Source organism: Thermoflavifilum thermophilum (assembly GCF_900116565.1).
Lineage (GTDB): Bacteria > Bacteroidota > Bacteroidia > Chitinophagales > Chitinophagaceae > Thermoflavifilum > Thermoflavifilum thermophilum.
This window is the reverse complement of record NZ_FPCJ01000001.1, coordinates 1-230,686: the sequence shown is the minus strand read 5'-3', so window position 1 is coordinate 230,686 and position 230,686 is coordinate 1. Positions and strand designations below refer to the sequence as shown.

Sequence of the window (230,686 nt, the reverse complement as noted above, 5' to 3'; positions counted from 1 at the left end):
TAATAGTAATCTTCAACAAAATCCTGGCTACTAATATTTCTTTAAATTTTAATGACTTTATTCAATTAATTAAAGATCTGAATATAAATATTGATTAAATAAATTTTTTATCTATGTTTACTTAATATTTATAAGTTTTTTAAATTGCCGGCAAAGTTAAATTACCATTTATGTCAAGTAGAAGTATCTATTTTATAATTTTTTTTTGCTTATTTTACCCCGTTTATTTTTTATCATATTGCCAACCCACCTCCCTTTCCCGCCCCAAGCTGGTTGTAGGTATTGTGGTGGATCAAATGAGATGGGATTATTTGTATCGTTATTATAATCGTTATGGCAATGATGGTTTCAAACGGTTGCTAAACGAAGGTTTTTCCTGTGAAAACACGTTCATCAACTATATCCCATCTTATACGGCTGTGGGACATTCGACCATCTTCACCGGCTCGGTGCCTGCCATCCACGGTATTGTGGGTAATGAATGGATAGATCAGACAACTGGCAAAAGCTGGTATTGTACACAGGATGATAGTGTGAACACAGTGGGTGCACCGGGTGATGCCGGAAAAATGTCGCCGCACTGGTTGCTTGCCACCACCATCACCGATGAGTTGCGCCTGGCCACTCAGTTTCAATCGCGCGTGGTGGGTGTATCCCTGAAAGATCGGGCAGCCATACTTCCTGCGGGGCATACGCCAACGGCTGCTTTCTGGCTGGATGATGCTTCGGGGCATTTCATTACCAGTACTTATTACATGCAGGATTTGCCGGAATGGGTAAAACGATTCAATGCAAAAAACGAACCCCAGCACTTGATGAGCAAACCCTGGACAACACTTTATCCTATCCAATCCTACACTGCCAGTACGGCCGACAATGAGCCGTGGGAAGGGAAGTTCCCTGGTGAACAAACTCCCACTTTTCCACACCCTATGCCGGCGATTTATGCAAAAGATCGGGAAGCCCTGCGTTATACGCCCTTTGGCAATACCCTTACCCTCGACTTTGCCCGGGCGGCTGTTGAAGGATATCGGTTAGGACGCGGGACGGCTACGGATTTTCTGACCATCAACTGTGCTTCGACTGATTATGTAGGGCATATGTATGGTCCTAATTCGATAGAAATCGAGGATACCTATTTGCGGCTGGATCGCGATCTGGCTGATTTTTTCCATTTCCTGGATCAATACGTGGGTAAAGGGAATTATCTGGTATTTCTCACGGCCGATCATGGTGCTGCACATGCCATCGGCTTCATGCAAGCGCACCACCTACCGGCGGGTTTTCTGCAGGCGGGGAAAATTACACAAGCCCTGAATGCCTATCTGGAGCAACAATTTGGTGTGCCGAAGCTGGTGATTTCTTTGATGAATGAACATGTCAACTTCAACGACAAATTGATAGCTGAACATCAGCTCAATGAAGATTCATTAATTCAGGCAACCATTCGTTTTCTGCGCAAGCAGCCGGGTATTGAAATGGCGGTGGACATTCGTCATATTGGGGATGCACCCATACCTCAGCCGGCGAAGGATATGATCATCAACGGATATTATGCACCAAGAACAGGGCCTATTGCCATTATACCGGACCCCAACTGGTTCAACGGCCATCCCGGCGGAACGGGCACCACGCATGGTTTATGGAATCCGTACGATACCCATATCCCGCTCCTCTTTATGGGTTGGCATATCCCGCATGGTGTCACCCATCAGGTGGTGTATATGACCGATATTGCCCCCACCCTTGCAGCCCTGTTGCATATTCAGATGCCCAACGGATGTGGAGGCAAGCCCATCATCCCTGTGTTAGGTCAATAGCGCATTCAGGCCATATATACGGTTTTGATGTTCACAAATTCCCGAATGCCAAACAATCCCAATTCGCGTCCGTAGCCTGAAGATTTGATTCCGCCGAAGGGCAGCCGGGGATCGGATTTTACCAGGGCATTGACAAAGCAATTACCGGCTTCTAACTGATGGGCAGCAATTTGTTCGCCTTTTTGCAGGTCGCGGGTAAACACTGCTGCCCCCAATCCAAATGTGGTTTGATTGGCCAGTTGAATGGCTTCCTGTTCATCTTTTGCCGCGATGATAGCGGCCACCGGCCCAAACAATTCTTCATCGAAGGCCGGCATACCTTTTTTTACGTGGGTCAACACGGTGGGAGGGTAAAATGCACCTTTCTGTTTGGGAATTTTTCCACCGATAATGCACCGGGCACCGGCCTGAATGGAGCGTTGTACCTGGCGATGCAACTGATTGCGCAGATCTGTTCTTGCCAGCGGTCCGATATCTACATGTTCCTGCATGGGATCGCCCATGGTTTTTTCTTGCATCAGAGCCACAAATCGTTCAGTAAAGGCATTGAGGATATCTTTGACCACAATAAACCGCTTGGCGGCTATGCAACTCTGGCCGCTATTGATCAGCCGGCTGTTGACACAAATCTCTGCTGCCCGATCCAGATCGGCGTCGGCTAAAATCACATACGGATCGCTGCCACCCAGTTCCAGCACGGTTTTTTTCAGGTAAGCTCCTGCCTGCCTGGCAACGGCTTTTCCTGCTTCTGTGCTGCCCGTGAGCGTTACGGCCTGAATGGATGGATGGGCAATCAAATCCTTTACAGCTGCCGAACTAACCATCAGCGTTTGGAATACCCCATCCGGAAGCCCGGCCTGTTGCATCATTTCCTGAATAGCCAGCGCACAACCCGGTACATTCGAAGCATGCTTCAACACTGCCGTATTGCCGGCCATCAGATTGGGCGCCAGAAAACGAAACACTTGCCAGAACGGGAAATTCCAGGGCATAATTGCCAGCACAAGTCCCAGCGGTTCAAACGTCACATAGCTGCGCGACGCATCTGTGGGCACTTCCATAGGTTTTAACATTGCTTCGGCTTCCTGCGCATAGTATTCACAGGCCCAGGCACATTTCTCTGCTTCTGATATGCCCTGTGCTACAGGTTTTCCCATTTCTGTTGCCATCAGCTCAGCCCATTCCTGCTTGCGGTTTCTGAGTATTTCTGCAGCTTTGCGCAGGATACGTGCCCGCTCTTCAAATGAAGTTTGTTTCCATGAAGCAAAAGCCTGCAATCCCGCTTTAAGTTTTTTTTGCACGGTAGCAGCAGCATCCGGGCGGTATTTTTTGATTACTTGTTCCGTAGCAGGATTCATGGCGGTGAACCATTCCATAGGTCAAAGATTTTGCTGTGAATAATAGTTTAAAATTAAGCTTTTTGACTTGAAGAGAGCCGCCCGAGCAATGGATTTAAAATTTCTGTTACATTTGGTCACCAAATCATGGTGAAATGAAAAATATTTTTTCAGCTTGTTTAGTTGGCTTGTTGGTGATTGGTGTTGGAATGGCACATGCCCAGCAAAAAACATTTACTCATCAAGACACGCTGCGCGGCTCCAATACACCACAGCGTGCCTGGTGGGATGTGGTGTATTATGATTTGCATGTAGCATTTCTCATCGATCAAAAAGAAATCAAAGGTTACAATGCCATCACTTATCGTGTAATTGGCAATTCCCAGGATATGCAAATTGATTTGATGGAACCATTGGTAATCGATAGTGTGATGCAAAATCAACATGCTCTTTCGTTTTATAAAGACGGAAATGCATATTTTGTTCGACTAAACCCATCACAAAAATTAAATAGTTTACAAACCATCACTGTATATTATCATGGTGCGCCCCATCAAGCCACCAATCCACCCTGGCAGGGAGGCGTAACCTGGACACGGGATAGCCTGGGGAATCCCTGGGTGGTTACCAGTTGCCAGGGATTTGGAGCCAGCAGCTGGTGGCCGTGCAAAGATTATCTGGGCGATGAGCCCGATAGCCAGCAAATCGCTATCACCGTGCCCGATACTTTGATGGATGTATCCAACGGCCGCCTGCGTCGGGTAATTGCTCATCCCAATCATACCAAAACCTTTGTATGGTTTGTAGATGATCCAATTAATAATTATGATGTGGCTGTAAATATTGGCAAATATGCACATTGGCAAGATGTGTATCAGGGTCTAAAGGGTAGATTAACCCTCAACTACTGGGTGATGCCCTATCATCTCAAACAATCGCATATTCAGTTTCAGCAGGTAAAATCCATGCTGAAATGTTTTGAATACTGGTTTGGTCCTTATCCCTGGTATCGTGATGGATATCAACTGGTGGAAACACCCTACCTGGGTATGGAACATCAAAGCTGTGTTGCTTATGGAAATCATTATGAAAACGGTTATTTAGGTCGCGATTTGTCGGGTACAGGATGGGGATTGAAATGGGATTTTATTATCGTGCATGAAAGTGCGCATGAATGGTTTGGCAATAATATTACGGATGAAGACATAGCCGATATGTGGATACATGAATCATTTGCCAATTATGCAGAGGCACTCTATGTGGAATGTCGGTATGGTAAAAAAGCTGGAGAAGAATATGTGATCGGTTGTCGGAAAAATATCCGGAATGACAGGCCCATCATCGGATATTATGGTGTGAATGATGAGGGATCGGAAGATATGTATTACAAAGGGGGAAACATGCTCAATATGATCCGGCAAATCATCCATCATGATTCTTTATGGCGGCAAATCTTGCGTGGACTGAATCATACTTTCTGGCATCAAACCGTTACTTCCAGGCAAATCGAACAATACATCATCCAGCAAAGCCATATTGATTTGCAACCTGTTTTTGATCAATATTTGCGTACCACGAAGATTCCTGTGTTGGAATATGCCTACAAGGGTGGAAGGTTATATTATCGTTGGCAGAATACGATTCCTGATTTCCATATGCCAGTAGATGTGAGGATCGATAACCATGCTTATCGGTTGCAGGTTCATACACAGTGGCAGGAGATGAGCATACCTGCAGGAAATCAACACAGTTTTGAGGTAAATCAGAATTACTATATTACGGTTCGTGAAGTAACAGCACCGGAGTAAATGCTCTGGGAAACATTCGCATATCAGCAGACAACTATTCTATCTTTTTTATTTTGAAAGAACCGCTTATTTTGTACAGGTGTCCAGCCTTAGGAAGTATGTTATCGGTAAGAGTTGTGGTGAATGTACCGGTTAAGAAGTCTCCAACAGAAGTAGGATAGTGCGTAACGATTACTTGTCCCCCACTTGTTTTCTCTTCGTCGTACATTAGGCCAAGATCTCCATTGATGGTAATAGACAAATTTGCTTTTTGAGGAGGATTGTCACCAATTTTTCTTGGAAAAATAAAAGTCCCTTCGCCTGAAGGGGCGATTCGAATGGTGCCGGTGATATCGGTTGTTTTATTATTTTTTTCAAAACTTCCAGTGAAAGTAATATCCGTGTAATCTCCATCACTGACTTTTTCGAAACTGATAGGAGAACCATTGTCCATGGTGAAAACATAATTCCCTTCTATTGCTCCAGCATCAGGGAAATTCACCGGTTGAATGGATAAAACTACTTTCCCCATATCGAGTGATGGCTGAGCGTTGGCAAAAGAGAACAACATGAAATGGCAAACAGCCCATGCAATGATTTTTTTCATAGTAATATAAATTGTATTGATGAGTGATTATTTTCCTATCATGGAATGAATTGTATTCCAATCCAGCGTTTGAATGATGTTTTTCACTTTATCTTCTCTGCCTTCAATGTGAATAGCAAGATTTTGCAGTACATCACACTTTATAGCCTTTTCCGAATTCAACGTGGCTGCTGAAGAAGTAAATGGCTTTTCAAACACAGGCCGCCAATTATTAAAAGCATTTTTGGGTTGAAAATTACCAAATAGAATCGTGGCCACAGCAGCCGGGCTGTTAAAAAAATAGCCTTTGTAAGTAAGTTCATAAGCATTAATGTCGGGTGGGTTTTTATTTATAAGAAGGCCGGCATAAAATGCTCCTGGAACTTTCAATGCATATTGCGGGATTAATGAATGCTGCCCTTCATCTTGCATGCCTGTTGTCACATTGTAAGGATTGATACCAAAGTGAATCAGCACAATAGAACCTTCCGTAAAAGTGGCTGTATTTTTTGTCTGTTCATTTTGCATGGCATCAAAGGATTGAACATTTACATTCTTTTCTAAATTCTGTTGAAATTCTTCCATCCATTTTCTCCATTGCGTCAGTGAGTCTTTGTTCACCACAAGTATGAAAGCAAGATCATCCCAAACTGGTGGTCTTTTTTCATAAGGAGTAGCTTCCCAGTTGGCAAAGCTGATAAATTGAAAAGGCGGGCCATCAAAATATTCATCTGTTAGCTGATACACTTGCCAGCCGTTTTGTTTGGCTGCTTTTTGTAAAACTTCGGTAAGCTGGTTGCGTATTTTTCTTTGAAAAGCCAACCCCTGGTCTATGGCGCCATTCCCTTTCCGTACCGACCAATCATCAGCCTGTGAAATGGCTGTTGTATTGGGACAAGGTGCGGGCCAGTAGGTACAGGGATATTGCTGGCTTTTTGCACTATGTATAATACAAATAAAAACGAATAAAAGATAAGTTGACAAGAAATCTTTCATACAAGTATCATTGAATGGTATTTTCAGATATATATTCTGCATTTATGATTTTGATAGCTGTACTTTTTTATTTTAATTTTTCCACTTTAATTGTGATACTTCCCTGTAAAGCACCATTAATAGCATTTTCCTGAAGGATATTAAGTGGAGTTGCCGATTGATTGTTGAAAGTTCCTTTGAACTGCAAAAAATTTCCCATGATAGAGGGTGTTTCCTTCATGGGTGGAATACCGTATGCGGATGGATTAAATTGCGTTCCTTTCATGCCTTCCACAAAAGCACTATCTGCTTTTGGGTGTTCTCCTGATGATTGATTCATTGTTTGGAAAAGATTTCCTCTGCCCCGTTCTTCCATTATTTTTTGCAATTTCAAGAGATCTGCCTTGCCCTGCGGAGTGTGCCAGTAATTGGCATCTTTGGCATGTGCCTGAATTTGTTTTACCTCATCCAATTCCGCATATTCTTTTGCTTTACTTTGTTGGGCAACATTGGCTTCAATATCATAAAAAAGATTCTGGACAAGATGGGATGTCATTCCCGGTAGATCAATAATGTGATCCTGTGTTTGATACGGTTCGCTGCTATTCTTGCCGTTCTCAGAAGGAGAAAAAGTATCAAAAGAAATTACAGCCTGTACGGGGCCGGGTTTGCGAATGTTGCCTATGTTAAGAGTGAATGGAATAGGATAATCGTATTGACCAACAAGCTTCATATGTTTAGTAGAAGCCGATAAGACATGCAGGTGCATATCTCTTGTGCCATCGACAGGTTTCAACTGACTTGTTCCGTCGGCAAAGGAAATCAGGTTTGCATAACTTAGTCCTGTTAATTCCCAATGCAGATTGTCGGCACCTGTTATATTCACATGCATGGTTACCTTGTAGACTGCTTCCACTATTTTTATATTGCATACAAGAGTGAGAAGGGTTTTTGAGTTCTCGTCCGAATGAAAGCTTACAGCTATTGCAACCGGATTTTTGACAGGTACTTTAGCAGGTGCTGTGTACGTAGCCTTTAGAAATGTAAGGTCTGGTTGTAAAGTCCCTTCACTTCCAGTTAAATTATTGGAATTCCCATTGATCATCCACACTGGGGATGCAGCGTCACCAATGCCTATGTTTTTTGCGGACTGAGTGGGAAGGTAAGTGCTGGTGTCTATTCTTTTAATTGCCAGTGTTATAGACTCTCCGCAGTTTAATGTTGCTGATGCAGGTACCAAAGCATATTCATCTGTCGTTTGTGCAGATAAATACATTGCATTGAATACGCCAATGCAAATAATTATGATTTTTAAGCAAGGGGTAAGTTTCATACAAGCATATATTAACCTGCCCCAATTACATTTTTACAAACTCCACCCTTCTGTTATTGGCTTTTCCTTCTGGTGTATCATTTGTATCTATCGGCTTGGTATCGCCAAAACCTTTGGTGGTAAGGCGAGATGCATCAATACCCATTTTTACCAACTGTTCTTTTACGGCATCTGCCCTTTGTTGTGAAAGGGTAAGATTATGGGCTGCGTTGCCGGTATTATCCGTGTGCCCGTCAATTTCAAATTTCAGGGAGGGGTCTTTTTGCATCAGATTAAATATCTGGTTGATGGAGCCCATGGACTCGGGCTTTAGCGTGGCTTTATCTACATCAAACAAAATTCCGTGCATAATAATTCTGCTCTCGGTAGTAATTTTTTTGTAAATATCTATACCTCCTGCTGCTACTCGGATGTTTTTAATGTAACTATCTTCATAGCCACTGACGTTAAAGGTAACGTTGTTGGGTTTGCCGGTCAGATTATTGACATTCAGTACCCGGTATTGATCAATATATACTTTGCCCTGAGTTTTGTTGATGGCTATTGCCACATGATGCCACTTCATAGGAGCACCATTGGTCAATTTATCAAGAGGTTCCGGATAAGTTCCTGTTATATTAATATCAGACCATGTCACATCATGTATCCCAAATCTGATACCGGGTAAAATGCCTTCGCCTCCGCTATAATAAACCCTATGACCAAAGTCGATATTGAAATGATTCAGTCCCCATTGTTGATTCATGATATCAAATTCAACGGTAAACTGGTCGGGCATATAACTGGTAGTAGTCATTCTGGGTGTGAAAGTAATAGTGCCACCTTGTACGGTTCGAATCACATTTTCACCGTTAATATTTTGCACATCCATTTGCCCTTCCAGCAAAGTGAACTGTGAGGGAATTTCTCCGCTTTGTTCATCAGCAAGATTGGATTCAAAAATGATACTATCGCCGGGCACAAAATCGTAATTAGTAAATGTGGCAAGCGTTGGTTCTCCCTCAGCAGCAGAAGCGCTGCTTTCAGGTGATAGTGTGGAAGTATTTGCAGAAGTGTTATTATTTTCAGAATTGTTTGCACTGTTATTATTATTGCTCTTATTTTTCTTTATATCTTTTATAGCATTTTCCCCTTTAGAGATTGCCTTATCCGTTGTATTACCGGCATCGTTTACTGCATGATTGGTAGCAGCCTGTTCTACACCCTGCTGCGCGGCTTCTTTTACCTGATTTCCCAGCTTTTTAAGAAACTGAGCTTGAGCAGGTGTATTTCCGATGATAATGACTACAATAGCGCCAATAAGTGTATTAAAGAAATATGATTTTCTCATAGTCCATTATTTTAAATGTGAATATTATTGTTTTTAATAATTTTGGGCTTGAAATCCCGTTCCGGTGTTGTAATTAAATAATAAATTAATACTAGGACCATCTTGGCTTAAGGTTACATTTCCCCAACTAACTGGATAATTTATAGTACTTCCATCAGGAGAGGTGAAAATAAGCGTTAACGTAATTTTTGCCATCTCCACATTATCATGTCCATTCGGGTAGATAGTCATTCGGAAGGTGGGTGTTCCATTGTAAAAATCACTCAGCTTTGGTGAACCCATAATCGCAAGATGATCTCCACTTTGGTTCATGGAATTATCAGCCCATGCTGTGTTGTTATTATTATTGCGGAAAGAACCTACCAACTGTCCTGCTGAATTATACAGATCATACTCATAATGTGTATCATGATCCTTGCAATCACCTCCACAGTCAACTCTTACGGTAGCTTGTGTAAGTACAGGTGTATTGGCATTGGGATCAGGTGTGCAATTTTGTTCTATGAACTGATCTGTACTACTGCTGGAGCCGATGACATCTCCTGCCATATCGTATAATTGATAGTCAATGGGCTGAGCATTCTGATAAGTAGCTCCAGCCAATATAGAATTAATGCTATTAATTAAATTATTTGGATCAAGCTGAATGGGACCTACATTAGGACCGCCAATTTCGTAAGCATTTACGCTGGTAATATTACTCGCATTCTTTTGAACAAAATTAAGTGCCATATTAGCATTGTATATACCCGAGTTGTAAGTGGCATCAAAAGATGCACCCATACTGTCTGATGAAATATTTATGGTAAGATTTGCCAATATCCTTATGCCGTATGATACTGTACCTATAACCATTAAATTGGGGGTGCTTTCTACAGAAGGATCTTTATAATACCCATTTTGCGGAGGTATAGCATTTAACGTAAACAATATTTTTTTTGCATCAATAGTCAGGTAACGCTGATGTGAATTTTTTGTTGACCCAAAACTTCCTTTAAAACTAAAACCATATGCACTTCCACCTGCGGTTATCTTAATGGCCATATCGGCGCTATTATCCGATTCATATACGCTGTAATCTGTAGCCGCATTGATGCTGTAGTTCGTAGGAAAACGACTTGATAACTGACTAATGGCATTATAAATACTTTGCTCATCAGGATTATCTACCAAAACATAATCATCTCCCTGAATATTTCTGTCAGTTGTAAAAATCTTCAATGGATTGCGGGCTGCGGCCGGTGTAACAAATGAACCATTGGCGTAATTTTCAAATGAATAAACAGCACCGGGGTAAATGTGCCGAGCCTGCAGGATATAATCTGCTACATTAAAATTGGTAGAATTTGCACTTATGGTCACATAGTTGGTTGTACATCTCCACCCAGATTGTCCCGAACTTGTGCTTCCTTGTCCCGAACTTGTGCTTCCATGAACCGGCACACCGGATGTACTATTGGTTATTATCTTGGTCCCCATACCCCCAAAGGATGGGTTCTTAATAAAATTGATGGTGAGTTTGGTACCATCATCCATAGTGTAAACATGTGATGGATTCTGGAAGGCATTGGCGAAAGTTGCCTGTCTCTGTTGATACAATGGAGTTGATCTAAATTCTTCCCAGGCTGTTGAAGGAAACAAAACATTTTTTGTGATAACTGCTCTTACTGGGGAATTTGAGACCGTAGCAGCTGTTTTCCCCTGCGATGCGGCAGGCTTGTACTGATAAACAGGAGTATTACTCGTTTTGGCATTGCTGGTAGATGGTCTGTATATATACTGACCCTGTACTATACCGAAAGAGAGCAAAATCCCGGAGAAACTGCAGCAAAAAATAACTTTTTTCATGATTTTGATTTTATTTTTCACAAAGCTATCATTGTCCATAAGAATGCACAATCGGATGAAAATATGATTTAGGGTTTTAGCTTGCGTATCGCTTCAATTTTTGAATTTACCTGCAACTTTTCATAGATGTGCATGATGTGGGTGCGTACAGTACTGATGCTGATGTATAGTTTATCTGCGATATCTTGATAGGTTTCACCCATAGCAAGCCATTCAAGTATTTCTTTTTCGCGGGCAGTTAAACCCCAATTTGATAGTGCGGGTTGATTTTTTTCCCTGAAAATTTCAAGCACACGATTGGCTATGGAAGGGGTTATGGGTGCACCGCCTTCATAGAGCATGATAAGTGATTGGGTAATTTCTTCAGGTGGCGTATGCTTGAGCAAATAACCCGATGCCCCGGCACAGATGGAATCGAATATTTTTTGATCATCCGCAAATACAGTGTACATCATGATGCGTATCTCAGGGAAATAATGATGAATCACACGCACACAGTCGATGCCCGACTCATTGTTCTTCAATCCGATATCCACCAGAGCCACATCTGGCAAGGTTTTCCTGTATTCCGGCACAATCAGATGACTGCTATCGAGTATGGAAACGACTTTCAATCTTCCGGAATCATTCAGAACATCCTTTAAGGAGTTTCTCAGAACGGGATTGTCCTCTATAATAGCAACTTTAATTAAGGCATTCTCTGGCTTCATTTTAAAAAAATGCGGATAAAGCTATAATAACAAATGCAATTCATGTATCGGATATTCATTTGATTTTATACAGAAATTTGCAGATTTATCCGAGTTCCTTTATGCAAAGCAGAACATATTTCCAGTACTCCCCCACACTCTTCAGCCCTGGATTTCATATTGTTCAGCCCATTTCCCTGGTGGATATCGTCTTTTTCAAATCCTTTTCCATTATCCTGAATAGTCATGTAAAGAAGCTGATTTTGGATATAAAATTGAATTTCAATGCAAGTAGCCTGGGCATATTTTAAGCTATTTGTGAATCCTTCCTTGAAAATCAGGTATATATTTTTTCTTTTTTTCATATCCAACTTTAATTGTTTGATCTCTTCCTGAAAACTTATCTTTAGCTCTATATTTTTTGAATGAGCTAATGGCAAAGCATAATATTGTATCCGTTGAATGATTCGTTCCATGCTGTCCTGCATGGGTTGTATGGCCCATACAATATCGCTCATGTCATCTATCATTTGTCGGGCTATCTGGCTAATCTTCTGAAGGGTATTCTTCATCTCCTCAATTGTATTCGATTGTTTATTCATGCTGGCATTGCTGTATAATAATATGGAGCTCAAAGTTGCACCTATGTCGTCATGAAGATCTTGTGCAATTTTATTTCTTATACTTTCCATGTTTTTTCGGAGTGTCTCATTTTCTTGCAGCTGTTGAATGAATTTTTCCTGAGCTTTTAATTTTTCTTTTTCCATTCTTCGGGTTTTCACACCCAGGGAAGTTGTAAAAATGATGGTTTCGATAACCACCCCTATCTGACCGGTAATAAGGCTGTTGAAGTTTGTTTGCATTACGTTTGAATTTACTTGCAGAAGGGAAATGAGTATGCCTATCAAACTGCCAAATCCTGCTATCAGGCTACCGGTTAAAATCAGCATGATGAGCGGATCATGATATTTGATTAATATAGAAATAAAATACAAACAGCAACTAAATACAATGATGATGCTCACCATAAGCAAATCATTAACCCATTCTGTATCTGGAAATAATATCCGCAATATCATGTCGCCTGCTACATATATCAGAATCATTTTTTCCAGAAGTCGAATATTGCTTTCAATTCTTTGATTCAGACTTTTGATTTCCAGAAAGTTTCGGATAAACTTGAGGTAAAAGAAATAAGGTAGCATCAGGAAAATAGATTTCAAATAAAATCTGATTTCCGGATGATAAGCAAATGGCCAGTAGATGCTCATTTGCATGTAATATTTATGCACATAGTACAGTGTGACCAGTGATAAGTAAATAAAGTAATACGGATATTCTTTTCTTTTTACAATCATCCATTGAAAGATTACATACAAGATTTGAGAGCACATGAAGCCCAGAAAAAGCAATTGCAGAAATCGAATACGTCGATCTTCATAATATTGCTGCAGAAAAGATTGTGATAGGAATGCATTGTCGGAAATTTGCAACTGATCGAATCCTACATCATCATCCGATGAAGAGGAAAGCTGCAGGAGATAGGTTGTTTGTTGGTGTCCCGGGATTTTAAATTGGAGTGCTTGCAGCTGATGAGGAGGCGTGGAGATTGATTTAGCTATTCCCGGCCCGCCGGCATACCGAATGGTATCATGCGGAAGAAGCTCATAGAGTACCATTTTTCCAAAATGATCCATCAACAAATAAGCCTCAACATCCCGGGAATCTGTATTTTCCAGCCTGAAGCGAATCCAGTAACAAACATGATGGCCGTATTTTTTTACCCATGTATTTACTGTTTGCTGGTTTGTGGTGAATGGTTGTTCAAGGATAAAAGCAGGAGGAACCGCAAAACGGCTGCAAACCTGAAAATCAATGGGACCTATGGCATGAATGGTGGGGAGATGATAAATAGCCACTTGCAAAGAATCGGCTATGCAGGATGGGTGCAGCGCACATATCACTCCACATGTAAAGAAGAATTTTCGGTTGAATTGTATTACGTTCAAGCATCATCATTTGCAGGAAAGTTAATAAAAAAATACCTCCCTGAGAACAGGGAGGTCTTAACCCTTTGAAAAATTACTACTCTCTGCTATTGTGCAGTTGTCTTCCAAAAGACAGCTGCACAGATGGCTCTAAAAATCTGTGTGAAATTACATTTGTGCCTGCAAGTATCTGGTTAATAATTTGTTATAGCAGGTTAAAGTATTGTTATTCAGTACGAACACGATATTTGGCCAGCCAACATGAATTAGCAAAGGCCGCAAAAAAATAAAAAAGCGCAGGACAAAACCTGCGCTAAAGATTCTAACCGAGGTATTGGATTATTTACCCCCGTTAGAAGTACTGTCTTTCCCACCCTTTTTGACAGGATGACTGCCTTTTTTCTTCATCACATGTTCCTTGTGGTAAGATTTTTTGGCAGCCGTGGTATCTTTTTTTACATGCTGCGCAAAGGCAGTACCCGATACGAAGGCCAGCAGGGCCATTGACATCAGTAACTTTTTCATATGCTTACATTTTAAAGTGAATGATGCAAGATAGATTTCAAACCCTATACCACAGCATGCAAATACAATTTTAAAAATAGTTAAGGGATGGTTAATCAGCTCCATATTTACGGGCTATGTAAAGCAATGAGCTGGATTGCATAGGGTGGTGCTGTGAAAGCAGCCAGCTGATAAAACCCGTCATCATACCGTAGGCAAATGGCAGTCGCTGACGTGCATACTGGGAACTCAGCCATGCAATGTAAAATGCATCCATACGCATGGGTAGAATCTTCACCAATTCAAACCGATGGGATACAAGCAGCAATTGCATGGTTTGGGGTGCAAAATGATACAAATGCCGGGGCACATCATAAGCTGCCCAGTAATTTCCAAAAAAACGTTCGTCGAACGAAGTATAATTGGGTACAGCAATGAAAACCAGACCATATGGATGCAGCAGCCGATAAATGGTTGACAGATTTTCATGCAATGCATGAATATGTTCCAGCACATGCCAGAGGGTAATCAATGTAAAATGCTGATCAGGGAAGGTATTCAACTGTATGGGATCCTGCACATCAAGCTGATATTTTTTCTTTGCTATGTTTCGTGCTGTTTCACTGGGCTCAATACCTGTAACCTGCCAACCATGCCTTTGCATCATATGCAGAAAACTACCCGTACCACATCCTATATCCAGTACACTTGGCTGAGTTTGCAAGGCATGCATCTCCCATGTTGGAACATAAGTATGAAAGGCTTTACGGATGAGCAAGTATTTCCGGCGTAAAGCCAGCCAGCGGGCTGCATGATATGCCTTAAACAGTAGTCCTTTCCGGGTGTCTGTATGTGAAATATAGTTCTCGGAATGATAATAGGCAGCTATTGTGGATGGATCGGGTATGTCCTGTGTAAAAAGAGCCTTGCAATCTGCACATGACCATAGTTCAAACCATTCTTTTGTAACGGCATGATCCTGCACCCGTGTGCAGAATTGAATGGCAGCAGAAAAGCAAACAGGACAGGTTGAATGATGAATGTGTGGCATATCAGCTAAAAAAGCAATTCACGAAACATCAATGGCACGATCCAGATGGGTATATCCTCCATCAACCACCATGATTTGTCCGGTGGTATGGGACGAACGATCAGAAAGCAAAAATGCAACCATATCGGCAATTTCTTCTGGTTTGGTCATGCGTTTACCCAGCGGAATATGTCGGGTTATCGAAGCCAGTTTTGTTTCCGGATCAGGAAAGGTTTGGATCCAGGAAGCGTACAGGGGCGTCCACACTTCTGCCGGTATCACGGTATTGACGCGTATGTCATAGGGTAACAATTCCACAGCCCATTCCCGCGTAAGAGCATTGATGGCACCTTTGGCCGCTGCATAACCCGATGTATGACCCTGACCTGTTAAGGATACTTTTGAGCCGATGTTTACAATAGCTCCGCGGGATTGTTTCAGGGCTGGCAGTGCCAAATGAGCCATGACGTAGTAATGCAGCAGATTTTTTTGCAGGGATTGCATAAACCGCTCCGGATCGCCGTTTTCCAGACCCACGCCGTCATTGACTCCTGCATTGTTTACCAATCCGTCAATACGCTGGCAAGTTTGCCAGGTGAAATCCACCACTTTTTTGCAATCATCAACCCGGGTAAGTTCAGCTTCCACAGCCCAGGCCGTATATCCTTTTTCTTTTAAGGTGCTTAACTGATGAGCATTATCGGCTGCATTTCTTCCGGCGATCACTACGGCAGCCCCCTCTGCACACAATACTTCGGAGATAGCAGCACCTATGCCTTTAGCGCCTCCCGTGACAATGAATACTTTTCCGTTCAGATGCAAGTCCATAAATAATTGCTGATTTCAGGCGGATAAAGATAAATACATCGTACGAGATTGGCATACGATGCCATCATGTAGGCTGTACCAATCTTGATAAATATTTCAGCTTTTCAGAACACAATATCGGTGCGAGGGAGTGCCCATTCGAAATTAATTGTACACTTTCACCATCATCACATAATCCTTCAGCCGCTTAAGCATGGCAACGCGGTTATTGTACGAATCAGCACGGGCAATATTCCTTGACCCGCGTGAATGAAGAATGGCTCGTTTGTTAAAATCGGCAGGCAGGCTGTCGAGAATGGCTTTCAGGTAGGTAGCTTTTATGGCAAATGCAATCTGATTTGATTCACCTTCTTTGCCACTGATGATGCCGATGATTCTGCCTTTGCTGTCGAATAAAGGTCCGCCGCTATTACCGGGATTTACGGGGATGGAAAGCTGATAAGCCGTACTGTCGTCCCGATAACCCGTTTCTGAACTGATATAGCCCTCACCATAAACGATTTCATCTTTAGGATAACCCAGGGTAAATACCGGCTCACCCAGCGGAGCTTCTGCCGCGGAAAGGACATACGGAAGTGCCCCATTCATACAAAAACTGGTATCGGTGATTTTCAAAACCGCAAGATCCGCATGCGGATTCTGAAATACCATTATAGCCTTGTAGGTATTGCCCTTGTTATCCTGCACATAAATGGAATCTGCATTGCGGACGACATGATAATTGGTGACCAGGTAGCCATTGTCTGAAATGAGAAATCCGCTGCCGCCATAGGTGCCTGGATTGGCAGGAGTTTTACCATTATGATGCATATCGTTCATCAAGGCATATTGTGAGCGTTGGATATTATCAATGGCGCGGCGCAGATCTACATATCCTATTTTATTCGGACGGATGTAAAATTGATTAAATGACCAGAAAGCGACCAATGATACCAGCAAAGCCACGGTTGCAGCCACTGCAACATGTGCAAGCCATTCCTTGCCGGTTTTGATGAGCCTGACACCCGGATAGGTATGATGCCGGATGGGCGACTGAGAGGCAAACGTCTGTTTAATCCATTGTCGATGTAAACCGGTTTTTAGGACATGAATAAACTGGCGTTCCTCTTCCACCCAACGACGCAACTGGGGATCCTGTTCCTGCAAATTCAGGAATTCAGCTTCTTCAGCTGTATCCATTTCGCCCTGAAGATAACGATGTATGCGATCCATCCATTCACTTCTCATTTCCATACCCGATAAAGTTAAGGTTCAGAAAATGGCTTACCAGATTTATTTGTTTGATAAGCAAAGAATATCTTTTTCAAACGCATCAAACATTTATATTTTTGAGTTTTGGCATTATCTGCATTTGTATAGCCAAATATTTCAGCAATTTCTGCCATGCTTTTGTTCATAATATAATAATGTTCAAGCAGGCTTCTGCAGGGTTCTCCGAGTTGATTCAAGGCTGCTTCCATATTCCGGAATGCCTGATCTCGTTCTTCATGTTGCGCAATATCATCTGTGACGGGAATCCAGTCAGCAAGTCCATCGGCCAGGGGCAGCTGGCGTTGGGTTGATTCCAGGCGTTTCAGCCACAGATGCTTGCTTACAGCATAAATGTATGTTTTCAGCCTGCAAGTCAGGGTAAAGTCGGGCGACTGCGCGCGTTCCAGCAAAATGATCAGGGTTTCCTGGAAAATATCTTCCGCATCTTCTTCCAACCCATTGTTCTTTTTTACCAGTGCTTTGATCATCGGGAAGCAGCTCTCATAAATTTGCTGCAACGCTTCCCGGTCATGGCAGAGCAGCCGGTCGAGCAAGGCTGCATCCTTGGCTTTTTTTGAAACAGATAAACTACTCACTGATTAATCCCGGATTTGGTTTGCAGGTAACCCAAAATAACCAAAAAATTTTTTATCAGAGATGGGTTACCTTTTTTCAAAAATCGGATAAATGGAAAATTCATTCACCATTTAAAATTTCATTGCAATGAAAAACGTGTTAAAACTTGGAATGCTGGCCCTGTTAGTGGGCATGCTGGCAACTGCTTGTGGTAGTGGCTCCAACAAGAGCGCTCAGGACACTACTTCTGTACAACCAACAGAACAAGCTGCTCCTGCAGCTCCTGCTGCTACCGACACCACCCAGCACGCCGATACCAGCCATGCTGATACCAGCCACATGCAAATGTAATCGGCCAGCGTGGTCAGGATCTTACACAAAGGCTGCTCCGGCAGCCTTTATTTTTTTCTAAAAATTTTTGGAGCTTTTCAAAATCCTTTTTTATCTTTGTCCAAGCATTGAAAATTATTTATGAGTTCCGCATTAGAAATAGTAAATATTAAACAAGCCACGGTGGCACATTCGCCGTTTTACTATTTCTTTTTTTATTTCTCCTTCCCTGAAGGAGGCGGGACTCGCTTGAAGCAGCCATAGTGCAAAGGAAAAACGATCCATATTCAATCCCGCCTCCCAAAAAGGCGGGATTTTTTTTAAATGCTGATGTATGCGCATTGCTATTCAGGGATTTGAAGGAAGTTTTCATCAGATTGCAGCTCAGGAATATTTTCATTCCCGCCAGCTCGAAATATTACCCTGCAGCACCTTTTCAGATGTAGTCAGAAAAGTTCATCGCCGGGAAGTAGATCGGGGTGTGATGGCCATTGAAAATTCCTTGGCTGGTAGCATTCTACCCAATTATCATTTGTTGCAGCGTTATGAGTTGACTATTATTGGTGAAATTTACCTGAACATCAGGCAACATCTGATGATGCTCCCTGAATATGATCTGGATGATATCCGGGAAGTACATTCGCATCCCATGGCATTGCTGCAATGTGCTGAGTTTTTGGAAAAACATCCGGAATGGAAGCTGGTTGAAACAGAAGATACGGCATTGAGTGCCCGTCATCTGCGCCAGTACAGGGCCCGGCATGTTGCTGCTATTGCCAGTAAGCTTGCTGCTGAAATCTATCAGCTGAAAATTGTGGCTCCCAACATCCACACCATGAAAAAAAATTATACCCGTTTTCTGATTTTAAGTCGCGATAAACAAACCGCTTTTCCGGATGGCGTGAATAAATCTTCCATTTGTTTTCAAACCGATCATACGCGGGGAAGCCTGGCTCGGGTGCTGGTAAAGATTGCCGATGGCGGTATCAATCTTTCCAAGTTACAATCCCATCCTATACCGGGCTCTGAGTGGAAATATTATTTCTACGTGGATATGGAATTTGACCATTTTTCCCAGTTTGAAACGGTTATCCGGGACATTCAACCCCTGACACGTGATTTGAAGATTTTAGGTGTTTATCAAAAAGGACAAACCATATGAATAAGCTTTCGCTGGCCAACAGATTACAAGGCACTGACGAATATTATTTTTCAAAAAAGCTTCGGGAGATCGAAGTTTTGAATCAATCCGGTGCACAGGTCATCAATCTGGGCATTGGCAGCCCAGATCTGCCGCCGCATCCGGATGTAATCACCACGCTGGCTGAACAAGCCTCCAGAGCTGATGTGCATGGTTATCAGTCATATCGCGGAGCCAAAGCATTGCGGGAAGCTATGGCGGCATTTTATGAAAAATGGTACCAGGTGCACCTCGATCCCGAATCGGAGATCCTCCCCCTTATGGGATCAAAGGAAGGGATAATGCATATTAGCATGACCTATTTGAATGAAGGTGATGAAGTTCTGGTGCCTGATCCGGGCTATCCTACCTATCGGGCGGCATCACAGCTGGCAGGGGCCGTTTGCCGCACATACGCCCTGCGGGAAGATCGAGGCTGGCTGCCCGACTTTGAGGCTCTGTCCCAAGAGGATTTGCGAAAGGTTAAAATCATGTGGTTGAATTATCCTCACATGCCAACCGGAACCTTGCCTACGCGTGCGTTTTTTGAACAATGTGTGGATTTTGCATCCCGGCATGGCATTTTGCTTTGCCATGATAATCCCTACAGTTTTATTCTGAACGACGAACCCATGAGCATTTTGGCTGTGTCTGGAGCCAAAGAGGTAGTCTTGGAGCTGAATTCACTCAGCAAATCGGCCAACATGGCCGGATGGCGGGTGGGGATGCTTTGCGGACAGGCCGGTCGCATCAGCGAAGTACTGCGGTTTAAAAGCAACATGGATTCGGGTATGTTTCTGCCTGTGCAGCTGGCAGCGGCCAAGGCTTTGTCATTACCTGCCTCCTGGTATCAAAGCCTGAATGAAACCTATGCACGCCGGCGGGAAAAGATATGGGCATTGCTCAGGCAATTGGGTTGCACGTGGAATCCCCGGCAGGCAGGATTGTTTGTTTGGGCACGTATTCCCTCCGGCTGGCCGGATGGCTTTGCTTTCAGCGATGCGGTGCTCCATCAGGCACATGTGTTTATTACGCCGGGCGGCATTTTCGGGCAACAAGGGGAACAATATGTACGATTGAGCCTTTGCCAGCCCGAATCTGTGCTGGAAGAAGCTCTCCATCGAATTCAACATACATATTTGCAAATTCCTGAAACTACACGCGTATGAAAATAGCTATTGTGGGAATCGGATTGATAGGGGGATCACTGGCACTGGAGCTGCGAAGAACAGGGATCGCCACCAGGCTTATGGGGGTAGAGGCTAATTCCCGGCATGCATCCCAGGCATTGGAAAGAAAGTTGGTAGATGAAATTTGTGAACTCCCCGATGCCATTCGCAAAGCCGATTTGGTGGTGCTGGCCGTACCGGTAAATGCCCTGCTGCATTTGCTCCCTGCCGTACTGGATGAGGCTGACAGGCAGATTGTGGTGGAAGTGGGTTCAACCAAGGAAAAAATTCTGCAGGCAGTAGCCAACCATCCGCGCAGGGGCCGGCTGGTGGCATCGCACCCTATGGCAGGGACAGAATATTCAGGCCCAGAGGCTGCTGTTGAAAAATTGTTTTGTGGGAAAAACGTAGTGCTTTGCAATATCGATGAAAGTGATCCTGACGCCGTAGAGCAGGTGAAAAAAATGTATGAAACATTGGGTTGCCGGCTTATCTACATGGATGCGGCTTCCCATGATCTGCATGCAGCTTATGTTTCCCATATTTCCCATATCACCTCGTTTGCGTTGGCCCTTACGGTGTTGGAAAAGGAAAAAGAAGAAAAAGCCATTTTCGATTTGGCAAGCGGAGGTTTTGCTTCAACCGTACGTCTGGCCAAAAGCTCGCCCGACACCTGGATTCCGATCTTTCAGCAAAACCGGCATAATGTGCTGGATGTGTTGTATGAGCATATCCATCAGCTAAAACGCATCAAGCAAATGTTGGTGGATGAGGATTATGAAGGTTTCTACAAACTCATCCAGGAAGCTAATGCCATCCGGAAAATTATTCATTGATCAATAAACAATTTGACAAACCTTTAATTTGCATTCATATGGAAAAAGTTGCAACTGCCCAGTCCATCTGGCAGAAACTTCAGCAGAAACAACCGGTAATCATTTCCGGTCCGTGCAGCGCCGAGACAGAATTTCAGGTGCTGGAAACAGCTATCAGGCTCGCCAAAACCGGCAGGGTCGATGCTTTCAGGGCAGGCGTATGGAAACCACGTACCAAGCCCGGCATGTTTGAAGGTGTGGGTACCGAAGCCCTGCAATGGTTAAAAAAAGCAAGAGAAATTACCGGACTGCCGCTGATTGTGGAAGTGGCTACGGCCCGTCATGTGGAAGAGTGCCTGAAAGAAGGCATTGATATGGTGTGGATTGGAGCTCGTACAACCGTGAATCCGTTTTCCGTGCAGGAACTGGCCGATGCGCTGCAGGGAACGACCATTCCGGTTTTCATTAAAAACCCGCTCAATCCGGATCTGGAACTCTGGCAGGGAAGCATAGAGCGGCTGAAAAAAGCCAATATCGCGCATGTTGGTGTTATTCACCGGGGTTTTTCCAACTACGGCAATACGGAATACCGCAATGCACCCATGTGGCATATTCCCATTGAGCTGAAGCGCCGCATGCCGGAACTGCCCATGTTGTGCGATCCCAGCCATATCTGCGGGCGTCGGGATCTGCTGTTTGAAGTGGCCCAGAAAGCCATTAACCTGGATTATGACGGGCTGATGATTGAAACCCATATTGATCCGGACAACGCCTGGAGCGATGCCAAACAGCAAATCACACCCGAACGGCTTGCAGAGCTGCTCCAGCAAATAGAATGGAGGCAAGAAACCACCGAAAAAGAAGCCTTTCTGAATGCCCTGGCCAAATTCCGCGAACAAATCAATCACATTGACGATGAAATCCTGACGTTGTTGGGCAATCGCATGAAAATAGCCGAGAAAATCGGGATTTACAAAAAGGAAAACAATATTACCATTCTGCAAACCAATCGCTGGAATGAGATTCTGGAGAGAGCACTGAAAAAAGGAGAAAAACTGGGTTTAAGCAAGGATTTTATCCTGAAATTTTATGATGCCGTGCACCTGGAATCCATCAACCGGCAGCATAAAGTAATGATGGATTACGATCATCCGCAGCAAACATCCTGATTATGTCATTTACCAAACTTATTCACCATACCATCGGCCAGGAGGTTACCGATTATTATGTGGGATATTCCTGGGAACAGCTGCGTGAATTGGTTCCGGTTGATCGTACGGTCTTGTTGGTAGATGAACAGGTTGCCCGATATCATCCTCCGCTGTTGGATGGCTGGCAAACATGCATTGTCCCGGCTGGAGAAGCCAGCAAAAGTTGGGATATGATGCACAGCCTGATTGATATTTTGTGCCAAATGCAAGTCGATCGCAGCTGGCATCTGGTGGGTGTAGGAGGTGGCGTGGTTACGGATCTGGTGGGTTTTCTGGCGGCTGTGTATATGCGGGGCCTGCCCTTTGGCTTTGTGCCTACCACGCTGCTGGCACAGGTGGATGCCAGCATAGGAGGCAAAAATGGAATTGATTTCGGAAAATATAAGAATCTGGTAGGTACTATTCGCCAGCCCAGGTTTGTGCTCATGGATCCAGCATTGTTGCAAAGCCTTCCCCGGCAGGAATGGCAAAATGGGTTTGCTGAAATCATCAAATATGCCTGTATTGCTGATCATGATTTGTTCGAATTTCTGGAACATCATCGCCAGCAAGCCCTGCAAGGCGATGCAGAAACCGTGTTTCATCTTATCCTAACATCTCTTGAACATAAATTGCGTATCGTAACGGAAGATCCTTTTGAAAAAGGAATCCGTCGGTTTTTGAATTTCGGGCATACCCTGGGACATGCCATCGAAAAGGTGATTGAAATCCCGCACGGACAGGCGATTAGCGTAGGTATGCGGGTAGCCTGCCAGCTTTCTGAGCAATTATCAGGATTGAAACCAGTCGAAACGCAGCGCATCAGCAATCTGTTGCAGGCTTATGGATTGCCAACCACTTTGCCAGACCTGGACTGGAATGAGGTGTGGGATTGTCTGCGTCATGATAAAAAGCGGGAGAAGGATGTCCTGCATTTTATTTTGCTGGAAACCATCGGTCAGGCTCGTATTGTGCCCATTCCTTTGCAGGAGCTGGAGCGCATGCTGCCTGTGTATTGGTAAATGATGAGAATTGAAAATAAGCGATGACATTGTTTTTATCCAAATATAGTTTTGCAGATTGAAATGGAAATAGTTGTCAGCAGTTCGATAATCGATGGCGATATCAAAGCCAATCCTTCCAAAAGTGCCATGCAAAGAGCGTTGGCAGCGGCCTTATTGGCCGAAGGGAAAACTGTCATCCGCAATGCAGGATTCAGCGATGATTGCCGGGCGGCAATGGGGGTGGTGCAGGCACTGGGAGCAGATGTCCTTGTGCACGACCAGTTGGTGGAAGTCACAAGCCGGGGTATTCATCCCCGCTCTGCTGTGATTCATTGTGGAGAAGCAGGTTTATGCATGCGCATGTTTACGCCTGTGGCTGCTTTATATGAGGGTGAGTTAACCATCACCGGGGAAGGAAGCCTGCTAAAACGGCCTATGCATTTTTTTGAAGAGGTGTTGCCCCGGCTGGGAGTATCCTGTGAAACAAATCAAGGGCTTCCGCCCCTTCGGATTCGCGGGCCACTGCAGCCCGCTTCCATTACCGTGGATGGTTCGTTGAGTTCCCAGTTTCTGACCGGACTGTTGATGGCTTTTGGTGCAAAAGCCAGCGATGCAGAGATCCGGGTGCAGGACCTGAAAAGCCGGGAATACGTGGATCTGACCCTGCAGATCATGGATATTTTTGGGGTGAAGGTTGGGCGCGAGGGATATCAGAAATTTTCATTTGCCAGAAAACAAACCTATCGGCCCACCACCTACACGGTGGAGGGAGATTGGAGTGGTGCAGCTTTTCTGCTGGTAGCTGCAGCTATCGCGGGTAAAGTTACCCTGCGACATCTTTCGAGACAATCAGCTCAGCCCGACAGAGCCATCACGCAGGCTTTGTACGACGCGGGTGCCTTCTTAATCTGGGATGATGACCGGCTTACCGTACAGCGCCATGAACTTCGCGGATTTGATTTCGATGCCACGGATTGCCCAGATCTTTTTCCACCTTTGGTAGCGCTGGCGGCTCATTGTCGGGGTATAACGAGGCTGAAGGGAGTCAACCGCCTCCTCCATAAGGAAAGCAACAGGGGCAAAACTTTGCAGGAAGAATTTAGGAAAATGGGGATTGATATTCAGATTTCCGGTGATGAAATGCTCATTAAGGGAGGCAAAATTAAGTCGGCGTCTGTATTTTCCCATCACGACCATCGCATTGCCATGGCCACAGCTGTGGCTGCACTGGCCGGTACGGGCGAGATTACCGTGCAGCATGCAGAAGCTGTAAACAAGTCCTATCCGGAATTCTGGCAGCACCTCAGTCAGATTGGGGGGAAAATAAGACCCGTTCAGGCTCCCAGCATTTTGTCCTGAGAGCAGCATTCTCAATTTTAACCTTGATGGAGGAAATATGAATAGCTTCGGAAGGATATTTCGGATTTCCATATTTGGTGAATCGCATGGGCCCGGAGTAGGGATTGTGGTGGATGGCTGTCCAGCGGGTATTCCCTTGTGTGTGGATGATTTCATGCCGGATATTGCCCGCCGCAAGGCCGGCGCCAAAGGTACCACGCCCCGGCAGGAGGCGGATCTGCCCATTCTTCAATCAGGTGTTTTTCAGGCGCATACCACCGGATCACCTATCATGATCTGGTTTGAAAATCAGAATACCCGATCGGCTGATTACGAAAAACAGCGGGATGTTCCTCGCCCGGGGCATGCCGATTTTGTAGCAAGGATCAAATACGGCGGATACGAAGATTACCGAGGAGGCGGGCATTTCAGCGGTCGCCTGACATTACCTCTGGTGGCTGCCGGTGTGATTGCCAAAAAGATTCTCCAACAGGGCACTCCACCCGTGGACGTGCAGGCGCGTATTCTGGAAATTGGTGGCGAGGTTGATCCGGAAAAAGGATTGGAAAAAGCCATAGCAGCCAAGGATTCGATTGGCGGCATTGTGGAATGTGTGGCCACGGGCCTTCCTATAGGATTGGGCGAACCTTTTTTTGATTCGGTAGAGTCATTGCTTGCCCATGCGGTATTTTCCATTCCGGCTATTAAAGGTATTGAATTTGGTGCCGGATTTCGGGCAGCGCGGATGTTCGGCAGTGAACACAATGATGCCATTCTCGATGCCAGTGGTAAAACTGCTACCAATCATGCAGGTGGGGTGGTGGGCGGACTCACCAATGGCAATCCGCTTGTTTTTCGCGTGGTGGTAAAACCCACATCTTCCACACCCATGACCCAGCATACGTTGAATCTGCGTTCCGGACAAGTAGAACCTTTCAGTGTAAAAGGCCGGCATGATCTCTGCATTGCATTGCGTGTGCCTGTTGTATTGGAAGCTGTAACAGCCATTGTGCTGGCCGATCTGATGTTGATAGCACAGCAGCGGCCTATGTGCTTGCCGCACGAATAGCCATTTCTCATCATGTTACTAAGAATGGTTTTCTGATTCGTTTCCCTTTCATTTAATGTATGTCCTTTGATTTATCCTGCCTGATAAATATTTCCTCCTGATTCCATTCTGGCATGGTTGTTGGTTTTTAATTGTTAGTTTTCATTTTGTTTCTTCATTATTTCACCTAAAAACCTATGTACTATGAAAAGGAATTTGCAAATGCTGGCTTTTCTGATGATGGGTTGCGCGATGGCTACCTTGAGTTATGCTCAGGTGAATGTAGGTGTACAAACAGCTACTCAGGCTGCCGCTCATGCAGCTATGCCGGCAACCCAGTCAATTACGCATGAGGCTACTCAGGCTGCTACGCAAACAGCTCATGCTGCAGCGCAAACTGCACAAAGTACTACCACAGCTTTAAACGGGAATGCTGCAACAGCTATATCAGCTTCCGGTGGCATGGCTGCTAATGGCCTTAACACGGCTGCACAAGCCGAAGCCAAACAAAGCACGCAGGTAAATGCCTCCTCGCATGCGCTGGTCAAACATGAAAGGAAAATGGCTCGTAGAGCTGCACAAGAAGCCCGTAAGCAAGCAAAGAAAGCCCAAAAAGCTGCCAACAGCACCCAGATATCGGCTTCCGGCTCTGTGCAGGGCGAAACCCATGCAAATGCATCATCTATCCAAACTCAACAGCAGGGTAAAACCCAGGTACAGGCCAAAGCTGGCAACAATGAGGTGAAAGTATCCGGTGAGACCCAGGCCAAGGGAAATATCCATCAGTAATTTTTAACCACAGGATCGGGACCTGCCTGCCAGTAGGCAAGTCACTTCCCGATCCTTTTTTACTTCACTCCTGCCTGCCGGCAGGCAGGTTCAAAATCTTATTCCATGTGGAGAAGGATATCCGGTATTCTGTTCATTTCCTTTATGCTTTGCCGGCCAGCCTCGGCACAAACCACTGATTCAACTTCTGCATTGAAACTGCATGCAGGTATTACCTATCTTTCCCAATTCACTTATGGTGGTCGGCGTGATTCCACCTCCATGGCTTATTGGATGCCTTCCCTTACACTTACTTCAAAACCCGGATTTTTCCTGAGTATGCTCAGCTATCTGCACGCTGGCCAGCAAGGAAAAACCTGGGAAGGAATCAGTCTCACACCCGGCTATGTATGGCATGCAAGCAAAAGAATCTCCGTTATTTTTTCATACAGCCAGTACTGGATGGACACAGCACAGGCCGATCTGCTTTCGTCACTCAAAGGAATTGGTGATATCAATCTCATGTATACTTCTCCACATATTGAAACATCATTGGAAACGAGTTATGTAATAAGCACAGATTCGCATGACTGGCTCAATCAGCTCCAAATAGGCATTCCCCTCACATTGTTGCATAAGCCAGTGTTTATATGTAAACCTGTTGTAGCTTTGGATGCAGGCACACAAACTTTTTATAAAACATATTACACCAAAACCCTTCGGCAATCCTCTTTGGTACCCGATTTACCACTGCAGGAAATCACTGAGCAGCAACAAAAAGCCGTGAAACAATACCAGTTGTTATCCCTGGAACTTCATCTACCGTTATCCGTGAAACTTTCTCAGTGGGAAGCTTCCTTTACACCCTACTGGATATTTCCAACCCATACTCCCGGTTTTACTCATCAGGAATCAGAATCTTTCTTCTTTTTCACAGCTCAGCTCATGTATCATTTTCGGTAAGATATTTTGATGTAAATAAAAAAATGTGCATGGCAATTTTGCCATGCACAGGTAGCTGCTCAAATACCAGGTGGTGTGGTACTACCAGTGTCCACCTGGATGGCGGGAGTATCCGTTTTTTCACCCGCAGTATCAGTTCCTGAGGTAGAATCAGCATGAGCAGGAACCGTATCCACTACGGCTGAGGCGGATAATGATTGCGATGAACCCGTGGTGGGCGAGGGGCGGAAGGCCATCAGCATGAGGCCTGCAGCGGCAAATAGCATCGCTGCCATCATCATCTTTCTCATAGCATATGTTTTTAAGTGAAACCATTGACAATTTGATAACAAACATCATGCTCGAATTTGCCATATACTTTTAGCATTTAAAATTTATCATCTGTTTGAAATATTGCTTGTTCCATAGACATGTCAAATGAATGTTAAATCATATTATAGACAAAAAACTCTTTTATTTATTATTTTTAATTTTATAACTTTGCTACAAATCAAATCACATGATTTTTTCCAAAAGCTGTGAATATGCAATTCGGGCAGTTATTTTTATTGCTCATCAAAGCAGGAATGGAAAAAAGGTAAGCATACGAGAAGTTGCCAAAGGAATTGATTCGCCTGTGCATTTTATCGCTAAGATTCTGCAGTTTCTTAGCAAGCGGAATATCATTCAGTCTGCCAAAGGACCTAATGGTGGCTTTTATTTAGATAAAAGAGCTATGAAACAAACTTTGGAGGAAGTGGTAGTAGCTATGGACGGACCGGATGTATTTGAAGGCTGTGCGTTAGGTCTTCGTTATTGTTCGGATGCGCGTCCATGTCCGTTGCACGATGATTTCAAGCAAATCAGGGATGAAATCAGAAATTCCTTGCGATCTATGACCATTGCCCAGTTTGCTGAGGAGGATGCTGAAAAACCTGTATTGAAAAGATAAAAAATTTACTCATAAAAAAGATAAAAAGGTATTTTTATTTTTTATGTATGGAACAGATTGCAAAAACTATACAGCCGGTTTCAGCAAACAATCACAAACAATCTTTTATAACTGATGGTTTGGTAGTATTGATCAGCTTTGTATGGCTGGGTTTTTTCTCGGCCATTAGTTTTATGGAGGCACCTGTCAAGTTTCAGGCTCCTCATCTGAGTTTGTCAATAGGTGTTGAAGTGGGGAGAGTTGTTTTCCAAACATCACAAATGGTTCAGTGGATGTTTTTTCTGTTATTGTTGCTCAGCCTGTTGCGTGCAGGCAAGTTATTCAGCACATTGTGGATAGGATGGGTTGGTTTGATGCTCATCATGCTTGCAGAATCGTGCTGGCTTTTTCCGGTGCTCGACAGGCAGGCGCAGCAAGTTATTCAGGGGCATGTGTTACCCATGACAACCATTCATTGGGTATTTGTTGGGACTGAGTTGCTGAAAATTCCTTGTTTGCTTTTTCTCGGATGGAAAACCATGAAAATTTTTTCTGTTTCATCAAAATATATGGTTTCACATTAAACATTGATCATTATGGCACACACGCACCAATTGGATGTTACCCAGATTCCGCCCAAGTTGAAGCATCCAACTATTTTCCAGCATTTCGATGAGCTGAAAGAAGGAGATAGTTTCAGCATTCTGAATGACCATGATCCCAAACCGCTGTATTATCAATTGCTGGCAGAACGCGGCGATACATTTACGTGGGAATACAAGCAACAGGGTCCGCAGTGGTGGGAAGTAGAAATTGGTAAAAAAAAACTTCATGAGCCACAGACGGTAGGAGCCATTGCAGCAAGTGATCAGCGCAAGGCAAATGTGTTCTTGAAATTAGGTATTGATTTCTGCTGTCATGGCAGCAAAACTCTGGATGAAGCCTGTCGGGATGCAGGTTTGCAGATTGAGGAAGTGAGCAAGGCTTTGGCGGAGGCAGAACGTTTACCGGAAGACAGGCTTCATCATTTTGATGAATGGGAGCTGGATTTTTTGTGTGATTATATTGTAAATGTACATCACAAATATGTGAGCAACACTGCTCCCATGTTGCGCGAATTAAGTGAAAAAGTTGCGCAACGGCATGGCGCCAGTCATCCGGAACTTTTACCCATAGCTCAGCATGTGGCTGCATTGACATCAGAAATGCTTTCGCATCAGATCAAGGAAGAACGGATTTTATTCCCGTTTATCAAAGAGATGGTAAAATGTGCTCGTGAAAACAGATCTTTTCAGCATCCACCTTTCGGTACTATTGAAAATCCGGTGAATATGATGATGATGGATCATGATGAAGCGGCGAAGCTCATGAAAGCCATTCATGACACTTCCGGCGGATATCAGGTTCCGGAAGATGGCTGTGAAAGCTATCGGTTGTTATATCAGAAACTCGATGAATTTGAAAAGGATTTATATCAGCATATTCATCTGGAAAACAATATTTTATTTCCCAAAGCCATAGAAATGGAAAAACAGAAGAATGTTGTGGCAGGATGAAGGGCAGATTTCGGGATTGCTCAGAATGAATTAACTTAGAGGAACATTGCCTCTAAACCGTTGCATATGAAAAAGAAAGTTATGGTGCATCGCGATGGTACGATGGCTTCCCTGGGCAGGGATCATCATTATGACCTGATGTTTTGCTGGCGATTGAAACAGGGAATTAAAAAAAATGTGGATCTTCATCGCTTATGGCAATATGTCCGTTATTTCTGGTTCAATCATTTACGCGAGCATCTGAGTGAAGAAGAGAATTTGTTGTTTGGCAGAATACACGATGAATTATCCACAAGAGGTTATCAGGAACATAATCAGATTCGCCGGCAGATCAGAAAGATTTTTTATCAGCAGCAGCGGGAAAAGGAAGCATATCTGAAGCTGATTGATTTGCTGATGGCACATATTCATTATGAAGAAGATGTTTTGTTCCCGCATCTGGAGAATATATTGCCCGCTCAGTTTCTTGCCGAGGTTAGCCATCCCATTGCAGATCTTCACCAGCAATCCGTGCATGATGATTATGCTGATGTATTCTGGTAATGCAGTGTAAGAACTGTGAAAACTTAAAACCATGGTTGTACATGCAAGAACCCGCATTGCTTCTATTATTCGAGAGAAGCCTGAAGCGATTAATGTAATAGCGGGATTGGCAAAACCCCTTGAGAAATTAAAAAATCCCTTGTTGAGAAAACTGTTTGCTTCCCGCGTAACTGTAGCCGATGCAGCTGCCATGGGAGGCTGTTCGGTTGAAGCCTTTCGTGAGGCATTGGAAAAAATGGGTTTTCAATGGGTGGATGATCAGGAGATCAGAATAGAGCCATCGTTGCATGATATACCGCCTTGGCTTAAACAGATACAGGAACAGCAGGTTGTGCACATGGATGTGCGTGAAACACTGCAACAGGGAAAAGATCCTTTGCAGGATATTTTAAAAGCATATGAAAAAATACAACCAGGCGGCATCTTATGCATCATCAACACTTTTGAGCCTGTGCCTCTCATCCAGCTTTTAGGCAAGAAAGGAGCAGAGTCACACACCATTGCCAAATCGCAGGATTTGTTTTACACCTATTTTCTGAAACCCGCATCAGCATCTGTTGATCTGTTGCAAACGGATGATGACACACCGGCTGTAATCTACTGCAATCAACAGAAATGGGAAGAATTATTGCAGCAATATCCGGAACATAAACGTCGGTTTCTTGACGTGCGCGCACTGGAGATGCCACAACCGATGCAAACAATTCTGGCTGCATTACCTGACCTGAAGCCCGGGGATGCCTTGCTGGTACAGCACAAGCGGGTACCGGTGTATTTGCTGGAAGAATTGCATGATGCACATTATCGTACGTACATTTATAAAATTTCTGAAACGGAAGTGTGGTTGCTGATTGTGCAAATAGCTAAAAATGGCTGATATCAACATAGGAAAAGCACCCAGGAATTATGCCGTATTGCCTTTTTATGCAGGTGGTGCTTTCTTTTTGCTGTGCATCGCTTTGGCTTTATTATGGGTAGTGCCTGAATTAAACGGACATTATGCTGCACCACATATCGTGGCATTGGTACACATGTTTACCGTGGGATGGGCAAGCATGATTATGATGGGCGCCACTTATCAGCTGTTGCCGGTAATATGTGAACATGATTTGTTCAGCAGTCGTTTATCGCTGTTCAGTTTCTGTTGTGTATTTGCCGGTGCTTTGTTGCTGATTAGTTCTTTCTGGTGGTTTCATCCCGGTTGGTGGATGCTTTCCGGAGGAAGTTTGATATGGATAGCAAGTGTTATGTATCTGATTAATGTATGGGCTACTGGTGGGCATTGTGACAGGCATCATATTCGCAAATGTTTTATGATTTCTGCAGCATGTTGGTTTGTATTCACCACTACATTGGGATGGTGGACAGCCTTACAGTTTGTGCATCCCGTGTCGCGCGTTCCCATACCAACCTGGTTGAAGATTCACGCTCATGTAGGCATGGCTGGATGGTTTTTGCAGCTGATTACGGGTGTGAGTACCCAGTTGATTCCCATGTTTTTGTTAGGCAAATCAAAAAAATCCTATTTGCTTAACCGGGCATTTGTGTTGCAGAATATCGGTTTGTTGTCATTTGTGGTGCTATCCTGGCTGACAGGCATTCATGCATGGATCTGGATCAGTGTAGCACTGGTGGTTGCAGGCATTGTTTTTCATCTGGCTTATTTGTATGATGCTTATCAGCATCGGGTCAGAAAACCACTTGATTTGCAAATGAAACATAGTGTATTGTCATTTTTATTTTTGGTATTTGCCATAACTTCTATTCCTGTTGTGTATGATCGTGATCATCAATGGAGCATGATATATGGCATGCTGTTGCTGATGGGTTGGGTAAGCAGTTTAATTTTAGGTCAAACATTCAAAACCTTGCCCTTTATTGTGTGGAATGACCGATACAAACAATGGAACGGTAAGTTTAAAGTGCCCCTGCCCAGGCAGCTGTATGCAGAATGGCGACTGCAATGGCAGTTTAGATTATACCTTGCATCATTGCTGTTGTTGTTTGCAGGTGTATTGTTGCAGAATCGTGTGCTGGATTATGCAGGTAGTTTGTGTTGGCTGGGTATGAGTTTATGCTATGGGTGGAATGTAATACAGATTTTGTTTCATCGCGTACAAATTCCCGAACATGCTGGAATTGTCCATACAAGATCCCCACTTCAACGAGAAAATGTTGGCCATTGATGCCCTGCATCAGGTCATAGATCCGGAGTTGTTTGTGAATATTATTGATTTGGGTTTGGTGTATGATCTTGATTTTTCACAGTCCGATCGGCTGGTGATTACGATGACTTTCTCCACACCTCATTGCCCCCTGGGCGAAGCTATTGAAGCGGGTATTCATCATGTACTGGCACCTCTTTTTCCGGATAGAAAAATTGAAGTCAATATTGTTTGGGAGCCTCCGTGGGATTTCAGTATGATGACCGATGAAGGCAGGAGGCAATTGGGTATCGAAGAATAATCAGAAAGTAAAAACTAATATCTGGGAATCCGTTTGATGAATTTTTCACGAATGATATCCTGCACGGTTTGCCCGGTGATTTTACTCTCCAGCCAGGAAATAATATCCAGATAAAGAAACGAACGTTTCTCATACGGATTTTTAGAGATGGCAAGCAAACGATCTTTTAGCTCTGCAAAAGCCTGCTTGAGTTCCCTGGGATGGGCATATACATTTTTACGCAGGAAACGAATAATTTCCTGCATCACTTCGCTCAGGTCTTTGTTTTTGGCAATGAAATGATATACAGATTTCACAAGATATTCCACCAATGTATAATTCTCCAGTTCATAATGCGCAATCAGATGCAGAATGCGTGCAAAGCACTGCAAATCAGCATGCAAATCGCCCACTTTCAGGTGAATAATTTTATTGAGATATACTATTGTATTTTCATTGTCACCACTTCCAAAATACAGGCAGGCAATTTTGTAATAAAACACCATGATGCGATGCTGATCCAGCCTGTCGTGATATTGTTCAATGCCCTGAATGATTTCAGGAACCCATTTAAGACCTTCGGTAAAAGTGCCCTCCAGAAAATGTTTGTTGATGCGAGCAGTATATAAATAGGCAAAAGCAGAAGTAAGCGTATTATCATCAAATTGGGATTGATATGTTGTAATCACTTGTTCCAGCTTTTCGAGATCCGTTACATATCGTTCATAATAGTTGTTGTAAAAATGAGCATTCAGCAAATTGTTCATCCCTTTCAGATATAGTCCCATATCGGTTTCCAGCAGGGCGGGATGTTGATGGAAGATGTCCACCCACTTTTGTGCATATCTGAAATAATGAATAAAATCTTGCAGCGTATAATAATACCAGCTATAGGCCTGATAATAATACAGTTGTTCATACAGGCTCAGCCGGGATGGATCGATATGGCGAGTAGCAGCCTGAAAAAAATCGCTCAATGTACGGGCATCATGTTCATTACGGGCATGGCCAATCCGCAAATAAAGTCCATAAATCTGCAAAGCCAGGTTCGACAGATAACTGAGGTTGGCAATCTGCTTGCTGAGCTGATTAGACTCATCGCGCAGGCGTGCAGCCCGATGTTCAATATCATGCATGATATGCCTGGATTCAATAACTTTTTCAAATTCCAGCACTTCCTGCCAGAGCAGCAATTCATGGCGCTTGCGGGCTTGCTCTTTTACCTTGTTCAGCATTTTTAAGCTTTGCTGGTACAATCCCTTATCAAACAATACCCTGGCGAAATCGTATTGCTCGCGCAATTCCAGCAAAGGATCTTTTTGTTTGTACAGCAATCGCAGGCTGGTAAGCAAATGTTTGTATAAATGTGCTTTTAAATTGGATAATTGCGATTTGCGAATGGTTGGAATCTTCTGCAAAATCACCCGTTCATCATAGTGTTGCATTTTATCCAGCACATCGAACAATTTCACAAACAACAAATCTTCCTTTGTTTTCCGGCTTTTGAGATACAGCTGAAAATAGCGTTTCTCAGCCTTGGTAAGGGTTTTGATCAGCTGGAATAGGGCGTCGTTTATCTGGTTAGGCATCGGAGAGAATGTTTTACATCTTGTTGATAATCAATAATTTGATTTTTTATTGCAAAATGTAAATATCGTAATTTCGCACAAATCAAATTCCGGCATACCCGGCGGGCATTGTAGGTTTGAACTTGCAGGAGAATACTTGTTTTGTTTTAGTAAAAGGCAGGAGGTTATGGGAAAAACCTTGTTCGATAAAATCTGGGATGCGCATGTGGTGCAGCGCAAAGAAGGGCATCCCGATGTATTGTATATCGACACGCATTTTATTCATGAAGTGACGAGTCCGCAAGCTTTCGATGGGCTTCGTCGTCGCGGGATTCGTGTGCGCAGGCCCGATCGTACGTTTGCTACGGCTGATCACAATGTGCCCACCCTGAATCAGCATTTGCCCATTCGCGAAGAACTCTCGCGCCGGCAGGTGGAAATGTTGACGCGAAATTGTGAAGAATTTGGCATTGAATTATACGGCCTGGGGCATCCTTTTCAGGGCATTGTGCATGTGATCGGACCAGAGCTGGGCATCACGCAACCAGGCATGACCATTGTATGTGGTGACAGCCATACATCCACCCATGGCGCTTTTGGCACTATTGCTTTTGGGATTGGCACTTCTGAAGTGGAGCAAGTACTGGCTACTCAATGCATTTTGCAGTATAAACCACGCAAAATGCGCATCACCATTGATGGTCAGTTGAAAAAAGGCGTGGTTTCCAAAGATATCATCCTGTACATCATTTCCCGGATTTCAGCATCAGGCGCCACGGGTTATTTTGTGGAATATGCCGGTTCAACGATTCGTAGCCTGAGTATGGAAGCGCGCATGACCATTTGCAATATGAGCATTGAAATGGGAGCCCGTGGCGGTATGATAGCTCCTGACGAAACCACCTTTGCCTATATTCAGGGGCGGCGTTTTGCGCCGAAAGGGGCCGACTGGGAACGGGCGTTGGCCTACTGGAAAACGCTGTATTCCGATCCGGACGCCGTGTTTGACAAGAAATTGCATTTTGATGCAGCCGATATCGAACCCATGATTACTTATGGTACCAACCCGGGCATGGGTATCAAAATCACCGAAACGATTCCCACGCCCGTCCAGGTTGCTGAAAAAGAAAGAGCCTCGTTTGAACGAGCTTTGCACTACATGGGGCTGCAGCCGGGCACTCGCCTGCTCAATCAGCCGGTGGATTATGTTTTCATTGGCAGCTGCACCAATTCAAGAATTGAAGATCTGCGCATGGTAGCCAATTTTGTGAAAGGCAAAAAGAAGGCTCCCAACGTGGAAGTATGGGTTGTGCCCGGTTCAAAGCAGGTAGAGGCGCAGGCGCGGAAGGAAGGAATCGACCGCATCTTTGAAGAAGCCGGCTTTCAGTTGCGTGGTCCGGGATGCTCGGCCTGCCTGGGCATGAATGAAGATAAAATTCCACCCGGAAAATATTGCGTGTCCACTTCCAACCGCAATTTTGAAGGCCGACAGGGGCCGCAGGCCCGTACTTTTCTCGCCAGCCCACTCACGGCAGCAGCAGCAGCCATTACCGGTAAAATCGTGGATGTACGCGAATTTCTGTAATCCCAAAATCTATCACACATGAGCAAACGTACCATTCAACATATTGTTTCCACAGCTGTTCCATTACCCATTGAAAATATTGACACCGATCAAATTATTCCGGCTCGTTTCCTGAAAGCCACTACCCGCGAAGGTTTTGGCAAAAATCTGTTTCGCGACTGGCGCTATGAAAACGATGATGAATCCCGACCGAAAAAAGATTTTGTGCTGAACAATCCTGTTTACGGAGGTTGCATTCTGGTAGCCGGTAAAAATTTTGGTTGTGGTTCTTCGCGTGAACATGCGGCCTGGGCATTGGCGGATTATGGCTTTCAGGTGGTGGTGAGCAGTTTTTTTGCCGATATCTTTAAAAACAATGCGTTGAATAATTTCCTGCTGCCGGTACAGGTTTCCGATGTTTTTTTACAGCAGTTGTTTCAGGTTATTCAGCAGAATCCCAAAACAGAGATTGAGGTTGATCTTCCCGGCCAGTACATTCGAATATTGGCTACAGGCGAGGAAGAACGTTTTGATATCAATCCCTACAAAAAAGAATGTTTGCTCAACAGCTACGACGATATTGATTATTTGCTGAGTCTGGACGAAGTGATTCGGGCTTATGAGCAAAGCCATGAGCGGGTTTAAATATTACAGGTTCAATACATGATATGATTCAGGTATGGCAAAACGGGACAAGATAAGCAAAAAAATTCTGGTGATTGGCGGTGATGGCATAGGTCCGGAGGTAACGCGATGGGGCAAACGGGTATTGGAAGCCGTCGCCGAAAAATATGGACATGAGTTTGTTTTTGATGAAGGTTTGATGGGACATGCAGCCATTGAAGCCACCGGCAATCCTTTGCCCGACGATACGTTGGAAAAGGCCAGAAAGAGTGATGCCATTTTGTTTGGTGCGATTGGTCATCCGAAATATGATCAGGATCCCAGTCTGAAGGTACGGCCTGAGCAAGGACTGTTGCGCATTCGCAAGGAACTGGGTTTGTATGCCAACCTGCGTCCCATTAAGCTCTTTGATGAACTGTTGTCTGCTTCGAGCATCAAGCCTGAAGTATTGAAAGGGGCCGATATATTGTTTTTTCGGGAGCTGACGGGTGATGTGTATTTCGGTGAAAAGAAAAAAGCCGATGATGGCAGTTGGGCTTCCGATCTGATGATTTATCATGCGTATGAAGTAGAACGCATTGCCCGCAAAGCTTTTGAAGCTGCCCGGCTTCGCAGAAAAAAGCTGTGTTCGGTTGATAAGGCCAATGTGCTGGAATCATCGCGCCTGTGGCGTGCGGTTGTACAGCGGGTGGCAGCCGACTATCCGGATGTGCAATGCAGCCACATGTTTGTGGACAATGCCGCCATGCAGCTCATCCGGGATCCGCTGCAGTTTGATGTGATCCTGACGGCCAATTTGTTTGGCGATATCCTTACCGATGAAGCCTCGCAGATTGCCGGATCCATGGGCATGCTGGCTTCCGCATCGGTGGGCGATGGTACGGGTTTGTATGAACCCATTCATGGCTCTGCACCCGATATTGCCGGCAAAGGTCTGGCCAATCCATTGGCGTCTATTTTATCAGCTGCGCTGATGCTGCAGATAGGCTTTCAGATGCAAGAAGAAGCCGATGCCGTGCTGAGAGCCGTGGAGCAGGTATTGAAAAAAGGTTACCGGACAGTTGATATCGCAGATAAACATACAGAAAACAGCATGATTGTGGGTACCGATGGCATGGGCCAACAGATTATTCAACAGCTTGCTTATTCCTGATGATGGTGTTTCTGACAAAAGCTTCGTAACATGAATGAACAAAACCGAGTGTACGTATTCGATACCACGCTGCGGGATGGCGAACAGGTGCCAGGTTGCCAGCTCACTACTCCCGAGAAGATTGAAATTGCCAAGGAACTGGAAGCATTGGGCGTAGATGTAATTGAAGCGGGTTTTCCCATTTCGAGCCCTGGCGATTTTCAGAGTGTGGTAGAAATTTCCAAAGTCGTACGTGAGCCCGTGATTTGTGCATTGACGCGGGCCAACACCAAGGATATTGATGCAGCAGCTGAAGCTTTGCGTTTTGCCAAGCGGGCTCGCATTCACACCGGTATCGGCGCTTCGGATATTCATATCCGGTATAAATTCAACAGCACCCGCGAAGAAATCCTGCAACGGGCCGTGGATGCCGTGAAATATGCGCGGCGTTTTGTGGATGATGTGGAGTTTTATGCCGAAGATGCCGGCCGTGCCGATGTGGAATACCTGGCTCGCATGATTGAAGCCGTCATAGCTGCTGGTGCCACAGTGGTCAATATCCCGGATACCAACGGATATTGCTTGCCCGAGCAGTATGCAGCCAAAATTCGGTATCTCAAGGAACATGTTCCCAACATAGATCGGGCTATTATTTCCGTGCATTGCCATGATGATTTGGGATTAGCTACAGCCAATTCCATTGCGGGCTTGCAGGCGGGTGCCCGTCAGGTGGAATGTACCATCAACGGGGTAGGGGAGCGCGCAGGCAATACTTCCATGGAAGAAGTGGTAATGATTCTCAAAACCCATCAGCAAACCCTGGGATTGTACACCCAAATCCAGACAAAGAAGTTTTACAACATCAGCAACATGGTGTCGCGCATGATGCGCATGCCTGTGCAGCCCAACAAAGCCATTGTGGGCCGCAATGCATTTGCCCATAGCTCAGGCATCCATCAGGATGGTGTATTGAAGCATCGGGAAAATTATGAGATCATCAATCCGGAAGATGTTGGTATTCCTTCCAATGCCATTATTCTCACCGCCCGAAGTGGCCGCCATGCGTTGAAACATCGGCTGGAAAGGTTGGGATATCAGATTGATAAGCTGAATCTGGACGAAGTGTATCAGCGGTTTCTGGAATTGGCCGATCGGAAAAAAGAAGTGGATGATCAGGACCTGCAATGGTTGATGGGCCATCATGTGGATGAACATTTTCAAGACAATGCGTTGCATATTGAGCTGCTACAGGTGATGTGTGGTGAACCCTTGCAACCGATGGCAACGGTAAAATTGCGGGTAAAGGGAGAAGAAAAATCAGCCACAGCCACAGGCAATGGCCCCGTGGATGCAGCTGTGAAGGCTATTGAACAGATTATTCAGGATCATGTGAATATAGAAGAGCTCAGCATTCAGGCCATTCATGGCGGCAGTGAAGATGTGAGCAAGGTGAATATGACGGTAAGCTATCAGGGTAAAACCTGTTATGGATATGGCTATTCCACAGATATTGTAGCAGCTACCGTACGTGCTTATGTGGATGCCCTGAATAAGCTCTTTTGATCCGGGTGTTTTATCGATATGCAGCTACAGGATAATCCATTTTATTGTATGCCTATTTCAGCCTACCCGAGGGTTCAGCATATCCTTCACAGTGCTCAGGGGTGATATTCAAGCATATTCAAAAACCGTTGTTGATTTTCTATTCAGGGTACATCAAATTAAAATATTGCCAGACGTGCCATTTATTAAAGAAAAATAACTCAACTTGCTGCAGGTTTATGTTTTAGTTTATGCGATTGAGTTTTTACTGGCAATATTTTCAGCACTTATTGCATGCTAAATCGCGCTACCAGGTTCATTCTCCATGGGTGTATGAACTCATTGAAAAAGCTTTGCGCCATCCGGCTTTTGATCCATCTTGTATTCCCATAGAAAAGCTCCGCAAGCAACTTTTGCATGATCGTCGCACGATCCGGATTCAGGATTATGGGGCTGGTTCACACATACACAAACGGGATATTCGTTCCATCCAATCCATTGCCCGTCATGCAGCCAAGCCGCCTGTACTGGCTCGTGTATTGTTTCAGCTTTGCCGGATGCTGCAACCGGCGATGGTGATAGAGCTGGGCACTTCGCTGGGCATTACCACAGCCTATCTGGCCAAGGCTGCTCCGCAGGCCCGCGTGATCACAGTTGAAGGCAGTGAATCTATTGCACAGGAAGCAACGAAAAATTTTCAACAACTCCGGCTTCATCATATCCAACTCATACAAAGCACATTTGAAGAAGCTATTCCTGTCATTCTCTCCCAGCTGCAGCAACCGTTTCTGTTGTTTGTGGATGGAGATCATCGGTATGATACAACTCTTAATTATGTGCAGGCTTTTTTACCTTATTTGCATAATGATTCCTGTATTGTAATAGACGATATTCACTGGAGCCGGGACATGGCAAAAGCATGGGAAACATTATGCAGGGATCAGCGAGTAAACCTTAGTATTGATTTGTTTTTCTTAGGCATGCTCTTTCACAGCGATAGCCGTTTTCAACCCGAACATTTTCGGCTTTGTTATCCATCATTTTTTTCCTGGCTTGGTTGAAAGCAGGAGAACGGTTATGCGTGCATGGTTGTGTTATGTATGTGTAAAGACTTAGTGTCATGACGGAATCATGCCTTGCAGCCGGGTATCATCGAGGTGGCGGATGATTTCTGTTGCAAATTCACTGGTATGCACCAGTGTGGCGTCAGACATCTGTTTGTAAAAGTCGATTGTTACCTTTTTCCGCATGATCGCTGTAGAAAGGCCACGGACAATAGCTCGTGCAGCTTCATTCCAGCCCATATATTCCAGCATCATCACCGCACTCAATATCAAGGATGATGGATTCATGCTATCGGTATTTGCAAATTGGGGAGCTGTACCATGGGTAGCTTCAAAAATGGCATGACCTGTTTCGTAATTGATATTGGCACCGGGTGCAATGCCTATGCCTCCCACAGCTGCAGCCGCCGCATCGCTTATGTAATCACCATTCAAATTCATTGTGGCAATTACCGAAAACTCTTGTGGGTTTAACAGCAATTGTTGCAAAAAATTATCAGCAATGATATCCTTGACGATCACCTTGCCCTGTGCAGCAGCTATCTTCATGGCCTGATCAGCTGCTTCGTGGTTTCGTTCTTTTTTGATGCGTTCATATTGCAACCAGGTAAATGTATGCTCTGCAAATTCTTGTTCGGCTAATTCATAACCCCATTGCCGAAAAGCCCCTTCTGTGTATTTCATGATATTGCCTTTGTGCACCAATGTTACCGATGGCAAGCGATGCCTGAGTGCATATTGAATGGCTGCACGCACCAATCGTTTGGAGCCATGTTCGGAAATAATTTTAATGCCCAGGGCTGTATCATGGCTAAGAGATGGAGCCTGCAATTCCTTTTCCAGAAATTGTATCAATCGTCCGGCTTCTGGCGAATGAGCCCGGTATTCAATACCGGCATATACATCTTCCGTGTTTTCGCGGAAGATTACCATGTTCACTTTTTCCGGATGAACAAGCGGAGAGGGTACATTTGAATACCATTTCACCGGGCGCACGCAAGCATACAAATCGAGCTCCTGTCTGAGCGTTACGTTTAATGAACGAAAACCTTCCCCCACGGGAGTGGTAAGAGGTCCTTTGATAGCAACTAAATATTGTTTGCAGGCATCAATGGTTTCCTGTGGCAGCCATTCACCTGTGGCATGATAGGCTTTTTCACCAGCCAGTATTTCTTTCCATTGAATTTTTCTTTTGCCATGATATGTTTTTTCCACCGCTGCATTGATCACCCGCACAGTAGCTTTCCAGATATCCGGACCTATGCCGTCGCCCTCAATGTATGGAATGATGGGCTCATCGGGCACCTGAAGTTTGCCATTTACCATTGTAATTTTTTCTGCCATGATTCACATTTTTTAAAAAGCTTCGTATCAAAACAATTTTTGCTGTTTGTTGTTGGCATCACAGCATAGAATAATTATCTTTATTATTCAAAATTAAGCATCATGGAAGAACATATCGTCAAAATTCTCTCTATTCAGCGTGTTACACACAATGTCAAGCATTATCGTGTAGAAAAACCTGCCGGCTACCAGTTTGTACCCGGACAGGCAACAGAGGTGGCCATCCATAAGCCCGGATGGGAACAGGAACGAAGGCCTTTCACTTTTACCAGTTTAAACAGCTGGGACTTTCTGGAATTTACCATTAAAAGCTATCATGATCATCCGGGCGTTACCCATCAGCTTGATAGCCTGCAACCTGGCGATGAGCTGATATTGCACGATGTATGGGGCGCCATTCAATACAAAGGAGAAGGTGTTTTTATAGCCGGAGGTGCAGGCGTAACACCCTTCATAGCTATTCTCAGGCAATTGCAGACCGATGGCAAATTAGGCAATAACATGCTGATTTTTTCCAATAAAACGAAAGCAGATATTATTCTGGAAGATGAATTTCGCCGCATGTTAGGGGATCGTTTCATCAATACGCTTACCCAGGAACGTGTACCTGGTTATGATTATGGAGAAATAAATGCAGATTATCTGAAACAAAAAATCAAAAACTTCGATCAGCATTTTTATGTCTGTGGGCCTGATCAGATGGTACACGACATCAAAGCTGCCCTGCATCAACTGGGTGCATCTGAATCGGCTGTGGTAGTGGAATTGTAAGGTCAATAGAACCAGCGACACAAGGCTTTCATTCCAGCTGTAACCTGTCTTAGTATTTAGCATCAGCGAGGGTGATGGGTCAGGCGCAGTGAGCCTGGCGAGGGATAAGTGCACTCTATATGCACAAGCCGTGCTATGGGTTAAAAAAGAGATTGATCATTGAAGTACATCCATTACAACAAGGATTGAGACTTTATGGTAGGATGGCTTCCATGCCATTCTACATAAATCATTGAAGTACATCCATTACAACAAGGATTGAGACACATTTATAGCATTAAGTTTATTCTCTCTTACCCTATCATTGAAGTACATCCATTACAACAAGGATTGAGACATATGGGTAGTCGAGCATGCGATCTACCCATACTTCATCATTGAAGAACATCCATTACAACAAGGATTGAGACTACTTCCAATCAATGATCATTTCCTGCATCACTTTGACGTGAGATCTGTACACAAGTAATTGTACATACCGGATGGCTCGAATTGTGAAATGCTAAGGCGCGTAACCGAATTCCAGTTATTTTATAACCGAAGTTATTTCACCTCATCCCGATTGATTCTCTTCCTCGTACTGCAGGATTGGAAGGTTGTTATAAAGTCTTATTTATCAAATGCATCTTTTGCAATTGCCTTTATGGATTTTAGGATTTCTTCCTGTTCTTTTATATTCTCTGCTTCCAAAGGTTTTTGATCATTTCCCATGGCTTATTTTGCCAGGTATCTCCTTCTTCCTTCACTTTTTCCCTTTATATTTGTGCATATTCTTTGCACTAAAACTTCTTAACTATGCCTATCAACAAAAATGCTTATTTGAGGTTCATGATTCTTGATCAGTTATTATCGGGTCAAAAGCCTCACTCCTTTAGCGAATTGATGCAAAAAATAAATGAAAAGTTAGAAGAGAAGGGGATTGCAACTATTAAACGCAGGCAGTTATACAATGATTTAAATTTCCTGGAAACGGAGTTTGGAGCTGAATTTAAAAAAACCAAAAGTGGGAGGGAAATCCTTTACCGGTATGCAGAACCTAATTTTTCCATAAGATGGGGTATTATGAAGGCAACCATGCAAGAAATTGATCAAGTGCTTTCCACCCTCGCTCATTTATATGGGCCTGCTTTTGACGATACAACACGAAGAGTGATTGCCGAAATTAAATCCAACATTCGGGGAACGAAACCCGATGATCGGCCATACATTTTTTTGGATCACAACGAAGATGTAACAGGACTGGAATATCTGAATGAACTTGCCGATGCTATCTTAAATCATCATGTGTTGAAAATCCGCTATCAACGGTTTCATACATCGGTTGCAGAGGAAATAATTTTTCATCCGTATTGCATCAAAGAATACAATTACCGATGGTTCGTGCTGGGATATCATGAAAATCAGCAAGTCTGGAATTGGGTTTTAGCCCTGGATCGAATCAAATCCATTGAACGCGAAGACAAAATCTCTTTTCGCAGGCGCGATCAGGATTGGAAAGCTTATTTTGAAGAATTGATTGGGGTAACCTGGCCTGAGGATGAAAAGCCTGAACAAGTAATTATTGTGTTCAGCAAGGAATTCTCGCCTTATATAGAAACCAAGCCCTTGCATCCTTCCCAGAAAAAGCGTTGGCTTCCGGATGGCAGGATGGAAGTGCGCATTCGGGTGATTCTTAACTATGAGCTGGAAAATCTAATCCTTTCTTTTGGTCAGCATGCACAAGTGATTGCACCCGAGCGTTTGAAAAATCGTATTCAGGAGCGATTGCAACAAGCATTGAAACAGTATGGTTCTGTTTAAGTGCTTTTTTCTTTTATCCTCCATACTGTTTCATAAAGTCCAATGATTTCCCGGTAGAGTTGATCAAGCCAAGTAACCCACCAGGGCATGTGTGAAGAAATGTCAGTCAATATCTCTTTGGATAATGATCTCCATGTTTTCATCCATTCATCTGTTTGTCTGGTCATGGGGGAAGCCGTTGGTTGATCCATACTGGCCAGGGTATCGTGAGTTTGTTGTATGATGTGATGAAGTTGATCAAATAGGTTTTTTAACCTGTGGAGCTCCTCAACTGGATTGGTTTCCAGGATATGTAATGCCATTGTGTTCAACAAACGGGTGATGCGTATCTGGTGACCCAACATGATGAAATAATCTGGTAAAAATTGTTGGTGTATTTCGGGTTCTTCCTGCATCCGGCGAAGTGATAGAAATGCATTCTGGTTGCTGATTTCAGCCTTGCGGCGATAGGGAAGGAGTTGCTGAAAGCTGATGCGTTGGCCTGCCAGCGCATTGGCTATGAACTGAAGATAAGCAGTGTTGGCAGCAATGGCCTGGCGTATAAGAGCGGGAAAGCGATATTTTTCCCAATAGGGCCAGAATGCATAACCTCCCAGCAATGCCAGCGCTGAACCGCCCAATGTAACCAGCAGGCGAATGAGGCCTAACTGCCAGTTGACAGGTTCCAGCAGATGAAACAAGGCAATCACCATAATAGTGATGAAAAAAGCGGCTATGGCATACCGGCGCTGAATGAAATAAGCCATCAGAAAAGAACAAAGAGCCACAATGCCCAGGTTGATGACCAGCGGTAAGTGCAGCCACAACAGCATCGTACCCACGATCACACCACCTAACGTGCCCTGCACACGCTGGAAAGCCTTTTGCAGGGTAGCTCCAAATTCGGGTTGCAGCACAATCATGGTAGTCATGGCCAGCCAATACCCGTGAGGAATATGAAAATATTTGTATATAGCCACGCCAATGCCCATAGCCAGCGAAAGGCGAAGTGCATATCGAAAAATAAAAGATTGAAAACTCATCGGAAATCTAACCCAGGGTATGGTTTGGGGAATGGACGCACTGGTAATAAATTGGCGGAGAAAAAGTGTAAAATCTGTTCGGTGAGAAATCCAGCTATCCAGTATTTGAAGAGCTTCTTCAAATTGATGAAACAGGATATCTACGATTGAACGAATGGCTTCTGTGATTTTGAAAGATGATGCATTGGGCATGGCATTGAGTTGCTCTATCCACAAGTTTGCACTGTGGCGGCTTCGTTCCAATCCAATATGAGTAAGATAAATATTTTCCCTGCGCGGCGAAATGATGCTGATGGCAAGCCGTTCGGTCGTTCGGGACAGATTATCCAGCAAATAAGAAAATGTTTCCCTGGGAAACTGTTCATCGTGTTGATACGGTTCAACGGCGGTGCGGAGAGCAGAAAGGCTGTTAGCCAGTTGTGAAGCAAGGCGTCGCAATTCAACTAACTGATACACGTTTCTGTAGAGCCGCGCCCTTGACAGTGCCTGTTTACGGCTCAGCCACTCCATGGAATCATTCATCGCCTGCCGAAAGGATAATTCATGTTCATCCAGTGGGTTGAGTACTTCTGGCTGAGCAGCATGTGGCTGTAATTGTTGTTCGTAAAAAGCATGCAGCCAGTCGGCCAATGCTTTCCATACCAGTGCTACAGACCTGCGAAAGGGACTGAAAGGCACAAATGCCCAGGTCAGCACCGTGAAACCAATGGCCAGCAAACCACCGGTACTTACCCATGCAAACAGATGCAATGCTGTGTGTAGGTTGCCGGGATGGTCAAGCGTAAGCAAATACAGCAACAGCACGGATATGGTAATGCCCGGTCCGAAATTGCCCGTCTGCCGTACAAAACCACCCAGAAAAGCCAGTACCATCATCAGCAGGGTGGCAACAAGCCAGTGATGTCCAGCCATCGTGCCCAGCATGGCGCATATGGCAGCGGCAAGCGTGGCTCCACTCAGGATAAGGATTTTCAGCGGATAGCTGCCGGGAATTAGTACGTTGGATAAAAGTTGTGCCGTCAGCGCAATCCATACAGCCTCACCCATGTGACCAGTCAGCAATCCCCCGATCAGCGGCAGCACAAAAGCAAGCGTAACCCTGACAGCCCGCCCCATAGCGGGTTCAAAATATTCATTCAGGATAATCTGATATAAAGATTTCAAATCTTTTTACCTGTAAAATAAAACAAAAGGTTCTTTCAGGAAAAATCAGCAAGCAATCAATGATGCAGCATGCATGCAGAATTCTGCAAAAAGGATGCAAAATGCATGTTTTCTCTCTTTTTTACACATGCATTTGTAGCAAAACGATGGAAGTGAAACAGATGAAATATGCCTTTGGGATAAAACGATTGCATGTATGATAAGTGAGTATATGCATTGGTACATGATGTAACCTCAATCTGTATTGGGTTAACAGATAAACCGAAAAAATATCATAACAGCATAAAATGGAATTTAAATTTTATTTATGGATAAAAATGAAATGAAACCGAAATTTTACAAGCAGGAAATTTGGATGAGTCTGCAAATATTTTTTCCGATGAAAATGATAGTAAAAAAAATTCCCTTTCATGTGTAACAGACAATGAAAGGGAATCCATAAACTGCTATAAGCCGGATGATTATTGCACCAGTGGTATTTCTTTTAACTGGTAAGCTTGTGCATCGAGTTTTTTCTTTACTTCTGCAAAAGCATGCAGGGTTTGTTCGATATCTTCATCTGTATGTACGGCAGTAGGCGTAAGCCGGTAAATAATCTGTCCTTTGGGTATAACGGGATATACCACGATGGAGCAAAATACATGATAAGTTTCCCGCAGATCCACCAGCATGGCAGTGGCTTCTGGGATGCTGCCTTTCATATAAACCGGCGTAACGGGCGAGTTGGTATGTCCGATATCGAATCCATTTTTTTTCAATCCCTCCTGCAGCTTGCGCACATTGTTCCACAGTTTTTCCCGCAATTCCGGATGATTGCGCAATAATTCCAATCGTTTCAGATTGCCGATGACAATAGGCAAGGGCAGCGATTTTGCAAAAATCTGGGATCGGATATTGTATCGCAGATAATCAATCACAGGTTTGTCGCCGCTTACGAATGCACCGATGGAAGCCATAGACTTGGCAAAGGTGGAGAAGTACAGATCAATTCCATCCTGGCAGCCTTGATGTTCGCCGGTACCGGCGCCTGTTTTGCCCATGGTTCCAAATCCATGCGCATCATCCACCAGCAGGCGGAACTGATATTTTTCCTTCAGGGCAATGATTTCTTTTAGTTTTCCCTGATCGCCGGCCATGCCAAACACACCCTCGGTAATGACCAGGATACCGCCGCCCGTGGTTTTCACCATTTCGGTTGCCCGCTTCAGTTGTTTTTCCAAATCTTCCACATCGTTGTGTTTAAACACGTACCGGTGACCGGCATGCAGCCGCACACCATCAATGATGCAGGCATGGCTTTCGGCATCATATACAATCACGTCATGTCGATTGCAAAGCGCATCAATGGAACTCATGATGCCTTGATAACCATAATTCAGCAGGCAAGTATCTTCTTTTTGTACAAATGCTGAAAGTTCCTTTTCCAGTTGTTCATGATAATCGGTATTTCCGCTCATCATGCGCGCACCCATAGGAGCTGCCAGCCCATATTCAGCAGCAGCACGGGCATCGGTTTCACGTACTTCCGGATGATTGGCCAGGCCGAGATAGTTATTTAAACTCCAGATGATTTTTTCTTTACCACGAAATTTCATGCGGTTGCCAATGGGCCCTTCCAGCTTGGGAAAAGCAAAATAACCATGAGCACGATCGGAATGTTGTCCGATGGGTCCTTTGTTTTTCAACAACTTCTCGAAGATATCCATAAGGAAAATTTTAAAAGATGTCAAACAAGCCTTACAAAAGTATAAAATCTGCTTTTTTTCTGCCGAACAATTTCTGTTTATCTCCCCGCAACCCGCTACCCGCAGGGAATTGCATAGAAGAAAGAAAAAAATTTTTTCCGGTTTAGGGGTAAAGGGAAATCTGATTGTTCTTACAAGAAAAGGGCATTCATGGAAACGGATGAACAAAGGCTTTGGATTTTGATGAGCCGAAAGCTTACCGGTGAGGCTACAGAAGAGGAGATCAGGCAGCTGGATGCATGGCTGAAGGCTGATCCGCATGCCATGTATTGCTATCAGGTGTTTTTGCAGTTGTGGCAAGGTGAAGCAGCTTCCATTCACCCCAAAGAACTGGAAGAAAAATATATCCGTCAGCAAAAGCTTATCCACGGTGCTGAAGCAGCTGAAGAGGGAAGGCTGGTAAAAGGGACGCGCAAACATATCGGGTGGCGGGTGATGATGGCTGCAGCCATGATCAGTGGCGTGATTGCAACCATCTGGTTGATGAAAAACCCCATCAGCTTTCACAACACACCTACAGCCGATGAGTGGGTAACGGTTTCAACACCTAATGGTATCCGCGCCCACGTGGTGCTGCCCGACAGTACACAAGTCTGGCTCAATGCCGGCAGTGAGATGCGTTACAGGAAGGATATTGATATGGCCTCTCTGCGTGAGATTACCCTTTCCGGGGAAGCGTATTTTGAAGTGCAGCATAGGCCTCATCAGCCTATGGTCATTCATACCCGGCATCTGGATATTCGCGATCTGGGTACGGCCTTCAATGTACGCGCCTATCCCGATGATCCGGTAACCGAAGCTACATTGATTGAAGGCGCTATCGAAATCATCAGCCGCAGCCATCCGGAAGAAAAAATCCGCCTAAAACCCAGCCAGCGCATCACGTTCTACCATGATAGCTGGACGGTAAACGGGCAGCCCGCTCATCCCAACATTTCCCCAAACAACGAAGGCAAAAATTATGCACTTACTCAGGTGAAACCTGATCCCAAAGAAAGCCTGATTCCCGATACAGCCTGGAAAGTGAATAAACTGGTATTCCAGAGTGAACGGTTTGATGAGCTGGTAAAGCAGCTGGAACGCTGGTACAACGTCCATATTATTCTCAAAAGCAAAGTGGTGGCCGGTTATAAGCTTACTGGCAGTTTTGAAAACGAAGACATTGAACAAGCTTTGAAAGCCCTGCAGATTACAGCGCCATTTGATTATCACATTCGCGAAGACACCATCTGGATTGAAAAACCTTGAGATATTTTCATGAACCCTCAAACCCATGTACCATGATCACATTTAACTCAAGTTGACAAAAAAGGAAATGCACACAGCTCCGGTAAACATACATCGGCTTTTGGGGCAGGCTGATAAGCAGGAGCCGGCGCATTTCCCGTGAATTCGACAATCTTCTTCGTGCCGGTTGCGACGATCAGCGAAGAAGAAAGGGCTTATTTATTCACCAAATAAACCGATTAAAATTATGAAAAAATCTCCTTTACCAACAAGCAATCGTGCGTTGTCGGATTTGGAAAGACAACGACATGTATTCCGAAAATACTTCTTGCATATGAAGATGACTGTTTTGATGGTGATGCTGCTGGCTATACAAGCATCGGCCAGGGTATATTCCCAGGAAATGGTGAGCCTGCACCTGCAGGATGTTGATATTGCCAGGGCATTACATCTGATTGAAAAGAAAAGCAGTTATCGTTTTCTGTATAACGATGCCTGGCTGCAGAACCATCCGCGGGTGAGCCTGGATGTACACCAGCAAAGCATTACCGAAGTGGTAAGCCAACTGCTGGCAGGCACGGGGCTTACCTATACCCTGGTGGGGGACAGGCTTATCGTCATAGCTCCGCAGGATGTTAATATTCAGGAGGTACGGCTCACCGGAGTCGTGCGCGATAGCCAGGGGCAGCCGTTGGCAGGCGTAACGGTAAAAGTAAAAGGCACCAATGTGGGCACTATTACCGATGCCCAGGGGCGCTTTGCCCTGGAAGTGCCCAATCAGCAGGCTGTGCTGGTATTTAGCTACGTCGGATATCAACCTCGCGAAATCCCGGTAAGCGAGTATGCAGGCGGACAGGAGCTGGTAGTTACGCTTCAGCAAATTGCCAGCAACCTGAATGAACTGGTGGTGGTAGGATATGGTACCCAGAAAAAGAGCGTGGTTACCGGAGCTATATCCAGTGTACGTTCCACCGAGCTGCAGGATATGCCCATGTCGCGCATCGAGCAATCGCTGCAGGGGCGAGCATCCGGACTTACCATTGCAGCCAGTTCGGGTCAGCCAGGCGCACCGGCTACCGTGCGTGTCAGGGGTACTACGTCCATTAACAACAGCGATCCGCTTTACGTGGTCGATGGCGTGCCTATTGACATTGGAGGTATTGATTATCTGAATCCCAATGATATCGCCTCTATTGAAGTGTTGAAAGATGCAGCTTCAGCGGCCATTTACGGAGCCCGTGCAGCCAGCGGGGTGATTTTGATTACCACCAAGAAAGGGGCAGCAGGAGCTATGAAGGTGAATTACAGCGGCTATTACGGCACTCAGTCGCCAGCCCGCAAGTTGCATTTGCTTGACGCCGAAGAATATGCAACTCTGCGCAACGAATCGGCGCTGGCCGCCGGAAAAGGATTGGTATTTCCCGATCCAGCAGCGCTGGGCAAAGGAACCGACTGGCAAAGCTTGATTTTTAACAACCATGCCAAGGTGCAAAACCACGATCTCAGCATCAGCGGCGGCAACCAGAAATCCACCTACTACGCCTCATTTGATTACTACGATCAGGAAGGGGTAGTAGCCACGCCGATTTCGGAATACAAGCGTTTTTCGGTACGGTTTAATTCTGCTCACCAGATTAACGCCTGGCTGAAATTTGGCAACAACCTCGGCTATTCCTACATCAAAAGCAAAGGCAGCCTGAATACCAACAGCGAATTCGGCGGCCCGCTCAGTTCGGCCATCAACCTGGATCCCATCACCCCGGCCGTAATCACAGACCCTACAGTGGCCAATAACCCACCTTACAGCACCTATGCTCAGTACATCATCCGTGATCCACAAGGCAGGCCTTATGGTATCTCTTCCATCGTGGGTCAGGAAATGACCAATCCGTTGGCCTATATCCAAACACAATTGGGCAACTATGGCTGGTCGCATAACATCGTGGGCAATGTGTATGCTGAAATCACACCTATCGAAGGACTTACCTTCCGCACCAGCATCGGTGCCAAACAGGCTTTCTGGGGCAATCAGAGCTTTACGCCAACCTATTATTTGAGTCCCACGGTATCGCACCTGGGCGGCCCGGAATTATATCGTACCCAAAACCAGGGGCTGATCTGGAACTGGGAAAATACGCTTTCCTATACCCGACAGATTCATCAACACCATATCACCTTGCTGGCGGGCACCAGTGCGCAGGAAAATACAGCCAATGGGCTGGGTGTAACATATAAAGGCCTGCCGGTGAATAATTATCAAGACGCTTCGATGAATTACAATCTCCCCGAAGTGACCAATGGCATTGCCAATCGACCCGGATATGGATATGAAAATCAAGTCTATCGGCTTAGCTCTTATTTTGGACGCGTGGTGTATGATTATGCCGGCAAATATCTGCTCACGGCCATTTTGCGGGTGGATGGTTCTTCCCGCTTTGGCACCAACAACAAGTATGGGCGCTTTCCCTCGGCATCCGTGGGCTGGATTCCCAGCATGGAATCATTCTGGCCGGAAAATCGGATTGTCAATTACCTGAAGATTCGTGGATCGTATGGGATTACCGGTAATGACAACATTGGCGATTTCCAGTATGTTTCCACGGTGAGTGGCGGGCGCAATTATCCTTTTGGCAACGATCATATTCAGGTGGGCTACAGTCCCAACGCCCCGGCCAATCCGGACCTGAAATGGGAACAAACCAGCCAGCTTAACCTGGGCTTTGATGCCGTGGTGTGGAACGATTTCAATGTGACGTTCGACTGGTATGTCAAAAAAACTACCGGCATGCTTTTGCAGATTCAGATTCCGGGTTATGTGGGAGCATCCGGGGAGCCCTTCGGGAATGTGGCCAGCTTGAAAGATCAGGGTTTTGAACTGGAACTGGGTTATCACAAACGCATCGGCCAGGTGGAACTGCAGGCCAATGGAAATGCATCCTATGTGCAGAATACCATTACCAATATTGGCGACAACAGCTTTTTCACGGCCGGTACTTTCCAGGCCAGCGCTTATGAGATTGCGCGTACGGCTGTGGGCCATCCTATTGCATCGTTTTATGGATTCAAAATCCTGGGTATTTTCCAGACGCAGGCTGACGTAGATAGTTATGTGGATCCGAAAACCGGCGGCAAGATTCAGCCTAACGCCAAACCCGGCGATTTCAAATGGGCTGACCTGAATCACAACGGCATCATCGACGACAGCGATCGCACCTTCATTGGCAATCCTACGCCCGACTGGACTTTTGGATTTACCGTTTCTGCCAAATGGAAACAATTCGATGTGCTGGTGTTTGGACAGGGTGTGGCCGGCAATAAAATCTTCCAGGGCTTGAGAAGGCTCGATATCCCCACGGCCAACTGGACGAAAGCCGCATTGGGACGCTGGACAGGGCCAGGTACTTCCAACAGCTTCCCCCGGCTGGTGGATAACGACCCCAATCACAACTTTACCTATCCTTCCACCTTCTATCTGTCAGACGGATCGTATTTGCGTGTGAAAACTATCCAAATCGGATACCGCCTGCCTTCCCGGCTCATCAGCCGCTGGGGTATGGATCATTTGCGGGTGTATGTAGGTGCCAACAACCTCATCACCTTTACCCGCTACAGCGGATATGATCCGGAAATTGGCGGCAGCAGCTACAGCATTGACCGGGGTGTATATCCGCAGGCCAAATCATTTGTCGTCGGACTGGATTTTGGATTATGAACATTATTGCTAACACCGTTCAAAAATGGATGACCATGAAACGCAACTTTATCATATCTGCATTCCTGCTTCCATTATTGGCTGTGCTGGTTACAGCCTGCAGCAAGAGCTTTTTGGAAGTGCAACCCAAAGGATTGCAGTTAGAGTCGAATTATTACCAAACCCCCGACCAGGCTTTTGCAGCCCTGGTGGCGGCTTATAACCCCATGGGTTGGGAAGCTGGCAGCAGCGACAATACCTATATTGACCCGCTGGGCCCCTTGAATTCCGCATCCGATGAATGTTATGCCGGTGGCGGAGGTCCCACCGATATGGCATTCTGGCAAGTGTGGAACAACTACACCCTCACGCCGGCACTGGGTCCTCAGGCAGGATTCTGGGACAGAAACTACACCGGTATTTACCGCGTGAATATATTCCTCTCCAAAATAGATGGCGTGCAGGGGCTTGATCCAGCTACCAAAGCCCGCTACATTGCCGAAGCCAAATTCCTCCGGGCATATTACTATTTCTGGCTGGTGCGCCTGTTTAAAAACATTCCGCTCATCACCCATCCTCTGGCTACGGAAGAAATCTACAAGCAAACCCAGGCGCCGGTGGATTCGGTCTATCATCAGATTGAAACCGACCTGAAAGAGGCCATTCCTGATCTACCCTGGACCGTAAATATTCCCGATGAAGGGGGGCGGGCCACCAAAGGAGCAGCCTATGCCCTCATGGGAAAGGTGATCATGTGGGAAGCCGGACCCAATAACAATTCCCGTATGCTGGAAGCTGCAGCTTATCTGGACAGCGTGAACTTTTCGGGTTATTATCACCTGGTGCCCAATTTCCCGGATATCTTCAGTCCGGATAACAAGTTTAACAGCGAATCCATCCTCGAAATCGTACACACCGGAGCTCAGAATGCCGGATGGGGCAACTGGCCTAATTTTCTGGGAAATGTTTATACCCAGATGGTGGGACCGCGCAGCTATAGCGGACCTATTTACTGGTCGGGAGGATGGAGTTTTAATCCCATTATCCCCAGCTTTGTTGATAGCCTGAAGGGCGATCCCCGTTATCCATACACCGTTGCTGATATAGATAGCATTGTGAATGCGGCTCCTGGCAGGAGTTATACCCCGGGCTATGATAACACGGGCTATTTCATTCAAAAATATGCTCCCCTGGCTAAATACGTGTCCACTACCGGTCAACCCGAGCTCAATTTCCCGAATGATTACATCGAGATTCGCCTGGCTGATACCTATTTACTCGAAGCTGAAGCGCTGGTGCGCGGTGGTGGCGATCTGGCTAAGGCCAGCATGTTGCTCAATGCAGTCAGAGCGCGTGTAGGATTGGGCAATGTAGCGCCTACGCTGAAAAACATCTATCACGAACGCATGATTGAGCTGGCTACCGAAGGCCATCGTTGGTTCGACCTGGTGCGCCTGGGATGGGCTCCTTCCGTGCTGGCCTTCAAGGGATTCCAGGCGGGCAAACATGAATTATTGCCTATTCCATTGGTTGAAATGAACAATACCCAATTGAAACAAAATCCGGGTTATTGATTGTTGACTTAAAACTTTTCACCATGAAACGTTATCATCTTCCATATTTCCTCATCGCCATCCTGTTCATTGGCCTGCTGGCCGTGATGCTCAGCAATTGCCGCCCCGATGATTTAAAAGACATTTCGCTGGGAGCCCCGTCCCAAGCCAGCTTTCAAATCATTGGCGGGGGTGATCAGAACACCATTACACTGGTGAATACCACACCGCCAGTAGGCAAGTATGGCTCGGTATCCATACCGTACTGGACGGTGGAAGAAACCCAGCAAACAGCTGAAGGCGATTCGGCCCATTTTCGTTTCACTTTTGCCGGCACCTATACCATTAAATTAATCGTAGCGGCGCATGGCGGACTGGATTCTGCCGAACAAAAAGTGACCATCAACAACAATGATCCCACTGCCTGCCAGAATTCGGTGCTGGGCTTCATTGCTGGCTGTACTTCCAAGACCTGGCAATTTGCACCCGAAGCTTATGCCTACAAAGTGGGGCCTAATCCTGACGATGGCAGCTGGTGGGGCAATCCGGCTTCCGACGTAACCGGCCCGCGCGTATGCGATTTTAATGACACCTACACTTTTTACTTTGATGCCAACGGCACTTTTGAGTATGACAACAAGGGGGATTTTTATACCGAAGATTATCTCGGAAAGGCTAATTGGAGCTGCGATGTGAATGCCGACCTGCCACCGGCTCAAAAGCCTTGGGCGTCGGGTACTTTCCGTTATCAGGTGATTGAAGGAACGGGTGTAGCCAAGAAGGGCCAGCTGAAAGTGATTGGCTTAGGCGCCCATATCGGTTTGGCCAAAGTTACCAACCAGGGTGAAACCAAAACCGCTCCGGTAGTGAATTCCATCACATACGATATTCTGGATATGTATCACGATCCGGCCGGATTTGATGTGCTCAAGCTGGGCATCAATGATAGCCAGGATCCTAACAATCCGGTGTGGTGGACCTACACCTTGCGGAGTGTGAATTAATGATTCGCTTTTAAGACTGTGCATCATACTTCTTCGTGCAAGAAGTGTTTTGGTTTTGTTCTATTTATGAAGACCCTATTTACTTTTTAAACTTGATATCATGAAACTACGCTGGCTTTTTTTGTGGATGAGTTGCGGTTTGCAGATGGTTTATTCCTGCAGCAAGTCGTCGAACAACCCTGCGCCTTCCGATGGGAATCAACCTGCCATCACCGTTTCCGATGTAACGCTGGCCCGTCAGCCTGCGCAGAACATCAGCTTTCGCTTCTACATAGGTTTATCAGCTGCATCCACGCAGGAAATCACGGTCAACTACCACACCGAGGCGGGTACAGCCGTCGCAGGCAAAGATTTTATACCCGATAGCGGTACCCTGCATTTTGCACCCGGCAGCACACAGGCTTACGTGGATATAACCGTGATAGCCGATAGTTTGCGCCAGCCAAACCAGACTTTTTACCTGGTGTTGTCCCATCCGCAACATGCCACATTGGCTAAAAACAAAGCCACTGCTACCATCCTAAATCAGGATTTGCTCTATCTGCCCACCAGCGATTCGGGTTATACATCGCCCCTCTCATATCCTGGCTATCAGCTGGTCTGGCACGATGAGTTTGATGAAACCAGCCTGTCGGATAATGATTGGAACTACGAAATCGGTGGCAATGGCTGGGGCAATCAGGAACTGGAATATTACACTTCCCGGCCGCAAAATGTGTTTCTGTCCAATGGCAAACTGATTATCGAAGCGCGCAACGAAAGCTACGGCAATAACGCGTACACCTCCGCCCGCATCACCACGCAGGGCAAACATGCATTTCAATATGGCCGGATCGACATTCGTGCCAAGCTGCCTGTGGCGCAGGGCCTGTGGCCGGCGCTTTGGATGCTGGGCAGCAATATCAAGCAAGTAGGGTGGCCGCAATGTGGTGAAATCGATATCATGGAACTGATTGGCAAAAATCCACGCCAGGTGGTGGGCTCTTTTCATTGGAAAAAAGCCGATGGCAGTGAAGGCACCTTCAACAATGTGTACAATCTAACCCAGGGTGATTTTTCGCAAGCCTTTCATGTGTTCAGCCTGTTGTGGAGTGCCGATTCGCTGCAGATATGGGTGGATGATATCCCTTATGTAAAAGCTTCGCGGCAGGATTTGAGCGATGGGCCCTATCCGTTTGATCAGCCTTTCTTTTTCATTTTCAATGTGGCTGTGGGCGGCAACTGGCCGGGACCTCCCGACGCTACCACGACCTTCCCGCAGCGCATGTTTGTGGACTATGTACGGGTATTTCAGAAAAATTAAGTCCGATGCGAAGGCGGCTATTCCGGGTATCATGCTGTGGGTCAGTTACCTGACAACCCCTCCCGTAATGTTGCATGGGAGATGTTTTGGCCGATGAGGTGGGTTAAGGAGATGCTTCGCTTCGCCCGGAACAACGGTGTTATCAGGAAGAAGGGTTTATCTTAGGTTGAGTTGATGGTTTTAATTGGGCATGAGGGTTTTTATGAATGAACGATGGTTTTACTTAGGTGGATGATAGTCGTTTAATAGCAATCATGATGTTTATTCGCTTGGGATGAGGGTTTTATTAGGAATGATGGTTTTTTTATTGTACGTCCTTATCCCGAGCCTGTCGAGGGATCTATTTAAACAGTTAAAAATGCAAAACAGTTTCAATCCGGCACACAAACCCCGGCGACAGGGTTTCTGGTCGTGGATTTTTCCCCGTAGCTTGCGGGTTGTATGTACCATTGCACTGATTAGCAGCATAGGATATGTAGGTTGTGCCAAATCAACGCCCTCCCACGCGCAGGCCCAACCACCAGCCGATAGCACACCCTCCACTCCTTCGCCACCGGTACAGACCGATGTGGCTTTCTATCTCACCACACCCGATCGCAGCCAGTTGCTGGCCCGGCAAAACGTAGCCTTGCTGTTTTCCGCTGCTCCCATCCATCAGCCCGTGATTGAAGTGGATACCACACAAACCTTTCAAACTATGGATGGATTTGGATTTGCCCTTACCGGTGGTAGTGCCTATCTCATCAACAAATTACCCCCAAACCAGCAAAACGCCTTATTGCAGGAATTGTTTGGCAACGACAGTAATTCCATTCACATCAGCTACATCCGCATCAGCATTGGCGCTTCCGATCTGAATCGTGCTGCTTTTACTTACGATGATATGCCGGCCGGCCAAACTGATACCGCTCTGCAATATTTCAACCTGGGAGCCGATCAGTATGATTTGATTCCCGTGCTGCAAAAGATTGTACAGATCAATCCGCATTTGCATATCATCGCCACACCCTGGTCGGCTCCGGCCTGGATGAAAACCAATCACAGCCTCATAGGCGGCAGCCTCGACACCGCATTTTATGGCGTGTATGCCCGTTATTTTGTAAAATACCTCCAGGCCATGCAAGCACAGGGCATTCCCATTGAAGCCATTACGCCGCAAAACGAGCCCTTGTATGGCGGCAACAATCCCAGCATGGTGATGCAGGCTGAGGAAGAATTGCGTTTTGTGAGGGATTATTTAGGTCCGGCACTGCGCCGGGCCGGGCTGCCTACTAAAATCGTGGTGTATGATCACAATTGCGACCGGCCCGATTATCCACTCACTATCTTGCAAGATTCCATTGCTCGGCAATATGTTGATGGTTCAGCTTTTCATCTTTATGCCGGCAACATCGCGGCTTTAACGCAGGTGCACGATGCCTATCCCGATAAAAATGTGTATTTCACCGAACAATGGACCGGCGGGCCCGACCAGTTTGGTCCCAATCTGGCCTGGGATATCCAGAACCTGATTATCGGCGCCACGCGCAATTGGAGCCGCTGTGTGATCAAGTGGAATCTGGCAGCCGATCCCAATTACCAGCCCCATACGCCTGGAGGTTGTTCCAGCTGTTTGGGTGCTTTAACCATTGGGAGCGACATTGTCCGCAATTCATCTTATTATTCCATTGCCCATGCATCCAAATTTGTTCCCTCCGGATCGGTGCGGGTATATTCCACTGATCTGCCAGCCCTGCCCAATGTGGCTTTTCTGACACCCGACGGCTACAAGGTGCTCATTGTGTACAACCCGTCGTCAGCTGATCAAGCTTTTCAGATTTCCTTTCGGGGCAAACAGGTAAGCCCCACGCTTCCGGCTGGCGCTGTAGCTACCTTTGTGTGGAAATGAAATGAACTGCTGACTGGAAGTCATCCACATTGCAGCTGCTTTACCTGCAAATTGGCCCAGTATTTAATGAATATTCAAAGGGGTTTGAAAGCTATTTGAAGAGGGTTTGCATGAGTTTTTGTCCGTATTGATACAAGATGTGTTTCCATTTTTCAGCCAACTGATTCACATCCTCCGAAAAGCGGAAATACAACACAGCGCCGCCAAACAAGCCGATATAGACGATGCCTCTTGTGGCAGCGTCGATCAGATAGATAAGCACTTTGTTTTGGGGATCATTACCGAAAGGCAACGGAATGGATTTCGCAATCGCGAACGCTGCAATGCCCGATAGCACAATACCAGCTGTTGCCCAACGGAAAGGCTGCATCCGGAAACGCAAGTAGATAAACACACAACGCATGAGATTAAAAAGCGTCAGCGAAAGAGCTGCTGTGATGGCTGCACCTATCATCCCGAAACGATGCACCAGAAAATAATTCAGCACAATGGATACAACCGTAAAGAAAATATTCGTATAAAAATCAAATTTCCAGAAATGGGAAGTTTGAATCACCTGGTTATTCACGCCTGTGCCCAGATCCATCAGTTTGCCTGCACCCAGAATCCATACCACCCAGGTAATCCCACGGTATTTTTCAGGTAGAAAATGCTGAATATCCGGTAGATCCGTGCAGATCAATCCCAGAATGGCCAGTCCGGCTATCAGCAAAGTAGCTGAGGATTTCTGATAAAGCTTCTCAATTTCCTGATAATCCTTGTTTTTCCAGTGTACAGCCAGCAGGGGAGTGGTAACGGAAGCCATGCCCCGCTGCGGTACTTCCATCACCCGGATGATATAATCGGCTATGGAATACACGCCTGTTTGTGCCAGTCCGTTGATACTGGAAATGAAAAATATTTCAACCGTTTTAGCAAATACGTTGAACACACTGCTGCTGAACACATACAGGCTAAAAGTCAGCATCCGTTTCCACAGCCTGCGGGTTACGGAGCTGATACCCACATACAAATGAAACTGTCCGCTGCGGATCAATACTACCAGCACCACAATCACTGGAATGGCAAACAATCCACTGTACAATTTGATGAATGCATCCACCGATATCCCATGCAGGGCAACCAGTACAATCAACAGGGTGCCATACAGGCGTACAACCGTTTCGCGGAGCACGTTGGTGAGTACGGTTTTGCGCAATCCCCAGGCAAAGCTCTCCAGCAAAGCAAAAAACAACATGAAGAACACCATGGGGAACAGCCAGCAATAATATTGCACAAACAAAGCCGAATTGCCGGAAAACTTACGGATGATAAGCGATTTGCCCAGCCATCCAGCCAGTACGAATAATCCGAAACCCAGCAGACAGATGCTGATTACCAGCAGTGGTAGATCATTTTTATGAGGTTTCAGATAATCCTGGTAAAAAGGAAAAAATTTATTTACCACAGGCACTGTACCCAAAGTAGCCAGGGCCGCCATCAGGGCTGCAGCATTTACCATCAACTGAATCAATCCGAATTGTTCGGGACTCAGAAAATGGGTAAACAGCACCAGCACATTACATGCACCAATAGCAAATCCTGCATAAATAAAAACGGTGGATTGAATGCTTTGCCGCCTGACAATACCCATGAATCTGTTTTTCGACGGCCTGCCATCAGGCAGGGTTGTGAAAGCCAAAAATAATATTTTTGATGGGCAAAACAGACCTGCCTGCCGAATAGTCAGGCCCAACCACGCGTATATGGCTCAAGAACGCAACCAGCAATCCATTGACCGAGAGATGCACGATCGCCTGCATCCTAACATTTTTCATCCTCGTTATTATCATCTCAAGCAATTGAAAAAAGCTATTCAATTTGTCATCCAGAAATATTTTCAATCCGATACCCAACAGTCCTGCCTGCCAGCAGGCGAGCCTGCCTATCGGACAGGCAGGTATGAGGTTTTAGTGGATTATGGATGTGGCAGCATGCCCTATCGAACATTGTTTGCCCCTTATGTAAAACAATATGTGGGAGCGGATATTGCTTTAAATAAGGCCGCCCAAATTGTATTGGATGAACAGGGCCGTTTGCCGCTCAATGATGGTTATGCAGATGTTATCCTTTCTACACAGGTATTAGAACATGTTACGAATCCAGATTTGTATCTCCGCGAAGCCTGTAGAGTCATGAAAAAACATGGTTTGTTGATCTTATCTACACATGGTATCTGGATGTATCATCCGGATCCGGTTGATTATTGGCGATGGACATCTGCCGGGTTGCAAAAGATTATACAAGAAAATGGTTTTGAAATAATCGACATAATAGGCATACAAGGTCTTGCTTCTGTGGGTTTGCAATTGTTGCAAGATGCATTTTTGTTTCGATTACCTTTTTTCATAAAATGGTTTTTTGTACCCGTCATGCAGTTTAGAATAGCGATGGCCGATTCGTTTCACACAGCCAACCATCGTAAAAAGGATGCATGTGTGTTTATGATTGTAGCCAAAAAACGATGAGTTCATGAAGATATGCATCACTCAACCTAATTCGCCTACCAGTAAGGCAGGTAATTATTCTTATTCAGAAACTTTCATCAGGCAACAGATTAAAGGTTTGCAATCTTTTTGGGGAAGCGATCAGGTAACATTCATTTACCAAAATTGGCTTCCACAAAGAGATGAATCGGATAAATTATTAAATCCCGTTCCCTTTTTTCTGATGCATATATTCATGAAAAATGTTTTTCATTCGGAGGGTAACTTTTTTAGTTTATATGGGCTGAAACAATTTTTCAGAAGAAAGCATATTCAGGTAGTGGTGGCTAATTATGGCATCACGGGAGCTAAAATATGGAAAGCCTGTGCACAAGTGAATGTTCCCCTGATTGTTCATTTTCATGGATTCGATGCTTTTCATCACGATACCTTGCAGCAATACGCAGCTTCTTATAAAGAAATGTTTACTTATGCCCGTTATATCATTGCCGTATCGGAAGACATGAAGAAACAACTGATTCGGCTGGGAGCTGAGCCGCAGAAAGTAAAAAATATCCCTTACGGCATAGACCTTTCATTTTTTACACCCGGAAAGCCAGAATTGAATCCGCCCGTATTTGTAGCTGTAGGACGTTTTACAGCAAAGAAAGCTCCACACCACACCATCCGGGCATTTGAAAAAGTTGTGCAAGCTGTTCCTGAAGCGCGATTGATTATGGTAGGTGATGGAGAGCTTATGGTGGAATGCCAAAAACTGGCTACAAAACTGGGCATACAGAACAAGATTACCTTTGCGGGCGTATTGACCCCCGATGAAATCAAACAATTATTGCACCAGGCACGCGCATTTGTACAACATTCTGTTACAGCGCCTGATGGTGATAAGGAGGGAACACCTAATTCGATTTTAGAAGCTGCTGCGTGTGGTTTGCCCGTCATCAGTACTTACCATGCAGGTATTCCTGAAGCAGTGATTCATGAAAAAACCGGTTTTTTGGTGGAAGAAGGAGATGTACAAGGGATGGCAAAATACATGATAGAACTTGCAACCAATCCTGGGTTGGCAAAAGAGTTGGGTGAAACAGCCAGAAAACATATTGAACAGCATTATACGCAGGAGATACAGATTCATAAAATTGCAGAGCTGATTTATGCCTGCCTGCCGGACAGGCAGGCCTGCTTGCAAGCAGACGGGCTTGCGAGAGATAAAAGTTAAATGTTGCTGCATGAAAATTTTATTTTTAACAGAGATGTATTCCGAAGGGATGGGTTATTCCGAAAACTTTCTACCCAAAGCCATGGCCAAATTGGGTCATGAGGTACATGTAGTCTCATCCACAGCTCAGGTGTATTTCAATGCACCTCATTACCGGAAAACATACGAACCTTTTCTGGGTCCCAATATTGTAAAGCCCGGTACAAAAAAAATTGATGGTTATCTGTTGCACCGGCTTCCGCTCGTTAAGCCACCACTGGTGAATGTGATCATGATGAAAGGACTACAAGAAACAATCGCACACCTTCATCCAGATGTTATCAATGTATTTCATTTGTATTCCCAGACCTGCTATGAAGCAGCCAGGGTTGCACGTGAATTAGGTATTCGTTTTTTTACAGAAAGCCATGTGCATGCCTCGGTATTTAACATGCATCATCCTAAGACCTGGCTAAAACATTATTTGCTTCAGTTTCCCCGGAAGCTCGCATTTATCAATGCTATCACGATAAAACATTATGCGATTGCCAAAGATGTGGCAGAAATTTCGCAACGATATTTTCTGGTGCCCCCTGAAAAAATTGAAATTGAATCGCTGGGTGTAGATACTGAGATGTTCAGGCCTGTTGCCTCAGCCGATGAGCAGCAACAGAGACTGCGAAAGAGAAAAGCTTTGGGATTTAACGATGATGATATTGTATGCATCTACACGGGTAGATTTACGCCCGATAAAAATCCTTTCTGCCTGGCACAAGCTGTCCATTATTTGCATGAAAAAGGACCTGCCTATCAACATATTAAGGCATTATTTGTAGGGAGTGGCACCAAGCACGATATAGAGGCTATTCAATCAATGAAGGGTTGTGTGGTGCATCCATTCGTGCCTGTGCATGAACTACCCACCTTTTATCGGGCGGCCGATATTGGCGTGTGGCCGCGGCAGGAATCTACCAGTCAGCTGGATGCAGCGGCCTGCGGATTGCCCATCATCATCAGCAACCGCACACAGGTGAAAGAGCGGGTGGATCCCTGTGCAGAAATACCGGGAAGAAATGGTTTGTTGTATGAAGAAAACAATTTCGTGGATCTGGCAGAAAAGATCCTCATGCTTTCGGATCCTCAGGTCAGAAAAGAAATGGGCCGCATCGGCGCACAAAAAGTACACATGCTTTTTAGCTGGGATGCCATAGCCCGAAAAAGAGAAAAAGATTTTCAACATTCATTGCAAACTTGATTCTACCTGCCTGCCGCAGGCAGGTTGATTCACCTGCAGATAGGCAAAATCGCGTGAATAAGGTAAATTGCCTCGCATGAAAAAAATCATTTCCGTAGTAGGTGCCAGGCCTAATTTCATGAAGGTCGCTCCGCTTTTCAGAGCTTTTCAGCAATACACAGATATTCAACATCTCATTTGCCATACCGGCCAGCATTATGATGACCGCATGTCAAGCATATTTTTTGAAGAACTGGAATTGCCCAGGCCAGATTTTTATTTGGGTGTGGGATCCGGCTCGCATGCAGAACAGCTGGCAGGCATTATGCTGGGTTTTGAAAAAATAGTGCAATCCGAACGTCCTGATCTGGTAATTGTAGTGGGAGATGTAAACTCCACGGTTGCCTGCAGCCTGATAGCCTCACGATTTCTTATTCCCATTGCTCACGTAGAAGCCGGCTTAAGAAGTTTTGATCGCACTATGCCTGAAGAAATCAACCGGTTGCTGACCGATGCCTTGGCCGATTATCTGTTTGTCAGCGAGCCATCCGGAGTTCGGAATTTAGAAAAGGAAGGTATTCCTCAGGAAAAAATATTTTTTGTGGGAAATGTGATGATTGATAGCTTATTGTATTATCTTCCCAAAATAGCCCAATCTAAAATTTTGCAAACCCTGCATTGCCAGCCGGGCGAATATATACTGGTTACCCTGCACAGGCCCTCGAATGTAGATCATCGGGAAGAATTACAAGAGCTGATTGGCCTGCTTCGTGAAATAGCATCCCTGAAAAAAATTATTTTTCCCGTTCATCCGCGAACAAGAAAAAAAATTCATGAGTTTTCGCTGGAGGATATGATTCCTACAAATGTAATCATTACTGAACCCCTGGGATATCTTGATTTTATGCAGCTGGTGCAGCATGCAGCGCTGGTGATTACCGACAGTGGAGGCATTCAGGAAGAAACCACTTTTCTGCAAATTCCTTGCATCACCGTGCGAAACAATACCGAACGTCCGGTTACCGTAGAAACAGGTACCAACCGACTTGCAGGAACTAATCCTACACGGATTAAGCAAACAGTAATGGAGATTCTCAATGGGAACCGCCCCCATGGTCGGATTCCTGAATATTGGGATGGCCATGCTGCGGAAAGAATTGCAAAGATTATTTATGAAAAATTATGATTCAAATACACATACTCTTTATTTGGGGGTTTAAAGTCAAATTATATTAGAACTTATTCATGATTTCCACTACCCGATAAATATCTTCTTCCGAATGTGCAGTAGAACAAGGAAGGCTCAATGTAGTACGATGAATTTCTTCTGAAATGGGGAAAGATATATGTGCAGGTAATACGCCCTGCATTGCTTTCTGCTTATGCGGGGGAACAGGATAATGAATTTCTGTTTGAATACCGTGGTCTATCAAATATTTTTTCAGCTGATCCCTTTTCGGATGGCGGATGTTGAAGATGTGATACACGTCTAAATAATCCGCATGTACAAAGGGTTTTATGAAGTCTTCCTTGAGATGTTGGTGATAAATAGCAGCCAGCTTTCTTTTGTGGTTGTTGATTTCTTCAAGGTGTTTTAATTTAACCAGCAAAAAAGCAGCTTGTACTTCATCCAGCCTGGAGTTATAACCAATTAAATCATTATAGTATTTTTTTTCTGATCCATAATTTCGCAGCGTGCTAATTCTTTTTGCAAGATCAGGATCAGATGTAGTAACAGCACCTGCATCACCCAATGCGCCGAGATTTTTGGTTGGATAAAAACTAAAAGCACCAAATTCTCCAAATGTACCGGATAATTGTTTTTTAAAAGCTGCACCGTGTGACTGTGCACAATCTTCAATCAATTTCAGCTGATGCTGGCTACATATCTTCTTGATTTTATCCATTTCACAACATTTGCCGTACAGATGCACAATCATCACAGCACAGGTTCGAGGTGTTATGGCTTCTTCAATTCGGTTTGCGTCAATATTATAAGTGCGGATATCTGGTTCTACCAGTACAGGTTTTAATCCGGCATGCAGAATGGAAAGGATCGTAGCAATGTATGTATTGGATGGAACAATAACTTCGGATCCTGGTTTAAAGTCAAATGCTTTTAATGAAAGAAACAAAGCTTCTAACCCATTAGCAACTCCGATGCAATGTTTAACACCCAGAAAATCTGCGAATGCTTGTTCAAATGATTTTACTTGATGGCCGAGTATATACCATCCGCTTTCCAGAGTGGAAGCAAATGATTGTTTTAGCTCCTCAAAGAATGGTTTGTTGACTGCACCCAGGTTTTCGTAAGGGATCATGTTTTATGCATATAAGGCTCGTAAATATAATCTGAAGGATCAAATTTTGTGGAAGCAAGTACAAGCAATACAGCATCCGGGGTGAAATGATGCATCACATGCCAGTCTTTTGTTTCCAGAATCAAACATTTACTGGGATGATCAAGCAGAAAATCCTCCTGTTTCTCCCCATCATCATTGGATACAATACAACTGCCATGGATGCAGATGGCAGCCTGAACCGTTGTTTTATGACGATGTCCGCCTCTCATAGAATCATCTACTCCGTAGATATAAAATATGCGTTTTATATCAAACGGAATCTCGTCTTCAATTACAGTTAGATTTCCACGTTTGTCACTGTGGGTAGTTAAGTGTATTAAGTAAGCCATGCTATTCACATTTTTGTGTAAATTTTTGCAATGGATAAACGTGATATGTTCCTTTTATTCTTCGATAAATTTCCACTATTAAGTGCTTGATTCCACTTGGCGGTGGGGTGGGGCCATTGGGATCAAAGCCTATATTTCTTTTCAATAAATTTTGTTTCATATTTTCTAACTTACAAATGTATGGCAGATATATTAATTGCAAAACTTGTTTGCTAAGCTTTCGCCTGCCTAATTCAATGCTTCCGTTGGAATAATATCTAAGATAGTGAAAATGATAAAAAATGGGTTTAAAAACTTGCCCCGTACGATAATTCCGACAAATAAACTTGCTGTTTTGAGGTATTACCTCATATTGCTGAATATTCCATGCAGCAAGTCCTCCACCCGGATGCTGCAGTACCCATACTTTTTCAAAGCGTTCAGGCCAGTCATCCAGGTATTTCTGATCGCCAAACTTACCATCTTCCAGCCGGGCGTAACACCATTCCAAACAGCGTTCCCGCCACCATTTCAGGGCTTTCATTCCATACTCATCCCGTCTGAAAGTGATAAACTGTACACAATATTTACCAGCTTTTGCAGATTTTTCATATTGGGGAGAATATCGATGTTCGGTAATTAGTATGGAATGTTCGCCCATCTCATCCAGAAGTATGGATGGATCTTGATAGAAATACAGATCTGCATCAATATAAGTGCAATGTGGCAAATGAAATTGTTCCAGACAATAGAGAATGGTTGACGACGTGCATGTCCAGCAATATTCTGCTCTACTACGAGTGGGTTTTACGCGCAGCAGCTCTTCATCTTCAAATTCCGATAGTGAAATTAAGGTAACTTTTTCTAAGTTCAGTGATTTCAATACCTGGAAGGAACGATCATCAAAACTAAATATATAAAGGTGAAAATCTTTGCAGCATGCTTTTAATGATTCATACATCACGAGGCCCCTGGTTAGGTAATTGCTATCGAAAAGTGTGCAAAAGTACAGCCTATTGTTCATTGGAATCTGATTATTATTTATGTAAGAATTTATTCCATACTGATTCCATAAATTTGAGCCTGAGAATGGTATTTTTGATTTTTAGAACAGAAAGATATTCAAATTCATTTAAGATATCATCTTTAAATTCTTTTTTTGCTTTTCTGGCTAATTCTAACGCGAACCCGTATTCATGGTTTAACATTGCGATCACAATGCCAAGTATGTAGTCTCTTGTATTTTCTAAAGCATCCGTTTCAAAAGTATTGAGGTAAAGCATTTCGCCCCATCCGGCAATTTTTTTGTGAGAGGCTTCTATCAGTTTTCTAAGAAATGAGATATGCGTAATTTCCTGTAAATATTCATGCGGGATCCTAATTGGACCTTTTACATTCAGCTCACTCAGAAAGAAATGTTTTTTCTCCATGAATGATAATACTTCATGTAGTTTATCTTCCCCTTCATATGCATCCATAATTCCGGGTTCAAATTCGGCTGCAATTACTTTTTCTATGATTTCTTCTCCCGATGACTTAAAAATTTGTAGATCCATCCCTTGTGAGTCTGACTTGAACCAGTCAATATAGGAAATATTCAGTTCACTTAATATTGATTTTATGCTTCTCATTTCATATTTTACCTCATGTTCAACGATAAATTTTTCTGAGAATGAATAAGGTTTTAGCTTTTCTATGCTTGGTTTTAAGAAGCTTGAACAATAAGGAGAACGGGTCAGATAAAAAGTACGCTCTGGCCGGTCTTGATTTCCTACTCCACATCGCAATGTGTGCAACTGTTTATAGTGTTTTTGTTCTCGCTTAAAATAGTTATAGTCCCTTGCGTCCGGATCAAATGTCAGGCAAATACTGTATGGAGCAATTTTTTTCCATCGAGAGTGGATACTCCCAGAAGCACCAATATCAATCAGAACCGGTGGTTTATCCTGAAACTCTTTTCTTTTTAATGCTTTATGAATTATTTTCATTTTTCTATCTTTTCTAAGAAGAATATGGGAACCACACAAAATAAGTTTGGAAAGAGTTGAATAATTTTGTTTTTTAATTTTTTACCCGTCTCATCTACATCTATTTTGATTATTTTGAGTCCGCCGATTGTTTGTATAAGTTCAATCATATCCTTTATTGATAACTGATGAATATGCCCCGTGTTATACCAGCTATAACCAAACAGCATTTTTTTTGGCATCCTGCCTTTTATAATCATTTCTATTCTGTTCTTGTAGAAAGCAAAATTGGGAAAGGAGATGATTTGATACTTTGCTATACGTTTCATTTCTGTCAGGAGTACTTCCGGATAACGTACCATCTGTATGGTTACATTGCATATTGCATAGTCAAATGCATTCTCTTGAAACGGTAGCCGTTCATCGATATAACCTTGCTCCACCTGTAATCCTTTTTCTTTACAAATGGTCACACCCGATTCACTTAGTTCTATACCATAGGCCTTAACTTCTTTTTCTTTTATTAACCTTTGCAGCAGCGAACCGTTACCGCATCCCAAATCAATTACCCTGGATTTGGCTTGTATCATACTGACGATTCTGGAGTATTCCGGTCTTTCTTCTACCGGAAAGGCTAAATAATTGTAGTTTCTGTTATCGTTTATTTCAGGATGATCAATAGCCACGGTGTGTGTTATATTTTTGTTTACATTTACCATGGTCTAAACGACTTTTACCTTCACCATACATTCACTTCTCTTTCCAGCATGATGCCAAAACGTTCATATACACTTTGCCGGATGCGTTCAGAAAGCTGGAGGATTTGCTGGCCGGTAGCTTTTCCATAGTTGACCAGTACCAGGGCTTGATGTGAATGCACGCCGGCATCGCCTTCGCGATAGCCTTTCCAGCCACATTGCTCAATGAGCCAGGCTGCGGGGATCTTCACCGTGTGTGCATCCACCGGGAAAGAGGGCAAATCCGGAAATCTTGTTTTGAGTTCTCCATACTGAGCGACCAGAATTTGTGGGTTTTTGAAAAAACTTCCGGCATTGCCAATTTTGGCGGGGTCGGGTAATTTGCGTGTGCGAATGCGAATCACGGCATCGCAAATGATTCTCAGGCTTAAGTCTTTTACCCCCATCCGATGAAGTTCCTCACGTAAAGCCGCGTAATCCGTATGAAAATGGGGATGCTTGCTCAGGCGGAAGACCACCCACACAATCATTAGTTTACCCCGATAAGTTTGTTTAAAAATGCTGTCGCGATAACCAAATGCGCAATCCGCATTTGAGAAATGCAATAATTCATGCGTTTCCAGATGCCAGGCCACTACTTCATCGACGACTTCTTTTACTTCCACGCCATAGGCTCCGATATTTTGCACCGGAGCAGCACCTACGCTGCCGGGTATCAAGGCCAGATTTTCAACTCCTGCGTAGTGATTGCCCACACAAAACATCACAAACCGATGCCAGTTTTCACCCCCACCCACTTTCAGCCATACCTCATCGGCTGTTTCCCGGATCACGGCTATTCCTTTGATTTCATTTTTCAGCACCAATCCATCCACATCGCGCGTGAAAAGTATATTGCTGCCTTCCCCCAAAACCAGCAAGGGCATGGATTTCCACATATCGGCAATCAGCAGTTCTTCCAGCTCCTCCACCTGCCGGATAGGAGCAAAATAACGCGCACAGGCTTCTACACCGAAAGTATTGTGTTTTTTAAGAGAATAACGTTCTTCCAGCGGCATACATACAGGTTGTGGCTTTTCCATCTGCAAAATAATTACAAAAACCCGCAGTTGCTGCCGAAAATTTTTAAACGTATTTGTAACACTTAAAATAATTTTCTACTTTTACGCCCAACGAAAATTCCTTATTGCCACACTCTAAATGCTGAAGACATGATTAAACATTTTTCATTGCTTAGCTTCATGCTGCTGGCTTTGGGCCTGCATATTCAGGCTCAGCCCCAGGCCACGGTTCTGGTAAACGATGCCCAGGCGCATCAAACCATTAGCCGTTACATTTATGGTATGTTTTCCGAACATCTGGGCCGGGATATTTACGATGGGATCTGGGTGGGGAAAAATTCGTCTATTCCCAATAAAGATGGCATCCGGCTGGATGTCGTGGAAGCACTCCGCCGCATCCATGTGCCGGTGATGCGCTGGCCGGGCGGCTGTTTTGCCGATGAATATCACTGGAAAGACGGCGTGGGCGATCCTGCACAGAGGCCGAAAACCATCAATACCAACTGGGGTGGGGTAACCGAAACCAATGCCTTTGGCACACACGAGTTCATGGAATTTTGCAGGTTGGTGGGCTGTGACCCCTACATTGCCGGCAATGTGGGCAGTGGCACCGTGCAGGAAATGTCGGAATGGGTGGAATACCTGAATTCCAATCAGGAAAGCAGCATCACCGAATGGCGCAAACGCAATGGGCAGGATTCGGCCTGGAAAGTGCCATTCTGGGGCGTGGGCAACGAAAGCTGGGGTTGTGGGGGTAACATGACGCCGGAATATTATGCCGATTTGTATCGGCGTTATGCATCGTTTTGCAAAAATTATCCGGGTGCTCCGCTGAAAAAAATTGCCAGTGGCCCAAACGGGCATGACCTGCACTGGATGGAAGTGTTGTTGCAAGACATTCCGCACTGGATGATGTGGGGCATTTCCCTGCATTATTATACCGTGCCAACGGGCAATTGGAGCCATAAAGGGTCGGCTACCGATTTTGGGGAAGATCAGTATTTCAGCACCTTGAAACGGGGATTGTACATGGATCAGATACTAAACGACCAGGAAGCCCTGATGAATCGGTATGATCCGCAAAAACGACTGGCACTGGTAGTGGATGAATGGGGCGTTTGGACCGACGTGGAACCCGGTACCAATCCGGCATTTCTGTATCAGCAAAACAGCTTGCGCGATGCATTGCTGGCAGCTTCCACGCTGAATATTTTCAATCAGCACTGCGATCGGGTGCGCATGGCCAACCTGGCGCAAACAGTGAATGTCCTGCAATCTGTGATTCTTACCCACGGGCCACAGATGGTGCTGACGCCTACGTATTGGGTGTTTGATCTGTACAAGGTGCATCAGGATGCCCGGCTGGTGCCGCTGCAGCTGCAAACGCCTGATTATGTGTTTGGAGATGATTCGCTACCGGCTATCAATGCATCTGCATCTATTGATAGCACAGGGGCTATGCATATTTCGCTGGTGAACATTGATCCGCATCAGGCTATCACCGTGAAACTGGAGTTTCCCGGATCGGCCAGCTGGAAATTTTCAGGCGGACAACTGCTGACTTCCGCACATGTCAATGATTGCAATACATTCGAACATCCCGATCTGATTCACCCCACAAGCTTCAGTGGTGTGCGGCAATCGGGCAACGTGTGGACAGTACAAATGCCGGCAAAATCGGTGGTGGTGCTCACCTTGAAAAAATGAGCTCTACTGGCTGAAGGAAGGCTGATCACTCTTCCCATGATTCCTGGCCATCAACGGTCAGTAAGTATTTAGCAGCCTCGGGCTGGAAGAGGCCTAAGGGTTGTCCTGGGGCATTTGCATTCATGTCTCATCTGTTACCAATTTATCAACGCTTTTGCTGCATTTATCCCTAACTTTGCGCCTGATTTTTTAAACATTTTCAATGAATTGTCCATGCAACTTGCATCACGTCTAAACCGCATTGCAGAATCGCAAACCATTCGGATGGCCAAACTGGGCCGGGAATTAAAAGCGCAGGGCATTGATGTGATTGACCTGAGCATTGGTGAACCTGATTTTGACACACCGGTACACATCAAGGAAGCCGCCAAAAAAGCACTGGATGAAGGTTATACCCATTATCCGCCGGTGCCGGGCTATCCAGAACTGCGTAAAGCCATTGCCGAAAAATTAAAATTGGAAAACAACTGGGAAGTAACTCCGGAGCAAATCGTGGTGTCAAACGGAGCCAAGCAAGCCATTGCCAATATCATGCTGAGTCTGCTGGATCCCGGTGATGAAGTCATCATTCCCACGCCTTATTGGGTATCGTATGCCGATATCACCAAACTGGCCGAAGGCACGCCAGTATTTGTGCGTTGTGGATTTGAGCAACAATATAAGCTAAAGCCCGAACAGCTGCAACAAGCCATTACACCACGCACAAAGGCCATCATATATTCGTCGCCCAGCAATCCCACAGGTGCGCTCTACAGCAAAGAAGAGCTCGCAGCCCTTGCGGAAGTACTTCGCCGCCATCCGCAGGTGTTTATCATCTCCGATGAGATTTATGAATACATCAATTATGTGGGCCAGCATCAAAGCATCACCCAATTTCAGGATCTTTTGCCCCGCATTATTGTCATCAATGGATTCAGCAAAGGTTTTGCCATGACGGGGTGGCGATTGGGCTATTCCGTTTCACCCTTGCCCATTGCCAAAGCATGTGATACCATTCAGGGACAGTTTACATCTGGTGCCAATGCCTTTGCCCAGCGTGGCGCTCTTTATGCTCTGCAAAGCAGCCGCGAAGCCTGCAAGGAAATGGTACAGGCATTCAGGGAGAGAAGGGATTTTATGGTGAAAGCTTTGCAACAAATACCGGGTTTGCGTTTTCATGTGCCAGAAGGAGCTTTTTATCTGTTTCCTGAAGTGAAATCTTATTTTGGGAAAACCGATGGTAAGCATCACATCGGCAATGCCGATGACTTAGCCATGTATTTGCTTCACAAAGCCCATGTTTCTACCGTAACGGGCACTGCATTTGGAGAGCCTGACTGCATTCGGCTTTCCTATGCCAATTCTCTGGAGAAATTATCCATTGCCATGGAACGCATCCGGGAAGCCCTGCAACAATTGCACTGATTGACTCATTACTGAGTACAATAGAAAACACACATAGAAACAGCATCTGCTTGTGATCATGCAGATGCTGTTTTGTTTGGGGTCATTTGATTATTTCATCCGGATCATTCATGTTGCATGATCAGGACTGTTGTGCACTTCGGGATGATTTTTTCCATTCCCATGCAACAGCTGCAACCACGATTAAAATCAAGAAAAGTGATGCCCAGAATGAAATGCGCTGACCCAGGAAATAAGTATTCGGGTGAAAACGGAATACAATTTCGTGCGTGCCTGCTGGTATGTACAAGCCGCGCAACAGGTAATTAACGCGTACGATGGGCATTTCCTGGCCATCTACATAAGCTTTCCAGCCGGCGGGATAGTAGATATCCGAGAACACGGCAAAACCATTGTGGTTGTTTTGTGCCTTGTAGTGCAACTCATTGAGGCCATACTGTGTGAGCTGAATATGGGCACTGCTATCGGTTACAAATTGCACGGCAGGCAATAACGGGCGATAGCGTTTATCAATAATCACAGTGGAGGCAGGATCAAAATTATTAAGGCTTATCATTTCTGAATCAGCATTGGCGGCCCATTGCACCTGGCTGATGAACCAGGCATTGCCCAGCGCATGGGAATTTTTTACGGGTGTAGCCTGGGGATTCAGAATGAAATAACGGGTGTTCAGCATATTCAATACAGGCGATTGGCTAAAGGCATTCAATATCGTACTGTCTGACTGGGCAGCTGTTTGCAAAATGCTGTACAGACGGGTAATAGCGGGCATCAGCTGGTAATCAATGAGATCCTGATATCGCCACAATTTGGCCGGACTATAACCGCCAATGGATTTTACGAAATAGGAAGTCAATGCATCGTTGAAAATATTGTTTAATCCCACGCTTAAATTGAGTACCCGGAAATAGGGATCCGGATCCTGTTGGATATGTTGAATGGCAGGTGAAGGCTGAAAGATTTGTTGAAGCGAAAGTTCATCTGTAAAATTCTGATCATTCAGGTATCTTTTATCCACGGCCCACAGATCAATGAGAATGGATAATCCGGCGATGATGAAAAACAGATGGGGCTTGATTTTATGCTGAATCCACAACCAGATAAGCACGGCCATGATAGCTATCCAGATAAAACTGCGGAGGGCGTCGTGATGCAGGAGCGAAGCCCGGTCATCGCGCAGGGCATTCACAATCGTTTGCCCGAGCTGTGAATTGCCAATGGCTTGCATCAGCTGATCATCATTGGGGGAAGTATAATTCACCAGTATTCCGCTTCCCACTATCAGTAACAACACACCCATGATGATGGCAGTGTATTTCCATACACGAAGCAAATCAGCTTTCTTCCATTTGCTATGGATGAGTTCCTGCAACGTCCAGGCTGCCATCCACACGAAGGTGAGCTGCGGAATTACCATGGCCATAGAAGGTGAGCGGAATTTGTTGTATAAAGGCAGGTGATAAAACAAAAAATCATTGATAAAAGCCAGATGCTTGCCCCAGCTGAGGATAATGCCAATGGCTGTGGCTGCAATCAGCCACCATTTGTGCGGACTTTTGATGAGAAAACAACCCAGCAGAAACAAAAAGCAAATGATGGCACCGAAATACACGGGTGAGGTAAAAGGCTGAGGTCCCCAGTAGGCATATTGTAGGATTTGGGTAGCCACGTTGCCCGCCTGTTGTCCGGCTATGCCCTGCTGGTTGAGGGTTTGATAAACATGCGAATCTTCCACCTGTGAGGACGTAACAGGTCCGCCGTACACATTGGGAATTAAAATAGAAAACGTTTCTAATTTACCCAGGCTCCATTGAAAAGCATAATCAATATTTAATCCGCCTTTGCCTACTTCTTCATTTTTCTTCGCCAGTGTAAGTTCACTCTGGCTATCGCGGATGGAATACTTGGCATATTCACGCGTGATAAGCAGATTGTCGGCTGCGGGCAATAAAGCCAATATAGCTGCAAGGATTAAAATCAATGTAGCAATTAGAAATTGTTTGAACTGATGTTGTCGCAACCGGATAATCAGAAAACCCACCACCATGCAGGCCCCCAGAATGGCTGCATAGTACATGATTTGCAGATGATTGTTGTACACCATCATCGCTGCCATCAATGCGGTAACCACTCCGCCGATAATCCATTTGCCACGATACAATAACCACATGCCTGCCAGCACCAGCGGCATATAGGCCATGCTCATCATTTTGGTGATATGTCCTGCGCCGATGATGATGACGTTGTAAGATGAAAAACCAAAAGCCACCGCTCCGATCAAGCAAATGATGTAATCGAATCCCAGCACGCTGAGCAGCACATACATGCCCAGCATAGCCAGAAACAACATATTCACCGGTGATGGAAGATTCAAGGTAAATACACGGTTGCCGTATTGCAGCAAATTGGCCGTAGGACCTGTAAAAATCAGATAGCTGGGCATGCCGCAAAACATGCTGTTGGTCCATAACGGATGTTGCCCGGTTTGTGCATAATAATCTTTGGCTTCCTTGCTCATGCCCTCCACCTGCACCATATCCGATTGCTGCAGCACTTCGCCCTGCAAGACGGGACTACAGTAAGCAAATCCAAGTATGATGAAAATGACAATCGCAATCAGATGGGGATATACTTTTCGCCAGAGATGAGGACTGGGTCTGCCGGTTGTGTGTTGCATGAGATAAAATTGTATCGGCCAAATATAGAAGGAATTTCGAAAACAATGATTGGCAAATGAAGCATCAAAAGCAATGATGTTTTCTTGCCACAGCAGTGTTTCAAAAACAGCACCTGCCTGTCAGGAACCGTAAGCGTAATCTTCCAGATAGCTGAAGCGGGGTGTGAGTTTGCCGTTCAGCAAAATAGTAGCTTTTTCCAGGATTACACTTTTTTCCTGCAGCAATTCCGGAATCACGTATTTAATCAGCTGTTCTCCAAAATAGCGGGAAGCATCGCGTGGCAATTCATCCGGCAGGTTGCCTACGCACATCATATCAACTGTATGAGGCAGATAGGGTGGTAATTTTTGCCGGGTGCACCGATCCACACCGTACACCGGATCTTCAATCGTGCTGTCGCCCAGGTTGCAGGGAATCGATCCCTCTCTGTCGTTGGTAATATCGGCAATTACGCGAATGCGGAAATGCGGATTGCAGAGGTCATCCCAGGTAAACAAAGGTGCCATACCCTGCTCCCAGTAAATGCCATTCATCAGGATATCAGCAGCTGTGGTAAAAGGCAGGAATTTGCATTCATATTCTTTGGGATGGGCATGAAAATGTTCGCGCGAATAGCTGCGTTCAGTTTTGTGCAGATACAGATCGCCTGCCTTGAGCTGGGTATATACCGGGTATTGGTATTCGTTGATCAGAAATTCTTCGGGTGTAATGTCTTTGATGCCCAGCAATCCCATTACTTCGAGGATTCCGGCAGCCACGCGTCCTGAGCCGGTGATGGCAATTTTCAGCGGAGGTAGTTTTACTCCGTAATAACTTTCGGTGAGTTCCTGCAGGTCATGGCAGCTATAAGCCCTGCGGAAATCAAACAGGCCCGTTTTTTTGCCATAGGCCATCAATCCGTTATGGGCGCCCACCACGCCGGCAAAAAAGCCAAAGCCCAGCATACGCTGCCCGTCGTTGTGTACCAGGCATTCGTAATCAATCAGCGTGATGTGCTTTTTCACGCAAGCCTGCATCAGCGGCTTGTTGTGGGGTTGTTTTTTCTTGGTATGGGAAAAAAAGAAATAGGTTTTTTCCGGAAGAAGCTGCTGCGGGGGCACTTCCTTGATGCCCATCAGGATTTGGCAGTTGCTCAGATCTTCCTGCAGCGGTATGCCGGCCTGCTGATATTCTTCGTCGCTGTAGCAGCGGATAGCCGAAGGTTGCACCACGATCTGTATTTGTGGGTGGTGCTGCATGATCCAGCGGCATTGGGAGGGTGTGAGGGCCACCCGATGATCGGCGGGTTGCTTGCCTTCGCGGATGAGTCCGATTTTCAGCATTTCGCAAAGATAAGCCTGACGGGGCAATCCGCATCAGCAGAAGAAGGTTAGAAACCGATTGCATTGCCGCCATCTACCCGGAGAATTTCGCCCGTGATGTAACGCGCGGCGGGGGAAGAGAGGAAAAAAGCCGCTTCAGCCACATCGCTGGGGCAGCCCAGTTTACCCATAGGGGTACGAGCCAGTACTCTTTCCTTGCGTTCGGGATCATTATCCAGCGCTCCGGATGACATATCGGTTTCAATGAATCCGGGGGCAATGCAATTCACGCGAATGCCATGCGGAGAGAGTTCAACGGCCATGGCGCGGGTCATACCCTCGATGCCGGCCTTGGCTGCCGTATAGGCCATCACCTGCGGTATGCCATACTGGGCTGCCATGGAACTGATATGCAAAATATGTCCTTGTTTGCGTGTTAACATATGCCGGGCTACTTCGCGACTCAATACAAAAGGAGCAATCAAATTGGTTTGGATGACCTGAATGAACTCGGCAGTTCCGATATCTAACATGGGTTTTTTTAAATGAATGCCGGCATTGTTGATGAGTACATCAATGTGCCCATGATCAGCTAAAATCGATTTCACCAGTTCCGGGATCTCGTCAAAACGATTGAGATCGAAAGCATAGGTAAATACCTGCGAACCTAACTCTTTTCTGGCCTTTTCCAACCGTTGGGAATTTCTACCAATAATGATGGTGACATAACCACCGTCAGCAAACCGACGGGCCATAGCCAGCCCCAATCCAGAGGCTCCTCCTGTAATCATGGCAACTGCTTGTTCCGAATGCATATTTCTGAATGATTTTTTTGATTGGATTTTTCTGATTAACGTTGAGGGTTTCGAAGGGAAGATTGTCGGACGATCAGCTCGGAGTGAATAATGATGGTATGGGTATGCGTAAGAGGCACGGTTCCCTGCAGATGATTGATCAGATGACGAGCCACCAGTTCACCCATTTCCTGACCGGGATAATGAACCGTAGTCAACGGCGGTTCCACTACACGACTTACCAGATCATCATTAAACCCTACAATGGCTATATCATCTGGCACCCGGATACCCTTTTCTTTCAAAGCCTGCATACAAATAGCTGCAAAGGTATCATTTGCCACAAACAATCCATCGGGCAGGGGGTGCATGTTGGCAATCTGCCGGCCTGTTTCCCATGCACTCTTTTCATCAAGCATACTGACAATGACATCGGTTTCATGAAAAGGAAGCCCATAGGCTTTCAATGCTTCTTGATAGCCTTTGAGCCGGTCGGCATATACATTCCGCGTGAGGTTGCCGGTGATATGCAGAATATGGCGGCAGCCTTGCTGGATCAAATGCTCTGTGGCCTGATATCCGGCCTTTTCATTATCAATAATAATGTGGGTAGAAGAGGGCAAACTTTGTTCTACCCGGTCGAAAAAAATGACCGGAATTCCTTTTTTGAAAAAAGGATTGAAATGACTCAGGTCCTGCGTGTCGAAGGCCAGCGAAACGATCAGCCCATCCACCCGGCTTTTGAACATGGTATTGGCATTGGCCACTTCTTTCTGGGCCGATTCCAGCGACTGAGAAATAATCAGGTTATATCCTGCTTCATTGGCTACCTTTTCAATACCCGCCAGTACGGAAGAAACGAAGTGGCTGTTTAATTTGGGCACGATTACACCTAAAGTATTGGTGTGTTGCCTGCGCAGGTTGCTGGCAAACGTATTGGAACGATAGCCCAATGCCTGAGCTACTTCCAGAATCTTCTGGCGCGTTTTTTTACTGACTGCCGGATGGTTGTTCAGTCCCCGGCTCACGGTAGCAGGTGAAATATGGAGTTGCCTGGCTATATCATAAATCGTTACCTCTCTGGTATCTTTCACGGAAACTGTTTTACAGGTTAAGCTGAAAAATCGGTCGTACCATCACAGATTAATGAAATCGTTTTTCCCTTTGCGGCACTAAATTAAAAATTTATTTTTGGAAAAAAATTATGAAATCGGTTTCAAAATTTGAAAAATGTTTCTACATTTACAGGAGAAATACAAGAGGGTGGAGGTTGGGTCTAGACAGGTATAAGTAAATTGCCCGAAAAATACATTGTATGGTTAAGAATCCTTATTTCCGCACTACCTGGATTACGTGGATGTTTTGTCTGGGCATCTATGTCTCTGCTTCAGCACAGGACACGCTTGCATTTTTGAATCCCTCTCTTCCTTTAGATCAGCGGATATCGGATTTGTTGCATCGGATGACGTTGGAGGAGAAAGTATCCCAAATGCAGAATGCCAGTCCGGCCATTCCCCGATTGCATATTCCAGCTTACAACTGGTGGAGTGAAGCCCTGCACGGAGTAGCCCGTTCGGGAGTGGCCACCATATTTCCGGAGCCTATAGGTTTGGCAGCAACGTTTGATGACAGCCTGGAGTATGAAATAGCCACTGCCATTTCCGATGAAGCCCGGGCCATGTTCAATGCGGCAGCCGCTAAAGGCAAGCATGAGCAATACGGTGGATTGACGTTCTGGACGCCGAACATCAATATCTTTCGTGATCCGCGCTGGGGACGTGGACAGGAGACCTATGGGGAAGATCCGTATCTGACCAGCCGAATGGCCACAGCATTTATCCGGGGCATGCAGGGCCATGATGCACGTTATCTGAAGACCGCAGCCTGTGCCAAACATTATGTGGTGCACAGCGGCCCCGAAGGATTGAGGCATCAGTTCGATGCACAGGCAAGCCTGCATGACCTGTATGATACTTATCTGCCAGCCTTTCATGCAGCCGTAAAAGCGGGTGTGGAAGCGGTAATGTGTGCCTACAACAGCACCAATGGCCAGCCCTGCTGTGCCAATACCTATCTGCTGGATACGGTTTTGCGGAAGAACTGGGGCTTCCGGGGACATATCGTATCCGATTGTGGGGCTATTGGCGATATTTATGCTGGGCATCATTATGTAAACAGCGAAGCGGCAGCAGCGGCTATTGCCGTGAAGCGGGGAGTAAATCTGGATTGTGGCAATGAATATGCCTTACTACCCGAAGCTATCAGGCAGGGATTGCTTACCGAAGCCGATATTGACTCGGCCCTGGTGCCTTTGTTGCGCACGAGGTTTAAGTTGGGTTTATTTGATCCGCCTGCTTATAATCCTTACAATGCCATTTCACCCGCAGTGATCAACAGCACAGCACATCGGCAGCTGGCCCGCCGGGCGGCAGAAGAGTCGATCGTATTGCTAAAAAACAATGGGGTATTGCCGTTGCGCAACGATTTGCCGAAATATTTCATCACCGGCCCTAACGCTACCAATCTGGACGTGCTGATAGGTAACTATTATGGTGTGAACCCGCACATGGTAACCATCCTGGAAGGCATTGCGGGTGCTATTGCTCCGGGCAGTCAGTTGCAGTACAAGCCCGGTTGCCTGCTGGCCTGGCCCAATGCAAATCCGATCGACTGGACAACCGGCGAAGCGCGCAGCGCAGATGTGACTTTTGTGGTAATGGGGCTGTCGGGCTTGCTGGAAGGTGAAGAGGGCGATGCCATAGCATCAGTTGATAGAGGTGATAGAGCCACATACGACCTGCCGGCTAATCAAATTGATTTTTTACGGAAGCTTCGGGCCAATAATTCCAAGCCCATTGTAGCGATCATCACGGGTGGCAGTCCTGTTAATCTCGCTCCTGTAGATAGCCTGGCTGATGCCGTGCTGATGGTCTGGTATCCCGGCGAAGAAGGCGGAAATGCTGTCGCAGGCGTGATTTTTGGTAAAACTTCGCCTGCAGGGAAATTACCTATCACCTTTCCCAAGTCTTACAGCCAGCTTCCTCCATTTGAAGATTACAGCATGCAGGGACGTACCTATCGCTATATGACGGCAGAACCTTTGTACCCGTTTGGATATGGATTGACATATGGAAAATTTGAGTTTGCACACGGCCGGTTGCAACAGCAGGATAGTGTGTTGCATATCAGCGTGGAAGTAAGCAACAGGGGCTCACGCGCAGCAGCTGATGTGATACAGCTCTATGTAACCCCACCACAGGGTAAAAAAGACTTTCCGATACCTCGTTATATGCTAAGAGGCTTTCGCAGGATTCAACTACAGTCCGGGCAAACTGAACTGGTGAATTTTGATTTACCCTTGCAAGCATTGCAGGTAGTTGATACGCAAGGCAGGAAAGTTTGGCTCAAGGGGATATATGAAATCAATATTGGTGAATCCTTGCCGGATGCGCGCAGCCAGCAGTTGGGCATGGCCAGACCAGTAAGCATTACCTATGAGTTAAAATAAAAAAACTATGGTAGATCGGATATGGCATGATACCAGTTAATAAAAAAAGCAACGGGAATGCCGCCACACTCCCGTTGGATGAACTTTTGTAACAACGGCCAGCCGGCCGTGCTACAGGTTTTGATTGTTAAACCTTCAATTGTAAAATTATGAAAATTTGGTTTACGAGTAAGGATGTACAGCTTCCACGTACGCCTTATTTCCACTACATGAAATATGTTTACATTACTACGCTTATTCTGACATGCAATATTGTTGTGCCTCATGCAACCTACGCACATGTGTACGCTACCATTACTTATCAATCACAGCAAATTCGTGTAACCGGGCAGGTTGTAGATGAAAATGGCAATCCTCTCGGAGGCGTAAGCATCCGGGTAAGAGGAACCAATGCAGGTGTGATTACGGATAACAATGGACGATTTACGCTCGATGCTCCGGAAGGTGCTGTGCTGGAGGTTTCATTTATTGGATATCAAACACAAACCATTCAACTGGGAAATCAAAATCAGAACCTGCGCATTGAGCTCCATGCAACTGCCAGCCAGCTTGCTCAACTCGTTGTGATTGGATATGGAACGCAAAGGAAATCTGATGTAACCGGAGCTATTGCAACAATCAGCAGTGATGCTTTAACTGTAGCGCCTGCAGCCAATATTCAACAAGCTTTACAAGGCAAAGCAGCCGGTTTACAAGTAGAAACTGTGGGCACTATCCCTGGTTCGGGTGCGCAAATCAGAGTGAGAGGTATCAAATCTATCAGCGGATCAAATAGCCCATTGATTGTTGTTGATGGTATTCCGTATGATGGAAATTTAAATGATATTGATATCAACAATATTGAATCCATCAGTGTATTGAAAGATGCATCAGCAACCGCAATTTATGGTTCACGTGCGTCAAATGGTGTGATCCTGGTCACAACAAGAAAAGGACAAGAAGGGCCTGCACGTATTTCCTATGATGGATATTATGGTATTGGCAAGCCTGAATTTTACTATCCGGTATTCAACGGACAGGAGTATGCAGCGTTACGAAATATTTCACCCTGGACAGGAGGGTTCATGCCCCAGGAACTGCAGATGTTGGCCGCGGGCAAGGAAACCAACTGGCAAAAACTCATTTACCAAACCAGCCATAAAACCAATCACGATCTTACTATCTCGGGTGGTGGAAATGGAACTACTTATGCATACGGAGCCGGATATTATAATGAAACCACTTTAATTCCCGGAGTGAGTTTCACCCGTTATTCTATACATGCTACCGTGAATTCCAAAATCGGTAAAAAGCTACATATTGGATTGAGCTCGCTGAATGCATTGGGTCTCAGAAAAGGGGCTCAATTTGTGGCTGGTGGCGCCATGTATCCCATACTTGCACTCAGCCCTTTAATGCCAGCTTATGATAGCAGCGGAAATATTTTGAGGGAACCTTCCGGGAATACAATCGATAAGGATTTCTATTATAATCCCTTATATCTAAAATACAATCAGAACTGGGTTGACCAGCAGCGAAGGTTGCGTACTTTCAATAGTTTATTTGCACAGTATGATTTTACGCCCTGGTTGAATTATCGGTTTAATTTAGGTTTGAACTATGATCAGGAAGAAGATGATCAATTTCAGGGAGCTGATCAATTGAATAATCCTGATTATTTCCGGCCCGGACAAGGAAATACAGCTTATGTGAATAACTCTTCGGAATATGGATATACCGCAGAAAACTTATTAAATATCAATAAAACTTTCCACCAGCATACCTTCAATTTCACTGGCCTATACAGTATTCAGGAGTATCATAGCCATAATACATCTGTGCAAAAAGATTCTATTACTTCTGATTTTGTACAGTTCTACAATCTGAATCTTTCAAATCCCACACCTTATCCCGTATTAGGAGGTGGTGAGGTTTCCTGGGCATTGATATCATACATGGCAAGATTGAATTATAGCTATGCTGATAAATATTTATTAACAATCACAGAACGGGTTGATGGATCATCACGTTTAGCACCAGGCCATAAGTGGCATGCCTATACGGCAGTTGGATTGGGATGGAATATCATGAACGAATCCTTTATGAAAGATCTGAGATTTATAGATCAATTGAAATTAAGAGCTACATATGGGCAAACATCTAATCAGGCCATCAATCCATATCAATCGCTTGGATTAGTCAGCCAGAGTGGCTACTACAATTTTGGTCCTACTATCGTAAAAGGATACAATGTAGTGACCTTGCCGAATCCTAACCTGAACTGGGAGTACACCAAGCAATTGAATATTGGATTGGATTACAGTTTTCTGAATGGACGAATCAATGGATCATTGGAATATTATCATGAACATACTTACAATATTCTTTATTCTGTGAGTTTACCTGTTACTTCTGGTGTTCCAGGTGCATATACTACCAATATTGGAACCATGCAAAACTGGGGTATGGAATGGAACATCAGCACACAAAATATTCATTCGCCCGGGAATGGATTCAACTGGACCACAGATTTGAATCTGTTTTTCAACCGAAACAAATTATTGTCGCTGGGTTCTGGCTTTACCAGAGATATTGCCAACCAGCTGTTTCCCGGTTATTCCATGACTTCGATTTACGATTACAAAAAGATTGGTATCTGGCAATTGAATCAGGCACATGAAGCCGCACAGTATGGTTCAGTTCCCGGCCAGATTCGTTTGGCTGATTTGAATCATGATGGAGTAATTGATCAGAATAATGATCGGACTATTATTGGTAATCAGGATGCCAAATTGCAAGGTGGCATGACCAACACATTTACTTATAAGGGTTTTGATCTATCCTTCTTTGTATATGCAAGATTTGGAGGATTATTGATTAGCCAGATTCATCAATCGCTTGCTGATTATTTAGTTAATCTGGATGGACGAAGAAATGGGATTAAAGTTGACTACTGGACGCCCACCAATCCCACCAATTGGTTCCCGGAACCTACTACGCAATGGAGTCCAGTTAATAGTGCCTGGACCACGTTGGGTTATTATGATGCTACTTATGTGAAGTTAAAGAGTATCAATCTTGGATATACTTTTAGCCATACTTTCCTCAACCGGTTCAACATTCGTAGTTTGCGATTGTATGTATCGATGGACAACGTTGCCATCTTATTCTCTCCATACTATAAGCAAACCGGGATTGATCCTGCTGGTACTACCTATGGTAATGGAGGTGTATCCAATCCAGGAAATATTCGTACTGCAGGCGATAACAGTGCACTTACTATCAATGCAACTGTTCCGCCCACCCGTTCTTATATGCTGGGTATGAATCTGAATTTTTAATTCTTTAAATGTGTATGACCATGAAATCAAGATATTTCATTCCTGCATGCAGCCTGTTGATGGGCTTGCTCATCCTGTTTTCCGGGTGCAGCAAAAAATTAGAAGAGCATCCACATACGGTGTTTACTGTTGCGTATTTGCAAACACCTGAAGGTATTCAAAATGCCTTGTATTCGCTATATACAGGCTTACAATACCAATTTGGACCAGAAGGTGCTGTGGCTATTGAGACTTACGGAACAGATGAGTTTACAATGGGTGACCAACCACGTATTGGAGCCACTGATCACACATTGGGTGATTATACACTTGATGCAACCAATGGTGCAATTCTTACTCCCTGGAACCGGATTTATCCGAATATCAACATGGCAAATGGGATTATTGAATGGGCGCCAAAAACTGGATTAGATCAAAATACTGTAACTAGCATTATTGCACAGGCGAGGTTCTTACGTGGTTTATATTATTTGCTACTTGTCAAACAATTTGGCGCAGTACCGATTGATTTAGGTTCAGGTCCATTCAAATTCAATCAAAATCCATTCCAGGGATTTAATCGTTTACCACAAGACAGTGTGCTGAGGGCCGATTATCAAGGTATGATTGACGATTTTACATACGCCGCGCAAAATTTGCCTGATCGCAGGCCAGCAAGTGCATTTTATCCCGATAAAGCAGCAGCATATACGAAACTTGCAGAGGTATATTTGTTGCGTGGATTTAATGACTCTCTAAAGCAGCCAAATGATTTTCAAAACGCATTTAATGCTGCCATGACCGTAATTAATGATACAAGTCGGTTTGGCACTTCATTATTACAAGATTTTGGACAAGTAAATGCCCCAGGAAATGATTATAACCCCGAAATTATTTTTGCAGCAGAAAGAGTTCCTGGTAATTATACGGCTGATAATGTTTCCAATCCGTCTGGTATTGGCGGAACCGCTGGTTCAGATGCTTGCAATGATTTTCAGCCAGACTACACCAGTATCCCTTGTAATGGAATTACTGGTAATGGTACTAAATTAGCCAATACACGAAGTATTATTTACGGTAGGCCTATTCGGCGTTTCTGCCCCACAGCTTGGCTCTTCAATACTTTATTTGCCGATAAAGTGAATGACAGTCGTTTTGATAATTCTTTCCGTATGATGTGGTTGGCTACCAATTCCAGTACTACTTCTCCTGGAACGATTGCAGGAGATACGGCTTTTATGTTGGCTAAAAGCATACAAGCCTTTAATGACTCTCTGGCAACAGGCCGTTTTATTGACAACCATGACGGGAGTGCTTATACAGCATATAATAACAGTGTGTCCGGGAAGCCATGGACGTTGATTTCACCGGCTGCTTTTTATGTCATTGGAGGAACACTGAAATATAATATATACCCGGCATTGAAGAAATATGATGATCTTAATAAAACCAATGCCAATTTCCCCAGTACTCGACCTTTCCCCATCATCAAACTTTCTGAAACTTACCTGCTGGCAGCCGAGGCAGCTTATCAGATGGGTGATAAAAACACAGCTGCCAATCTGTTGAATGTGTTGCGCGTGAGGGCAGCTTATCGTCCGGGTTTGTCGCCCGCTGTACTGGCAGCCCGTCAGGCATCTATGATGATTACACCCGCTCAGGTAAATGAAGATTTCATTCTCGATGAACGCGCACGGGAACTCTGTGGAGAGAGCAAGCGCTGGTCTGATCTGGCTCGCCGACATGATGAAAATGGCATGAATGAATTGCTAAAAAGAATCCCTGCTTTTAATCCAGATGGTGCGAATATCAAGCCTTACATGGTGCTAAGACCCATCCCACAATCTCAATTAGATGCATCTTCTGCAATTCCACCCTCTGAAATTAAAAAATATCAAAACCCTGGATGGTAATCATGAATGTATGGTTTTATATAAAACAATTTGCCATGAAAAAGATACCTTTTATCCCGATGATATTTTCACTATTTATGATAGGAGCTTTGTTTCCATCTTGTAAAAAAGATCAGATACATATCTTAAATCTCGGGAATTTTTCAGATACATCAGGCAACCTCAAAGATGCGGCCACAATGGCCGGTATTCATTTTGGGATGGCTGTTGATTACAATGACTTTACAAGTAATGCTACCTATGCGTCTGTTGTGAAAGCAAACTGTGATCAAGTTACTTTCGAAAATGAGATGAAAGGACAATACTTATTACAAAACGATGGGAGTGTAAATTTCACACAGGCTGATGCATTTTTAAATGCAGTATCTAACGCAGGTTTACAAGTATTTGGGCATACTTTAATCTGGTATCAGCAACAAAATGCCACTTATCTCAACAGTATTGTTGGAGGCAGTGGGGGTGGAGTATCTAATTTATTAAGTAACGGTGGATTTGAATCCTGGAATGGCTCCACACCAACAGGCTGGGCTTATTACAATCAACAAAATGGTAATTTCTCTCAAGGAACCGGTGGGGCTAATGTACATGGAGGATCCTATTCTCTTGCAGTAAATGTAACAGCTGGTGCCTCAGATAATTGGAGACTCCAAGTTGCCAGCCCTTCTTTCCCTGTTGTGCAAGGCCATGTATATCTGGTTTCTTTCTGGATTATGTCGCCCGTGGGTGGATCGCAGTATCAGGTGGAAGGCAGATCTCCCAATGGATCTGTATCGTATTCGGGTAATCAACCTACTCCATCTACATGGACGTTGAAAACCTTTTCATTTACAGCTGCAAGCACGGGTAATGGCATGATTACTTTCGATATGGGAGCAAGCCCAAACGGAACCACATATATTGATGACGTTTCTGTAATTGATCAAACCTTAGCTCAGCAAAATGCAACACCAACCGCAATTGCTCATCGACTTGATTCTGTTATGAAGAATTACATTACCGCAGTAGTCGGACATTATGCCGGAAAAGTAGTGGCATGGGATGTAGTGAATGAGTTGTTTGCCGATAATGGACAAATCCGCAACAATACCAATACGCCAAATAGCAATAGCAATCCGTATTTCTTTGTTTGGTCAAACTATCTTGGTGATTCACTTGCTATCAAAGCATTTCAATATGCAAGAGCCGCTGACCCCAAGGCATTATTGTTTATAAATGACTATGGGTTGGAAACAAATACTGCTAAACTCGATTCACTAATTGCATATGTAAATAAGCTGAAAAGTCTGGGAGTTCCTATTGATGGAATTGGAACGCAAATGCATATTTCATGGAATACACCACCAGCTGCAATTGATAACATGTTCCAACAACTTGCATCAACAGGTTTGAAAATTAGAATCTCGGAATTAGATGTAAAAATCAATCCTTATGCTAAACCGAATATTGCAGCCACTCCGCTTGATGAATTTTTTGCGTATCAAGCTGCAGAATATCAATATGTCATACAGTCATATTTAAAAAATGTACCCAAGAACCAGCAATATGGTATTACTGTTTGGGGTGTACATGATGCTGATAGCTGGCTGTATAATAATGGTAATGATTTCCCACTATTATTTGATGTGAACTTTAAGAAAAAACCAGCTTTCTCTGCTGTTTTACAAGCTTTAAAAGGAAATGGACAATGAAAATGCTAAATCGTATTTTTTAATATTATCATTCGGTTATGGGTAAAGGAAAAACTGGTGGATTTCATTGCGAGTGCTTCTATTAAACAATGAACACCACGAGGTGGAAAGGAGTTTTTTAACTCCTTTTTTTCTTCTTTTTGTTTGCGCATAAATAGCTGAATGTACACACATGTGGATTACTAATATTTACAGGAAAGAGATCTTAATTTTATGCTGTTGCCTGGTTTTGTATGCGTTTGGTTCATTTCCACTACCCACACTTAAATCTGCTTCTCCCATCCCCGTGGGCGTGGCCATCGGATACATGCCCATGATACGAGATAGCATGTATCGGCAAATCGTGACCCATCAGTTTGATCAGGTTAGTTTTGAATATGCACTGAAGAATGGAGCTATTGTGAGGCCCGATGGGCAGCTGGATTTTCACCAGGCCGATACATTGGTGCAAATTTGCGCTCATGCAGGTTTGCATATTTATGGACATACCCTTTGCTGGTATCAGAACAATTCGCCTTACATGCAACGCCTGGCGGGCGATTCGGCAGCAATCGAGGCCTTCCTGAAGCAGTATATTTTCACCGTTATGCACAGATATCCGCAAATCCGGGCCTGGGATGTGGTCAATGAAGCGATTGACGATAGCACAGGGCAATTGCGGGTAGATGGGCCCCATCGGCCAGGTTATTTCTATTGGGGAAAATATCTGGGTCCGCATTACGTGGAGCGCGTATTTCAATATGCACACGAAGCCAATCCAAGGGCCGAACTGTTTTACAATGATTATGATCTGGAATCCAACCCCAAAAAATTGCAGGGCGTGCTGGAGCTGATCCATACTTTGCGCATGCATCATATTCCCATTACTGGAATAGGCACGCAAATGCATATCAGCATATCAACGCCCGACAGCGGCGTGGATCGTATGTTTCAGGCCCTGGCTGCTACAGGCCTGCAGGTACGCATATCGGAGCTGGATATTCGGGTCAATCCGCATCATGATCCGCATGCGGTATTGACACCCGAGCTGGAACGCCTGCAGGCACACAAAGCGGCTGATGTGATTCGCTCCTATTTCCGAAATATACCACCGGCTCAGCGGCATGATATCACTTTCTGGAATGTGGGCGACCGCGATAGCTGGATTGTGCGCGCCTTGCATGAAACTGATTGGCCCACGATGTTTGATACGGCTTATCATCCCAAACCTATGTTTGATTCCGTGTATCAGGTATTGCAACGAATGAAAACCCTGCGCGCAGGCAAGCAACATTCACCCGCAGGTTCAGCGGCTTATCCTTAGTTTTGTTTGGTAAACAAATTTTTTCATCACAAAATATCATCAGCTATGAACGTATTAATCGGTGAAAAAGAGTATTTCAAAGGCATTTCACAAATCAAGTATGAAGGTCCGGAAAGCGATAACCTGCTGGCCTTTCACTGGTATGATGAAAACCGGGTGGTGCGGGGCAAGACCATGAAAGAACATTTTCGATTTGCCTGTGCATATTGGCATTCGTTCTGCAACACCGGTGCCGATCCCTTTGGTGTGGGCACGCACGATTTTGCATGGAATCAGAATCCGGATCCTATCCAGCGAGCAAAAGACAAAATGGATGCGGCTTTTGAGTTCATGACCAAAATGAATCTGCCATTTTATTGTTTTCACGATGTGGATGTGGTGGATTTTACCGATGATATCCGGGAAAATGAACGCCGGCTGCAACAGATCGTGGAATATGCAAAACAGAAACAACAAGCCAGCGGTATTCAGCTGTTGTGGGGCACGGCCAATTTGTTTTCCCACAAACGATATATGAATGGAGCCGCTACCAATCCGGATTTTCTTGTGCTGGCGCATGCGGCGGCTCAGGTGAAAGCTGCCCTGGATGCCACGATTTATCTGGGTGGGGCCAATTATGTGTTCTGGGGCGGAAGGGAAGGATACATGAGTTTGCTCAACACCAACATGAAACGCGAGCGAGAACATTTTGCGATGTTTTTGCATAAGGCACGTGATTATGCGCGCAGCCAGGGTTTCAAAGGAAATTTCTTCATTGAACCCAAACCTTGTGAACCCACCAAACACCAGTATGATTACGATGCGGCCACGGTGATTGGCTTTTTGCGTGAGTTTGATCTGATGCAGGATTTCAAATTGAATATTGAAGTGAATCACGCCACGCTGGCGGGCCATACGTTTACGCACGAGCTGCAGGTGGCTGCCGATGCGGGTTTGCTGGGTTCCATTGATGCCAATCGGGGCGATTATCAAAACGGCTGGGATACCGATCAGTTTCCCAACAACATCAACGAGCTGGTAGAAGCTATGCTGGTGATCCTTGAAGCAGGTGGCTTGCAGGGAGGTGGCGTGAATTTCGATGCCAAGCGCCGGAGAAATTCGACCGATGCGGAAGATTTGTTCTATGCCCATATCTGCGGGATGGATGCTTTTGCGCGGGCGCTGCTGATTGCCGATCGGATCCTCGAAGATGGCCGCTATCAGGCATTCAGGCGCCAGCGCTATGCTTCGTTCGATGAGGGATTGGGAAAGCAGTTTGAAGAAGGAAAGGTTTCACTCGAGCAATTGCGCGATTATGCCATCAGCCAGGGAGAGCCACGTCAGATAAGTGGTCGGCAGGAATGGCTGGAATTGCTTATCAATCGGTTTATTTGAAAGCTATGCGATGATGAAAAAACGATGGATGCTGATGTTTGCCATGGGCTTGCTGGTGCAGCAGGCCGTGGCTCAGGTGCGCCTGCCCCGGATCATCAGCGACGGCATGGTGTTGCAACGCAACGATAGCGCCCGCATCTGGGGCTGGGCATCGCCACATGAACAGATTCGGTTGATGTTTTTGCAGCATACTTATCGCACGCAGGCTGATGATCAGGGCCATTGGCAGATTCGTCTGATACCAGCTCCGGCCGGTGGGCCTTATGCCATGGAAATCGACGGGAAAAACCATATCACCCTGCATGATATTTACATTGGTGATGTTTGGCTATGTTCCGGCCAGTCGAACATGCAACTGCCCATGCGGCGCGTGCAGCCGCGTTATGCCCATTTGATAGCACAGGTACATCAACCGGAAATCCGCCAGTTCCTGGTGCCTATGCAAATGAATTTTCAGCGTCCGGATACCGATCTATCATCGGGCAGCTGGTTGCCGGCTAATGACTGGACCGTGCTGGATTTCAGCGCCACGGCTTATTTTTTTGCCCGAGCCCTCTATGAAAAATACCATGTGCCGATCGGGCTTATCAATGCCAGCGTGGGAGGCACACCCATCCAGGCCTGGATGAGTCGCTATGCGCTTAAGGATTTCCCACAGGAGCTCGAAACGGCCGATCATTATGCCGATCCACATTTTGTTGACAGCATCATCCGCAACAACTGGCAGCATACAGCCAGCTGGATGGAACCAGCCTGGGCACACGACAGTGGCTGGCAGGCTTTGCATCCCTGGTATGAAAAACTGCCGCAGGCCGACATGAACCTGTGGCAACCCGTGCAGGTGCCGGGTTTCTGGACGGCGCCACAGTGGCGGGATTTCTATGGTATTGTGTGGTTGAAAAAAACATTTTATATCCCGGCCGAATTACTGGCCCGCTGGGAAAAACAGCATGTGCCCGTTACCTTATGGATGGGCAGACTGGTGGATGCCGATTATACCTATCTGAATGGTGCTTTCGTGGGGAATATCACCTATCAGTATCCGCCCCGCATCTATCCCGTGGCGGGCGACCTGCTGAAACCGGGTGAGAATGAAATCACTGTCAGGCTTATGCATCAGTCGGGCATGCCCTGGGGTTTCGTCCCCGATAAAATCTATGCGTTGGTCGCCGGCAACGACACAATCTCTTTGCGAGGAACCTGGTCTTACCGTGTGGGCGTGCGGATGCCCGTCATGCAGGGACAGGTATTCATTCAATATCAGCCCACCGGCCTTTTCAACGGCATGATCGAGCCCCTGTTGCTCTACACCATACGCGGTGCCATCTGGTATCAGGGCGAATCCAATACGGCCCATCCGGAAAACTATGCCGACCTGTTCATGCATATGATCCGTGACTGGCGCGAGAAATGGCAGGAGGGCGATTTTCCTTTCCTGTTTGTGCAGCTACCCAATTATGGTTTTCCGGCAAAAGATCCTAATCAGTGGAGCGGCTGGGCCATGCTCAGGGCTGCGCAGGCTGAGGCTTTGAGGTTACCACAAACGGGTATGGCCGTAACCATTGATATTGGCGAATGGAATGATGTCCATCCGTTGGATAAAAAAGATGTCGGTGAAAGACTGGCGCTGGTGGCGGAAAAAGTGGTTTTTGGCATGGAGAACACCTCTCCCGGGCCGGAATGTGTGGGCATGGAGGTGAAAAACCATCATGTCATACTCAAGTTTCGCAACGTGGGAAAAGGCCTGCAGGCAAAACAAGGACCTGCACTGCATGAATTTCAGATTGCGGGCAACGACCATCATTTCGTGTGGGCTCATGCCCGTATAATCTCGGACAATGAGGTGGAAGTTTGGAGCGATGCGGTGGATCGGCCGGTGGAGGTGCGCTATGCCTGGAGTGATAGCCCGGTGCATCCCAACCTGTATAATAGTGATGGATTACCCGCTGTGCCATTTCATATCCACATCACGCATTAAAACCATGAGAAGGCATTTTCATCTACTGATGTTTTCGGCCGCGACCTGGGCAGCCATAGCCGGGTCCGCACGTGCGCAGCAGGTGATGGATTCGGCCAGGCTCCAAGCATTTCGGGAACAACAGCAGCGCCTCTATCAGGCTTCCGTGCAGGACCGTCAGCTCATGCTGGCTCAGCTGGGCATTGATTCGTTGCGACCGGGTTATGATCCCAACCCTGGTTCTAAGTATCCGCCCAATACCGACGAGTCGAAGGCCAATCCCTACACCCACCTGCCCGATCCATTGATTTGCCATGATGGTGAAAGAGTTACCACCCCCGCACAATGGTGGCAGAAGCGACGTCCAGAAATCGTGGCCGCTTTCGATACCTGCATTTATGGCCGCGTGCCCCCGCATGCCCCAACTGTAACCTGGCGTGTGGTGGAGGAGAAGCAGGACACCCAATGGCAGATACCCGTCATCACCAGGCAAGTGATCGGGTATGTGGATTCCTCGCTCGACACGGCTATTCATGTCCACATCCAGCTCACGCTCACCCTGCCGGCTCATATCACGCGACCTGTGCCGGTGATGATGGAATTTGGCTTCGTGTTCCCGCCCGGATTTCGATTGCCCGCCTTCATGCGCGACAGTTCCACTCCCTGGCAAAAGCTGGTGCTTGAGCAGGGCTGGGGATATGCCATCCTGAACCCTACGTCGGTGCAGGAGGATAACGGAGCGGGACTCACCCGGGGCATCATCGGCTTGTGCAACCGGGGCCAGCCCCGCAAGCCTTACGACTGGGGAGCGCTGCGCGCCTGGGCCTGGGGCGCCAGCCGGGCACTGGATTATCTGGAAACCCTGCCGGAGGTTAATGCCCACGAAGTGGGTATTGAAGGCGTTTCGCGCTATGGCAAGGCCGCCCTGGTGACCATGGCCTATGATCAGCGTTTTGCCATTGCCCTGATTGGCTCTTCCGGTAAGGGAGGCGCCACGCTTTACCGGCGCGATTTTGGCGAGGGCATGGGCAACCTGGCCAGTGCCGCCGAATACCATTGGTTTTGTGGCAATTTCCTGAAATACGATGGCCCGCTCACGGCCAACGACCTGCCGGTGGATGCCCATGAACTCATTGCCCTTTGTGCACCACGTCCGGTGTTCATCAGCGAGGGATCGCCTGAAGTGGAGGGCAACTGGGTAGATGATCGCGGACAGTTTATGGCCGAAGTGGCCGCTGGTCCGGTGTATCGTTTGTTAGGCAAAAAAGACCTGGGCACTACCAAAATGCCGCCCATGGGTACGGTGCTGATCAGCGGCGACCTGGCCTTTCGTCAGCATTTCGGCGGCCATACCGATGGACCCAACTGGCCCTATTTCATTGCTTTTGCCAAAAAATATTTTCATTGAGATGCCATGAGAATCGGGCGTACGTTATGTCAAACGCAGGGTAGCATTTGTGGCGCTGTTTAACCAATGGCATTCGTGCAGCGGAGCGGTTAATCCCAAGCATTTCATCCAAACAAAAACGGAAATAAACGATGGCTTTTATCCAATCCAAACAATCGTTAATGCCAGGCAACAGAAAACATTTAACCTGCATCGGATGGATATGGATGGTGTTGTTAGTTGCCATCCAGGCCCGAGCACAGTACCAGCTGGTGACTACGCGCGATCGTCAGGCTTTTCGGATTGCCGATACCCGAAGCGTATGCAGCATTTATGTGGACACGACAGAAGATTTTCTGGTACGTAAAGCGGCAGCCTGGTTGCAGGGTGATATTGAAAAGGTTACGGGTAAAAAGCCGGCATTGATTCATGATATCCGTCAGGCCCGCGGGAATCTGATTTTATTGGGCTCATTGGAACATTCTGCGGCACTTCGGTTGCTGCTTCAACGTAGGCTATTGAACTATCAGTCTATCCGTCACCACTGGGAAGCCTTTCAGGTAAGCATGCTATCCCATCCTTTTCCTCATGTTGAGAAGGTGCTGGTGATTGCGGGCAGCGACAGGAGAGGAACGGCTTATGGCGCTCTTACGCTTTCTCGCAGCATTGGCGTGTCGCCGTGGTACTGGTGGGCCGACGTGCCGGTGAAGCATCATTCCATACTGTATGTACGACTTCAGGCTCCTCTGGTTGACTCGCCCCGGGTGAAGTATCGAGGCATTTTCCTGAATGATGAAGCCCCCGCGCTCTCGGGTTGGGTGCACGAAAAATTTGGCAATTTCAATCATCTATTCTACGAAAAAGTGTTTGAGCTCATCCTGCGCCTGCGCGGGAATTACCTGTGGCCGGCTATGTGGGCCAATGCTTTTAATCTGGATGATACTTTAAATCCCGTCATGGCTAATCAATATGGCATTGTGATGGGCACGTCACACCATGAGCCCATGATGCGATCCCAGCAGGAATGGATTCGCCTGGGGCATGGACCGTGGAATTATCAAACAAACGACAGCGTGTTAAGGGCGTTCTGGCGTCAGGGTATTGAGCACATGGATCATCATGAAAGTATTGTTACCATCGGCATGCGGGGCAATGGCGATATGCCGATGAGCGACACAGCTAATATTGCTTTGTTAGAAAAAATCGTCCATGATCAACGCCAGATTATTGCTGAAGTTACGGGTAAACCCGCTTCTGAAACCCCGCAGGATTGGGCATTGTACAAAGAAGTACAGGAATATTACGATCGGGGCATGCGCGTACCCGACGATGTGACGCTGTTGTTTTCCGATGACAACTGGGGCAATATCCGCCGGCTCCCGGAATTAAAAGATAGCAATCGACTGGGTGGATATGGCGTGTACTATCATTTTGATTATGTGGGCGACCCAAGAAATTATAAGTGGATTAACACCAACCAGATTGAACGCGTATGGGAACAAATGCATCTGGCTTATGCCTATCATGCCCGCCGCATCTGGATTGTGAATGTGGGCGATTTGAAACCTATGGAATTTCCCATCAGCTTTTTCCTGGATTATGCCTGGAATCCTGAGCAGTGGCCAGCTTCACGCTTACCCGATTACTATCGGCAATGGGCTGCCGAACAGTTTAATGACAGCCTCTCCGCTCCGGTAGCCTATTTCCTGGCGCAATACACCAAATTCAATTCCCGTCGCAAACCCGAGTTAATCACGCCTTTTACTTATAGCCTGCAACATTATCAGGAAGCCGATCGGGTGGTACGTGCTTATCAGCAGTTGGCCGATAGTGCACAAAAGGTGTATCAGCGGCTCGACAGCATCTATCGCGATGCTTATTACCAGCTGGTGTTATATCCCGTGCTGGCTTCAGCAAACTTGAATGCCCTGTATGTAACGGTGGGCAAGAATCGCCTGTATGCTTTGCAGGGCCGGGCTGCCACGAATCAACTGGCCGATAGTGCAAAGGCATTGTATGCACGCGATAGCCTGCTGTCTTACACCTACAATCATATCATGGCGCATGGGAAATGGAATCACATGATGGATCAGTCGCACATTGGATATATTTACTGGCAGGAACCGGGAAGAAATTATAGGCCCATCACGGCCACCGTACAGTTGCCTGACCGGGCAAAAATGGGAGTGGATGTAACCGGTGGTCCATCTTATGATCCACATGATCAACAAACCATTTTTCAGCTTCCCACATGTTCACCATTTCAAACAGACACTCCTTTGTACATAGATATCTACAACAAAGGATTTCAGCCCTTTCATGTACACCTGCATGCTACATCACCTTGGGTATTATTATCTACTTCCGATGCGTATATAACTGATCAACAACGGATCGAGATTCGGGTGAACTGGCAACAAGCACCTGAAGGCTGGGATACAAGCTGGATCCATATTTTGGCTTCCACTCATCAAGCAGCGCATGTAAAAATCATTACCTTCAAACCCGATACAACATGGCTGCAACATCAACAAGGATTTATTGAAAGCAATGGCTATGTTTCCATCGAAGCCCCGCATGTCACGCGCATTGTGAATGACGCTGAAGCGCACTGGATTGAGATTCCCAATCTGGGTCGTACATCTTCAGCTATGACCATCATGCCCGTAACGGCCAGTCCTATATCCGCAGATGAAGCACATGCTCATCTGGAATACAACATGCTGCTCTTCGATACCGGAAAAGCGAAAGTTACCGTATATCTTTCGCCTACATTACCCTTCCATAAAAAAGGTCTGAGATATGCTGTAGCATTTGATGAGGATACTCCGCAAATCGTAAACATGAATGCCGATCACTCAGATCAGGCATGGGCACAACAGGTGAGCGATAACATCAATAGGCAGACAACCTTTCACTATATTCATCATGCCGGCTGGCATAAGTTGAAATTCTGGGTTGTGGATCCTGGTGTGGTATTGCAAAAAATAGTAGTGGATATGGGAGGTGAACAATCCAGCTATCTCGGTCCGCCTGAGAGTTACAGATATCCATAAATTTTCCGTTAATTTGCCGGTCAATTAAAATACCCTCCGCTCAAATGGCAAATAACGTTGGTATTGGTACACGCGTAAAACATCCTACCTATGGTGAAGGTGTAATCTTTAAGCAGGATCTGGTTTATTATCACATCATGTTTCCAGGAAAAGGTGCTGTGGAGATTGCGAAAAATTATGACGGACTGGAAGTCATCGAAGCCGTCAATCAAGATGAATCCTATATCACCCGTGAATATCTGGAAAACATCATTCGGCAAACGATTGAAGAATACACGGACATTATCACGCTTGTGCCACTGGGCAATAAATGGATAAAAGGCAAATTAATTTTACAACCTTCAGATGAGCAATTAAAGCCCAAAGAAATTCCCATTGAAGTGTTTTTCCACAAAATCGTAATGCTGCGCGATAGATTGCGCGTATTGGAACAAAAAATCAACAGCCATAAAGGATTAAGTGAAGAAGAAAAAATTGATCTGCAGCAATACATTACCCGATGCTATGGCTCGCTGACTACTTTCAATGTTTTGTTCCGCGATAAAAAAGACTGGTTTGTAGGAGAAGGCGAGGGATAGCAGAATTTGATATAAAATTTGTTTACATTCGTGCATCCGTCGTGATCTTGCATTCTCTGCACCTACACAAGTAAAGCCCGCCGGGTTTCCTGGTTTCCAACATTTATAGGTTTTTGTCTGCATCAACAAAGAAATTTTTTTGGCAGAGAATGGGTCGTTCTATAATTTTGAAACAAATTTGAGTAAGTTAATTACTCGTTGTCAGTTCTTCCCTGTGACTGACGTGGCGAAGCCATGCATATAAAGAATCTTTTTAAACGTTGATTTCTGGTATTTATTGTATTTGAGTTGTCGACCTTGTTAGACTCATTTATTTCATCACAGACGCGGCTCAAATTGTTGTTACGCTTATTTCTGAACCCCGCTTCAGAGGGTTATTTGCGGGGAATGGCCGAAGAATTTCATCAAAGTACCAATGCTATTCGTGTAGAGCTGAATCGATTTGAGGAAGCGGGTATGCTGGTATCGGAAACACGTGGCAACAAAAAAATATATCGTGCTAATACAGCTCATCCGCTTTATCCGGATATTCGGAATATTCTGATGAAATACGTAGGACTCGATCAGGTCTTAAAAGAGGTTATTGAAAGAATTGGAAGATTGGAAAAAGTATATCTTGCCGGCGATTATGCAGTGGGCAAGGATTCGGGAATTATTGATTTGATATTTGTGGGGAAAATAGATAAAAGTTATTTGATGAAGTTAATTGACAGGGCAGAGAAAATGATTCATCGCAAAATCCGATTTTTGAACTACGATGAAGAAGAATGGAAGCAAAATCATCGATCTGTTCCGGATCGGGAGAAATTTCTGTTGTTGTGGGAGAAAGAATAAATGAAAGAAATTGCAGTTTGGTTCATTATTTGGAGCAAAGCGGAAAATCTGCTATGTATCAGATTTCTTTGTATCCTGTTTTTCTTTGCCAAATGATTGGTATGAGTTGAAAATCTATACATGTTTATTCTGATTTCATTTAAACATAAATTCATGTTACGTTTTCTCCGGCATATAGCAGCAATTTGTCTGTGCCTTGGATTATTCATGCATAGTTTTGCACAAAATCTGCCTTCGGGTGCAGTTCCTATGAATTTGGGCAACGTGCAGGTTGATCAACTCAGCGATGAGCAGGTCCGACAATTTATGCTGCAGGCCCAGCAGAGTGGATTGAGCGATGCTCAAATTGCTCAGATGGCACTAGCTCGAGGCATGAGTACTACTGAACTCCAGAAATTGCAGGCTCGCATTGCACGTATCCGAGCTCAGGATAGCCTGCAGCTACAATCGCTTCGTCAAGCAGGCCTTCAAGATACGGGTTTGCATCGGTTTGGTTATGTAAGCGGCGATACCACATCGGTAGCCAGACTTATGCATGCTTTGGATGCACTTCGTCCACATATATTTGGAGAAGAATTGTTTCGCAATCCCAATCTCACCTTCGAACCCGATTTGAATATTCCTACACCCAAGAATTATCAGGTCGGTCCCGGTGATGAAATCGTAATTGATATTTATGGCTATTCGGAAGCGAGTTACCGGTTAATTGTTAGCAAGGAAGGTTCTATTAACATTCCTTACATTGGGATTGTGTATGTGAATGGGCTGACCATTGATGAAGCGGCTCAACGCATCAAATCGAAATTATCTACTGTCTATTCCACCATTGCAACAGGCAAAACATCCGTGCAGGTAAGCATTGGTCGGATTCGCAGCATTAAGGTTACGCTCTTGGGTGAAATCACTCAACCAGGCACTTACACACTGCCTTCGCTGGCCACGGTATTCAACGCGCTCTATGCCAGCGGTGGCCCTACGCCCAACGGCTCTTTTCGGGATATTGAAGTGATTCGCAACAACAAGGTCATTGATACGGTTGACGTGTATGATTTCTTGATGAAAGGCGACCAAAGCAAAAATATTCGTCTCCAGGATCAGGATGTGATTCGTGTACCGGTATATCAAACTCATGTGCTGATTACCGGTCAGATTAAAAGGCCGGGTATTTATGAGTTAAAACCTCAAGAAACGTTATCTGATTTGTTACATTATGCAGGTGGATTTACAGATAGCGCTTACACTGCAAGTATCAAGGCTGTTCAGCTTACGCCCACACAGAAAAAAGTAACCGACATTCCTGCCAATCAGTATGTCGTTTTTCAACCACAAAATGGAGATCAATATTATGTTTCCAGCATTTTAGATCGTTATTTAAATCGGGTTATCATTCAAGGTGCTGTATATAGGCCGGGTACATTTGCGTTGACGCAGGGTTTGACGCTGAAACAATTGATTGAAAAAGCCGATGGCTTACGGGAAGATGCATTTTTGCCGAGAGGCTATATTGTGCGGTTAAATCCGGATCTTACCACTTCAATCGTACAATTCAATGTGGCTAATATTATGAATGGGACAGATCCCGATATAACCCTTCAGCGCGAGGATGTCGTGCAGATTTATTCCATCTTTGATTTGCGCGATCAATATACGGTTTCAATTGAAGGAGCTGTTCGCAATCCGGGTACTTATCGGTATGCAGATAGTATGACACTGGAAGACTTAATCATGCAGGCAGGTGGATTTCAGGAAGGGGCTACTCCCCGAAAAATTGAAGTAGCGCGCCGGGTGAAGAACAGCAATCCTCTTTCTGATTCTGCCCGATTAGCCCAGGTATTTGAAGTAAGCGTTAACCGTGATTTTTCCCTGAAAGCACGCCAATTTATCTTGCAGCCCTTTGATGTGGTGGTGGTGAGGCTGGAACCAGGCTATGAAGTGCAAAAACAAGTACGTATTGAAGGAGAAGTCCTATATCCGGGAATATATACCCTTACCTCCCGCAATGAAAGAATTTCAGATTTGATCAAACGTGCAGGTGGACTCACGGCTTTTGCTTATCCGGAAGGAGCTTCGCTCAGGCGGCCCTACAAAAATCTCGCTGATACCAGTCTTACTCCACAGGAACGCATGAATATCCTCGCCAGGCTGCAGGGAGGCATTACAACTGATAGCACGAGCAGGTTAGAACAAATGGAAATGCTCCAACGCCCCCGCAATGAATTGGTGGGTATTGAATTGAAAGAGATTTTACAACATCCTGGTTCAAAGTATGATCTGATCCTGAAAGAAGGCGATGTGATTACGATTCCTTCTGAATTGCAAACCGTGCAGATTAATGGAGAAGTACTGTATCCTTCTTCTACGCCTTTTGAAAAAGGCAGGGGAGTAAAATATTACATTTCACGTGCAGGTGGTTTTTCATTGAATGCAAAGAAAAACAGAGTGTATGTGTTGTATGCGAATGGATTTGTGAAAGGCACCGGTCATTTTCTTTTTATTCGTGATTATCCCAAGGTAGAGCCTGGAGCACAAATTTTTGTGCCGCGCAAACCAGAACGGCAAAAAGTTACTGTCGGAGAAGTATTTGGATTTACGTCCAGCGTGGTTTCCCTTACAGCAGCTATTCTGGCTATTGTGAGGCTGTTGTGAGTTATGTTTTTCGTTCCCTCTCTACCATGCAGAGAAGGGGCAGGGCAGTAAGTGATCCATATGAACAGACGCAAAATAATACTGTTAGCGCGTGAACTCAGGAAGAAGCAAACGCCCAAAGAGAAGCTTTTGTGGGAAGAATTAAGAAATCGAAAATTAAATAATCTAAAGTTTTTACGTCAGCATCCTATTGTTTATGAAAATGATCTTCGCAAAGGATTACGATTCTTCATTGCTGATTTTTATTGTGCCGAAAAGCGATTGGTTATTGAGCTCGATGGGAAAGTACACGATTTTCAAAAAGCGTATGATGAAAACAGGGATTTAATTTTAAAACAATTAAACTTGCGTGTGCTGAGAATTAAAAATGATGAGCTAAAGAATATTGAAGAAGTAAAAGAAAAATATTGAGTTTGTGACTCACCCCTCTTATTCCCCCCTCTACTTGGTAGAGAGGGGATGGGGGAGAGTAGAATATAAACGCATCCATTTAGTCCTCTTTCTGTATATATTTTATTTATGCAGAGGGAGGAGAGAAGGGTTGAAGAAACTCACCCCTTTGGTCCCCCTCTCTACCAAGTAGAGAGGGGGTAGGGGGAGAGTGAAAAACTCACCCAATTCATTCCCCTCTCTACTTGGTAGAGAGGGGATAGGGAAGAGTGAAACAATTTTTCCATCCATAACGCATTTCATATGACTGAAACACATCGCCCCATTCCTGTGGAGGATGAGATTTCGATTAAAGACCTCATTCTTAAATTCAGAGAATGGATACAATACTTGCGTAGTAAATGGCTGATTCTGCTGATCTGTGGTATTGTGGGGGCTGCACTGGGACTGGTTTATTCACTGGTTAGCAGACCCAAATATATCGCCACCCTTACCTTTGCATTGGAAGAAAATAGCAGCAATGATTTGCTTTCTTCTTATGCGGGTCTGGCAAGCCAGTTTGGGTTTAATTTAGGCAGCTCGGGAGGGGTGTTTTCTGAAGATAATATCATGCAGTTGATGCAATCGCGGTTAATGATTACCCGCACTTTGCTCGATACCATATATGATGCACGAGGACGTATGATGAGTTTGGCCGATTACTATATCGACATGAACCATCTTCGGCGATCATGGAAAAAGAATCATCATATTCCGGTTGATCTTTCTTTTCCAGCAGGTATTTCCGCTGATTCATTGACCTATATCCAGGATAGCCTGATGGGTAAATTTTGTGAATCTATTGTCAAAAATTATTTAGATATTGAAAAATCTACCAAAGAAGGAAGCATCATTTCAGTTACCTGCACGGCTCCCGATGAATTATTTGCTAAAACATTTGCCGATGATCTGGTCAAACATGTGTCGTTGTTTTATATTCAAACCAAAACCAAACGGGCAGCATCGAATCTAAATGTGATTCAGGCGCGGTTGGACTCAGTCCGTCAGGCTTATCATGCAGCGCTGTATGGCACCGCAGTGAGTACCGATCAGAACCTCAATCCTGCCCGGGCTATTGTGAGTGTACCTACTATTACCAAACAAACTCAAGCACAGATATTGGGTGCGGAATATGCCGAGCTGGTAAAAAACCTGGAAATCGCCAGGATGACGCTGTTACAGGAAACTCCATTGATTCAAATTATTGATAGACCTATATTGCCATTGAAGGAGAGGAAAGTGGGGAAATTAAAAGGATTGGTGCTTGGTGGTTTTATAGGTGGCGTTATAGCGATATTTATTTTAATGATCAGAAAAACATATCAAGACATCACAAAAGATATATAAGATTTAATTCTTTTTTTCTTAATAAGGCAAAGAATGAAGATCTTATAGAAAGAATAGAATGAATAAGTCCTGCTTTATTGAATCTTCCGGATATGAAATTGTTTTTCAAAGCTGAGGGATACAAAAAAGGTGTTGCTTATTCCATTCTTTTTAGCTCGATTGCTAAAATAATTGCATTTCTCAATATAGCGTTAATAGCGTATTATTTTGGTACTAATGGTGATTCTGATGTTTATTATTTTGTCTTAACCACCATACAATTAATTAGTTACCTGATATCCGTAATGGAATCTACTGTTATTGTTCCGGAATTAATCCGCTTACGGGAACAAGAAGGCCATTTTCAATCCATGAGGTTTGTAAATCATTTCATAAAGATTTATTTAATCATTGGATCAATCCTGACAATAATAATGCTTTTTAATCCAGTATTTGTTTTTTCTCATTTTTCAGGTTTCAAATCTGAATTACTTTTGGCTAATAAGTATCTTCTATATGGATCGCCCATACTTCTATTGTTAATTATTTTATCAAATTTACTGTCGGAGGTACTCTCCTCTTACATGTACTTTACCACGCCAATGATAGTAAATATGATAAATAGTATCATATCTATCCTATTTTTAATAATTCTGCATCGTCATCTTGGCATCATATCAGCTTTGATGGGGCTGATTATCGGATATATAGTGAATATTGTACTTTTGCTTGCTCAGCTTATATATGTAATACACTGGAGATTTGATTTTAGTAAATATAAATTATCCCCTTTAGTAAAAAAGAATTTATTTTATGCGCATATAGGTAATATTTTGGGTTTTGCTTATAATTATGTAGGATTGTATCTACTCAGTTTTTTAGGTACTGGTGTGGTAAGTGCTATGAGTTATGGAAGAAAGCTTAGTGATGTACCTAATCATGTTATTTCCGGACAATTCTCATCAGTTTTGGGTATTAAGTTTAATAATGAGTTTGCAAGAGATGATAAGAATTCTTTAAATGAAACTTTTGTTACAGGATTAAAGGTATTGTTATTTTTTGTCATTCCAGTTTCAATTTTGGGATTTATTTTATCTGATGATATAATTTCTATTTTACTTCGACGGGGTGAATTTAATTTTTTATCTGTAAAGCAATCTTCTATGTTTTTTAAATACCTTATTCTTTGCTTACCTTTTTTTAGTATTAATACAGTTATGTCACGTTTATTTATGGCTATACAACGTCTTTCCTTTTCTACAATCATTCTTGCTGTATTTTCAGTTTCAAATATTATCCTAGCTTACTTTCTCATTAAATTTTATAAAGAATATGGTTATCCTTTTTCTTATATTCTTTCATATCTGATTATGATATTTTCATATTTTTATATTACCAAGAAATATTTAAAATATATTGGTTATAATGAGGTTCTAATTTATTTTATCAAGATTACATGCGTTAATATTTTAGTTGCTTTTCTTTCATATTTAATTTCTTTCCATTTATTTGATGGTAAATTTATTCGTATTTTATTTTTATCTATTATAGATGTTATTTCTCTTATCTTATTGAATGATATTTTCGTGTTAAATTATGATATTCGATTTATATTCAGGAATTTTCTTCATCGTATATATTCTTCTGTTATTTTAAAATAAATTCAGATTTTAATGAGAATTCTTCACATTATAACCGGGCTTGATGATGGTGGTTCTGAAAATGTTTTATATCGTCTTTGCAAATCGGATTCTCTTGACCAACATTATGTAATTAGCCTTACCGGATCGGGTAAGTACAATGAAATGCTCAAGCAGATAGGCGTGCAAGTTTATACTTTGCAACTGAATTCAATCTTTACTTTTTTTTTCGATTTTATACGTCTTACTTATATTATCCATAAGTTAAAGCCAGACGTTATTCAATGCTGGATGTACCACGCCAATGTAATAGGTGGAGCTGTTGCAAGATTGCTTGGATATAAATCCGTATTCTGGTCTATACGTAATAGTGGTAAAAACTTTTGTGTATTTCATTTTTTTACAAAACTTACCATAAAAATTGGTGCTTTATTTTCTTCTTTTATCCCTTATAGGATTATCACTTGTTCTCTGGCTGCCATCGATCCACATGTTTCTATTGGTTATGAACGCAGGAAATTCGTATTTATTCCCAACGGATATGATATTACCCGTTTCCAGGTATCAAATGTGCAAGTGAAACAATATAAAGCTATTTATTCCCGTGGATCATTCTTCCCCATATTAGGCATGGTTGCCCGCCTTGATCCAAGTAAAGACCATGAAAATCTTATTCAGGCTCTTTTTTTATTGAAGAAGGAAAATATTCAATTTAAAACTTTGTTAATTGGCAATGGTTTATCAAATGAAAATCATTTCATCGTAAATTTAATTGATCAGTTTCATCTTCGTGGTGATGTGATTTTATTAGGCCCACAGTCTGATATTTCTTTATGGATGCAGGTCATGGATATTCATGTATTGTCTTCATCAGCTGAAGCATTTCCAAACGTTCTGGCAGAGGCTATGCTTTCGGGCACCCCTTGTGTGGCTACCGATGTGGGAGATGCTAAATTTATTGTTGGGGATACGGGTTGGGTCGTTCCCCCAAAAAATCCATCTGCTTTAGCAGAAGCTATCATGGTAGCAATTGAAGAATGGAAGGACCCTCAAAAATGGTCTTTACGCCGGGAATCAGCCAGGAAAAGAATTATGGATAATTACACGATTGATAAAATGATAACATCTTATCGCCGTATCTGGATGTCGTAGTTTTATGCTTATAATAAAATTTTTATCCTTATGAATAATTTTAATAATCATTCTGTTGCCAGGATTGCTATAGTTTGTCATGTGACCTTTAGTATACTTAATCTTAGAAAGCATCTGCTTCAGGAACTGATAAACCGAGGATTTCAAGTACTGGTACTTACTCCTAACATTACATCTGAAGAAAAGCAACAACTTCTTGCTTTGGGAATTGATTTTGCAGAATATAAATTTTCTCGTTCGGGTATGAATCCCATGATTGAGCTTTTTTCTTTATTCAGCTTATATCAAAAATTGAAAAATTATCGTCCTGATGTGATATTGGGACTTATTATAAAGCCTGCTATTTATGGGAGTCTTATTTCGAGGTGGCTTCATATTTCCAGGTGCTATTGCTTAATTACCGGACTTGGTTTTTCTTTTGTTGAAACTAAACGGTTTAACCTTAACCGTCGTATTGCTCAGCTTGCAATCTGGTTTCTTTCTCATTTTTCTATTAAGAAGGCAGATGCCGTGATGTTTCAGAATTTGGATGATATGCAGCTTTTTATCCATAAAGGAATGGTAATCCCAGAGCGGGCACATTGTGTGGGTGCTACCGGAGTAGATCTTTCCGAATGGTTGCCTGTTCCTCCCGTTTTGCATCCGGTTACTTTTTTGCTTGTTGCCAGAATCATCAAAGAAAAAGGTATTTATGAATTTGTAGAAGCAGCAAAAATTCTGAAAAAATCTTATCCCGAAACACGTTTTATTCTTGTGGGTGCAATAGATGTAAATCCCGGAAGAATTGATGAACGTGAAGTTATGCAATGGGTAAATGAAGGAATTATTGAATGGCCAGGGTATGTAGATGTGAAGCCCTGGTTAAAAGCTGCGAGTGTATTTGTTTTACCGTCATATAGAGAAGGGGTACCCAGAAGTACGCAGGAAGCCATGGCCATGGCGCGGCCGGTAATTACTACGAATGTGCCGGGTTGTAAAGAAACGGTAGTGGATGGTGTTAATGGCTTTTTAATTCCTCCATGCAACCATTTGGCTCTTGCAGAAGCCATGGAAAGATTTATCCGTGATCCGGCATTAATTGAATGCATGGGAAAAGAAAGTCGCAGGATAGCAGAAGAAAAATTTGATGTACACCGCGCAAATAAGCGCATTCTGGAAATCATGAATATGGATAAACAATCGTTATCTCATCTCCAAAATACCAAACGATCAACTCATTCGTACCAATGAAACATGTAACATATGTGCGGCATTACGGGATTTATCGATACAGGCGTTAGTTCGCGTGATGACCTGATGCATGCAATTCGGCAGATGACCGGCTCTATCCAGCATCGTGGGCCGGATGATGAGGGAATTTGGGTAGATGAAACGATTCCAATCGCACTGGGTCATAGGCGATTATCTATCATTGATCTTTCTCCTTCAGGCCATCAACCCATGGTTTCAGCACATGGCCGCTATGTGATGGTGTTTAATGGCGAGATTTATAATTATCTTGATATCAAACAGCAACTAGAAGCTTCCGGTGATGCACCTGCCTGGAAAGGACATTCGGACACGGAAGTACTCCTGGCTGCTTTTGAACACTGGGGGCCTGAAAAAGCTATCCAGCAATGCATAGGCATGTTTGCCATTGCCTTATGGGATGTACATCATCGTCGATTGCATTTGATTCGTGATCGGATGGGTGAAAAACCTCTTTACTATGGCTGGTCAAATCAACTTTTTCTGTTTGGTTCTGAATTAAAAGCTTTTTATGCCCATCCGAAATGGACAGGTGAAATTAACCGGGATGCCTTATGCTTATACCTCCGTCACAATTATATACCTGCACCTTATTCCATATTTCAGCATATTTTTAAGTTAATACCCGGTTCAATCCTCACCGTCTCTTTGGAAGCGATCAAAAAATACTCAGCTCAAATACCCGATGCGGAATTGCAGCCTAAACCTTATTGGTCTATACATGATGTGGTTCAAGAAGGAATCAATAATCATTTGCATATTTCAGCACCGGAAGCTATTGATCAGCTTCATGGTTTGATGAAAGATGCTGTGGGAAAGCAAATGATTGCCGATGTTCCATTAGGGGCATTTTTATCTGGAGGTATTGATTCTTCTACGGTAGTTGCACTCATGCAGGCACAAAGCAGCAGGCCAGTTAAAACATTTTCTATTGGCTTTTATGAAAAGGAGTTTAATGAAGCACACTACGCTGCAGCTGTGGCCGGGCACTTAAGGACTGATCATACGGAATTGTATGTAACTCCCAAAGATGCTTTTGACATCATTCCCCGCCTCCCTAAAATTTACGATGAGCCTTTTGCTGATTCTTCCCAGATACCTACCTGTTTGATATCTGCACTCACGCGAAAACATGTTACTGTTAGTTTATCCGGAGATGGAGGTGATGAGCTATTTGGTGGTTATAATCGCTATGTTTATGCAAACGATGTATGGAACTGGATTCGAAAAATACCCTATCCTGTACGAAAAAGTATTGTTGAAGCTATTCAATTGTGGCCTCCAGAGAAATGGGAAAAATCATATCAAATATTTAAAAAGTGGCTACCTTCCCGTTATCAGGTAAATAATGCCGGCGATAAAATCTTCAAATTATCCAGGATACTGAGTGCGAATTCAGTACAGGGAGTATATAAACAATTCATATCTCATTGGAAAGATCCGCAAGAGGTGGTGATTGATGGGGCTGAACCCTCGGCAAGATATGCATATCATAAACCTGCAGATTTATATGATTTTATTTCCTGGATGATGTATGTGGATGCATTTACTTATTTGCCGGATGATATTTTGGTAAAGGTGGATCGGGCAGCTATGCATGTAAGCTTGGAGACAAGGGTTCCTATGTTGGATCATAGAATAGTTGAATATGTCTGGAAATTACCTTTTTATTTAAAATGTAAACAAAAAGAATCCAAATGGATCTTGCGACAGATCTTGTATCAATATGTACCCCCTGAATTGGTAAATCGGCCGAAGATGGGTTTTGGTGTACCCTTGCAGGATTGGCTGCGCGGCCCATTACGGGAATGGGCTGAGGATTTACTTGCTACAAAACGTTTAAAAGACGAGGGATTTTTCCATGTAGAAAAGGTTCGGCAGAAATGGGAAGAACATATTTCGGGTAGGCGAAACTGGCAATATCATCTGTGGGATATTCTGATGTTTCAGGCCTGGTTAGCCTCTTATTCACATCTGGTCACTCAGAACAGCACTGATCCCATTCCTTTGGGATAATGCTCATGTAGCATTTGTATTTCATTTGCCATGAAAAAACCTGATTCGTATCATAATAAAATCAGATTGTTTTTATTGATTCCAAGCCTTAAGGCAGGTGGTGCGGAAAGGGTTATGAGCTATCTGGCAAAATATTTAAATAAAGAGAAGTTCGATATTGATCTAATATTAATCGATGCTCAGGATTCCATATTCATTGACGAGATTCCAAATCACGTAAACATTATTAGTTTAGGTGCAAAAAGGGTTCGATTTGCCTTATTTAAATTAATTCAATTATTCTGGCAAGAAAAACCGGATATTGTCCTGTCTATGTTAAGTCATTTGAATTTAGCTATTGGTATTATCCGCCCGATTCTTCCTTCAAAAATAAAGTTTATTGCCAGAAACACGGTAATGTTAACCAAGATTATAAATAATAAATTCGAGTTTTTTTTATACAAATTATCTTACAGTGGATTTAATCATGTCATTTGTCAGTCAGAAGAAATGAAATCAGAATTTATTCATAAGTTTCATATTCCTCCTCAAAAATTAACTGTTATCTATAATCCAATCGATTACGATAGAATCATGTGTTTATCGAGGCAACAGGTACCGTATGATTTCAATTCAATACCACATTTTTTTGATCCAAGTTATATTCGATTAGTTTCTGTAGGAAGGCTTGAGTTTCAAAAAGGATTTGATTTACTCATTCGTGCTTTATATCTTTCCGGGAGAAAGGATATATTGATCTTTATTATTGGCAATGGCTCTTTGCTCACCGATTTAAGGGAGCTTTCCAAGCAATTGGGTTTAGAAAAACAAATCTATTTCCTGGGATTCCAAAAAAATCCCTATGCCTGGATGTCAAAAGCCGATGCTTTTGTTTTGTCTTCTCGTTTTGAAGGATTGCCAAATGTTGTACTGGAATCACTCGCATTGGGTTTGCCTGTGATTTCAACTCCTTCACCCGGAGGGGTTGTGGAAATTCTTCGTGGCATTGATGGCTGTGTGATAACGAGAGATATTTCAGCTGAATCCATCGCGGAAGCCCTGCAGACATTTAATCCAGCTAAAAAGATATCTTCTGAAGTTATTGAACGCTTTTCTGTTCATCGGATTATTCCAGAATATGAACAATTGATAGAAAAACTGGTATGTTTTTAATACTAATTAGTATTCATTTCTCATTTATCTATTTTTCTATTATTCAAATTCTATTTTTATGAGTAATGTAGCTTATTTGACATCCGCAGAAAAAGAGATAGAAAAGGGTGAACGTTTTTCATTTGGGAAGAACTGGTCGAAGTTCTTGCGTGAATTGAATGATGAACGCATTGCTTCTGCAATGGCGTCTTTAGAGGAATATCTGGGTAAGGGATTCCTGAATGGGAAATCATTTCTGGACATTGGTTCGGGAAGTGGGCTTTTTTCATTGGCTGCAAGAAAATTAGGAGCAAAAGTATATTCCTTTGACTATGATCCTCAATCAGTTGCTTGTTCACAGGAATTAAGGAGGAGGTATTTTCCTGACGATCCCAATTGGAATGTCAGCCAGGGCTCTGTTCTGGATCCCGTTTTTTTAAATAAATTGGGGCAGTTTGATGTGGTATATTCCTGGGGTGTTTTGCATCATACCGGTGCCATGTGGCAGGCTTTTGAAAATGTAATTCCTTTGGTTAAACCCGGAGGGAAATTGTATATTGCTATATATAATGATCAGGGATGGAGCACTAAAGTGTGGTGGCATATTAAACGATTATATTGTAAATCACCTCTTCCTATTAAGTACCTGATACTCAGTATTGCTTTTATGCGGTTGCGGGCAGTCAGGATACTCATAGATCTATTACGTGGAAAACCTACAGAAAGCTGGCGCAATTATGCAAAAAGGGGAAGGGGCATGTCTCCGTGGTATGATCTAATCGATTGGGTAGGCGGATATCCTTTTGAAGTAGCCAAGCCGGAAGAAGTATTTTACTTTTTTTATAAGCAAGGCTTTTATCTCGATAAATTGAAAACATGTGGCGGACGACTTGGTTGTAATCAGTTTGTTTTTATCCGACCTGAACAAGAGTCAATATAGTTTCCTGTATGCACCCGTTTAGTATTCATGAAATTATTTTTCCCGCTTTCTGCATTTTTTTGATAACTTTCATAATTACATTTTCGTATACGAAGTCTTTCTTCTTATCTATATTTTCTTCTTTTTTTAAATTTATTATATTTTTTATATATTTTGTTTTCTATTTTGACGGTACTTATAATTTCCTTGATGATTGGGTGTATTACCAAGAAGGTATTGTTTTGCTACAGCATCATGTCACCCTTTTCAATTTGCCACAGAATTGGCAGTTTTTATTATCTATTGGTGGAGGACAGAATGTATTATACTATTTGTATAACACATATGCATTTAAGCTATTTGGAATTGGTTATTACGCTCCAGTCGCTTTAAATGTGATACTTACCGGTTTTATTGCTTATATCGGGACAAGATTAGTTGAGAAAGAATTTAAACTAAAGGGCGACGCAAGGATATTGTTTTTTCTATTCTTGCTTTTTTATCCTGATATTCTTGCCTGGTCTAACGTGATGAATGGAAAAGATATTTTGGTTTTGCTTCTTGAACTTATTTTGATTGCTTCTATATCTTATTATTTAAGAGGGAAAATTTTCAGGTCTTTGTTGATAGGTATTCCGATTGGCTTTATGCTTTTTTTTACGAGGTTTTATGCCATTTTTTTGATTTCGCTTGCTTTGCTATTAGCCAATTTGTGGGGATCATTAACCTTAAGAAAAGTTTTTTTCCTCATTTTTTCTTTTTTTATTGTTTTCTTTATCTTTCATGTTTTAGGTATTGATGCTATACTTCTTTCATATCATGATTTATTACAGAAATTTGTAAATCCCTTATATGGATTTTTTAGGTTTCTTTTGACTCCCATTCCGTTCCATGCTGAACAGAGTTATGCGTTTTTAAACTTACCCAGTTTGTTCCATTGGCTTATGATTCCTTTTTTGATTTTGGGAATTATTTATATTTATCATGTTAAAACACCGTTTTCCAGGTTTTTTCTGTCATATTTTTTTATTTTTGTTATTTTATATTCTGTTTATGGTGAATTGCAGGGTCCCAGGCATCGGGTTCAATTAGACTACTGCCTGGCAGTGTTTCAATTTTATGGATTTATGTGGGTACTCAGGTCGTTACATTATCCGAATAGGCCCATATCGCTTGATTCTAAATTAGAATACACCTGATTCAATTTTTTTATATGAAACTTTTTTCTCTCTTTATTTCGCTTCTTCCTTTCTTTTCTGCCTACTCTCAAGGCAAGGTCAATTATGATTTTTTCAGTCTATCAAAGCCGTCTATAAATAGATTGATTGACTCTGTTCGCTCTGTTGCCTATCCTATTGCATATTCATTGCCCCATGGATATGTGAAAGATGGCAGTGTGGATTATCGGTATTATGTTCAAAAGGCGATTGATGAGCATGCGGTAGTTGCTTTTCCTCCATTTCCAGTTCTCATCAATGATTCGGGCATCACTCTTCATAGTGATCAGTTCATTTTATTTCCTCCTGGATCGCAAATTCGTTTGTTGCCAAGCTCACGTCCTTCCTATGAAATATTGAGAGTTTTTGATGCTGAAAACACGGCTATTTTTTACCCTCATATTGCAGGAGATGCTGCATCCCATCTTGGGCATTCAGGTGAGTGGGGAATGGGCATATCTGTGAGGGGTGCGAGGAATATTTTTATCTATCATCCGAATATAACATATTGTTGGGGTGATGGAATTTATATTGGCGATGAAAAAATCCCTTTTTCTAAGAAAATCAGAATTATTGGCGGAAACATAGCTAATAACAGGCGAAATGGAATATCAGTTATTTCCGTAGATAGTTTACTAATCGATAGTACGGTATTAACCCATAATATGGGCACCTGGCCTAAAGCGGGTATTGATATAGAACCTAATACATACCAGAATGTTATTAATCATATTTATCTGAATCATATTCATACTAATAATAATTATGCTGGCATCATTATCAATTTGAATGCTTTGAATTCTGGGATTAAGCCTGTTCCAGTTCAGATTTATATCAATCAACCATTTGATTCTGCTTCTCAATATGGATTATGGTTTGTTAAAATTCAACCGAATAAACTTAATACTAATCTTGTGCAAGGTAATATTCAGGTATCGGGCGGCCATTGGTTATTTAATAAACAGCCTGTTTTGATTAATGAATATTTACAACAGAAATTAGGTCCAAATATTGCTTTACTTCCCAATTAAAATCATTATTTTTATTACATCGTGGTGTATTTATCTTCTTTCTTAATTGTTTAATAACTTTTTATTTCCTTTCTATTTATGCCAAACGTCAATTTTCTTGTTGAATAGGTTACATTTTTGTAAATGAGCAAGTCCGAAAACGACTTATCAAAGGTACAGTTTACTGGGTGGAAATCCTTTCCCTGTTTGCCTTATTGGTATGGCTATATTTTTTCAGCTATTGGTTTATTTCCTTACTGAGTTGATTGTAAAAAATGAATACAGTAAATCTTTAGCACAGGCAATAAATCACCTATATTTTGATGAGGTATTATACAACAAACTTTCACAAGGGGCTTTGACAGATGTATGCGCATGTTTACTAATAGGGTTATTTTTGAAAAATTATATGAATTTTATTTTTCATGAATTGATTTAAATAACCATTAATATGAACGTAGCAGTCATTGGTGGATCCGGCTTTATAGGTACACGTTTGGTTCGGCGTCTCATTGAATCTGGTCATCGAGTAATCATTTGTGATAAACGACCAAGTATAGTTTATCCTGATTTGTATGTTTACGTTGATGTATGCTTACCTGACACATTGTGGGAACCCCTGGCTGGATCTGACGTAGTAATAAATTTAGCTGCAGAACATCGTGACGATGTTACACCCCGATCAAGGTATGATCTGGTAAATGTGAATGGTGCTGAAAATGTGTGTGACGCATGCATACACCTGGGTATTAAAAAAATTATTTTTACAAGTTCGGTTGCTGTGTATGGATTTTCGCCATTTCCGACGGATGAATGTGGGAAAATTAATTATTTTAATGATTACGGCCGCACAAAATGGCTTGCCGAAGAAGTATATCGTAGTTGGTTGAGAAAAAATCAGGATCATTCTTTAACTATTATTCGCCCTACCGTTGTATTTGGCGAGCAGAATAGAGGTAACGTTTATAATTTGCTAAAACAAATCGTTTATGGTCCCTTCTTTATGGTTGGATCCGGAAAAAATGTTAAATCAATGGCTTATGTTGAAAATGTGGCCGCATTTATTGAATACTGCCTAAATAACCCGCCAGGAGAACATCTGTTTAATTATGTTGATAAGCCCGATTTTGACATGAACTCTCTTGTTCATTATGTGTGTAATTTGCTAAATAAACCTGAGAAAATTATGCACATACCATATAGCATTGGATATTTGGGTGGATTGTGTTTTGATTTAGTTTCGATAGTTACACGGAAGAAATTTCCAATAAGTTCAATCCGCGTCAAGAAATTTTGTTCTAATACAATTTTTGAATCGAATAATATAAAATCTACTCAATTCATTCCCCCCATTTCAATATATGAAGGGCTGGAAAAAACCATAAAATACGAATTCATTGACAAAGTATCAGGTGAGGTTTTTCTTACTGAATGAAATTTATTTTGCTTTCTATTTCGCTTTTGACTACTTTATGCATGCTTTGGGGGCATAAATCTTTTATCAACTGTTTCAAACCTACTGAATTTAATATTGTATTTTCCCTCACTCTCCCCTCCAAATCTTAACTTTGTGGCCGAATCGGTCGCATGTCTGCATTTGAGCAAATCCGGAAACGACTTATCAAAGGCACCGTTTATTGGCGGGAAATCCTCTCGCTGTTTGCCTTATTGGTAGGGTTGTATTTTTTTCGTCGGCAGCAGGCCGACATGGTGTTGGCGCGCGAGCTCATCAGTTCGCTCTCCTGGCCTTACTGGATTTTGCTGCTCCTGCTTTTTACCGGCTTTGTTTTCCTGCAATCCCTCAATTATCGCCTTTCTTTCGCTGTAATGCAGTCGCCTGTTTCCTGGCGGCTGGCGCTCGACTTCTTTCTGAAGCGTTCGGTAGTCGATATTTTTCTTTCACCTGAACATGTGATTGCCGAGCGTTTTTTCTCCATCTGGCGTGCAAAAGCCGATGTGAGCCACACCAAAAGCCGTTTTTCCACTTATTTGTTTTATTTTTTTCAGGCATTGGCCTACGTGCTAATTGGCCTGGCGACGCTGATCTGGTGGGCTCTTCATCAGCTCGTGGTGTATGGAAAGATGCTACCTGCTGTGGGTACGGGCATGCTGTTGTTGGGATTATTTTTCTTGTTCTGGCGTCGGCCCGTTTGGGTATATGCCGTCATCAGCCGTTTTTTCCCCGAATTGGATATTACGCTGCAGGAGCTGGCCGGGAATCGGATAAACCGGCAGCTCATTCAGCCATTAATGCTTTTTTCTCTGATCGCGCAGTGGCTGGTGTTGCTTATGTTGGCCGCTGCCATCATGGCCATTACCGGGTCAGGGTCGGCAAGCATCAGCTGGCTGGATGTGTTTTCGGCATATGCATTGGGCATGCTGTTTTTTCTGGCCATGCCTTTCCTCAAGGGCATGGGCCTGGTGGAGCTGGTGATGATTCTGCTGTTCCTGCATCGCCAGTTTAGCTTACCAGAAGCGGCTGCCATTGTATTTCTGTTTCGTTTGATTCAATTCTGGCTACCTGTACTGGGCGGGGTTTTCAACTTTTTGTTTACACCAGGCAGTTTGCTTTTGCGGATTTACCCAGCTTTTCTGGTGTTTTTGCTGGGCCTGATTAACCTGATTTCCGGTCTTTCTCCGGCCATACACTGGCGCATGCGGCTCATCAGTCAATACATCCCGCTGAGTACCATTCATGCCTCGAATGATTTTGTGATTGTTACGGGTTTAATGTTGTTGATTACTTCCTTATATCTGCTTCGTGGCTTGCGCAATGCCTGGATCATCGCGTTTACGCTGGGCTTGCTTTCCTGCGTAGCCCATCTCATCAAGGATATTGATTATGAAGAGGCATTGTTTGCGCTGTTTAGTGTGATTGTATTGTGGATTACGCGCCATGAATATCGGGTGAAAAGCAACCGAAAAATTGTGCGGGTGGGTGTGCGCATGGCATTGGTGATTCTTGTGTGCAGCCTGATTTTTGGGGTAATGGGATTTTATTTTCTAAATGAAAAACAATTTGGCATTAATTTGAATTTGTGGCAATCCATTCGATATACCTTGCAGTATTTCTTTTTGATGAATGGTGATTTGCAGCCACACACTCGGTTTGCCTCTGGTTTCCTGCGGGTGATCAATGCATTGGGCGTGGGTTCTATTGGATTGTTGTTGTATGGCCTGTTAAGGCCGTTTGTATTTCAGCGGGAAGAGGTGGAATCGGATCTACAGCGGGCACATGCACTGGTGCAGCAATATGGCAGAAGCGCCATAGATTATTTTAAAACTTATCCTGATAAGCTATTTTATTTTGCTTCCGATGGTCATGGATTGGTGAGCTATAAAGTGGGAAATGACTTTGCTATTGTACTTGGAGAACCCGTGTGTGCGCCGGACGATGCTGTGGAAATGCGCATCATAGCTGAGTTTGAGCAGTTCTGTGAAGAGCAAGGGTTGAAGGTGGTATATTATCGGGTAGATGAAGAACGTTTACCGTTTTTCACGCAACAGCAAAAAAAATATTTGCTTATTGGTCAGGAAGCGATAGTAGATGCCTTGCATTTCAGTATGGAAGGGAAGGCCAGGCAAAATTTGCGCACGGCACGGAACACGTTGTTAAAAAAGGGATATCATATTGAAGTATTCTCACCGCCAGTGCCCGGCAATATTTTGCAGCAGCTGAAGGCGGTGTCGGACGACTGGTTGCAGAAATTGCATAAACAAGAGCTGGTGTTTTCACAGGGTATGTTTTTAGAAGAAGAAATCCGGGAGCACACGGTATTGGCCCTGATGGATGCCGAACAGCGCATTGTGGCTTTTCTGGACCTGATACCCGATTACAGGCCGGGAGAAGTGCGCTACGATTTGATTCGCAAATTAGCAGATACCCCCAGCACCTGTATGGATTTTCTAATGGTGGGGCTGATTGAATATTGTCAACAGCATCAAATTCCGTATATCAACATGGGCATGGCTCCTCTTTCGGGTATTGAAGAACCCAAAAACATTCAGGAGCTGACCATCAAAATGGCTTATGAAAAAATACGTCGCTTCCAGCATTATCGCGGCTTGCGTTTTTTCAAGGAAAAATTTGATCCGGTGTGGGAAAACAAATATCTCATTTATCAGCATCATTTTGATTTGCTGTTTATTCCCGCTGCGTTGAATGAGGTAATGAAGGAGTTTTGAATCTGTCGCTCATGATGAATAATTTGTTCCGATCCCAGTTTACGGCAGGCCTTAATATTTAACCTTGTCTTGAATAAAAGCAAGATTCGGCGGGCAGCGCAATTTTCCCAAGATCCCCTACATTTGTGCGAATATAAACCGTTGATATGCATGCTTTTCCACCCAAACAAATTGCAATCATTGGCTTAGGCTACGTGGGCCTGCCACTGGCAGTAGAATTTGCAAAACAATATCGCGTGATTGGCTATGATATCAATCCCCAACGCATTTCATCCTTGCAACAGGGAGTGGATCATACCCACGAAGTAGAACCGGAAATACTCACACAATTGATTGCATCCGGCAAAAAACCGGGTCAGCACGGACTGGTGTGCACCACCGATCTGCAAGACCTGAAAGATGCACAGGTGTATATCGTCACGGTTCCTACGCCTGTGGATGAACATAAAAAACCGGATTTACGGCTTTTGCTTGCAGCCTCTGCAACTGTGGGGAAGGTGTTAAAACCAGAGGATATCGTGATTTATGAATCGACTGTATATCCGGGTTGCACGGAAGAAGATTGTGTGCCCGTGCTGGAACAGCATTCCGGATTGCGTTTCAATGAGGATTTCTACGTGGGTTATTCTCCCGAACGCATCAATCCGGGCGATAAGCAACATCGCGTATCGCAGATCAAAAAGGTTACATCAGGATCAACCCCTGCTGTGGCTGATTATGTAGATAAGCTGTATGCATCCATCATACAGGCCGGTACACACAAAGCACCTTCTATCCGGGTGGCCGAGGCCGCAAAGGTGATTGAAAATGCACAACGCGATATCAACATTGCCTTTGTAAATGAGCTGGCAAAGATTTTCCATTGCATGCAGATTGATACCCAGGATGTGCTGGAAGCTGCGGCTACAAAATGGAATTTTTTGCCCTTTAAACCCGGATTGGTGGGTGGGCATTGCATTGGTGTGGATCCGTATTATCTGGCTCAAAAAGCCCAGCAGGTGGGCTATCACCCCGAAATTATCCTGGCTGGCCGCCGGCTCAACGATGGCATGGGATATTATATTGCACAGCAGGTGGTGAAGCTCATGGTGCATCATGATATCAAAATCAAAGGTGCAGAAGTACTGGTGATGGGCATTACGTTTAAGGAAAACTGTCCGGATGTGCGCAACACGCGGGTTGTGGATGTGATCAAAGAACTGGAATCATTTGGTATCCGGGTAGATGTTACTGATCCATGGGCTTATCCCGAGCAGGTGGCCGAGGAATATCATCTGCAGCTGAAACCCAGAGAAGCTTTAAAGCAATATGATGGAATTATACTTGCCGTTGCCCATGCATGTTTCCGCGAATGGGATATTTTGCAATACAAAAAACAGCATGGCGTGATATATGATGTGAAAGGATTTCTGGACAGACATCTGGTAGATGCCAGACTATAAACCGGCTTGTTTCAATCATTTGATAAAAGTTTTAGGGAGTTTTTGCAAAAGAGGTTGCCGTTGCTTGGCAGATGCCGGAATGCACAACTGCAAAAGCAATTGCTAATACCTTAAATTCTTCAGTTTATTCAAATCGGGAATATAGATTTTGCCGGAACGAATTTGAATAAGCCCTTCATCGCGGAAATCACTCAATATGCGAATGGTAGATTCCTTGGCAGTTCCAATATACTGTGCCAGCTCTTCGCGGGTGATGGGAATGTGCTCATTACCGGTAGCTGCATTTCGTGTGCTGATTTCCACCAGGGCTGTTGCTACTCTTTTCCGCAGCGAGCTGTAAGCCAGTTGCAGCAGGCGCTCTTCCTTCTGGTCAATAGTCCGGGAAAGCAGCCTGATAAAGGTTAAGGTAACCTGATGATCCTGAAAAATCTGTTGCAAAAAATATTCTTTCGGTATCAGCAACAGATCGGTATTTTCAAGAGCAACAGCTGTCTCCCGGTAAGGCTGATCTTCAATCAGGGCCACATATCCAAAATAATCACCCTGCGTGAAGATATCTGAAATATATTCTTTACCGTCAGGATGCAAACGGGTAATTTTCACCCGGCCAGATTGAATCAGGTATAAATATTTTGCACGTTCTCCTTCCTGGTAGATGATTTTTTGTTTGGGAAAAGAAGCTGTTTCGCACGCGGAAGGCGGGAAAATATCCTTTTCACTGCGCGATTGCAGGTCATGCAGAAAATGGCTCACACTGCTTTGTGTTTGGCCATAATATTGTTTCAGCCAGTTGACTTTATTGAGCCGGGTATCAACGGCAGCCAGCAATTCCGTATCGTCAAACGGCTTGGTGATGTAATCATCCGCACCTAATTCCATCCCCTTGCGGAAATCGGAGCGTTCTGTTTTGGCGGTGAGAAAAATAAAAGGAATAACAGCCGTTTGCGGATTTCTTTTCAGCACATGCAGCACCCCATAGCCGTCGAGGTCGGGCATCATGATATCGCAGATAATTAATTCGGGTTGTTGCTGCAAAGCTTTTTCCACTGCCTCTTTTCCGGAAGTAGCCGTAACTACCTGATGTCCGGCCAGGCTCAATATTTCAGAAATGTTGTCGAGAATTTCGGGATGATCATCCACCACCAGAATTTTTGCCATGGCTATAAAATCATGTGGGATGCAAGATAAAAAATTTATAAGGGGATTGAAAAACGCACTTCGGTTCCTTTACCTTCCTGGCTTTGGATAGATATTTGTCCGTTCAGCAAATCCACGTATCGTTTTACAATATGCAATCCTAAGCCTGTGCCCTGAATATTGGTTACGTTGCTGGCGCGGAAAAAGCTGGAAAACAGATGATGTTGTTCATTTTCTGGAATCCCCATGCCTTCATCTTTCACACAAGCACGCAGGGTTTCTGAGCTGCAGTCCAGCTGCAGCATGATGGGTTTGTTTTCACCGGAAAATTTGCTGGCATTGGTTAGCAGGTTCATGAGCATGGCCTTCAGCATTTGTTTGTCGGTAAAAACCTGATCTTTTCCCGTGTATTCGCAATGCAGATGTTGGCCGGGTTTCAGCAGCGGTTGCAGTTCTTCTTTCACTTCATCTATCAGTTCGTGCAAGGAAAAATATTCTTTCCTCACTTCCACTTTTCCTTCTTCCAGTTTACCCAGCGAGAGGAAATCTTCCAGCAGGTTGTTCATATGAGCCACGGCATCTTTGATGCGCTGCACATGCTTTTCGCGCAGCTGTTGTTGTTCGGCCTGCGGGTAGCGCTGGATCAGCGATGCAGATGATAAAATGGTGCTGAGCGGTGTTCGGAATTCATGGGATGCCATGGATACAAAACGCGATTTGATTTCGCTGAGTTCCTTTTCTTTTTCTAAGGCTTCCTGTAGTTCCCTGCGCGAATGTTCCAGTTGCAGGAGGGCTTGCTGTAGATGATGGGTACGTCGTTGTACTTCCTCTTCCAGGTGCTGATTCATGCGACGCATGTCGTCGGTTAATTTTTCAAGAGCTTCTTTTTGCTGCAGCAAATGTTGTTCGGCTTGTTTGCGCAGGGTAATATCCACCACAAAGGCAATCACATAAAATTTTTTGTGTTGATAAAAAAAGCTCAGGCTTACTTCCACCGGAAATTCTTGTCCGTCTTTTTTTCTTCCATACAGATCTCTACCTGCACCCATGCGTCGATGGGCGGGATGCTGATAAAATTGTTGGCGATGCCTTGTATGCATTTCATTAAAACGATGAGGAACCAGTTGTTCAATATGCAAGCCTTGCAATTCTTTGCTTGCATATCCAAATATGCGTTCGGCAGCCGGATTGGCTAATACAATAAACCCTTGTTCATCTGTCAGGATAATGCCTTCTGTGGCATGCTGAAAAAGAGCGTTCAGTTGTTCTTCTTCTGCATAAAGTTTTTGATACAGACTTTTTACATACAAGGTAAACATGCCTGTTCCCAATACCAGCAGGAAAGAAAATGCATGTTGCAGAATCTTTTCTGTATTCATTTGTTTATACAGCAACCCGGCGATGCTGATGCCCACAATCAGTATAAGGCTCCAGGCGGTAGTGAAATAGGTCATATCATTTTGCCGGATGAACAGGGAAACCAGGATAGCCGTCATCAAACCACCTACAAAAAAATGGTAACCGGGTTGCCAGATCATTAACAGGCTGCTGGTGATCAGCAATACCAGGCTGAAAAAGATGAGCTGCCAGGGCTTAAACTCAAACATAAACAATCGTTAATCAGTAGATAAAGCTTGACATTTTTGTAAATCAAAAGTAATTTTCTTATTGAAAAGGTGATAAAAATCACCCCGGAAAGGTGATGAAAATCATCTTTCAGCTGGTATCAGATTTTCAATTTTGTGCCAACAACACACAACATCATCAGATATTAAAATAACCATGATTTATGGAACAACATCCTGAAAAAGAAGAAAAATTTATTCCCTACGGCGCCATTGTTTGCTTTATCTTGTTCATATTGCTGGGAGTGGCTATTTGGTTTACGGTGTATTCCATCATGCTGCATCGCATTTAATTTCATACGTATCCAAAATCAAACAACTATGCAATTCTTAGGTGTAGAACTCGACAAGTATGAATTTCGGGCCTTGCTCACGGCAATGGTAGTGATGACGATTTTTATTTTTTCCATGTTGTATGTGGTGGGAGCCCGGCGCAGTGATGTGCCCCAGTGCGTGAATTTCGACAAAAGTTATCTGACACCAAGAGTGGATAAGATTGATGACAGCACGTATGAGGTGTATATGGTGGCGCAGATGTGGGGGTTTCAGCCCGATGAAATTCGCATTCCGGTGGGCAGCACGGTTGATTTTTATCTGACTTCAAAGGATGTCGTGCATGGTTTTTATATTGATGGAAAAGATGTGAACATGATGGCTGAATATGGCAATGTTACCAAACGTACGGCCAAATTTAACACGGCCGGTGTGTATAAAATTTTCTGCCATGAATATTGCGGAGTAGGGCATCAGAATATGGAAGCCCGGATTATCGTTGGTTTTCCTTCCAATCAGCAATAATATTTTATCATTCAAATGTACATGATATGAAAATCAGTCGCTGGTTACGCAATGTGATACTTACCGAACTGTTTATCCCTATTACATTACTGATTGTGGGGATTTACCATGGACTCATGCAAACTGTTTATCGGGCCGGATTAATCCACCAGTCTTCGTTTGCGGGGCTCGATTATTATCAGGGGCTTACGTTGCATGGAGTTATCAATGCTCTGGTGCTTACTACATTTTTTGCAGTAGCATTTGGACATGCCACCGTAGCTTATTTTCTGAAAGTGGAGCCACGTAAACAGCCTACAAAAATTTCCATGTGGCTGATGATTGCAGGAACAGCCATGGCGTCCTGGGCCATGTTTGCGGGTAAGGCTGATGTGTTGTACACGTTTTATCCGCCTTTGAAAGCTCATCCACTTTTTTATCTCGGTTTAGCTGTGATGATTGTGGGATCGTGGATTCCGTTGTTTGATTGGATTGGATTGCTCAAGAGCTGGAGAGCCAGCCATGTTGGCGAAAAGGTACCATTGGCTGTGTGGGGTACTGTCATCAATTTCATCATTTGGTTTACATGTACACTATCTGTTGCCTATGAAGTATTGTTTATGCTGTTGCCCTGGTCGCTGGGCTGGAAAGCTACAGTGAATGTGGCATTGGCGCGTACGCTGTTCTGGTTCTTTGGCCATGCATTGGTGTATTTCTGGCTATTACCAGCTTATGTGATGTATTATTCCTTTTTGCCCAAACTGGCTGGAGGCAAGCTATATTCCGATCTGGTGGGGCGTATTACGTTTGCCATCTTTCTGATTTTTTCCATCCCGGTGGGCGTGCATCATCAGTTTAGTGATCCCAGCATTGAACCCAATACCAAACTCACTCAATCGTTGCTCACCTTTGGTGTAGCACTTCCCAGCTTTTTAACCGCATTCACCATGTTTGCAACTTTGGAATATGCGGGGCGTAAAAATGGAGGTAAAGGTTTGTTTGGATGGATAGGGCGCCTGCCATTTTTCGACAGCAGCCGGTATTTGTTTTCCTATTTCATTTGTGGATTGATTCTATTCATTTTTGGAGGATTTACAGGTATTGTCAATGCTTCGTATGAACTGAATGCGGTTGTACACAATACAGCTTTTCTGCCTGGCCATTTTCACATGACGGTAGCCGGGCCGGTAATTCTGGCTATGTTGGGTATGAGTGTGCATCTGGTAAGTCAGTTAAAGGGAAAGAAAATATTTGCACCGGCTTTGAATACAATTGTACCTTATTTGTGGATGATTGGGGTGTTTATTTTTTCTGCTGGTTTGATGTGGGGAGGCTTACAGGGTGAGCCACGGCGTACAAATCTGGGCTTAAGCTATTTGAATCCGAAAAGCGATTTGTTTCATCCGCAATGGGTGCCTGATACATTGCTCACCCTGTGTGGCGGTTTCATTATGTTTTTGGCGGCAGTATTTTTCTTCATCGTGTTTTTTGGAACATTTTTCCGTAAACAAACCCAACAGGCCGATCAGCTGGAATTTCCGGTGAGTGAGGCGTTGCATGATGAAAAAATTATTCCGCTATTTAACGATCTGCGTCCCTGGGTGATTTTAATGATACTGATTATCCTGATTGCTTACATACCAGCTATTCTGGATGTATTTCGATTTGCAGGCCCGGGCGCTCCTCCGCATCTACCTGGCAGTCCCGTACCTGGCTTGTAAAACCGGCATCTGTTATGCATCAGTCAAATAAACACATGCACCGTTGGAAATGGGTGCTGATGGCCTGGCCTATAGCTATTATCCTTGTTTCAGGAATGATTTATGCTGTCGTACAACATCGGGAAACTTTACCCGTGTATGGTCAGCTGGAAGAGTGGAACACGTCTTCAGTTGATACACAGTTTGTAAGCCATTATGTGTTTGTGGATCAGCAGCGGCAGCCTGTGAGTTTGAAAAGTTTTCCGGATAAAGTACTGGTGGTGAATTTTTTCTTCACCCGTTGTCCGAATGTATGTCCGCGTATGATGCACGATCTGGCCGAGGTGGTGGAGCAATTCAAAGCTGATGACCGCGTGCAGTTTATCTCGCTGTCAGTAGATCCGGAATATGATACACCGGAACAACTGCAACATTATGCTTCGTCTCTGAATTTGCCCACTCGGCACTGGGCTTTACTCACAGGCGATAAGGGACATATTTACCGGGCAGCTGTAGTGGGTTTTCATGTGAGTGCCTCTTCGGGTGATGGCAATATTCCTGATTTCATTCATACCGATAAGATCATGCTGGTAGATCCAGATGGCCGCATTCGTGGTTATTACAGCGGTATTGTAAAACGTGAAATGGATTTATTAACACAGGATATCAAAAAACTGGAACATGAGTAAGTTTGTGTACAAGGACATGCTTGTTATTTTGGGGTTATGCATGGCTTTTCATGCGATGGCAGCTGATTCTGCAGCTGTGCGTGGTAATGCGGATCGGGGCAAGCAATTGTTTGAACAGCAGGCGTGTAATTCATGCCACAACATCAATCAACGGGCTGTGGGACCTGCGCTGGCGGGTGTGGATCAGCGACGGAGCCTCGACTGGATCGTGAAGTTCGTTCGCTCACCCAAAGCCATGATCGATGCAGGCGATACGGCTGCAGTGGCGTTGTACAACGAATTTCATATCATCATGCCCGATCATCCGTCCCTGAATCAACAGGATGTTCAGGATATTCTGGCTTACATTGATGCAAATGCTCAAGCCGCTCCAGCTGCCAGTCAACCCACCATTTCAGCACCGGCTGTATTGGAACCGAATTATATGCCGCTTTCTTTTCAAAAGAATGCTGTGTTTTTCTTAAGCTATTTGTTTGTGGTGTTGATCCTGGTAATCGTGTTGTTGTTTGCCGTGAAGGTAAAAGATGTGGAACGTTCGCGCCATGAGTAAATCAGCCAAACGTTTTATCTGTGCATGTTGGGGAATATGCCATTGATTTAGAGCACGCATACGATTTTGAACGATTAATAATATTGATGGGTTAGCAGATATTGTTGTACGTAATCTGCAATGCCATCTTCCAGAGAAGAAAACGGATCCGTGTATCCTGCTTTACGCAGTTTTTCCATGCGGGCTTCGGTGAAATACTGATAGGTATTGCGGATATCTTCCGGAATTGGAATGTATTGCACCTGCAGAGGCTTATTCACAGCCGCAAATGTAGCTTTCACCAGATCGTAAAAAGTGCGGGCTTTACCTGTACCAGCATTGTAGATGCCCGATGGAGGAAGGTGTTGCATGCACCAGAAACAGATTTTCAAGATGTCTTTTACGTAAATAAAATCGCGTAATTGCTCTCCATCCCGATATTCAGGCCGATGAGATTGAAAGAGGCGTACGATGCCGGTTTCCTGAATTTGCCGGTATGCATGCCAGATAACGCTGGCCATACGGCCTTTGTGGTATTCGTTGGGTCCATACACATTAAAGAATTTTAACCCATACCAAAAAGGGGGTGTTTGTTCTTGCGATAATACCCAGAGATCAAATTGTTGTTTTGACCAGCCGTAGGGGTTCAATGGTTTGAGCTCTGGAATGCGTGCATGATCGTCATCATAACCTTGGCTGCCATCTCCGTATGTGGCGGCCGAAGAAGCGTACAGAAAAGGAATTTGTCGCTTTACGGCGTAGTTCCAAAGTTGCTGGGAATACTGCACATTGAGCCGGTCAAAGATCTGGCGGTTGAATTCCGTGGTATCGGTTCTTGCACCGATATGGAAGATAAAACGGATGGAATGATCCCAGCCTTCATGTGCAAGCCAGTCAAGCAGCTGTTCCCGGTCAATGCGTTGAAGATATTGCTTGCGTTCGAGGTTTTTCAGTTTATCCGGTCTGGAAAAATCATCACTCAGAATTAAACGTTCATATCCCTGCTCATTTAAATATTTTACCAGACAGCTTCCAATAAAGCCTGCAGCGCCTGTAACCAGGATGGTATCCTTGCGGTCGGGAACCCAGTTCGATGAATGAGATGTTTGCCTAGCATCTGCTGACATGCGCAACGAAATTTTATGTGTTTAAAAAAATGAATGGATATCGGCTGTATCTGTTTCCATATAACGGGCAATGGTATCTTCGTATGCTTTTGTCCAAGCCAACAATTCACCCCAGCATTGGCCATCTACCCATAGTTGCTGATCGGCGCGCACTTCACCCAGCAGGCGATGTGGAAAATGTTGTACGGCTTGTAGAAAATTCTTTTCCTTATCGGCTGATACACTGACTACCACACGGCTTTGAGATTCTCCAAACCAGAAGGCATCTTTGCGGAAGGCCGGGTCGGATTGTACCTGCATACCTAAACGGGCGGCCATGGCCGACTCCAGCAAGGCTATCCACAAGCCGCCTTCGCTCACATCATGGGCGGAGCGAATCAGCCGGGCTTGTATCAGCTGCTGCAAAAGCTGCTGCAGCTGTAGCTCTTCCTGCAGATCGAAGAACGGACAGTTGCTGTAGCGGATTTTTTTCAGGGCATATACATAAGCCGAGCAGCCCACATCATTTCTGGATTGTCCCAGCAAATAAATTCGGTCACCCGGCTGCTTGAAATGCAGGGTCATGATATCATCGCGCGATTCCAGCAAACCCAGCATGCCAATCACAGGAGTGGGGTATATGGGGCCATCGGGCGATTGATTGTAAAAGCTTACGTTGCCGCCTGTGACCGGGGTTTGAAAGGCTTCGCAGGCTATGCGCATGCCCTGAATGGCCTGTACAAACTGATAATACACTTCCGGGTCATAAGGATTGCCAAAATTCAGGCAATTCGTGATGGCAAGTGGTTTCCCGCCGCTGCAGACGATATTTCGGGCAGCTTCGGCTACGGCAATTTGAGTGCCTTTGCAGGGGTCGGCAAAAACGTAAAGACTGTTACAATCCGTGGTGAGCGCCAGTACTTTGGAAGTGGGTTTGGCCCATACCAGAGCGGCATCCGTGGGAGCATAGGCTGAAATATTGGCTGTGCCTACCAGCCGATCGTATTGCTCGTAAATCCATTTTTTGGATGCAAGGGTGGGCAAGCCGGTTAAGGTCCTGGCCAGCTCCAGAAGCTCCTGCGATGAAGGTTCGGCCAGGCTATTGATATCAAAGGCCTGGCAGGCATCCAGATAGGAAGGCCTACGATATTCGCGTTCATAGACTGGAGCCCCTCCGCCCACAACAAGGCTATCGGCCGGGACAGAGGCTTCCAGCTTCCCCTGAAAATAAAATTGCAGCTGAGGCTCCCGGGTTACTTCACCGATCTGCACACAATGCAGGTCCCATTTTTCAAAGATTTTCCTTACTTCCTCTTCTCGTCCTTTTTTCACGACAATGAGCATGCGTTCCTGGCTTTCGCTGATCAGAATTTCCCAGGCTTTCATGCCTGGCTGCCGGGTGGGTACCCGCGAAAGATCAATGCGCATGCCGTGATTGCCTTTGGCACTCATTTCAGATGTGGAACAGGTAATACCGGCAGCCCCCATGTCCTGCATGCCGATTAACGCTCCCGTGGCTACGGCTTCCAGACAGGCTTCGAGTAATTTTTTTTCCTGGAAAGGATCGCCCACCTGCACGGCTGGAAGGTCTTCCACGCTATCCTCGGTAATATTGGCTGAAGCAAATGCTGCTCCTCCGATGCCATCCTTGCCGGTTTCGGAGCCTACGATCATCACGGGATTCCCTTCGCCGGTAGCAATGGCCGAAACCGTGCATCCGATTTTCACCAAACCTACGCTCATCGCATTCACAAGCGGATTGGTATGGTAGCAGGCATCGAAATACACTTCTCCGCCCACGGTAGCCACACCCAGGCAATTGCCATAATGCCCGATACCAGCCACCACGCCTCGCAGCAAGTGGCGCGTTTTGGCTTCTGTGATTTCACCAAAGCGAAGGGAATTCAATGCAGCGATGGGCCGGGCTCCCATGGTAAAAATATCGCGGTGAATACCGCCCACACCAGTGGCAGCCCCCTGAAAAGGCTCAATGGCAGAAGGATGATTGTGGGATTCAATTTTAAAAACACAGGCATAGCCTTCGCCGATATCAACCAGGCCTGCATTCTCTTCACCGGCTTTTGCCAGTAGCTGCTTGCCCTCGCGCGGAAGGGTCTTCAGCCAACGAATGGAATTTTTATAGCTGCAATGTTCACTCCACATCACGGAAAACATGCTTAGCTCGGTGAAATTGGGCTTGCGACCCAGCAGCTGCTCGATACGGGCAAACTCTTCGGCTGTTAATCCCAATTGAATAGCGGTCTCAACGGTAATTTCCTGCATAATAACATTTCAGATAAATAAAAAGCCTGGCAATCGCCTGCGCAAAAATAAGAGAATAAACTTACCTTGGTTATTCTTAAAGTTCGCATGGCAATATGTTATGGACTCTCGGATTGGGTTTGATTTACCTTGTACTGGCATGTGTGTGGATGAGTGGCTGGAAGCGACTTCGTCCTGCAGGTATGGCAACCGGTAGCTTGATTTTGCTTTTTCTTTCCCGGGTAGCCATGGCCTGGGTGTATGGATGGATCCACGAACGATATTACACAGGATTCAACGACTCCTGGAGGTATTTTAATCGAGCCGTAGAGCTGGTGAATTGGTGGCATCGCGATTCCCAGGACCTTTCGCAGTATATCCGTATGCGGCTGGATTATTTGCTGTTTCACGATTTTTTCGGTGTGTATCATACCTTCTGGCAAAGCAGCGGCAATTATGTAATGATGCTTTTGCAGATGCTTTTCAATGTTTTTTCCGGTTCATCGTATTACGTGAATTGTATTTTTTTTAGTGTACTTACTTTTCCCGGATGGTTGCGCTATATGCAGCTTTATCGCGTGACCACTGGCATGTCGGCACGGGCATCGTTGCTTTGGTTTCATCTCCCCGGAGTATGGTTCTGGTTCAGCGGGATGCATAAAGATGCGCTTTTGTTCCTGTGCCTGAGCCTGCTGGGCTATCACACCCATCAGCTGTTGGAGAAAGGTTTTACTTCTTCGGTAAAAACTACCTTCCGTTTATCAGATGGGATCTGGATTCTGCTGAGTTTGACAGGCATTTTGCTGTTGAAAAATTTTTTGCTGTTGGTGGTATTGCCTGCCTGGCTTGCCTGGGTGTGCAGCATTTACCTCAAAAACAAATGGCCTTATCGTTGGCAACGGTTTACCAGCGGGAGGCTGTTTGCATGTTGTTTGGCTGGCTGGCTCGTGATTGGTTTCGTGTTCATCTGGGCATTTCGGCTTCATCCGTTGCAGGTTGTGGTGGAGCGGCAGCAAGCCTTTTACAGGGTAGGAGTTGAACTGGGGGCTCATTCCGTTTTGGCACCCATTCCGCTTATGTCCAATGGCATATCAGTATTGAAAGCGCTGCCACATGCATGGTGGCGGGTGCTCGCTTTACCCAATCCTTCGCCTTTGCATCCCACGTTGCAAATAGCCGTGCAGGCCAATAACCTGCTTTTTCTGGCGTTGGTGATTGTGGGCGTGTGGAGATATGGTCGCACGTGGCCCCGGGCTCATCCCTGGCTGCTTTTCACCTGCTGGCTTGCAGTAATTTATCTTTTGCTGATTGGCTATACAGTGTGTATTGCCGGCGCGATGGTTCGTTATCGGGCGCTTGCAGAATTTTTTCTTTCGGCTCCAGGGATTCAAGCCCTTTCAAAAAGATACTTTAAAAAAAATAAAATCTGATTTTTCATCGAAAATTTGCTTTAAAAATTGAATTTTAGAATCGTATAATCCCATTTTTCTGCCAAAAAATCTCTATTTTTTTGTTTTTTGGGTCAAAAAAATTTGATATTTCGATAAAAACAATTTCCTTTGTGAAAAATTTTACGCGATGCAAAACTTACGTTTAAATGCATTACAGGCGTTGATCAATGCGCCGATACAAAAAAATGGTCTGTCCGGCAAGCGTATTTCGGAATTGTTTGCCAGCCGTGTTTTTACCGGTAAGGTGATGCGTGAGCATCTCAGCGATGAGGCCTACAAAAGCCTGCAGATGTCTATCAAGACCGGTACCAAAATCGAACGCAAGATTGCGGACCAGATTGCTGCCGGCATGAAAGAATGGGCCATGAAGCAGGGTGTAACCCATTTCACCCATTGGTTTCAACCCCTGACAGGCGCTACCGCCGAAAAACACGATTCTTTCTTTACCATTAAGGGTGATGGTACACCCATTGAAACATTCGACGGGGATGCTTTGGTGCAACAGGAACCCGATGCATCGAGCTTTCCCAGCGGGGGGTTGCGCGCTACTTTTGAAGCACGCGGCTATACGGCATGGGATCCCTCATCACCGGCTTTTATCATGGACATGGGTGCCGGTAAAACCTTATGCATTCCCACGGTTTTTGTATCGTATAACGGCGAAGCACTCGATTATAAAGGGCCGTTGTTGAAATCTATTGCCGCCCTCGATAAAGCAGCTACTGAAGTTTGCAATTATTTTGATCGCAACGTAACCCATGTGTATTCCACGCTGGGCTGGGAGCAGGAATATTTCGTGGTAGATGAAGCCCTGGCCAATGCACGGCCTGACTTGGTGATGTGCGGCCGCACCGTGGTGGGCCATGCGCCTGCTAAAGGGCAGCAGCTGGAAGACCATTATTTTGGTTCCATCCCCGAACGGGTATATGCTTTTATGCGCGATTTTGAAGAAGAAGCCTATAAGCTGGGCATTCCCTTACGTACCCGGCACAATGAAGTGGCACCTTCCCAGTTTGAGTGTGCGCCTGTGTTTGAAGAGGTGAACATTGCCGTTGACCACAACCTGCTGATCATGGATCTGATGCAAAAGGTGGCCAAGCGACATAAACTTAAGGTGTTGTTGCACGAAAAGCCATTTGCAGGAATCAACGGTAGCGGTAAACATAACAACTGGAGCATGGCTACCGATACAGGTATCAACCTGCTCTCGCCCGGGAAAACCCCCAAAACCAATTTGCTTTTCCTCACATTCTTCATCAATACCATTAAAGCCGTACATGACCATGCCGACTTGCTGCGGGCTGCCATTGCCTCTCCGGGCAATGATTTCAGACTGGGAGCCAACGAAGCACCTCCTGCCATCATCTCCGTGTTCATCGGGCATTATCTGACCGATGTGTTGCATGAGATTGAAACGCGTGTGGATAATAAATTCGATGAGCAGGATGAAGCTATCTTGAAACTGGATCTGCATCGGCATATCCCGGATCTGTTGCTCGACAATACGGACCGGAACCGGACTTCTCCCTTCGCATTCACAGGCAATAAGTTTGAATTCCGTGCCGTTGGTTCTTCGGCCAATTGCTCTTCGGCCATGACCACGCTGAACACCATTGTAGCACATACACTCACTCAGTTTAAACAGGATGTGGATGCATTGATTGACAAAGGCGAAAAAAAGGATATTGCCATCCTGCAGGTACTTCGCCAATACATCATTGATTCCAAGCGCATCCTGTTTGAAGGCGATAATTACAGCGAAGAATGGCAGAAAGAAGCCGAACGTCGCGGATTGCCCAACATCAAAACCACCCCACAGGCATTGAATGCCCTGGTGAGCGAAAAAGGTAAGCAGGTATTTATTCAATCGGGCGTTTTCACGGAAAAAGAAATCCATGCCCGTCATGAAATCCTGCTGGAAGATTATATCAAGAAAGTACAGATTGAAGCCCGCGTTATTGGTGATCTTTGCACCAATTACATTTTACCGGCTGCCATTCGATATCAGAATGAGCTGATTCAGAATATCCAGGGACTGAAAGCCGCAGGCCTTGATCCATCGGCTTATCAGACGCAGTTCAACATCCTGAAGAAAATCTCGGAACACATCAATGTAATCGGTCAGCAGGTGGAAGCCATGATTGAAGAAAGGAAAAAAGTCAACAAGATGACCGATACGTATGAAAAGGCCGTGGCCTATTGTGATCGCATCAAGAGCTATTTCGATACCATTCGCTATCATGCTGATAAGCTCGAGTTTTTGGTGGATGACCAATACTGGCCTCTGCCCAAATACCGCGAATTGCTTTTCCTGAGATAATCTTCAGGGGCATGAACCTAACCGGAAGCGGCACAGCCAGCTTGTGCCGCTTTTTTATTTCCAATGCAATGTAGTTTTTCAGCTAAATTTGCGGGCTGTATTGCAAAAGCTCATGAGTGCAAATACCATTCAAATTACGTTTCCCGACGGATCGGTGCGCAGTTATCCGGCAGGAGTAACCGGCCTGGATATTGCCCGCTCCATCAGCGAAGGATTGGCCCGCGAAGTGTTGGCCGTGAAAGTGAATGACGAAGTATGGGATGCTACCAGGCCCATTGAACAGGATGCACAGATTCGCTTGCTCACCTGGCGGGATCCGGAGGGTAAGGCAACTTTCTGGCATTCTTCGGCACACTTGATGGCGGAAGCACTGGAAACCCTGTTTCCGGGTGTTAAATTTGGCGTAGGACCGGCTATTGAACAAGGTTTTTATTATGATGTGGATCTGGGAGGCAGGCAGCTTACGGAAGCCGATATCCGCGCGCTGGAACAAAAGATGACCGAACTCGCACAACGCAAGGCCAGCTATGTTCGCAAACCCGTGGCCAAAGCCGAGGCCATTGCTTATTTCAAAGAAAAAGGCGATCCATACAAACTGGAATTGCTGGAAGATTTGCCCGATGGACAAATCACCTTTTATACCCAGGGCAATTTTACAGACCTGTGCCGGGGTCCGCATATTCCGCATACCGGTTTCATCAAAGCCGTAAAACTCACCAATATAGCAGGTGCTTACTGGCGGGGGGACGAACATAATCCCATGCTAACGCGGATTTATGGCATCAGCTTCCCTTCGCAAAAAGAATTAGATGCTTACCTGCAATGGCTGGAGGAAGCCAAAAAACGCGACCACCGCAAATTGGGCAAAGAGCTGGAGTTGTTTACCTTTTCGGAACAGGTGGGCATGGGATTGCCGCTGTGGCTGCCCAAAGGCACCATCATTCGTGAGCAGCTGCAGGCTTTTCTGCACGAAGTTCAAGTTGCACAAGGCTATCAATTTGTGGTTACTCCGCATATCGCAAATAAAAAACTTTATGTGATTTCGGGCCATTACGAAAAATATGGGGAAAGCAGCTTTCAACCGATGAAAACACCGCAACCGGGAGAGGAGTTTATGCTCAAACCCATGAATTGTCCCCATCACATTGAAATCTATCGTTCTGCTCCGCGATCCTATCGCGATTTACCTATCCGGATTGCTGAATTCGGCACTGTGTACCGATATGAACAAAGTGGAGAATTGCATGGACTTACAAGGGTGCGCGGTTTCACTCAAGACGATGCGCATCTGTTTTGCCGCCCCGACCAGGTGAAGGAAGAATTTGAAAAAGTCATTGACCTGGTGTTGTTGGTATTGAACACTTTGCATTTTAAAGATTTTGTAGCCCAGATATCTTTGCGTGATCAGCATGACCACAGCAAATACATTGGCTGTGAAGAAAGCTGGCAGCAGGCCGAACAGGCCATTGTGGATGCCGTGCAGGAAAAACAGTTGCCCGCTGTGGTGGAATATGGCGAAGCCGCTTTTTACGGACCTAAGCTCGATTTTATGGTGCGTGATGCGCTGGGCCGAAAATGGCAGTTGGGTACCATTCAGGTGGACTACAACCTGCCGGAACGTTTTCAACTGGAATATGTGGGTGCAGATAATCAAAAGCACCGGCCGGTGATGATTCATCGGGCGCCATTTGGTTCGCTGGAGCGGTTTGTGGCACTGCTCATTGAACACTGTGCCGGCAACTTCCCGCTATGGCTGGCTCCGGTGCAGGCTATCGTGCTGCCCATCACCGACAAGGTGCTGGATTATGCCCGTGAACTGGTAGCAGAAGGCAAAAAGGCAGGCTTGCGCATCACATTGGATGAACGCAATGAAAAAATCGGCAAGAAAATCCGCGATGCCGAAACGCAGAAAATTCCCTACATGTGGATTGTGGGTGAAAAAGAAATGCAACAGCATCACATCGCCCTGCGCAAACATATGAAAGGTGACATAGGGAATTTGCCTGTAGCCGATGTCATCAACAAATTGAACACGGAAATTGCTGAAAAATATTTTGAACTATGATATTTCCTTGCATTTTGCAATAAATTTGGGACAGGTTTGAATAGTTGCACAGAATTGTTCAAATTTGCCTGAAGTGATATTTTACAAATTCATCGATTCAGCAAAACACGAGTTATTGTATATTAATTTTCCTGTTTGAATGCAAAAACATACATCTCATCCATCTCCCAGAAAGAAAGACACATCTGAATTTCGCATTAACCACATGATACGCGCCCGCGAGGTGCGAGTGGTGGGCGATAATGTGGAAACCGGCATTTATCCGCTGGAAGAAGCCCTGCGCATGGCCGAAGAACAAGGGCTTGATCTGGTGGAAATTTCACCCAATGCCAATCCACCGGTATGCAAAATCATTGACTACAACAAGTTTCTCTACGAGCGCCGCAAGAAAGAAAAGGAAATCAAAGCCAAATCAGCGAAAAGTGAAGTAAAGGAACTTCGTTTTACGCCCAATACGGACGATCATGATTTTGAATTCAAGCTTCGCCATGCCGAGAAATTTTTGAAGGAAGGCAATAAGGTGAAGGCTTATGTGCAATTTAAAGGCCGGGCTATCATGTTCAAGGAGCGTGGAGAGCTGATTTTGCTAAAACTGGCCGAACGGCTGGCTGAAGTGGGTGTGCTGGAAGGCATGCCCAAGCTGGAAGGCAGACGCATGCATGCCGTCATCGCTCCGAAAAGCACCAAAAAGAAAGCCTGATCAGCACCGGAGTGCGATTCTACTCTTTCCCCCAGCATATGCTGGGCAAGGTTTTTCATGTATGTACACAGCCTATCTGCAACGGTTTCTGGCCGAGAAAAAAGCGCAACAGGCTTATCGAGAACTTCGCCTGGCACAGGGCATTGATTTTTGTTCCAATGATTATCTGGGACTGGCGCGCGACAAGGTTTTCCAGCTACACATCACCGAGTGGATTGCAGCCCATCATCTGGGCCATGGCAGCACAGGCTCACGCCTGCTATCCGGTGCGTATGCTTTGCTGGATGAAGTGGAACAGTACATAGCGCAGTTTCATCAGGCACCAGCAGCTTTGATTTTTTCTTCCGGTTATATGGCCAATCTGGCGCTGATGTCGGCCATTCCCCAGCGAGGCGATCTGGTATTGTATGATCAATTCATCCACGCATCCCTGCGCGATGGATTGCGCATGAGTTTTGCCCGCCATCGGGCTTTTACACACAACGATCTGCATCAGCTGGAAGAGCTTCTGCGGAAAGAGCGCGCACATCATCCGCACCAGCGCATATTTGTAGTGGCAGAGTCCATATATTCCATGGACGGTGATCAGCCCGATCTGGTGCAGCTTACATCCATCTGTGAACAATATGAAGCGGCTTTACTGATAGATGAAGCCCATGCCGTGGGGGTGATAGGCCCGAAGGGAGAGGGTTTGGTACAATCCATGGGTGTAACGGAAAAGTGTTTTGCCCGGGTAGTTACTTTCGGCAAGGCGCTGGGTGCCCATGGAGCCGCGATTTTAGGCAGCGAACTGTTGCGGCAGTATCTGATCAATACGGCACGACCGCTTATTTATTCCACTGCATTACCGCCTGCATCGCTGGCAGCTGTTTATCTGGCTTATCAGCAAATCCCTGAAATGCACAACCAGCGCCGTTATCTACAGTATCTGGCGGCGTGCTGGCAACAGCACATGCAGGCGCATAGCCAGAGTATTTCACCCATTCAGGTTGTGCGCATCCCCGGCAATGCAAGGGTAAAAGCCTGTGCACAGCATTTGCAAGCCGCCGGATTTGATGTACGCCCCATTTTGCATCCCACCGTGCCGGCAGGAGAGGAGCGCCTGCGCATCGTATTGCACAGCTTCAATACCGAACAGGAAGTAATGGCATTGGCCCAAAAATTAACCGAATGGCTCAACGCTGCACATCAGGATGATACCGGTAAACGGTAAAATCGGATTGCATTCTGCCCCATCACAGCGGGAATGGCTTCTGAATAATATCGAAGCAGATATTGCTCAACGGTTTGTTTGATTTGACTATAACTTGCAGCCAGCAGGCACACTGGCCAGTCGGACCCGAATAAAATGCGTGTTGAACCAAAAGCATCAAAGATCACATCGAAATAGGGATATACATCTTCCGGTGTCCACTGCTGCCAATCGGCCTCGGTAGCCCATCCTGAAAGCTTGCAGTACACATGGGAAGCTTGCGCAAGCATTTTTATCTGACTAGCCCAGGGTTCCATTTGTTTATTCCGAATCAAGGGTTTGGCCAGGTGATCAACCACCAGTGGCTGTTCCGGCAGGCTTTCCACCAGTTGCAATGCAGCTGCAAGCTGGCGAGGATAAATCAATATGTCGTAGGTAAAACCATATCTTCCTATCATTGCTATGCCCAGCTGCACTTGTTTTCGCAGTAAATAGTCATCCGGTTCACTTTGCACAATATGGCGAAAGCCTTTTACAATGGGTATTTGCTGGTAAATTTGCAATTGTTCTTCTAATAGATGGCTGCATGGATCAACCCATCCTACTACACCTTGAATAAACGGATGTGCCTGTGCCAGTTGAATCAGAAATGTGTTTTCTTGGTCACGGGTACTGGCCTGTACGACCACCGTTCCATCCACACCCGCCTGTTTCAGTTCCTTATGCAAATCATCGGGTAAGTAATTCTGTTTTAAAATTTGCATTTCATCTGTAATCCACGCATCTTTGATCGGATCATAGATCCAAAAATGTTGATGAGCATCAATCACAGGCATGGCAAATGTTTTGTCTAAAATACATCAGGCAGGTAAAAACATGTATGTGTCTGTTACAAAAATAAAAATGCGATGTTTCAAGTTGAAGTGCAGATGAAGAAAAGGAGGTAAAAAAAACACGCGGAGGGAGAGGGATTCGAACCCTCGGTCCACCGGAAGGCAGACAACGGTTTTCGAGACCGTCCCATTCGACCGCTCTGGCATCCCTCCATGCTGGCAACCTGTCTTATGACAGGCAAGTGCGAAGATACGTGCAATCCCTGAATTTATTGTACTTCTCCCGGTTATATCTGCTTACCGCTCGGTTCATTTACCGACGGAGTCTTACCATTAACCGAAAACAACATACAGGATGAGGTTGTTTCTGGTAGGTTTGCAGAAAATTCCACACATGGAAAATTCATCATCATCCTATTCAGGTAATAAGCCGGAATCTCCGGAATCAATGCAGGACTGGGAAAAATATCATCACATCCGCCGGCGCCGGGGTGGGTTGATTATCTTCGTTACAGGCATGTTCTTGCTGCTGCAGCAGTTGCATCTGCCCATACCTGCCTGGATATTGAGCTGGCCCATGTATTTGGTGATCCTGGGTATTGTGTTTTTGCTGAGCAGTCGTTGCCATAGCGGTTTGGGTATTATTTTTTTGTTGACGGGTGGCATATTTCTGGCCAGAGACATTTTGGATTTACCGGTTGAGATATACCCATATATCTGGCCGGTGGTGATTATGTTGATTGGTTTGATTTTGATTTTCAGACCCCGCAGCAGGAAAAGATTTTGTTATCGGGATCATTGTAAGAACCGATATGGCTGGTATCATTCATCTGCAACCCAGCAACCAAACAGCTCATCGGGTGAAGCCACAGATTGGTTTGATACAACGGCTGTGTTTTGTGGCATACGCAGAAAAATTATTTCCAAGCATTTCAAAGGAGGCGATGTCGTCAGTTGTTTTGGGGGTGTGGAAATTGATCTTACACAGGCTGATGTGCAGGGCAATGCCATTATTGATGCTTCGGTGGTATTTGGAGGCTTGCGTTTGTTTGTGCCTACCAGTTGGGACGTGCGGGTGAATATGACCAACGTGATGGGGGGCGTGGACGACAGGCGGGAAGTGGCAGGCATCATGCCAGATCCCAACAAAACCCTGACACTCACCGGTGCAGTGGTGATGGGTGGGGTGGAGATCAGAAGTTTTCCTACATGATGATGTCAATTGTTTCATTCCACTTGTTTGTCGTTTAAAATATTTTCCCATGAAATGGTTTATTGCTAAATTGGTTTATCAAATTGTGATAGGCGATGGTCAGCATAAAGCACAATTTGAAGAACAACTTCGTTTGATTGCAGCAAGCCATCAGCATGAGGCCTGCCGCAAAGCTCGTCAGATAGGTAAATCTGAAGAGCAGGAATTTGAAAATATTCATCACCAGATCGTACGTTGGCAATTTCTGGATGTGAGTGAGCTCTATCCGGTCGAAGAAATTGAAGACGGCATGGAATTATATTCGCATATTGAAGAACCCGATTTCCCGGATAGCTATCTGAAATTGTTAAAACACAAATCCACTTCTATTGATTTAGATATCCTTATTCAGGATGAAGAAATATGATGCCGTATGGGCATGCTTGGTCATCTGTTTACCCACACGTCACAGCAACGGAAATCGGCATTGCCGCTCTTTGTATATATTTTTATAGGCTGGATGATATGGGCATTGCTTTGTGGATGGATGTTGACCCGTTATTATGATTTATCGGTTCAGCAGGCATTTACAGATAGTGTGATTTCGCATCTGCTGGCATTTTTGATGTTGCTTTTTCTGTCACGCATTTTGTTTTTCTTTTATCCGCAAAGCTTTCATTTTTTCATCATCTGCGGTGCAGTTTGTATCACAGCTGCGCTGTTTACCATCACAGATGAATGGTTGTTGCGATTCATCATGCCTGATCTTTTACCAGCTACCTGGTTGCATCAGAGTGAGCCAGTGCGGTTTGGTTTTATGCTGGTGTTCAGCTTCAGTGTATCCATGTTAAGCATGCAGCACGCCAGGCGTATGGATGAACAGGCTCACCGCATGCGGGAAGAAGAAATCCAAAAACTGGCACGCGACGCAGAATTGTATAAACTGGAACAACAGCTGCAGCCTCATTTTTTATTTAATTGCTTAAATTCAGTTTATGCGTTGATTGGTAAGCATCCCGAACAAGCACGCGAAATGGTGATTCAGTTAGCCGATTTCTTACGTGGCACATTGCGGAAGGAGCAAAAACCCTTGTTAAGCCTGAATGAAGAGTTGAAACAAATTCAGTTGTATTTGAGTATTGAAAAAATCCGTTTTGGACATCGCCTTACCCCTGTGCTCGATATTCCGGAAGATACGTTATCCTGCCAATTACCTGCTTTGTTATTGCAACCATTGCTGGAAAATGCTATAAAATTTGGATTATATGGAAATGCTGATCAGGTGGAAATCCGCATAGAAGCCCGTCGGCTGCCCGGACAGCTGATGATAACCATCAACAATCCGTTTGATGAAACCCTGCTTGATCAGTCAGGCACAGGCTTTGGATTAAAATCCGTTAGCCGCAGGTTGTATTTGATTTATGGCATGCATGGTTTGCTAAAAATCCAATCAACAGATCACCAATTCAGTGTTACCTGTTTAATTCCGCAACGCACATGAAACGTGTTATCATTATTGATGATGAACAACTCGCCCGGGATGTTATTCTGGAATATCTCGAAGATTATCCGGATTGTGAAGTAGTCGCACAAAGTGAAAACGGTTTTCAAGGATTAAAAGCCATTCAAACTTATCATCCCGATTTGGTGTTTCTGGATATTCAAATGCCACACTTAAATGGTTTTGAAATGCTGGAGCTATGCGAAGATCCGCCGCCCGTTATTTTTACCACGGCTTATGATGAATATGCCATTCGTGCTTTTGAAGCCAATGCCCTCGATTATTTGTTGAAACCTTTTTCCAGAGATCGTTTTCAGAAAGCGATGGAAAAATGGCAAAGACTGATGGCACAACCTGCTGCATTCAGCCAGGCAACGATGGCTGACCATACTTTGTTTACGGGCAGCTATCATTCTCCTCTTCAACGCATTGTGGTAAAAAAATCAGATCAGATAAAAATTATTCCCGTTTCTGCTATCTGGTATCTGGAAGCAGCCGATGATTATGTAAAAATTCATACGGCAGAAGGATATTATCTCAAAAAAGCCACAATGCAATACTATGAAGACCACTTACCAACCGATCAGTTTGTTCGTGTGCATCGCTCTTATATTGTGGCTATTTCCCAGATCAGCAGCTTTCATTTTTCCGAGCGGGAAGGACAATGGATCAGATTAGGTTCGGGCAAGGAAATTCCTGTGAGCAAACAAGGTTATCAGAAACTGAAATCTGTGCTTGATATGTAGAAAGCGCAGGCTACACGATGATTTTTCAGAAATCAGGATTCTGCATTCTTATCCGGTTTTTTCCGAGTAGTGGATTTATGAATAGGTGATTCAGCATTTTCCTGTGTGTATAAATGAATGGCTTCGCTGATTTTTCGCATGGCCAGAGCCAGATGATTATCAATTGTGTTGACGGAAATGTGAAGAATTTCTGCTACATCTTTGTTGCGAAAACCTTCTTCCCGGATGAGTTTGAACACCATTTTGCATTTAGGCGGAAGTTTATCAATGGCATCCTGAATACGGCTGATCATTTCTGATGATATCAACAGCTGGGCAGGATCTGGTTCAAGTGGGGCCAGCCTGATATCCACATCATCCCAGGAAATGGTATGCATTTTCTTTTGCTGTTGCAGAAAATTCAGTGCAGCATTGCGCACGGCAACAAAAATATAGACTTTGAGATTTTTAATTTTTTTGAGATGATCACCTTTTTGCCACACCCGCATCAGCACATCATATACCAGCTCCTTTGCATCTTCTTCATCCGAAACCCAATGCATGCAAAAACGCAGTGCCGGTAGATAAAAATGTTTCTTCAGGAAACGATAGGCTCCTTCTGCATCATGATGTTCCCAGAAGTGCAGATACTCATGTAGAATTTCTTCGTGCATCATGGAGCAGGTAGCGGGTTTTTCAAGGTGAAGTTAAAAATTTTTTAAAACCAAATAGTAGAATACGCAGATTTTTCTGTCTATATAAGTAACAGCGATACAATATCACCTGTTCATGCAGATGGAAGAACGAATCTGGATATTGATTGGAAAGAAGTTTTCTTCTTCACTCACAGAGGCTGAAGAAGAAGAGCTGAACAGATTATTGCCCCAATATCCCGAGGCGCAATACACGATGGAGGTGTTGCAATCATGCTGGAAGGTACGTTCTGATACCGATAAATGGCAGCAGGATGAAGCACTTCTGCCAGCAGAAGATGCAGATGCATTATTCCAGTATAGCCTGAAAAAGCAAAGGAGCCGAAAGGTTGACTGGATGGGCGTAGGAATGATGTTGCTGCTTATGTTGGCGGGGTTCTGGATTTATCGTTATCTGATTGTGCCTTTATCAGAGCCTGTAACATCGGTGGCCACTAACCATGCCGGCAGCAATCAAATCATTACCCGCTATGGCTCCAGAACACATGTGGTATTACCCGATGGCAGCCAGCTATGGCTCAATGCAGGTTCTGTGTTAAGTTATGCAGAAGACCTGGCCCAGGCTGCTGTGCGTGAGGTCAACCTGCAGGGTGAGGCTTATTTTGACATCCGTCATGATGAAGCACATCCCTTCGTGATCCATACAGCCGATATGGATATCCGTGATCTTGGCACCGTATTCAATGTAAAAGCCTATCCGAATGATCCGGTTACAGAAGCTACGCTGATTTCAGGGGCCATTGAAATTATCCTGAAACAAAACGATCAGCATGTGCAGCTGAAGCCCCATGAAAAGCTGGTCTGGTATAAAGCGAAAGACAGCATAGCGTTTCATCCTGCTCCTATGACCGATTCCATACAACATCCCATGCATTATGTGGTACAGGAAATTTATCCCGATAAAAAATATAAAGTCTATCCTGAAACCGCATGGATGGAAAACAAACTGATTTTTGAAAATGAGTCATTTGCGGAACTGGCGCGGGAAATGGAAAGAAAATATGCCGTACAGATTCATATATGTTGTGAAGATATTGCCGGTACGCCGCTCACCGGTTCCTTTACCGATGAAACTTTGCAGCAGGCGTTGGATGAACTAAAGCTTATCGCTCATTTTTCATATCAAATTAAAGATCATGAAGTATTTATTTTTCACCCGGACCAGCAAGATGGGAATTGACAGCAGTTGACAAAAAATAACAGGAAATGTGGACACATTTCCTGCTGTAATGATCATAAAACCCATCCAAACGGACAGGTATTTTATTATTTAACCAATAAACAACACTAAGGTATGAAAAGTTATGCATACTATCAGCTTTTATTTTCCAAACCATGGAAAAAAATTTCTCTTATCATGCGAATAACGACGGTGTTGATGCTGATTTTCTTCCTTCAAGTATCTGCGAGAAGCTATTCGCAAAATGAACGCACATTCAGTTTTAATTTTAATTCGATAAGGCTGGGGAAGGCATTGAGCCTTATTGAAAAGCAGAGTCAGTATCGCTTTCTGTACAATAACAAGGTGGTAGAAGCCAACCATCACGTAAATCTTCAAGTAAAAGATGCTTCGATTGATGAAGTATTGCATCAAATTATTCCTGAGGGATTAACATTTCAGATTTTGCCGAATCATGTGGTAGTCATTTTGCCTGCCGGTGAACAGGTACAGGTGATTCGGATCACAGGGGTGGTGCGCGATAGTGCAGGCCGTCCATTGGCTGGTGTAACAGTGAAAATTAAAGACACCAATACAGGTACGGTAACCGATGCTGAAGGACGATTCAGCATTGAAGTACCGGATCAGCAAGCCGTGTTGGTGTTTACCTATGTAGGATACCAGACGCAGGAAGTGCCCGTAAGTCAATACGCCACCGGTCAGGAATTAGCCGTTACCCTGCATCCAATGGCCAGCGCATTGAATGAATTGGTGGTGGTAGGTTATGGGACGCAAAGGAGGAGCGATATAACGAATGCGGTAACTACTATTGAGAGTAAAGATTTTTTAAAAGGGGCATATAATTCTCCGCTCCAATTGATTGAGGGGGAAATTCCCGGAGTGGTTGTCTCCAATGTTGCCACAGCTGATCCGAACCAATCAGCCAGTGTACAAATTCGAGGTGCTGCATCTATTTCAGCGGGAAATGGTCCTTTGATTGTTATTGATGGCATTCCAGGAGGGGATCTAAGAACTATTTCTTATCAGGATATAGCTTCTATATCAGTATTACGTGATGCGGCTGCTTCTGCAATATATGGATCGAGAGGGGCCAATGGTGTGATACTGATTCAAACTAAAAAAGGTCAGGCAGGCCCTGTAACCGTAAATTATGATGGATACATAGACCATGATGGGATTGCGGCTAAACCGGAAATCCTGTCTGCGGAAGAATTCCTGGCTCATAATCGTGATGCAGATTATGGTGCAAGAACGGATTGGTATAATGCATTGATTCGAAAAAATAATATTGGGCAGAACCATTATGTTTCCGTAGCAGGTGGATCAGAAAATTCAGTATTCAGGATATCGGGAAATTATTTAACCAAGCAGGCTATTGATATTGCCTCATTTAGGAAGGAATATGGAATTACGGGAAGCTTTCAGCAAAAAGCAATGGACGATCTCTTAGAGTTCAATGAGAATATTTTTTACAGGATTACGCAAGAAGAATATACAAATTATGATGCCTTCAAAATGGCGGTGAAATTGAATCCTACATTGCCCATTATGGATCCGAATAATCCATCAGAATATAACACGCTTTATGGATATGACACTTACAATCCTGTGCAGGATCTAAAGACGAGAGAAAATGGTGCTGATCACACGTATTCTGCAGTTGATCTGAGAATAAAATTTAATATCCTTCCAAATTTAAATACTGAAGTAAGTCTCTCCAGACAAGGGCATGACAGGCTGGGTAGGTTTTATTCCAATTCTCATTCTGCTGAATCCATTCAAAATGATCGGACCGGGAGGGCAGATTTAAGCGATGAGAAGTGGACAGATTATACTTTTGAGTGGCTAGGTAATTATAATCTACACGTTCGTAAACATGATTTACAGCTGTTGGGAGGCTATTCCTATCAGGAATTCAATGATCAGGGATTCTCTGCCGAGAATATGGATTTCCCATCAGATGCGTTTAGCTATAATAATCTTGGAGCTGGCAGCTGGAACTTAGAAGAGGGTAGGCTAGGAATGTCTTCTTGGAAAAGTAAGGAAAAGACCATAGCTTTTCTGGCAAGAGCTAACTATAATTTTAACAACACCTACTATTTATCTGGGTCTTTACGCCGTGAAGGAAATACTAAATTTGGCCCTAATAACAAATGGGGTAACTTTCCCTCTCTATCGGCAGCCTGGCGTTTATCAAGACTTTCGTTTTTACGGGATATCAGGCAAATTAATGATTTGAAGATCAGACTTTCCTATGGTGTAACCGGAAGATCAGGATTTCCACGATACACAGCATTAGCCAGATATACTGGCTATGGCATGTACCCCAATGAAAATGGAGAATGGATCAGGGTATATGGCCCAGCTAATAACTACAATCCGAATTTGAAATGGGAGAAAGCTATATCCTATGATTTGGGTATAGATGCCTTATTGTTTAATCAGCGAGTGAATTTAAGTATTGATGGATTTATCAGGGAAAGTAAGGATCTGCTTTCAAACTATGACGTTCCTGTTGGCACCTATGTGTGGGATCAAATGTTTGTCAATGTAGGAACTACTGTTTCAAAGGGCATTGAATTATTGGCAAACGTAAATGTAGTAAACAAAGAAAATTTTCAATATTCGGCTAATATAAGTGCATCTTATACCAGAGCAAATCTGAAATCCTGGTCAAACCAGCAATTTCACCTCCAATATCAGGATTTGGCTTTCTTACCCTCTCCTGGTAACCCTGGGTATGCTTATAGGCTGGAAGAGGGAACGGAAATTGGAAGCTTTTATGGATATAGATATGCGGGTGTGGATGAAAATGGAAACATTTTGGTTTGGAAAAATGGTGTCAAGGGTTCTGAGAAAATAAAAGCAACGGGAGAAGCTAATGCTGATCGGGATAGGACCTATATCGGACACGGGTTTCCCAGATATGAATTGGGTTTTGGGAATAACATCAATTACAAAAGGTTCAACCTCTTCTTATTTTTCCACGGAAGATTTGATTATCAGATTCTCAATTTATATCAGATGTATTTCGGTTTACAGGCAGAACCTAATGTAAATCTGCTGAAGGATGCTTACACAAGAAATGGCCAAATAAAGTCTGGTAAAGTGATCTGTGATTATTTTCTTGAAAATGGTAATTATCTTAAACTGGCAAATTTAAGTTTAAGTTATTCCCCCAAAATTAATCTTCCTCATGTCAATAGTATCCGCATTTATGGTACGATAAGGAATCTGTTCACACTTACAAAATATACCGGACTTGATCCAGAATCTGTGAATGTGACAGGATTAACTCCGGGTTATGGAGATTTGGATGTATATCCTACTACCAGAACATTTACGCTTGGAGTAAATCTAATTCTCAAGTAATTAAAATCATTTAGACTATGAAAAAGGTAATTTTTTTTATAATTGTTTGTATCCTTACACAAACTTTCTCCTCCTGTACCAAGCTCGATGAGCAACCATTTGATGTTTTAGCATCTTCCAATTATTATCAAGACAAAAAAAGTCTTATTGCGGCTATTTTAAGACCTTATGAGCATGCCCAGTGGTGTGGTTGGGATGGAGACAGATGGCTTATTTCGGAGTTGACATCCGATCAATTTGTTTGGACTCAGAAGGGGAAACACGGTTATGATGGTGGTGACTGGATGCGTCTTCATTATCATCAGTGGACGCCAGATGATAGCCACATATATGGTGGATGGGCTGGTCCGTATGAAGGAATAGCACAGTGCAATATTTTGTTACAAGATATTAATAAGTTAGATTACACAAAATTTGGACTAACAGATCAAGATAAAAAACGCAACATTGCTGAGATACGTGTATTAAGAGCTTGGTTCTATTTGTTTTTACTTGATTATTTCAGAAAAGTTCCTATCATCACTCAGCCCGGTGAATTAAAACCTGCTTCTACAGCGCAGGAGCTTTCAGATTTTATTGAGAAAGAATTAAAAGAATCTATCCCTGATTTGCCTAAGAATGCATCGGTAGGTAGATGGGACCAAGGAGGAGCAGCGGCTTTACTGGTAAGGTTATACTTAAATGCTGAAACATGGACTGGACAACCTAAGTATAATGAATGTGCACAGGTTGCACAGGATATTATTAATGGCAAATATGGTTCTTATCAGATTGATCCGGATTACCGTGGACCTTTCAGGTCTGGAATCAATGGTTATCGTTCTCCTGAAAACATATTTGAATTTCCCCATGCAAAAAACATCTATGAATTTGGTTGGATGTATAATTCTATGATGCATTATCAAGCAAGATATTCACTGGACAATAATTATGGAGCGTGGAACGGCATTCATTTACAACCTTCACTTGATCTCAACGGAAATATTTATCAATTTAGTTCTCATCTAGGTACCCCCTATGAAAAGTTTTCTGATGATGATTATAGAAAACAACCATTTCATACTACGGGAAAAGGAGTGCAATATGAAGGATTCTTTTTGATTGGTCCACAGTATTATTTCGATTATTCGAAAGGTTATGGATTTGATTCCACAAAACCAGTATTAGGTACTGAAGAATACAATGGAAAGCCTTTAATTTATGTTGATCAAGTTGGCAGATTTTCCGAGAAACCAAATGGGAGATGGAATGAAGGATCACATGTAGCCACCGGTGAAGAAAACTCGGGAGTAAGGTTAATTAAATTTCCTTGGTTGCCCATGTCTGAAAATTTATTTATGTACAATTCAGCTCCAGAAATTCGATTAGCCGAAATATATTTTGCATTGGCAGAATGTAAATATCGGGCTGGTGATAAGCTGGGAGCGGCAGCTCTTTTAGATGCTGTTTGCAAACGGAACTTCCCTGATAGCAGCTGGCCAAACCATAGTTATGTACTTCACCCTGATATGCTTACTGATGATGAATTTGTCGATGCACTTGGCAGGGAATTTATAGGAGAACGACATCGACGTACAGACCTAATAAGATGGCATAGGTTTGGATTATCCTGGTGGGATAAAGATCCAGATGGGCAGGATAAATCAGTATTTCCCATTCCTTCGCGAGCGCTGAATACAAATCCCCTTTTGAAACCTAATGGATATTAATCGATTGAAACTCTAGTGATTGGTTTATGGGTAATTTTTAATTACTATTCTTAGGAGTATTAATCAAATGCCGTGATTCTTCACGGCATTTTTTATAAATATCTGATTTTGAACCTATAATCTAATTTACGGAAACGTTTCCGTAGATTTTTAAAATAACCTTGCTGGATTGTATTATTTTTATTTTCAACGTAAACCTTTCTTTATGCATCGGAGAACATTTATTCAGCAAAGCATGATGTCAGTGGCGGCAGTTTCGCTTCCCCATTTCATCGGGTTAAAGTCTTTTCCTTCAAGAAAAATCAGAATAGCCGTTATCGGTACAAATGGACGAGGGCTCGCCCATATCAGTGCCTTATCGCATATCCCGGATGTAGAAATTGCCTATATCTGCGATGTAGAAGAACATGCTTTAGCAAAAGGGGTGAACCTTGCCGAAAAACGAACAGGTAAACGACCGCAGGCCATCAAAGATTTTCGCAGCATTCTCGATGATAAAGAACTGGATGCCGTGACCATTGCTACACCCGATCACTGGCATGCGCTGGCCACCATACTGGCCTGTCAGGCCGGCAAGCATGTGTATGTGGAAAAACCATGCGGACATAACCCTGCTGAAGGAGAACTGATGGCGCAGGCTGCGAGAAAATATAATCGCCTTGTGCAAATGGGCAATCAGCGCCGATCCTGGCCCAATATCACAGAAGCCGTTCAGCTCATTCACGAAGGCATAATTGGAAAAGTGTATTTTGGTGAAGGTTGGTATGCCAACAACCGCACTTCCATTGGCTTCGGCAAAAAGGCTGCTGTTCCCACAACGCTCGACTGGGAATTGTGGCAGGGCCCGGCACCGCGTGAAGATTATCGGGATAACGTCGTTCCCTATAACTGGCACTGGTTCTGGAACTGGGGTACAGGTGAAATTTGCAACAACGGCACCCATGAAATTGATTGCATGCGCTGGATGTTGCAGGTGAATTATCCCACAAAAGTTACTTCGGCAGGGGGGCGATATGCTTATCATGACGACTGGCAATGTACGGATACGCAAACTGTGAGTTATGAATTTCCGGAAGGCAAAGCCATTACATGGACGGGCCGAAGTTGCAATCCTTATGAAATAGAAGGTGGAGGAAGAGGTTTCAGAATTTATGGAGAAGCAGGCACGTTGGTGAATAATGGAGGAGATCATTATCGCATTTACGATAAAAACAATAAGCTGATTCGCGAAAGCACTCCCAAATTGGAGCAAGCAAATACAGATGTGATTAATCCGATGGGGCCCGGAGAAGCACTGGATGCCGTGCATTTTCAGAATTTCATCGATGCCATTCGCGAGGGTGTGCCTTTGCATGCACCTATTGAAGACGCACATATCAGCGTATTGCTTTGTCATCTCGGAAATATTGCCCAACGCACCCAATCCACTTTAATTTGTGATCCTTCCCGGCAGGGCCGCATTCAAAACCATGCAGAAGCTATGGCCTTATGGTCAAGATCCTATCAACCTGGTTGGGAACCCAGGGTTTAATCATGCAAAAAATTTCACATCCAAAATCTGATGAGATATGAGAAAGATAACATGTATCCTTTTTTGGCTCTTAACTGTGCAATATGGCATGGCCCAGTCTGGTTCATCCACCGGCAGCCGCATTGCTTTGTTCAATGGAAAAAACTTAGCGGGCTGGCACCAGCTTGGCGGACAGGCTAAATACGAGGTAATTAACGGTATGATTGTAGGTACAGCCGTGCCTCATTCGGCCAATTCATTTTTGGTTACCGATCAGCTCTATGATGATTTTATTCTGGATATAGATGTAAAAGTAGATACGGGATTGAATTCAGGTATTCAAATAAGAAGTGAAAGCAATCCAGAATACCAGAATGGTCGCGTACATGGCTATCAGGCAGAAGTAGATCCCTCGCCCAGAGTGTGGAGCGGCGGTATTTATGATGAAGGCAGAAGAGGATGGTTGTATCCATTGGATTTAAATCCCGATGGCAAAAAAGCTTTTAAAAATGGACAATGGAATCATTATCATATTGAGTGCATCGGCAACAACATCCGCGTATGGGTAAACAATATTCCCACGGCCAATCTGGTAGATGATATGACGCATAAGGGATTTATTGGTTTGCAGGTACATGCAGTTGATGAAAAACATGCCGGAGAAAAAGTATATTTCAAGAATATTTACATTCAAACACGTAATTTGCATCCACGACCTTATGATCATATTTTTGTTGTGAATCTGATTCCAAACAATTTATCACCACAAGAAATACAAAATGGTGTAAAGCTGCTCTGGGATGGGAAAACCACACAAGGATGGCGCGGCATTAATCTGCAACATTTTCCCGATCATGGTTGGAAAATACAAAATGGCGTATTAACCGTTTTGCCATCCAACGGACAGGAGGAGGGCGGTGGAGGTGATATTATCACTGATCAAGAGTATGGTGCGTTTGATTTGCAGTTTCAATTTAAGCTCACTCCAGGTGCCAACAGCGGCGTAAAATATTTTGTGAAGGAATTTTATGATACCCACGGTAAATCGGGCATTGGACTGGAATATCAATTGCTGGATGATGAGCGCCATCCCGATGCTAAATTGGGTGTAAATGGTAATCGCACATTATCATCATTATATGATCTGATTCCCAGAAGAAACATTCCGGCAGCGTTTAAACCCGTGGGTGAATGGAACTGGGGGCGCATTGTGGTGTATCCGGATGGGCGTGTGCAACATTGGCTAAATGGATATTTGATGCTGGAATATCATCGAGGTGATGATGCTTTTAAACAATTGGTGTATATGAGCAAATATAAAAACTGGCAAAATTTCGGATTATGGCCTGAAGGACACATTCTTTTGCAGGATCATGGCAATGAAGTATCTTTCAGAAGCATCAAGATTCAGGTATTGAAATAATATTCTGATCAACAAATCATTGTTATGCATAAAATTTATTCCAGACGTTCGTTTGTGAAATCGGGTGCACAAATCATTGCAGGTGCTTATCTGGGAAGTGTTTTACCACTTGATTTGCTGGCTGAAAAGAAAAGAAAAATCAATCCGTCCGATCAGTTTCGTGTTGCTGCCATAGGCATCAATGGCATGGGCTGGGCCGATTTGCAATCCATGCTTAAACATCCGAATGTACAGGTGGTAGCGTTGTGCGATGTAGATGAAAATGTGTTGAATCGTCGCAAATCCGAACTGCAAAAGGCCCATTTAGCTGCCGATACCTATGTGGATTATGAACGGGTACTCGATCGCAAAGATATTGACGCAGTCATCATTGGTACTCCTGATCACTGGCATTGTAAAATCATGGTTGATGCCTGCTCTGCCGGCAAGCACGTATATTGTGAAAAACCCATTGGGCGTACAATAGCTGAATGCAGGGTAATGGTGGCTGCTCAACAACGATATGGGCAAGTAGTACAGGTAGGCCAATGGCAGCGCAGCATGCAGCATTTCCAGGATGCTGTGAACTATGTACAATCGGGTAAGTTAGGCAAAATCAGATTGGTTAAAGCCTGGAATTATGGTGGATCGCCGGTGCCTGTACAACCCGATGCAGCCACTCCTGCGGGCGTGCATTATGAAAAATGGTTGGGACCCGCACCTGAGCGGCCTTTTAACCCCAATCGTTTTCATTACAACTTTCGCTGGTTTTATGATTATGCGGGGGGACTGATGACTGACTGGGGTGTGCATTTGATTGATTATGCCTTGCTGGCCATGCAAGCTGCTTATCCTAAACGCATCACAGCTATGGGTGGCAAATATGGATTTCCCCACGATGCAGAAGAATGGCCAGACACCCTGACGGCTGTATTTGATTTTGATGATTTTGCTGTTCAGTGGGAACATGCACGGGGCCTGGGTTTAGGCCCCTTCGAGCGCAGTCATGGCATTGCCTATATTGGTGAAAATGGTACGTTGGTACTTGATCGTGGAGGATGGGAAGTGATTCCGGAAAAAGCAAATAATCAATACAAAACAGAACCTGTAGATCGACAAAAAGCAGTGGATAATGGATTAGATAAACACACCTACAATTTTGTGGAAGCTGCCATGGCCCACCGACCTGATTGGGCGCATGCTCCCGTTACAGCTGGAACACAGGTGGCAGAGATATGCCACATGGGAAATATTGCCTGGCTGTGTGGTGAGGTATTGCATTGGGATCGCCAATCCGGTCAATTTCAGGAACAGCAAGCTAATGCATGGATCACACCCACCTATCATCACGGCATTGCTTTTCCTCAGGTATGATTGGGGATCGATCAAATCTATTTTCATTGCTCGATATCGGGATTTTATCAAGCACAAACAACAACTTTTCTGTTTTTTGTTTCATGTTCACGTGTTAACTAAATGCGAGTAGGTAGAATAGTCTTAATGGGTTATTGGATATTATGCCTGTTCATGCAAAATGGTGCAAGAGCCCAAAACGGCTGGCAGCCACTTGAGCAATCATATTCCCTTTCAGATGTACAACATGCGATTCAATCAACAGCTCATTGGCATCCCTATCCCAATGTAGCCGATACTGCAGGCTTGTACCGTATTCCGGTTGCTATCCGGCAGGCCTACATACATGCAGCCGAAAAGTTCTTACCTGCATCGTGGGATTCTTTGCCCGCTTCGTTGTTTCTGGAATTCAGTGAAAATGGGAATCGTTCGCATTATGAAGCCATATCATTTCACCGTCGTGAACAATTGGCTACGCTGGTATTAGCCGAATTATTCGAACGAAAGAAGCGTTTCATAAACGATATCGTCAACGGCATCTGGGCCATTTGTGAAGAATCGTTCTGGGGAGTGCCGGCACATATGTATTTGCAGGGTAATCCACATGAGTTGCCTGACGTGGCACATCCGGTGATTGACTTGTTTGCCGCGGAAACCGCTCAGGAATTGGCATGGACATATTACCTGTTAAAACCCGAGCTGGATGCGGTGAGTCCGCTCATTGCCCAACGCATCCAATATGAAACCGTACGCAGGATTTTTATTCCCTACATGCAACATGACGATTGGGGCTATTTAGGTTTTCGATGGCGAGCACATCCGCAAACAACCGAACGGGTTAACAACTGGAATCCGTGGATCAACTCCAACGTACTGGCAGCTGCACTTTTGCTGGCTCCCGATTCATTGCGGATGCGGGTGATTTATAAAACCATGCAGAGTATCGACAATTTTGTAATGCCCTATCCGGCTGATGGGGGAAGCGATGAAGGGCCTGAATACTGGGATCGGGCAGCAGGGGCATTGTTAGACTACCTGGAGTTATTAAGCAGTGCGTCGAACGGGAAATTACATGCATGGCATCAACCTTTTTTGCACAACATGGGCCGATACATTTGCAAGATGTATATCTCTTATCCCTATTTCGTAAACTATGGAGATGCCGATGCGAAGTATCATCCGGATCCTGCATTGGTGTATCGCTTTGGTAAATATACGGGCGACAGCCTGCTGATGCAGTTTGGGGCTTATCTGGCCGGCAAAGAACATTTTGGAGAAACGTTGTTGCCCTACCGTTTTGGTGTACTGAACCGGGCTTTATTCGCCCTGACCATCTTACCCGAGTTAAGCTCTATTCCACCGCGGGAACCCTTATTCCGGGATGTGTGGCTTCCTGATTTGCAGATCATGGTGGCTCGTTCAGATTCAGGATCTGTGCATAGTTTTTATCTGGCAGCACAGGCCGGCAATAATGGTAAAAGCCATAATCACAATGACGTGGGTAATTTTATTGTGTATGTCGATGGACATCCTGTACTGGTGGATGCCGGCGCGCAAACCTATACGGCTGCTACCTTCAGCTCACAACGATATCAAATCTGGAATAATCAATCGTCTTATCACAATCTCCCGGAAATCAATGGCGTAATGCAGCAAGCCGGAAAACAATTTCGGGTAACCGATGTACATTATTTTGCAGACGCCCAGCAGGCCCGCTTAAGTATGGATATTGCACATGCTTATCCTGATTCGGCGGGAATTGACCGGTGGAGGCGAACAGTTGCCTTGATCCGGAATCAGTGCGTCAAATTAACCGATGCTTACCGCTTGCGGTACTGGAAGGCACCCATGATAGAAAATTTTCTTACGCCCCTTCGGCCTGTAGTCGCTTCCGACGGCAGGGTATATTTGCAAGACACCGTGCATAAACAAAGCTTTGTGTTAGAGACGAGCAGTCGTGAGTTTCGACCCGTTGTGGATACCATCCGGATTCAGGATGGAGATGCAGTGCAATTGCCTTCCGGAAAAATCACGCGCAATGGACGCATGTATCACATCTGGGGCGACCATCTGTACCGCGTTCGTTTTATCCAGCAGGGAAAACAAATGCAAGGACAAGTTGTGTTTCTGATAACCAGACTTGAATCCAAACGTTAACCAGGATGAACAGGCGTTCGTTTCTTCATTCGGTATCGATTGCCGGGCTTTCGGCTGTGTGGCCCGATCTTCGGGTGCCCCCATCGTCTCAGGCGGGATGGCAGGTCATTTCAGCCGATCGCATGTATTGGGCGCAATTGCTGTACCGCATCGCCTATCCGGTGTTGTATCATCTCAGTCAAGGTCAACTGAAAGCCTCCATGCCGGTGGAAGTCAATCCTATCTTTCATAATCAGCAGGATCGTGCTCGCTATTCACATCTTGAAGCCGTGGGGCGCACCCTTTCGGGCATTGCACCCTGGCTGGCTGTGGATGGATTGCGGGGCGAAGAAGCCCAATGGCGCGATACCCTGAAAGCCTATGCCCTTGAAGGTCTCACCCACATTGTCGATCCGGCTTCACCTGACTATTTAAACTTTAATCGGGGTGGACAGCCTCTGGTGGATGGTGCATTTTTGTGTCTGGGATTTCTAAGAGCCTGGCATGCGCTCTGGGAGCCACTGGATGGGGTTACCAAAAAACGATTGATTGAAGCCATGATTTTCCAGCGCGCGATTCGTCCGCCGCAATCCAACTGGCTCTTGTTTGCTTCCCTGAACGAAGTATTTCTGATGCAGGCCGGTGAAAAGCCCGATGAACAACGATTGTGGGAGGGTGTGCATGCATTTGAAAAATGGTATCTCGGCGATGGCTGGTATGGCGACGGCCCTCAGCTGCATTTCGATTATTACAACGCCTATGTGATTCATCCGTTTTTGTTTCAAATCTATCGTGTGTTGTTACAGGCTGGCCTGGTAAGTGAAAGCCAATATCAGCAGGTGGTAAAACGCATGCAACGCTACGCGGAGGAGCAGGAGCGGCTGATCTCACCCGAGGGCACTTATCCACCGATTGGAAGATCGATTGTCTATCGCATAGGTGCCCTTCAGGTGCTGGCAGATGCGGCTCTTCAACACCTGTTGCCTGAAAGCCTTACGCCTGCTCAGGTGCGCAGTGCCCTCACCGCTGTGATGAGACGCCAGTTTGAAGCCCAGGGTACTTTTGATGCTAAGGGCTGGCTGCAGATTGGCTTTTGTGGTCATCAACCGGAGGCAGCCAACAGCTATATTTCCACCGGCAGCCTGTATCTGTGCACCAACGGCTTTCTCCCGCTGGGCCTGCCGCCCGATGATCCGTTCTGGACAGAACCGGCGGCCGACTGGACGGCTAAAAAGGCGTGGAGTGGTATTTCTTTTCAGCCGGATCATGCCTTCTGAGTGCGGTTATTCTCGCTATCTGATTTTTATCTCCGCTTGTACAAAATATAGTCGCTCACCAGTGGCTCAATTCCGCTTCTCCTAAATTCCATCGCGATTTGCCCACGATGATAGGTGGCATGATTGATGACATGAAACAAAATATCCTGTACGGTATTCTCAAATGCATCTCCTTTTGTAGTCTGATAAGCAATGACCTCATGCAAATTGCGCGCTTCGAGGATCTGGAGGGTCAGCTGAAAATTCTCATTCTCAATGGCTGCATATGCTTGCGGATCATGGAGTTCCCAGATTTGAAACATGGGCTTTTCTCCCATGATTCTGTGATTCCAAACATGATGCGCATTCAGGATATGATTCCAGATTTCCACAGCGCGTGGTGAAACCCGGTCTGCGTATGTATGAAAAGCCCCTATCAACTGCTGATGGCAATCATGCGTATAAACGAATAATTCCTGAAGAAATGATTTCATGCATGGTGTTTAATAATCTTCATCCTTATCTTCCTCTTCCTCGTCTTCATCCTGATCGTTGTCCAGGTTGAAGTTCATGATATTTCCCAGCAGGTCGCTAAATTGAATGGTAGTCTCCACCTGCTTTTTACTGATCAGTGAATAAGCGGCCAGTCCATACAGCAGAAATTCCATCAGCAGCAGCACTTCCCGGCCCTGCGCACGGGGATAATATTTTTTAGCAACATCCCGAAGACCATGCACTGCGTTCAGTTGTTGTTCCCACATCTTGTCGGTTGCATCCGGATTCAGTTGCACACGATTGCCTTTATCAAACCATTGCGTGATGATCTTGTAGGGGTTTTCTTCGTTGGGTTGTTTTTTCTTTTTAAAAGTTTCCGGATTGGGGAAATATTGCACGAACTGACTGCGGATGGCCTTATCTAACAGATGATAAGCCACCTGTACAGGGCCTTCCTGTTCACCTTCATACACCAGTTCAATTTTTCCGGTAATGGAAGGAATAATACCCAGCAAATCCGTTACACGTGCCTGTGTATTTTTTTCGTTGTTCAGGATGCAACGCCGTTCGGCTGTGCTGATCAGGTTTTCATAAGCCGATATGGTTAGCCGGGCCGATACGCCGCTTTTCTGATCCACATATTCACTGCTGCGCGCTTCAAAAGCCACCTGTTCAATAAGACGTTTGATCAGATCAGGTACTTCTACCATAGTGGCCTGTTCGGGCAATACTTGTGCTTCCTGTTCAGTAATCTGCATGGCCACTTCAATGGTTCTGGGATAATGGGTAATGATCTGGCTTTCGATGCGATCTTTCAATGGCGTAACGATGCTACCGCGATTGGTATAATCTTCCGGATTGGCGGTAAATACGAACAAAATATCGAGTGGTAGGCGCAGCTTGAATCCCCGGATCTGAATATCCCCTTCCTGCAGGATATTGAACAATGCCACCTGAATACGGGCCTGCAGGTCGGGCAATTCATTGATCACAAAAATGCCGCGGTTGGAGCGTGGGATGATACCGAAGTGAATAGCTCGCTCATCGGCAAAGCTCAATCGCAGATTGGCCGCCTTGATGGGGTCAATATCGCCAATCAGGTCGGCCACCGATACATCGGGTGTAGCCAGTTTTTCGCCATACCGTTCGCTGCGATGGACCCACTCAATGGGTGTGTCGTCGCCTTTTTCCTGGACCAGCGTGCGGGCATAATGGGAGAGCGGATGAAAGGGATCGTCGTTGATTTCGGAGCCGGCCACAATGGGCATGTATTCATCCAGCAAATCGACCATTTGCCGGGCCATGCGCGTTTTGGCCTGCCCGCGCAACCCAAGAAACAAAATGTTATGCCGGGAAAGCAAAGCCCGCTCTGTATCCGGTATCACGGTATCTTCGTATCCAATGATGCCGGGGAATGGATTTTCTTTTTTCTTCAGCTTGCAGATGAGATTGGCTCGAATTTCATCTTTTACCGATCTGGATTGATAACCTGATTCTTTTAGTTCACCTAAGGTTTTGGGAAAAGCATCCATGCGCATATCCTCTGTTTTCTGATTTTCTGAAATAATCCGCATACCATGAGCAGTCGTACACCATCTTTGCAACATTCCGATAATGAAAACGGATGATGGATGGCTCAGTGAAAATATTTTCTTTTGTTGCGTTCATAATCGTAAAATACGAGCTGGCCCAGTTTATCAATGCCAGAGAAAAAGGCTTTGCCCTGGTTGGTTTCGGTAAATTCCTTGACAAAAGCCTGCAGCCAGGGATCGCTGGCCAGCATAAAGGTGGTAATGGGAATTTTGAGTTTGCGGCATTGTGCAGCCAAATTTAATGTGCGTATCACAATTTTCTTATCCAGTCCGAAACTGTTTTTGTAATATCGGTTTCCGATTTTCAGGCAGGTGGGTTTTCCATCGGTGAGCATAAAGATTTGTTTGTTTGGATTTTTCCTGCGGCGAAGAATTTCCATGGCCAGTTCCAGGCCTGCCACCGTGTTGGTATGATAGGGACCCACTTGCAGATAGGGAATATCCTTGATTTCAATGCGCCAGGCATCATTGCCAAACACGATGATATCGAGCGTATCTTTCGGGTATTTGGTGATGATGAGCTCACTCAACGCCATAGCCACTTTCTTTGCAGGCGTGATACGATCTTCACCGTACAGGATCATCGAGTGGGAAATATCGATCATCAACACGGTGGAGGTTTGGGTTTTGTAATCCGTTTCCCGTACTTCCAGATCATCGGTTTGCAAGCGAAAGCTCTCGAGCCCGTGGTTGATCTGGGCATTGCGGATGGAAGTGGTGAAATCAATCTGTTCGATGGTATCGCCGAATTGATAGGGGCGGGTATCGGCATTGATTTCATCGCCCATACCTGAAATAAACGTATCGTGGTTGCCGATGGCCGATTTCTTCAGCTTGCCGAAGATTTCTTCAAGTGCATTTTTTCTGATTTCCTGTTCGCTTTTCGCAGTAATCACAATCCGCCCCTGTGGATTCTCATCATCCAGATATCCTTTTTGTTTCATCTCTTCGATAAAATCGCCAATACCATATTCCTCATTGGTCAGGCCAAATTGCTTATCCAGCTCGGTGAGCCAGCTCAGCGCCTCGGCCACATCGCCGCTGGTGTAGGTGAGCAATTGCATGAAAATATCTTTCAGCCGTTCAAAAGGCGATTTTTCATTTTCATGCGGATCATATTTCGTGAACCAAATCTGACGCATACATGATGAATTTACAAACAGTTCCCTGAATGGTTCAATAAATATCTAAGTTACATGAAAACCGGGAAATCACACGTTTGCGTGAAAACAATGTCTTGTATGTTTTCGGGAAAGCCTGTAGTTTTAGACCTCCATCGGGTTTTTGCAGGGAAGGATGTTTTTATTTTAACCCAAAATTAACGTCAATGAAAAAATGGTTGGTTCTCCTGGCCGGGCTATGTATCTCCACATGGGTGAAAGCTCAGCTCACCCCGGAAAAGTTAGGATGGAAGCTGGGTACGCAGGCCTGGTCGTTTCACCAGTTTAGTTTTTTTCAGGCGGTTGACAGTACTTTAGCCTGTGGTTTGCATTATATTGAAGCCTTCCCCAATCAGCCCATTGGTGGCGGCATAGAAGGCACTATGGATTATCATATGTCGCCCGAAACGCGTCGGCAGATTTTGCAAAAGCTGAAAGAAAAAGGCGTTACGCTGGTTTCCTACGGGGTGGTGGTGCCACAGGGAGAAAAGGAATGGCGGCAGATGTTTGATTTTGCTAAAGCCATGGGGCTGATGAATATTGTTTCGGAGCCAAAAAAGGAAGATTTGCCGCTGGTATCGAAACTGTGTGATGAATATCATATCCAAGTAGCCATTCACAACCATCCCCGGCAGAGCGGGGCTCCTTACTGGAGCCCGGATATCGTGCTGGATGCCATCAAAGGGCTGAGTCCTCGGGTGGGTGCCTGTGCTGATATTGGCCACTGGACCCGGTCGGGACTGAATCCGGTGGATTGCTTGCGCAAGCTGCAGGGGCATATCATTGAACTGCATTTCAAGGACCTGAACGAAAAAAGTGCGGATGCACACGATGTGCCCTGGGGACAGGGTGTAAACGATATTTCAGCCGTGATTCATGAATTATATCGCCAGCATTTCAAAGGCGTCATTTCGGCTGAATATGAATATGACTGGGGGCATAATGTACATGACATTCAGGAGAGTGTGAAATATTTCCGCAAGGTGGTAGCCGGGTTAAAATGATATAGTCTTTTCTTGTTTCATCGGATGAGCAACACGGTGCCTTTTGCCTGGAAGATTTTGCCGTTTTGTTTTTGATACACGATATACCACACATACGCGCCCATGTCGCAAAGCCGGCCATGTGCAGTGCCATCCCAGCCGGTTTGGGGATCGGAAGTATGAAAGATTTCATTGCCCCAGCGATCGTAAATGGTCATCGAAAACGATCGCAGCGCAAACGTCTGCTTGGGCCGGAAGCGGTCGTTGATGCCGTCGCCATTGGGCGTGAAGGCATTTGGCACCAGCAGTTCGGGTGCACAGGAAATAAAATTTACCTGGACGGTGTCGCGCACCGTTCCACATGCATTACTTTCCTCGACGATATACTCACCGCTCTGATAAAGGGTGCGCCGGACGCTGTCGCTTCCATCCTGCCAGCGATAGGTAGTGGCCAGGGGTGAATAGGCGTTCAGGGAAAAAGTATCGCCCAGGCAGGCCGTGGTATCGGGGCCGAGAAATACAGAAGGTTGGTTCAAATGATCAATCCGGATGCTGTCGCTTTGTTGGCAGGCGCCCTGGCTTACCTGCACGGCATACAGGCCGGCCTGTTTCACCCATATTGAAGCCGTCTGTTCGCCGGTGTTCCATTGATAGGTTGCGCCGGGGTTAAAAGCATTCAGCAGCAGGCTATCGGCATTGCAAAGCAAGGTGTCCTTTCCCAGATCCACGTGGAGCGTGTTGGCTTGCACCTGAATCCACTTGTTGTCATCTACCACACAGCCACCGCGGGTTACCAGATGCAGTGCATAATTGCCGGATGCAGATAGTGAAGCATTCGGGAAAATCAGTGCAGAATCTGTACGGATGCTCCCATCGGGCAGCAGCCACTGGTAGGTGCCCGTGAACATGCTGGCCAGTCGAAGCGTGTCTTGTTCGCATACCGGTGCATTGGTCTGGATTACGGGCGGAGCTGGATGCTCAATGAAAATTGGGATGGGCGCGGAAGTTACCCGGCAGTTAGGCGACTGGATATTTCCCTGCTCGGCGGCTAAGAGGCGATACCAGCCGGAGTCGGTTGGTTGAGCATCGGGAATATCTAACGTGAGACCGGTTGCGCCTGCTATATCATTCCAGTTTTGTTGATCGCGGCTAAACTGCCACTGATAAACGGGCTGTCTGTAGTAACCCGCTTCTACTGTGGCATTCAGCGTGATGTGGTCATGGATGCAGGCATACTGGCCATTGTTTTGATAGGTGCCCAACACCTGAGTATGGATTGCCGGACCGCAAAGGGTGAAGGTAATATCATCCAGGGCGAGGTCATTACCGTTTCCACCGGGATTATCATTGAAGATAGTCAGAATCAGGCTGCTTTCGCCGGCGGGCAGGGTAAAAGGCATGCCATATTCAGTCCAGGTAAACACATCGTACCGGGGAATGGTGCCTGTGGCATACTGGGCCAGGGTATCGCCGGTTTTTGCGCTGCGAATGAGGAAGCGAACAGCCGGGTCAAGAGGCGTTTGGGAATATTGATTTTTGGGAAGCAAGTTGGCAATCCAGGCGGAAAAATAAAACCGACTACCCTGGCAGAGGCCATCAATTTCTTTTTCATAAAATTTGCCGGGATCATAACTCGCATTTACGATCATCATGTAGCCATTGCCCGTATGGTCTTTCCCATTGGCAAACCAGTTGAACATGGGGCCGGTGGTTTTCTTGATGCTGTATTGGCCATCCTGAATCTCTCCCTGTTCCACATACTGGTAGGTGGTAACAGAAGAAGGCAGAGGTGGGCCCACTTCGGGCGAGGCTGCATTTCCTCCAAAGGTTTCCTGAAAGATTGGACTTCCCGTGCATTGGGCGTGAACCGGCACAGAGGCCTGTAAACACAAGCCCATGCAAATGATCCATGCTCCGGCCGCGGCGGGGAGAACCCTTTTCATATTCATACAAAAAAAAGAAAAGACCGGGATTTTGCGGGCATTTCAGAAAAAAAACAGGGAACTGGCTGAAAAGTGCCGGTTCCCTGTCTCAAAAAGGCCGGGGTAGCAGCTTTTACCAGATATGCACCCGCAGGCTATCCGGGCGGTACATTTTCTGGCCGGGCTGTACGTTGTAAGCCTGATAAAAGGCGGTGAGGTCTGAAAGCGGATTGTTGACCCGGTACATTTCCGGCGAATGCGGATCGGTCTGCAGGCGCAGCCGGGCTAATTTGTCGGTATTCTTCATGCGCCAGATCTGAGCATAAGACAGAAAGAAGCGCTGATCGGGTGTCAATCCATCAATCAGCTGATTGCTTTTCCCTTCCGGTGTATTCTTGAAAGCAGCGTAGGCAATGGCCACCCCTCCGATGTCGGCAATATTTTCACCGAGGGTGAGTTTACCATTCACATGCAGGCTGTCCAGAATCACGGAGTTGTTGTATTGTTCAATCACGAGCTGGGCTTTCTGCATGAAGCGGGCTGAATCCTGCGGTGTCCACCAGTTGCGTAGGTTGCCATCGGCATCATATTGACGGCCTTCATCATCAAATCCATGGGTCATTTCATGACCGATGACTGCGCCGATAGCGCCGTAGTTCACCGCATCATCGCCGTTCTGATAGAAGAAAGGCGGCTGCAGGATGCCGGCGGGGAACACAATTTCATTGAAAGTGGGGTTGTAATAGGCATTCACGGTGGGTGCTGTCATAAACCATTCGGAGCGATCAACGGGTTTGCCGATTTTGGCAATCATGCGGTTGTATTCATATTCGTCGCACGACTGGATATTGCGAATCAGCGAATCGCGCACGATATGCACGGTTGCATAGTCTTTCCACTTGTCGGGATAACCGATTTTTTTGGTGAAGGCTTCCAGTTTCTGAATAGCTTTCTGCTTGGTGCTGTCGCTCATCCAGTCGAGGTTGCGGATACGTTCTTCGTAAGTTTTCTGAAGGTTGTTCACCAGTTCCATCATGCGTTGTTTGGCTGCCGGCGGGAAGAAGCGGGCTACATACAATTGACCCAGCCCATCGCCCATTTCATTATCCACCATGGAACACATGCGTTTCCAGCGTTCCTGTTGTTCACGCTGACCCCGAAGGGTACGGCCGTAATAGTCGAAACTGGCATCCACAAAAGGTTTGCTCAGATAAGCTGCGTAGTTGTTGATCAGGTGGAAGCGCAGATAAGCTTTCCATACAGGCAGAGGCGTGGCTTTGAGTTGCTGGGCCAGGCCTTTGTAAAATTCTGGCTGTCCGACCAAGGCCGTATCCTGGCCGGTGACACCCAACTGCTGCAGAAAGCTGTTCCAGTCAATGCCGGTCGTGGCTGTCAGCTGCTTCAGTGTGAGTTTGTGATAATTCGCGTTGGGATCGCGCAGTTCTACGGGCGATTTAGAAACCTTAGCCAGAGCGGTTTCCAGCTGCATGATTTTGCCTGCTTCTTCGCGTGCTTTTGCGGAATCTTCGCCGCTGAGTGTCAGGATGCGGGTTACATATTGCAGATAAGCCTGTTGCACGGCTTTAGTAGCACTGTCGGTTCGGAAATAATAATCGCGCGTGGGCAGTCCCAGTCCGCCCTGGTTGAACTGTGCCAGCATCTTGCTGCTGTTTTTATCGTCGGGCGAGGCATAGAAGCGGAATAGCAAATCATCGCCCTTGCGATGTTCGGCTGCTGCAAAATACAGGACATCGGTAGGGGACTTCAGTTGTTCGATTTTTTGCAGATCGCCTTGTAGGGGCGTTATGCCCAGTTTTTCTACGGTAGCCGAGTCCATGCCACTGGCATACAGGTCGCCTACTTTTTTGGCAATGCTGCCTTCGGGCAGGTTTTTGTCATTCGCCACGGAATCCAGGATCAGGCGCATGTTTTTCAGGGCATTTTCCCGGAGGATGATAAAAGTACCCCAGCTGCTCTGGGTGGGCGGAATTTCGGTATGCTTCAGCCAGTTGCCGTTGGCATACAGGTAAAAGTTATCACCCGGCACCACGATTGTGTCCATGCCGGTGAAGTCCAAAAAAGTTTGGGCTTGTTTTTCCTGGTGTGTACCGCAAGAAGCCAGCAGCATGCCGGCACACAGAAGGGCAAGATGAGAACGTTTCATAAGCAAGGATTTTGGTTGGGGGTCGAAAATTAAATAATCTTTCAGGGAAATGAAAAGAGAATTTGATAAACGGGGCTAAAGAATCGGGCCAACCTGCCTGCCGGTAGGCAGGTCCGAACTTCACCCGGAGAGCTATTTCATATCTATTTTGGGGATAATGGTGAAAGTGGTCGCAATTGTTGAACGCTGCTCGAACTTTCTTTGAAAAAAATCCTGATTGTTTGCCGCGCTTCGCGCGGCAGAAACCAAAACGGAACGCTCGGACGAGGAGGGAAGAAAAGGATGTGGGGGGGTAATGAATTCCCGCCCCGCCCTCGCTTTTCGCCGCCTATTTTAATTTAGTCAACAATTCATCAATAACTTTTGGCATTTCAGATAATATCATGAAATTAGGAAATCGTAAAATTTCCCAACCCTCTTTCCTTAGAAATTCATCTCTCTCAACATCTTCTAAAACCGGCATACCTTCAATTATTTCGTGCTGTGTGCCATCTATCTCAACATTTATTTTTTTCTTACCAACAATTGCAAAATCTAATGTGTATCTTTTCACTACTAACTTCGGTATCAATTTATAACCCAATTTATCTAACTTGATTTTTTGTAATTGTTCAAAAAACATCTTCTCGGTCGGGGTATCAAATTTTGCATATAGGTCATACTCTTCTAATTTCTCCTCGTCTTTAATTTTTTCGTAAACGCTTTTTATTTTTCCTAAAATACCTTTCCTGTCTTCGCAAAAAGACTTATCGCCAATGATGTATAAAAGATACCTTGCCCGAGAAAGTGCAACATTTAATATCTGCGGGTAAATGTTATACCATGTGTCGCTATTCCCGTTTCCCTTAGAGGTCAATACTAATGAAAAAATAACAATATCTTTCTCGGAACCTTGAAATTGGTGTGCTGTCAATATTTTTACATCGTGTTTTTCGAAAACCTCAACTGGTGTTGTAGATGATATTTTTTCATATATTGCTTGCCGTTGTCTTGAGTAAGGCGTAACCACGCCAACTGTCAAATCAGTTCCGGAGATTTCCTTTATCACTTTTTGAAAAATTCTATTAACCTCGTCTACTTCTCGTTGATTTATACGACTTCCTGAAGGGTGCTTATACACTTCACCTCTTACATCTTCCCACTGTACGCCTAATGGTAAGCTAGAAGGAAACTTGCTATAGTTAAGCGTGCTTAATATTTTTAAGCGACCTTCATAAAATACTTGGTTACAAAGTGAAATAATTTGATCTTCAGAGCGGTAATGGTTAGTTAACAGTATTGGTGAATGAGGCAAATAATTTTCTGCAGCTTTATATAAAGAAACATCACAGTATCTCGTTTTTGCAGGGTAAATATCTTTCATTTCCGTTAAGCCATGTATTTTTGCTAATCCATAATCAATTTCCTTTGTAATACCTGCAATATGAGTTAATTGCATTGGGTCGCCTACAATAATAGCTTTTTTGGCCCTATATAAAGCGGGGGCTGCAGACGGCAAATCAATTTGGGAAGCCTCGTCAAAAATGACGTAGTCGAAAATATTAGCTTTAAGAGGGAAAGTTCCCCTAAGTGATTTTAAGGTAGATGACCAGATTTTGAGAACCCGTAAAGCGTTGATAAATGAAGTTTCGTTTATATCTTCGTCGCTGAATCTATGACTATTGACCTGATTGAGAAAAGTATTAACCAAACCAATCTTTTTTCCACTACCAAGCATTTTATCTAAGTAAGTATTTCTGATAAAATCTTGGCAAGAAAGATAATATTCCTTTTCCAGTTCTCTTATTTTAGTTTCGAAATTTAACCTGCTAGGCAATTTTTCTAACCTTGATTTTATCCAGTTTAGTTTAAAATTCAGAATAAAAAGCTGAAAGTATATTCTTAGTTTTTTAACAATTGAACCTTGAATTTGAAGAATATTTTTTAATTCCTTTTGATGAAAATACTTCTGTTGAAAATCTCTTTCAGTTTCGTCTTTTTTTAGTAAACTTTCTCTATATTCCAGAATCGTTTTCCAAAGAGAATAGATATAATCTATAGAAATATTTTTATTATTTCTTTTTGAAGAATCTGCGATTATCTCGTTAAATCTACCTTTTAAATCTTGGCGAAGCTCCTTTTTCCCAGTTCGCAACATCAAATTTCGAAATTGTTCATTTATTCTTGTGTTCACGACATCGACGGCTTCTCCTGTATGGCTGACAAATAAAACCGTTTTGCCAGACAGAAAAAGATTGACAATCAGGTTTGATATAAATTGACTTTTTCCTGTCCCCGGCGGACCAGTTATGACGCTGAACGAGTGTTTGAAAATGTCTTGGATTGCGGATATCTGATATTCGTTTGAGGGAAATGGAAGAACTGGTGTTATTTCTTCCTCCTTATCAGCAGTGCGAGAACCAACAAAGAAAGAAAGAGAAGTATCCTCTAAATCATTTTTGCCTTTAAGGTCAAGCAGGTCTTTTATTAAGTGAATATTAAAAACAGTTGTCTCTCTCGCAAAAACAAGACTTTTATTATATAAGCCAGCCGGCATTTCTTTCGTAAGTTTTTTTGAGTTTGATAACCGTAGAGGGTTTATTTCCTCAATAATTGAAATCTCAGCCTCCTTCTCAATAATTTTGAGTGCTTCACTGCAAAGTTGCTGTTCATCCACTTTAGGATTACCAATAAATAATTTTTCTATGAATTGATTTATATTAGCGATTTCTTCTGTCCTTAATCCTAATTTTGTTAGTGCCTGAATTCCGCAAACTGGATATTGTTCATCTTTAGATAAAAACAAATCGCTACCGTCACGATTGAATTTAACTTTGATAATAAACAAAGGCGCGACTAATTGTTTATCAGTTTTATCGTCACGATAATAAAGAAGCGGATACCCATAAAAAAACTCTAACCCTTCTGCTTTAGTTGTTGCATAGGTATTTAATTTTTCGTTTTCAATCTTAACCGGAGCATCCTTCTTTCTGAATATAAAGGGGTCGTCGTCAAAAGGATACAAAATCGCTTTTGAGCGTACGTTAATAGAAATATCTTTTTCTAGGACATCTTCTTTTTTTATACATTCATACCAATATGAACAAAGTATCTGTAGCAAATTCATATCTCATAACTTAAATAAATCATCAATTCCGACACCCTGAGCGTCGGCAATTTTTTTTAACGGTTCCAATTCTTGGGTCGAGCGTAACCCCCGATTCAATCTTGGTGATTGTATGTAAAGTAATATTAGCAAGTTTTGACAGCTTATCTTGTGATATACCTCTTTTTTCTCGGTATTTCTTTATATTCTTTGCTATGGTTGAAACTTCTTTTGACATTGTAATATAGTTTTAGTGTGATAACTTTACAGATACTATTCTCACTTGCTATTATTAAGTATATGAAATTTTTGATCAAAGGTTAATTAAAATTTGGGAGTTTTTTATCGTAGCCCGCGTATGGGCGGGTGGGGCAAGGATGACTACTAAGATAATGAAATCCCGCCGAAAAAATCAGGCAAAGCCCGAAAGCGAGCAGGCAAAAAGAAATGGGGGGTCTTGGGGGAATGAATTTTTGCTCACTCGCCAATACCACGCCGAAGATCGGTCAGGGTGGGAAGCGGCGGCGCATTCTGCGTTAGTAGAAGGGCTAAGCAGAAAATTTTTCTACCTTAAAGGAAAAATTAAAAAAGGAAAGAGCACGCCAAAAAATGAAAGGAAAAATTTTCTGTTTTGCTCGCCGCAAGACGGGCGCCGCTGCTGGGCGGGTTCTGCGCCCATCAGGGCGCAGATTGTCGCTCAAAATAAGTTCGAGCATTGTTCAGTAATTGCGACTAAAAGCGACTTTCGTCAGTTTGAGGAAGGGTTGTTTGCTCGCTTAGCCTCGCTGACGAAAGTCGCTTTTGGTCGGGGCGGCAGGATTCGAACCTGCGACCTCCAGGTCCCAAACCTGGCGCGATGGACCGGACTACGCTACACCCCGATGCAAACCTGCCTGCCGGCAGGCAGGAAACAACAGGCAAAGATAAGGTTTCGCATCAAATAGTATTTTTCATCGCTGTTGTACTAAAGTTTAATGGTAGGTACAATCTCCCGGATGCTATCTTCGGCTGCTTGTAGCGTAGCTGCAATATCGTCTTCACTGAGGGCATGACACACAAACCAGCTTTCAAATGGCGATGGTGGTAAGTAAATGCCCCTGTTTAACATGGCATGGAAAAACTGCCGGAACAGCTCATTGCTTGCTGCTTTGGCTGCAGCAAAATCATGTACCGGATATTCCGTGAAAAACACGCTGAGCATGGAACCCACATGTGGAACCTGGTGCACCACACCCGCTTTACCAAAGACGGTGTTCAGACCTTCAGCCAGCTTTTGGGTTTTCTGCTCCAGGCTTTCATAGATGTGTCGGTTCAGGTCGAGCTCACGCAACAGGGTATAGCCGGCAATCATAGCCAGTGGATTGCCGCTGAGGGTACCAGCCTGATACACTTCTCCTGCCGGTGCCAGGTGCGACATGATTTCCTTTTTTCCGCCCACAGCTCCTACGGGCAGTCCGCCTCCGATGATTTTACCGAACGTAATCAGATCCGCATCCAGCTTGAATTTTTCCTGGGCTCCGCCCGGAGCAATGCGGAAGCCGGTCATCACTTCATCCAGTATAAAAAGGATCCTTTGCTCTTTACAGCGTTGCTGCAAGCCCTCCAGAAAGCCGGGCAATGGGGGCACACAGCCCATATTGCCGGCTACCGGTTCCACGATGATAGCGGCAATCTGGCCCGGATAGGCTTCTAAAAGAGCATCCACGGCCTGCAAGTTGTTGTACGGAGCTACCAGTGTATCCTGGGCGACGGCGACCGGCACACCGGGCACCTGCTGAATATCCAGCGTCGCCACACCACTGCCGGCACTCACCAGAAAGCTATCGGCATGTCCGTGATAGCATCCTTCAAACTTGATGATTTTGTTTTTCCCGGTATAGCCCCTTGCCAGCCGGATGGCCGTCATGCAGGCTTCTGTGCCGGAGTTTACCATCCGCACCTGATCTATGCGTGGCACCATGCGGATGATTTGTTCGGCCATCAGCACTTCCAGCTCAGTAGGTGCCCCGAAAGAAGTTGCATGCTGCACCTGCTCCTGAAGAGCCTGTACCACGGGTTCATAGGCATGCCCTAAAATCATGGGTCCCCAGGAATTGACATAATCGATATACCGGTTGCCATCTACATCATACAGATAGGCACCTTTCGCTGAAGCCAGGAAAGGAGGAATACCCCCCACATGCTTAAAAGCCCGTACAGGCGAGTTGACTCCACCAGGGATGACTTGCTGTGCTCGCTCGATGAGTTGTTGGCTTCTGGTCAGATTCATGTCACAAATATGGTTTACAAAAAATCAATTCCGCAAAGGCTTATTCAGCTACCTCCTGTAACAGCCGGGCAGCCTGTTTGGCAAAATAGGTGGCAATGAGGTCGGCCCCGGCACGCCGGATGCCGGTGAGGATTTCGAGAATGGCTTTATCTTCATCGAGCCAGCCCATCTGTGCAGCGGCCTTGATCATGGCATATTCACCGGATACATGATAGGCGCTTACGGGCACCTGAACTTGTTGTTTCACAGCATGAATAATATCCAGGTAAGCGACGGCCGGCTTTACCATCACGATATCTGCACCTTCTTCCACATCCTGCAGCACTTCCTTGATGGCTTCGCGGCTGTTGGCATAATCCATCTGATAGGTTTTTTTATCGCCAAAACCTGGGGCCGAGTCAAGCGCATCGCGGAAAGGCCCGTACAGGCAGGATGCATATTTGGCGCTATAGGCCATGATGCCGGTTTTGTGAAAACCATGTGCTTCAAGTGCCTGGCGTATGGCTCCAATCCGGCCATCCATCATATCGCTGGGGGCTACAAAATCGGCCCCTGCTTCGGCGTGGCTCACGCTCATCTCCGCCAACACCTCCACGGTGCGATCGTTTACGATTTCTCCGTTTTCCACGATGCCGTCGTGGCCATAGGAGGAGTAGGGATCCAGCGCTACATCGGTCATCACGCAGATTTCAGGCAGGTTGTGTTTGATGCTGCGAATCGCTCGTTGCATCAGGCCATCCGGATTCAACGCTTCCTTGCCTGTATTGTCTTTCAGCTCATCGGGGACTTTTGCAAAAAGCAATACGCATTTTACCCCTTCACTCCAGAGTTCTTTTACTTCTTTCATCAATTCATCCAGGCTGAGCCGGAAATAACCGGGCATGGAAGGGATGGGTTCTCTCACATCCTTGCCTTCGATTACAAATAACGGGGCAATCAGCTGTGTAGGATGCAGCCTTGTTTCCCGCACCATGCTGCGGATGGCAGCAGACTGTCTGAGAATACGGTAACGTTTGGATAAAATCATAAGCTCGTTTTTTAGCAATCTGTGAATCGCATTTTTATACCCATTGTCTGGGATGCTGGCAAACCTCCAGCAGAGCCGCTTCCGGACTACCCGGTTCGGGCTGATACTGATATACCCATCGGGCACGGGGCGGCAGGCTCATCAGGATGCTTTCGGTGCGGCCGCCGGTTTTCAGGCCGAACAAGGTTCCCCGATCGTGAATCAGGTTAAATTCCACATAGCGTCCGCGGCGGATTTCTTGCCAGTATTGTTCTTTTTCGCCATAGGGCATGTTTTTCCTGCGCCGAACGATAGGCAGATAAGCCGCTAAGAATGCCTCCTTTCCAGCCCGCTGAAAGGCAAACAGCTGTTCCAGGCTCAGGTTAGCCCGCGTGTCTGCCGGCCGGATATAATCGTAAAACACACCGCCAATGCCGCGGGCTTCTCCATCCCGATGGGCATTGCGGAAATAGTTATCGCATTCCTGTTTGAACATCGGGTATAAATTCTTCCCGAAGGGGTCCATGGCATGTTTCAAGGTCAGATGAAAATGGCGGGCATCTTCTTCAAACAGGTAGTAAGGCGTAAGATCAGAGCCTCCGCCAATCCAGCGATCGGCTACATTTCCATCAGTATCATACAATTCAAAATAGCGCCAGTTGGCATGGACGGTTGGCACATAGGGATTCAGTGGATGGATGACCAGCGACAGGCCAGCGGCAAAAAAATAACGATGGGGCGTATGCATGAGCTGCCGCAGGTTTTCGGGCAATTCGCCATACACGGCCGATGTATTTACGCCTCCTTTTTCGAATACCCTGCCGTTTTCAATGATGCGGGTGATACCCCCGCCGCCGGCAGGCCTTTCCCAGGTATCAGACCGGAAGGTGGCCTGTCCATCTTCAGTTTCCAGAGCCTGGCAGATTTCATTTTGCCAGTGTCGGATATCAGATGCCCATTGCCGGGCTTCGAGGCTTAGGGATAAAGGTGTATCAGTCAGCATATCCACGTTGCAAATTTCCAAAAACTTCACAGGCTTTTGGTTTGGTGTTTGTCAGAACTGTCTTCGGCAGGCATAGAGCTTACAATCGAGATTGCTATTGGGTTAATCAATCCATGATTCGGAAAAACTTTGGACAGCCTGAACAAAGGCACGGGCATTTTCCACCGGTGTTTGCGGCAGGATGCCGTGCCCGAGGTTGGCAATATATTTTTCCTTGCCAAAAGCCTGAATCATTCGGAACGTTTGCCGGCGGATGGTTACCGGGTCGGTCAGTAAAACCGTCGGATCGAGGTTGCCCTGCAATGTCAGCTCGTGGTTGGTTGCCTTTCGGGCAAAGCCCGCCTCGGTTTGCCAGTCGATCCCGATGGCTGCCGCACCGGAATGGCATAACGATGCCAATCCAAACCACGCACCTTTAGGGAAAAGAATCACCGGGCAAAAGGCAGATAAAGATCGGCTGATTTGTTGCAGATAAGGTAGTGCAAACTGCTGGAAACCCTCGGGCCCCAACAGTCCGGCCCAGGAGTCGAACACCTGTACGCAGTGTACGCCTGCCTTCACCTGGTGTTGCAGATAGGCTATCGTTACCCGGGTGATTTTTTCCAGCAGGGCATGTGCGGCATCCGGATAGCGATAACAGAATGCCCGTGCCTGTTCAAATCCTGCGGATCCTTTGCCTTCCACCAGATAACAAAGTAACGTCCAGGGTGCGCCGGCAAAGCCAATCAGCGGGACTCTGCCATTCAGTTTTTCGAGTGTTGCCTGTATGCCCTGAAATACGTAGCCGAGTGTATGTGTAACATCGGGCTCTTCGAGACGATTTACGTCTTCCGGTTTTTCAATCGGCTGATGAATAACTGGGCCGCGTCCTTCCTGCATATCGATATGTACGCCCATGGCCTGCGGCACTACCAGGATATCGGAAAACAATATGGCGGCATCCACACCCAGTTCATCCACTGGCAAACAGGTGATGTCAGCTACCAATTCGGGGGTCTGGCAACGGGTAAAAAAATCATATTTCTCGCGAAGGTGTTGATAGGAGGGCAAGAAACGTCCGGCCTGCCGCATCATCCAAACAGGTGGACGGTTCACTGGTTCTCCGCGCAGGCTTTTCAGTAGCAGATCGTTTTGTATCATAAGCAAGCGAAATTGCGGGTTTAACTTTTTAATTGCCAGATGGCAGCCGGGGCTCAACGCCAAAATAAGCATATATCGTTTGCAGCAAAAAAACTGTCTGCGGTTTGGGGCTCACGATTACCTGCGATGCATAATGCTCCAATGCCTGGGCCGTGGTTTCTCCGATGGCAAAACAGGGCCTGGGTTCTGTGAGCCGGTTTAGGCTGAAAAAGCTTTCCACGCTGCTGGGACTGAAAAAGGCATATCCATCGTATATCGTGGCGATGCGTTTGGGTGTGAGCCGGGTGTCATACACCTCTATTTCCCGAAGGCTGATGCCTTGCTGGCTGAGCCGTTGTGGCAGAATATCCAGCCGGCGGTTTCCGCAGAAAAAATACCACTCAGCCTGGCGATGCGAAGGCAGGGAAATGATTTGTTCGGCCAACAGCGCTGCATTAGGAGCTGTTATGAGGTGAATTTCAGGCTGGTAGCGGAGTACAGCTGCCCGGGTTTCTCCGTCCAATGAAAAAACTGTCCAGCTTAGTTTCTCCTTGCCGACCAAAGGAAGCACGGCTTCCACAGCATGGGCACTTGTGAATATGGCATGGATAGGACGCGGCAGGATTTCATGAAGATATCCGGCAATAAGAGAAGGTTCCACCGGTCGGGTTTCGATAAAAGATTCACAGCAGATATCAAAGCCTTTTTGCCTGGCTTCTGCAAGCAGGTCCCGATGTATCTCACGGGTAAACAGCAGACGAAACCGGGCTGTCATAGATTTGGATTCGGGTTTGAAGGATGATGGCTGCTGCGCAGCAAGTTTTTTGCTCCTCTGGACAACAAATTTTCGGCTGCTTCCCGGGCTATTTCCTCAATTAGCCCATCGGCCCGGGAAACAATTTCCCGGCTTTGAAGGTTTTTTTTCAGTTCAATATCCAGCTTCCGGCTGCCATCCGGGCTGAGCACCTGAGCTGTGAAAATCACAGAAAATGTTTCTTCGGTTGATTCCCATGCTGGCAATGCTGCCTCTATCCGGGCATAGGCGCAGATGGGAGTAGAGCATCCGCCCTCCATGGCTTGCAGAAAAGCCCGCTCCATGTTTACACACAAAGCTGTATGCGGATCATTGAGCCGGGCTGCGCAAAATTCGCGCAGTTCTGCATCTTCTTCCCGTACAGCCACTGCGATGGCGCCCTGGCCGGGAGCCGGTATTATCCAGGGAAGGGAAATCATCTTTTCATCCGGTTGGAGGGAAATGGCCAGTCGTTCCAGCGCAGCCTGTGCAAAAAGAGCGCCCTGCCAGCTGCTTTCCCGGAATTTGCGGAGGCGTGTCGGAATATTGCCGCGAAGATCCATCACCCGATGATGCGGATAGCGGTGCAGCCAGGCGGCTCGCCGGCGGATGCTACCGGTGGCAATGGTAGCCTGTGCGCGCGCATCTTCCAGCCAGGCTGTTTCCCTGCAAATCAATACATCATTTACGGGACCGCGAGGCAATACGGCAGCTAGACAGATGCCATTCGCCGGCTGTACTGGCACGTCTTTTAGCGAGTGCACAGCCAGGTCCACATCACGTGCCAGCAAAGCCTGATCCAGGTGACGGGTAAATACGCCCTGTACACCCATGGCATAAAGCGGGGTGTGCTGATCGCGGTCGCCCAGGCTTTCTACCGGCACCAGCACGCTTTTCAGTCCCTGTCGGGCAAGCAATTCCTGAACCTGCATGGCCTGCCACCTTGCCAGCTCACTGTTTCGGGTGCCAATGCGTAAAAGTTCAGGCATCATAACTGATCAGGTGCAGAAGACGGGAATCCGGTTATAAAATTTTCGGCCGGGTAAAAAGAAAGGTCGAGTAATTCCTGAAGTGATTGAAGATATATTTCGGCTTGCTGGGGACTTTTCTTGCGAAGGTTGCAGGCTATCTGATCAATGATTTTCTGTATGATGCGGGTGGAGAGCTGATCGTAGCTGAGGTTTTCCTTAATCTGCTGAATTTCCTGGTGGTGGATTTGCTCCAGCTTGTGTTTCAATGCCCGGAGCACCTCAGTATATCTGCGCATGCGATACCAACACAGAAAATCATTCTGGTGTTTCTCGATGATGGCCAGCGCTTCCGGTACGGCCTGCTGTCGTCGCTGGATGGTTTCATCCTTATAGCGGGAAAGCTCATCCACATTTACAGTTTTTACGTGTGCAAAGCGGCGGACATCCGGATGGACATTTTCGGGTATAGAAAGGTCAATCACAATTTTGGGCTGCCCATCAGCAAAATGGGAGGGCAGCAAGGTGGGAGAGGAAGCATTGGTAGCCACCAGAATGATATCGGCCTGCCGAATTTGACTGGCGAGCTGATGGTAAGGTGCAAAATGAATCTGATGTTCGCGGGCAAAGGCTTCAGCGGTGTCGTAGGTTCGATTCACGAGCGTAACCTGTGCGGGATTCAAATATTCAATCACGTTTTTGCAGGTACTGCGGCCTATTTTACCAGCTCCAACCAGCAAAATATGTTTGTGGGTTAAATCATCGACTGATTGCAATAACCATTGCACGGCGGCAAAAGAAACCGAAACAGTACCTGAGCTAAGTGATGTTTCATTTTTAATTTGTTTGGAAGCCTGAATCACGGCATTCACCAGTCGTTCAGTAAAAGAACCCAGAAATCCTCTTTCCTTCGCAAAACGAGCTGCAGCCTTTACCTGGCCAATGATTTCGTAATCGCCTAAAATCTGGGAATCCAATCCGGCTCCTACCCGAAACAAATGATGCACGGCATCCTTGCCTGCGTAGGTGTAAGCAATTTGTGCAAATAATTCTTTTCCACCACGCGAAACCTCTCCCACCAATGCCATCAGGGAAGCGGCTTCAGGTGCAAAGCCATAAATTTCTGTACGGTTGCAGGTTGAAAGCACAAATAGTTCTGAAAGATGTTTTTTCCTGGCAAGATGCAGAAGTTGCTCATACTGATCGTGGTGAATGGCATATAAACTTCTGGTAGAAGTATCGCTGATGGTGTGATTGATTCCGCAACAGAAAAAATGCTCGAGAATTTTCCCGTTTTGTGTTTCTTGGCTCATGCAACAATCTTCTGATCTCCTGTTGCAAAAATAAAATCGTCTTTCAGATAAATCGGGTTTAACCTGTCATTACGCTGTCATTTCTCCTAAAATAAATGCAGCCGCAACCGCACGGGGCAGCAAAATGCAGGTAATGATCCGCGATTTTCGTTTCACAAATCATTGAATCACCAAAATCGCATGTTAAATTCGTGCGTTGAAACTTCTGAGTTATGGCCGATACATCTGTTACACGGGCAGTATTGCTGATGAATTTAGGTTCGCCATCGTCTTTGCAGGTGAAGGACGTAAAAACCTATTTGCATGAATTTCTGATGGATAAGCGGGTTATAGATTATCCGTATCTGTTCAGAAAACTGTTAGTGGATGGTATCATTGTGCCTTTCCGTGCGCCGCGTTCGGCTGAAGCTTACGGCCGCATCTGGTGGGAAGAAGGCTCACCGCTTATTGTGATAACCAAACAATTGGTTGCTGCATTGTCGGCCCGTGTGCATGTGCCCGTGCAATGGTGCATGCGATATGGCATGCCCCGGCCCGATGTGGCTATGGATACCCTTGCACAGCAATATCCCAATCTGCAGGAAGTTTTGCTCATTCCGCTTTATCCCCATTATGCCATGTCATCCTATGAAACCGCTGTGGTGTATGCTCAGCACTGGCATCGCAAAAAACGCTATCCGTTTCGGTTAGCTGTATTGAAGCCTTTTTATGATGATGCAGATTATATTCAGGTATTGAGTGCACATATCCAGAATTTTCTTAAACCGGATTATCATTTGCTTTTCAGCTACCATGGCGTGCCCGAGCGACATATTCGCAAATCAGATATTACAAAGCAACACTGTTTGCAACGAACAGATTGTTGTGAGGTGCCATCTCCCGCACATGCTTTTTGCTATCGTCATCAGGTAATGGTTACAACCAGGCTGGTGGCGCATCGGCTGGGATTGGGAACTGATCAGTATGAATTAAGTTTTCAGTCCAGATTGGGCAGGGATCCATGGTTAAAGCCATACACCGCCCAACGTTTGCAGCAATTGCCGGCTGAAGGGAAAAAGCGGCTGCTGGTGGTTTGTCCAGCATTCGTTTCAGACTGCCTGGAAACTTTAGAAGAAATTGATCAGGAAGGAAGAAAAACGTTTTTGGAAAGTGGCGGTGAATCATTTGAAATGATTCCCTGTCTGAATACCATTCCTTCGTGGATAGCTTTGCTGCAGAAATGGATTGATCAGTTTGTATCAGGTGATCAGACGATGTTATGGAATGCGCAGCCAATTAAACAAGCGGTATAAAGCTGATCACAGATAGTTATAGGATATGCATGCCTAAGAGGATGATCAATATCTGATTTTATCTTCCATTTGTTCCCATTGATGAAAAAGCGTTATTGCTTCATCCCGCCCCAGGCTGATCATGGGGATAGTCCGCTTATCTATAGGCTTTTGAATTTCTTCATAAATAAATGCATCATCAAATTGAATGCGTGCTGCGTCTTCACGGGTACAGGCGAAAATAATTCTTTTGGGTCGCGCCCAGTAAATGGCGCCCAGACACATGGGACAGGGTTCGCAGGTGGTATATAAATCACAGCCGTGCAGCTGAAAATCATGCAACTTCCTGCAGGCTTCGCGAATGGCTACCATTTCTGCATGAGCTGTTGGATCACGATCTATCAACACCCGGTTATATCCCCGTGCGATGATTTGCTGATCTTTTACAATCACCGCTCCAAATGGCCCACCAGCCCGCTTTTGCAGGCCTTCCTGTGCACAGGCAATAGCTTCTTTCATAAACTTTATGTCTGCCGTTTCCATATGTTTGATCATGGTGCAATGATACTTTAATGGGGCATGTCAACAGCGTAAAAATACAAAACCCTTTTTGTTTGCGAGGTCTGATGATGGATATGAAAAATCTCTGAAACTTGTTGTAGTTTGCATGTGCAAAGCATTTGGTATATGTCGCTGACAATTATTGCTGACAGAGAAGTAGATATGCTGTTCGATCAAGCAATTGAGCAGCTGCGCCAGGCTTTGCATTTGCCTTACTGGGCATGGGATGTGCTGGTGTTGCTGATTGCTGTATTGCTTGGAATTTTGTTGAAAATAATCATCAGCTGGATCCTCAGGCGCACGGCCAACCGCGAGGCCCCGTTTTCATTTTATTTAACCGCTATCCGTTATCTCGGTCGTCCTTTTGCCTATTTTCTGCCTTTGCTGCTGGTGAGGTTATCTCTCCCGTTTTTATACATGCCGCATGATTATCGGTATCCGGTGGGTAAAGTGCTTCAGATTGGCATTATCATCGTTGTGGCCTGGATTATTATCAATGGGTTCCGAGTGGTGGAGGCTTATGTGGGTTACAAGTTTGATGTGCATGCAGCAGATAATTTCAAAGCCAGAAAGATTCACACCCAGTTACAGTTTCTACATCGTGTATTCAGTGTAATTATCATTCTGCTGGCTATTGCTGCCATATTGCTTAGTTTCAAAAGCGTACGCAACATTGGTACGGGATTGCTGGCCGGCGTGGGTGTAAGCAGCATCATCATTGGTTTTGCAGCGCAAAATATGCTGTCTAATTTATTGGCTGGTTTGCAAATTGCTTTCGCACAGCCGATGCGAATAGATGATATTGTGGTTGTGGAAGGGGAATGGGGGAGAATTGAGGAAATTACGCTGACCTATGTGGTGGTAAAGATATGGGATTTGCGCAGGCTGGTGCTTCCCATCACGTATTTTACACAAAAACCTTTTCAAAACTGGTCGCGTACATCCACTGATCTCATTGGTACTGTATTCATTTATGCCGATTATACTTTGCCTGTAGAGGCTATCCGTAGTGAGCTGGATCGTTTGCTAATCAATCATCCGCTCTGGGATGGGAAAGTGAAGTTGGTTCAGGTAACCGATACAACGGAACATACCATGCAGATCCGGATTCTGGTGAGTGCTTCAGATTCCAGCAAAACTTTTGATTTACGCTGTGATATCCGGGAAAAAATCATTCGTTTTTTACAGGAACAATATCCGCATTGCTTGCCTCGCGCTCGTGCCGAACTCTATCCCTTGCCTGCTTCCGATAAACCGGCTGAAAAATTGACATCCTGACCACCGCTGGCATGTGATTTGAAAAAAGCTCTACAGCCTTCTCTTTTGTTATCATTCTTTTGGTTGGGTTAAAAACAGATCTTATGAAACTCCACGTTGCACAGGTTGCACCTTTGTACGAATCTGTGCCGCCTAAACTGTATGGCGGAACGGAACGCATTGTGGCCTATCTGACAGATGCTTTGATTGCAAAAGGCCATCAGGTAACCTTGTTTGCCAGCGGAGATTCTCATACAAAGGCAGAACTGGTGAGCCATCTGGAAGAAGCTATTCGGTTGAATCCTGCTGTAAAAGATCCCTTGGCGCATCATATCATTCAGATGGCCGAAGTGGCAGCGCGTGCCCATGAGTTTGATATCATTCATTTTCATACCGATTATCTGCATTTTCCATTGTCTGATCTGCTGCACAAACCCCATGTCACTACCTTGCACGGGCGATTGGATTTACCTGATCTGCCGTATGTGTATCGCCGTTTTGCCCATCAGCCGGTGATTTCTATTTCTTATTCTCAACGCAAGCCATTGCCATTCGCACGCTGGGTAGGCAATGTGTATCATGGTCTGCCAAGAGATTTGTATCGTCAGGGCAAAGGCGATGGAGGTTATGTGGCATTTATCGGTAGAATTTCGCCCGAAAAAAGAGCTGATCTGGCTATTGAAATTGCAGCACAGGCTGGCTATCCGATTTACATTGCAGCCAAGATTGATAAGGCTGATGAAGAATATTTTGAAAAATCCATCAGGCATTTATTTGACTTGCCGCATGTGCATTATATCGGTGAAATTGGCGATGCGGATAAAAACGAATTTTTGGGAAAAGCAAAAGCCTTGCTGTTTCCCATTGATTGGCCTGAACCATTTGGCCTGGTGATGATTGAAGCGATGGCCTGTGGTACACCTGTGATCGCATTTAACCGGGGTTCAGTGCCAGAAGTGATTGATCATGGAGTAAGCGGATTTATTGTACAACATGTAGAAGAAGCCGTGGAAGCTTTGCGAAATATAGATTTACTGGATCGTACACAAATCAGGAGGGTGTTTGAATCCCGCTTTACTTCCGATATCATGGCTGAAAATTACCTGCAAGTTTATCATCAGCTGTGCGGACACAAACCGGCAGAACGCAGGATATTCCCGGCATCGGCACAGCCGGAAAAAAATTTGCAGTTGCAATCAGCTTGATGCAAACAGCATCTCACTATTCACTTTAGCTTTCAACGGATTGCAGAGCATGAAACTGAAGGTATGAATCAGGCAGAAAAAAATCTGGTCAACGAACAGGAATCGGCAAGCAAATACGCGATTCTGACCGCTACTACCTATGCCGACGATCGCGTGAAAGTATTGAACCGCACCGATACTTTCGGCATTTTTGACCGTTGGGGAGATGTGTTGCCATTGCCCGATGGCATTCACGGTTTGTACCATCGGGATACCCGATACATTCATCATCTTCAGTTGCAATTGAACGATACCCGACCCTTGTTGCTTAGCTCTACTGTGCGGGAAGAAAATGAGAGTTTGTCTGTGGATCTCACCAATCAGGAGCTGCACGACGAGGCGGGTTATCGGATCCCCAAGGGTTCCATCCACATTCGTCGCAGCCAGTTTATCCGGAACGGTATTTTTTATGAAAAGCTCGAGTTCATGAATTATCATCATCAGGTCTGCAGCCTGGTGTGTATTCTTTCGTTTAGCGGCGATTTCAGGGATATTTTTGAAGTGCGGGGCCTGAAGCGGCAGGCAAGAGGTAAGCTCCTGGCGCCATTTTCACCGGAACCGCATCAGCTTATTTTGGGATATGAAGGCCTGGATAAGATTCGCCGGTATGCCATCATTGATTTTAAAAAAAATGTGCCCCAACTGCAGCTGCACGAGCCCGTGGCTGCAGTGTTTCCATTGACCCTGCAACCCGGCCGGCCACACGTGCTGGAATATAACATCTCTTTTCGCGAGGATTCCCTGCAAAGAATTGGCACCGATCACGGGAAAGCCCTCAAACATCTGCAATTGCAGCTGCAGGAAGTACGCGAAAGTTTTCCTGAAATTTTCACTTCCAATGAACAGTTTAACAATTGGATCAATCGCTCTAAAACAGATTTGGTTTCCCTGACGGCAAATACTCCGCACGGGAAATATCCATACGCAGGTGTGCCCTGGTACAATACGGCTTTCGGGAGGGATGGATTGATTACTGCCTATGAAACACTGTGGCTGCTTCCGGAATTATCCAGGGATGTATTGTTTTTTCTGGCAGCCCATCAGGCCGATGCCTTTGATAAAGCCACCGAAGCTGAGCCGGGTAAGATTCTGCATGAGATGCGACATGGGGAAATGGTGAATTTGCATGAGGTACCTTTTCAACATTATTATGGTACCATTGATGCGACGCCATTGTTCGTAATGCTGGCCGGAGCTTATTATGAACGTACGGCCGATCTGGCTGCCGTGCAAAAACTCTGGCCGCATATACAGCGTGCCATGGAATGGATTGTGCAATATGGGGATCGGGATGGAGATGGTTTTCTGGAATATTTTTCCCAAAATCAGCATGGCCTTTCCAATCAGGGCTGGAAGGATTCATTTGATGCCATCATGCATGCCGATGGGAAACTGGCGCAGGCACCTATTGCGCTATGTGAGGTGCAGGGCTATGCATACGCTGCTTTTCAGTCGGCCGCCCGGCTGGCGCACCTGATGCAGCAACCGCACCTGGCAGAGACCTGGGAGAATAAAGCTACGCAACTGAAAAAACAATTCAATGAACGCTTCTGGGATGATGCCATGCAGGCCTATGTGCTGGCGTTGGATGCTGATAAGAAGCCCTGCAGGGTCATGAGCTCCAATGCCGGCCAGGTGCTTTTTACAGGCATTGCTGATCCGGAAAAGGCAGCTGTGCTCGCAAAGCGGCTTTTGCAGCCTGATATGTTCAGTGGCTGGGGCATTCGCACCCTATCAAGCAAGGAAGTCCGCTACAATCCTATGTCGTATCACAACGGCTCGGTATGGCCGCACGATGTAGCCCTTATTGCTAAAGGACTGGCGCGTTATGGCCACCAGCAGCAGATGCTGGCCTTGTTGACCGGATTGTTTGATGCTTCTTTATTTATTGAGCTGCAAAGGCTGCCAGAACTGTTCTGCGGATTTGAGCGGCGCAAAGGTGAAGGGCCCACAGCCTACCCCGTAGCCTGTTCACCACAGGCCTGGTCGGTTGCTGCCGTATTTCTATTGGTTCAAGCAATGCTCCACATCGAAATTCATGCTCCCGCCAAGCGCTTGTATTTTCACAAGCCAGTTTTACCGGAATATTTAAACAACGTACGCATTCGGCATTTGCCTCTTACTAAACAACAAGTGTGCAGTTTCACAGTATATCGCTATCAGGCCAATGATGCGGTAGGGATTCAATTCATGGAAAAGCCAGAAGATTGGGAGGTGATTATCGTACAATAAAATTTGTGATAACAAATTTTACAGTTTCATAACTGCATTTCCTGTTCTGTGGTTTTATTTTGCCAAACCTAAAACACATATCCAATGAGCATGTTATTTAAATCATTTTCATGCAGGAATTTACAAATTCGCAACCGCATCATGGTTTCGCCTATGTGTCAGTATTCCAGTGAAGATGGGTATGCCACCGACTGGCATCTGGTGCATTTAGGCAGCCGCGCTGTAGGTGGGGCGGGTATTGTGTGTGTGGAGGCAACGGCTGTTTCTCCGGAAGGCCGCATTACACCGCACGACCTGGGTTTGTGGAAAGATGAGCACATCCCCAAACTCAGGCAGATCACCGATTTTATCAAATCACAAGGTGCCGTTCCAGCCATTCAGCTCGCTCATGCCGGTCGCAAAGCCAGTACGGCACGTCCCTGGGAAGGCGGTCATCAGCTGGCACCTGAAAACGGAGGCTGGCAAACCGTAGCACCCAGTGCCATCCCATTCAGGGAAGGAGAAAGACCACCGCTGGCATTGGATGAAAAGGGTATTGAAAAAGTCATTCACGATTTTGTGGATGCTGCCAAACGGGCACTGGAGGCCGGCTTTCAGATTGTAGAAATTCATGGTGCTCATGGTTACTTGCTGCATGAGTTTTTTTCGCCGCTTAGCAATCATCGCACCGATGCCTATGGAGGCTCAAGGGAAAATCGCGCCCGGCTGCTGCTTCAGGTGACGGAAGCCGTGCGGCAGGTGTGGCCCGATGCCTATCCTTTGTTTGTGCGGCTTTCATGCACCGATTGGGTGGATGGAGGTGTGCAGGTGGAAGATTGTGTGTGGTTGGCTAAAGAGCTGAAGAAAAGAGGTGTTGACCTAATTGATTGTTCTTCCGGTGGATTGGTGCCTTATGCGCAGGTGCCCGCAGAGCCCGGCTATCAGGTGCCTTTTGCGGAGCGCATCCGCAAAGAAGCCGGCATTGCCACAGGAGCTGTTGGCCTGATCACGGAAGCCCTCCAGGCCGAAAACATTCTGCAACAACAACAGGCCGATCTCATTATCATGGCTCGTCAAATGTTGCGTGATCCGTACTTTGCCTTGCATGCCGCTATCGAATTGGGGGCCGATATTCCCTGGCCCGTGCAATACCTCCGCGCCAAACCCCAACCCGTAGCCCGATAAGGCGGGGAAAAATTGCAGGCTGATTTCTCGGCTATCAATCCATGTGCCATAAAATTTTCTGTGCAGCATAATGGCTGTACAGAAAATTTTTTTATGGAATTCAGGCACGTTTATGCTCTTTTTTGTGCTTGTTGTCTTCCAATTTTCAATAGCCTGGGCACACATCATTCAAAAACAATAAATCGTTCTCTTATGGCTTCACTGTTCAATTTCCTCAAAACGTTTGCAATCAGGAAAAGAAAAATGCGTATCCTCGCCCGCGGCGAAGTTTCGGGACACGCCCATGTATTGGTGAAGGGCAAATTCATCAGCCGTAAAGGCAAATCCTATGTCCGCAGCACCCGGCGAAGACCAGCCGTAATCAGGCATTTGCACGAGCAGGCTTATGTATTGACAGGTCAGGAAATAGCTACTGGTGAACACGGCGATATCGTCCTATTACCCGGCAAATATGAAGTGGTTCAGCAGTTGGAATATGATCCGGTTACCGGCATCAACAGATGGGTATGGGATTGACCTTTCAGATGTTTTTTGACAGAACTTATATTTCAATCGCATTTTAAACTGATACCCATATGTTTCCTGAATTAGATGACTCCTTTGAAATGGATGACCTCCTTGACTTTTCTTGTTCATTTCAACTTTCTTGTTTAAAGAAATTTATTGACAAATATCAAGATCGCTTGGGTCCTCAGATTGCTGCTGTTTTACAATACATTGTTGACCCAAAAGCCTATTTCAGTCAGTTTCCGGAATTTTTGATCTGGTATGTGAAAGAACAATACAAGCAAAGGCTTTCCCGCATTTTGCCTCTCATGCCGAGTCGTCGTTATCAGCAAGATTTTTTTGCACACATCAACAAACATATTTTTGATCATAACCCTGGGAATTGCTCAATAAAAGATGAATATCTGTACATACCCTTTTTTTATGTCCACAACGGAAATCTGTATTTTTCCTGTATCAAAGATGCCAAAGCGGTATTTTATACTGAGGCTAGCCAATATTCTCAATTTATAGAAAGAAACTTTCAAAGCGAAATCAGACTTCCCTTTATGATAGATTTCTTTCCGAATTTCAATTTAGAACTCAAATCTCACTACGGCAAGTTCGGAGAATATCTTCCGGATGATTTTGAATTTGAAGATGTGGTGATTCCAATTAAAGAGGTAATGGTTGAATTCCTGAAAAAAATAGGTAAATCAGATCTCGTTGGCAAATGGGAAGCATTGATGTCTTCCACTGCTGAATAGGATTCTTTTGAAAATTTCTTTTAAATCAAAAAAATGAGAAAATTAGGTAGAAAAAAATGGGATGGGGATTTGATGGACGTATCCCCTTTTATAATGGACAATTCCATTCAAATGGAAGAAGGGATAATAGCTGAATTTCTGTGTTGGTATTTCCGATTTCATTTGAAAAGCAAAAAAGAGCTTCAGTGGTTTTTAGATGAGGCAGGTTTTGATTTAAAAAGTTTGTTGCCCTATGCGCCATCCCGGGAGATCAATCGGTTTCTGGACCGTCATCAAAATCCGGTCGTGTTGAAAGAAACGGATATGCTAAGCAAAACGGTTGGAAGCATTCGATATCTTGAAGTCACATGTCCTTCTACCGGGTGCACGTACAGGCTATTCCCTCCTGATCAGTCAACTTATGGCGCATATTATGCCTGGTGTTCCTTGTTTGGCAGCGAATTGATTTCATATCGGCAGGGTGATGTGGGATTTGTGGGTGTGAAGAAAAATCGGCAACCACATTGGGAAAACGAAAGAGGCATGGATCTCCCGATGGATGAAACCTGAAAATAACCCTTGGACATTGAGCGAATCCGGCAAGGAGAAACGGGAAGAGAAAGCTGATTGGGAGGAGGGAGTGATCCCGCTGGGATTCGAACCCAGGGCCCCAACATTAAAAGTGTTGTGCTCTACCAGCTGAGCTACGAGATCAACCAAACAAAGCGGGTGCAAAAATAGCAATATTTCCATAAAAACATGAATTACATGTTTGCATTTCCGATAAAAAATTTCCCGATGGCTTTGCGGAGGCGTTTTTATTTTTGCTGGCAGTTTATCGGATCATGAAAGCAAAAGCAAATCAGCAAGTAGTAGCCATTACGGGTGGCAGTTCAGGCATAGGACGGGCATTGGCCTTGCATTATCATGCATTGGGTGCAAAGGTGGCCGTGTGTGGGCGCCATGCACAGTCCCTGCAGGCATTGCAGGGAGTGGTTGGAGATGCATCGAGGTTGCTGACCGTAAGGGCCGATGTGGCCCATGAGGAAGATTGCCGGAGATTTGTGGAAGAGATTATTGCCCGCTATGGCCGGCTGGATATTCTCATTTGCAATGCCGGCTTGTCGATGCGCGCACTCTTTGCTGATCTGCAGAATCTGCGTCCTATTCAGCAACTCATGCAGGTGAATTTTTGGGGAGCTGTGTATTGTATTCATTATGCCCTGCCTTATCTTTTGCAAAGCAGGGGCGTGATTGCGGGTATTTCGTCCATAGCCGGTTACCGGGGCTTACCGGGCCGAACGGGCTATTCAGCTTCCAAATTTGCCTTGCAGGGATTTCTGGAAGCCTTGCGTACAGAATTATTGCATAGTGGCGTTCATGTGATGTGGATATGTCCGGGGTTTACAGCATCCAATATTCGGCAGACTGCCTTGAATGCAAAAGGTGAACAACAAGGTGAAACGCCGCTGGATGAAAGCAAACTTATGTCAGCCGAACGGGTGGCCACACTTGCCGAACAGGCCATAGCCCGCCGCAAACGTACGCTGGTACTTACCACACAGGGTAAGCTCACCGTATGGGTGAATCGTTTGTTCCCCACACTTGCCGATCGGCTCGTTTACAATCATTTCCGCAAGGAGCCTGGCTCACCATTGAAATAACTATGTGTGTGGACGATTTCACAGCAAATATGCATCGCAACTTCAGGCAATTTATCTGCCCGTGAGCCGTTGCCTTTGCTTACTTTTGCGCATCACACAATATGGTGCACGAGTCCATGAACATCATCACGCTCACTTCCGACATGGGTATGCAGGATTATCTGGTGGCGGGTATCAAGGGATGCCTGCTGCCGCAATTCCCGGATTGCCAGCTGGTGGATATCACCCATCAGATTGAACCTTTGAATTTATTACAGGCGGCCTATGTGGTAAAAAATGCATGGAAACATTTTCCGCCGGAAACTTTTCATGTGTTGCTGGTGGATCTTTTTTACCAAAGATATCCCCGTTACATCATGGCTTTTCATGAAGGACAATATTTCTGTGGTGCTGACAATGGCCTTTTGCCTATGATTCTGGATCAGCAACCGCAGCAAATCCTGGAATTAAACCACCACCATCCCAGCCTGCAACTTTTTGATGTGATACAACTCTTCGCAAAAGCTATCCGGCATTTGCTGAATGGACATGCAATCAACGAAATTGGTGAGCCTCTGCCTCATGTAACTGTCCTGGAAAGCTATCAGCCTCGTTTGCATGATGAATGGATTGAAGCCCAGATTATTTTTATTGATCATTATGAAAATGTAATTGTGAACCTCACCCGTGAACAGTTTGAGGCTCATCGGAAAGGAAGGAAATTTAAAATCTGCTTCAGGCACGATGAATATATCACGGAAATCCACGAACAATATGCCGATGTACGACCAGGCGAAAAGCTGGCGTTCTTCAATGCAGGAGGCTATCTGGAAATTGCTATCAACAGAGGAAATGCAGCCGGATTACTGGGTTTGCAAAGTGTACGTACCAGACCCGATAGCCATCGCCCTCCCGGTGGCATGCAAAAAAATTTATTTTATCAATCAATAAAAATTATTTTTGAACCCTGATCTTTATCTTCAAACATGCTGGGATTCTGCATCCCAGATTTTAAAAACTTGTTAATCAACAGATGAGAGAGATGAAAACAGAATGTAGAAAACAAAACAATTTTACCGGACAATAATAAACACAACCAGATCATCCCGGCCTGCAGGCAGGGATTCATCCATACACAGAGATCATTCCATGAAAGATAAAAATATGCATACACATGAAGATTGATTTCAGAAAAGCCAATCTGATCACCGGCTGGATCGTTTGTATCATTGCCTGTACCGTATATCTGATGACACGCGAAGCCACGGTGAGTTTCTGGGATTGCGGTGAATTTGTTCCCAGTGCATATAAACTGGAAATTTCCCATCCGCCCGGAGCACCTTTGTTTATTTTGCTGGGCCGGTTATTCATCATTTTGCTGCACAGTACTCCCCAGAATGCGGCTTATCACATGAATGCCCTGGCTTCCATTAGCAGTGGACTTACCATCATGTTTCTGTTCTGGACCATTACCCATCTGGCCCGCCGCATGGTGGAAAAAAGAGGGGAAGAACTTACCGAAGGCAAAAAGATATTGATTTTGGGTGCAGGCGTGGTAGGGGCACTGGCTTTTACATTTTCTGATTCATTCTGGTTTTCGGCTGTTGAATCTATTGTATTTGGTGTTTCTCCGCTGTTCATCGCCATGGCTTTCTGGGCTATTCTGAAATGGGAAGAAGTGGCCGATCAACCTTATGCTGATCGATGGATTATTCTGATAGCCTACATCATCGGACTGTCCATTGGTGTGCATCTGCTGAGTATCTTGTCTATTCCGGCAGTCGTGATGACTTATTATTACCGCAAGTTCAAACCCAATGTCAAAAAGACGATTGTAGCTTTTCTGATTGCCTGTGCATTGACAGGTTTTGTGCAAATCGTGCTGATTCAGGATACTGTAAAACTGATTGGTGCATTTGATTTGTTGTTTGTCAATGGATTGGGATTGCCGTTCAATTCGGGTTCTATCACCTGCATTGTGCTCATAGCAGCAGGCATCACAGCTGGTTTGATTTATGCCTATCGCAGAAAAAAATATTACCTGCATCTGGCCTTGTTGAGTTTGAGTTTTATTCTGATTGGCTACAGCACCTATTTTGTGATTCTGATTCGTGCCAATGCCTATCCTCCCGTTGACATGCAGAATGTTACCAATCCTATTACACTGGTATCTTATCTCGATCGCAGCCAGTATGGTACCTGGCCCATCATTTATGGTCCTGATTTCACTGCACAACCTATAGGCACCCAGGTCATTGGCAATGTGTATAAAAAAGATACCGCTACCGGCCGATATATAGTTGTTGGTAAAAAGCTGAAAGCAGTTTACAATTCGGCTGATGAACATTTGTTTCCGCGTGTTTGGGATAATGATAATTCGCAAGGACATGTATCTTTCTATCAGCATGAATTAGGATTGGCCAAAGGTGAAAAACCTACTTTTGGAGATGCAGTTTATTTCTTCTTTCGGGATCAGTTATGGTGGATGTATTTCCGTTATTTGCTCTGGAATTATGCGGGTCGCCAGAATGATATTCAGGGTATATACCCTGATAATACCCGCGATGGTAACTGGATTACAGGCATATCTTTTATTGACAACTGGCGCCTGGGCGATCAAAGCAAAATGCCTGACAGCCTCAAGCATAACAAAGCGCATAATAAATTGTACATGTTGCCTTTATTGCTCGGCATCATCGGATTGATTTATCAGTACAAAAGAAGTCGCCATGAATTTTATGTGGTTTTTCTGTTGTTTTTCTTTACAGGCATTGCCATTGTAATTTATCTGAATCAAGGACTTCCTCAACCTCGCGAACGTGATTATTCGTATGTGGGTTCATTTTATGCATTTGCTATCTGGATTGGACTGGGTGTGATTGGTTTATATGATTTAATCAGCAAGCATGCACAACCTAAAGCCGGATATGCAGCTTTGCTTTCTGTAGCATGTCTGGGAGTTCCCATACTGATGGCTTCACAGGAGTGGGACGATCATGACCGCTCACAAAAAACACTGGCACGTGATATAGCAAAAGACTATCTCAACTCCTGTGCGCATAATGCCATTTTGTTTACGGGTGGCGATAATGATACCTACCCGCTCTGGTATGCGCAGGAAGTAGAAAATGTGCGGCCTGATATCCGCATCATCATCACAACTTTGCTGGGCACTGATTGGTTTATTGATGATCTGCGCAGAAAAATCAATGAAAGCGATCCGGTTCCTTTCAGCTGGAGCCCCGATAAATATCAGGGTGATAAACGCGATTATGTGTATTATTTCAACCCCGGAAATATTCCGGATGATAAATATTTCAACATTGAAGATGTCATGCAGTTCATCGGAAGCGATAATCAGCAGGATCAGGTACAGATGGACAATGGACAATGGATTAATTATCTTCCCACCAAACATCTTTACATTCCTGTTGATAAACAAACCGTGTTGCAAAACGGTACCGTTCCCCCAGAAGATAGCAGCTATATTGTGCCGCAGGTGAAGTTTACCATCAACAACAATGTGCTGATGAAAAACGACCTGGCAGAACTCAATATCATTGCAGCCAATCACTGGAAACGGCCGATTTATTTCACTTCTCCGTATCTGAGTTTGGGATTGAATGATTATCTGGAAATTGATGGATTGACATACCGACTGGTGCCTTATAAAAAATCAGACAGCGCGGGTTTGTTTGGCAATCTGAATGTGAATATTCCGTTCATGTATGATAACCTCATGCATAAATTTGCTTTTGGTGGTGCCCAAACACCCGGTACCTATTTCGATGAAACCAACCGGCGTGAACTGCAATTGATTCGCTCGTCCTTTACTCAATTAGCCATTGCATTGGCCCTGCACCAGCAAAAAGACAGCGCCCTTCAGGTATTGCATTACATGGATAAAAACATTCTACCCGAAAACTTTCCGTATGGATATACATCACCGGGCAACATTCATGATTTGTATAGCACACAAACCGCTTATGCCTATTATCTGGCTGGCGATACCATACGTGCCAATCAGATTGTACAAGATGTGATGCGTGATTGTGAACAGCAACTCAATTACTATGCTTCACTCGGAAGCAAACTTAGTGGTGATTTACAACAGGATGAACAATCGGCCACCTATATCATCCAGCAGTTGCAGGAAATGAAACATCAATTTGCAACTCCATCTAAACCTGCAGTCAAGGATAGTGCTGCGGGGAAATAGGATTCATGATAAATATTACACGATTTATTCGCTGCGTGTTGAGCATTTTTTAATGATGAAAAAAATAAAAAATCATGAAGCGAGCCATCCGGTATTATCGGATCATGTGGCTTAAGTATGATCTTTCTGCAGGGCTTTCTGTGTTTTTAGTGGCACTCCCTCTTTGCCTGGGTATTGCTTTGGCATCCGGTGCACCCTTCTATGCCGGATTATTTTAAAGAATCATGGGCGAAATAGTAGTTTTCCTGATGAGCAATTTACAACAGTAATTTTCGAAGGAACTGCTAATGATCTGTGCATGTGATAAAGATTGGCAGAGTGGATGTTACGGCCATATGCGGGTATTCATGATTGCTTATTTATGGAATGTATGCAATTCTCCTGATACTCGGTTGGGTATTTTTAAATCATTTATTTCCTGATGAAGTATCTGAATGTTTTTTCGGGAAATTATTGCTGAATTCTTCTATTCTTTTCCTGCATACAAGATCCTGTTTGCTAAATAGGTGATTTTTTATCATATAAATTTTGTAAATTTATCCAGTAATGGCAATCCGTACTGACACAATTCCCGATGAAGAAATTCTGCAACGCTATCGGAACGATCACAATCCGGAGTGGATGGGGATTTTATTCGAACGATACATGCATCTGGTATTAGGTGTTTGTATAAAATATTTAAAAAATATGGAAGATGCCCGTGACGCTGCCCAGCAGATTTTTATGAAGGTGATGCAGGAAGCCGATCATACACAAATTCAATATTTTAAAGGATGGTTATATCAGGTTACCAAAAACTATTGTTTGATGCAGCTTCGTGGAAAATCATCTGCCGATTGGTTGAAACAGGATGAAAACGACACGCAGTGGGTAGTTTCTCCGGAAGACGATGAGGAGTTACTGCTAAAAAACGAACAGCTGAATCAATTGGAAGAAGCCCTTCAGCAGCTGAACGAGCCACAGCAAACCTGTATCCGCTTGTTTTATCTGGAAAAACATTCCTATCAGGAAATTGCGGAGATAACAGGTTATACCTTGATGCAGGTTAAAAGCTATATTCAAAATGGTAAACGTAACTTGCGCATCATGCTGGAGAAAAAGCAAAAACAGCTGAACAATGAGTGAGACAGTTGTACATATATTCGATTCCACGCACTGCCTGAGTCCGGCACAAATGATAGATTATGTGCGTGGCAAACTTTCTGCTGAAGAACGATATCGGGTTGAAGCGCATTTAAACAGCTGTTCATTCTGCAGTGAGGCTGTGGATGGACTGGCCAATATCCAGGATCCCGACGGGTTTTCATTGGCACTACAACACGTACATCATCATTTCAAAAAACAACTTCGGGAAAAGCACAGGTTTTTTCTGAAATCGTATCGGACACAACTCTATCTGGTTCTCATTATTATCGTAATTCTTGCCATTTTGCTCTTCGCGTTTTATCTGGTGCATTTTACCATCCTCAGGCATTAAGTTTCTCAACTACTTGTTTGTTGATGATGCACGCAGTATCGCTTTTTTCGTTTATTGCTGAGGGGTGGCTGTTTCAGCTGTGGAATTCGCACAGTTGAAAGAAAAAAATAATGTCAGAAAATATGAAAATCATGCTGAAAGATTGACGAATTCATTGTTATTTTGCTGCGTAATTTTTTACCATCATGGTCATTGGAATTTGCAAAGAGCCGGAAGGAGAAAATCGGGTATCCTGTTTGCCTGATGTGGTTAAGCAATTAGTTCAGCTGAAGCAGGAAGTCTGGATTGAATCGGGTGCAGGAGAAAGAGCCTATGCTTCGGATGCCGATTACAAGGCGGTGGGGGCGCATGTGGCTGATCAGAAAGAAGTGTGGCTGCATGCAGATATGTTATGCAGGATGCATTTCCCTGAAAGCGATGAACTCCTTGCACAGGCCCGGGAGAAAACCATCTGGGTTGGCATGTACCAGCCTTTGTATCATGCGGCTGAAATCCAAAAAATGGCCAGCAGAGGCATGACAGTATGCAGCCTGGATGCCATTCCACGCACCACCCGGGCTCAGAGCATGGATGTATTGAGTTCGCAGGCCAATATAGCCGGTTACAAGGCTGTCATTCTGGCCGCAGCACATTATCCGCATTATTTTCCCATGCTGATGACGGCAGCTGGTAGTATTCAGCCGGCGAAGGTACTGGTGTTGGGCGCCGGTGTGGCTGGATTGCAGGCCATTGCCACAGCGCGCAGGCTGGGCGCTGTGGTAGAAGCGTTTGATACCCGCCCGGCCGTAAAGGAAGAGGTTATGAGCCTGGGAGCCAAATTCATTGAGGTGGAAGGAGCCGCGGATCCCTCGGCTGCTGGGGGTTATGCCGTTGAACAATCAGCCGATTACCAGCGACGGCAGAAAGAAAAAATAGCAGCCACCATTGCCAAAGCCGATATCGTGATTACTACGGCTCAAATACCGGGCAAACGGGCTCCCTTGCTGGTAACCCGTGAGATGGTGGAAAGCATGCGTGCGGGATCCGTAATCGTGGACCTGGCAGCTTCAACAGGTGGTAATACGGAATTGACACGCAACGGCGAAACCATTGTGCATCATGGAGTCACAATCATCGGCAATTCCAACCTGCCTTCTACCGTTCCTGCTGATGCCAGTAAATTGTATGGTCGCAACCTGCTGCATTTTCTGCAATTGCTGATCGGCAAGGATGGAAGGTTGCAATTCAATTTTGAAGATGATATTGTATCGGCGGCATGTGTAGTGTACGAAGGTAAAATCCGCGATGCACGCATCTTGCAAACCGTACAGCAGGCGTAAACTTTCAGTTCAGTTATAAAGATGCAGATCATGGGAAGTCTTTTGCAATTTTTGCACGATCATCTGGAAATGGCCTATATCGTAGTGCTCTCCATATTTCTTGGAGTGGAGGTCATTTCACGCGTACCATCTGTATTGCATACTCCGCTGATGAGTGGAGCCAATGCGATTCATGGGGTGGTTATCATTGGTGCTATCATTGTGATGGGCCAGGCCAGTCCGGATAATTATTTTGCTCTCATCATTGGTTTTCTGGCCGTGATTGTGGGTACTTTGAATGTGGTAGGTGGATTTGTGGTTACGGATCGCATGCTGGATATGTTCCGCAGCCGCAAGAAAAAACCGGATCTTCAGGAAAACCGAAATGGGTAAATCATTTTTTTATTAAATGCCAAACAAGTTATGGGTCTTGCTGTACTTTCCCTGTGTTATCTGATTGGTTCCGTTACATTTATTGTCGGCCTGAAAATGCTTTCTCATCCGCGTACAGCTCGCCGGGGCAATCTGGTAGCGGCTGCCGGGATGGGCATTGCTATCGTGGGTACTATTTTTCTTTATCAAACCGATGATGGAACACGTCTGCATAATTACGGATGGATTTTTTCCGGATTGATTATAGGTGGTATTATTGGAACCGTACTGGCGCGCAAAGTGAAAATGACGGCCATGCCGGAGATGGTGAGTTTGTTCAACGGTATGGGCGGACTGTGTGCGGCTTTGATTTCGGTCAATGAGTTTGAACATCTCACCCATGCAGATCCTTTGCTGTTGGTGGCTGCAGTTTTGATTGCAGGGAACAATTTGTTGCTGCACGTGTTCATTATCCTGGCTGGGCTTGTGATTGGAAGCATTTCATTTTCTGGAAGCATGATTGCGTTGGGCAAGCTGGCGGGAAAAATTGGGGTATGGCGTTTTCAGGGTCAGCAGGTGCTCAATATTTCGGTGCTGGTAATTACGTTGTTGCTTGCTGTGGGGTTACTTACGCAGGAAGCATTTTTCAATGGCTGGGTTTTCGGGCTCATCATGTTGCTGGCACTGATGTACGGAATTTTGTTTGTCATGCCCATTGGAGGGGCTGATATGCCGGTGGTGATTTCTGTGCTGAACTCTTGTACGGGTATTGCAGCAGCTTGTGGTGGTTTTTTATATGATAATCAGGTGATGCTCACCGGTGGTATTCTGGTAGGTTCGGCCGGTGCTATTCTCACCGTGCTGATGTGCAAAGCCATGAATCGTTCATTGAAAAATGTACTCCTGGGATCGTTTGGTGGTACAAAAGCAGGACAGTTGGCACAAGCACAACAGTCATACAAAGAAATTACAGTAAGCGATGCAGCAGTTGTGCTGGCCTATGCCAAGAAAGTGATGATCGTACCCGGTTATGGACTGGCCGTTGCACAAGCACAACACACCTGTCATGAACTGGAAAAACTGTTGGAAGAAAGAGGCGTGGAAGTAAAATATGCGATTCATCCGGTAGCCGGGCGCATGCCGGGGCACATGAATGTATTGCTTGCCGAAGCCGATGTGCCGTACGAAAAATTGTTGGAAATGGAACAAGCCAATACTGAATTTGAAACCACAGATGCCGTACTGGTATTGGGCGCCAATGATGTGGTGAATCCCGCTTCCAAAGAAGATCCCGGAAGTCCTATTTATGGGATGCCTGTGCTGGAAGTGGAAAAAGCAGGCACCATCATTGTCAACAAGCGCAGCATGAAACCCGGTTATGCGGGTATTGAAAATATGTTGTTTTATCGTCCCAAAACGGCTATGTTGTTTGGTGACGCCAAACAAACCTTGCAACAGCTGATACAGGCTATCAAGGAATTGTGATGTTATCATAGTATCAAACCATGGTGACGAACAAATTTATTTGTTCGTCTTTTTTTGTTTTTGAGTCAATAAAATTTGCATTTTATAAAAATGTTTTAACTTAGGCTTAATAATGTGAACCTAATGAGTTGATTGGATAAGGTTCTACATTATTTATATATCCCTAACCCATAACCCATACCCACTACCATGGCTTGCCCGGTACATATCTTATCGTTGTGGCAACGAATGTGCCATGATGAAGGAGAGAAAGCCTATCGCATGATTTTTGATTATTTTTACGATAGGCTACTAAGATTTGCCATTTCGTACATCTCCATTCGGGAAGAAGCTGAAGAAATTGTGTTGGATGTATTTGTAAATGTATGGTTACATCGGGAAAAGTTGAAGAAAATACAATCACCTGATACTTATTTATTTATATCTGTCAGAAACCGATGCCTCAATTATTTCCGCCATTCTTCCCGTTCATCTTCATATGTTGTGAACGATTCCGGGCAAGCTGCCGACTTAACTGATCGGTCTGATCCACAGAAAGAAATTGAACTGAAGCAATTACACACTACATTAGAGAATGCAATGAATCAGCTTCCCTTACAGAGTCGGTTGGTATTTAAGCTCATTAGAGAAGAAAAAATGACATATAAGGAAGTAGCAGAAATTCTGCAAATCTCTGTACGTACAGTCGAAACCCACCTTCAGCGAGCTATTCAAAAATTGCGTGTAATCCTTCGCGAACAGATCACTGAATATAATATCCGGAAATAAAAATTTTCTCCTCCTGTCCGGAATTTTTTTCTTTGTTGTGTCTATCTTATAAGAAAGCTGGATAGATATCGATTTACATACATTTAATTGATAAGGCTGTGGATGAATCCAGGTTGAACGAATTGATATCCAGGTATTTAACTAAGTCTGCAACTCCTGAAGAATTGCAGGAGTTAAACGATTGGATTCGCAGGCATCCATTGATTCAACATGAAATAGAGTTATTGGACAAATACTGGCGTGCAGAAAATATCAGAAATGTGGACTTAGATCAGGCTTATACACGTTTACAGCAAAAACTGAATAAGACAAAAAAAATTCTACACAAGCATTCCAGCACACGGGGAATCATTCATCGGTTTCCAATTGTATGGATCAGATGGGCAGCCGTTATTTTAATCATAATCAGCTTAGCCATTGGCACATATCAAATCTGGAATAGCCATCACCACATAGGTAATCAACCTCCACGAAACTGGGAGTTAACCTATGATCAGCCCGGGATCAAATCAAAACTTATTCTTCCAGACAGTACTGAAGTATGGCTTAATGGAAACACGCGAATTTATTACCCATTGCAGTTTACTGGTAAAACGCGCGAAGTATGGTTGTCGGGCGAGGCGTACTTTAAGGTAAAACATGATCCGGACCGAACTTTTATCATCCATACTGCAAAAATGAATATCACTGTGTTGGGCACAGAGTTTAATGTGAAATGTTACCCGGATGATCCTTTGTACGAAACATCACTGATAAACGGAGCTATTCTGGTTACTTTAAAAGATCGGCCGGAAGATCGGATTATTTTGAAGCCAAAAGAAAAACTCGTGGTAATGAACGATCGGGTAACTGTACAAAAACAAGAACATGCAGTTGGGCCAACGCCACCCATGCCTGCTGAAAAGACTTCCAGTAAACTGTGGGTAACAGAAATTCATTATTTCTCACCCCAGGATAGCACGTTAATGGAAACTGCCTGGATAGACGGCAAGCTCGTGTTTAGAGACGAAAATTTTACTGATTTGGCCAGGCGATTCGAACGCTGGTATGGGTATCATTTTCAATTCAAGGATGACAGCGTTAAGCAATATCATTTCACGGGTATTTTCGAACATGAAACCTTGGAACAGGCCTTGAAAGCTTTACAAATGGCGGAAAAATTCCGATTTCAGATTCAGGATCAGGATAGTTCTGTGATTATTTATTAAGCATAAAATATTGGTTCACATATAAAAAGTTATAGCCATGAACAGATGTACATAGAAAGAAAAAAGGGAGTGCGAGCACACTCCCTCACATGTGAATTTTCATAACGCCTAACCTCATGAAGAGGAAAAGCATTATTTCACCATTCAAACCAAAGTTATGAAAAAAATTTTTTTGCTAAAAAAAATTCCATCATGCTTTCCAGATGTTAATTTACTGTTGATCATGAAACTGACATGTACTTTCCTGTTGCTGGCATGTCTGCAGGTGAATGCTCATCACGTGTATTCTCAGGAAAGGATTACGCTTGATCTGCACAATATTAAGTTAAAAAAAGCGCTCTCGATTATTGAGAAAAATAGCAGCTATCGTTTTCTGTATAGCGACAGGAAAGTTCCTGAGGATGCACAGGTAAATCTGCAAGCAAATGACTTGCCTGTTACTGAATTATTGAGGCAAATGCTGTCTCCTTATCATTTGTCCTACAAGGAGCTTCCCGATCATTTGATTGTAATTGGTGACATAAACACTGTTTTCCAAGATATCCACGTGAAGGGTAAAATTACGGATCGTGCTACGGGTCAACCCCTGGTTGGCGTTACCATTAAGGTGAAAAATGGAAATCAGGGTGTGATTTCTGATATCAACGGCATTTATGAAATTGTAGTACCAGATAACGCTACCCTGGTTATATCTTTTGTGGGCTATCAAACGCAGGAGGTGCCGGTAGATGGGCGTTCTGAAATTAATATTTCTTTAGAGCCCACTAATCAGAATTTAAATGAGGTAGTTGTAATTGGATACGGTTCACGTCAGAAAAAAGACCTAACCGGTGCAATTTCAAGTATTGATTCCAAGGATATACAGAAAAGCACAGCCATGAACCCTGAATTGGCTATGCAGGGAAGAATGGCAGGTGTGTATGTTTCAACGCCAAGCGGAAATCCATTTGACAGGCCTACGATTCGCATACGCGGTGTTTCCACTTTTGGGTATGCTGATCCGCTCATTGTGATTGACGGTATTCCTGTGATCGAGGGAGGTGCCAGCAGTACCTACGCAGGCTTTCAAGATATCAGGAGTCCTATAGATATCATGACCCTTATCGATCCGGATGATATTGCTTCTATTTCCGTGTTGAAAGATGCATCGGCTGCAGCCATATACGGCGTGAGGGCTTCTAATGGAGTTATTCTCATTACCACTAAACATGGAGAATCTGGTGCACCCAGAGTGAGCTTTAATGCTTACAAGGGTTTTCAGGATGCAGCCAAAACCCTCAAACTACTTAATACACAGCAGTATGTAAATCTATATACGGAAGCGTATAAAAACAACCCATTTGCACCTCCTCTGCCCAGTGTTTTTGATCCCAATAGTCCTGATTACCTGGGAAACAATGGTACATACGATTGGCAAGATGCAATTCTTAACCATCATGCAGATTTGCAGAATTATAACCTTAGTATTTCGGGAGGCAATTCTTCAACAACCTACTTTTTTTCGGCCGGCTACAGCCGAACGGAAGGAACATTGAAAGCTGCCAACCTTGAACGCTATACTTTTTCCACGACAGTAAACAGCAAGATTTCAAAGATATTCGAAGCGGGTATTACAGATCGAATTGGTTTTGAGCGTGCCTTAAACAATACCAATGGTGATTTATGGAACGAATCTACAGCTCCCCCATGGCAACCTTTGTATGATCCCAGCAACCGATATGGGTATGCACCCGTTGCGGATGTGAAATTTAAGCCTAATCCTGATTTACAAAGTCCCATCTCAGGTAACAGGCCGGTGTACCTGGCTCCGGTTCCGCTGTATGTTATTGATGATGGCTTTGATTCTCTGGGATACAATGGAGGGGTGAAATTGCTGTGGGGACCGGCTACCCGTTCCAATCCACTGGGTTTAGAAGCTACTAATTCCGCTGATTACACTTTGTTCCGGCAAATTGGAAGTGCTTATTTCCAGGTTCAACCCATCGAAGGATTGAAATTCAAAGGTACTGTCAGTGTAGACTATTATTTTAATTTGGTGGCAAGGTGGAATGCATTCGACAGTTACATTTTCTCACAAACTCCTGGGAATCCTTATTCAAATAATGATGGAACATCAAAAGGGAGTTATGGGCAGCGCCAAAACAGAAATATTAATCTCATCCAGGAATTTACGGCTGAATATACAAAGCAAATAGGCCAGCATTATTTTGACGTGTTGTTTGACGGGATGAATCAATGGCAAAAATGGAGCTGGACAGATAACAGCACTGGTCAGGTTCAGTTCTCTGATCCCAACAAAAGATCTGTGGCCAATATCTTCCCCTGGGTATCAGGATCGGCAGGTCCACTCCAGCAACAACAGCTCCTGGGCTATATGGGCAGAATCAGTTATAAGTTTGCAGAGAAATATTATGTAGATGCTACTTTGCGACGCGATGGTTCTTCAGTATTTGCACCTGGTCATCGCTGGGGTTGGTTCCCCTCCTTTGCATTGGCCTGGCGTGTTACACAAGAGCATTTCTGGAAAGTGCCTGACTGGTTAAATGATCTTAAGTTAAGAGGTGGATGGGGACAGTTGGGAAATAAGGAAACCACTCAGGGTTTTGCCTATCTTTCGCAAGTCAGCACGACGCCTGATTATGCTTTGGGTTCCGGAAATGGGGATGCTATTGGCCAGCAGGTACAGGGGGCAGCATTGCCCAATTTTCCCAACTTCAGCTTGAGCTGGGAAAGAGTACAAACTACTAATATTGGATTGGATGCTGTATTATTCAAGGGCATGTTCAATGTCACCTTCGACTATTATGATCGTCTTACAAAAGGAATTATCCAAAGTGTATCCCTCCCACCCAACACAGGCATACAGGCACCCACTGATTTGAATATTGCAAAAGTGAGTAACAAAGGTATTGAGCTCACAATCAATTATCAGCAACAGGTTGGGAATGTAACCTTCAATGCAGGTGGTAATCTCACCACAAATAAAAACAGAGTTGTTTCTCTGTATAATCATGAACCCATTTTTGCGGCTGGTGGGCGAGTACAAGAAGGCTATCCCATTGGATACATCTATGGATACAAGGTAGCAGGAATTTTCCAGAATTATCAGCAAATTCAGCAATGGCGGGCATCGCATGCCGATCTCACCATTGGGCAAAGCCTTACCGATACAAGTGCAGGATATCATTATCAGCCCGGCGATATGTATTTTCAGGATATTAACAGCAATCCTCCACCTGGTAAGTTTGAGAAGCCTGGTCCGGATAGCTTGATTAACGATAATGATCGGACATATTTGGGTTCCACTATTCCCAGCTTTTACTACGGATTTAATATTGGTATGGCTTTTAAAGGATTTGATTTCAGTGCCTTTTTCCAGGGAGTAGGGGGCGTAAAGAAATATAACGAAGTGCGTGCTGCCGGAGAAGCCATGTCTGATAGCAAAGGAGCGAATCAATGGGCAACCGTGATGAACAGATGGACTCCAGATCACCCATCTACGACCATGCCTCGTGCAGTCATCAATGACCCTGCAGGATCGGGAAGATTTTCTGACAGATGGATTGAAAATGCAAGCTTCATGCGTGTGAAAAACATACAACTTGGTTATACGTTCAATCGTCATCTGTTGCAAAAACTAGGATTCATCGAAAGCCTGCGGATCTATTTGAGCACTGTAAACCTATATACGTTTACGAAATGGACGGGCTATGATCCTGAAAATGATCGGAATCCGCCGGCAAGACAGTTTTTGATTGGGGTAAATGCCCGATTCTAAAATTTTTATTCACCTTTTAATTTTCCTGTCATGAAATCAAAGCAATGGATTATCATAACAACTTCGCTATTGGTGGTGGCCACATCATGGAGTTGCAATGAAAGTAAGCTAAACGTAGAACCTTTTGGGGCAACGGAACAGGATTATTTTTCTACTCAGGATGAGTTTCAGAAAGCAGTTTATGGTGTGTATGCTAAGCTGAGTGATTTGTATAATTACAATGCCTTGAATTTTGCCACGCCAGTCTGGTATCTTCCGGGAGATGATATCACCACATCACAAAGCAATGCTTATGAAATTTTTGGTAGCATTCAGCCCAGTGATGGTACTTTGAATTATTTTTATACCGCTTGCTATCAGCTCATTGCACGGGCTAATGTGGTGCTGGAAAAAATTCGTGAAGTAAAACCCGGCATTTATCAAGACGAGAATCTGAAAAAATACAATTATGGAGAAGCACTCTTTCTGCGTGCATTGATGTATTATTATCTCTGGAATGTATTTGGCACAGCGCCACTCGATACAGTGCGGGTAACCACTACTGATCAGATTTATCCACCCAGTTCCAAAGGAACAGAATTATTAGATCAGGCAATTCAAGATCTTGGAGAAGCAGCAGCTTTACTTCCCAAGCAATGGGATGCAGCAAATCGTGGGAGGGCTACTGCCAATGCGGCATACGGGTTGTTGGGTAAGTGTTTGGTATTTCGGGCAACGGTGAATAAAAGCACAGCAGATTTTCAAGCGGCTATTCAGGCATTTGATAAAATTGATGAATCTGTCACCCATTTGGTTCCCAATTTCGCAGATAATTTCTCACCCAATGCAGAAAATAATGCCGAATCATTGTTTGAGTTTCAGGCCAGTCAGCCCTATGGATTTGATAATGTATGGTTACCCAATGACTTTGATAATCCCGTTGGCTCTATGTCAGCATACTGGGGTTTTTATAGCAATAGTTTTGCACAATTTGGAAATGCGCCGTGGATTGCTACGAACAAGCTTTTATATGCTTTTGATCCGGGAGATCCTCGCTTGCCCCTAACCATTGACACCACAAAAGGAGATGTATTCAATCATCGGGCTATCCTGAAGTATGTCAATCCGGATAAGTTAACCCAGAGTGGAGTGGGATCTGCTAATAATCCGCGTATTTTACGCTATGCTGATGTGCTTTTGCTTAAGGCAGAAGCCATCTTGCAATCGGGTGGTTCCACAAAAGATGCAATTGACTTGATTAATGAAGTGCGCACCCGTGCACGAAACATGAGCAATACCGGGCAGCCAGCGAATTATAATGATTTGATAACCGACAAAAATCAGATCATGCAATGGATCATGAACGAGAGATTAATAGAGTTAGCTGGTGAAGGGCAACGCTGGTGGGACCTGCGGAGATGGGCTCTCGGAGGGATAATTACTTTAAACAATGCTTATTTCAGTTCAGCTATACCCGATGCAATGTCGTTTCAGTCACCTAAACATTTAAATTTCCCCATTCCCTCCAGTGAAGTGGATGTGAATCCCAATATTGTGCAAAATCCAGGTTATTAAAAGTGTACATCTGTGTAAGTAGTGAACAACTCCGAAGCTTCTTGTCTAAGAGGCTTCCTCTCTTTCAAAGCCATATTAAAAGTACTGAAAAATTTTAGCATATAACTAAAAATTTTTTACCAATGAAACGGTATGTTCACCATCGCCTTTATGTCTTGTACATGTTAGTCCTGTATATGATTATAGGCTCGTTTTATGCACATGGCCAAACTTTAAATCCTACTGCTGATACTGATAGCCAAAGTGATAACAGCAGTGGAACAAATAGTACATTGAATGCCAGCAAGTGGTGTCACATGTTTTTGAAGTTTGATATAAGCAATATTTCAGCAAATGTTGTACAGGCAAAGTTACGGATTTATCAGGTGTATGGGGGTAATCCATATACTTTGAATGTCAACACCACAACTACAGATAACTGGAGTGAAGGGACTACTTTACCCGACATCGGTACATTGATTACTTCAAAATCGGTTTCGGGCAGTCAAGGATATATTGAGATTGATGTTACCTCATACGTACAATCAAAAATGTCGGGCAATAAGATTGTTTCTTTTGGTATTACAACAAATTTAGATACATGGACAAGTTTTTACTCTCGGCAAAATAACACAAATAAACCTGAGCTGGTTTTGACGGTTACCAATAATTCGGCAAGTGCGAATAAAACTTTATCAACGATTGTAATCGATGGCAACCCGAATGAATCCGTATGGCAGTTTAATTATGCTGTAAATAAATCCATCATAGGTGGCTCCAACAATACGGTTTCTTATGCAGTATGCTGGGATAACAATTACCTGTATGTTGCAGCAAAAGTACTTGATGGAAGTCTGTATCATGATTCTCCAAATCCGTGGGATGATGATGCTGTAGAAATTTATATTGACGGAAATCACAATGGAGGGATGAGCTATGATAGTTATGACCGACAGTTTATACAGGCCTATCAATCCTCTACACTTTGGGAACAACATAATAATACGAATGGTGTGCAACATGCTTGGTCCGCTATCAATGGTGGATATGCGGTAGAGTTGGCGATCCCCTGGAGTAATCTGGGTATTACACCTTCAGCCGGGCTGCAAATTGGATTTGATGTGGGCAACGATGATGACGACAATGGAGGGAGCAGAGATAGCCAGCTTATGTGGGCCGGAAATGGTGATAACTGGAGATATCCGCAAGGATTTGGTACCCTTACTCTTTCATCACAAACCATTGGTTCCAATTCTGGAGATGGGCTAAAAGGTAGCTATTTCAATAACAAAACACTTTCTGGATCGCCTGCTATAACAAGAGTGGATTCAACGATTAATTTTAACTGGGGAAATGGTTCATATGCTCAAGGTCAGAATACGGATTTGTTTTCTGTTCGATGGACGGGACAAGTCTTGGCTCCAGTAACGGGTAGCTATACCTTCAGTACAGTGTCTGATGATGGTGTTCGCTTATGGGTAAACAGTTCCTTACTTATTGATAATTGGACAGATCATCCACCTACCACAAATACTTCGAATCCAATAAGTCTTACTGCTGGCCAGAAATATGATATAGTACTGGAATACTATGAAAATCAGGGCGGTGCTGTTGTAAAATTACAATGGAGCTACCCCGGACAAAGCACACAAATCATTCCCCAATCACAATTGTTCTCAAATAGTGGAAGCCAGCCACCTTCAACAGCAGTTATGACACCGGGTGCAAACTTTTGGAACATAGGGTGGGAAGGATGGCAGGATTTCTTTCAATCGGGTGTGGATTGGGCTACAACGACCAATCCATGGAATCCGACATTAATTAGTGAGCTACAACAGGCGAAAATAAAATGCCTGCGTTTTATGGACTGGAATGCCACCAATACGTCGTGTGTGGTAAATTGGAGTCAGAGGATTCCGAAAACCGCCAATCATTACAATCAAGACAATCTGATTCCGTGTTTTGTGGATCATTATGATCCATCGACCAATACGCATAATCTTGAGTGGAATGGGACGACCAGTTACGGGGTTGCCTATGAATGGCAGATTGATTTATGCAATCGCATAGGGGCAGATTATTGGATTAATATTCCGGTAGCTGCAAGTGATGATTATGTTAGACAATTAGCCACTTTGATTAAGAATCAGTTAAATTCAAATTTAAAAGTTTATGTAGAGTGGGGTAATGAAGTTTGGAATTGGGGATTTGCAACAACGGTTTATGCAAATCAGCAAGCAAAAGCTCTTGGCCTGGATACTGTAGATGTGGGAGCATATTGTGATCCGTGGAGGAAGTATGACGTATATGCATCCTCACGAGTGTTTAAAATATTCAAAGATGTATTTGGAGTCGATAGCAACAGGCTGGTAAAAGTCATTTCGGGTCAGGTAGCTTATCACTGGGATGGATATGATTACAACCACATGGTTGTGGGAGATTTAGCTGCATTACGAAATGTAAAAATTAATCCCTATGGCATAACCATAGATGCCTATGCTATGGCGCCCTACATGGGAGGTCAGTCTATGACTGAAGAACAAAATGCAATTTCTCAGGATGAACAGATGATGATATGGGCTAAAAATAGTCTTGATAATACAAATATCCGGTTAATATGCTATGAAGCCGGGGCCGATAATTACCCCGATAATAATTTAACCTTAACTCGCGATCCTCAACAAGAGCAATTGTATGTACAGTACCTCACCATGCTGAATCGTTATGTTGAGGGACCTGTTATGCAATATTGTTTTTATGGTGGGCCATGGGGTTTGAAAAATCATCCTGGTGAAGGTGTTTCTTTGGCTTCGAAATGGAGAGGGTGGATTGATTTCTGGGGAAGATCACAATGGTGATGCAATCATTGAAATTAAAATGAAGATTCATAAGATAAGCATGAAAGATAATATGATCTTCATATCAAAACATACTCATCAAGTATGCCAGTGGGTATTAATGTTTTACATAATCGTAAGGAGTTAAGCAAGAACGGGCGTCCTGTCTAGGAAGCCCTTTTCATTTTAAAACCGTCCAATATTTTAATCTCAAAACCATGAAAAACATTTTAATTCTAACTTTTCTGATTCCGTTTTGTTGTGCAGGTTGCAAGAAAAATTCTTCATCACCCAATCGTCCACCTACTGTACAAGAGGTAAAAACCACATTGCTTCTCGACAGTCCGGCTTTTACTTTTCAATTCACCGCTACGGCTACTGATCCAGACTTGCAGTCATTAACTTATTTGTGGGACTTTGGAGATGGGGGCTCGACACATGATGGACCTGTAGTTACACATCATTTTGAAGCAGGGAAAAATTATACTGTTCAGGTTAAAGTATCTGATGGACAGGCTACTTCATCAGTCTATGCGGTACAGATTAGCACGCAAGTCTCACAGATAAACATTGATTTGAGTCAGCATTTTCAGACAATTGAGGGTCTCGGAGGCTTTGGCATGCAAAATCAAACTTGGACTGATGGTCCATTTGCTGATCAACGATATATAAATGATTTGTTGAATGACTTGGGCTTATCTATGATTCGGGTGGATCTGCCCTATAATTTTGAGCTTCATCCTGGTTATTTCAATATTGACACACAGGCTGCAGGGCGCCAGCCACTGAAAACATATTTTCCTTTTCTGCAGGCTATGCAGCAGGCTGGCGTGAAGATTATCGCATCGGTGTGGAGCCCGCCGGCATGGATGAAGTCAAATGGTCGTATTGACAATGGCACCGGGAATCAGGCCTCCGCCCCAAAATATAATCCTAATCCGGGACCAGATGATAACGAATTACGGCTGGATATGTATGATGACTTTGCACATATGTGCGCTGTATATGTCCAGGTGTTAAAGGAACATGGCATTGACCTATATGCATTAAGTATTCAAAACGAGCCTCGCTTCTCGGAATGGTATGAGTCGTGTGTGTATGATGGAGAAGCCCTACATAATTTATTAAAGATAGTGGGTGATACTTTTCAGCAAAGGGGTTATCAAACAAAATTATTTATTCCTGAAGATATTGGTTGGCTCGATGGGATCAAAGGCATGGTAATGCCATCCCTGCAAGACCCTGCTACTCTGCCCTATGTTGGTGCCATTGCAGTACATGGATACGCATTTGACGGTGTGACCGCCAATTCTCCGGATGCACAAACCTGGCAAACAATGTATAGCTGGGGTGCCCCCTATGGTATTCCGCTTTGGATGACAGAAACATCTGGTTTTTCAAACGACTGGAACGGTGCAATGAGTCTGGCGAAAGCAATGTACACAGCATTTCGATTTGGGAATATTTCTGCCTGGTTATTCTGGACAATAAGTACTTCTCAAATTGATTCATATAGCCTTATGGATGTAAATGGCAATAAGAGCTTAAGGTATTTTGTGTCTAAAAACTTTTACAAGTTTGTCAGACCGGGATACATACGTGCGGGTATATCAGCAGATACCAGCACGCACATTTATCCTCTTGTGTTTAAAGATCCGCAAGGTAGGCATATCACAGTGATTTTGATCAACGATGGGGCAGATCAGGCAGTGCAACTCAGCGGTAATGGATTACCACAGCAGTTTGTTCAATACCTAACCAATGCAAATACAAAATTTGATTCTATTGGTATGATTCCTTCATCAAAGGCAATTCTATTGCCAGCATCAAGTGTAACCACATTATATGGCACATATTAAACTGAATTATATCCGGCATGCACAAACAAATTATCAAAGATGTTACCAGAAAGATTATGATGTTTAATAGCTGTTGGAAAATTATTTTGCTGACCAAACCCTGGATATTTGTACTTTGTTTGCTTGGTTATTCAAGACTCACTTGTGCCCAGCCACTCAGTGCCAAAGTAAGCATGTTTCAGGGTAAACCCGCTATCTGGATAAATGGTCATCCTGTTTATCCGATGATTTATGCACTTCCTGATGTACCGGGTGGACGGTGGACATGGTACGAGATCCCCAGGCATACTATTCAGTCATTTTGTGAACAAGGCGTCCGGATATTTCAGGTTGATGTTTTTTTTGATCACTTGTGGAAAAAGGATGGCACATTTTCCATAGATACTTTGAAAAGGCAAATCAGAGGAGTCTTGTCTGTTTGTCCTAGGGCTGCCATAATGCTTCGTTTTCATGTAAATGCGCCCAAATGGTGGATTGCCGAACATCCTCTTGAAAATACACTGTATGCAGATATTAAACCTCAGCCTGATTATAATTGGGGCATGCAACGTATTATTGAAGATGATGTGGAAGCACCCACCCGATTTAGCCTCGCATCAGAAACATGGAAAAAGGAGGCAGGAAATAAATTAAAACAAATGTTGCATTTACTCGCCAACACGCCCGAAGGTAATGCATTGATTGGGATTCAGATAGCATGTGGCATATATGGAGAATGGCATTACTGGGGGTTCATTAATCATGAACCTGATACCAGCATGTCAATGAAAAGATATTTTCAGAACTGGCTTAGGAATAAGTACCATGATGTGGAAAATTTAAGATCTGCATGGCATGATCCCAATATTGATTTTGATCTGGCTACGGTTCCTGGCTTATATGAACGCAAACATACGACAGCAGGTATTTTCCGTAATCCTCAACTGGAGCGAAAAGTAATTGACTATTATGAGGCACAACACGATGTTGTTGCAGATGATATTTTGTATTTCTGTAAAATTGTAAAAGAAAACTGGCCACGTCCTATTATTACCGGCGCGTTTTATGGATACTTTTTTGCTGTATTTGGAAGGGAAGCGGCAGGTGGACATCTTGCTGTTGAACGGGTTTTAAGTTCACCTTACATTGATTTTCTTGCCGGGCCAAGAACCTATTATCCAAATGCTGAAGCAGCAGGTGATCCGTATCGATCGAGGAGCCTGATTTTGTCCTGCCTTTTACACCATAAACTGTGGCTCGATGAAATGGATGATCAACCTCATCTGCTTAGCTGGAAAGACTCTGTCTATATGCAAAGTGTCAGAGAAGCTACGGCCACTACACTTCGCAACATATCATTTACTTTGACAAAAGGCATGGGCTTCTGGTTTTATGATTTCGGACCATCGGGGTTTAATGGTGGGCCCAGATTGATAAACCATGGAGTGACCGGATGGTGGGACGATCCTTACCTGATGAAGCTGATTGGGAATTTCAAAAAATTTGCAGACCAGCAATATCAAAAATCCTATCACAGCGATGCAGATGTATTGCTGGTTTTTGACACGCGCACTTTTTATTACATCGGAAGTGACAAAAAGCAGACTTTTTTAACCCATTTTGCGGATAATTGGTTACCCCTGGCCGTTTTCAGAAGCGGTGCAGTTCACGATGCAATACACATTGACGATTTACCTCTTCTTGATCTTACTCCATACAAGGTGGTTATATTCGTGAATACTTTTGTACTTAACGATAAACAAAAACAATTTATTCGTGACTATGTAGAAAAAACCATCGACATGTGCTATGGGTTTATGCACCGGGATATTGCAATGGTGCACATCTTTCTGACAGCCTGATCTCAGATGTAGTACGCATGCATGTTGAAGAAATAAAAAATGATAGGCCAGTAATGATTCAGATTGATTCTTCGATTATTCCAGACCTCCAACTTTCAGTATGGGAAACACCTCTTGATCCTGCTTTTTATGTAGATGATCATGGAGCTGAATCATTAGGTTGTTATGTGCATACAGACCGGACTGCATTTGCTGTAAAGCATTTTAATGACTTTACTTCCTGGTACATTGCTATGCCGTTTGATGATGTCAGGCTGATGCAATATATTTTTCAAAAAGCAGGTGTGCATTTCTACAACAAATCTGGTAACGATATCTTTTACGCAGGTAATGGTTTACTGGTCATACACACGAAAATTGGAGGTCAGCAAACTATTTTTCTTAAAAATGGCAGAATGGTAAATATCAATCTTTCACCTCTATCTACAACTATTCTGGACTCAGAAACAGGTAAAATATTATTTTCAAATTTTTAAGCCATGCATATTTACTTTTATCGTTCTTTTTTACTTTGCAGCAGGATATTTTTCATGATGATTTGTTGTATTATGTACACAAAATTGTTTGTTAGTGCACAAACCAAACAATCTGTTTACTTGTTGGTGAGGGGCGATGACATGGGCATTACCCATACTTCCAACTTGGCTTGCATGGAAGCGTATGAAAAAGGTTGGATGAAAAGTGTGGAAGTAATCGTGCCGGCTCCTTGGTTCCCCGAAGCTGCACGAATGCTGCGCATGCATCCGGATTTGGATGTGGGTGTTCATTTGGCATTAACAAGTGAGTGGGACAATATCAAGTGGCGCCCACTAACCTGCGCAACCAGTTTAACTGATTCTGCCGGCTATTTTTTCCCTGTAATTTGGCCAAACAAATATTATGATTCTTCAAGAGCGTTAATCACACATTCCTGGAAGATAGGTGAAATAGTTCGTGAGCTCGATCGCCAGATTACAGTTGCCCAACAGGCTATTCCGCAGCTTTCTCATGTGAGTTATCATATGGGATGTAATGAGATGAATCCTGCAGTGCAACATGTTATTGATAGCCTCGCAAATTTGCATGGGTTATATGTGGATATGTCTGCTGTACAACCCGTGAACTATGCAGGACCTCATCGTTCGACTTCAGAAAAAATACATAGCTTTATTCGGATGATTCAACAACTACAGCCTGGTATCTATCTGTTTGTTGATCATCCTTCGTTTGACGACGGCGAGATGCAGGCTGTCTATATGAAGGGATACGCTAATGTAGCAGAAGATCGCCAGGGAGTTACTGACCTGTTTACCAATCCGCAAGTAAAAAATACGATGGATAAGCTAAATATTCATCTGATTGATTACAAATGGTTGAAAACCCATGGCCAATCAAAAAAAGAAGAATAGTTTTTTATCTTGATTGCTCATTAATTTCATGAGGATGATAAACACGTATATGCGGCATACACCTCATTTTTTTATGGGTTGTTGGGTTGCTTTGATATGCTTTGTTTGCGCCTGTCATGGTGTAAAGCAGCAAAATCAGGACTGGCCCGTATATCACGGCAGTAAAGACAATGCTCATTATAGCCCTCTCTCACAGATTGATACCCAAAATGTGCAACAATTGCGAGTGGCTTGGATTTTTCATACTGGTGACGCCGACACGGCCAATCATTCACAAATAGAATGTAATCCTGTCGTGGTAAACGGCACACTCTACGGCACATCGCCACAATTGAAAGTATTTGCCCTGGATGCTTGTACTGGGAAGCTAAAATGGATGTTCAATCCATTGGATAGTTTGCCTGCTGATAAAAAATCATTTTTCATTTTAAATATCAATAGAGGCCTTGCGTATTGGACCGATCATCGAGGTGATGAAAGAATATTTTTTGCTGCCGGTTCTTATTTATATGCACTGGATGCAAAAACGGGTAAGCCTATCCCAACTTTTGGTCATCATGGACGGGTGGATTTACACGAGGGATTGGGGCGTGATGTCTCGGATTTGTTTGTAACAGCCACTTCACCCGGCATCATTTATTGTGATTTGTTGATTATGGGAAGTCGGGTAGATGAAGGTCCGGCTGCTGCTCCCGGACATATTCGGGCTTATGATGTGCGAACAGGCCAGATCAAATGGATTTTTCATACCATACCCTATCCGGGTGAAGTAGGCTACGACAGCTGGCAAGATCCGAATGCCTGGAAACATATTGGAGGTGCCAACGCGTGGTCGGGCTTTTCCATGGATGAAAAGCGAGGCATCGTATATGCTTCGCTGGGCTCAGCATCTTTTGATTTTTATGGAGGCAAGCGATTGGGAAACAATTTGTTTGCTGATTGCATCTTGGCTCTGGATGCGGCTACCGGCAAGCTCTTGTGGTATTATCAAACCACTCATCATGATGTATGGGATGGAGATTTGCCCACTCCGCCCACATTGGTGAGTGTGAAAAGAAATGGAAAAACGATAGATGCGCTTGCGCAACCCACGAAGAGAGGGTATTTGTTTTTGTTTGACCGGGTGAACGGCCAATCTTTATATCCTATCCGCGAAATACCGGTGCCCCATCAATCTGATCTGGAGGGCGAAGTATTATCGCCCACGCAGCCTGTTCCTGTAGCTCCTGCACCTTTTGGAATGCAACAACTTCGGCGGTATGCCGTCAATCCATTTTTACCGGAAGCCTCCCGTGAAGCAGTTCTCCAGAAATGGAAGCAACTGGATTCCCCTCAACTGTTTGCACCGCCTTCGCTGCGAGGCATTGTGCTCTTGCCCGGCGGCATGGATGGTGGGGCAGAGTGGGGCGGGGCTGCGTATGATCCTGAAACGCATTGGCTGTATGTGAACAGCAATCGCATGGCATGGATCATTCAAATGATTCCATTGCAACCAACCCAAACCAAGTATAGCCATCGCACCTATCTGGATGCTGGGAAACAGCTTTATCAGCAGTATTGCATGAGCTGCCACGGAGCTGATCGAAAAGGCGGACAAAATTATCCTTCCCTGCTGCAGGTAAACCGGAAATATGATACCACTCAGTTTTATGCCTTACTCAACAGCGGCCGAAGGATGATGCCTTCTTTTAGCCGACTCCGTGCAGATCAAAAGCGTGCTATTGCCAGTTTTATTTTAAACATTCCCTCATTGCAAACTAAACCTTATGTGGCAGCTGATACACAAATTGATCCATATTGGAATTTGCCATATACCATCAATGGTTACACCAAATTTTTAAGTCCGGAAGGCTGGCCGGCCATTCCACCGCCCTGGGGCCAACTCACGGCTTATGATTTGCAAACCGGACAAATCAAATGGCAAATCCCGCTGGGTTATTATCCCTACATGCATGATAAGGATACCTTAACAGGAGCAGAAAATTATGGCGGAGCTGTAGTTACTGCTGGAGGTTTGTTGTTTATTGCAGCTACCCCCGACGGGAAGATTCGTGCTTTTCACAAACGCACGGGTAAGCTTTTATGGCAGGCCAATTTGCCTGCGCCGGGTTTTGCCACGCCTGCCATCTACAGCTGTAATGGAAAAGAATATGTGGTAATAGCTTGTGGTGGAGGAAAATTAAATACTCCTTCAGGCGATGCGTATGTGGCATTTGCATTGCCCGATTCCATACCCTTAAAAAATTGATATCATGAAAAGAAGAAATTTTATTGCACAATTCAGCATGGCTATTATCGCTGCAAAGGTAGTTCCAGGTTATTTTTCAGATGTAGTTTCAAAAATGAATCCCCTACCTCGTTGGCGGGGATTTAATTTACTTGATTTTTTTTCGCCAGATCCTTCACATCGCGCACAACACACAACGGATGAGCATTTGAAATGGATGCGCGACTGGGGATTTGATTTTATACGACTGCCGATTGCTTATCCCTATTATTTGCAAATAGATCGCACAAAACCTATTACACCAGAAGATGTATATCACATCAATCAACAGGCTATAGCCGAAATTGTTCGCTTGGTAGATAAAGCCAATCAATATGGTTTGCATGTCAGTATAAATCTTCATAGGGCACCGGGATATTGCATCAATGCGGGTTTTCATGAACCTTTTAATCTTTGGAAAGATAAAGCAGCACAAGAGGCATTCTATTTTCATTGGCAAATGTGGGCCCGGCAATTCAGGGATAAGTCGGCCCAGCAGGTAAGTTTTGATTTAATCAATGAACCCGCGATGCGTGAAAACATGAACGATCAACATTCACCAGCCACAGCTGTTTCTGGAGTACTGTATCGAAAAATTTTGAAAGGGGCTGCTGAGGTTATTTGGAAAGAAAATCCAAAGCGTATCATTATAGCAGATGGGAATAACGTGGGCAACGATGTGATTCCCGAACTTGAAGATTTGCATGTGGCACAAAGTTGCAGGGGATATTATCCGCACGCCATATCGCATTACAAAGCACCCTGGGCCAATAAAGATCCGGAACACATGCCTGTACCTGTATGGCCCGGACAAATAGGAAATCAATATTTCGATCGGCATTCACTGGAAAAATATTATCAGCCCTGGATTCAACTTGCACAAAAAGGCATTGGTGTACACTGCGGTGAATGCGGCTGCTGGCATAAAACACCACACGATGTTTTTTTACGATGGTTTCATGATGTACTGGATATTCTCACTGCGGCAGGAATTGGGTACGCATTGTGGAATTTCATAGGTGATTTTGGCGTGCTTAATTCAGGACGTACTGATGTAGTGTATGAAAACTGGTATGGATACCAGCTCGATCGTAAATTATTAAACTTATTAATGAAATTTTGATGAATAACCTAAAAAATCTCCAAACTATGATTAACATTAAAGCAGGTATTTTGTTATTCTTTGTTTTTTTTCATTGCATTTTAGTTGATTCAGTCACTTATTCTCAATCTATTGTGAAAGCTCAGCGGTTGCATGTATCAGACAATCATCGCTATTTGGTTTATGCAGATGGGACACCTTTTTTCTGGTTAGGCGATACAGCATGGGAATTGTTTCATCGATTGAATCGTGATTCATGTTTGTTGTATTTGGATAATCGGGCCCAAAAAGGTTTTACCGTTATTCAGGCTGTGATATTAGCAGAGCTGGATGGTTTGCACATGCCCAATGCAGAAGGACATGTACCGTTTTTGCATGATGATCCTACTCAACCCAATGAAGCTTATTTTCAGGATGTGGATTGGGTGATTCAGCAAGCAGCTAAAAGAGGTTTATACATGGCTATATTACCCACATGGGGTGATAAAATTTATAAAGATCAATGGGGCATTGGTCCGGAGATCTTTAATCCACAAAATGCTTATGCATATGGATATTTTTTGGGTAAACGATATCGTAATCAATGGAATATCATCTGGATACTTGGAGGAGACAGAAATCCACGCAATGAGCGGGAGATGTCAATCTGGCGTGCAATGGCACGAGGTATTGAAGATGGGGTAGGCAATGCAGACAGTTGTTTGATGAGTTATCATCCACAACCCAATGATGCGGGAGGATCTGCTGCATGGTTTCATAAAGATGCATGGCTTGATTTTAACATGCTTCAGACAGGCCATTGCAAAGATGACCCTGTGTATCAACAGGTGATGTATGATTATCAACTTACACCTGTTAAACCGGTGTTAGACGGAGAGTCCTTATATGAAGATCATCCCATTTGTTTTCAACCGGATAAATATGGTTTTTCCACAGCCGTTGATGTAAGGAAGAAGTTTTATTGGGATTTGTTTTCTGGTTCATTTGGGATTACATACGGATGTCATGATATCTGGCAATTTTATTCGCCCGCTCATGAAGGCATCAATCACCCGCAAAGATATTGGTATGAGGCACTCGACTTGCCGGGTTCATTTCAGGCGGCATTAGTAAAGAAGTTAATGTTATCCAGGCCTTTTCTGACTCGTATTCCCGCACAGGATGTGCTGGTAAGCGATAGCTACAGCGGTGCCGATCATATTGTTGCTACAAGAGATACGAATGGCAGTTATTTGATGGTGTATAGCCCCACAGGAAGAGGATTTACCATAAAATTATCTGCAATCAAAGGGAAACATATCAGGTGCTGGTGGTATAATCCGCGTAACGGTGAAGCAAATGAAATTAGCCATATCCGCAAAAAGGAACAGATGGTTTTCACACCACCTACGAGTGGTTACGGTCAGGATTGGATATTGGTGGTGGACGATGCAAAGGCTCATTTTCCAAAACCAGGTGAGGGAACTAGGTATCAATAACTTTTTCAAACAATTTAAGTTTATTGACTTCAAAAAAAACAATTATGTATCGGTATCTAATAGGGATTATGTTGATCATCCCTCTTATGGGTATAGGTCAAACCCAGTTTGGTTCAAATACAGGAAAATACGGTGAATTCCTTCAACAGCTTGTAGGGATGATGGGAAAGGATTCGCCTCCTGAAACCTATACCATTGATGGGAAAAACTATCAGCTATTTGTTTCATGGCTTCGCGATCATGTCTATGTGTTACAGGCAATGAAATACTTTGCACCCGGGGTACGATCGGGTGTGCAGTTGTTTTTGGATCAGCAAACACCGCAGGGTTTTTTCTATGACTACGTTTACCCCATCGACGATGCTGTAAACAACCGCTTAAATTTCTTTGATCGCAAATACACGAAAGTATTTCCCAGAGAAAAGCTGCAAATGCACAGGTTACCTGTAGAAGCAGATGTAGAATATCTTGCCGTACAAGGAGTGTATCACATCTGGCAGGCCACCGGTGATACTTCATTTGTAAAACAATACTTACCTGTTTTGCGCAAAGCCATGGAAGAAATCTTAACTGATCCCATACGCTGGTCAAAAAAATATCAGTTGGTAAAGCGAGGATATACCATTGACACCTGGGATTTTCAGGCCTTGCCCATGCCTATCGACGAATTTCATCGGCGATTCGGAGATCCTTCGCAGGGGATCATGAATGTGTGTGATACCACACCTATGGGCATTATGCATGGAGACAACAGCGGATATTTCGATGCTTTTCGAAAACTATCGGCACTGTATGCAGTAATTGGAAATAGTGCCGAGGCACGCATCTGGCAATTGCAGGCCGAATTGCTTCAAGCAAGAGCTAATACTTATTGCTGGAATGGCCAATATTACAAGCATTTTGTACCCGATGATCCTGTGCCCGCTTATTTGCACATGGATGAATCACATACCCTGAGCCTTTCCAATGCCTATGATATCAACAGAGGGTTGCCTACAGAAGCAATGGCTGAGAGTATTATCCAAACTTATCAAAATTTGTATCAACGTATAAAAGATTCTTGCATTGCCGAATGGTTTGGCATATACCCAGCTTATGCACCGGAATATGCAGGGGTTAAGCCTGGCACATACGTAAATGGTGGTATACTTACGGTTGTAGGAGGCGAACTTGCCAGAGCTGCTTTTCAGCATGGGTATGAAAATTATGGGGTTGATATTCTGAATCGGTTAATCGCACTGAGTGCCAGGCACAACAATTATTTGTATGCCATTTATAAGCCTGATGGCACGCCCGATGGGGGTATGCCCGATGCATGGGCACAAGGGGCAGTGGTGAGCGCATTGATTGAAGGGTTGGCTGGCGTGGTAGATGATTCATGCTTGTTTCAGCAAGTTGAGCTTTCGCCCCGATGGATGGCCACAGGTTTAAAGCAGGCAACTGTGCGGGTGGCTTACCCTGCTTCAGGTAAAACTTTTGATTATGATTGGCTATATGATGCCAAACGCCATTCAATTGAAATTCACCTGAGCGGAGATGCCAGGCGGGTAAAAGCAAGGATCTGGTTGCCCCATGAAGCGGTGGGCCGTGCCAAAGCGTTTGTAAATGAGCGACAAGTGCCTGCTCAACTCCGGTGGGTGCGCCAAAGCCCTTATCTGGAGTTTACCAGCCCCGGAGATGCATACCTGCAGGTGAAATGGTAAAGGACACACAAAAATTGCAGTTTCGGATATTCTCTTTACCTTTGCTGTCCAAAACAAACAATCATGAAAGAAGGCATTCATCCTCAGGATTATCGGTTTGTGGTGTTCAAGGATATGTCAAATGGGTATAGCTTTTTGAGCCGTTCCACCGCACAGTCGAAAGAGACCATCGTGTGGGAAGATGGGAAGGAGTACCCGCTGGTAAAGGTGGAGATTTCCAATACCTCGCATCCCTTTTTCACCGGTAAGAAAGTGCTGGTGGATACTACAGGGCGCATTGAAAAATTCCGCAAACGTTATCAAAAAGCCGATCAGGCAGCGGCTCCTGAAGAAGCTGAAAAGCCCAAAGCTGCACGTAAAAAATAAAACCTGCAAAAGCCTGTGTGCATCACAGGCTTTTGTATTTTTGCGCCGATGATTATTCTTTTATTTGATGATCCATCTGTTCGCCAGCATCTATATCCTCTTTCGCTGACGCGAAGCATAGCCGATTTTCGCGTGGGCATTCTCACCCTGCGGGAAAAATGGTCTTATCTTTTACCTGGTCTGCCTGTTCATATCTGCACCGAACCCTATCTCCAGGCTTTGTATCCTCTTCCCGAAAAACCCGATCATGTGGTGGGCATTGCTTCGCATCTATTGCCTGATGAAGATTTCTGGCATGTTGTGAAACAATTGGCTCCAGGTGAGGGATTGTTCACCCCCAAAGGAGAGCTGATTGCTTTTCACGAAAAAGACATTACACCGGCAGATATCTATTCCAGGCTTCAAGCAGCTGCATATGCTGATACGCTGAAACATATTGCCTACAACCAACGCTTGCATATACTTCATTCACTGACAGATGTGTTTACATACAATGGAAGAGAGATACAACGCGATTGGGAATTGTTATTTGGATCGGCAAATACGGATCTGCAACAGGGCGAGTGGATTCAATCCACCGTCATTGGCAAACATCCGGTGTACACGGGACCGCATGCACGGGTTCTGGCCAGTATCATCAATACAGAAGCTGGACCCGTGTTTATTGATGAAGGCGTCGAAATCATGGAAGGCACCACCATTCGCGGTCCGGTAGCCATTTGCCGGAACGCCGTCATCAAGATGGGTACACGCATATACGGAGCCACAACCATTGGTCCATGGTGTACAATTGGCGGAGAAGTGAAGAACGCCGTCATATTAGGCTATTCCAACAAAGCTCATGAAGGTTATCTGGGCGATAGTGTGGTGGGCGAATGGTGCAACCTGGGTGCCAATACCAACAGTTCGAATATCAAGAACAACGCTGGCACAGTACGCATTTGGAACCAGGCCGTGCAGGCTTATGTGCCGGCAGGTAAAAAATGCGGCGTGTTGATGGGCGATTTTTCCCGTTGTGGCATTGGGACTATGCTGAATACGGGCACTGTGATTGGTGTTTCCTGCAATATCTTTGGGGGTGATTTTCCTCCCAAGCATATTCCTTCATTCAGCTGGGGTGGGGCAGATCGCTGGATGCGGTATGATTTGCAAAAAGCCCTGCAGGATGCCGATGCCTGGATGCAGCTCAAACAACAATCGCTATCAGAAGTTCAACGTCAGATATTCTCTCATTTGTATCATCATCATTTATCTGAATTACCCGTACAGTCAAAAGTATCATGAGAAAACAAATTGTTGCTGGAAACTGGAAAATGCACGGAACTCTTGATGAGGTTAGGTTGCTTGCTGATCAGCTGCACGCTGCAGCATTTCATTTGCAGCATCATCAGGAAATAGTTATTTGTCCGCCTTTCGTTTATTTGATGTTGTTACGCGAACGTTTTCTTGATCGCAAGGAATTTCATATCGGTGCCCAAAATTGTTATACTGAACCATCCGGTGCTTTCACGGGTGAAATTGCTGCACCCATGTTGTCGTCTATAGGCGTGGAATATGTGATCATCGGCCATTCCGAACGACGCCAGTATTTTCATGAAACACACGATATGCTGGCTAAAAAAATAAATATAGCTCTGCAATCAGGATTAAAGCCCATCTTCTGTTGCGGTGAACCGCTTGATATCAGGCGGCAACAGGCGCAAAATGCCTATGTAGAAAAACAATTGCAGGAAAGTTTGTTTCATTTATCAGAAGAACAATTGCGGCAGATAGTGATTGCCTATGAACCGGTATGGGCTATTGGTACTGGGGTAAATGCTACGGCACAACAGGCGCAGGATATGCATGCATTTATCCGTAATTTGATAGCCAACCGTTATCATGCAGGCATTGCCGACGACATCACAATTCTTTATGGCGGAAGTGTAAAAGCTTCCAATGCAGCGGAACTCTTTGCCTGTCCTGATGTGGATGGTGGATTGGTAGGTGGGGCTTCGCTGAAGGCTGAAGAATTTATTCGAATAGTAGAATCCTTGGCTGTCAAGCAATCCAACCATTGAGTGTGGCTTGTTAAATTGGATTTATTTAATTTTTTCTTCAGCTTTCCAATATTTTAATGGGCTTGTCGAATGAACGATTAAACGTTATGCTTTGGGTTGGCTTTCGATATGCATATAAACGCATGTAAAATCAATTTGTAGTTGTATTGAAAAAACATCGGAAGCTTTTTTACTTCCAATATTTTTATTGAAAAGCATATTTAAGTTGGGTCTTTATTCTTCATCCTCTTCCATCAGCGGGTGTTCCAGGCTATCGCTTCGGAAAGATTTCTCCCAAAGCTGCAATTGCTGAATAATCATGTCCGCACGTTGTTTATCGTCGGCCAGATCGTTGGTAAGAAGAGAGCCGAGTGCCTGATAGTATTGTATTTGTTGCTGGCAATCGTGTATCACATCCTTGCTAATAGTATGTGCTAACAGGCTATCACCTGCCAGATAGCTCGCATAGGTAAGTTGCAGAGATGATATGTTGTGCAGATTACCGGATGAAGTATAGCCGTAAGGTACGTCTTGCGGCAACATGTGTTTATTGAGATAATGCAATAGCTGCAAGGCGCTGTCTTTCTTGCCTTCGATAGCCAATGCCTGCACTTCTTTGGCAAAGGCATTGCGAATATTGAGCAACATGCCCCGGTTGGTTTCATCGAAATAAGTACCGGGCCGATCAGCTCCACCAAAGCCAAACCGATGCAACATGGTAGCATACATGGAGGATGCGTATAGGGTATCGGTTTCACTCATGGCGGCAGCTGCTGGCTTTTCTACAGGCACCAGCCGATAGACCATGCCTTCGTTGTGCAAATATTGATTTAATCCCAGTTGATTACCGGGTAATGGACTGGTAAAATAAATAGGTCTGTTCCAGTGATTGGCTGCTATGATATTGAGCACCATCAGATCATTCTTGAACAGGATATTGGTTTGCAGGGTAAACTGCAAAGCTGAAACTATCCTGGCACTATCGCTGAATGGCACGGTACCATTTCTCAGCACGGTTGCTTTGTCAACTGGTACATACAAATTTTTCGTGGGCAGGAAATTGATGCGTTCACCTGTATATTGATCCTGCAACTGATCCTTGGGATCATCACTGCCCATAAAATGCAATACTTCTTCCAGATTGAAATATTGATTTTTGGGCATTTGAGTCAATTCAAAGTAACGGATGTAATTTCTGCGATCACCAAAATATTGCTCAGGCTGCCAGATCATAGGCACAGCCTCGGCATCATTCACCTTGTAACGCAATTCATTGATATACCAATCAACGCCCAATAAACTTAAATTCACCACACGCACATCGGTGCGAATCCCTTCCACTTCCTGTGCATACCAGAGCGGATAGGTGTCGTTATCGCCCGAAGTAAACAGAATAGCATGAGGTGCGCAGGATTCCAGATAATCTTTTGCTACATCGCGCGGCAGGGTTTTTTGTGAGCGATCATGATCGTCCCATTCCTGAAATCCCATCAGCACGGGCACGGCCAGCAAACAAATCACCGATGCGGTAACAGCTGATAAATGAGCTTTTTGTTTCCAAACAGCAAGTAGTTTTTCATATACCCACAACACACCCAATCCAATCCAAATGGCAAAAGCATAAAAAGAACCCACGTATGCATAATCACGTTCACGTGGCTGTGGTCCAGCCTGGTTGAGATAGATTACAATAGCCAGCCCGGTGAAGAAAAACAATAGCAGCACTACCATGAAATCAGTTAACCTGCGGTTGAGTTGAAAAAACAATCCTATTAAACCCAATATCAATGGCAATGCAAACAGGCGATTATGTGCCTGATTATGTTTCAAGCTATCGGGCATTTTGCTTTGATCGCCCAATCGCCAATTGTCAATAAAAGATATACCAGTAATCCAGTTGCCGTCGCGCGGATTACCCAGCCCTTGAATATCATTTTGCCTTCCACTGAAATTCCACAGGAAATAACGCATATACATCCATCCCATCTGATAACCTAAAAACCACTTGATATTATCCATGAAACCAGGTTGTTCATTGGGCGCCAGTCCCAGCCAGTCGCGGTAAAAATCGACATGATGTTGGGAATTGTTATTATCCCAGACCCGCGGGAACAGATGCATATCAGAGCTGGCATAGGTGTATTTGACTTTTTTGCCTACAATTTCATAACGATCTTTTCCTTTTTCATAAATATTGCCTGTTTCTTTGATGCCGGTGGGTTGGGCAGTAAAATAAGGACCATACAGAATAGGCCAGTCGCCGTATTGTTCACGATCCAGGTAACCCAGCAGGGAAATGGGATTATCGACGTTATACATGTCGATAGCCGGATTGGCATTGGAACGAATCAGGGTAGTAAAATAAGTAGCATAACCAAACATCAGGAAAGCAAAACACCACAGGCCAAGGTGCAAAAGATATTTTTGTTTTCTTTTTGTCCAGATGATACCGGCAGCGATACATGCAGCCAGCAAGATGATGAAGAAATAAGAACCGGAATTGAAAGGCAAATGCAAACTATTTACGAAAAAGATATCGAACAATGCAGCCAGTTTGACACTATAGCGAATTACAAAAGTTTGCACAAAACCCGTGAGCAAACAACCTATTACAAAAGCCCACCCAACACCTCGACGGCTGATGGGATATCGTTGCAAATAATATATCATGACTACAGCTGGAATTACCAGCAAACAAAGCAAATGTACACCGATGGACAAGCCCATCAGGTAAAAGGTTAAAACAATCCACCGGTCTGCATCTGGATCCTGGCGGGCTGCAGCTTCATCCCATTTGATCATTGTCCAGAATACCAGTGCGGTGAATAAGGAAGAAAGGGCATACACTTCGCCCTCCACAGCTGAAAACCAGAAGGAATCCGAAAAAGTATAAGCCAGAGCTCCCACCACACCGGCACCCATGATGGCAATGGTTTGTGCAGCTGATGGCTGTTCCTGCTGATTGATCAGTAGACGTTTGGCAAAATAAGTGATGGTCCAGAATAAAAATAAAATAGTAAAACCACTCGCCAGGGCTGAAAGCAGGTTTACATCCAATGCAGCTGTGGTGCTGGGATGCACGGCGTTGAGGCTACCGCTGAAAAGAATAATGAATAAACGGCCTAATAAGATGAAAAGCGGAGCACCCGGTGGATGTGGGATCTGCAGCTTGTAAGCACAGGAAATAAATTCACCGCAATCCCAGAAACTACCTGTGGCTTCGCGGGTTAGGATATATACAATTGAGGCAAAGATGCATACGATCCAGCCTGTGATAAGGTTGATGCGTTTGTACGTTGCCATAAGAATCGTTTATGCGGGAAGATAACAAAAATTGAAAATAAACAGGTTGAATTTGTAGTCTTCAATGATAATTTGCTGAAACCTGTACATGAGCATTCAATAAAATAAGCAATTTACCCGGATCCGAAGCCCATGTCGAATGATTAAAGCAAATTGGTAGCATTATGAATGCAACGATGAAAATGTGTTCTGATAATTTATTATGCTTTTACGAATGACATCGAAGGCCACATTTTTATTCTGAAATTCTTCCACCACAACAGTTTTATGTTCCAAAGCCTTGTATTCTTCGAAGAAATGACGCAGCTCTTTGATGAAATGTGCGGGCAGCTGGTCGATATCGTCAATGTGATTGATGCTTACATCATCAGCTGCTACAGCTATAATTTTATCATCGGCCTCGCCATTGTCAATCATTTGCATGACGCCAATCACTTTTGCCCGCACCACACACAATGGCTGCATATCAATTTGTGAAAGCACCAGGATGTCGAGCGGATCATGATCTTCACCAAGTGATTGGGCGATGAATCCGTAGTTGGCCGGGTAATATACGGAGGAATACAATACCCGATCCAGTTTCAACAAGCCGCTTTGTTTGTCGAGTTCATATTTTGCGCGTGAACCTTTGGGTATTTCAATTACACTGGTTACAATTTCGGGAGCCTGATCGCCAATTGCAATATCATGCCAGGGATGTGCTGCCATCATGTTTCACGGATTTGAAGTGTCGGCTGGTGGAAGAATTTGTTCTGCACTGCTGGAATCGGGAACGGGCAACTGATGGGCAAAACGGATTTTCCATTCACCTGCTTCCAGCACCAAAGGAAATGTTTCTGTGGTATGAACTGTGTTATTCAGATAAGTCACATAACCTGAGTCGCCCTGTATGAATACTTTCTGCACCACGATTTCAGATTGTTGAATCTTTTTTTTGCCTTGTGGCGTGCTTTCAGCAATGCTGGCTACTAAGTCAATCATTTCATAACTATCCTGAGTAGCATAATGTTTGGCTGAATCATAATGGGCATGTTGCAGGGCGTACATAAATGAGCTGGCAACTTCTTCTGGTGTCATGGATTTATGAGTGTGACAACTCCAGCTACAAAAACTGATAAGCCAGAGCACGCCTGTATAAACATATGCTACACCCGATACTTTCATGGTGAAATGGATGGGCAAAAATACACGGAAAGGCCTAATTCACAAAAACAAAGCGCTGAACAGGAATTCAACCGTGCATGGTTACGACTGGCTTTTCCGGTTGTTTTCGGATGATGATTGTTGTTCCTGCCGAGCCTGATCGTTTTCATAAGCCCGGATGATAGCCTTCACCAGCCTATGGCGCACCACATCTTCTTCATTCAATTCCAGGTGTCCGATACCTTCAATGTGTTTCAGGATACGGATGGCCTTTTGTAAGCCTGATTTCTGGTTGTTGGGTAAATCAATCTGGGTGAGATCACCGGTGATGATGGCCTTGGCCGAAGGGCCTATGCGGGTGAGAAACATTTTCAGCTGCAGATCGGTAGCATTCTGGGCTTCATCCAGGATAATGAAGGAGTGGTCGAGCGTACGGCCCCGCATATAGGCCAGTGGCGCAATTTCAATGATGCGGTTAGCCATGTAATAGCTCAGCTTATCGGCAGGAATCATGTCGTCCAGCGCATCGTAAAGTGGGCGCAGATAAGGATCTACTTTTTCTTTCAGGTCGCCTGGCAGAAATCCAAGGCTTTCGCCGGCTTCCACGGCTGGGCGAGTGAGAATGATTTTTTTGACCAGCTTGTTTTTCAGGGCACGTACGGCCAGCGCCACGGCTGTATAGGTTTTCCCCGTACCGGCCGGACCAATGGCAAACACAATATCGTGTTCGTCGGCCATGCGCACCAGTTTGCGCTGATTGGGTGTACGGGCTTTGACAATGCGGCCGTTGGGACCAAACACCAGAATGTCTTCCGGATTGCGATCACTGAAAATATCCACTCCCTCTTCATCATCGAGCAACTGCTGAAAATAATGATCGCTCAGATGACCGTTGCGTTCCAGGTATTTAACCACTTGCGTGATTTTTTCCCTGGCCAAGGCAATTTCTTCCGGTGAGCCTGAGAGCTTGATTTGGGTTCCCCGTGATAAAATTTTCAATAAAGGGAAACGCTTTTTCAGGATATCTAATTTTCCGTTGTTAACCCCAAAAAATTCAATGGGGTTGATGTTTTCGAGGTTAATGATTGTTTCTGTCAAAGTTGAATCTCCTTTTTTAACATCCAAATCAGCCAAATTTAAAAAGATTTTTTAAAAATACGTAAGCGATATAACCAGATATCGGATAGTTTGTAGCTTAATTGACTACTTTCGCTAATTTTACTGCAAAGTTCAAAAAATAGGTGTAAAGCTTTTGTAAATTTCGGTCTATACTTGTGCTGGACTTTTGAAAGTATTAAGCATTATCAGATTTTAATTGCATGGCCCAATATCCATTAAAGAAAATTTTTTTGATTGACGATGATCCCATTCATCAGCAGATAGCGGTGTTAATGCTTCAGAAAGCAGAAGTAGTAAAAGAAGTAATCAGTTTTCATGAGGCGCAGGCAGCGTTGGACTATATCCGGGCACATGAGACCGAGCCTGAGGCATTGCCAGAAGTAATTCTGCTGGATTTAAACATGCCGGTGATGGATGGGTGGGCATTTCTCGATGCATTTGAGCAAATACGCGATGGATTACTTGCTTCTGTACGGATTTTCATTTATACATCATCCATCAATTATCATGACAGGTTGCGTGCACATCAATATCCCAGCGTAACGGGTTATCTTGTGAAGCCCTTATCGAGAGAAGATATTCAGCGCATTGCCGACATTTCTCATTCCTGAAGGTTCTTGTTTACTTACAAAACATGTTTCAACAGATGAATGGCCCGTGCGGGATCAGCAGCCCGAAACACGTTGCTGCCTGCCACCAATACGTCGGCACCAGCTTGAATAATTTGAGCTGCATTTTGCAAGTCTACGCCTCCATCTACTTCGATTTTAGCTGCTGAGCCGGTTTTGAGAATCAATTCCTTTGCTTCGCGGATTTTGTGCAGGCTGTGGGGAATAAAGGCCTGTCCGCCAAATCCCGGATTTACGCTCATAATCAGCACAATATCTATCAGGTGCACAATATCTTTCAGCACATTTACCGGTGTATGCGGATTTAAAGCTACACCGGCCTGCATACCCAGCTGATGGATGTATTCCACATAACGATGCAGATGTACACTGGCTTCATAATGCAAGATCAGGTGATGCACACCCAACTGGTGAAACACGTCAATATATCTCTCCGGCTGCACAATCATGAGATGTACATCCATAGGCTTGTGGCAAAGCCTGGCCACACTTTCCACCACCGGCATACCAAAGCTGATGTTGGGTACGAACATGCCATCCATGATATCCAGATGAAGCCAGTCGGCCTCGCTTTGGTTGACCAGTTCCACGGCTTCGGCCAGATGCAGAAAATCGGCTGCGAGTAAAGAGGGTGCTATCAAAACGGGTCTGTCCAAAGGAATCAGTTTTAATGGTTTAAGGTTGTATGCCCAATCGTTGCAAAGCCTGCCGGGCATCTTCAGCTTTTTTGTTGAATATCAGAGAACGGCGATAATCCTGCATCGCACGTGCTGTATCACCCATTTTTTCCCAGCAGCTGCCGCGCAGGAAGTAAACCCGGTCATTGGCAGGTGCCATGCGTTGGGCCAAGTTCAGAATGGTCAGCCCTTTATTGAACGCGTGTTGCTGCAGATAAATTTTTGCAAGCAACAAATAGGCATCCGTGTAAAATGCATCCACATTGATGCAATGATTCAATAATGAAATAGCCTGCCCGGGCTGATGCATTTTTTCATAAAATGCAGCTTGTGCATAAATGGGTTCAGCAGCCGTGGTATCTATTTTTTCAGCACGGCGGTACCAGATCAGGCATTGCGGATTGCCTGTGGCAGCCAGCAAATCACCCATGGCCATAATGGCTTCATAGTTGTCGGGCGAACGTTTGATGGCCTCCCGCATCGAAGCTATAGCAGCAGCTGTATCGCCCATGGCCTGATAAACCCTCGATTGCAAGCCGTAAATTTCAGCCACCGGCGGATACATTTTGCTTGTTCGTTCCAGTACCCGAAGCGCTTCGGAATACGATCCGGCATGATAAAGCGCATTGGCATATTCCATCTGATATACCAGGCTCTGGCTTTTGAGCTCCACTGCGCGGCGCAGGTATGTAACAGCTTTTTGCAGGCTGTCCTGTTGAAAATACAACTCACCCAGCTGAAAATTGTATTGGGCTTCCAAAGGACGTAGTTGCAAAGCCTTCCGGATATCCATACCGGCCAGTTTGAATTGCTGGATATTGGCCAGTTCCTGGGAACGATGGGCATATAATTCGGGATTGTCAGGGAAAGAAGCAATGGAATCTGTGATCTGGCCCACTTTCCCCTGGTGCAATATGGCCTGCTCCTCTGCAGTATATTTTTCATCTGTATGGTGACAGCCTGTTTCCCCCAATCCAGCCACCAGCATCAGCCAGAACACGACTATAATGCGAAAAAGGCAGTTGTTTATTTTTCGTTTTATCATGGCCACAAATCTAAGTAGAAAATCGGGCTGCATTTCATTTTACTATTTTGTCCCAACGTTGTGAAGATATACCAGCAACAGGAGCTTTTCTGCATGGGCGGATTGAAAGGTCGGATCAACCAGGGTTCGTGTTTTCGGTGATTGTATTTTATTTTTGATTTTCATCCTAAAAAAATGGTATCATGTCAAGAAACCTCGGAAGAAATGTATTCGGACATGCGGAAGATGCCGGAAAGGTAATGACGTTAGAAGAGGGCATGCAGTTGCTGAAGCAATGGGTTGAAAATCCGCGTTTGCAGTTGCATATGCGGCAGGTGGCTCATCTGATGAAATGCTGGGCTGCTGAACGTTTGCAGTTGAATGAACAGGATCAGCACCGCTGGTATATGGCCGGGTTGCTGCACGATGCCGACTGGGAAAAATGGCCGGATGAACATTGTGGCCGTATTGTAGAAGAACTGGAAAAACGACATCAGGATCCGGAAATCATCCATGCCATTGCTTCTCACGGCCCGCGCCATTTTGGTGTAATGCCCGTTACGCAGATGGATAAAATGCTGTATGTATTTGATGAGCTTTCAGGATTGATTCATGCCTATTCGCTGATGCGACCGGAAGGATATGCCGGCATGGAAGTCAAAGGAGTCATGAAAAGGTTCAGAGAAAAAAAATTTGCAGCCAATGTATCGCGCGAAGAAATCATGGAAGCCTGTGGAATGGCCAATCTTTCGCTGGAAGATGTAATTGCTTTTATCATTCCCCGTCAGGCCCAGGTGGCTTGATTTCAGCTATGTGGAGCATGCAGGGAAACCGGCAAAATGGTATTTGCATAGGTGATTTGTCCATCCTGGCCAAGAATCCCGATCAGATAATAGGTTGGATCGCCTTTGGGGTTGTTATCTACAAATTCGAAATGCGTGTTATGGGTTGTTATCTGCAATTCACCGATGGCGCACAGCTGATGGCTATCTGTCCCTGAATAAATACGAAAAGCTGCTACCTGCGACAAATCGCCGGTATAGGTAAACGTGAGATGCACAGTATTTCCCTGTGCATATCCCGTAAACTGACCGATGGGTGTGGTTTCTGTTTGTACGGTTGGCTGTTGCGGTACAGCAAAATGATCATCTATTTTTGAACAAGCCTGCAGGGCAATCAGCAAAAACAAAAGGGTAATTATTTTTTGCATAACACATCCTTTGTGATGAAACAAATCCGCTTTTGCATGTGCGGTGGTTTTTCACAGGATGTGTTGGTTTTGATATAGGCAAATTTACGGGATGGCAAATCGTGAAATGAGGCAAATTGGTAAACGAGCGATGCCGGTTCGGGAAAGGCAAACTATTGGGAAGGAATAGGAGCTGGACTATCCAGATCATCGTAGCAAAGTGAGAACGCCTTTCTTAAACAAGACCGGACCGTTGGGTGTTTCCCGGTATTTCACCCACCAGGCATAGCCACCAGCATCGCAGGGGGCACCATGGAAGGTACCATCCCATCCCTGTGTCCAGTCGTGCGTCACAAACAGGAGTTGCCCCCAGCGGTTGAAGATGCGCAATTCGAAGTCGAATACCTGATGCAGCACTTTGGGCCTGAATACATCATTGTGCCCGTCGTTGTTGGGAGTAAAAGCATTGGGCATGATGATATCACCCACGCAATTGGCGGCGGGTTGCAGCAAAATGGAATCAGATGCAATGCCACATACATTGAAAGCCTGTACCCGGTACAAACCAGGTTCAGTGGCGGTGAAACTGGGCCCATAGCTTCCGTTTTGCCAGCGGTAGCCTTCTGCATGCTCGCCTATGGCACGTAAAAATATCCGATCGCCACTGCAAATGAGGCTATCGTCGGCCAGGATTTGCACAGTCGGCAGGAATCCACGGGTAACTTTTACGGTATCTATTCGGGTATAATTGCACACAGCTCCGTTAATCAGTACTGTGTACAGGCCGGGTGTGTCAACCGTAATGCGTGGGGTGGTTGCACCCGTACTCCACATATAGGCTATGGCATCGGGAGATGATACATCGAGCTGCAGGGGTTGATCGGGGCAAAGGGTGGCTTCCGGGTTTAGTTTTGGCAATGTATTGGCCAGCAAGTTCACCTGAATGGTATCAATCCGCAGACAGAAGCCATTGGAAGTAATTACCCAATAGCTGCCTGGTGTGGAAACATTCAAGCTATCGGCATGGGACTGGTCATTCCATTGATAGGAATAATTTTCGCCTGAAATAGCGTTGGCATGCAGGGTGATGCGTTGTCCTTCGCACATATTCACTTGCTTTTCCACACTTAGCCTGGGCAGGGGGTGCACGTGCAGCTGGATAGAATCTGTGGCGATGCAGCCGAATGCATTGATGACCTCTACACGATACACGTTGTCATCCTCTGCTTCGGAAGGTTTTAGGGTGATGCGTTGGGTGGTATCGCCCGTACTCCATCGGTATTGAATGCCATTGCTGCCGGCGTCGAGGGTAATGGATTGACCCTCGCAGGTGCTGGTGTCGTGCGCCAGTCGAAGGTCGGGCAGGGGGAGCGCTTTCAGGTGAATGGTATCCGATTGGCTGCATCCCCAGGCGTTGGTGACGCGAATCCAAAAAGCCAGATCCTGATTGACTTGAACCTGGATGCTGTCATTCTGCACACCCGTACTCCACAAGAACCTGGATGGCTGATGGTTGTTTTCCTGATACTGAGGGCTTTCCTTTGCCCATAAGGTGATCCAAGACCCCTGACAAATGGCGGTGTCGCCCGAGACCTGAATCACTGGCAGGGGATGGATGGTCAGTTGCATCGTATCGGCAGCGGAGCAGCCGAAGCCGTTAGTGACTTTTACCCAGTATTGCCCAGCATTGCTGACAGTAATAGATTGCGAAGTTTGTCCGGTGTTCCACAGATAGTTTGCCCCGGCATTGCCAGCATCCAGCGTGAGGCTTTCACCCTGGCAGATGGCGGTATCGGGGCCGAGGTTGATGATGGGCAGGGGATGGACGGTCAGCTGCATCGTGTCGGCAGCGGAGCAACCGAAGCTGTTGGTGACTTTTACCCAGTATTGTCCGGCGGTGTTGACAGTAATAGATTGCGAAGTTTGTCCGGAGTTCCAGAGATAGCTGGCGCCGGCATTACCAGCATCCAGCATGAGGCTTTCGCCCTGGCAGATGGCGGTATCGGGGCCGAGGTTGACGATGGGCAAGGGATGGACGGTCAGCTGCATCGTGTCGGCAGCGGAGCAACCATT

Annotated in this window: 180 protein-coding genes and 3 tRNA genes (1 of these 183 cut by a window edge); 122 read left to right on the top strand and 61 right to left on the bottom strand. The window is 44.7% G+C overall.

The genetic code is table 11. The annotated features are described in order from the left end of the window. On the top strand, positions 1-34 hold the end of the coding sequence (locus BM367_RS00915; protein WP_092456426.1) for a RagB/SusD family nutrient uptake outer membrane protein. Its footprint begins 1,556 nt before the window's first position; the window shows 34 of its 1,590 coding nt (coding positions 1,557-1,590); its start codon lies beyond the left edge, outside the window; the stop codon is at positions 32-34. A gap of 136 nt (positions 35-170) precedes the next feature. Beyond that, entirely contained in the window at positions 171-1,820 is a 1,650-nt protein-coding gene (pafA, locus tag BM367_RS00910; protein ID WP_092456423.1) for an alkaline phosphatase PafA, read from the top strand. Positions 1,821-1,825: 5 nt separating this feature from the next. Here pafA and BM367_RS00905 read toward each other — a convergent pair whose 3' ends face one another. After that, a complete protein-coding gene (locus BM367_RS00905) occupies positions 1,826-3,196 on the bottom strand; it encodes an NAD-dependent succinate-semialdehyde dehydrogenase (RefSeq protein WP_222842547.1) in 1,371 nt (456 codons plus the stop codon). A gap of 116 nt (positions 3,197-3,312) precedes the next feature. On the opposite strand from BM367_RS00905, the gene BM367_RS00900 reads away from it, so the two are divergent. After that, a complete protein-coding gene (locus BM367_RS00900; RefSeq protein WP_092456420.1) occupies positions 3,313-4,965 on the top strand; it encodes a M1 family metallopeptidase in 1,653 nt (550 codons plus the stop codon). A gap of 34 nt (positions 4,966-4,999) precedes the next feature. Here BM367_RS00900 and BM367_RS00895 read toward each other — a convergent pair whose 3' ends face one another. From BM367_RS00895 to BM367_RS00840, 12 genes are all read right to left on the bottom strand, one after another. After that, a complete protein-coding gene (locus BM367_RS00895; protein WP_143103918.1) occupies positions 5,000-5,551 on the bottom strand; it encodes a hypothetical protein in 552 nt (183 codons plus the stop codon). A gap of 27 nt (positions 5,552-5,578) precedes the next feature. After that, on the bottom strand, positions 5,579-6,277 hold the full coding sequence (locus BM367_RS00890; RefSeq protein WP_143103917.1) for a hypothetical protein: 699 nt from the start codon (positions 6,275-6,277) through the stop codon (positions 5,579-5,581). A gap of 316 nt (positions 6,278-6,593) precedes the next feature. Beyond that, on the bottom strand, positions 6,594-7,838 hold the full coding sequence (locus BM367_RS00885) for a hypothetical protein (protein ID WP_143103916.1): 1,245 nt from the start codon (positions 7,836-7,838) through the stop codon (positions 6,594-6,596). Between the two features lie 25 nt (positions 7,839-7,863). Continuing rightward, complete coding sequence (locus BM367_RS00880) at positions 7,864-9,168, bottom strand: OmpA family protein (RefSeq protein WP_092456407.1); 1,305 nt, start codon at positions 9,166-9,168, stop codon at positions 7,864-7,866. Positions 9,169-9,201: 33 nt separating this feature from the next. Beyond that, a complete protein-coding gene (locus BM367_RS00875) occupies positions 9,202-11,016 on the bottom strand; it encodes a thiol-activated cytolysin family protein (RefSeq protein ID WP_177224052.1) in 1,815 nt (604 codons plus the stop codon). A 68-nt stretch (positions 11,017-11,084) separates the two neighbouring features. Beyond that, entirely contained in the window at positions 11,085-11,726 is a 642-nt protein-coding gene (locus tag BM367_RS00870) for a LuxR C-terminal-related transcriptional regulator (RefSeq protein WP_092456402.1), read from the bottom strand. 65 nt (positions 11,727-11,791) lie between these two features. Further along, positions 11,792-13,714 carry a 7TM diverse intracellular signaling domain-containing protein gene (locus BM367_RS00865; RefSeq protein WP_143103915.1) on the bottom strand — a complete coding sequence of 641 codons (1,923 nt, stop codon included), beginning with the start codon at positions 13,712-13,714 and terminating at the stop codon, positions 11,792-11,794. Positions 13,715-14,032: 318 nt separating this feature from the next. Continuing rightward, the gene (locus BM367_RS12070; RefSeq protein WP_143103914.1) at positions 14,033-14,218 is read right to left on the bottom strand and encodes a hypothetical protein; all 186 of its coding nucleotides are present in this window, start codon (positions 14,216-14,218) and stop codon (positions 14,033-14,035) included. A gap of 91 nt (positions 14,219-14,309) precedes the next feature. Next, entirely contained in the window at positions 14,310-15,248 is a 939-nt protein-coding gene (locus tag BM367_RS00855; RefSeq protein WP_092456393.1) for a class I SAM-dependent methyltransferase, read from the bottom strand. Positions 15,249-15,266: 18 nt separating this feature from the next. After that, a complete protein-coding gene (locus tag BM367_RS00850) occupies positions 15,267-16,055 on the bottom strand; it encodes an L-fucose dehydrogenase (RefSeq protein WP_092456390.1) in 789 nt (262 codons plus the stop codon). Positions 16,056-16,199: 144 nt separating this feature from the next. Beyond that, positions 16,200-17,288, bottom strand: coding sequence for a S1 family peptidase (locus tag BM367_RS00845; RefSeq protein ID WP_092456387.1), 1,089 nt, complete (start codon positions 17,286-17,288; stop codon positions 16,200-16,202). A gap of 11 nt (positions 17,289-17,299) precedes the next feature. Then, the gene (locus BM367_RS00840) at positions 17,300-17,902 is read right to left on the bottom strand and encodes an RNA polymerase sigma factor (protein WP_245759859.1); all 603 of its coding nucleotides are present in this window, start codon (positions 17,900-17,902) and stop codon (positions 17,300-17,302) included. Between the two features lie 127 nt (positions 17,903-18,029). Here BM367_RS00840 and BM367_RS00835 point away from each other — a divergent pair, with 127 nt between their 5' ends. The 10 genes from BM367_RS00835 (at position 18,030) to BM367_RS00790 (ending at position 27,687) form a co-directional block, all read left to right on the top strand. Further along, positions 18,030-18,233, top strand: a complete 204-nt coding sequence (locus BM367_RS00835; RefSeq protein WP_092456385.1) for a hypothetical protein — start codon at positions 18,030-18,032, stop codon at positions 18,231-18,233. 313 nt (positions 18,234-18,546) lie between these two features. Then, positions 18,547-19,374 carry a prephenate dehydratase gene (locus BM367_RS00830; protein ID WP_092456382.1) on the top strand — a complete coding sequence of 276 codons (828 nt, stop codon included), beginning with the start codon at positions 18,547-18,549 and terminating at the stop codon, positions 19,372-19,374. Further along, positions 19,371-20,561: a pyridoxal phosphate-dependent aminotransferase gene (locus tag BM367_RS00825; RefSeq protein ID WP_092456379.1), complete on the top strand. Its 1,191-nt coding sequence runs from the start codon at positions 19,371-19,373 to the stop codon at positions 20,559-20,561. The genes BM367_RS00830 and BM367_RS00825 overlap by 4 nt, the downstream gene beginning before the upstream one ends. Continuing rightward, positions 20,558-21,397 (top strand): prephenate dehydrogenase, encoded by an 840-nt coding sequence (locus BM367_RS00820; RefSeq protein ID WP_092456376.1) that lies wholly within the window; start codon positions 20,558-20,560, stop codon positions 21,395-21,397. Before BM367_RS00825 ends, BM367_RS00820 begins: the two co-directional genes overlap by 4 nt. Positions 21,398-21,435: 38 nt before the next feature. Then, positions 21,436-22,545 (top strand): chorismate mutase, encoded by a 1,110-nt coding sequence (locus BM367_RS00815; RefSeq protein ID WP_092456373.1) that lies wholly within the window; start codon positions 21,436-21,438, stop codon positions 22,543-22,545. A gap of 2 nt (positions 22,546-22,547) precedes the next feature. Further along, a complete protein-coding gene (gene aroB / locus BM367_RS00810) occupies positions 22,548-23,588 on the top strand; it encodes a 3-dehydroquinate synthase (protein WP_092456369.1) in 1,041 nt (346 codons plus the stop codon). A gap of 63 nt (positions 23,589-23,651) precedes the next feature. After that, on the top strand, positions 23,652-24,929 hold the full coding sequence (gene aroA, locus BM367_RS00805) for a 3-phosphoshikimate 1-carboxyvinyltransferase (RefSeq protein WP_092456366.1): 1,278 nt from the start codon (positions 23,652-23,654) through the stop codon (positions 24,927-24,929). A gap of 37 nt (positions 24,930-24,966) precedes the next feature. Then, a complete protein-coding gene (locus BM367_RS00800) occupies positions 24,967-25,977 on the top strand; it encodes a chorismate synthase (protein ID WP_092456363.1) in 1,011 nt (336 codons plus the stop codon). 183 nt (positions 25,978-26,160) lie between these two features. Then, the gene (locus BM367_RS00795; RefSeq protein WP_092456361.1) at positions 26,161-26,745 is read left to right on the top strand and encodes a hypothetical protein; all 585 of its coding nucleotides are present in this window, start codon (positions 26,161-26,163) and stop codon (positions 26,743-26,745) included. Between the two features lie 105 nt (positions 26,746-26,850). After that, on the top strand, positions 26,851-27,687 hold the full coding sequence (locus tag BM367_RS00790) for a hypothetical protein (RefSeq protein WP_143103913.1): 837 nt from the start codon (positions 26,851-26,853) through the stop codon (positions 27,685-27,687). A gap of 59 nt (positions 27,688-27,746) precedes the next feature. Here BM367_RS00790 and BM367_RS00785 read toward each other — a convergent pair whose 3' ends face one another. After that, positions 27,747-27,977 (bottom strand): hypothetical protein, encoded by a 231-nt coding sequence (locus BM367_RS00785; RefSeq protein ID WP_143103912.1) that lies wholly within the window; start codon positions 27,975-27,977, stop codon positions 27,747-27,749. A gap of 209 nt (positions 27,978-28,186) precedes the next feature. Here BM367_RS00785 and BM367_RS00780 point away from each other — a divergent pair, with 209 nt between their 5' ends. From BM367_RS00780 to BM367_RS00750, 7 genes are all read left to right on the top strand, one after another. Further along, positions 28,187-28,618, top strand: a complete 432-nt coding sequence (locus tag BM367_RS00780) for an RrF2 family transcriptional regulator (RefSeq protein ID WP_092456352.1) — start codon at positions 28,187-28,189, stop codon at positions 28,616-28,618. Between the two features lie 47 nt (positions 28,619-28,665). Then, positions 28,666-29,181: a hypothetical protein gene (locus BM367_RS00775; RefSeq protein ID WP_092456348.1), complete on the top strand. Its 516-nt coding sequence runs from the start codon at positions 28,666-28,668 to the stop codon at positions 29,179-29,181. A gap of 12 nt (positions 29,182-29,193) precedes the next feature. Then, positions 29,194-30,153 carry an iron-sulfur cluster repair di-iron protein gene (gene ric, locus BM367_RS00770; protein ID WP_092460847.1) on the top strand — a complete coding sequence of 320 codons (960 nt, stop codon included), beginning with the start codon at positions 29,194-29,196 and terminating at the stop codon, positions 30,151-30,153. A gap of 66 nt (positions 30,154-30,219) precedes the next feature. Then, on the top strand, positions 30,220-30,696 hold the full coding sequence (locus BM367_RS00765; RefSeq protein WP_092456345.1) for a hemerythrin domain-containing protein: 477 nt from the start codon (positions 30,220-30,222) through the stop codon (positions 30,694-30,696). Between the two features lie 31 nt (positions 30,697-30,727). Further along, positions 30,728-31,573 (top strand): DUF2249 domain-containing protein, encoded by an 846-nt coding sequence (locus tag BM367_RS00760; RefSeq protein WP_092456342.1) that lies wholly within the window; start codon positions 30,728-30,730, stop codon positions 31,571-31,573. Continuing rightward, positions 31,566-32,882, top strand: a complete 1,317-nt coding sequence (locus BM367_RS00755) for a heme-copper oxidase family protein (protein WP_092456339.1) — start codon at positions 31,566-31,568, stop codon at positions 32,880-32,882. The genes BM367_RS00760 and BM367_RS00755 overlap by 8 nt, the downstream gene beginning before the upstream one ends. Beyond that, a complete protein-coding gene (locus BM367_RS00750) occupies positions 32,869-33,162 on the top strand; it encodes a metal-sulfur cluster assembly factor (protein ID WP_222842546.1) in 294 nt (97 codons plus the stop codon). Before BM367_RS00755 ends, BM367_RS00750 begins: the two co-directional genes overlap by 14 nt. Positions 33,163-33,176: 14 nt before the next feature. Here the strand turns inward: BM367_RS00750 and BM367_RS00745 are convergent, their stop codons facing one another. Then, positions 33,177-34,730 carry a hypothetical protein gene (locus BM367_RS00745; RefSeq protein WP_092456336.1) on the bottom strand — a complete coding sequence of 518 codons (1,554 nt, stop codon included), beginning with the start codon at positions 34,728-34,730 and terminating at the stop codon, positions 33,177-33,179. A 166-nt stretch (positions 34,731-34,896) separates the two neighbouring features. Between BM367_RS00745 and leuC the strand changes: the two genes are divergently transcribed. The 5 genes from leuC (at position 34,897) to BM367_RS00720 (ending at position 40,632) form a co-directional block, all read left to right on the top strand. Continuing rightward, a complete protein-coding gene (leuC, locus tag BM367_RS00740) occupies positions 34,897-36,294 on the top strand; it encodes a 3-isopropylmalate dehydratase large subunit (protein WP_092456333.1) in 1,398 nt (465 codons plus the stop codon). Positions 36,295-36,312: 18 nt separating this feature from the next. Further along, entirely contained in the window at positions 36,313-36,918 is a 606-nt protein-coding gene (leuD, locus tag BM367_RS00735) for a 3-isopropylmalate dehydratase small subunit (RefSeq protein WP_092456330.1), read from the top strand. A gap of 34 nt (positions 36,919-36,952) precedes the next feature. After that, on the top strand, positions 36,953-38,050 hold the full coding sequence (gene leuB / locus BM367_RS00730) for a 3-isopropylmalate dehydrogenase (protein WP_222842545.1): 1,098 nt from the start codon (positions 36,953-36,955) through the stop codon (positions 38,048-38,050). A 30-nt stretch (positions 38,051-38,080) separates the two neighbouring features. Then, positions 38,081-39,592, top strand: a complete 1,512-nt coding sequence (locus BM367_RS00725) for a 2-isopropylmalate synthase (protein ID WP_092456325.1) — start codon at positions 38,081-38,083, stop codon at positions 39,590-39,592. A 230-nt stretch (positions 39,593-39,822) separates the two neighbouring features. Then, positions 39,823-40,632, top strand: a complete 810-nt coding sequence (locus BM367_RS00720; protein WP_092456323.1) for an O-methyltransferase — start codon at positions 39,823-39,825, stop codon at positions 40,630-40,632. Between the two features lie 57 nt (positions 40,633-40,689). Here BM367_RS00720 and icd read toward each other — a convergent pair whose 3' ends face one another. Then, entirely contained in the window at positions 40,690-41,979 is a 1,290-nt protein-coding gene (gene icd / locus BM367_RS00715; protein WP_092456320.1) for an NADP-dependent isocitrate dehydrogenase, read from the bottom strand. Positions 41,980-42,081: 102 nt separating this feature from the next. On the opposite strand from icd, the gene BM367_RS00710 reads away from it, so the two are divergent. Beyond that, positions 42,082-42,750 carry an FAD-binding oxidoreductase gene (locus BM367_RS00710; RefSeq protein WP_092456317.1) on the top strand — a complete coding sequence of 223 codons (669 nt, stop codon included), beginning with the start codon at positions 42,082-42,084 and terminating at the stop codon, positions 42,748-42,750. A 1,062-nt stretch (positions 42,751-43,812) separates the two neighbouring features. Then, the gene (locus BM367_RS00705) at positions 43,813-44,550 is read left to right on the top strand and encodes a helix-turn-helix transcriptional regulator (RefSeq protein WP_177224051.1); all 738 of its coding nucleotides are present in this window, start codon (positions 43,813-43,815) and stop codon (positions 44,548-44,550) included. On the opposite strand, the gene BM367_RS00700 is transcribed toward BM367_RS00705, so the two are convergent. Next, positions 44,547-46,736 (bottom strand): FUSC family protein, encoded by a 2,190-nt coding sequence (locus BM367_RS00700; protein ID WP_092456310.1) that lies wholly within the window; start codon positions 46,734-46,736, stop codon positions 44,547-44,549. The two genes, BM367_RS00705 and BM367_RS00700, sit on opposite strands and share 4 nt — an antisense overlap. A 461-nt stretch (positions 46,737-47,197) precedes the next feature. Next, entirely contained in the window at positions 47,198-48,442 is a 1,245-nt protein-coding gene (locus BM367_RS00695; protein WP_092456307.1) for an aminotransferase class I/II-fold pyridoxal phosphate-dependent enzyme, read from the bottom strand. Between the two features lie 189 nt (positions 48,443-48,631). On the opposite strand from BM367_RS00695, the gene BM367_RS00690 reads away from it, so the two are divergent. From BM367_RS00690 to BM367_RS00665, 6 genes are all read left to right on the top strand, one after another. Then, positions 48,632-49,729 carry a FecR family protein gene (locus tag BM367_RS00690; protein WP_092456304.1) on the top strand — a complete coding sequence of 366 codons (1,098 nt, stop codon included), beginning with the start codon at positions 48,632-48,634 and terminating at the stop codon, positions 49,727-49,729. 313 nt (positions 49,730-50,042) lie between these two features. Then, the gene (locus tag BM367_RS00685; protein WP_092456301.1) at positions 50,043-53,420 is read left to right on the top strand and encodes a TonB-dependent receptor; all 3,378 of its coding nucleotides are present in this window, start codon (positions 50,043-50,045) and stop codon (positions 53,418-53,420) included. A gap of 35 nt (positions 53,421-53,455) precedes the next feature. Continuing rightward, positions 53,456-54,973 carry a RagB/SusD family nutrient uptake outer membrane protein gene (locus BM367_RS00680; protein WP_222842544.1) on the top strand — a complete coding sequence of 506 codons (1,518 nt, stop codon included), beginning with the start codon at positions 53,456-53,458 and terminating at the stop codon, positions 54,971-54,973. 23 nt (positions 54,974-54,996) lie between these two features. Continuing rightward, on the top strand, positions 54,997-55,956 hold the full coding sequence (locus tag BM367_RS00675) for a hypothetical protein (protein WP_092456298.1): 960 nt from the start codon (positions 54,997-54,999) through the stop codon (positions 55,954-55,956). Between the two features lie 100 nt (positions 55,957-56,056). Then, positions 56,057-57,259, top strand: a complete 1,203-nt coding sequence (locus tag BM367_RS00670) for a family 16 glycosylhydrolase (RefSeq protein WP_092456295.1) — start codon at positions 56,057-56,059, stop codon at positions 57,257-57,259. Between the two features lie 358 nt (positions 57,260-57,617). Further along, positions 57,618-59,147, top strand: coding sequence for a glycoside hydrolase family 30 protein (locus BM367_RS00665; RefSeq protein ID WP_092456291.1), 1,530 nt, complete (start codon positions 57,618-57,620; stop codon positions 59,145-59,147). A 91-nt stretch (positions 59,148-59,238) separates the two neighbouring features. Here BM367_RS00665 and BM367_RS00660 read toward each other — a convergent pair whose 3' ends face one another. Continuing rightward, positions 59,239-60,780 (bottom strand): lipopolysaccharide biosynthesis protein, encoded by a 1,542-nt coding sequence (locus BM367_RS00660; RefSeq protein ID WP_092456288.1) that lies wholly within the window; start codon positions 60,778-60,780, stop codon positions 59,239-59,241. 112 nt (positions 60,781-60,892) lie between these two features. Between BM367_RS00660 and BM367_RS00655 the strand changes: the two genes are divergently transcribed. The 4 genes from BM367_RS00655 to wecB all read left to right on the top strand — a co-directional run bounded on the left by BM367_RS00655 (position 60,893) and on the right by wecB (position 65,248). Further along, positions 60,893-61,654, top strand: a complete 762-nt coding sequence (locus BM367_RS00655; protein WP_092460843.1) for a class I SAM-dependent methyltransferase — start codon at positions 60,893-60,895, stop codon at positions 61,652-61,654. 214 nt (positions 61,655-61,868) lie between these two features. Further along, the gene (locus tag BM367_RS00650; RefSeq protein WP_222842543.1) at positions 61,869-62,849 is read left to right on the top strand and encodes a glycosyltransferase; all 981 of its coding nucleotides are present in this window, start codon (positions 61,869-61,871) and stop codon (positions 62,847-62,849) included. Between the two features lie 10 nt (positions 62,850-62,859). Beyond that, the gene (locus tag BM367_RS00645; protein ID WP_177224049.1) at positions 62,860-64,083 is read left to right on the top strand and encodes a glycosyltransferase family 4 protein; all 1,224 of its coding nucleotides are present in this window, start codon (positions 62,860-62,862) and stop codon (positions 64,081-64,083) included. Positions 64,084-64,159: 76 nt separating this feature from the next. Continuing rightward, positions 64,160-65,248, top strand: coding sequence for a non-hydrolyzing UDP-N-acetylglucosamine 2-epimerase (wecB, locus tag BM367_RS00640; RefSeq protein ID WP_092456279.1), 1,089 nt, complete (start codon positions 64,160-64,162; stop codon positions 65,246-65,248). A 46-nt stretch (positions 65,249-65,294) separates the two neighbouring features. Here wecB and BM367_RS00635 read toward each other — a convergent pair whose 3' ends face one another. Genes BM367_RS00635 through murB form a run of 6 tightly spaced genes read right to left on the bottom strand, consistent with a single transcriptional unit; the run spans position 65,295 to position 70,480 of the window. Next, entirely contained in the window at positions 65,295-66,383 is a 1,089-nt protein-coding gene (locus tag BM367_RS00635; protein WP_092456276.1) for a DegT/DnrJ/EryC1/StrS family aminotransferase, read from the bottom strand. Then, positions 66,380-66,754, bottom strand: coding sequence for a sugar 3,4-ketoisomerase (locus BM367_RS00630; protein WP_092456274.1), 375 nt, complete (start codon positions 66,752-66,754; stop codon positions 66,380-66,382). The genes BM367_RS00635 and BM367_RS00630 overlap by 4 nt, the downstream gene beginning before the upstream one ends. Position 66,755: 1 nt before the next feature. Beyond that, positions 66,756-67,757 carry a glycosyl transferase gene (locus tag BM367_RS00625; RefSeq protein WP_092456270.1) on the bottom strand — a complete coding sequence of 334 codons (1,002 nt, stop codon included), beginning with the start codon at positions 67,755-67,757 and terminating at the stop codon, positions 66,756-66,758. A gap of 13 nt (positions 67,758-67,770) precedes the next feature. Then, on the bottom strand, positions 67,771-68,721 hold the full coding sequence (locus BM367_RS00620; protein WP_092456267.1) for an FkbM family methyltransferase: 951 nt from the start codon (positions 68,719-68,721) through the stop codon (positions 67,771-67,773). Further along, complete coding sequence (locus BM367_RS00615; protein ID WP_092456264.1) at positions 68,718-69,419, bottom strand: methionine biosynthesis protein MetW; 702 nt, start codon at positions 69,417-69,419, stop codon at positions 68,718-68,720. Before BM367_RS00615 ends, BM367_RS00620 begins: the two co-directional genes overlap by 4 nt. Positions 69,420-69,439: 20 nt before the next feature. Next, positions 69,440-70,480 (bottom strand): UDP-N-acetylmuramate dehydrogenase, encoded by a 1,041-nt coding sequence (gene murB / locus BM367_RS00610; protein WP_245759858.1) that lies wholly within the window; start codon positions 70,478-70,480, stop codon positions 69,440-69,442. 129 nt (positions 70,481-70,609) lie between these two features. On the opposite strand from murB, the gene BM367_RS00605 reads away from it, so the two are divergent. Both BM367_RS00605 and BM367_RS00600 read left to right on the top strand, forming a co-directional pair. Continuing rightward, the gene (locus BM367_RS00605; protein WP_092456258.1) at positions 70,610-72,166 is read left to right on the top strand and encodes an alpha-N-arabinofuranosidase; all 1,557 of its coding nucleotides are present in this window, start codon (positions 70,610-70,612) and stop codon (positions 72,164-72,166) included. 213 nt (positions 72,167-72,379) lie between these two features. Beyond that, positions 72,380-73,570, top strand: coding sequence for a pyridoxal phosphate-dependent aminotransferase (locus tag BM367_RS00600; RefSeq protein WP_092456255.1), 1,191 nt, complete (start codon positions 72,380-72,382; stop codon positions 73,568-73,570). Between the two features lie 121 nt (positions 73,571-73,691). On the opposite strand, the gene BM367_RS00595 is transcribed toward BM367_RS00600, so the two are convergent. The 4 genes from BM367_RS00595 to BM367_RS00580 all read right to left on the bottom strand — a co-directional run bounded on the left by BM367_RS00595 (position 73,692) and on the right by BM367_RS00580 (position 79,437). Then, a complete protein-coding gene (locus BM367_RS00595; RefSeq protein WP_092456252.1) occupies positions 73,692-76,247 on the bottom strand; it encodes a YfhO family protein in 2,556 nt (851 codons plus the stop codon). Between the two features lie 120 nt (positions 76,248-76,367). Continuing rightward, a complete protein-coding gene (locus BM367_RS00590; protein ID WP_092456249.1) occupies positions 76,368-77,570 on the bottom strand; it encodes an NAD(P)-dependent oxidoreductase in 1,203 nt (400 codons plus the stop codon). Between the two features lie 47 nt (positions 77,571-77,617). Continuing rightward, complete coding sequence (locus tag BM367_RS00585; protein ID WP_092456246.1) at positions 77,618-78,364, bottom strand: SDR family NAD(P)-dependent oxidoreductase; 747 nt, start codon at positions 78,362-78,364, stop codon at positions 77,618-77,620. Between the two features lie 35 nt (positions 78,365-78,399). After that, entirely contained in the window at positions 78,400-79,437 is a 1,038-nt protein-coding gene (locus BM367_RS00580) for a LacI family DNA-binding transcriptional regulator (RefSeq protein ID WP_092456243.1), read from the bottom strand. Positions 79,438-79,658: 221 nt separating this feature from the next. On the opposite strand from BM367_RS00580, the gene BM367_RS00575 reads away from it, so the two are divergent. From BM367_RS00575 to BM367_RS00450, 25 genes are all read left to right on the top strand, one after another. Next, positions 79,659-81,851: a glycoside hydrolase family 3 C-terminal domain-containing protein gene (locus tag BM367_RS00575; protein ID WP_222842542.1), complete on the top strand. Its 2,193-nt coding sequence runs from the start codon at positions 79,659-79,661 to the stop codon at positions 81,849-81,851. 149 nt (positions 81,852-82,000) lie between these two features. Next, on the top strand, positions 82,001-85,171 hold the full coding sequence (locus BM367_RS00570; RefSeq protein ID WP_092456240.1) for a SusC/RagA family TonB-linked outer membrane protein: 3,171 nt from the start codon (positions 82,001-82,003) through the stop codon (positions 85,169-85,171). 20 nt (positions 85,172-85,191) lie between these two features. Continuing rightward, positions 85,192-87,063 carry a RagB/SusD family nutrient uptake outer membrane protein gene (locus tag BM367_RS00565; RefSeq protein WP_177224047.1) on the top strand — a complete coding sequence of 624 codons (1,872 nt, stop codon included), beginning with the start codon at positions 85,192-85,194 and terminating at the stop codon, positions 87,061-87,063. 35 nt (positions 87,064-87,098) lie between these two features. Next, complete coding sequence (locus tag BM367_RS00560; protein ID WP_177224046.1) at positions 87,099-88,751, top strand: endo-1,4-beta-xylanase; 1,653 nt, start codon at positions 87,099-87,101, stop codon at positions 88,749-88,751. Between the two features lie 172 nt (positions 88,752-88,923). Beyond that, positions 88,924-90,054 (top strand): endo-1,4-beta-xylanase, encoded by a 1,131-nt coding sequence (locus BM367_RS00555; RefSeq protein WP_092456231.1) that lies wholly within the window; start codon positions 88,924-88,926, stop codon positions 90,052-90,054. A 45-nt stretch (positions 90,055-90,099) separates the two neighbouring features. Beyond that, positions 90,100-91,428 (top strand): xylose isomerase, encoded by a 1,329-nt coding sequence (xylA, locus tag BM367_RS00550; RefSeq protein WP_092456228.1) that lies wholly within the window; start codon positions 90,100-90,102, stop codon positions 91,426-91,428. 13 nt (positions 91,429-91,441) lie between these two features. Next, on the top strand, positions 91,442-93,406 hold the full coding sequence (locus tag BM367_RS00545) for a sialate O-acetylesterase (protein ID WP_222842541.1): 1,965 nt from the start codon (positions 91,442-91,444) through the stop codon (positions 93,404-93,406). A gap of 4 nt (positions 93,407-93,410) precedes the next feature. Continuing rightward, positions 93,411-94,793: a glucuronyl esterase domain-containing protein gene (locus BM367_RS00540; RefSeq protein WP_222842540.1), complete on the top strand. Its 1,383-nt coding sequence runs from the start codon at positions 93,411-93,413 to the stop codon at positions 94,791-94,793. Between the two features lie 131 nt (positions 94,794-94,924). After that, the gene (locus BM367_RS00535; protein ID WP_222842539.1) at positions 94,925-97,828 is read left to right on the top strand and encodes a glycosyl hydrolase 115 family protein; all 2,904 of its coding nucleotides are present in this window, start codon (positions 94,925-94,927) and stop codon (positions 97,826-97,828) included. 44 nt (positions 97,829-97,872) lie between these two features. Beyond that, positions 97,873-98,406: a hypothetical protein gene (locus BM367_RS00530; protein ID WP_092456221.1), complete on the top strand. Its 534-nt coding sequence runs from the start codon at positions 97,873-97,875 to the stop codon at positions 98,404-98,406. A gap of 339 nt (positions 98,407-98,745) precedes the next feature. Continuing rightward, entirely contained in the window at positions 98,746-99,240 is a 495-nt protein-coding gene (locus BM367_RS00525; protein ID WP_222842538.1) for a hypothetical protein, read from the top strand. A 153-nt stretch (positions 99,241-99,393) separates the two neighbouring features. Continuing rightward, the gene (locus tag BM367_RS00520; RefSeq protein ID WP_092460838.1) at positions 99,394-101,886 is read left to right on the top strand and encodes an SLBB domain-containing protein; all 2,493 of its coding nucleotides are present in this window, start codon (positions 99,394-99,396) and stop codon (positions 101,884-101,886) included. A gap of 60 nt (positions 101,887-101,946) precedes the next feature. Continuing rightward, on the top strand, positions 101,947-102,297 hold the full coding sequence (locus BM367_RS00515; RefSeq protein ID WP_092456215.1) for an endonuclease domain-containing protein: 351 nt from the start codon (positions 101,947-101,949) through the stop codon (positions 102,295-102,297). 282 nt (positions 102,298-102,579) lie between these two features. Then, positions 102,580-103,662: a Wzz/FepE/Etk N-terminal domain-containing protein gene (locus BM367_RS00510; protein ID WP_092456213.1), complete on the top strand. Its 1,083-nt coding sequence runs from the start codon at positions 102,580-102,582 to the stop codon at positions 103,660-103,662. A gap of 92 nt (positions 103,663-103,754) precedes the next feature. Next, positions 103,755-105,302, top strand: a complete 1,548-nt coding sequence (locus BM367_RS00505) for a lipid II flippase MurJ (RefSeq protein WP_092456210.1) — start codon at positions 103,755-103,757, stop codon at positions 105,300-105,302. Between the two features lie 12 nt (positions 105,303-105,314). Then, positions 105,315-106,433, top strand: coding sequence for a glycosyltransferase family 4 protein (locus BM367_RS00500; protein WP_092456207.1), 1,119 nt, complete (start codon positions 105,315-105,317; stop codon positions 106,431-106,433). 30 nt (positions 106,434-106,463) lie between these two features. Then, positions 106,464-107,663 carry a glycosyltransferase family 4 protein gene (locus BM367_RS00495; RefSeq protein ID WP_092456205.1) on the top strand — a complete coding sequence of 400 codons (1,200 nt, stop codon included), beginning with the start codon at positions 106,464-106,466 and terminating at the stop codon, positions 107,661-107,663. Between the two features lie 12 nt (positions 107,664-107,675). Further along, positions 107,676-109,697 (top strand): asparagine synthase (glutamine-hydrolyzing), encoded by a 2,022-nt coding sequence (gene asnB / locus BM367_RS00490; RefSeq protein WP_092456202.1) that lies wholly within the window; start codon positions 107,676-107,678, stop codon positions 109,695-109,697. Positions 109,698-109,727: 30 nt separating this feature from the next. Then, positions 109,728-110,849, top strand: a complete 1,122-nt coding sequence (locus BM367_RS00485; RefSeq protein ID WP_092456199.1) for a glycosyltransferase — start codon at positions 109,728-109,730, stop codon at positions 110,847-110,849. Between the two features lie 58 nt (positions 110,850-110,907). After that, positions 110,908-111,768, top strand: coding sequence for a class I SAM-dependent methyltransferase (locus BM367_RS00480; RefSeq protein ID WP_092456195.1), 861 nt, complete (start codon positions 110,908-110,910; stop codon positions 111,766-111,768). Between the two features lie 197 nt (positions 111,769-111,965). Next, entirely contained in the window at positions 111,966-112,946 is a 981-nt protein-coding gene (locus BM367_RS00475) for a hypothetical protein (RefSeq protein ID WP_143103910.1), read from the top strand. 14 nt (positions 112,947-112,960) lie between these two features. Then, positions 112,961-113,995, top strand: a complete 1,035-nt coding sequence (locus BM367_RS00470; RefSeq protein WP_143103909.1) for a right-handed parallel beta-helix repeat-containing protein — start codon at positions 112,961-112,963, stop codon at positions 113,993-113,995. A gap of 430 nt (positions 113,996-114,425) precedes the next feature. After that, a complete protein-coding gene (locus BM367_RS00460) occupies positions 114,426-115,409 on the top strand; it encodes an NAD-dependent epimerase/dehydratase family protein (protein WP_092456183.1) in 984 nt (327 codons plus the stop codon). Between the two features lie 152 nt (positions 115,410-115,561). Then, positions 115,562-118,159: a phosphatidylglycerol lysyltransferase domain-containing protein gene (locus BM367_RS00455; RefSeq protein WP_092456181.1), complete on the top strand. Its 2,598-nt coding sequence runs from the start codon at positions 115,562-115,564 to the stop codon at positions 118,157-118,159. Between the two features lie 146 nt (positions 118,160-118,305). Continuing rightward, entirely contained in the window at positions 118,306-119,601 is a 1,296-nt protein-coding gene (locus tag BM367_RS00450) for a nucleotide sugar dehydrogenase (RefSeq protein WP_092456178.1), read from the top strand. 102 nt (positions 119,602-119,703) lie between these two features. Here the strand turns inward: BM367_RS00450 and BM367_RS00445 are convergent, their stop codons facing one another. After that, a complete protein-coding gene (locus BM367_RS00445; RefSeq protein ID WP_092456175.1) occupies positions 119,704-120,759 on the bottom strand; it encodes a response regulator in 1,056 nt (351 codons plus the stop codon). 35 nt (positions 120,760-120,794) lie between these two features. Next, entirely contained in the window at positions 120,795-122,345 is a 1,551-nt protein-coding gene (locus BM367_RS00440; RefSeq protein ID WP_245759857.1) for a sensor histidine kinase, read from the bottom strand. A gap of 182 nt (positions 122,346-122,527) precedes the next feature. On the opposite strand from BM367_RS00440, the gene BM367_RS12255 reads away from it, so the two are divergent. Genes BM367_RS12255 through BM367_RS00420 form a run of 5 tightly spaced genes read left to right on the top strand, consistent with a single transcriptional unit; the run spans position 122,528 to position 126,079 of the window. After that, on the top strand, positions 122,528-122,656 hold the full coding sequence (locus tag BM367_RS12255; RefSeq protein WP_262509431.1) for a hypothetical protein: 129 nt from the start codon (positions 122,528-122,530) through the stop codon (positions 122,654-122,656). Between the two features lie 28 nt (positions 122,657-122,684). Continuing rightward, entirely contained in the window at positions 122,685-123,161 is a 477-nt protein-coding gene (locus BM367_RS00435) for a cytochrome c oxidase subunit II (RefSeq protein ID WP_092456173.1), read from the top strand. 26 nt (positions 123,162-123,187) lie between these two features. Next, a complete protein-coding gene (locus tag BM367_RS00430) occupies positions 123,188-124,861 on the top strand; it encodes a cbb3-type cytochrome c oxidase subunit I (RefSeq protein ID WP_092456170.1) in 1,674 nt (557 codons plus the stop codon). Between the two features lie 14 nt (positions 124,862-124,875). After that, on the top strand, positions 124,876-125,529 hold the full coding sequence (locus BM367_RS00425; RefSeq protein ID WP_092456167.1) for an SCO family protein: 654 nt from the start codon (positions 124,876-124,878) through the stop codon (positions 125,527-125,529). Beyond that, a complete protein-coding gene (locus BM367_RS00420) occupies positions 125,522-126,079 on the top strand; it encodes a c-type cytochrome (RefSeq protein WP_092456164.1) in 558 nt (185 codons plus the stop codon). Before BM367_RS00425 ends, BM367_RS00420 begins: the two co-directional genes overlap by 8 nt. A 74-nt stretch (positions 126,080-126,153) precedes the next feature. Here the strand turns inward: BM367_RS00420 and rfaD are convergent, their stop codons facing one another. Continuing rightward, a complete protein-coding gene (gene rfaD / locus BM367_RS00415; protein ID WP_092456161.1) occupies positions 126,154-127,185 on the bottom strand; it encodes an ADP-glyceromanno-heptose 6-epimerase in 1,032 nt (343 codons plus the stop codon). A gap of 21 nt (positions 127,186-127,206) precedes the next feature. Further along, positions 127,207-129,447 (bottom strand): phosphoribosylformylglycinamidine synthase subunit PurL, encoded by a 2,241-nt coding sequence (purL, locus tag BM367_RS00410; RefSeq protein ID WP_092456158.1) that lies wholly within the window; start codon positions 129,445-129,447, stop codon positions 127,207-127,209. A 95-nt stretch (positions 129,448-129,542) separates the two neighbouring features. On the opposite strand from purL, the gene BM367_RS00405 reads away from it, so the two are divergent. The 5 genes from BM367_RS00405 to BM367_RS00385 all read left to right on the top strand — a co-directional run bounded on the left by BM367_RS00405 (position 129,543) and on the right by BM367_RS00385 (position 137,175). Next, the gene (locus BM367_RS00405; protein ID WP_143103908.1) at positions 129,543-130,856 is read left to right on the top strand and encodes a hypothetical protein; all 1,314 of its coding nucleotides are present in this window, start codon (positions 129,543-129,545) and stop codon (positions 130,854-130,856) included. Positions 130,857-131,004: 148 nt separating this feature from the next. Continuing rightward, a complete protein-coding gene (locus BM367_RS00400; RefSeq protein ID WP_092456152.1) occupies positions 131,005-133,197 on the top strand; it encodes a glutamine synthetase III family protein in 2,193 nt (730 codons plus the stop codon). Positions 133,198-133,309: 112 nt separating this feature from the next. After that, complete coding sequence (gene thrS / locus BM367_RS00395; protein WP_092456149.1) at positions 133,310-135,262, top strand: threonine--tRNA ligase; 1,953 nt, start codon at positions 133,310-133,312, stop codon at positions 135,260-135,262. Positions 135,263-135,401: 139 nt separating this feature from the next. After that, complete coding sequence (gene infC / locus BM367_RS00390) at positions 135,402-135,962, top strand: translation initiation factor IF-3 (RefSeq protein ID WP_092456146.1); 561 nt, start codon at positions 135,402-135,404, stop codon at positions 135,960-135,962. 61 nt (positions 135,963-136,023) lie between these two features. Beyond that, positions 136,024-137,175 carry an aminotransferase class I/II-fold pyridoxal phosphate-dependent enzyme gene (locus BM367_RS00385; RefSeq protein WP_092456143.1) on the top strand — a complete coding sequence of 384 codons (1,152 nt, stop codon included), beginning with the start codon at positions 136,024-136,026 and terminating at the stop codon, positions 137,173-137,175. On the opposite strand, the gene BM367_RS00380 is transcribed toward BM367_RS00385, so the two are convergent. Then, positions 137,151-137,990: an amidohydrolase family protein gene (locus tag BM367_RS00380; RefSeq protein ID WP_092456140.1), complete on the bottom strand. Its 840-nt coding sequence runs from the start codon at positions 137,988-137,990 to the stop codon at positions 137,151-137,153. The two genes, BM367_RS00385 and BM367_RS00380, sit on opposite strands and share 25 nt — an antisense overlap. Positions 137,991-138,111: 121 nt before the next feature. Continuing rightward, positions 138,112-138,200: transfer RNA gene (locus tag BM367_RS00375), tRNA-Ser, on the bottom strand. Between the two features lie 142 nt (positions 138,201-138,342). Between BM367_RS00375 and BM367_RS00370 the strand changes: the two genes are divergently transcribed. The 4 genes from BM367_RS00370 to BM367_RS00355 are packed head-to-tail and all read left to right on the top strand — an operon-like array spanning position 138,343 to position 141,426. Further along, positions 138,343-139,200 carry a LiaF transmembrane domain-containing protein gene (locus tag BM367_RS00370; RefSeq protein WP_092456137.1) on the top strand — a complete coding sequence of 286 codons (858 nt, stop codon included), beginning with the start codon at positions 138,343-138,345 and terminating at the stop codon, positions 139,198-139,200. Between the two features lie 49 nt (positions 139,201-139,249). After that, on the top strand, positions 139,250-139,606 hold the full coding sequence (locus tag BM367_RS00365) for a DUF4288 domain-containing protein (RefSeq protein ID WP_092456134.1): 357 nt from the start codon (positions 139,250-139,252) through the stop codon (positions 139,604-139,606). 6 nt (positions 139,607-139,612) lie between these two features. Then, positions 139,613-140,680 carry a sensor histidine kinase gene (locus BM367_RS00360; RefSeq protein WP_092456131.1) on the top strand — a complete coding sequence of 356 codons (1,068 nt, stop codon included), beginning with the start codon at positions 139,613-139,615 and terminating at the stop codon, positions 140,678-140,680. Next, positions 140,677-141,426, top strand: coding sequence for a LytR/AlgR family response regulator transcription factor (locus BM367_RS00355; protein ID WP_092456128.1), 750 nt, complete (start codon positions 140,677-140,679; stop codon positions 141,424-141,426). The genes BM367_RS00360 and BM367_RS00355 overlap by 4 nt, the downstream gene beginning before the upstream one ends. Positions 141,427-141,458: 32 nt before the next feature. Here BM367_RS00355 and BM367_RS00350 read toward each other — a convergent pair whose 3' ends face one another. Further along, positions 141,459-142,082, bottom strand: coding sequence for an RNA polymerase sigma-70 factor (locus BM367_RS00350; RefSeq protein ID WP_092456125.1), 624 nt, complete (start codon positions 142,080-142,082; stop codon positions 141,459-141,461). Between the two features lie 112 nt (positions 142,083-142,194). On the opposite strand from BM367_RS00350, the gene BM367_RS00345 reads away from it, so the two are divergent. The 8 genes from BM367_RS00345 to BM367_RS00310 all read left to right on the top strand — a co-directional run bounded on the left by BM367_RS00345 (position 142,195) and on the right by BM367_RS00310 (position 156,057). After that, entirely contained in the window at positions 142,195-143,298 is a 1,104-nt protein-coding gene (locus BM367_RS00345; RefSeq protein ID WP_092456122.1) for a FecR family protein, read from the top strand. A 114-nt stretch (positions 143,299-143,412) separates the two neighbouring features. Further along, the gene (locus BM367_RS00340) at positions 143,413-146,670 is read left to right on the top strand and encodes a SusC/RagA family TonB-linked outer membrane protein (RefSeq protein WP_092456119.1); all 3,258 of its coding nucleotides are present in this window, start codon (positions 143,413-143,415) and stop codon (positions 146,668-146,670) included. A 17-nt stretch (positions 146,671-146,687) separates the two neighbouring features. After that, the gene (locus BM367_RS00335; RefSeq protein WP_092456116.1) at positions 146,688-148,379 is read left to right on the top strand and encodes a RagB/SusD family nutrient uptake outer membrane protein; all 1,692 of its coding nucleotides are present in this window, start codon (positions 146,688-146,690) and stop codon (positions 148,377-148,379) included. 205 nt (positions 148,380-148,584) lie between these two features. Then, the gene (locus BM367_RS00330) at positions 148,585-149,910 is read left to right on the top strand and encodes a Gfo/Idh/MocA family protein (RefSeq protein ID WP_092456113.1); all 1,326 of its coding nucleotides are present in this window, start codon (positions 148,585-148,587) and stop codon (positions 149,908-149,910) included. A 37-nt stretch (positions 149,911-149,947) separates the two neighbouring features. Next, a complete protein-coding gene (locus BM367_RS00325; RefSeq protein WP_092456110.1) occupies positions 149,948-151,312 on the top strand; it encodes a 3-keto-disaccharide hydrolase in 1,365 nt (454 codons plus the stop codon). Positions 151,313-151,336: 24 nt separating this feature from the next. After that, complete coding sequence (locus BM367_RS00320; RefSeq protein ID WP_092456106.1) at positions 151,337-152,665, top strand: Gfo/Idh/MocA family protein; 1,329 nt, start codon at positions 151,337-151,339, stop codon at positions 152,663-152,665. A 153-nt stretch (positions 152,666-152,818) separates the two neighbouring features. Then, a complete protein-coding gene (locus BM367_RS00315) occupies positions 152,819-154,801 on the top strand; it encodes a heparinase II/III domain-containing protein (RefSeq protein WP_177224044.1) in 1,983 nt (660 codons plus the stop codon). 5 nt (positions 154,802-154,806) lie between these two features. Continuing rightward, a complete protein-coding gene (locus tag BM367_RS00310) occupies positions 154,807-156,057 on the top strand; it encodes a DUF2264 domain-containing protein (RefSeq protein WP_092456100.1) in 1,251 nt (416 codons plus the stop codon). Positions 156,058-156,083: 26 nt separating this feature from the next. Here the strand turns inward: BM367_RS00310 and BM367_RS00305 are convergent, their stop codons facing one another. From BM367_RS00305 to BM367_RS00295, 3 genes are all read right to left on the bottom strand, one after another. After that, positions 156,084-156,530, bottom strand: a complete 447-nt coding sequence (locus BM367_RS00305; protein WP_092456097.1) for a DinB family protein — start codon at positions 156,528-156,530, stop codon at positions 156,084-156,086. Between the two features lie 9 nt (positions 156,531-156,539). Continuing rightward, positions 156,540-158,069: a magnesium chelatase ATPase subunit I gene (locus tag BM367_RS00300; RefSeq protein ID WP_092460833.1), complete on the bottom strand. Its 1,530-nt coding sequence runs from the start codon at positions 158,067-158,069 to the stop codon at positions 156,540-156,542. A gap of 98 nt (positions 158,070-158,167) precedes the next feature. After that, a complete protein-coding gene (locus tag BM367_RS00295; RefSeq protein WP_092456094.1) occupies positions 158,168-159,265 on the bottom strand; it encodes a vWA domain-containing protein in 1,098 nt (365 codons plus the stop codon). 185 nt (positions 159,266-159,450) lie between these two features. On the opposite strand from BM367_RS00295, the gene BM367_RS00290 reads away from it, so the two are divergent. Further along, positions 159,451-160,287, top strand: a complete 837-nt coding sequence (locus BM367_RS00290; RefSeq protein ID WP_092456091.1) for a sugar phosphate isomerase/epimerase family protein — start codon at positions 159,451-159,453, stop codon at positions 160,285-160,287. A 17-nt stretch (positions 160,288-160,304) separates the two neighbouring features. Here the strand turns inward: BM367_RS00290 and BM367_RS00285 are convergent, their stop codons facing one another. The 12 genes from BM367_RS00285 to hemA all read right to left on the bottom strand — a co-directional run bounded on the left by BM367_RS00285 (position 160,305) and on the right by hemA (position 175,908). Next, positions 160,305-162,209 (bottom strand): T9SS type B sorting domain-containing protein, encoded by a 1,905-nt coding sequence (locus BM367_RS00285; RefSeq protein ID WP_177224043.1) that lies wholly within the window; start codon positions 162,207-162,209, stop codon positions 160,305-160,307. 112 nt (positions 162,210-162,321) lie between these two features. Then, positions 162,322-164,352: a M13 family metallopeptidase gene (locus BM367_RS00280; RefSeq protein ID WP_092456084.1), complete on the bottom strand. Its 2,031-nt coding sequence runs from the start codon at positions 164,350-164,352 to the stop codon at positions 162,322-162,324. A 328-nt stretch (positions 164,353-164,680) separates the two neighbouring features. After that, positions 164,681-167,458 carry an AAA domain-containing protein gene (locus BM367_RS00275; protein WP_092456081.1) on the bottom strand — a complete coding sequence of 926 codons (2,778 nt, stop codon included), beginning with the start codon at positions 167,456-167,458 and terminating at the stop codon, positions 164,681-164,683. A 22-nt stretch (positions 167,459-167,480) separates the two neighbouring features. Beyond that, on the bottom strand, positions 167,481-167,675 hold the full coding sequence (locus BM367_RS12295; protein ID WP_092456078.1) for a helix-turn-helix domain-containing protein: 195 nt from the start codon (positions 167,673-167,675) through the stop codon (positions 167,481-167,483). Positions 167,676-168,239: 564 nt separating this feature from the next. Next, positions 168,240-168,318, bottom strand: a tRNA-Pro gene (locus BM367_RS00265). An 83-nt stretch (positions 168,319-168,401) separates the two neighbouring features. Then, positions 168,402-169,706 (bottom strand): glutamate-1-semialdehyde 2,1-aminomutase, encoded by a 1,305-nt coding sequence (hemL, locus tag BM367_RS00260; protein WP_092456075.1) that lies wholly within the window; start codon positions 169,704-169,706, stop codon positions 168,402-168,404. A 40-nt stretch (positions 169,707-169,746) separates the two neighbouring features. Then, positions 169,747-170,733: a porphobilinogen synthase gene (gene hemB / locus BM367_RS00255; RefSeq protein WP_092456072.1), complete on the bottom strand. Its 987-nt coding sequence runs from the start codon at positions 170,731-170,733 to the stop codon at positions 169,747-169,749. A gap of 34 nt (positions 170,734-170,767) precedes the next feature. Next, complete coding sequence (hemF, locus tag BM367_RS00250; RefSeq protein ID WP_245759856.1) at positions 170,768-171,745, bottom strand: oxygen-dependent coproporphyrinogen oxidase; 978 nt, start codon at positions 171,743-171,745, stop codon at positions 170,768-170,770. A gap of 72 nt (positions 171,746-171,817) precedes the next feature. Then, positions 171,818-172,855 (bottom strand): uroporphyrinogen decarboxylase, encoded by a 1,038-nt coding sequence (gene hemE, locus BM367_RS00245; RefSeq protein WP_092460831.1) that lies wholly within the window; start codon positions 172,853-172,855, stop codon positions 171,818-171,820. Positions 172,856-172,883: 28 nt separating this feature from the next. Next, a complete protein-coding gene (locus tag BM367_RS00240; RefSeq protein ID WP_092456067.1) occupies positions 172,884-173,609 on the bottom strand; it encodes a uroporphyrinogen-III synthase in 726 nt (241 codons plus the stop codon). Continuing rightward, positions 173,606-174,619: a hydroxymethylbilane synthase gene (gene hemC, locus BM367_RS00235; RefSeq protein WP_092456064.1), complete on the bottom strand. Its 1,014-nt coding sequence runs from the start codon at positions 174,617-174,619 to the stop codon at positions 173,606-173,608. The genes BM367_RS00240 and hemC overlap by 4 nt, the downstream gene beginning before the upstream one ends. Then, positions 174,616-175,908 (bottom strand): glutamyl-tRNA reductase, encoded by a 1,293-nt coding sequence (hemA, locus tag BM367_RS00230; RefSeq protein WP_092456061.1) that lies wholly within the window; start codon positions 175,906-175,908, stop codon positions 174,616-174,618. Before hemA ends, hemC begins: the two co-directional genes overlap by 4 nt. Positions 175,909-176,120: 212 nt before the next feature. Here hemA and hemH point away from each other — a divergent pair, with 212 nt between their 5' ends. Next, the gene (hemH, locus tag BM367_RS00225) at positions 176,121-177,200 is read left to right on the top strand and encodes a ferrochelatase (protein ID WP_092456059.1); all 1,080 of its coding nucleotides are present in this window, start codon (positions 176,121-176,123) and stop codon (positions 177,198-177,200) included. Between the two features lie 45 nt (positions 177,201-177,245). On the opposite strand, the gene BM367_RS00220 is transcribed toward hemH, so the two are convergent. Continuing rightward, the gene (locus tag BM367_RS00220) at positions 177,246-177,722 is read right to left on the bottom strand and encodes a nucleoside deaminase (RefSeq protein WP_092460830.1); all 477 of its coding nucleotides are present in this window, start codon (positions 177,720-177,722) and stop codon (positions 177,246-177,248) included. 144 nt (positions 177,723-177,866) lie between these two features. Here BM367_RS00220 and BM367_RS00215 point away from each other — a divergent pair, with 144 nt between their 5' ends. The 7 genes from BM367_RS00215 (at position 177,867) to BM367_RS00185 (ending at position 185,439) form a co-directional block, all read left to right on the top strand. Further along, positions 177,867-179,018: a mechanosensitive ion channel family protein gene (locus BM367_RS00215; RefSeq protein WP_222842537.1), complete on the top strand. Its 1,152-nt coding sequence runs from the start codon at positions 177,867-177,869 to the stop codon at positions 179,016-179,018. A gap of 83 nt (positions 179,019-179,101) precedes the next feature. Then, the gene (locus BM367_RS00210; protein WP_092456056.1) at positions 179,102-180,202 is read left to right on the top strand and encodes a glycosyltransferase family 4 protein; all 1,101 of its coding nucleotides are present in this window, start codon (positions 179,102-179,104) and stop codon (positions 180,200-180,202) included. Positions 180,203-180,265: 63 nt separating this feature from the next. After that, positions 180,266-182,473 (top strand): amylo-alpha-1,6-glucosidase, encoded by a 2,208-nt coding sequence (locus BM367_RS00205; RefSeq protein ID WP_092456054.1) that lies wholly within the window; start codon positions 180,266-180,268, stop codon positions 182,471-182,473. Positions 182,474-182,557: 84 nt separating this feature from the next. Further along, positions 182,558-183,637, top strand: a complete 1,080-nt coding sequence (namA, locus tag BM367_RS00200) for an NADPH dehydrogenase NamA (RefSeq protein ID WP_092456051.1) — start codon at positions 182,558-182,560, stop codon at positions 183,635-183,637. A gap of 192 nt (positions 183,638-183,829) precedes the next feature. Then, a complete protein-coding gene (locus tag BM367_RS00195; RefSeq protein ID WP_143103907.1) occupies positions 183,830-184,153 on the top strand; it encodes a hypothetical protein in 324 nt (107 codons plus the stop codon). Between the two features lie 59 nt (positions 184,154-184,212). Continuing rightward, complete coding sequence (locus BM367_RS00190; protein WP_092456045.1) at positions 184,213-184,890, top strand: hypothetical protein; 678 nt, start codon at positions 184,213-184,215, stop codon at positions 184,888-184,890. Between the two features lie 33 nt (positions 184,891-184,923). Continuing rightward, positions 184,924-185,439: a hypothetical protein gene (locus BM367_RS00185; protein ID WP_092456042.1), complete on the top strand. Its 516-nt coding sequence runs from the start codon at positions 184,924-184,926 to the stop codon at positions 185,437-185,439. A gap of 71 nt (positions 185,440-185,510) precedes the next feature. Here BM367_RS00185 and BM367_RS00180 read toward each other — a convergent pair. Next, positions 185,511-185,583, bottom strand: a tRNA-Lys gene (locus BM367_RS00180). Between the two features lie 131 nt (positions 185,584-185,714). On the opposite strand from BM367_RS00180, the gene BM367_RS00175 reads away from it, so the two are divergent. From BM367_RS00175 to tpiA, 25 genes are all read left to right on the top strand, one after another. After that, the gene (locus tag BM367_RS00175; RefSeq protein WP_092456039.1) at positions 185,715-186,533 is read left to right on the top strand and encodes an SDR family oxidoreductase; all 819 of its coding nucleotides are present in this window, start codon (positions 185,715-185,717) and stop codon (positions 186,531-186,533) included. A 116-nt stretch (positions 186,534-186,649) separates the two neighbouring features. Then, positions 186,650-187,483 (top strand): SAM hydrolase/SAM-dependent halogenase family protein, encoded by an 834-nt coding sequence (locus BM367_RS00170; RefSeq protein ID WP_092460826.1) that lies wholly within the window; start codon positions 186,650-186,652, stop codon positions 187,481-187,483. A gap of 203 nt (positions 187,484-187,686) precedes the next feature. After that, complete coding sequence (locus tag BM367_RS00160; RefSeq protein ID WP_092456034.1) at positions 187,687-190,731, top strand: DUF2723 domain-containing protein; 3,045 nt, start codon at positions 187,687-187,689, stop codon at positions 190,729-190,731. 74 nt (positions 190,732-190,805) lie between these two features. Beyond that, positions 190,806-190,949 (top strand): hypothetical protein, encoded by a 144-nt coding sequence (locus tag BM367_RS12130; RefSeq protein WP_177224037.1) that lies wholly within the window; start codon positions 190,806-190,808, stop codon positions 190,947-190,949. Positions 190,950-191,277: 328 nt separating this feature from the next. After that, on the top strand, positions 191,278-191,856 hold the full coding sequence (locus BM367_RS00155; protein WP_092456031.1) for an RNA polymerase sigma factor: 579 nt from the start codon (positions 191,278-191,280) through the stop codon (positions 191,854-191,856). After that, entirely contained in the window at positions 191,849-192,208 is a 360-nt protein-coding gene (locus tag BM367_RS00150) for an anti-sigma factor family protein (protein WP_092456028.1), read from the top strand. Before BM367_RS00155 ends, BM367_RS00150 begins: the two co-directional genes overlap by 8 nt. A gap of 185 nt (positions 192,209-192,393) precedes the next feature. Next, entirely contained in the window at positions 192,394-193,527 is a 1,134-nt protein-coding gene (locus BM367_RS00145) for a Re/Si-specific NAD(P)(+) transhydrogenase subunit alpha (protein WP_092456024.1), read from the top strand. 30 nt (positions 193,528-193,557) lie between these two features. Beyond that, entirely contained in the window at positions 193,558-193,899 is a 342-nt protein-coding gene (locus BM367_RS00140; RefSeq protein ID WP_092460824.1) for an NAD(P) transhydrogenase subunit alpha part 2, read from the top strand. Positions 193,900-193,929: 30 nt separating this feature from the next. Continuing rightward, positions 193,930-195,363 (top strand): NAD(P)(+) transhydrogenase (Re/Si-specific) subunit beta, encoded by a 1,434-nt coding sequence (locus BM367_RS00135; RefSeq protein WP_092456021.1) that lies wholly within the window; start codon positions 193,930-193,932, stop codon positions 195,361-195,363. Positions 195,364-195,552: 189 nt separating this feature from the next. Then, the gene (locus BM367_RS00130; RefSeq protein ID WP_092456018.1) at positions 195,553-196,131 is read left to right on the top strand and encodes an RNA polymerase sigma-70 factor; all 579 of its coding nucleotides are present in this window, start codon (positions 195,553-195,555) and stop codon (positions 196,129-196,131) included. 98 nt (positions 196,132-196,229) lie between these two features. Next, entirely contained in the window at positions 196,230-197,339 is a 1,110-nt protein-coding gene (locus tag BM367_RS00125) for a FecR family protein (protein WP_092456015.1), read from the top strand. 223 nt (positions 197,340-197,562) lie between these two features. Next, complete coding sequence (locus tag BM367_RS00120; RefSeq protein WP_177224042.1) at positions 197,563-201,117, top strand: TonB-dependent receptor; 3,555 nt, start codon at positions 197,563-197,565, stop codon at positions 201,115-201,117. 30 nt (positions 201,118-201,147) lie between these two features. Then, a complete protein-coding gene (locus tag BM367_RS00115; RefSeq protein WP_092456009.1) occupies positions 201,148-202,671 on the top strand; it encodes a RagB/SusD family nutrient uptake outer membrane protein in 1,524 nt (507 codons plus the stop codon). Between the two features lie 122 nt (positions 202,672-202,793). After that, positions 202,794-205,508, top strand: a complete 2,715-nt coding sequence (locus tag BM367_RS00110; RefSeq protein ID WP_092456006.1) for a PA14 domain-containing protein — start codon at positions 202,794-202,796, stop codon at positions 205,506-205,508. A gap of 197 nt (positions 205,509-205,705) precedes the next feature. Further along, positions 205,706-207,346, top strand: coding sequence for a PKD domain-containing protein (locus BM367_RS00105; protein ID WP_092456003.1), 1,641 nt, complete (start codon positions 205,706-205,708; stop codon positions 207,344-207,346). 17 nt (positions 207,347-207,363) lie between these two features. Then, positions 207,364-209,187: an alpha-amylase family protein gene (locus BM367_RS00100; RefSeq protein ID WP_092456000.1), complete on the top strand. Its 1,824-nt coding sequence runs from the start codon at positions 207,364-207,366 to the stop codon at positions 209,185-209,187. Further along, positions 209,130-209,663: a hypothetical protein gene (locus tag BM367_RS00095; RefSeq protein ID WP_143103906.1), complete on the top strand. Its 534-nt coding sequence runs from the start codon at positions 209,130-209,132 to the stop codon at positions 209,661-209,663. The genes BM367_RS00100 and BM367_RS00095 overlap by 58 nt, the downstream gene beginning before the upstream one ends. A 72-nt stretch (positions 209,664-209,735) precedes the next feature. Continuing rightward, positions 209,736-210,575, top strand: coding sequence for a ChbG/HpnK family deacetylase (locus tag BM367_RS00090; protein WP_177224041.1), 840 nt, complete (start codon positions 209,736-209,738; stop codon positions 210,573-210,575). Positions 210,576-210,609: 34 nt separating this feature from the next. Beyond that, positions 210,610-212,823, top strand: a complete 2,214-nt coding sequence (locus tag BM367_RS00085) for an outer membrane protein assembly factor BamB family protein (protein WP_177224040.1) — start codon at positions 210,610-210,612, stop codon at positions 212,821-212,823. A 4-nt stretch (positions 212,824-212,827) separates the two neighbouring features. After that, positions 212,828-213,964 carry a glycoside hydrolase family 5 protein gene (locus tag BM367_RS00080; RefSeq protein WP_092455988.1) on the top strand — a complete coding sequence of 379 codons (1,137 nt, stop codon included), beginning with the start codon at positions 212,828-212,830 and terminating at the stop codon, positions 213,962-213,964. 26 nt (positions 213,965-213,990) lie between these two features. After that, entirely contained in the window at positions 213,991-215,421 is a 1,431-nt protein-coding gene (locus BM367_RS00075; protein WP_092455986.1) for a glycoside hydrolase family 140 protein, read from the top strand. A 44-nt stretch (positions 215,422-215,465) separates the two neighbouring features. After that, complete coding sequence (locus BM367_RS00070; RefSeq protein WP_222842536.1) at positions 215,466-217,124, top strand: glucosidase family protein; 1,659 nt, start codon at positions 215,466-215,468, stop codon at positions 217,122-217,124. Between the two features lie 63 nt (positions 217,125-217,187). Continuing rightward, complete coding sequence (locus BM367_RS00065) at positions 217,188-217,490, top strand: type B 50S ribosomal protein L31 (protein ID WP_092455980.1); 303 nt, start codon at positions 217,188-217,190, stop codon at positions 217,488-217,490. Positions 217,491-217,538: 48 nt separating this feature from the next. Further along, the gene (locus tag BM367_RS00060; protein ID WP_092455976.1) at positions 217,539-218,774 is read left to right on the top strand and encodes a putative sugar nucleotidyl transferase; all 1,236 of its coding nucleotides are present in this window, start codon (positions 217,539-217,541) and stop codon (positions 218,772-218,774) included. Next, on the top strand, positions 218,771-219,550 hold the full coding sequence (gene tpiA / locus BM367_RS00055) for a triose-phosphate isomerase (RefSeq protein WP_092455973.1): 780 nt from the start codon (positions 218,771-218,773) through the stop codon (positions 219,548-219,550). The genes BM367_RS00060 and tpiA overlap by 4 nt, the downstream gene beginning before the upstream one ends. 213 nt (positions 219,551-219,763) lie before the next feature. Here tpiA and BM367_RS00050 read toward each other — a convergent pair whose 3' ends face one another. The 4 genes from BM367_RS00050 to BM367_RS00035 all read right to left on the bottom strand — a co-directional run bounded on the left by BM367_RS00050 (position 219,764) and on the right by BM367_RS00035 (position 225,073). Beyond that, a complete protein-coding gene (locus BM367_RS00050; protein ID WP_092455969.1) occupies positions 219,764-222,832 on the bottom strand; it encodes a glycosyltransferase family 117 protein in 3,069 nt (1,022 codons plus the stop codon). A gap of 162 nt (positions 222,833-222,994) precedes the next feature. Then, complete coding sequence (locus tag BM367_RS00045) at positions 222,995-223,543, bottom strand: inorganic diphosphatase (protein WP_245759854.1); 549 nt, start codon at positions 223,541-223,543, stop codon at positions 222,995-222,997. Positions 223,544-223,546: 3 nt separating this feature from the next. Next, positions 223,547-223,996, bottom strand: a complete 450-nt coding sequence (locus tag BM367_RS00040) for a nuclear transport factor 2 family protein (protein ID WP_092455966.1) — start codon at positions 223,994-223,996, stop codon at positions 223,547-223,549. Between the two features lie 81 nt (positions 223,997-224,077). Next, positions 224,078-225,073 (bottom strand): PhoH family protein, encoded by a 996-nt coding sequence (locus BM367_RS00035; protein WP_092460820.1) that lies wholly within the window; start codon positions 225,071-225,073, stop codon positions 224,078-224,080. Positions 225,074-225,294: 221 nt separating this feature from the next. On the opposite strand from BM367_RS00035, the gene BM367_RS00030 reads away from it, so the two are divergent. After that, positions 225,295-225,705 carry a response regulator gene (locus BM367_RS00030; protein ID WP_092455963.1) on the top strand — a complete coding sequence of 137 codons (411 nt, stop codon included), beginning with the start codon at positions 225,295-225,297 and terminating at the stop codon, positions 225,703-225,705. A 14-nt stretch (positions 225,706-225,719) separates the two neighbouring features. Here the strand turns inward: BM367_RS00030 and rpe are convergent, their stop codons facing one another. After that, positions 225,720-226,379, bottom strand: a complete 660-nt coding sequence (gene rpe, locus BM367_RS00025) for a ribulose-phosphate 3-epimerase (RefSeq protein ID WP_245759853.1) — start codon at positions 226,377-226,379, stop codon at positions 225,720-225,722. Positions 226,380-226,398: 19 nt separating this feature from the next. Next, positions 226,399-227,445: a tetratricopeptide repeat protein gene (locus BM367_RS00020; RefSeq protein WP_177224038.1), complete on the bottom strand. Its 1,047-nt coding sequence runs from the start codon at positions 227,443-227,445 to the stop codon at positions 226,399-226,401. 182 nt (positions 227,446-227,627) lie between these two features. Here BM367_RS00020 and BM367_RS00015 point away from each other — a divergent pair, with 182 nt between their 5' ends. Continuing rightward, the gene (locus BM367_RS00015; RefSeq protein ID WP_092455954.1) at positions 227,628-228,227 is read left to right on the top strand and encodes an HD domain-containing protein; all 600 of its coding nucleotides are present in this window, start codon (positions 227,628-227,630) and stop codon (positions 228,225-228,227) included. 2 nt (positions 228,228-228,229) lie between these two features. Here the strand turns inward: BM367_RS00015 and BM367_RS00010 are convergent, their stop codons facing one another. Together BM367_RS00010 and BM367_RS00005 are read right to left on the bottom strand one after the other, a co-directional pair. After that, positions 228,230-228,634 (bottom strand): hypothetical protein, encoded by a 405-nt coding sequence (locus tag BM367_RS00010; RefSeq protein ID WP_092455949.1) that lies wholly within the window; start codon positions 228,632-228,634, stop codon positions 228,230-228,232. A 186-nt stretch (positions 228,635-228,820) separates the two neighbouring features. Next, positions 228,821-230,686, bottom strand: a 1,866-nt coding sequence (locus BM367_RS00005) for a T9SS type B sorting domain-containing protein (protein ID WP_143103904.1), incomplete at its 5' end; no start/stop codon positions are given.

Bases quoted from the DNA above. Each gene is read 5' to 3' on its own strand.
- BM367_RS00030 (WP_092455963.1), top strand. From the start codon at position 225,295: ATGGCCCAATATCCATTAAAGAAAATTTTTTTGATTGACGATGATCCC.
- BM367_RS00585 (WP_092456246.1), bottom strand. From the start codon at position 78,364: ATGCATTCGGAACAAGCAGTTGCCATGATTACAGGAGGAGCCTCTGGA.
- BM367_RS00605 (WP_092456258.1), top strand. From the start codon at position 70,610: ATGATTAAACATTTTTCATTGCTTAGCTTCATGCTGCTGGCTTTGGGC.
- BM367_RS00105 (WP_092456003.1), top strand. From the start codon at position 205,706: ATGAAAAACATTTTAATTCTAACTTTTCTGATTCCGTTTTGTTGTGCA.
- BM367_RS00535 (WP_222842539.1), top strand. From the start codon at position 94,925: ATGGCTTTTATCCAATCCAAACAATCGTTAATGCCAGGCAACAGAAAA.
- BM367_RS00115 (WP_092456009.1), top strand. From the start codon at position 201,148: ATGAAATCAAAGCAATGGATTATCATAACAACTTCGCTATTGGTGGTG.
- BM367_RS00155 (WP_092456031.1), top strand. From the start codon at position 191,278: ATGGCAATCCGTACTGACACAATTCCCGATGAAGAAATTCTGCAACGC.
- BM367_RS00705 (WP_177224051.1), top strand. From the start codon at position 43,813: ATGAAGGCAACCATGCAAGAAATTGATCAAGTGCTTTCCACCCTCGCT.
- hemH (WP_092456059.1), top strand. From the start codon at position 176,121: ATGGCCGATACATCTGTTACACGGGCAGTATTGCTGATGAATTTAGGT.
- BM367_RS00355 (WP_092456128.1), top strand. From the start codon at position 140,677: ATGAAACGTGTTATCATTATTGATGATGAACAACTCGCCCGGGATGTT.
- BM367_RS00685 (WP_092456301.1), top strand. From the start codon at position 50,043: ATGAAGATGACTGTTTTGATGGTGATGCTGCTGGCTATACAAGCATCG.
- BM367_RS00595 (WP_092456252.1), bottom strand. From the start codon at position 76,247: ATGCAACACACAACCGGCAGACCCAGTCCTCATCTCTGGCGAAAAGTA.
- BM367_RS00830 (WP_092456382.1), top strand. From the start codon at position 18,547: ATGCGCATTGCTATTCAGGGATTTGAAGGAAGTTTTCATCAGATTGCA.
- BM367_RS00500 (WP_092456207.1), top strand. From the start codon at position 105,315: ATGAGAATTCTTCACATTATAACCGGGCTTGATGATGGTGGTTCTGAA.
- asnB (WP_092456202.1), top strand. From the start codon at position 107,676: ATGTGCGGCATTACGGGATTTATCGATACAGGCGTTAGTTCGCGTGAT.
- BM367_RS00680 (WP_222842544.1), top strand. From the start codon at position 53,456: ATGAAACGCAACTTTATCATATCTGCATTCCTGCTTCCATTATTGGCT.
- BM367_RS00140 (WP_092460824.1), top strand. From the start codon at position 193,558: ATGGGAAGTCTTTTGCAATTTTTGCACGATCATCTGGAAATGGCCTAT.
- BM367_RS00505 (WP_092456210.1), top strand. From the start codon at position 103,755: ATGAAATTGTTTTTCAAAGCTGAGGGATACAAAAAAGGTGTTGCTTAT.
- hemA (WP_092456061.1), bottom strand. From the start codon at position 175,908: ATGAGCCAAGAAACACAAAACGGGAAAATTCTCGAGCATTTTTTCTGT.
- BM367_RS00400 (WP_092456152.1), top strand. From the start codon at position 131,005: ATGCAAAACTTACGTTTAAATGCATTACAGGCGTTGATCAATGCGCCG.
- BM367_RS00215 (WP_222842537.1), top strand. From the start codon at position 177,867: ATGTCGCTGACAATTATTGCTGACAGAGAAGTAGATATGCTGTTCGAT.
- tpiA (WP_092455973.1), top strand. From the start codon at position 218,771: ATGAGAAAACAAATTGTTGCTGGAAACTGGAAAATGCACGGAACTCTT.
- BM367_RS00080 (WP_092455988.1), top strand. From the start codon at position 212,828: ATGAAAAGAAGAAATTTTATTGCACAATTCAGCATGGCTATTATCGCT.
- BM367_RS00185 (WP_092456042.1), top strand. From the start codon at position 184,924: ATGAGAAAATTAGGTAGAAAAAAATGGGATGGGGATTTGATGGACGTA.
- murB (WP_245759858.1), bottom strand. From the start codon at position 70,480: ATGGAAAAGCCACAACCTGTATGTATGCCGCTGGAAGAACGTTATTCT.
- BM367_RS00380 (WP_092456140.1), bottom strand. From the start codon at position 137,990: ATGCCTGTGATTGATGCTCATCAACATTTTTGGATCTATGATCCGATC.
- BM367_RS00405 (WP_143103908.1), top strand. From the start codon at position 129,543: ATGTTATGGACTCTCGGATTGGGTTTGATTTACCTTGTACTGGCATGT.
- BM367_RS00650 (WP_222842543.1), top strand. From the start codon at position 61,869: ATGAAAAATGTTTTTCATTCGGAGGGTAACTTTTTTAGTTTATATGGG.
- BM367_RS12070 (WP_143103914.1), bottom strand. From the start codon at position 14,218: ATGAAAAAGTTACTGATGTCAATGGCCCTGCTGGCCTTCGTATCGGGT.
- BM367_RS00665 (WP_092456291.1), top strand. From the start codon at position 57,618: ATGCAAAACAGTTTCAATCCGGCACACAAACCCCGGCGACAGGGTTTC.
- BM367_RS00195 (WP_143103907.1), top strand. From the start codon at position 183,830: ATGGCTTCACTGTTCAATTTCCTCAAAACGTTTGCAATCAGGAAAAGA.
- BM367_RS00815 (WP_092456373.1), top strand. From the start codon at position 21,436: ATGGAAAAAGTTGCAACTGCCCAGTCCATCTGGCAGAAACTTCAGCAG.
- BM367_RS00110 (WP_092456006.1), top strand. From the start codon at position 202,794: ATGAAACGGTATGTTCACCATCGCCTTTATGTCTTGTACATGTTAGTC.
- BM367_RS00385 (WP_092456143.1), top strand. From the start codon at position 136,024: ATGTACACAGCCTATCTGCAACGGTTTCTGGCCGAGAAAAAAGCGCAA.
- BM367_RS00470 (WP_143103909.1), top strand. From the start codon at position 112,961: ATGAAACTTTTTTCTCTCTTTATTTCGCTTCTTCCTTTCTTTTCTGCC.
- BM367_RS00690 (WP_092456304.1), top strand. From the start codon at position 48,632: ATGGAAACGGATGAACAAAGGCTTTGGATTTTGATGAGCCGAAAGCTT.
- BM367_RS00305 (WP_092456097.1), bottom strand. From the start codon at position 156,530: ATGAAATCATTTCTTCAGGAATTATTCGTTTATACGCATGATTGCCAT.
- BM367_RS00570 (WP_092456240.1), top strand. From the start codon at position 82,001: ATGAAAATTTGGTTTACGAGTAAGGATGTACAGCTTCCACGTACGCCT.
- wecB (WP_092456279.1), top strand. From the start codon at position 64,160: ATGAAAAAAATCATTTCCGTAGTAGGTGCCAGGCCTAATTTCATGAAG.
- BM367_RS00015 (WP_092455954.1), top strand. From the start codon at position 227,628: ATGTCAAGAAACCTCGGAAGAAATGTATTCGGACATGCGGAAGATGCC.
- BM367_RS00870 (WP_092456402.1), bottom strand. From the start codon at position 11,726: ATGAAGCCAGAGAATGCCTTAATTAAAGTTGCTATTATAGAGGACAAT.
- BM367_RS00160 (WP_092456034.1), top strand. From the start codon at position 187,687: ATGAAGATTGATTTCAGAAAAGCCAATCTGATCACCGGCTGGATCGTT.
- BM367_RS00300 (WP_092460833.1), bottom strand. From the start codon at position 158,069: ATGCGCATGGATGCTTTTCCCAAAACCTTAGGTGAACTAAAAGAATCA.
- BM367_RS00825 (WP_092456379.1), top strand. From the start codon at position 19,371: ATGAATAAGCTTTCGCTGGCCAACAGATTACAAGGCACTGACGAATAT.
- BM367_RS00850 (WP_092456390.1), bottom strand. From the start codon at position 16,055: ATGGACTTGCATCTGAACGGAAAAGTATTCATTGTCACGGGAGGCGCT.
- BM367_RS00170 (WP_092460826.1), top strand. From the start codon at position 186,650: ATGAACATCATCACGCTCACTTCCGACATGGGTATGCAGGATTATCTG.
- BM367_RS00750 (WP_222842546.1), top strand. From the start codon at position 32,869: ATGTTGGCCATTGATGCCCTGCATCAGGTCATAGATCCGGAGTTGTTT.
- BM367_RS00625 (WP_092456270.1), bottom strand. From the start codon at position 67,757: ATGAACAATAGGCTGTACTTTTGCACACTTTTCGATAGCAATTACCTA.
- BM367_RS00190 (WP_092456045.1), top strand. From the start codon at position 184,213: ATGTTTCCTGAATTAGATGACTCCTTTGAAATGGATGACCTCCTTGAC.
- BM367_RS00205 (WP_092456054.1), top strand. From the start codon at position 180,266: ATGAATCAGGCAGAAAAAAATCTGGTCAACGAACAGGAATCGGCAAGC.
- BM367_RS12295 (WP_092456078.1), bottom strand. From the start codon at position 167,675: ATGTCAAAAGAAGTTTCAACCATAGCAAAGAATATAAAGAAATACCGA.
- BM367_RS00440 (WP_245759857.1), bottom strand. From the start codon at position 122,345: ATGTTTGAGTTTAAGCCCTGGCAGCTCATCTTTTTCAGCCTGGTATTG.
- BM367_RS00765 (WP_092456345.1), top strand. From the start codon at position 30,220: ATGAAAAAGAAAGTTATGGTGCATCGCGATGGTACGATGGCTTCCCTG.
- BM367_RS00540 (WP_222842540.1), top strand. From the start codon at position 93,411: ATGAGAAGGCATTTTCATCTACTGATGTTTTCGGCCGCGACCTGGGCA.
- thrS (WP_092456149.1), top strand. From the start codon at position 133,310: ATGAGTGCAAATACCATTCAAATTACGTTTCCCGACGGATCGGTGCGC.
- BM367_RS00280 (WP_092456084.1), bottom strand. From the start codon at position 164,352: ATGAAACGTTCTCATCTTGCCCTTCTGTGTGCCGGCATGCTGCTGGCT.
- BM367_RS00060 (WP_092455976.1), top strand. From the start codon at position 217,539: ATGATTATTCTTTTATTTGATGATCCATCTGTTCGCCAGCATCTATAT.
- BM367_RS00575 (WP_222842542.1), top strand. From the start codon at position 79,659: ATGGTTAAGAATCCTTATTTCCGCACTACCTGGATTACGTGGATGTTT.
- BM367_RS00455 (WP_092456181.1), top strand. From the start codon at position 115,562: ATGTCTGCATTTGAGCAAATCCGGAAACGACTTATCAAAGGCACCGTT.
- BM367_RS00630 (WP_092456274.1), bottom strand. From the start codon at position 66,754: ATGGCTTACTTAATACACTTAACTACCCACAGTGACAAACGTGGAAAT.
- BM367_RS00315 (WP_177224044.1), top strand. From the start codon at position 152,819: ATGCAAAATGGTGCAAGAGCCCAAAACGGCTGGCAGCCACTTGAGCAA.
- leuC (WP_092456333.1), top strand. From the start codon at position 34,897: ATGGGAAAAACCTTGTTCGATAAAATCTGGGATGCGCATGTGGTGCAG.
- BM367_RS00510 (WP_092456213.1), top strand. From the start codon at position 102,580: ATGACTGAAACACATCGCCCCATTCCTGTGGAGGATGAGATTTCGATT.
- BM367_RS00485 (WP_092456199.1), top strand. From the start codon at position 109,728: ATGAAAAAACCTGATTCGTATCATAATAAAATCAGATTGTTTTTATTG.
- hemE (WP_092460831.1), bottom strand. From the start codon at position 172,855: ATGATACAAAACGATCTGCTACTGAAAAGCCTGCGCGGAGAACCAGTG.
- BM367_RS00895 (WP_143103918.1), bottom strand. From the start codon at position 5,551: ATGAAAAAAATCATTGCATGGGCTGTTTGCCATTTCATGTTGTTCTCT.
- BM367_RS00590 (WP_092456249.1), bottom strand. From the start codon at position 77,570: ATGCTGAAAATCGGACTCATCCGCGAAGGCAAGCAACCCGCCGATCAT.
- BM367_RS00725 (WP_092456325.1), top strand. From the start codon at position 38,081: ATGAATGAACAAAACCGAGTGTACGTATTCGATACCACGCTGCGGGAT.
- xylA (WP_092456228.1), top strand. From the start codon at position 90,100: ATGAACGTATTAATCGGTGAAAAAGAGTATTTCAAAGGCATTTCACAA.
- BM367_RS00675 (WP_092456298.1), top strand. From the start codon at position 54,997: ATGAAACGTTATCATCTTCCATATTTCCTCATCGCCATCCTGTTCATT.
- BM367_RS00075 (WP_092455986.1), top strand. From the start codon at position 213,991: ATGATTAACATTAAAGCAGGTATTTTGTTATTCTTTGTTTTTTTTCAT.
- BM367_RS00560 (WP_177224046.1), top strand. From the start codon at position 87,099: ATGAAAAAGATACCTTTTATCCCGATGATATTTTCACTATTTATGATA.
- purL (WP_092456158.1), bottom strand. From the start codon at position 129,447: ATGCAGGAAATTACCGTTGAGACCGCTATTCAATTGGGATTAACAGCC.
- BM367_RS00655 (WP_092460843.1), top strand. From the start codon at position 60,893: ATGGCTCAAGAACGCAACCAGCAATCCATTGACCGAGAGATGCACGAT.
- BM367_RS00420 (WP_092456164.1), top strand. From the start codon at position 125,522: ATGAGTAAGTTTGTGTACAAGGACATGCTTGTTATTTTGGGGTTATGC.
- aroB (WP_092456369.1), top strand. From the start codon at position 22,548: ATGTCATTTACCAAACTTATTCACCATACCATCGGCCAGGAGGTTACC.
- BM367_RS00845 (WP_092456387.1), bottom strand. From the start codon at position 17,288: ATGGAAATGAGAAGTGAATGGATGGATCGCATACATCGTTATCTTCAG.
- BM367_RS00290 (WP_092456091.1), top strand. From the start codon at position 159,451: ATGAAAAAATGGTTGGTTCTCCTGGCCGGGCTATGTATCTCCACATGG.
- BM367_RS00460 (WP_092456183.1), top strand. From the start codon at position 114,426: ATGAACGTAGCAGTCATTGGTGGATCCGGCTTTATAGGTACACGTTTG.
- BM367_RS00365 (WP_092456134.1), top strand. From the start codon at position 139,250: ATGAAATGGTTTATTGCTAAATTGGTTTATCAAATTGTGATAGGCGAT.
- infC (WP_092456146.1), top strand. From the start codon at position 135,402: ATGCAAAAACATACATCTCATCCATCTCCCAGAAAGAAAGACACATCT.
- BM367_RS00480 (WP_092456195.1), top strand. From the start codon at position 110,908: ATGAGTAATGTAGCTTATTTGACATCCGCAGAAAAAGAGATAGAAAAG.
- BM367_RS00135 (WP_092456021.1), top strand. From the start codon at position 193,930: ATGGGTCTTGCTGTACTTTCCCTGTGTTATCTGATTGGTTCCGTTACA.
- BM367_RS00775 (WP_092456348.1), top strand. From the start codon at position 28,666: ATGGAACAGATTGCAAAAACTATACAGCCGGTTTCAGCAAACAATCAC.
- BM367_RS00350 (WP_092456125.1), bottom strand. From the start codon at position 142,082: ATGATGCACGAAGAAATTCTACATGAGTATCTGCACTTCTGGGAACAT.
- BM367_RS00220 (WP_092460830.1), bottom strand. From the start codon at position 177,722: ATGGAAACGGCAGACATAAAGTTTATGAAAGAAGCTATTGCCTGTGCA.
- BM367_RS00720 (WP_092456323.1), top strand. From the start codon at position 39,823: ATGCGATTGAGTTTTTACTGGCAATATTTTCAGCACTTATTGCATGCT.
- BM367_RS00425 (WP_092456167.1), top strand. From the start codon at position 124,876: ATGCATCAGTCAAATAAACACATGCACCGTTGGAAATGGGTGCTGATG.
- namA (WP_092456051.1), top strand. From the start codon at position 182,558: ATGAGCATGTTATTTAAATCATTTTCATGCAGGAATTTACAAATTCGC.
- BM367_RS00065 (WP_092455980.1), top strand. From the start codon at position 217,188: ATGAAAGAAGGCATTCATCCTCAGGATTATCGGTTTGTGGTGTTCAAG.
- pafA (WP_092456423.1), top strand. From the start codon at position 171: ATGTCAAGTAGAAGTATCTATTTTATAATTTTTTTTTGCTTATTTTAC.
- BM367_RS00240 (WP_092456067.1), bottom strand. From the start codon at position 173,609: ATGACAGCCCGGTTTCGTCTGCTGTTTACCCGTGAGATACATCGGGAC.
- BM367_RS00430 (WP_092456170.1), top strand. From the start codon at position 123,188: ATGAAAATCAGTCGCTGGTTACGCAATGTGATACTTACCGAACTGTTT.
- BM367_RS00450 (WP_092456178.1), top strand. From the start codon at position 118,306: ATGCATGCTTTTCCACCCAAACAAATTGCAATCATTGGCTTAGGCTAC.
- BM367_RS00210 (WP_092456056.1), top strand. From the start codon at position 179,102: ATGAAACTCCACGTTGCACAGGTTGCACCTTTGTACGAATCTGTGCCG.
- BM367_RS12130 (WP_177224037.1), top strand. From the start codon at position 190,806: ATGAAGCGAGCCATCCGGTATTATCGGATCATGTGGCTTAAGTATGAT.
- hemB (WP_092456072.1), bottom strand. From the start codon at position 170,733: ATGATTTTATCCAAACGTTACCGTATTCTCAGACAGTCTGCTGCCATC.
- BM367_RS00045 (WP_245759854.1), bottom strand. From the start codon at position 223,543: ATGATGGCAGCACATCCCTGGCATGATATTGCAATTGGCGATCAGGCT.
- BM367_RS00345 (WP_092456122.1), top strand. From the start codon at position 142,195: ATGCAGATGGAAGAACGAATCTGGATATTGATTGGAAAGAAGTTTTCT.
- BM367_RS00660 (WP_092456288.1), bottom strand. From the start codon at position 60,780: ATGGGTATTGTCAGGCGGCAAAGCATTCAATCCACCGTTTTTATTTAT.
- BM367_RS00795 (WP_092456361.1), top strand. From the start codon at position 26,161: ATGAAAAGGAATTTGCAAATGCTGGCTTTTCTGATGATGGGTTGCGCG.
- BM367_RS00530 (WP_092456221.1), top strand. From the start codon at position 97,873: ATGGCAAATAACGTTGGTATTGGTACACGCGTAAAACATCCTACCTAT.
- icd (WP_092456320.1), bottom strand. From the start codon at position 41,979: ATGGCAGAAAAAATTACAATGGTAAATGGCAAACTTCAGGTGCCCGAT.
- BM367_RS00745 (WP_092456336.1), bottom strand. From the start codon at position 34,730: ATGCCTAACCAGATAAACGACGCCCTATTCCAGCTGATCAAAACCCTT.
- ric (WP_092460847.1), top strand. From the start codon at position 29,194: ATGGCACACACGCACCAATTGGATGTTACCCAGATTCCGCCCAAGTTG.
- BM367_RS00780 (WP_092456352.1), top strand. From the start codon at position 28,187: ATGATTTTTTCCAAAAGCTGTGAATATGCAATTCGGGCAGTTATTTTT.
- leuB (WP_222842545.1), top strand. From the start codon at position 36,953: ATGGCAAAACGGGACAAGATAAGCAAAAAAATTCTGGTGATTGGCGGT.
- BM367_RS00495 (WP_092456205.1), top strand. From the start codon at position 106,464: ATGAATAATTTTAATAATCATTCTGTTGCCAGGATTGCTATAGTTTGT.
- BM367_RS00905 (WP_222842547.1), bottom strand. From the start codon at position 3,196: ATGGAATGGTTCACCGCCATGAATCCTGCTACGGAACAAGTAATCAAA.
- BM367_RS00295 (WP_092456094.1), bottom strand. From the start codon at position 159,265: ATGCGTCAGATTTGGTTCACGAAATATGATCCGCATGAAAATGAAAAA.
- BM367_RS00175 (WP_092456039.1), top strand. From the start codon at position 185,715: ATGAAAGCAAAAGCAAATCAGCAAGTAGTAGCCATTACGGGTGGCAGT.
- BM367_RS00335 (WP_092456116.1), top strand. From the start codon at position 146,688: ATGAAAAAGGTAATTTTTTTTATAATTGTTTGTATCCTTACACAAACT.
- BM367_RS00320 (WP_092456106.1), top strand. From the start codon at position 151,337: ATGCATAAAATTTATTCCAGACGTTCGTTTGTGAAATCGGGTGCACAA.
- BM367_RS00120 (WP_177224042.1), top strand. From the start codon at position 197,563: ATGAAACTGACATGTACTTTCCTGTTGCTGGCATGTCTGCAGGTGAAT.
- BM367_RS00635 (WP_092456276.1), bottom strand. From the start codon at position 66,383: ATGATCCCTTACGAAAACCTGGGTGCAGTCAACAAACCATTCTTTGAG.
- BM367_RS00325 (WP_092456110.1), top strand. From the start codon at position 149,948: ATGAGAAAGATAACATGTATCCTTTTTTGGCTCTTAACTGTGCAATAT.
- BM367_RS00010 (WP_092455949.1), bottom strand. From the start codon at position 228,634: ATGCAAAAAATAATTACCCTTTTGTTTTTGCTGATTGCCCTGCAGGCT.
- BM367_RS00800 (WP_092456363.1), top strand. From the start codon at position 24,967: ATGAATAGCTTCGGAAGGATATTTCGGATTTCCATATTTGGTGAATCG.
- BM367_RS00880 (WP_092456407.1), bottom strand. From the start codon at position 9,168: ATGAGAAAATCATATTTCTTTAATACACTTATTGGCGCTATTGTAGTC.
- hemC (WP_092456064.1), bottom strand. From the start codon at position 174,619: ATGATGCCTGAACTTTTACGCATTGGCACCCGAAACAGTGAGCTGGCA.
- BM367_RS00330 (WP_092456113.1), top strand. From the start codon at position 148,585: ATGCATCGGAGAACATTTATTCAGCAAAGCATGATGTCAGTGGCGGCA.
- BM367_RS00275 (WP_092456081.1), bottom strand. From the start codon at position 167,458: ATGAATTTGCTACAGATACTTTGTTCATATTGGTATGAATGTATAAAA.
- BM367_RS00565 (WP_177224047.1), top strand. From the start codon at position 85,192: ATGAAATCAAGATATTTCATTCCTGCATGCAGCCTGTTGATGGGCTTG.
- BM367_RS00900 (WP_092456420.1), top strand. From the start codon at position 3,313: ATGAAAAATATTTTTTCAGCTTGTTTAGTTGGCTTGTTGGTGATTGGT.
- BM367_RS00150 (WP_092456028.1), top strand. From the start codon at position 191,849: ATGAGTGAGACAGTTGTACATATATTCGATTCCACGCACTGCCTGAGT.
- BM367_RS00020 (WP_177224038.1), bottom strand. From the start codon at position 227,445: ATGATAAAACGAAAAATAAACAACTGCCTTTTTCGCATTATAGTCGTG.
- BM367_RS12255 (WP_262509431.1), top strand. From the start codon at position 122,528: ATGGAACAACATCCTGAAAAAGAAGAAAAATTTATTCCCTACGGCGCC.
- BM367_RS00445 (WP_092456175.1), bottom strand. From the start codon at position 120,759: ATGGCAAAAATTCTGGTGGTGGATGATCATCCCGAAATTCTCGACAAC.
- BM367_RS00855 (WP_092456393.1), bottom strand. From the start codon at position 15,248: ATGCCACACATTCATCATTCAACCTGTCCTGTTTGCTTTTCTGCTGCC.
- BM367_RS00145 (WP_092456024.1), top strand. From the start codon at position 192,394: ATGGTCATTGGAATTTGCAAAGAGCCGGAAGGAGAAAATCGGGTATCC.
- BM367_RS00050 (WP_092455969.1), bottom strand. From the start codon at position 222,832: ATGGCAACGTACAAACGCATCAACCTTATCACAGGCTGGATCGTATGC.
- BM367_RS00555 (WP_092456231.1), top strand. From the start codon at position 88,924: ATGTGGATTACTAATATTTACAGGAAAGAGATCTTAATTTTATGCTGT.
- BM367_RS00370 (WP_092456137.1), top strand. From the start codon at position 138,343: ATGAGGTTGTTTCTGGTAGGTTTGCAGAAAATTCCACACATGGAAAAT.
- BM367_RS00760 (WP_092456342.1), top strand. From the start codon at position 30,728: ATGGTTGTACATGCAAGAACCCGCATTGCTTCTATTATTCGAGAGAAG.
- BM367_RS00545 (WP_222842541.1), top strand. From the start codon at position 91,442: ATGAAAAAACGATGGATGCTGATGTTTGCCATGGGCTTGCTGGTGCAG.
- BM367_RS00710 (WP_092456317.1), top strand. From the start codon at position 42,082: ATGGAAGAACATATCGTCAAAATTCTCTCTATTCAGCGTGTTACACAC.
- BM367_RS00285 (WP_177224043.1), bottom strand. From the start codon at position 162,209: ATGAAAAGGGTTCTCCCCGCCGCGGCCGGAGCATGGATCATTTGCATG.
- BM367_RS00600 (WP_092456255.1), top strand. From the start codon at position 72,380: ATGCAACTTGCATCACGTCTAAACCGCATTGCAGAATCGCAAACCATT.
- BM367_RS00090 (WP_177224041.1), top strand. From the start codon at position 209,736: ATGTACACAAAATTGTTTGTTAGTGCACAAACCAAACAATCTGTTTAC.
- BM367_RS00835 (WP_092456385.1), top strand. From the start codon at position 18,030: ATGAAAAACGTGTTAAAACTTGGAATGCTGGCCCTGTTAGTGGGCATG.
- BM367_RS00040 (WP_092455966.1), bottom strand. From the start codon at position 223,996: ATGAAAGTATCGGGTGTAGCATATGTTTATACAGGCGTGCTCTGGCTT.
- BM367_RS00645 (WP_177224049.1), top strand. From the start codon at position 62,860: ATGAAAATTTTATTTTTAACAGAGATGTATTCCGAAGGGATGGGTTAT.
- BM367_RS00875 (WP_177224052.1), bottom strand. From the start codon at position 11,016: ATGAAAAAAGTTATTTTTTGCTGCAGTTTCTCCGGGATTTTGCTCTCT.
- BM367_RS00085 (WP_177224040.1), top strand. From the start codon at position 210,610: ATGATAAACACGTATATGCGGCATACACCTCATTTTTTTATGGGTTGT.
- BM367_RS00670 (WP_092456295.1), top strand. From the start codon at position 56,057: ATGAAACTACGCTGGCTTTTTTTGTGGATGAGTTGCGGTTTGCAGATG.
- BM367_RS00310 (WP_092456100.1), top strand. From the start codon at position 154,807: ATGAACAGGCGTTCGTTTCTTCATTCGGTATCGATTGCCGGGCTTTCG.
- BM367_RS00435 (WP_092456173.1), top strand. From the start codon at position 122,685: ATGCAATTCTTAGGTGTAGAACTCGACAAGTATGAATTTCGGGCCTTG.
- BM367_RS00615 (WP_092456264.1), bottom strand. From the start codon at position 69,419: ATGGTAAATGTAAACAAAAATATAACACACACCGTGGCTATTGATCAT.
- leuD (WP_092456330.1), top strand. From the start codon at position 36,313: ATGAGCAAACGTACCATTCAACATATTGTTTCCACAGCTGTTCCATTA.
- BM367_RS00885 (WP_143103916.1), bottom strand. From the start codon at position 7,838: ATGAAACTTACCCCTTGCTTAAAAATCATAATTATTTGCATTGGCGTA.
- BM367_RS00620 (WP_092456267.1), bottom strand. From the start codon at position 68,721: ATGAAAATAATTCATAAAGCATTAAAAAGAAAAGAGTTTCAGGATAAA.
- BM367_RS00695 (WP_092456307.1), bottom strand. From the start codon at position 48,442: ATGGATATCTTCGAGAAGTTGTTGAAAAACAAAGGACCCATCGGACAA.
- BM367_RS00790 (WP_143103913.1), top strand. From the start codon at position 26,851: ATGTGGAGAAGGATATCCGGTATTCTGTTCATTTCCTTTATGCTTTGC.
- BM367_RS00820 (WP_092456376.1), top strand. From the start codon at position 20,558: ATGAAAATAGCTATTGTGGGAATCGGATTGATAGGGGGATCACTGGCA.
- aroA (WP_092456366.1), top strand. From the start codon at position 23,652: ATGGAAATAGTTGTCAGCAGTTCGATAATCGATGGCGATATCAAAGCC.
- BM367_RS00755 (WP_092456339.1), top strand. From the start codon at position 31,566: ATGGCTGATATCAACATAGGAAAAGCACCCAGGAATTATGCCGTATTG.
- BM367_RS00515 (WP_092456215.1), top strand. From the start codon at position 101,947: ATGAACAGACGCAAAATAATACTGTTAGCGCGTGAACTCAGGAAGAAG.
- BM367_RS00340 (WP_092456119.1), top strand. From the start codon at position 143,413: ATGAAAAGTTATGCATACTATCAGCTTTTATTTTCCAAACCATGGAAA.
- hemL (WP_092456075.1), bottom strand. From the start codon at position 169,706: ATGAATCTGACCAGAAGCCAACAACTCATCGAGCGAGCACAGCAAGTC.
- BM367_RS00520 (WP_092460838.1), top strand. From the start codon at position 99,394: ATGTTACGTTTTCTCCGGCATATAGCAGCAATTTGTCTGTGCCTTGGA.
- BM367_RS00785 (WP_143103912.1), bottom strand. From the start codon at position 27,977: ATGAGAAAGATGATGATGGCAGCGATGCTATTTGCCGCTGCAGGCCTC.
- rfaD (WP_092456161.1), bottom strand. From the start codon at position 127,185: ATGTCAGCAGATGCTAGGCAAACATCTCATTCATCGAACTGGGTTCCC.
- BM367_RS00130 (WP_092456018.1), top strand. From the start codon at position 195,553: ATGGCTTGCCCGGTACATATCTTATCGTTGTGGCAACGAATGTGCCAT.
- BM367_RS00070 (WP_222842536.1), top strand. From the start codon at position 215,466: ATGTATCGGTATCTAATAGGGATTATGTTGATCATCCCTCTTATGGGT.
- BM367_RS00360 (WP_092456131.1), top strand. From the start codon at position 139,613: ATGGGCATGCTTGGTCATCTGTTTACCCACACGTCACAGCAACGGAAA.
- BM367_RS00100 (WP_092456000.1), top strand. From the start codon at position 207,364: ATGCACAAACAAATTATCAAAGATGTTACCAGAAAGATTATGATGTTT.